Annotated in this window: 185 protein-coding genes, 6 pseudogenes, 2 riboswitches and 1 other annotated feature (1 of these 194 running past the window's edge); of the genes and pseudogenes, 101 read left to right on the top strand and 90 right to left on the bottom strand. The window is 47.0% G+C overall.

Annotated features, from left to right (window positions below; all coding sequences use genetic code 11):
- Positions 1 to 149 precede the first annotated feature (149 nt).
- The 3 genes from AADH33_RS09005 to AADH33_RS08995 all read right to left on the bottom strand — a co-directional run bounded on the left by AADH33_RS09005 (position 150) and on the right by AADH33_RS08995 (position 3,201).
- Positions 150 to 1,847 (bottom strand): alkaline phosphatase D family protein, encoded by a 1,698-nt coding sequence (locus AADH33_RS09005; RefSeq protein WP_348548685.1) that lies wholly within the window; start codon positions 1,845 to 1,847, stop codon positions 150 to 152.
- Between the two features lie 183 nt (positions 1,848 to 2,030).
- A complete protein-coding gene (locus AADH33_RS09000) occupies positions 2,031 to 2,438 on the bottom strand; it encodes a hypothetical protein (RefSeq protein ID WP_348548684.1) in 408 nt (135 codons plus the stop codon).
- A 247-nt stretch (positions 2,439 to 2,685) separates the two neighbouring features.
- Positions 2,686 to 3,201 (bottom strand): hypothetical protein, encoded by a 516-nt coding sequence (locus tag AADH33_RS08995; RefSeq protein ID WP_075101043.1) that lies wholly within the window; start codon positions 3,199 to 3,201, stop codon positions 2,686 to 2,688.
- A 343-nt stretch (positions 3,202 to 3,544) separates the two neighbouring features.
- On the opposite strand from AADH33_RS08995, the gene recJ reads away from it, so the two are divergent.
- A complete protein-coding gene (gene recJ / locus AADH33_RS08990) occupies positions 3,545 to 5,296 on the top strand; it encodes a single-stranded-DNA-specific exonuclease RecJ (protein ID WP_348548683.1) in 1,752 nt (583 codons plus the stop codon).
- Between the two features lie 70 nt (positions 5,297 to 5,366).
- On the opposite strand, the gene AADH33_RS08985 is transcribed toward recJ, so the two are convergent.
- The 7 genes from AADH33_RS08985 to AADH33_RS08955 all read right to left on the bottom strand — a co-directional run bounded on the left by AADH33_RS08985 (position 5,367) and on the right by AADH33_RS08955 (position 13,128).
- Complete coding sequence (locus AADH33_RS08985) at positions 5,367 to 6,032, bottom strand: trimeric intracellular cation channel family protein (protein WP_348548682.1); 666 nt, start codon at positions 6,030 to 6,032, stop codon at positions 5,367 to 5,369.
- A 121-nt stretch (positions 6,033 to 6,153) separates the two neighbouring features.
- Positions 6,154 to 6,789, bottom strand: coding sequence for a trimeric intracellular cation channel family protein (locus tag AADH33_RS08980; RefSeq protein ID WP_348548681.1), 636 nt, complete (start codon positions 6,787 to 6,789; stop codon positions 6,154 to 6,156).
- A gap of 105 nt (positions 6,790 to 6,894) precedes the next feature.
- Positions 6,895 to 8,055: a multidrug resistance efflux transporter family protein gene (locus AADH33_RS08975; RefSeq protein ID WP_348548680.1), complete on the bottom strand. Its 1,161-nt coding sequence runs from the start codon at positions 8,053 to 8,055 to the stop codon at positions 6,895 to 6,897.
- 143 nt (positions 8,056 to 8,198) lie between these two features.
- Positions 8,199 to 8,930, bottom strand: coding sequence for a 7-carboxy-7-deazaguanine synthase QueE (queE, locus tag AADH33_RS08970; RefSeq protein WP_348548679.1), 732 nt, complete (start codon positions 8,928 to 8,930; stop codon positions 8,199 to 8,201).
- Between the two features lie 469 nt (positions 8,931 to 9,399).
- Positions 9,400 to 10,221 carry a 2,3,4,5-tetrahydropyridine-2,6-dicarboxylate N-succinyltransferase gene (gene dapD, locus AADH33_RS08965; protein WP_348548678.1) on the bottom strand — a complete coding sequence of 274 codons (822 nt, stop codon included), beginning with the start codon at positions 10,219 to 10,221 and terminating at the stop codon, positions 9,400 to 9,402.
- 101 nt (positions 10,222 to 10,322) lie between these two features.
- A complete protein-coding gene (locus AADH33_RS08960; protein ID WP_075101050.1) occupies positions 10,323 to 11,282 on the bottom strand; it encodes an alpha/beta fold hydrolase in 960 nt (319 codons plus the stop codon).
- A gap of 82 nt (positions 11,283 to 11,364) precedes the next feature.
- Positions 11,365 to 13,128, bottom strand: a complete 1,764-nt coding sequence (locus AADH33_RS08955; protein ID WP_348548677.1) for an amidohydrolase — start codon at positions 13,126 to 13,128, stop codon at positions 11,365 to 11,367.
- A 374-nt stretch (positions 13,129 to 13,502) separates the two neighbouring features.
- Here AADH33_RS08955 and arsS point away from each other — a divergent pair, with 374 nt between their 5' ends.
- The 3 genes from arsS (at position 13,503) to AADH33_RS08940 (ending at position 16,075) form a co-directional block, all read left to right on the top strand.
- Positions 13,503 to 14,480, top strand: a complete 978-nt coding sequence (gene arsS / locus AADH33_RS08950; RefSeq protein ID WP_348548676.1) for an arsenosugar biosynthesis radical SAM (seleno)protein ArsS — start codon at positions 13,503 to 13,505, stop codon at positions 14,478 to 14,480.
- A gap of 222 nt (positions 14,481 to 14,702) precedes the next feature.
- Positions 14,703 to 15,413: a TIGR04283 family arsenosugar biosynthesis glycosyltransferase gene (locus AADH33_RS08945; RefSeq protein ID WP_348548675.1), complete on the top strand. Its 711-nt coding sequence runs from the start codon at positions 14,703 to 14,705 to the stop codon at positions 15,411 to 15,413.
- 17 nt (positions 15,414 to 15,430) lie between these two features.
- Positions 15,431 to 16,075, top strand: a complete 645-nt coding sequence (locus AADH33_RS08940; RefSeq protein WP_348548674.1) for a TIGR04282 family arsenosugar biosynthesis glycosyltransferase — start codon at positions 15,431 to 15,433, stop codon at positions 16,073 to 16,075.
- Between the two features lie 104 nt (positions 16,076 to 16,179).
- Here the strand turns inward: AADH33_RS08940 and mtnP are convergent, their stop codons facing one another.
- Positions 16,180 to 17,058, bottom strand: coding sequence for an S-methyl-5'-thioadenosine phosphorylase (gene mtnP / locus AADH33_RS08935; RefSeq protein ID WP_348548673.1), 879 nt, complete (start codon positions 17,056 to 17,058; stop codon positions 16,180 to 16,182).
- 575 nt (positions 17,059 to 17,633) lie between these two features.
- Here mtnP and AADH33_RS08930 point away from each other — a divergent pair.
- The 3 genes from AADH33_RS08930 to AADH33_RS08920 are packed head-to-tail and all read left to right on the top strand — an operon-like array spanning position 17,634 to position 21,208.
- Positions 17,634 to 18,647 carry a TAXI family TRAP transporter solute-binding subunit gene (locus tag AADH33_RS08930; RefSeq protein WP_348548672.1) on the top strand — a complete coding sequence of 338 codons (1,014 nt, stop codon included), beginning with the start codon at positions 17,634 to 17,636 and terminating at the stop codon, positions 18,645 to 18,647.
- A complete protein-coding gene (locus AADH33_RS08925; RefSeq protein WP_348548671.1) occupies positions 18,628 to 19,152 on the top strand; it encodes a DUF1850 domain-containing protein in 525 nt (174 codons plus the stop codon). The genes AADH33_RS08930 and AADH33_RS08925 overlap by 20 nt, the downstream gene beginning before the upstream one ends.
- Positions 19,124 to 21,208, top strand: coding sequence for a TRAP transporter permease (locus AADH33_RS08920; RefSeq protein ID WP_348548670.1), 2,085 nt, complete (start codon positions 19,124 to 19,126; stop codon positions 21,206 to 21,208). The genes AADH33_RS08925 and AADH33_RS08920 overlap by 29 nt, the downstream gene beginning before the upstream one ends.
- Before the next feature lie 339 nt (positions 21,209 to 21,547).
- On the opposite strand, the gene lipA is transcribed toward AADH33_RS08920, so the two are convergent.
- Positions 21,548 to 22,591 carry a lipoyl synthase gene (lipA, locus tag AADH33_RS08915; protein WP_348548669.1) on the bottom strand — a complete coding sequence of 348 codons (1,044 nt, stop codon included), beginning with the start codon at positions 22,589 to 22,591 and terminating at the stop codon, positions 21,548 to 21,550.
- Positions 22,592 to 22,739: 148 nt separating this feature from the next.
- Positions 22,740 to 23,135 (bottom strand): carboxymuconolactone decarboxylase family protein, encoded by a 396-nt coding sequence (locus tag AADH33_RS08910; protein ID WP_348548668.1) that lies wholly within the window; start codon positions 23,133 to 23,135, stop codon positions 22,740 to 22,742.
- 438 nt (positions 23,136 to 23,573) lie between these two features.
- Here AADH33_RS08910 and acnB point away from each other — a divergent pair, with 438 nt between their 5' ends.
- From acnB to AADH33_RS08895, 3 genes are all read left to right on the top strand, one after another.
- Positions 23,574 to 26,177 carry a bifunctional aconitate hydratase 2/2-methylisocitrate dehydratase gene (gene acnB, locus AADH33_RS08905; protein WP_075101058.1) on the top strand — a complete coding sequence of 868 codons (2,604 nt, stop codon included), beginning with the start codon at positions 23,574 to 23,576 and terminating at the stop codon, positions 26,175 to 26,177.
- A 181-nt stretch (positions 26,178 to 26,358) separates the two neighbouring features.
- A complete protein-coding gene (locus AADH33_RS08900) occupies positions 26,359 to 26,799 on the top strand; it encodes a DUF805 domain-containing protein (RefSeq protein ID WP_241900648.1) in 441 nt (146 codons plus the stop codon).
- A gap of 135 nt (positions 26,800 to 26,934) precedes the next feature.
- Positions 26,935 to 27,381, top strand: a complete 447-nt coding sequence (locus AADH33_RS08895) for a PACE efflux transporter (RefSeq protein WP_348548667.1) — start codon at positions 26,935 to 26,937, stop codon at positions 27,379 to 27,381.
- A gap of 97 nt (positions 27,382 to 27,478) precedes the next feature.
- On the opposite strand, the gene AADH33_RS08890 is transcribed toward AADH33_RS08895, so the two are convergent.
- The gene (locus AADH33_RS08890; protein ID WP_348548666.1) at positions 27,479 to 28,276 is read right to left on the bottom strand and encodes an enoyl-CoA hydratase/isomerase family protein; all 798 of its coding nucleotides are present in this window, start codon (positions 28,274 to 28,276) and stop codon (positions 27,479 to 27,481) included.
- A gap of 391 nt (positions 28,277 to 28,667) precedes the next feature.
- Here AADH33_RS08890 and AADH33_RS08885 point away from each other — a divergent pair, with 391 nt between their 5' ends.
- Entirely contained in the window at positions 28,668 to 29,480 is an 813-nt protein-coding gene (locus AADH33_RS08885; protein ID WP_348548665.1) for an alpha/beta fold hydrolase, read from the top strand.
- Positions 29,481 to 29,618: 138 nt separating this feature from the next.
- On the opposite strand, the gene AADH33_RS08880 is transcribed toward AADH33_RS08885, so the two are convergent.
- From AADH33_RS08880 to AADH33_RS08865, 4 genes are all read right to left on the bottom strand, one after another.
- Positions 29,619 to 30,695, bottom strand: a complete 1,077-nt coding sequence (locus tag AADH33_RS08880) for an HpcH/HpaI aldolase/citrate lyase family protein (protein ID WP_348548664.1) — start codon at positions 30,693 to 30,695, stop codon at positions 29,619 to 29,621.
- 373 nt (positions 30,696 to 31,068) lie between these two features.
- Positions 31,069 to 32,256, bottom strand: a complete 1,188-nt coding sequence (locus AADH33_RS08875) for a cysteine protease StiP domain-containing protein (protein ID WP_348548663.1) — start codon at positions 32,254 to 32,256, stop codon at positions 31,069 to 31,071.
- A gap of 53 nt (positions 32,257 to 32,309) precedes the next feature.
- Entirely contained in the window at positions 32,310 to 33,128 is an 819-nt protein-coding gene (locus AADH33_RS08870) for a hypothetical protein (RefSeq protein ID WP_348548662.1), read from the bottom strand.
- Positions 33,125 to 34,372: a phosphoribosyltransferase domain-containing protein gene (locus tag AADH33_RS08865; protein WP_348548661.1), complete on the bottom strand. Its 1,248-nt coding sequence runs from the start codon at positions 34,370 to 34,372 to the stop codon at positions 33,125 to 33,127. The genes AADH33_RS08870 and AADH33_RS08865 overlap by 4 nt, the downstream gene beginning before the upstream one ends.
- Positions 34,373 to 35,208: 836 nt before the next feature.
- Between AADH33_RS08865 and AADH33_RS08860 the strand changes: the two genes are divergently transcribed.
- Both AADH33_RS08860 and AADH33_RS08855 read left to right on the top strand, forming a co-directional pair.
- Positions 35,209 to 35,934, top strand: coding sequence for a hypothetical protein (locus AADH33_RS08860; protein ID WP_348548660.1), 726 nt, complete (start codon positions 35,209 to 35,211; stop codon positions 35,932 to 35,934).
- A gap of 131 nt (positions 35,935 to 36,065) precedes the next feature.
- On the top strand, positions 36,066 to 36,812 hold the full coding sequence (locus AADH33_RS08855; protein ID WP_348548659.1) for an MHYT domain-containing protein: 747 nt from the start codon (positions 36,066 to 36,068) through the stop codon (positions 36,810 to 36,812).
- Positions 36,813 to 36,999: 187 nt separating this feature from the next.
- Here the strand turns inward: AADH33_RS08855 and AADH33_RS08850 are convergent, their stop codons facing one another.
- Positions 37,000 to 38,124, bottom strand: a complete 1,125-nt coding sequence (locus AADH33_RS08850; protein WP_348548658.1) for an ATP-grasp domain-containing protein — start codon at positions 38,122 to 38,124, stop codon at positions 37,000 to 37,002.
- A gap of 423 nt (positions 38,125 to 38,547) precedes the next feature.
- Here AADH33_RS08850 and AADH33_RS08845 point away from each other — a divergent pair, with 423 nt between their 5' ends.
- Positions 38,548 to 39,795: a TerD family protein gene (locus AADH33_RS08845; protein WP_348548657.1), complete on the top strand. Its 1,248-nt coding sequence runs from the start codon at positions 38,548 to 38,550 to the stop codon at positions 39,793 to 39,795.
- 131 nt (positions 39,796 to 39,926) lie between these two features.
- Here AADH33_RS08845 and AADH33_RS08840 read toward each other — a convergent pair whose 3' ends face one another.
- The 3 genes from AADH33_RS08840 to AADH33_RS08830 all read right to left on the bottom strand — a co-directional run bounded on the left by AADH33_RS08840 (position 39,927) and on the right by AADH33_RS08830 (position 42,161).
- Positions 39,927 to 40,535 (bottom strand): TerD family protein, encoded by a 609-nt coding sequence (locus AADH33_RS08840; protein ID WP_075101067.1) that lies wholly within the window; start codon positions 40,533 to 40,535, stop codon positions 39,927 to 39,929.
- Between the two features lie 46 nt (positions 40,536 to 40,581).
- Positions 40,582 to 41,334, bottom strand: coding sequence for a TIGR00266 family protein (locus AADH33_RS08835; protein ID WP_348548656.1), 753 nt, complete (start codon positions 41,332 to 41,334; stop codon positions 40,582 to 40,584).
- Positions 41,335 to 41,585: 251 nt separating this feature from the next.
- Positions 41,586 to 42,161, bottom strand: a complete 576-nt coding sequence (locus AADH33_RS08830; RefSeq protein WP_075101069.1) for a TerD family protein — start codon at positions 42,159 to 42,161, stop codon at positions 41,586 to 41,588.
- A 312-nt stretch (positions 42,162 to 42,473) separates the two neighbouring features.
- Here AADH33_RS08830 and AADH33_RS08825 point away from each other — a divergent pair, with 312 nt between their 5' ends.
- On the top strand, positions 42,474 to 43,133 hold the full coding sequence (locus tag AADH33_RS08825; protein ID WP_348548655.1) for a 7-cyano-7-deazaguanine/7-aminomethyl-7-deazaguanine transporter: 660 nt from the start codon (positions 42,474 to 42,476) through the stop codon (positions 43,131 to 43,133).
- Between the two features lie 348 nt (positions 43,134 to 43,481).
- On the opposite strand, the gene AADH33_RS08820 is transcribed toward AADH33_RS08825, so the two are convergent.
- From AADH33_RS08820 to queC, 8 genes are all read right to left on the bottom strand, one after another.
- Positions 43,482 to 44,543 carry a DUF475 domain-containing protein gene (locus AADH33_RS08820; RefSeq protein WP_348548654.1) on the bottom strand — a complete coding sequence of 354 codons (1,062 nt, stop codon included), beginning with the start codon at positions 44,541 to 44,543 and terminating at the stop codon, positions 43,482 to 43,484.
- A gap of 235 nt (positions 44,544 to 44,778) precedes the next feature.
- Entirely contained in the window at positions 44,779 to 45,354 is a 576-nt protein-coding gene (locus AADH33_RS08815) for a TerD family protein (RefSeq protein ID WP_075101072.1), read from the bottom strand.
- Between the two features lie 258 nt (positions 45,355 to 45,612).
- Positions 45,613 to 47,910, bottom strand: coding sequence for a bifunctional 23S rRNA (guanine(2069)-N(7))-methyltransferase RlmK/23S rRNA (guanine(2445)-N(2))-methyltransferase RlmL (gene rlmKL / locus AADH33_RS08810; RefSeq protein WP_348548653.1), 2,298 nt, complete (start codon positions 47,908 to 47,910; stop codon positions 45,613 to 45,615).
- 134 nt (positions 47,911 to 48,044) lie between these two features.
- Complete coding sequence (locus AADH33_RS08805) at positions 48,045 to 49,235, bottom strand: mechanosensitive ion channel family protein (RefSeq protein ID WP_348548652.1); 1,191 nt, start codon at positions 49,233 to 49,235, stop codon at positions 48,045 to 48,047.
- Positions 49,236 to 49,393: 158 nt separating this feature from the next.
- A complete protein-coding gene (locus tag AADH33_RS08800; protein WP_348548651.1) occupies positions 49,394 to 50,890 on the bottom strand; it encodes a dihydrolipoyl dehydrogenase in 1,497 nt (498 codons plus the stop codon).
- 79 nt (positions 50,891 to 50,969) lie between these two features.
- Complete coding sequence (locus tag AADH33_RS08795; protein WP_274633197.1) at positions 50,970 to 51,467, bottom strand: peroxiredoxin; 498 nt, start codon at positions 51,465 to 51,467, stop codon at positions 50,970 to 50,972.
- A 195-nt stretch (positions 51,468 to 51,662) separates the two neighbouring features.
- On the bottom strand, positions 51,663 to 51,992 hold the full coding sequence (locus AADH33_RS08790; RefSeq protein ID WP_075101077.1) for a hypothetical protein: 330 nt from the start codon (positions 51,990 to 51,992) through the stop codon (positions 51,663 to 51,665).
- Between the two features lie 249 nt (positions 51,993 to 52,241).
- Positions 52,242 to 53,018 (bottom strand): 7-cyano-7-deazaguanine synthase QueC, encoded by a 777-nt coding sequence (queC, locus tag AADH33_RS08785; RefSeq protein WP_348548650.1) that lies wholly within the window; start codon positions 53,016 to 53,018, stop codon positions 52,242 to 52,244.
- Between the two features lie 351 nt (positions 53,019 to 53,369).
- Here queC and ttcA point away from each other — a divergent pair, with 351 nt between their 5' ends.
- Complete coding sequence (gene ttcA / locus AADH33_RS08780; protein WP_348548649.1) at positions 53,370 to 54,503, top strand: tRNA 2-thiocytidine(32) synthetase TtcA; 1,134 nt, start codon at positions 53,370 to 53,372, stop codon at positions 54,501 to 54,503.
- 104 nt (positions 54,504 to 54,607) lie between these two features.
- On the opposite strand, the gene AADH33_RS08775 is transcribed toward ttcA, so the two are convergent.
- From AADH33_RS08775 to ccoN, 6 genes are all read right to left on the bottom strand, one after another.
- The gene (locus AADH33_RS08775) at positions 54,608 to 55,189 is read right to left on the bottom strand and encodes a FixH family protein (protein WP_348548648.1); all 582 of its coding nucleotides are present in this window, start codon (positions 55,187 to 55,189) and stop codon (positions 54,608 to 54,610) included.
- A gap of 358 nt (positions 55,190 to 55,547) precedes the next feature.
- Positions 55,548 to 56,957 carry a cytochrome c oxidase accessory protein CcoG gene (gene ccoG, locus AADH33_RS08770; RefSeq protein WP_075101082.1) on the bottom strand — a complete coding sequence of 470 codons (1,410 nt, stop codon included), beginning with the start codon at positions 56,955 to 56,957 and terminating at the stop codon, positions 55,548 to 55,550.
- Positions 56,958 to 57,364: 407 nt separating this feature from the next.
- Positions 57,365 to 58,501 carry a cytochrome-c oxidase, cbb3-type subunit III gene (gene ccoP / locus AADH33_RS08765; RefSeq protein ID WP_075101083.1) on the bottom strand — a complete coding sequence of 379 codons (1,137 nt, stop codon included), beginning with the start codon at positions 58,499 to 58,501 and terminating at the stop codon, positions 57,365 to 57,367.
- A complete protein-coding gene (locus tag AADH33_RS08760; RefSeq protein WP_075101084.1) occupies positions 58,498 to 58,680 on the bottom strand; it encodes a CcoQ/FixQ family Cbb3-type cytochrome c oxidase assembly chaperone in 183 nt (60 codons plus the stop codon). The genes ccoP and AADH33_RS08760 overlap by 4 nt, the downstream gene beginning before the upstream one ends.
- Positions 58,680 to 59,318: a cytochrome-c oxidase, cbb3-type subunit II gene (ccoO, locus tag AADH33_RS08755; protein WP_075101085.1), complete on the bottom strand. Its 639-nt coding sequence runs from the start codon at positions 59,316 to 59,318 to the stop codon at positions 58,680 to 58,682. Before ccoO ends, AADH33_RS08760 begins: the two co-directional genes overlap by 1 nt.
- 9 nt (positions 59,319 to 59,327) lie before the next feature.
- A complete protein-coding gene (ccoN, locus tag AADH33_RS08750) occupies positions 59,328 to 60,809 on the bottom strand; it encodes a cytochrome-c oxidase, cbb3-type subunit I (RefSeq protein WP_075101086.1) in 1,482 nt (493 codons plus the stop codon).
- Positions 60,810 to 61,683: 874 nt separating this feature from the next.
- Here ccoN and AADH33_RS08745 point away from each other — a divergent pair.
- Positions 61,684 to 62,073, top strand: coding sequence for an SCP2 sterol-binding domain-containing protein (locus tag AADH33_RS08745; protein ID WP_100749228.1), 390 nt, complete (start codon positions 61,684 to 61,686; stop codon positions 62,071 to 62,073).
- A 174-nt stretch (positions 62,074 to 62,247) separates the two neighbouring features.
- Here the strand turns inward: AADH33_RS08745 and AADH33_RS08740 are convergent, their stop codons facing one another.
- On the bottom strand, positions 62,248 to 63,219 hold the full coding sequence (locus tag AADH33_RS08740) for a hypothetical protein (RefSeq protein ID WP_198335517.1): 972 nt from the start codon (positions 63,217 to 63,219) through the stop codon (positions 62,248 to 62,250).
- Between the two features lie 453 nt (positions 63,220 to 63,672).
- Between AADH33_RS08740 and AADH33_RS08735 the strand changes: the two genes are divergently transcribed.
- The 3 genes from AADH33_RS08735 (at position 63,673) to AADH33_RS08725 (ending at position 66,045) form a co-directional block, all read left to right on the top strand.
- On the top strand, positions 63,673 to 64,908 hold the full coding sequence (locus AADH33_RS08735; RefSeq protein ID WP_075101089.1) for a lipoprotein-releasing ABC transporter permease subunit: 1,236 nt from the start codon (positions 63,673 to 63,675) through the stop codon (positions 64,906 to 64,908).
- A gap of 58 nt (positions 64,909 to 64,966) precedes the next feature.
- A complete protein-coding gene (lolD, locus tag AADH33_RS08730; protein ID WP_075101090.1) occupies positions 64,967 to 65,647 on the top strand; it encodes a lipoprotein-releasing ABC transporter ATP-binding protein LolD in 681 nt (226 codons plus the stop codon).
- A gap of 77 nt (positions 65,648 to 65,724) precedes the next feature.
- Positions 65,725 to 66,045, top strand: coding sequence for a hypothetical protein (locus AADH33_RS08725; RefSeq protein WP_243456049.1), 321 nt, complete (start codon positions 65,725 to 65,727; stop codon positions 66,043 to 66,045).
- A gap of 74 nt (positions 66,046 to 66,119) precedes the next feature.
- On the opposite strand, the gene AADH33_RS08720 is transcribed toward AADH33_RS08725, so the two are convergent.
- Positions 66,120 to 66,701: a DUF2062 domain-containing protein gene (locus AADH33_RS08720; RefSeq protein WP_241900650.1), complete on the bottom strand. Its 582-nt coding sequence runs from the start codon at positions 66,699 to 66,701 to the stop codon at positions 66,120 to 66,122.
- Positions 66,702 to 66,937: 236 nt separating this feature from the next.
- Between AADH33_RS08720 and AADH33_RS08715 the strand changes: the two genes are divergently transcribed.
- The 4 genes from AADH33_RS08715 (at position 66,938) to AADH33_RS08700 (ending at position 73,312) form a co-directional block, all read left to right on the top strand.
- Complete coding sequence (locus tag AADH33_RS08715) at positions 66,938 to 69,925, top strand: ComEC/Rec2 family competence protein (protein WP_348548647.1); 2,988 nt, start codon at positions 66,938 to 66,940, stop codon at positions 69,923 to 69,925.
- Between the two features lie 255 nt (positions 69,926 to 70,180).
- The gene (gene sppA / locus AADH33_RS08710; protein ID WP_348548646.1) at positions 70,181 to 71,236 is read left to right on the top strand and encodes a signal peptide peptidase SppA; all 1,056 of its coding nucleotides are present in this window, start codon (positions 70,181 to 70,183) and stop codon (positions 71,234 to 71,236) included.
- A 151-nt stretch (positions 71,237 to 71,387) separates the two neighbouring features.
- Positions 71,388 to 72,293 (top strand): alpha/beta fold hydrolase, encoded by a 906-nt coding sequence (locus AADH33_RS08705; RefSeq protein ID WP_348548645.1) that lies wholly within the window; start codon positions 71,388 to 71,390, stop codon positions 72,291 to 72,293.
- A gap of 224 nt (positions 72,294 to 72,517) precedes the next feature.
- Positions 72,518 to 73,312, top strand: coding sequence for a CPBP family intramembrane glutamic endopeptidase (locus AADH33_RS08700; RefSeq protein WP_348548644.1), 795 nt, complete (start codon positions 72,518 to 72,520; stop codon positions 73,310 to 73,312).
- Positions 73,313 to 73,401: 89 nt separating this feature from the next.
- On the opposite strand, the gene dusA is transcribed toward AADH33_RS08700, so the two are convergent.
- The 3 genes from dusA to AADH33_RS08685 all read right to left on the bottom strand — a co-directional run bounded on the left by dusA (position 73,402) and on the right by AADH33_RS08685 (position 77,720).
- A complete protein-coding gene (dusA, locus tag AADH33_RS08695) occupies positions 73,402 to 74,373 on the bottom strand; it encodes a tRNA dihydrouridine(20/20a) synthase DusA (RefSeq protein ID WP_348548643.1) in 972 nt (323 codons plus the stop codon).
- Positions 74,374 to 74,573: 200 nt separating this feature from the next.
- Complete coding sequence (locus tag AADH33_RS08690) at positions 74,574 to 75,827, bottom strand: MFS transporter (RefSeq protein WP_348548642.1); 1,254 nt, start codon at positions 75,825 to 75,827, stop codon at positions 74,574 to 74,576.
- Positions 75,828 to 76,076: 249 nt separating this feature from the next.
- The gene (locus AADH33_RS08685; protein WP_207969081.1) at positions 76,077 to 77,720 is read right to left on the bottom strand and encodes a phospholipase D family protein; all 1,644 of its coding nucleotides are present in this window, start codon (positions 77,718 to 77,720) and stop codon (positions 76,077 to 76,079) included.
- Between the two features lie 529 nt (positions 77,721 to 78,249).
- Here AADH33_RS08685 and AADH33_RS08680 point away from each other — a divergent pair.
- The 4 genes from AADH33_RS08680 (at position 78,250) to AADH33_RS08665 (ending at position 82,234) form a co-directional block, all read left to right on the top strand.
- Entirely contained in the window at positions 78,250 to 79,539 is a 1,290-nt protein-coding gene (locus AADH33_RS08680; protein WP_348548641.1) for an O-succinylhomoserine sulfhydrylase, read from the top strand.
- A 94-nt stretch (positions 79,540 to 79,633) separates the two neighbouring features.
- Entirely contained in the window at positions 79,634 to 79,963 is a 330-nt protein-coding gene (locus AADH33_RS08675; RefSeq protein WP_075101100.1) for a YbaB/EbfC family nucleoid-associated protein, read from the top strand.
- A 182-nt stretch (positions 79,964 to 80,145) separates the two neighbouring features.
- On the top strand, positions 80,146 to 80,739 hold the full coding sequence (gene recR, locus AADH33_RS08670) for a recombination mediator RecR (protein WP_075101236.1): 594 nt from the start codon (positions 80,146 to 80,148) through the stop codon (positions 80,737 to 80,739).
- 181 nt (positions 80,740 to 80,920) lie between these two features.
- Positions 80,921 to 82,234 (top strand): ribonuclease D, encoded by a 1,314-nt coding sequence (locus tag AADH33_RS08665; protein WP_348548640.1) that lies wholly within the window; start codon positions 80,921 to 80,923, stop codon positions 82,232 to 82,234.
- A 55-nt stretch (positions 82,235 to 82,289) separates the two neighbouring features.
- Here AADH33_RS08665 and AADH33_RS08660 read toward each other — a convergent pair whose 3' ends face one another.
- The 5 genes from AADH33_RS08660 to gcvT all read right to left on the bottom strand — a co-directional run bounded on the left by AADH33_RS08660 (position 82,290) and on the right by gcvT (position 88,794).
- A complete protein-coding gene (locus AADH33_RS08660; RefSeq protein ID WP_348548639.1) occupies positions 82,290 to 82,964 on the bottom strand; it encodes an esterase/lipase family protein in 675 nt (224 codons plus the stop codon).
- Positions 82,965 to 83,125: 161 nt separating this feature from the next.
- The gene (gene gcvP, locus AADH33_RS08655) at positions 83,126 to 86,023 is read right to left on the bottom strand and encodes an aminomethyl-transferring glycine dehydrogenase (protein WP_348548638.1); all 2,898 of its coding nucleotides are present in this window, start codon (positions 86,021 to 86,023) and stop codon (positions 83,126 to 83,128) included.
- 83 nt (positions 86,024 to 86,106) lie between these two features.
- On the bottom strand, positions 86,107 to 86,865 hold the full coding sequence (locus tag AADH33_RS08650; RefSeq protein ID WP_348548637.1) for a nitroreductase family protein: 759 nt from the start codon (positions 86,863 to 86,865) through the stop codon (positions 86,107 to 86,109).
- Between the two features lie 296 nt (positions 86,866 to 87,161).
- Positions 87,162 to 87,542 carry a glycine cleavage system protein GcvH gene (gene gcvH / locus AADH33_RS08645; RefSeq protein ID WP_075101105.1) on the bottom strand — a complete coding sequence of 127 codons (381 nt, stop codon included), beginning with the start codon at positions 87,540 to 87,542 and terminating at the stop codon, positions 87,162 to 87,164.
- A gap of 67 nt (positions 87,543 to 87,609) precedes the next feature.
- Positions 87,610 to 88,794, bottom strand: a complete 1,185-nt coding sequence (gene gcvT / locus AADH33_RS08640) for a glycine cleavage system aminomethyltransferase GcvT (protein ID WP_348548636.1) — start codon at positions 88,792 to 88,794, stop codon at positions 87,610 to 87,612.
- A 181-nt stretch (positions 88,795 to 88,975) separates the two neighbouring features.
- Positions 88,976 to 89,133: riboswitch (glycine riboswitch) on the bottom strand.
- A gap of 50 nt (positions 89,134 to 89,183) precedes the next feature.
- Positions 89,184 to 89,362: riboswitch (glycine riboswitch) on the bottom strand.
- A 248-nt stretch (positions 89,363 to 89,610) separates the two neighbouring features.
- Here gcvT and AADH33_RS08635 point away from each other — a divergent pair.
- The 5 genes from AADH33_RS08635 (at position 89,611) to AADH33_RS08615 (ending at position 94,824) form a co-directional block, all read left to right on the top strand.
- Positions 89,611 to 89,931, top strand: a complete 321-nt coding sequence (locus tag AADH33_RS08635) for a YcgL domain-containing protein (protein WP_075101107.1) — start codon at positions 89,611 to 89,613, stop codon at positions 89,929 to 89,931.
- 243 nt (positions 89,932 to 90,174) lie between these two features.
- Complete coding sequence (locus AADH33_RS08630) at positions 90,175 to 90,825, top strand: hypothetical protein (protein WP_075101108.1); 651 nt, start codon at positions 90,175 to 90,177, stop codon at positions 90,823 to 90,825.
- A 276-nt stretch (positions 90,826 to 91,101) separates the two neighbouring features.
- Positions 91,102 to 91,956, top strand: a complete 855-nt coding sequence (locus AADH33_RS08625; RefSeq protein ID WP_105245130.1) for an AAA family ATPase — start codon at positions 91,102 to 91,104, stop codon at positions 91,954 to 91,956.
- A gap of 92 nt (positions 91,957 to 92,048) precedes the next feature.
- Positions 92,049 to 93,272, top strand: a complete 1,224-nt coding sequence (locus tag AADH33_RS08620) for a vWA domain-containing protein (protein ID WP_348548635.1) — start codon at positions 92,049 to 92,051, stop codon at positions 93,270 to 93,272.
- A gap of 343 nt (positions 93,273 to 93,615) precedes the next feature.
- The gene (locus AADH33_RS08615; RefSeq protein ID WP_348548634.1) at positions 93,616 to 94,824 is read left to right on the top strand and encodes a globin domain-containing protein; all 1,209 of its coding nucleotides are present in this window, start codon (positions 93,616 to 93,618) and stop codon (positions 94,822 to 94,824) included.
- 187 nt (positions 94,825 to 95,011) lie between these two features.
- Here the strand turns inward: AADH33_RS08615 and AADH33_RS08610 are convergent, their stop codons facing one another.
- The 3 genes from AADH33_RS08610 to AADH33_RS08600 all read right to left on the bottom strand — a co-directional run bounded on the left by AADH33_RS08610 (position 95,012) and on the right by AADH33_RS08600 (position 98,755).
- Positions 95,012 to 95,824 carry a phosphodiester glycosidase family protein gene (locus AADH33_RS08610; RefSeq protein WP_348548633.1) on the bottom strand — a complete coding sequence of 271 codons (813 nt, stop codon included), beginning with the start codon at positions 95,822 to 95,824 and terminating at the stop codon, positions 95,012 to 95,014.
- Positions 95,825 to 95,881: 57 nt separating this feature from the next.
- Complete coding sequence (locus tag AADH33_RS08605; protein ID WP_100749241.1) at positions 95,882 to 97,684, bottom strand: FMN-binding glutamate synthase family protein; 1,803 nt, start codon at positions 97,682 to 97,684, stop codon at positions 95,882 to 95,884.
- A 243-nt stretch (positions 97,685 to 97,927) separates the two neighbouring features.
- Complete coding sequence (locus tag AADH33_RS08600) at positions 97,928 to 98,755, bottom strand: IclR family transcriptional regulator (RefSeq protein ID WP_083608518.1); 828 nt, start codon at positions 98,753 to 98,755, stop codon at positions 97,928 to 97,930.
- A 188-nt stretch (positions 98,756 to 98,943) separates the two neighbouring features.
- Here AADH33_RS08600 and AADH33_RS08595 point away from each other — a divergent pair, with 188 nt between their 5' ends.
- The 3 genes from AADH33_RS08595 (at position 98,944) to AADH33_RS08585 (ending at position 102,614) form a co-directional block, all read left to right on the top strand.
- A complete protein-coding gene (locus AADH33_RS08595; protein WP_348548632.1) occupies positions 98,944 to 100,128 on the top strand; it encodes an acyl-CoA dehydrogenase in 1,185 nt (394 codons plus the stop codon).
- Between the two features lie 176 nt (positions 100,129 to 100,304).
- Entirely contained in the window at positions 100,305 to 101,510 is a 1,206-nt protein-coding gene (locus tag AADH33_RS08590) for a CaiB/BaiF CoA transferase family protein (protein ID WP_348548631.1), read from the top strand.
- Between the two features lie 42 nt (positions 101,511 to 101,552).
- Positions 101,553 to 102,614 carry a histone deacetylase family protein gene (locus AADH33_RS08585; RefSeq protein ID WP_348548630.1) on the top strand — a complete coding sequence of 354 codons (1,062 nt, stop codon included), beginning with the start codon at positions 101,553 to 101,555 and terminating at the stop codon, positions 102,612 to 102,614.
- Between the two features lie 99 nt (positions 102,615 to 102,713).
- Here AADH33_RS08585 and AADH33_RS08580 read toward each other — a convergent pair whose 3' ends face one another.
- Complete coding sequence (locus tag AADH33_RS08580; RefSeq protein WP_100749368.1) at positions 102,714 to 103,478, bottom strand: IclR family transcriptional regulator; 765 nt, start codon at positions 103,476 to 103,478, stop codon at positions 102,714 to 102,716.
- A gap of 284 nt (positions 103,479 to 103,762) precedes the next feature.
- Here AADH33_RS08580 and AADH33_RS08575 point away from each other — a divergent pair, with 284 nt between their 5' ends.
- The 3 genes from AADH33_RS08575 to AADH33_RS08565 all read left to right on the top strand — a co-directional run bounded on the left by AADH33_RS08575 (position 103,763) and on the right by AADH33_RS08565 (position 108,463).
- The gene (locus tag AADH33_RS08575) at positions 103,763 to 105,238 is read left to right on the top strand and encodes an NAD-dependent succinate-semialdehyde dehydrogenase (protein ID WP_348548629.1); all 1,476 of its coding nucleotides are present in this window, start codon (positions 103,763 to 103,765) and stop codon (positions 105,236 to 105,238) included.
- A 175-nt stretch (positions 105,239 to 105,413) separates the two neighbouring features.
- Complete coding sequence (gabT, locus tag AADH33_RS08570) at positions 105,414 to 106,676, top strand: 4-aminobutyrate--2-oxoglutarate transaminase (protein ID WP_100749244.1); 1,263 nt, start codon at positions 105,414 to 105,416, stop codon at positions 106,674 to 106,676.
- Positions 106,677 to 107,020: 344 nt separating this feature from the next.
- Positions 107,021 to 108,463 (top strand): APC family permease, encoded by a 1,443-nt coding sequence (locus tag AADH33_RS08565; RefSeq protein ID WP_100749245.1) that lies wholly within the window; start codon positions 107,021 to 107,023, stop codon positions 108,461 to 108,463.
- Between the two features lie 129 nt (positions 108,464 to 108,592).
- On the opposite strand, the gene AADH33_RS08560 is transcribed toward AADH33_RS08565, so the two are convergent.
- From AADH33_RS08560 to AADH33_RS08535, 6 genes are all read right to left on the bottom strand, one after another.
- Positions 108,593 to 109,966 (bottom strand): NAD-dependent succinate-semialdehyde dehydrogenase, encoded by a 1,374-nt coding sequence (locus AADH33_RS08560; protein ID WP_348548628.1) that lies wholly within the window; start codon positions 109,964 to 109,966, stop codon positions 108,593 to 108,595.
- Positions 109,967 to 110,030: 64 nt separating this feature from the next.
- On the bottom strand, positions 110,031 to 111,146 hold the full coding sequence (aguA, locus tag AADH33_RS08555) for an agmatine deiminase (RefSeq protein WP_348548627.1): 1,116 nt from the start codon (positions 111,144 to 111,146) through the stop codon (positions 110,031 to 110,033).
- Positions 111,147 to 111,214: 68 nt separating this feature from the next.
- Entirely contained in the window at positions 111,215 to 112,084 is an 870-nt protein-coding gene (gene aguB / locus AADH33_RS08550) for an N-carbamoylputrescine amidase (protein WP_348548626.1), read from the bottom strand.
- Between the two features lie 221 nt (positions 112,085 to 112,305).
- Positions 112,306 to 113,799, bottom strand: coding sequence for a Na+/H+ antiporter NhaC family protein (locus AADH33_RS08545; protein ID WP_100749249.1), 1,494 nt, complete (start codon positions 113,797 to 113,799; stop codon positions 112,306 to 112,308).
- A 234-nt stretch (positions 113,800 to 114,033) separates the two neighbouring features.
- The gene (locus tag AADH33_RS08540) at positions 114,034 to 115,398 is read right to left on the bottom strand and encodes an NAD(P)/FAD-dependent oxidoreductase (RefSeq protein ID WP_348548625.1); all 1,365 of its coding nucleotides are present in this window, start codon (positions 115,396 to 115,398) and stop codon (positions 114,034 to 114,036) included.
- A gap of 1 nt (position 115,399) precedes the next feature.
- A complete protein-coding gene (locus tag AADH33_RS08535) occupies positions 115,400 to 116,743 on the bottom strand; it encodes a glutamine synthetase family protein (protein ID WP_075101124.1) in 1,344 nt (447 codons plus the stop codon).
- A 274-nt stretch (positions 116,744 to 117,017) separates the two neighbouring features.
- Here AADH33_RS08535 and AADH33_RS08530 point away from each other — a divergent pair, with 274 nt between their 5' ends.
- Together AADH33_RS08530 and AADH33_RS08525 are read left to right on the top strand one after the other, a co-directional pair.
- Positions 117,018 to 117,758, top strand: coding sequence for a gamma-glutamyl-gamma-aminobutyrate hydrolase family protein (locus AADH33_RS08530; RefSeq protein ID WP_348548624.1), 741 nt, complete (start codon positions 117,018 to 117,020; stop codon positions 117,756 to 117,758).
- Positions 117,733 to 118,524 carry a cupin domain-containing protein gene (locus AADH33_RS08525; RefSeq protein ID WP_348548623.1) on the top strand — a complete coding sequence of 264 codons (792 nt, stop codon included), beginning with the start codon at positions 117,733 to 117,735 and terminating at the stop codon, positions 118,522 to 118,524. The genes AADH33_RS08530 and AADH33_RS08525 overlap by 26 nt, the downstream gene beginning before the upstream one ends.
- Before the next feature lie 13 nt (positions 118,525 to 118,537).
- Here the strand turns inward: AADH33_RS08525 and AADH33_RS08520 are convergent, their stop codons facing one another.
- From AADH33_RS08520 to carA, 10 genes are all read right to left on the bottom strand, one after another.
- Positions 118,538 to 119,998, bottom strand: a complete 1,461-nt coding sequence (locus tag AADH33_RS08520; RefSeq protein WP_348548622.1) for a glycosyltransferase — start codon at positions 119,996 to 119,998, stop codon at positions 118,538 to 118,540.
- A gap of 39 nt (positions 119,999 to 120,037) precedes the next feature.
- Complete coding sequence (locus AADH33_RS08515) at positions 120,038 to 120,910, bottom strand: TIGR03915 family putative DNA repair protein (RefSeq protein ID WP_348548621.1); 873 nt, start codon at positions 120,908 to 120,910, stop codon at positions 120,038 to 120,040.
- Between the two features lie 43 nt (positions 120,911 to 120,953).
- The gene (locus AADH33_RS08510) at positions 120,954 to 122,222 is read right to left on the bottom strand and encodes a putative DNA modification/repair radical SAM protein (RefSeq protein WP_201586649.1); all 1,269 of its coding nucleotides are present in this window, start codon (positions 122,220 to 122,222) and stop codon (positions 120,954 to 120,956) included.
- A 190-nt stretch (positions 122,223 to 122,412) separates the two neighbouring features.
- Positions 122,413 to 122,841 (bottom strand): hypothetical protein, encoded by a 429-nt coding sequence (locus AADH33_RS08505; RefSeq protein ID WP_348548620.1) that lies wholly within the window; start codon positions 122,839 to 122,841, stop codon positions 122,413 to 122,415.
- A gap of 50 nt (positions 122,842 to 122,891) precedes the next feature.
- Positions 122,892 to 123,278 (bottom strand): hypothetical protein, encoded by a 387-nt coding sequence (locus tag AADH33_RS08500; RefSeq protein ID WP_348548619.1) that lies wholly within the window; start codon positions 123,276 to 123,278, stop codon positions 122,892 to 122,894.
- A 159-nt stretch (positions 123,279 to 123,437) separates the two neighbouring features.
- Entirely contained in the window at positions 123,438 to 124,004 is a 567-nt protein-coding gene (locus AADH33_RS08495; protein ID WP_348548618.1) for a hypothetical protein, read from the bottom strand.
- 224 nt (positions 124,005 to 124,228) lie between these two features.
- Entirely contained in the window at positions 124,229 to 125,110 is an 882-nt protein-coding gene (locus AADH33_RS08490) for a hypothetical protein (RefSeq protein ID WP_348548617.1), read from the bottom strand.
- Between the two features lie 614 nt (positions 125,111 to 125,724).
- Positions 125,725 to 126,204 (bottom strand): transcription elongation factor GreA, encoded by a 480-nt coding sequence (gene greA, locus AADH33_RS08485; protein ID WP_100749251.1) that lies wholly within the window; start codon positions 126,202 to 126,204, stop codon positions 125,725 to 125,727.
- A 410-nt stretch (positions 126,205 to 126,614) separates the two neighbouring features.
- Positions 126,615 to 129,878 carry a carbamoyl-phosphate synthase large subunit gene (gene carB, locus AADH33_RS08480; protein WP_348548616.1) on the bottom strand — a complete coding sequence of 1,088 codons (3,264 nt, stop codon included), beginning with the start codon at positions 129,876 to 129,878 and terminating at the stop codon, positions 126,615 to 126,617.
- Between the two features lie 167 nt (positions 129,879 to 130,045).
- A complete protein-coding gene (gene carA / locus AADH33_RS08475; RefSeq protein WP_348548615.1) occupies positions 130,046 to 131,278 on the bottom strand; it encodes a glutamine-hydrolyzing carbamoyl-phosphate synthase small subunit in 1,233 nt (410 codons plus the stop codon).
- 448 nt (positions 131,279 to 131,726) lie between these two features.
- Here carA and AADH33_RS08470 point away from each other — a divergent pair, with 448 nt between their 5' ends.
- The 4 genes and pseudogenes from AADH33_RS08470 to AADH33_RS08455 form a co-directional block, all read left to right on the top strand.
- Entirely contained in the window at positions 131,727 to 132,263 is a 537-nt protein-coding gene (locus AADH33_RS08470) for a gamma carbonic anhydrase family protein (protein ID WP_100749255.1), read from the top strand.
- Positions 132,264 to 132,432: 169 nt separating this feature from the next.
- Positions 132,433 to 132,876 (top strand): annotated as a pseudogene (locus tag AADH33_RS08465) (RNA-guided endonuclease TnpB family protein); the annotation flags it as partial.
- Positions 132,877 to 133,098: 222 nt separating this feature from the next.
- Positions 133,099 to 134,091 (top strand): IS110 family transposase, encoded by a 993-nt coding sequence (locus AADH33_RS08460; RefSeq protein ID WP_105244335.1) that lies wholly within the window; start codon positions 133,099 to 133,101, stop codon positions 134,089 to 134,091.
- Positions 134,081 to 134,749 (top strand): annotated as a pseudogene (locus AADH33_RS08455) (transposase); the annotation flags it as partial. The gene AADH33_RS08460 and the pseudogene AADH33_RS08455, both read left to right, overlap by 11 nt.
- Positions 134,750 to 134,830: 81 nt before the next feature.
- On the opposite strand, the gene AADH33_RS08450 reads toward AADH33_RS08455, so the two are convergent.
- Complete coding sequence (locus AADH33_RS08450) at positions 134,831 to 135,268, bottom strand: hypothetical protein (RefSeq protein WP_348548614.1); 438 nt, start codon at positions 135,266 to 135,268, stop codon at positions 134,831 to 134,833.
- A gap of 165 nt (positions 135,269 to 135,433) precedes the next feature.
- Here AADH33_RS08450 and AADH33_RS08445 point away from each other — a divergent pair, with 165 nt between their 5' ends.
- From AADH33_RS08445 to AADH33_RS08435, 3 genes are all read left to right on the top strand, one after another.
- Positions 135,434 to 136,141, top strand: a complete 708-nt coding sequence (locus AADH33_RS08445; protein WP_348548613.1) for an HAD family hydrolase — start codon at positions 135,434 to 135,436, stop codon at positions 136,139 to 136,141.
- Between the two features lie 104 nt (positions 136,142 to 136,245).
- Positions 136,246 to 137,341, top strand: a protein-coding gene (gene prfB, locus AADH33_RS08440; protein ID WP_348548612.1) for a peptide chain release factor 2 whose coding sequence is annotated in 2 segments (ribosomal slippage) — positions 136,246 to 136,317 and positions 136,319 to 137,341 — 1,095 coding nt in all. Because the reading frame shifts where the segments join, the coding sequence is not laid out codon by codon here.
- A 43-nt stretch (positions 137,342 to 137,384) separates the two neighbouring features.
- Positions 137,385 to 137,669 (top strand): pyrimidine/purine nucleoside phosphorylase, encoded by a 285-nt coding sequence (locus AADH33_RS08435; RefSeq protein WP_348548611.1) that lies wholly within the window; start codon positions 137,385 to 137,387, stop codon positions 137,667 to 137,669.
- 85 nt (positions 137,670 to 137,754) lie between these two features.
- Here the strand turns inward: AADH33_RS08435 and AADH33_RS08430 are convergent, their stop codons facing one another.
- Positions 137,755 to 138,243 (bottom strand): GNAT family N-acetyltransferase, encoded by a 489-nt coding sequence (locus tag AADH33_RS08430; RefSeq protein ID WP_348548610.1) that lies wholly within the window; start codon positions 138,241 to 138,243, stop codon positions 137,755 to 137,757.
- 182 nt (positions 138,244 to 138,425) lie between these two features.
- Here AADH33_RS08430 and AADH33_RS08425 point away from each other — a divergent pair, with 182 nt between their 5' ends.
- The 8 genes from AADH33_RS08425 to AADH33_RS08390 all read left to right on the top strand — a co-directional run bounded on the left by AADH33_RS08425 (position 138,426) and on the right by AADH33_RS08390 (position 151,265).
- Positions 138,426 to 139,580: a DNA topoisomerase IB gene (locus AADH33_RS08425; RefSeq protein ID WP_348548609.1), complete on the top strand. Its 1,155-nt coding sequence runs from the start codon at positions 138,426 to 138,428 to the stop codon at positions 139,578 to 139,580.
- A 304-nt stretch (positions 139,581 to 139,884) separates the two neighbouring features.
- Positions 139,885 to 141,582: an AMP-binding protein gene (locus tag AADH33_RS08420; RefSeq protein WP_348548608.1), complete on the top strand. Its 1,698-nt coding sequence runs from the start codon at positions 139,885 to 139,887 to the stop codon at positions 141,580 to 141,582.
- A gap of 180 nt (positions 141,583 to 141,762) precedes the next feature.
- The gene (locus AADH33_RS08415; RefSeq protein ID WP_348548607.1) at positions 141,763 to 142,539 is read left to right on the top strand and encodes an SDR family NAD(P)-dependent oxidoreductase; all 777 of its coding nucleotides are present in this window, start codon (positions 141,763 to 141,765) and stop codon (positions 142,537 to 142,539) included.
- 99 nt (positions 142,540 to 142,638) lie between these two features.
- On the top strand, positions 142,639 to 143,151 hold the full coding sequence (locus AADH33_RS08410; RefSeq protein ID WP_348548606.1) for a L,D-transpeptidase family protein: 513 nt from the start codon (positions 142,639 to 142,641) through the stop codon (positions 143,149 to 143,151).
- 185 nt (positions 143,152 to 143,336) lie between these two features.
- Complete coding sequence (gene clpB, locus AADH33_RS08405) at positions 143,337 to 145,934, top strand: ATP-dependent chaperone ClpB (RefSeq protein WP_348548605.1); 2,598 nt, start codon at positions 143,337 to 143,339, stop codon at positions 145,932 to 145,934.
- A 204-nt stretch (positions 145,935 to 146,138) separates the two neighbouring features.
- A complete protein-coding gene (locus AADH33_RS08400) occupies positions 146,139 to 147,407 on the top strand; it encodes a PQQ-dependent sugar dehydrogenase (RefSeq protein ID WP_348548604.1) in 1,269 nt (422 codons plus the stop codon).
- A 313-nt stretch (positions 147,408 to 147,720) separates the two neighbouring features.
- Positions 147,721 to 149,349, top strand: a complete 1,629-nt coding sequence (locus AADH33_RS08395) for a BCCT family transporter (protein WP_348548603.1) — start codon at positions 147,721 to 147,723, stop codon at positions 149,347 to 149,349.
- Between the two features lie 263 nt (positions 149,350 to 149,612).
- Complete coding sequence (locus AADH33_RS08390) at positions 149,613 to 151,265, top strand: BCCT family transporter (protein WP_348548602.1); 1,653 nt, start codon at positions 149,613 to 149,615, stop codon at positions 151,263 to 151,265.
- Between the two features lie 190 nt (positions 151,266 to 151,455).
- On the opposite strand, the gene AADH33_RS08385 is transcribed toward AADH33_RS08390, so the two are convergent.
- From AADH33_RS08385 to dnaQ, 8 genes are all read right to left on the bottom strand, one after another.
- The gene (locus AADH33_RS08385; protein ID WP_348548601.1) at positions 151,456 to 151,809 is read right to left on the bottom strand and encodes a hypothetical protein; all 354 of its coding nucleotides are present in this window, start codon (positions 151,807 to 151,809) and stop codon (positions 151,456 to 151,458) included.
- A gap of 190 nt (positions 151,810 to 151,999) precedes the next feature.
- On the bottom strand, positions 152,000 to 152,368 hold the full coding sequence (locus AADH33_RS08380) for a DUF3144 domain-containing protein (RefSeq protein ID WP_083608521.1): 369 nt from the start codon (positions 152,366 to 152,368) through the stop codon (positions 152,000 to 152,002).
- 72 nt (positions 152,369 to 152,440) lie between these two features.
- The gene (gene metK, locus AADH33_RS08375; RefSeq protein WP_198335556.1) at positions 152,441 to 153,607 is read right to left on the bottom strand and encodes a methionine adenosyltransferase; all 1,167 of its coding nucleotides are present in this window, start codon (positions 153,605 to 153,607) and stop codon (positions 152,441 to 152,443) included.
- A gap of 492 nt (positions 153,608 to 154,099) precedes the next feature.
- The gene (gene nth / locus AADH33_RS08370) at positions 154,100 to 154,795 is read right to left on the bottom strand and encodes an endonuclease III (RefSeq protein WP_348548600.1); all 696 of its coding nucleotides are present in this window, start codon (positions 154,793 to 154,795) and stop codon (positions 154,100 to 154,102) included.
- A 55-nt stretch (positions 154,796 to 154,850) separates the two neighbouring features.
- Positions 154,851 to 155,693 (bottom strand): RnfABCDGE type electron transport complex subunit B, encoded by an 843-nt coding sequence (locus AADH33_RS08365; RefSeq protein ID WP_348548599.1) that lies wholly within the window; start codon positions 155,691 to 155,693, stop codon positions 154,851 to 154,853.
- A gap of 410 nt (positions 155,694 to 156,103) precedes the next feature.
- Positions 156,104 to 157,054 carry an NAD(+) diphosphatase gene (nudC, locus tag AADH33_RS08360; RefSeq protein ID WP_348548598.1) on the bottom strand — a complete coding sequence of 317 codons (951 nt, stop codon included), beginning with the start codon at positions 157,052 to 157,054 and terminating at the stop codon, positions 156,104 to 156,106.
- Between the two features lie 170 nt (positions 157,055 to 157,224).
- Positions 157,225 to 158,907 carry a hypothetical protein gene (locus tag AADH33_RS08355; protein ID WP_348548597.1) on the bottom strand — a complete coding sequence of 561 codons (1,683 nt, stop codon included), beginning with the start codon at positions 158,905 to 158,907 and terminating at the stop codon, positions 157,225 to 157,227.
- A 162-nt stretch (positions 158,908 to 159,069) separates the two neighbouring features.
- Positions 159,070 to 160,659 carry a DNA polymerase III subunit epsilon gene (dnaQ, locus tag AADH33_RS08350; protein WP_348548596.1) on the bottom strand — a complete coding sequence of 530 codons (1,590 nt, stop codon included), beginning with the start codon at positions 160,657 to 160,659 and terminating at the stop codon, positions 159,070 to 159,072.
- Positions 160,660 to 161,136: 477 nt separating this feature from the next.
- On the opposite strand from dnaQ, the gene AADH33_RS08345 reads away from it, so the two are divergent.
- Positions 161,137 to 161,688 carry a hypothetical protein gene (locus AADH33_RS08345; RefSeq protein ID WP_075101152.1) on the top strand — a complete coding sequence of 184 codons (552 nt, stop codon included), beginning with the start codon at positions 161,137 to 161,139 and terminating at the stop codon, positions 161,686 to 161,688.
- 156 nt (positions 161,689 to 161,844) lie between these two features.
- A complete protein-coding gene (locus AADH33_RS08340) occupies positions 161,845 to 162,150 on the top strand; it encodes a hypothetical protein (protein ID WP_075101153.1) in 306 nt (101 codons plus the stop codon).
- A 160-nt stretch (positions 162,151 to 162,310) separates the two neighbouring features.
- Here the strand turns inward: AADH33_RS08340 and AADH33_RS08335 are convergent, their stop codons facing one another.
- Complete coding sequence (locus AADH33_RS08335) at positions 162,311 to 162,787, bottom strand: YkvA family protein (RefSeq protein WP_348548595.1); 477 nt, start codon at positions 162,785 to 162,787, stop codon at positions 162,311 to 162,313.
- Between the two features lie 339 nt (positions 162,788 to 163,126).
- Here AADH33_RS08335 and AADH33_RS08330 point away from each other — a divergent pair, with 339 nt between their 5' ends.
- The 3 genes and pseudogenes from AADH33_RS08330 to AADH33_RS08320 all read left to right on the top strand — a co-directional run bounded on the left by AADH33_RS08330 (position 163,127) and on the right by AADH33_RS08320 (position 165,439).
- On the top strand, positions 163,127 to 163,567 hold the full coding sequence (locus AADH33_RS08330) for a transposase family protein (RefSeq protein WP_348548594.1): 441 nt from the start codon (positions 163,127 to 163,129) through the stop codon (positions 163,565 to 163,567).
- Positions 163,568 to 163,575: 8 nt separating this feature from the next.
- Positions 163,576 to 163,959: pseudogene (locus tag AADH33_RS08325) on the top strand (transposase family protein); the annotation flags it as partial.
- Positions 163,960 to 164,212: 253 nt separating this feature from the next.
- Positions 164,213 to 165,439, top strand: coding sequence for an LD-carboxypeptidase (locus AADH33_RS08320; RefSeq protein WP_348548593.1), 1,227 nt, complete (start codon positions 164,213 to 164,215; stop codon positions 165,437 to 165,439).
- A gap of 27 nt (positions 165,440 to 165,466) precedes the next feature.
- Here the strand turns inward: AADH33_RS08320 and AADH33_RS08315 are convergent, their stop codons facing one another.
- Positions 165,467 to 166,489, bottom strand: coding sequence for a GlxA family transcriptional regulator (locus AADH33_RS08315; RefSeq protein ID WP_348548592.1), 1,023 nt, complete (start codon positions 166,487 to 166,489; stop codon positions 165,467 to 165,469).
- A gap of 182 nt (positions 166,490 to 166,671) precedes the next feature.
- Here AADH33_RS08315 and AADH33_RS08310 point away from each other — a divergent pair, with 182 nt between their 5' ends.
- The 4 genes from AADH33_RS08310 to AADH33_RS08295 all read left to right on the top strand — a co-directional run bounded on the left by AADH33_RS08310 (position 166,672) and on the right by AADH33_RS08295 (position 171,362).
- Positions 166,672 to 168,477, top strand: a complete 1,806-nt coding sequence (locus AADH33_RS08310; protein WP_348548591.1) for an acyl-CoA dehydrogenase — start codon at positions 166,672 to 166,674, stop codon at positions 168,475 to 168,477.
- Between the two features lie 150 nt (positions 168,478 to 168,627).
- Entirely contained in the window at positions 168,628 to 169,650 is a 1,023-nt protein-coding gene (locus AADH33_RS08305; RefSeq protein WP_348548590.1) for an NADP-dependent oxidoreductase, read from the top strand.
- A gap of 3 nt (positions 169,651 to 169,653) precedes the next feature.
- On the top strand, positions 169,654 to 170,436 hold the full coding sequence (locus tag AADH33_RS08300) for an SDR family NAD(P)-dependent oxidoreductase (RefSeq protein ID WP_348548589.1): 783 nt from the start codon (positions 169,654 to 169,656) through the stop codon (positions 170,434 to 170,436).
- 161 nt (positions 170,437 to 170,597) lie between these two features.
- Entirely contained in the window at positions 170,598 to 171,362 is a 765-nt protein-coding gene (locus AADH33_RS08295) for an SDR family oxidoreductase (RefSeq protein ID WP_348548588.1), read from the top strand.
- A gap of 192 nt (positions 171,363 to 171,554) precedes the next feature.
- Here AADH33_RS08295 and AADH33_RS08290 read toward each other — a convergent pair whose 3' ends face one another.
- Positions 171,555 to 172,751 carry an amino acid aminotransferase gene (locus tag AADH33_RS08290; RefSeq protein WP_075101160.1) on the bottom strand — a complete coding sequence of 399 codons (1,197 nt, stop codon included), beginning with the start codon at positions 172,749 to 172,751 and terminating at the stop codon, positions 171,555 to 171,557.
- A 125-nt stretch (positions 172,752 to 172,876) separates the two neighbouring features.
- On the opposite strand from AADH33_RS08290, the gene AADH33_RS08285 reads away from it, so the two are divergent.
- Positions 172,877 to 173,731: an HpcH/HpaI aldolase/citrate lyase family protein gene (locus AADH33_RS08285; RefSeq protein ID WP_348548587.1), complete on the top strand. Its 855-nt coding sequence runs from the start codon at positions 172,877 to 172,879 to the stop codon at positions 173,729 to 173,731.
- Positions 173,732 to 173,818: 87 nt separating this feature from the next.
- Here AADH33_RS08285 and AADH33_RS08280 read toward each other — a convergent pair whose 3' ends face one another.
- The 5 genes from AADH33_RS08280 to AADH33_RS08260 all read right to left on the bottom strand — a co-directional run bounded on the left by AADH33_RS08280 (position 173,819) and on the right by AADH33_RS08260 (position 178,574).
- Positions 173,819 to 174,403 (bottom strand): TetR/AcrR family transcriptional regulator, encoded by a 585-nt coding sequence (locus AADH33_RS08280; protein ID WP_348548586.1) that lies wholly within the window; start codon positions 174,401 to 174,403, stop codon positions 173,819 to 173,821.
- 186 nt (positions 174,404 to 174,589) lie between these two features.
- Positions 174,590 to 175,852, bottom strand: coding sequence for a YbfB/YjiJ family MFS transporter (locus tag AADH33_RS08275; RefSeq protein ID WP_348548585.1), 1,263 nt, complete (start codon positions 175,850 to 175,852; stop codon positions 174,590 to 174,592).
- Positions 175,853 to 176,338: 486 nt separating this feature from the next.
- A complete protein-coding gene (locus AADH33_RS08270) occupies positions 176,339 to 177,538 on the bottom strand; it encodes a sugar transporter (protein WP_348548584.1) in 1,200 nt (399 codons plus the stop codon).
- A gap of 183 nt (positions 177,539 to 177,721) precedes the next feature.
- Entirely contained in the window at positions 177,722 to 178,294 is a 573-nt protein-coding gene (locus tag AADH33_RS08265; RefSeq protein WP_348548583.1) for an IS630 family transposase, read from the bottom strand.
- Positions 178,221 to 178,574 (bottom strand): IS630 transposase-related protein, encoded by a 354-nt coding sequence (locus tag AADH33_RS08260; protein WP_348548343.1) that lies wholly within the window; start codon positions 178,572 to 178,574, stop codon positions 178,221 to 178,223. The genes AADH33_RS08265 and AADH33_RS08260 overlap by 74 nt, the downstream gene beginning before the upstream one ends.
- Before the next feature lie 216 nt (positions 178,575 to 178,790).
- Here AADH33_RS08260 and AADH33_RS08255 point away from each other — a divergent pair, with 216 nt between their 5' ends.
- The 8 genes from AADH33_RS08255 (at position 178,791) to AADH33_RS08220 (ending at position 187,553) form a co-directional block, all read left to right on the top strand.
- The gene (locus tag AADH33_RS08255; RefSeq protein WP_348548582.1) at positions 178,791 to 179,495 is read left to right on the top strand and encodes a hypothetical protein; all 705 of its coding nucleotides are present in this window, start codon (positions 178,791 to 178,793) and stop codon (positions 179,493 to 179,495) included.
- A 701-nt stretch (positions 179,496 to 180,196) separates the two neighbouring features.
- Positions 180,197 to 181,111: a hypothetical protein gene (locus tag AADH33_RS08250; protein ID WP_348548581.1), complete on the top strand. Its 915-nt coding sequence runs from the start codon at positions 180,197 to 180,199 to the stop codon at positions 181,109 to 181,111.
- A 208-nt stretch (positions 181,112 to 181,319) separates the two neighbouring features.
- Positions 181,320 to 181,904 (top strand): alpha/beta hydrolase, encoded by a 585-nt coding sequence (locus tag AADH33_RS08245; RefSeq protein ID WP_348548580.1) that lies wholly within the window; start codon positions 181,320 to 181,322, stop codon positions 181,902 to 181,904.
- A gap of 339 nt (positions 181,905 to 182,243) precedes the next feature.
- Complete coding sequence (locus AADH33_RS08240) at positions 182,244 to 182,879, top strand: hypothetical protein (RefSeq protein ID WP_348548579.1); 636 nt, start codon at positions 182,244 to 182,246, stop codon at positions 182,877 to 182,879.
- Positions 182,880 to 182,901: 22 nt separating this feature from the next.
- Complete coding sequence (locus AADH33_RS08235; RefSeq protein ID WP_348548578.1) at positions 182,902 to 183,987, top strand: 3-hydroxyacyl-CoA dehydrogenase family protein; 1,086 nt, start codon at positions 182,902 to 182,904, stop codon at positions 183,985 to 183,987.
- Positions 183,980 to 185,125: a CaiB/BaiF CoA transferase family protein gene (locus AADH33_RS08230; RefSeq protein WP_348548577.1), complete on the top strand. Its 1,146-nt coding sequence runs from the start codon at positions 183,980 to 183,982 to the stop codon at positions 185,123 to 185,125. Before AADH33_RS08235 ends, AADH33_RS08230 begins: the two co-directional genes overlap by 8 nt.
- Positions 185,126 to 185,222: 97 nt before the next feature.
- Complete coding sequence (locus AADH33_RS08225) at positions 185,223 to 186,542, top strand: short-chain fatty acid transporter (RefSeq protein WP_348548576.1); 1,320 nt, start codon at positions 185,223 to 185,225, stop codon at positions 186,540 to 186,542.
- Positions 186,543 to 186,902: 360 nt separating this feature from the next.
- Positions 186,903 to 187,553, top strand: a complete 651-nt coding sequence (locus tag AADH33_RS08220) for a glutathione S-transferase (RefSeq protein WP_348548575.1) — start codon at positions 186,903 to 186,905, stop codon at positions 187,551 to 187,553.
- Positions 187,554 to 187,593: 40 nt separating this feature from the next.
- On the opposite strand, the gene AADH33_RS08215 is transcribed toward AADH33_RS08220, so the two are convergent.
- Positions 187,594 to 188,817, bottom strand: a complete 1,224-nt coding sequence (locus tag AADH33_RS08215) for an SIP domain-containing protein (RefSeq protein WP_348548574.1) — start codon at positions 188,815 to 188,817, stop codon at positions 187,594 to 187,596.
- A gap of 270 nt (positions 188,818 to 189,087) precedes the next feature.
- On the opposite strand from AADH33_RS08215, the gene AADH33_RS08210 reads away from it, so the two are divergent.
- From AADH33_RS08210 to AADH33_RS08185, 6 genes are all read left to right on the top strand, one after another.
- Positions 189,088 to 190,035 (top strand): LysR substrate-binding domain-containing protein, encoded by a 948-nt coding sequence (locus AADH33_RS08210; protein WP_348548573.1) that lies wholly within the window; start codon positions 189,088 to 189,090, stop codon positions 190,033 to 190,035.
- A 247-nt stretch (positions 190,036 to 190,282) separates the two neighbouring features.
- Positions 190,283 to 191,818 carry a 2-oxoadipate dioxygenase/decarboxylase HglS gene (locus AADH33_RS08205; protein ID WP_348548572.1) on the top strand — a complete coding sequence of 512 codons (1,536 nt, stop codon included), beginning with the start codon at positions 190,283 to 190,285 and terminating at the stop codon, positions 191,816 to 191,818.
- Between the two features lie 141 nt (positions 191,819 to 191,959).
- A complete protein-coding gene (locus tag AADH33_RS08200) occupies positions 191,960 to 193,450 on the top strand; it encodes an L-piperidine-6-carboxylate dehydrogenase (protein ID WP_348548571.1) in 1,491 nt (496 codons plus the stop codon).
- 151 nt (positions 193,451 to 193,601) lie between these two features.
- A complete protein-coding gene (nhaC, locus tag AADH33_RS08195; RefSeq protein WP_348548570.1) occupies positions 193,602 to 195,062 on the top strand; it encodes a Na+/H+ antiporter NhaC in 1,461 nt (486 codons plus the stop codon).
- Positions 195,063 to 195,074: 12 nt separating this feature from the next.
- Positions 195,075 to 196,361: an L-pipecolate oxidase gene (locus AADH33_RS08190; RefSeq protein WP_348548569.1), complete on the top strand. Its 1,287-nt coding sequence runs from the start codon at positions 195,075 to 195,077 to the stop codon at positions 196,359 to 196,361.
- A 149-nt stretch (positions 196,362 to 196,510) separates the two neighbouring features.
- Entirely contained in the window at positions 196,511 to 197,539 is a 1,029-nt protein-coding gene (locus AADH33_RS08185) for an ornithine cyclodeaminase family protein (RefSeq protein WP_348548568.1), read from the top strand.
- Positions 197,540 to 197,556: 17 nt separating this feature from the next.
- On the opposite strand, the gene AADH33_RS13195 is transcribed toward AADH33_RS08185, so the two are convergent.
- The gene (locus tag AADH33_RS13195; protein ID WP_350339870.1) at positions 197,557 to 197,712 is read right to left on the bottom strand and encodes a hypothetical protein; all 156 of its coding nucleotides are present in this window, start codon (positions 197,710 to 197,712) and stop codon (positions 197,557 to 197,559) included.
- 320 nt (positions 197,713 to 198,032) lie between these two features.
- On the opposite strand from AADH33_RS13195, the gene AADH33_RS08180 reads away from it, so the two are divergent.
- A protein-coding gene (locus AADH33_RS08180) for an IS5 family transposase (protein WP_198411581.1) occupies positions 198,033 to 198,784 on the top strand; the annotation gives its coding sequence in 2 pieces (ribosomal slippage) (positions 198,033 to 198,261 and positions 198,261 to 198,784; 753 coding nt in all).
- Positions 198,785 to 198,872: 88 nt separating this feature from the next.
- Here AADH33_RS08180 and AADH33_RS08175 read toward each other — a convergent pair.
- Positions 198,873 to 199,175, bottom strand: coding sequence for an IS630 transposase-related protein (locus tag AADH33_RS08175; RefSeq protein WP_348548567.1), 303 nt, complete (start codon positions 199,173 to 199,175; stop codon positions 198,873 to 198,875).
- 375 nt (positions 199,176 to 199,550) lie between these two features.
- On the opposite strand from AADH33_RS08175, the gene AADH33_RS08170 reads away from it, so the two are divergent.
- From AADH33_RS08170 to AADH33_RS08140, 7 genes are all read left to right on the top strand, one after another.
- Positions 199,551 to 200,921: a DUF2169 domain-containing protein gene (locus AADH33_RS08170; RefSeq protein ID WP_348548566.1), complete on the top strand. Its 1,371-nt coding sequence runs from the start codon at positions 199,551 to 199,553 to the stop codon at positions 200,919 to 200,921.
- A 64-nt stretch (positions 200,922 to 200,985) separates the two neighbouring features.
- Positions 200,986 to 201,750, top strand: a complete 765-nt coding sequence (locus AADH33_RS08165; protein ID WP_348548565.1) for a hypothetical protein — start codon at positions 200,986 to 200,988, stop codon at positions 201,748 to 201,750.
- A 135-nt stretch (positions 201,751 to 201,885) separates the two neighbouring features.
- The gene (locus tag AADH33_RS08160) at positions 201,886 to 202,584 is read left to right on the top strand and encodes a hypothetical protein (protein ID WP_348548564.1); all 699 of its coding nucleotides are present in this window, start codon (positions 201,886 to 201,888) and stop codon (positions 202,582 to 202,584) included.
- A gap of 29 nt (positions 202,585 to 202,613) precedes the next feature.
- Positions 202,614 to 203,684 carry a PAAR-like domain-containing protein gene (locus tag AADH33_RS08155; protein ID WP_348548563.1) on the top strand — a complete coding sequence of 357 codons (1,071 nt, stop codon included), beginning with the start codon at positions 202,614 to 202,616 and terminating at the stop codon, positions 203,682 to 203,684.
- Positions 203,681 to 208,483 carry an RHS repeat-associated core domain-containing protein gene (locus AADH33_RS08150; protein ID WP_348548562.1) on the top strand — a complete coding sequence of 1,601 codons (4,803 nt, stop codon included), beginning with the start codon at positions 203,681 to 203,683 and terminating at the stop codon, positions 208,481 to 208,483. Before AADH33_RS08155 ends, AADH33_RS08150 begins: the two co-directional genes overlap by 4 nt.
- Positions 208,484 to 209,118: 635 nt before the next feature.
- On the top strand, positions 209,119 to 209,472 hold the full coding sequence (locus AADH33_RS08145) for an IS630 transposase-related protein (RefSeq protein ID WP_348548343.1): 354 nt from the start codon (positions 209,119 to 209,121) through the stop codon (positions 209,470 to 209,472).
- On the top strand, positions 209,399 to 209,965 hold the full coding sequence (locus AADH33_RS08140) for an IS630 family transposase (RefSeq protein ID WP_348548344.1): 567 nt from the start codon (positions 209,399 to 209,401) through the stop codon (positions 209,963 to 209,965). Before AADH33_RS08145 ends, AADH33_RS08140 begins: the two co-directional genes overlap by 74 nt.
- Positions 209,966 to 210,134: 169 nt before the next feature.
- Here the strand turns inward: AADH33_RS08140 and AADH33_RS08135 are convergent.
- Positions 210,135 to 210,719, bottom strand: a pseudogene (locus tag AADH33_RS08135) (IS3 family transposase); the annotation flags it as partial.
- Positions 210,720 to 210,791: 72 nt separating this feature from the next.
- On the opposite strand from AADH33_RS08135, the gene AADH33_RS08130 reads away from it, so the two are divergent.
- A protein-coding gene (locus AADH33_RS08130; protein WP_348548561.1) for an IS3 family transposase occupies positions 210,792 to 211,879 on the top strand; the annotation gives its coding sequence in 2 pieces (ribosomal slippage) (positions 210,792 to 211,044 and positions 211,044 to 211,879; 1,089 coding nt in all).
- A gap of 39 nt (positions 211,880 to 211,918) precedes the next feature.
- Here the strand turns inward: AADH33_RS08130 and AADH33_RS08125 are convergent.
- A pseudogene (locus AADH33_RS08125) lies at positions 211,919 to 212,517 on the bottom strand (transposase); the annotation flags it as partial.
- A 313-nt stretch (positions 212,518 to 212,830) separates the two neighbouring features.
- Between AADH33_RS08125 and AADH33_RS08120 the strand changes: the two are divergent.
- The 3 genes from AADH33_RS08120 (at position 212,831) to AADH33_RS08110 (ending at position 216,871) form a co-directional block, all read left to right on the top strand.
- Positions 212,831 to 214,050, top strand: a protein-coding gene (locus AADH33_RS08120; protein ID WP_348548560.1) for an IS3 family transposase whose coding sequence is annotated in 2 segments (ribosomal slippage) — positions 212,831 to 213,116 and positions 213,116 to 214,050 — 1,221 coding nt in all. Because the reading frame shifts where the segments join, the coding sequence is not laid out codon by codon here.
- Positions 213,106 to 213,222: a sequence feature (AL1L pseudoknot), on the top strand. (Overlaps the previous gene by 117 nt.)
- Before the next feature lie 191 nt (positions 214,051 to 214,241).
- On the top strand, positions 214,242 to 215,576 hold the full coding sequence (locus AADH33_RS08115) for a UvrD-helicase domain-containing protein (protein WP_348548559.1): 1,335 nt from the start codon (positions 214,242 to 214,244) through the stop codon (positions 215,574 to 215,576).
- 80 nt (positions 215,577 to 215,656) lie between these two features.
- Complete coding sequence (locus tag AADH33_RS08110; protein WP_348548558.1) at positions 215,657 to 216,871, top strand: IS256 family transposase; 1,215 nt, start codon at positions 215,657 to 215,659, stop codon at positions 216,869 to 216,871.
- Between the two features lie 211 nt (positions 216,872 to 217,082).
- On the opposite strand, the gene AADH33_RS08105 is transcribed toward AADH33_RS08110, so the two are convergent.
- A protein-coding gene (locus AADH33_RS08105) for an IS3 family transposase (RefSeq protein ID WP_348548557.1) occupies positions 217,083 to 218,248 on the bottom strand; the annotation gives its coding sequence in 2 pieces (ribosomal slippage) (positions 217,083 to 217,990 and positions 217,990 to 218,248; 1,167 coding nt in all).
- A gap of 301 nt (positions 218,249 to 218,549) precedes the next feature.
- On the opposite strand from AADH33_RS08105, the gene AADH33_RS08100 reads away from it, so the two are divergent.
- From AADH33_RS08100 to AADH33_RS08060, 9 genes and pseudogenes are all read left to right on the top strand, one after another.
- The gene (locus AADH33_RS08100) at positions 218,550 to 220,133 is read left to right on the top strand and encodes a class I SAM-dependent DNA methyltransferase (RefSeq protein ID WP_348548556.1); all 1,584 of its coding nucleotides are present in this window, start codon (positions 218,550 to 218,552) and stop codon (positions 220,131 to 220,133) included.
- Positions 220,123 to 221,481 carry a restriction endonuclease subunit S gene (locus AADH33_RS08095; protein ID WP_348548555.1) on the top strand — a complete coding sequence of 453 codons (1,359 nt, stop codon included), beginning with the start codon at positions 220,123 to 220,125 and terminating at the stop codon, positions 221,479 to 221,481. Before AADH33_RS08100 ends, AADH33_RS08095 begins: the two co-directional genes overlap by 11 nt.
- A gap of 33 nt (positions 221,482 to 221,514) precedes the next feature.
- On the top strand, positions 221,515 to 222,363 hold the full coding sequence (locus AADH33_RS08090) for a hypothetical protein (RefSeq protein ID WP_348548554.1): 849 nt from the start codon (positions 221,515 to 221,517) through the stop codon (positions 222,361 to 222,363).
- Positions 222,364 to 222,445: 82 nt separating this feature from the next.
- Complete coding sequence (locus tag AADH33_RS08085) at positions 222,446 to 225,628, top strand: type I restriction endonuclease subunit R (protein ID WP_348548553.1); 3,183 nt, start codon at positions 222,446 to 222,448, stop codon at positions 225,626 to 225,628.
- Positions 225,629 to 226,195: 567 nt separating this feature from the next.
- Positions 226,196 to 226,390: pseudogene (locus AADH33_RS08080) on the top strand (transposase); the annotation flags it as partial.
- A 193-nt stretch (positions 226,391 to 226,583) separates the two neighbouring features.
- Positions 226,584 to 227,606 carry a nucleotidyltransferase domain-containing protein gene (locus tag AADH33_RS08075; protein ID WP_348548552.1) on the top strand — a complete coding sequence of 341 codons (1,023 nt, stop codon included), beginning with the start codon at positions 226,584 to 226,586 and terminating at the stop codon, positions 227,604 to 227,606.
- An 8-nt stretch (positions 227,607 to 227,614) separates the two neighbouring features.
- Complete coding sequence (locus AADH33_RS08070; protein ID WP_348548551.1) at positions 227,615 to 229,306, top strand: ThiF family adenylyltransferase; 1,692 nt, start codon at positions 227,615 to 227,617, stop codon at positions 229,304 to 229,306.
- On the top strand, positions 229,291 to 229,806 hold the full coding sequence (locus tag AADH33_RS08065; RefSeq protein WP_348548550.1) for a Mov34/MPN/PAD-1 family protein: 516 nt from the start codon (positions 229,291 to 229,293) through the stop codon (positions 229,804 to 229,806). Before AADH33_RS08070 ends, AADH33_RS08065 begins: the two co-directional genes overlap by 16 nt.
- Before the next feature lie 3 nt (positions 229,807 to 229,809).
- Positions 229,810 to 230,686 carry the 5' portion of an SAVED domain-containing protein gene (locus tag AADH33_RS08060; protein ID WP_348548549.1) on the top strand. 746 nt of this gene lie beyond the right edge of the window, so only the first 877 of its 1,623 coding nucleotides appear in the window; its start codon is at positions 229,810 to 229,812; its stop codon lies off the right edge, out of view.

Here is a 230,686-nt window from a genome sequence, read left to right as displayed (position 1 = left end):
TCTTTTTGCCGTACTGTGTCTGCACCGCTCGATGCTGCGTAAAACTCATCCCAGTCTCGCTGTTTCGTTTTTATACTGAAATACTGAAATACTGAAATACTGAAATACTGAACTCACTGTCGTTCAATAGTTCAGTGGGCGCTAAAGATTTATGCCTCGCTCATCGCTGCAGGGTTTGTTGTCGTCTTTTTGACGGATACGGCCTTGTCCGCCGCGGCTAGGGCAGCCACATTGCTGATAGGGCGAGATTGGGCTGCATCAACTAAATGATGGGCGCGTGATTGTGTGACCAATCCTTTGGCAAACTGGGTGCTACTATCACGGACGGTGAGCGTATCGGTATAGTACCACTCACACTGAAACGCTTGCTCGGTGATGTCTAGTAGCATATAGCCGTGGTCGGTTTGGTTGTTAAACTTTTGGTGCGGGTTGACGTCGGGGCCTGTATTTGGCTCAGTAAAGGCAAGTGAGGTGAGGGCGGGGCAAACAAACTCAACCGCCAGCGCGCCTGCACCAGTTGCTGGGTTATAGCTGTCACTATCAAAAGGGTTTTTGGCGACATCGAAGGCAAAAGAGGCGTGATAGTCCCCCGTCAACACGACGGTGTTTTTGATGTCGTTATTGTCAATATAGTCTAATAGACGATCGCGCGCACTGGCATAGCCGTTCCAGATATCGCCTGAACTGCTGGCAAAAGCGCCTTTAAAAGGTGACAAGATTACTTGCTGACCCAATATCTGCCATGTGGCGCCGCGGTGTTTGCTCTTAGACATATTTAGATAGAGCCAGTTTTCTTGCTCAAGCCCCAATAGCTGGCGTTCTGGCTCCTGACTGGCGGCCGCATCGAGCTTTTCGCGGCCAAAGATGCGCGTGTCGAGCATGTTTAAATCAAACAATTTACCAAACTCAAAACGCCGATAAATACGTAGCTGGCTGTCAAGCGCATTGCTCTTATCGTCCCGAATGGGCATCCACTCATGATACGCACGGACAGCCGCCATTTTGCGCTCTATATAGCTGCCTTTGCTGTCGTTATGAAAACGTGCACCCCCTTTCCATGAGTTATCAGCGATTTCATGATCGTCCCAAACCGCGATAAAAGGATGCTGGCGATGGCATTCTTGTAGGTCGATATCCGTGCGATAACACGCATAGCGTTGGCGATAGTCGTCTAGGCTGATGATCTCGTTTTTGGGAAACAGCGGGCGCTCTTCTATCAGTGACTGATCGCGATAAAACCCTTCCTTGTATTCATAGATATAATCTCCCAAATGCACCACGGCAGAGATATCTGCTTGTTTGGCGATATGGGCATAGCCATTAAAGTACCCAAAACCATAGTTGGAGCAGGACACCACTGCCAAGCGCACACGCTCTATCTCGCTCGCTGCCATATCAGACGGCGGAATGGTACGGGTACGGCCAGTAGGCGAAAGATAGCCCAAGGCTTCAAAAGCATAATAATACGTGGTATCAGGCTGAAGGGAGGTGGGATCGACTTTGATAGTAAAGTCAGAGGCGGCGGTAGCAATGGCGCGGCCTTGGGCGACGATATTGGTCAGATCAGGGTCTGTGGCGACCTTATAGCCGACAGGGATGCTGGTGGCATCAATACTGCCGTCATTGGTGATACGGGTCCACAGTATCACCCTATCTTGTAGTGGGTCGCCACTTGCGATGCCATGTACAAAGGGCTGGGCACCTTGGTAACCCAAATCATCGACGTCGTCTAGTGCCACCACGGGGCGCTCGTCATCGTCTGATGAGCAGGCGCTCAGCTGCGTCAACAGAGTCCCCGCCACGGTCGCTTGACCGCCCATTTTTATAAAATCACGTCTTTTCATCATTCATCCTTGATCTGATACAAAAGTAAAGTCCATTGACTGATAATCTATCGTAATAGACAGCGTGACGCAATCGTTAACCTGCCTATTGGCGTTATATCTACTGATAAAGGATTTTGATTAATGATAAAGGATTTTGACTAACGGGAGGTATGCTTGAGTAAATCGCATTCCATGACAGTCTGATTATTTCATAAAACTTGCATAGCAGCTCTGCAGTGATTTTGCGACGACTCGAGTAACCAGCTGCGTGCGATAGCTAGGGTCGATGGCCGCGTTGCCCAGCTCAACGAGGCTGACTTGCTGCGGGGCTTGCTCACTGACGCAGCCACAGACATTGCTTTTTATGGTTTCTTGCTGCGTCTCGGTCATGGCAACGCTAGCGATACGCCACGCATTTTGTTTTTCGATTTGGCTGCGGCATTGGTTGTCAATGGCTGCGCGAAACACATTCATACTGATCTCATTGGCGGTACCAATGGCAGTGCCAGCATCATTATTGACGCCGCCTATGGTGGTGCAGCCGCCCAAGGCAAGCGCAGTCAGTAAGGCAGTAGATGCCAGTGTTTTTTTTGTAAGCCCGTGTTTTTTCACAGAATACTCCTTGGGATGGTTATAAAAATAATGGTTGTAAAGGCAATGATTGTAAAGATAAATATGGTGCCACGATAGCCCTAAAAAAGCACACAAAAAAACCAGCGAAGGCCATTTATTTTGGTATTCGCTGGCGTGTTAAGATCGCGCAAAGCATCAAAGCGAGACTGAGATAAATTGATCCCAGTCTAGCGAACTGATGCAGCGTATCTTTTTTATTTAGTTCTTTTATTTAGTAATGCCGATATTAGACGTTTTTACCGTGCTGCTTTTGCTGAATGTCTTTGGCCAACTTATAGCAGTCGTTGATATGGTCGGTGGCGATTTTCTTAAAAATAGTATAGCCCATCGTTGCAGCCACCAACTGCCCACCCAACGGGATAAATTTGGTCACTTGCTTGGCGGCGATACGACCACCAAAACCTTGAATGGTTTTTTTGACGAGACCGCGCGTCGCCATCAATCCTGCAAAGTCAACCGTACGGTCTCTAATCGCGCTCCAGTGCACTTCGCGTGACTCCAAGTCAATCGCTGATTTACGGTCTTCGATCAAGCCAAAGCGCTCACTGATCTCAGGGATGAGCTGGGTCAACATGCCTGCATCGACTGCCACATCAAAAAATGGCACAGGTACGATGGCGACACCAGCTGAGACTCTGGCACGTTTTTTGACCAAACCCAGACATTCTTGTTTGACTTTATCAAGATCAAGATTGGGGTCGATGGTATTGGGGAGTTTTTCAGCGACTGGTGTGGTTTTCATAAAAGGTCCTTGTACGTTTTTTTAGATAATGAATAATAGGGTTTTTATATCACTCACAGTGAAAATATATAGATTGACATCTATTTTATGGATTTATCGGTAGCATACAATCATCGCTTTGTAGCAAAATGCAGAAAATTACAGTCACTGTGCACCGTTTTTGTAAATTTAGCCTAAGCCAGAGGTGTGCGCAAACATAGAGCGTAAGCACTGTATGATCTGCTGAAGGCTGACAAAGTGTTTTAAAAAAGTGTTTTAAGAAGTCGAAAGTAATCGTAAAGAATAAACCTGACCGCTATAAATTGGCATTGTGACCCTGCATGAAAGCCAGTAGAATACCATCATGCTAAATTTAACCCCCCGTTATACCAGCACTCGCATCGACGAGTTGCCCGCCGCTTTGCAGCCTCTTGCCGCCCAGTCACCGACGCTTGCCCGACTATACGCTGGTCGCGGCATCACCAATCCTGAGCAGCTGGAGATTAGTCTCTCTGGGCTACTGCCCGCTGAGCAGCTGCATGGTGTCACCAAAGCTGTGGATCTGTTAGATGCTGCTATTGATAAAGGTCAGCGGATTCTGATCGTCGGCGACTTTGACTGCGACGGCGCGACCAGCACGGCGCTGATGATGCGTGTGCTCACTAAGATGGGCGCGGTGGTGGACTTTTTGGTGCCAGATCGCTTTAAGTATGGCTATGGGCTGACGCCTGAGATTGTGGAGCTGGGGATTGAGACTTATCAGCCAGATATGATCGTGACGGTGGACAATGGCATCTCCAGTCATGAAGGTGTCGCCCGTGCGCAGGCCGATGGCATTACGGTGATTATCACCGACCATCACTTGACCACCAAAGAGACCCCGCCAGCTGAAGCGGTGGTCAACCCCAATCAGCTCGACTGTCATTTTGCCAGCAAAGCCTTGGTGGGGGTTGGCGTGGCGTTTTATGTGCTGGGCCGCTTGGCAAAACAACGCCGTACAGCTGGTAAGTCCACTGTACAAGTCAGCCAGTATTTAGATTTGGTGGCGCTCGGCACGATTGCTGATGTTGGCGTACTGGACAAAAACAACCGTATCTTGGTGCATCACGGGCTAACTGCCATTCGTCAAGGGCGCTGCTGCATGGGTATCTTGGCGCTCCTTGAGCAAGCAGGCCGCGATCCAAAGCAGCTGCACGCCCAAGACTTTGGTTTTGTCTTAGGCCCACGTATCAACGCTGCTGGGCGCATGGACAACATGCGTATCGGCATTGAGTGTTTGTTGACCGAAGACTGGCACACCGCGCAGCGTTTGGCGCAAGAGCTAGAACAGCTAAACCGTACGCGCCGTCAGGTAGAAGGCGAGATGCGGGCGCAGGCGGACAATATCGTACAAACGCTAGCAGGCACCGCCAGTAGCACCGATAAGCGCAGTATTATTTTGTATCAAGATGATTGGCACCAAGGCGTCATCGGTATCGTCGCTGGACGATTAAAAGAAACGCATTATCTGCCCAGCATTGTCTTTGCGCCAGCAGATAAAGCGTGTACCGGAGACGATGATGCGATCAAAGGCTCTGCGCGGTCGATTGCAGGCGTGCATATTCGTGATGCCATTGAGCTGGTCGCTGAGCGCTATCCTGACTTGATCAGTCACTTTGGTGGCCATGCGATGGCGGCAGGCTTGACGATCAAGCGTCGTCACTTTGACGGGTTTGTGGCGGCATTCAATGAGGTCATGGCAGAGATAGATGATGAGGTGTTTGCTGAGCAAAAGCTCACCGATGGGCCACTGCAGGCCAGCGACTTTAGCCTATGGTTTGCCGAGCATTTGGCAGATGCCAGTATCTGGGGTCATGGCTTTGCACCGCCGATATTTGATGGGGTGTTTGAGGTATTAAGCTTCAAGGTTTTAAAAGACAAGCACTTGAAGCTATCACTGCGTTATCCTGACGTGCAGTATCCGATTGATGCCATTTATTTTAACTTTGATAGCGCGGCGTGGGATTATCGCGCCCAGCAAGTGCATGTATTGTTTGAGCTGGACATCAACGAGTGGAACGGCAAACAAAGCTTACAACTCATGATCAAAGACTTGGCAGTGGTAGCAGCGGCGTAGCTCGTAAAGCGCTTTTACCGCCAGTGCTTTGACTGTTTAGCATTGAGACCCGCGTGCCAGCGCCGTGTGATTAATATCGCCATTCTATGGTCGGAAACTGCCAATCATAACGTATCGCCAGCATGCGCAAAATAAAAATCGTACTCATCGCTGAGACGTCAGCCACCCAAGGCGTCACGCCGAGATTGTGCAGCGCAAAGTAGAGAATGCCGCCTGCCAACGCCGCGGTGATATAAATCTCTTGCTGCAAAACCAGCGGTATCTCATTGCAGATCATATCGCGGATAATACCGCCGACCACAATGGTAATTACCCCTAGGAGTAAAGCCACTGGCACGTTGGCGCCCATACTGTCTGCGACTTTGATGCCGATGAGGGTAAAGACTGATAGGCCGATGGTGTCTGAGAGTTTGAGAAACGTATCGACGCGTCTGGAGTTTGGATGAAAAAATATCTGCATCACTAGTGAAGACAAAGTAATGACGGTCAAGTAGCTCATATCGACCATCCAAAACAGCGGATGACGGTCTAAAATGACATCACGTACCGTACCGCCACCGATGGCAGTGACAATAGACACCAGCAGACAACCAAAGACATCGAAGTTTTTGTGCTTGGCCAGTATCGTACCTGAAACGCTACAAGCGACGATACCGATCATATCAAACAAATATATCAGCGAGCGCGGATCAAACGTGGTGATCAGAGCAGTAGGGTCTAATGCGATGGTCAACATGCGCAAGTCTCATTAGGTGTTGATGATGGGGCAGCGGGTCGAATCGGTAGAAGAGGATAGAGGCTATCTGCAATCAATCTGACAATCTGATATTAGTTAGCTGCCAATGAATCGTCAACCCTTAATCAACTAAGCGAATAGACGGCAGATGCCAGTCAAACCTCAGTGCCAACATCCGCACAGCAAAAATCACAAACAGCATAATAAATTCATTGATGCCAGCATCGACCCCCAAATACTGCAGCAGCAGATAGGTCGTAGAGCCTATGATGCTGGCCGTGATATAAATCTCACGCTGTAGCACCAGCGGTATCTCATTACAGATAATATCACGTAATAGCCCACCGATAATCGCGGTCCAAACCCCCATCATAATCGCAATGATCGGTGACATATCTTGCGTGAGCGCCACCTTAAAACCAATGACACTAAATGCGGCCAAGCCAATAGCATCAAAGAGTTTTAGCGCATTGTCAATCTTATGATAAAGGTGAAAAAATATCTGTAAAATAAGCGAGGTCACCGTGATGACGATCACATAATTGAGATCCGTCATCCAAAACAGCGGATGACGATCAAGCGCCATATCACGTAGTGTACCACCGCCGATGGCATTGACCAGCGATACCAAAATACAGCCAGCAATATCAAAGCCTTTGTGCTGCGCCAGCAAGGTCCCCGCGATCGCGCAGGCTATCACCCCTACCATATCCAGTAAGTACAACAAGATATCAGGGAAAATCAAATCATTAACCATCGTTATAGTACCAAGTCGTGACCGTCAAAATGAGATGACTGAGCGCAATAAAGGCTATTGCATTCGTCGTGTAGCAAAAACATCAACGAGACAGCTGTATACGACTTAGCCATCCTTGGCAAAAAATATCAGCCCGATAATGATCAAACCAATACCGAGCAAACCCATCGCTGAAGGTATCGAGCTACCCAGTAATAATATCCCACCGATAAGGGCAAATATCACCTCACTGGCTTGGGTGGCATCGACGCCAGCCACCTCGCTTGAGGTCACCGCCTGACCGCGCGCGTACAAAAATATAGTAGTAGCCGCCACCCCGGCCAACAAAGCCACCAGCAAGGTATTAAACACCTGTGCGCTATCGGGTAGCTCGGGTCGCACTATCATGCCCAAAAGCAGCCAAAATGGCAAACTCCCCAGAGTCATTAGCCAAACTTTGTTAAAGGCATTGTGTAGTAAGGTAGTCTCAATCGAGGGAATACGATGGATCAGAGTTTGCAGTAGTGACGGCGCGGGTGCGGCAGCAGGCAGAGCATTTAGAGCGGTGCTGGTGGTACTAGTGTCATATAAAGTAGGCGGCAGATCATAAGCTTCAGAGATTAATGGCTCGTCATGGATGTCGGCGATGCCAGATACGGCGTGCGACTGATCTGCCACGTCAGCGGGTAACGCTGGCGTGCGGGAGTTATGAGTGACTTGCCAGACCAACTGATTGCCAATCGGGTAGCTAAAGGCGGCAATAAGGGCGGGTAGTGCGCCATAGAGCAGCATCTGTGCCATAGGGACGGCATGGGCAATATCAGTGTCGGCAAGTGCAGCGGCGTGCAAGCCCTCACTGACATTGACCATCACCACCCCAACAAATACCAAAAGGGCATAAAGGATGAATTTTTTATCAAAACACTGGCCAAAGACCATCAGCACCAATAAGCTGGTCACGACGGTAAACATAAAGGTCGCCGCGACCACCCAGCCTGCCACATGATCGGCGGCATAGCAGATACCTGCATAAAACAGCCCAAAGCCAATACTGCCTGTGAGGCACCAAAAAACCCAATGCTGAAAAAAGACCGCTGTCAAAGCTTTGAGGCGCCCCATCCCTTGCTGAAACAAGATGATGCCGGTGATTATCAGCCACATAAAGACATAGCGCAGACTCGCCGACCAAAACCAGTGGCCGCCTGCCGCGCTCATCATCTCATTTAAAATAAATGTCGAGCTAAAAAACGCGCCCGCCACTAAGCCCAGTAGTATTAGCTTGATCATCCTTGTGCCCTTATCCTTATTTCCGTGTCGTGTGAGCGATTTGTACCGTTTTTCTTGTGTCCTTGATACAGCTATTTAGCTGTTTATGATAACGCCGAGGCGATGTCCTATCGTTATTTGCCTTTTTACTGTTTGCCTTTTCACTATTTACCTTTGGCATCTGCCCAAATGATTTTGTGCAATTGCAGCTGAAAGCGCACGGGCAGGGCGTCGGTCAGTATCCATTCGGCAAGCTCGCGGGCAAGCACAGGCACCTCTGGACTGACCGCGTCATCGATATCATCTGCAACAGTAAACATCGGCGAAAACCAAACCGTGCCGACGCGTTTATCCAGCTGATGCTCAATGAGTGTGGCTTTTGCCCAGTCATAGTCAGTGCGGTTTATAATGACAAACTTAATCTGATCATGTTGGGTTAAGTGGTCAAGATTTGACCAAAGGTTTTTATCAGCTTCGCCTGAGCTTGGGGTTTTGAGATCCATGACTTTGCTGACCGCCGCTGGTACGTCTTTGACACTCAGCGCCCCTGCCGTCTCAAGGGAAATCTCATAGCCATCGCTGAGCAGGCGTTGCATCAGCTCGATGGCATTGGGCTGCGCCAATGGTTCACCGCCCGTCAGACAAATCCGCTTGCACGGATAGGTTTTGATCGTCGCTATGATGGCATCTAATGACTGACGCTCGCCACCTGTAAAGGCATACTCAGTATCGCAGTAGACGCATCTGAGCGGACAGCCGGTTAAGCGGACAAATATGGTCGGCAAGCCTGAGGTCAGCGCCTCACCTTGTAGCGAGTAAAAAATCTCTGTCAAACGCAGACCTGCGCTCGGGTCGGTGACAGGGATGGCGGCGGTGCGTAACGGCGACTGGTTCATAATGGTTTCAAATACAATATAGTTTCAACGACAAGTGAGCGTTGATAAGGCGATAGTTTGATAAAACGCTCGGCGATAAGCTTGTGCAAAAAGTCAGGTCGTAGGTGCGGCCGATTTATGCGAGGATAGCGCAAAAAATCACGGTGAATTATAACGTAACCAATGATATTACACTGCGGCTAATACATAAAAAATTAAAACATAAAAAAAGATGCTGAAGCCATGCTCCAGCATCTGTATATAAAGCTATTTTACTAGGGCGTGTTCTCATTTTAAAAATGGTGATAAAAATGAGATAAATCGCAGTCAAACAAGGAAGATAGCGCAAGTAATATCGAGATATTAGTCAGCTATTTGACACCGTTTGGCCAGATTTAGCCATTTTTAGCCCATTTAGATGGCTATCGATTGAATTGAGGACACGCCCTAAAAACGTTTTTGTATAAAAACCAACGTATACGCGAGCAGACTAGTCTAAGCGTAGCAGCTCATTTACCGCTGTTTTTGCGCGCGTCTGTGCATCGACTTTTTTGACGATGATGGCGGCATAGAGGCTATGGCTACCGTCTTTTGCTGGCAAGCTACCTGGTACGACGACAGAGCCTGCGGGTACGCGGCCGCGATGAATCTCGCCTGTTTCGCGATCATAAATGCGCGTTGATTGACCGATGTAGACACCCATAGAGATGACCGCGCCTTCTTCGACGATGACGCCTTCGACGATCTCAGAGCGTGCACCGATAAAGCAGTTGTCTTCAATGATGGTCGGGTTGGCTTGTAGTGGCTCAAGCACGCCGCCGATACCCACGCCGCCTGAGAGATGCACGTTTTTGCCGATTTGGGCACATGAGCCGACCGTCGCCCATGTATCAACCATCGCGCCTTGATCGACATAAGCGCCGATATTGACGTATGACGGCATCAGCACCGCGCCTGCCGCGACATATGAGCCTTTACGAGCGACCGCAGGTGGCACGACGCGTACACCAGCTTCTTTAAACTGCGCTTCGGTCCAGTCAGCAAATTTGGTCGGTACCTTGTCATAAAACTGCACATGTTCGCCAGCGGCTTGTACGTAGTTGTCGTTTAGGCGAAATGACAGTAGTACTGCTTTTTTGGCCCACTGATTGACGACCCATTCGCCATCCTTTTTTTCTGCTACGCGCAGGCTGCCGTTATCTAGTTGCTCAAGCACTTGCTCGATGGCATCGCGCACATCTTGCGGCATGGTGCTTGGGCTGTATTCGTTACGGTTTTCAAAGGCTTGTTCGATGGTTTGTTGTAATGACATAAAGGTTCCTAAAATTAATAAAAGAGAAGTCTTATAACAAAATAAGGGCGTAAATGTGGTGAAAAAACACGTTCGCTGTATTGTCGCTAATTTGACCGCTTTTAGCAAACGTCCGCAGTATTATCTTCTATCCATTCTAGGATATCTTGGTAAACGGTTTGATGGTCTTTTTCATGGAGCGGCTCATGACGCATATTTGGATAAAGCTGGATATCGACGTTGCTAAAGTTTTGCTTGTTTAAGCGGGTGACGATGCGACGAATGCCGCGACCCATATTGCCGATAGGGTCGTCCTCGCCGCTGATAAAGAGCATCGGAAAGTCCTTGGTAATGGTGGCAGCCCAGTGTTTATTCAGCCCCGTTTCCATCAAACAAAACAGCGTCATAAAGCCATTATTAGTAAAATCAAAGCCTGTCAATGGATCGGCTTCATAGTCTGCGATGGCTTCGGGGTTTTGATTTAACCAAGCAAACTCAGATTCTGATTGGCGGTTCTTTAGCTTGCTGTTTAGGACTTTATTCATGACCGTGGCAAATACAGGATTTGGGGTTTTCGGGGCGACTTTTGCCAAGAGTTTATTGGCAGGTACCAGCACTTTGGTCAAGGGGTTGGCATCTGCACTGCCCATCAAGATAGCACCTGCAAAGCGATGAGCGTGATGTTTGAGGACATTGCGGACGATAAAGGAGCCCATTGAGTGCCCCATGACAAAGTGTGGCACCTCCGGATAACGCGCTTGTAACTGATCTGCCATCACGATGACGTCTTTTAGCAATGACTGCATAGGATGCTCGTCAGCGAAAAACCCTAAGTCCGCTTGGGTTTTGACGGTTTTACCATGGCCTAAATGGTCATAAGTTGCGACGGCGATACCGTGATCGGCCAAAAACTGCGCAAAATCTGCATAGCGGCCACTATGCTCGGCCATACCGTGTACGACGAGTAGGGTGGCCTTGATATGGGTTTGCGTATCACTTGGCACAAAAAACGTATGATGCAGATGGTGGATATTGTCTGAGGACAAAATATGCTCGTGACTGCTATCGGTGCTACTACTCATAAAAAACTCCTATGATTCAGTAAAATACGGATCGCACGATATAAGCTGCCTGATATCGTGCATGGGCCATATCATTTGGCTGCTATTGTACTGGACGCTGATAAATAGTGTTGCCTTCTTTGATGGTTTTTACTACTTTAATATTGCGGATATCGGCTGGTTTTATGGTCAGCGGGTTGTTATCTAAAATCACCAAATCCGCGAGTTTACCAGGAGCCAGTGTGCCTTTGGTGTCTTCTTCAAAATACTGATACGCCGCGTTGCTGGTGATGGCCTTGAGAGCTTGGTACGGCGTGATGCGTTCATCAGCACCGATGACTTGACCTGTGCGTGAAGTGCGATTGACCGCTGTCCAAACAGAAAACAGCGGATCGACTGGCGTGACAGTGTCGTCGGAGTGATTGGTATAAGGGATACCCATTTTATCAACTGTGGCAAGAGGGCTTAAGGAATTGGCGCGTTTTTCGCCCAAGTTTTTGATATGGACATCGCCCCAAAAGTAAGCATGGTTGGTAAAAAATGACGGCACCATATTGTACTTTTTAAACGCCGCTAGCTGGTCTGGCCGCGCAAACTGCGTATGAATCGGCACGATACGGCGGTCTTTATCAGCGGCTTGTCCCGTTTGTTTGACTGCATATTCGTGCGCTTTGAGGATCATATCAGTGGCCGCGTCGCCATTATTATGAATAAATAACTGATTGTCATTTTTATAGGCTTTGACAAACATCTCATTCATATTATCTTGGTTGATACTCGGCAAGCCGCGGCAGTCGCTCTCGCAGTCTGGTACAGGCGTCAGATAGGGCTGAGTAAAGTAGGCGGTCTTGCCTTGCGGGGAGCCGTCGGCGATGATTTTGGTGCCTTGTACCTTAAAACCGTTTTGATAGGTTTGCCATTTGAAGTCTTTATCGGCCAAGTTTTCGTCCAAATCACTAACCCCTGCCAAGGAGACCAAGTCGATTTTTAGCTTACCATTATCGGCTTGTTTTTGAAAAAACTGAATAGCATCACGGGTGGTAGAGCCGTCTTGTGCTGTGGTCACGCCGTACTTGGCGTAGTAGTCTTGAGTTTGATCAAAAAACTGCGCTTGCTTGGGCTCAAGCGTCTTAAGCAATTGATACATAAGCGGATACATCGCCGTTTCTTGTAGCAGACCGTTTGGCTCGTTTGAGCCTTTGACTCGGGCGATATTACCGCCTTCAGGTGACTGGCTATCGGCAGTGATGTCCATAGCAGCCAGCGCATTGGAGTTGGCAACCCCCATATGACCGCTGGTGTGCTGCAAATACACTGGGTTGTTTGGCAAAACGCTATCAATCTCTTCTTTGGTCGGATGGCGATCCTCAGCGAGCTGCGTCTCATCATAACCCCAGCCAAATATCCACTCACCATCAGCGATGTTATTGTCTTTTTTATAAGCCTTTAATGCTAGCAGCATTTTATCGATATTGTCTATCTTGCCAATCGGCGGCGCGCTCAGATCCACCTGTCCCATAGTGTTGGATACCAAGCCAAAATGACTGTGCGGATCGATAAATCCTGGTAGCAGCGTCTGATGTTGCAAATCGACGGTCGCGGCGTTTTTATAGTTGTCTTGCGCGTGTTTTAAGCTGCCAACATAAGCAATCTTACCGTTTTGGGTGACCAATGCTTGGGCCAGTTGCGGCTTGTCGCCCTCCATGGTAATGATATTGCCGTTGTAATAGATGGTTGCTTGACTGGTCGCTGTTTGTACCGCCACCGCGCTGTCTTGATTGTCTGCTGTCAGATTTGCTGCACAGCCGATCATGCTCAGTAGGCCAATGCCTAATAAGGCCGGTCTTATAAATAGATGTGTGCTCATTTTTTTCCCTAGTCTTGTCTTTTCTCATGAATGATAAATGTACTGTGCGCTTTGCCAAAAGATGTCGATAGAACCAATCTAACTATAATGCCAAATGCGGTCAATATCCTTGGGCTATTTGTTGCTTTTCTATCCTGTGGGAGCCAGTAGCGCCTAGAGCATGCATTAATGCTGATATGGAATAACCAGCTAAATACTTAATATTAATGATAATACAGAAGAAAAAATAAGGTATGATTTATGAGGTCTTCTTTATTTTTTTGCTGGATGATAAGCATATGATGTGGGCAATGCCCGCGCCTGCACCAAGGAAAAATCAAAGTTTTAGCATGATTTTTTATCGTAAAAAGCTGCCAACTGGATTCTATACCACTATGAAATCTACTATTGAATTACTCGAAGCGACGGATTTTCCTGCTATCAAAAGACGCAACCTTAACGTCCTACAAATCAATATGGGCTATCTGTGTAATATGTCTTGTGTGCATTGTCATGTCGCAGCCAGTCCATACCGTACCGAGATGATGTCGCGTGAGTTGGTTGAGCTTATTGCGCAAGTGCTGCAAGCGCAAAATATCGATACACTTGATTTGACCGGCGGCGCGCCTGAGATGCATGAGGATTTTAAATACTTGGTAAAAGAAGCGCGTAAGCTTGGCGTCAAAGTCATTGATCGTTGTAACTTGACGATCTTGATGGAAGAAGGCTATGAAGACATGGCGCAGTTTTTGGCAGATAACGAGGTGGAAGTGGTCGCCTCACTGCCGTGTTATTCGCTTGAAAACGTCGATAAACAGCGCGGCAAAGGCGCGTTTGATGACAGTATCCTAGGGCTGCATAAGCTCAACGCTTTGGGCTATGGAAGGGCAAATACAGGTTTGATTTTGAACTTGGTTTATAACCCGCAAGGCGCGACCCTACCGCCCAATCAGCAGACACTAGAGGCGGACTATAAGCGCGAGCTCAAAGCACACTTTGATATTGAGTTCAATCAGCTATTTGCTCTGACGAACATGCCCATTCAGCGCTTTGGTGCAGTCTTGCTTGCCAAAAACGAGTTTTATCCTTATATGACGCTGCTCAAAGACAACTACGATGCGCACAATCTCAAAGACGTCATGTGCCGCTCGACCATCAGTGCCAATTGGCTGGGCGAATTGTTTGATTGTGATTTTAATCAGCAGCTGCAGATACCGGTGCCGAATAAATCGCGCCGGCATCTAAAAGACTTATTGACGCAAAATCCTGAGGGTGATGACATCGCGATTGCCGATCATTGCTACGGCTGTACGGCAGGACAGGGCAGTAGCTGCGGCGGCGCGTTAGAAAACGATCAGACGAAAGTGGTTTAGCGTTTTCAGGTACTGTTTTTCAAACTAAGATAAACCACCCCAACCATGACTGAGCGCTATAGTCAGTTCGAAATAAAATCGATACGCTCATATGAACGTGCAACTGGTACAAATTTTCCTTGCGTGCTGTGTCTACGCTGACAGATGCGGCGCAAAATTCATACCAGCTGCACTGTATCGGTTTTAAAGTAAATTAACTATAAATAAAAAGCAGCCAGAAGCATGCCCACAATTTCTATCATCATTCCTACACTCAACGAGGCAAATAACCTGCCGCATTTGTTTGCACACCTCATCGGGCTAAACCCACCTCCGCAGCAAGTGATATTGATTGATGGTGGCTCAAATGATGAGTCTTTGGCATTGACTCAAAACCTTATTGCAGATGTCACTCGTGATAATCAGTCAGACATCGACTGGCAAGTGATTCAGTCACAAGCAGGTCGTGCACGGCAAATGAACAAAGGCGCAGCGCTCGCTACGGGTGATGTACTGCTGTTTTTGCATGCAGATACCAAGTTGCCAGCTCAAGCTATTATGGATGTAAAAACTGCTACCCAAGATAAAAAATGGGGCCGTTTTGACGTACGTCTAGATAGCCCTGATTGGATGCTAAAGCGAGTCAGCAAAATGATAAACTTACGCTCGCGGCTAACTGGTATCGCCACGGGTGACCAAGCTATTTTTATCAAACGAGATTGGTTTGAGCAAATTGGTGGCTATCCCGATCAAGCGTTGATGGAAGATGTTGAGATTAGTAAACGTCTAAAAACCATTGGTAAACCTGCTTGTTTAACCAGTCAAGTCATCACCTCAGCACGGCGCTGGCAGCAGCATGGCACTTGCCGCACAATACTACTGATGTGGCAGCTGCGCTTTGATTATTGGCGCGGCGTACCTACTGACAATATTTGGCAGCGCTATTACCGATAAAAGAATAAATCCTTATCATGAATCAAAACTCATCAACCTGTATTATTATCTTTGCCAAATTCCCCGCGGCGGGCAAGGCAAAAACGCGCTTGCAGCCAGAGCTTGGGGTTGCAGGTGCCGCTCGTATGGCGCGTAAACTGCTTTTGCATAGTACCCGTCAGGCGCGAGCGACAGGGTTTACAGTTGAGCTATGCGTCAGTCCTGCGCCAAGCGATTCATGCTGGCAGACGCTGGATTTACCCAAGTCATTGCACTGGTCAGCACAAGCCGATGGCGATCTGGGATTACGTATGCTCACCGCCAGTCAAAACGCGCTTAAGAAATTTGAGAAAATATTATTAATAGGCTCGGATTGTCCTGCTTTAACCGCTACTAAAATTCATAGCGCTGCTCAGCAATTAGAGACTCAAAATAGCGTGATGATTCCCGCCTTTGATGGCGGTTATGTACTGTTTGGTTTTAAGAAAGCTTATGCCAGTCTGTTTGCAGATATCAAGTGGAGTACCGCAAGCGTTGCCTCTATTACTCAGCAGCGTATTAAAGATTTAAACTGGTCACTAGCTTTGTTAGCGCCTTTGCCGGATATCGATGAGCCTGAGGACTTACAGTATTTGCCCGTAGGCTGGCTGGACGGTGTAAATGTTAGCGACAATAGTTATTAATAAAACAAAACTTTGAATCAACTTCTCAAAAATAAAAAAGACCATAAAATGCTTCGATAGTCTTTTATGTGTGCGAAAACGTCATAAATTTAAAATTTCACCCATTAAGGAAGTAACGCTGCCAGTCTTGTTTTGGTTTGTTCATCCATTGCTGTAACGGGCGTGACTAATGCTTGCGCTAGAGCTGTATGAGCGATAGATTTGGGCTGCTCGCTAGCGAGTAGGGCGACTGCTTCTTTAATCACTTGCTGGGCGTTATCGGCTTTTTTCATCAGGTTTTGGATGGCATAGTCGGCGCTGACGGCTTCCTCGGTAGGGTGCCAGCTATCAAAATCGGTCACTAACGCAAGCGTGGCATAGGCAATACTGGCTTCACGCGCGAGTTTGGCTTCTGGCATATTGGTCATGCCGATGATGTCAGCGTTCATTTGCCGATACCACTGCGACTCTGCACGAGTAGAGAACTGTGGCCCTTCGATACAAACGTAAGTCGCTTTTGAGTGGCACTGACCATCGGCAATATTGGCTTTATCATAAGATCTCGTCAAAACCTCAGACATAGCAGGGCAAAGCGGATCAGCCATCGACACATGAGCGACTGCGCCATCTCCAAAGAAGCTACTAACACGCTGCTTGGTCATATCAATCATTTGATTAGGGACGACCATATCTAAAGGCTTTAGGTTTTCTTGTAATGAGCCGACCGCTGATACCGAGATGATATAGCGCACGCCTAGCGTTTTTAGCACATAGATATTGGCGCGGTACGGCACCTCGGACGGCATGAATTTATGACCCTGACCATGACGGGCCAAAAAGGCGACGGTAGTGCCGGTCAGCTCGCCCAATACAATGTCATCAGACGGCTCACCGAAAGGCGTCTCAACTTTAACGCGCCGTTTATTGGTCAAGTCTGCCATCTGATACAGGCCACTGCCGCCGATGATGGCGATATCAGCGGTTTGTTTTGTTGCTGAGGTCATAGGGCGCTCCCTGATGTTTTGTGATAAGTATTTATTGAGAATATAGCACTCTCTTTACGTAGGAATGTCATTACTTTGCATCGCTATCTTTGGGCAGAGAGTCACATAGGGTCATTTGCAGTTATTGATATTGATGGTCATCGTGTCTCTTATATCTATCATAAAGGTTTACAAAAAAGCGAGGTTTTGTTTAAATGGTTTGTATATTGAAACATGGTTTCGCATATCAAAACTACAGCTTTTGTATATATATTGAGTTCAGTATAAAAACGATACAGTGGGGCTGGGATAAATTTTACGCAGCCTCTGTCGGCGCAGGCACAGCACGCAAGGAAAATTTATCCCAGTCCCACGTTGACATATAATGTATCTGTTTTATTTAGAATCGACTATAGTTGATCCACTATAAAAGAAATGCAGTAAGACAGGAAAGCATTTTGCGCAGTATTTGTTTGCGTCGCCACAGGCAGTTTATTTACCATAAGAATTGCTATAGTATTACAGGTCTGTAACGTATCTATTTTTAAAGACTATGCGTTTAGACAAACGTATAAAACATTTCAAGGATGAATGCCATGCTCAACTCTTCAAAATCTCCTTTGCTTTTATCAGCGATGTTAAGTGCTGTTTTAGGCCTAACCGCGTGCTCTTCTCCAAGCTCAGAAAACACAGACAATGCAGCGGCAGAAAGTAGTGCCACTGCAGACGATAAGCTGGACACAAAGTTTGTCACCATCGCCACAGGCGGCGCATCTGGCCCTTATAATATTATTGGTACAGCACTGTCTGAGGTTTATGCCAAAACCTTTGGGGTCAACTCAAAGACGCAGACCACAGGTGCTTCAGTTGAAAACGTCAATTTATTAACCCAAGGCAAGGTGGATATGGTGTTGGCGTTGAGCGATGTCGTCACCGATGCCGTCGAAGGCAAAAATAACTTCGATCAGCCAATTGACAACATTCAACAGATCGCTGTGTTATATCCCAATGTGGTACAAATTGTGACGTCGCAACAGTCAGGCATCAAAAATATCGAAGATCTGCGTGGTAAGCGTATCGCAGTAGGCGATCAAGGTTCAGGCACAGAGGTAAATGCCCGAACCCTATTAGAAGGCTTTGGCATTACTTATGATGATATCACCGTCGACTATTTAGGCTTCGCTGAAGCGGCTGATGGTATGAAGGCTGGCAAAATCGAAGCGGCGTTCTTTAGTAGTGGTCTACCAAACTCGTCATTGATGGAGCTAGAGCAGGGCTTAGACTTGCAGCTGGTCACTATCGATCAAGACAAGTTGAATGAGATCATCACCACCAAACCGTACTTTAAAACCTTTGAAATTCCTACTGGTACTTATGGTAATGAGACCGCAATACCGACGGCCGCAATTATGAATGCATTGTTGGTGCGTTCGGATTTATCTGAAGACGATGGTTATAAGCTGACTAAGGCTTTGTTTGATAATTTGGACGGCCTAAAAACCGCGCATCAAGCAGCCAATGATATCAGCTTAGAGTCTGCCAACACTGGTATGGTAGCCCCAATCCATCCTGGCGCTAAAAAGTACTACGATGAGCAAGCAGCCAAGTAAACGTCTATGGTTATTAACTAGCGCGGCACTGATGGCTGCGCTAGTTTTTTTTGTGCTATGGGCCAACGTATCCCAGCAGCCCGTTGTCGAAGTGCAAGTCGATGGCACTATCTGTTATTTTACTGAGCCAAACTTTGAGCTGCGCTGGATACATTCTGTAGAAAAGCAGTGGTGGGAGGAGCAGTATCAGCGTACAGACGACGGTCTGCTGTTGACCACTACCTATTTTGAAGCGTTTGGCGCAGGTACGCCGTCGACTGAAGCGCTAGCCCCCATACAAAAACCTGGCTATTTGGGTTATCAAATCAACGAAACGCTGCCTAGTCTTAATTGGGTAGTATCTAGATTGACCAAGGGTGAGCTAAATTATGCCGACCATCGGCTTTTGATTCATGAGTGGGCGCCAGATTATTCTGAAGTAACGATTACGCCCAAGACGTACCATTTAATTGACAGATTACAAAAGGACTTTTGTCATGAACTCGCAAGTGACGGATCACGATAATGTGACCACGATGTCAGCCAATCATGCTGATCTGCCCATCCATGCCAGCACCCATGCTGCTACCAATGTAGATGCCGAGCTTGACGCGCAAGCTCATAATCAGGCCATATTAGAAAAGTATGATCGAGAGTCGATCACCCGTCACATCACGCAAGGTCCAGTTAAGTATTTTATCGCTGGGATTTGCATTTTATATTCTATCTTTCACTTGTATATCACCTTCAATCCAATGCCAGCACTATTGCAGCGCTCTGTACACGTCGGCGTTGGCTTTGCCCTGATATTCTTAATCTTTCCTGCGAGTAAAAAAAGTAGCCGCCAGCACGTCGCTTGGTATGACTGGATTTGGTTCTTGCTATCATTGTCTGGCATGGCTTATCTGATATACGAGTATCAAGATATCGTGACCTCACGTGGCGGCATGGCCAATCCGATCGATGTGATATTTTCTATTATTACCGTCATTTGTGTGTTAGAGGGCAGTCGCCGTATCACCGGTTGGATTTTGCCGATATTGGCATCGATATTTTTGGCTTATCCATTTGTCAGCCATCTAGATTTTATGCCTGATCGATTGCTCACGCGTCCTTATGATATGGGCGATATCTTTGGTCAATTGTTTTTAAAAACGGAAGGCCTGTATTCTGTGGCGATTGGGGCGTCGGTGACGTTTATCTTTTTGTTCATCTTATTTGGGGCATTTTTAGCGCGCTCAGGTATGGGTCAGCTGTTTAATGATTTGGCACTGGCTATTGCTGGGGATAAAAAAGGCGGCCCTGCCAAGGTGGCGGTCATCTCAAGCGGCTTTATGGGCAGTATCAATGGCTCAGCGTTATCGAACGTTGTCAGCACCGGCGCGTTTACTATCCCATTGATGAAAAAGGTCGGTTATCACAAAGACTTTTCGGGCGCAGTAGAAGCAAGTGCTTCTGTGGGCGGGCAGATATTGCCGCCGATTATGGGGGCCAGTGCCTTTATCATGGCGGAGACCACAGGGCTACCTTATAGCACCATTGCTTTGGCTGCGTTATTGCCAGCGGTGCTCTACTATCTGGGCGTTATTGCTCAAGTGCACTTTCGTGCGGGTCGCCGCGACCTAAAAGGCATCGCCAAAGAAAACCTGCCCGCCGTCAAAGAAGTATTAAAAGCGCGCGGTCATATGCTACTACCGATTGTGTTTTTGATTTATTTATTGATTGAAAACGTACCCGTCGGCTATGCAGCGGCCTATACCATCGGTTTTACGGTTGCCATTAGTATGCTACGCAAAGAGACCAGAATGGGGTTTTCGGACATTTTGGGTGCACTAGAAGATGGTGCTCGCCAGTCGCTGGCGGTGATGGCCGCGTGTGCGGTCGTCGGGGTAATCATTGGCGTTGTCAGCTTAACCAGCTTTGGGACAGTGATGACATCATCCATCGTGACATTGGGCGCAGGGTCGTTATTCTTAACTCTAATATTGACCATGCTTGCCTCTATGGTACTCGGCATGGGGCTACCGTCTATTCCTGCGTATATCATTACTGCAACGATGGCAGCGCCTGCGCTAGCAGGTTTTGATATTCCGATTTTATCAGCGCATATGTTTGTGTTTTATTTTGGTATTTTTGCCAATATTACGCCGCCTGTCTGTCTGGCAGCCTTTGCTGGTGCGGGTATATCTGGTGGTGATCCGATGAAGACAGGGTTTTTGTCGTTGAAGCTGGCATTGGCCGGATTTATCGTGCCGTTTATGTTTATTTATAGTCCGACGATGCTGATGATAGATCCCACGGGTCTGGCAGTCACGGCAAAAGACTTTCCGCTGCCGCCTATCCTTGATATCGTGACAGTGGTATTGACATCGGTAACAGGCGTCATTGCGTTAGGGGCGGCACTAGAGGGCTATTTTAGGGACGCTATGAGTCCACTCACGCGTGGCATATTGGCCATCGGCGCGTTACTACTGATTTATCCTGAACTGACCACAGGCTTGGTAGGTGGGATTATCGTGCTGATTATCGCTGTTTGGAACATAAAAACAGCCAAAAAGCCCATACCGACTATCACGGTGTAAAGAGTTGAACTTGAAGGCTTTTTAAAGGTTTATTAAAGTTACGTCATTCTCAACTATTTGGCTTTATAGTTAAGTATAGGGAGTTCAGTATAAAAACGGTACAACGGAACTGGTATTAATTTTGCGCAGCCTCTGTCGGCGTAGGCACAGCACGCAAGGAAAATTAATACCAATTCCGTGTTGAAATATAATGTATCTGTTTTATTTAAGTTGGCGTAGGTTGGGTTAAAAACCCAGCTTACAGTAGTCTTAGAGTACTTTATAAAAAAGGGTGAACAGTAACTGGCGACTGTTCACCCTTTATTTTATCTACAGACTTTCGCTTACAGCCTTGCTAACTTAACAACCAAGCTTGCCTTCGGCTTCTAGCGCTTTTTTGCTACGAACCGGCGCAGGGCAGTCTTCGCCGTAGTACTGTCGATCAGCAAAGTAGCTTGAGCGTACCATCGGGCCTGCCCAAATGCTAAAGAAGCCAATCTTTTTGCCGTAGTCCATATAGCGCTGAAACTCGTCTGGATGCACGTAGCGATCAACAGGCGCATGATCCTTACTGGGCTGCAGATACTGACCGATGGTAATCATGTCGACATCATGGGCCTTGAGATCATCGAGCAGTGCATAGACCTCTTCTTCTGTCTCACCAAGACCGACCATAAAGCCGCACTTGGTGGCGATATCAGGACGACGCGCTTTGTACAGTTTAAGCAAGTCGAGCGAATGTTGATAATCAGAGCCAGGACGGAAGGCTTTATATAGACGCGGCACAGTTTCGATATTATGGTTAAAGACATCTGGCGGGGTTTCCGTCAATAAGTCTAACGCAATCTCCATACGACCACGGAAATCTGGCACCAATATCTCGATCAAGCAGTTTGGGCTTAGCGCGCGAGATTCGTTCAATACTTCTACAAAATGTCCAGCGCCGCCGTCCTTTAGATCATCGCGATCGACAGAGGTGATCACCGCATATTTAAGACCCAAGCCTTGGATGGTCTCAGCAGTGTGGCGCGGCTCGTCTTTATCAAGCGCATTCGGACGACCATGACCCACATCACAGAACGGACAGCGACGGGTACAGATATCGCCCATAATCATAAAGGTCGCGGTACCATCGGCAAAGCACTGCGGCAGGTTAGGGCAGGCAGCTTCTTCACAGACGGTATAGAGCTTTTGTTCGCGCAGTGTGGCTTTGATGCGTGCAACTTCCGCAGGGGAAGACATCTTGACCCGAATCCAATCAGGCTTTTTTTTGGCCTCGACCGTTGGGATGACCTTAATGGGAATACGGGCAACTTTATCATAGCCACGTAGCTTTTCGCCTTGCACTGCTTTTTTGGGTTTGGCCTTGGCAGCAGGGACATAGGTTTGTACGGCAGTCGTCATAATAGAGTTATCTCTTAACCCTTTACAGTATAAGGGTTTATGGAATGATCAGAATGTTTTATAAGTGTCGGTATTATAGCAGGGATTTTACAGTCTGTTTTTGTACAATATCGTTAAGAGTACTATGAAATGTCTTATCACCATAGTTTTAAATATCTATATCAATGTCCAGCTCATTTAAGATTTCTATGGCAGCGCGAAACGCTTCTTGAGTGGCAGGCGCGCCGCAGTAGGGCAAGCTGTGCATCAGTACCTCTCGAATCTCGGCAACGCTCGCCCCGTTGTTGATGGCACCGCGAATATGGCCCTTCAGCTCGGTCGGGCTTTTTTGTGCGACCAAAAAGGCGATGGTGATTAAGGAGCGGTATTTGCGCGGTAAAACCGAGTCATCCTGCCACGTACTGCCCCAAGCATGCTCGATGATCCAGTCTTGTAGCGGCTGGGTAAAGCCAGTAGCGTTATCTAATGAGCGTTTGACATGTGCTTCGCTCATCACTTCAGTGCGTACTTGTAGGCCGTTTTGGTAAGCGGTGTTGTCTGCCATATTGTGGTCGTCCCTGTTGTTTATTGTATGTGGTATGGATATTTTAACTTGCTATCTCTGAGATTTTTTGCCGTGTTTTGTATTTAGGCGTATGCGCAGTCTTTTCAAGTCTGTGTTGCTCTATAAGCGGCCATCTGTATTTTTAAAAGCGCGATTGTTATGTCATTTATGTTGATTATACGGGCAAAAAATGACCTCTAAGACAGCTGGTTATCTTTAGACGGATAAGGAAATAATCAGTCATCTGGTTGATGGTACTATTTTTATAATAAATGTCCAATATGGCCTTATTCTGAGCCTTTTAAAGCCATAGCCATTAACATTTAGAGCGTTTTAAGCTATGATTGCACGGATAATTATTTCATCTAGTACACAGACGCAGGCGGTCATGCTGACTCCCACGTATTGTGCTAACCCCAACTGACGAGGACGACTATTGTGTTAGAAGCTTATCGTAAACATGTCGAAGAACGTGCCGAGCTAGGAACTGTACCGCTACCACTGAATGAAAAGCAAGTAGCAGAATTGGTTGAACTATTAAAAAACCCACCAGCAGGCGAAGATGAGTTTTTGATGAACCTGCTAGAAAACCGTATTCCTGCTGGCGTTGACCAAGCTGCTTACGTTAAAGCTGCATTTTTGGCTGCTATCTTAAAGGGCGAAACCTCATCTCCACTTATCAGTAAGAAAAAAGCGGTCGAAATCCTAGGTACCATGCAAGGTGGCTACAACGTACAGCCATTGGTTGCCGCGCTTGATGACGAAGAGGTTGCTCAAGAAGCAGCTGATGCACTAAAGAAAACCTTGCTGGTGTTTGACGCGTTCAATGACGTGACTGAAAAAGCCGAAGCGGGTAACGACATCGCAAAAGAAGTGATTCAGTCTTGGGCTGACGCTGAGTGGTTTTTGAACCGCCCAGAAGTACCAAAAAAATCGACTTATACGACGTTTAAAGTCACAGGCGAGACCAACACTGACGATCTATCTCCTGCGCAAGACGCGTGGAGCCGTCCTGATATTCCACTTCATTCACTAGCCATGCACAAAAACTCTCGCGACGGCATCACTGCTGACGAAGAAGGCGTGGTCGGTCCAATGAAGCAGATCGAAGCATTGAAAGAAAAAGGCCATCCGCTCGCTTATGTTGGTGACGTTGTCGGTACCGGCTCTAGCCGTAAGTCTGCGACCAACTCAGTACTATGGCTGATGGGCGAAGACATCCCGAACGTACCAAACAAGCGCGGTGGCGGTCTGGTACTTGGTAATAACATCGCTCCTATCTTCTTTAACACCATGGAAGACTCTGGCGCTTTGCCAATTGAAAAAGTGGCGGTTGATAAGCTAAACATGGGCGATGTGTTTGACATCTATCCACATGATGGCAAAATCACCAAGCATGACTCAGACGAGATCATCTCAGAGTTCAAACTAAACTCGCCAACCTTGCTCGACGAAGTGCGCGCTGGCGGCCGTATTCCATTGATCGTTGGTCGTGGTTTGACCAACCGTGCGCGTGAGTACATGGGTCTGGGTCATTCAGACGTATTTGCGAAACCAGAAGAGCCAGCCGATACCGGTAAAGGCTTTACCCTTGCACAAAAAATGGTCGGTAAAGCGTGTGGCCTAGAAGGCGTACGCCCAGGTATGTACTGTGAGCCAAAAATGACTACCGTTGGCTCTCAGGATACCACAGGTCCAATGACCCGTGATGAGCTAAAAGACTTGGCATGTTTGGGCTTCCAAGCAGACCTTGTCATGCAGTCATTCTGTCATACGGCCGCTTATCCAAAGCCAGTTGACGTTGAGACTCAGCACACACTACCTGACTTTATCATGAACCGCGGCGGCGTTAGCTTACGTCCAGGTGATGGTATCATTCACTCATGGCTCAACCGTATGCTCCTTCCAGATACCGTTGGTACTGGTGGCGACTCGCATACTCGTTTCCCAATGGGCATCTCGTTCCCAGCGGGTTCTGGTTTGGTAGCCTTCGCAGCCGCGACTGGTGTGATGCCGCTAGATATGCCTGAGTCTGTGCGTGTGCGTTTCGTCGGTGAGCGTCAGCCTGGTATCACCCTACGTGACCTCGTCCATGCTATCCCTTATCAAGCCATCAAAGAAGGTTACTTGACGGTTGATAAGAAAGGCAAAATCAACGAGTTTAACGGTCGTATCCTTGAGATCGAAGGTCTAGAAGACTTGACCGCTGAGCAAGCGTTTGAGCTATCTGATGCCTCAGCTGAGCGTAGTGCTGCTGGTTGTACCATCACGCTATCTGAAGAGTCGGTAACTGAGTATCTAAACTCAAACATCACCCTACTTAAGTGGATGATCTCTGAAGGCTATGGCGATGCACGTACCATCAGCCGCCGTATCGAGCAGATGCAAGACTGGCTTGCCAACCCAAGCCTCATGCGTGCTGACGACGATGCAGAATACGCCATTGATATGACTATCGATATGAGCGAGATCAAAGAGCCAATCCTTTGCTGCCCGAACGATCCAGATGATGCCAAGACTCTAGCTGACGTGGCTGGCGACACCATCGATGAAGTATTTATCGGCTCGTGTATGACCAACATCGGTCACTTCCGCGCGGCAGGTAAATTGCTACAAGACGTACCAGCAGGTAGCCTGAAGACGCGTCTATGGATCGCACCACCAACTAAGATGGATGCACGCCAGTTGATGGAAGAAGGTTACTACAACGTCTACGCACAAGCCGGCGCTCGTACTGAGATGCCAGGGTGCTCACTATGTATGGGTAACCAAGCACGTATCGCACCGAAATCTACTGCGGTATCGACGTCGACTCGTAACTTCCCGAACCGTCTTGGTCAAGGCGCCAACGTTTATCTGGCGTCAGCTGAGCTTGCAGCAGTGGCTGCGGTACTGGGTAAACTGCCTACCAACGACGAGTATCAGCAGTATGCTGGCATGCTAAACAGCATGGGCGATGAAGTGTATCAGTACATGAACTTCGATCGTATGGAAGAGTACACTGAAGAAGCGGATAAGATTAACGTTGCTCAGTTGACCTAAGTTTCATTTAAACGCTTTAGTCAGATGAAATAAACCCCGTGTCAAAATGATGCGGGGTTTTTTTATGAAAATAAAATACTTTGAATAGTTTGCAAACTTTTTTTTGGAGTTTATACTTTAGTGAACTGGTCAAACTTTTGGTTGGCGACTTAACCCTTACAGATACATGAAGACAAACCCTATGGAAAATAAAAATATGCTCGATAAAGTAACGCCACCACCCTTGCCAGATGCTGCGGTGAACAATCATAGTGCCGAAGCAAACTATGGCATACTCGATTGGTTTAAAAAATGTCTTAGAAACTATAGCAACTTCTCTGGTCGTGCCCGACGTAAAGAATATTGGTATTTTGTGTTGGTGCAAATGGGTTTACTGTTTATAGCGATGATGTTAGATAGCATGATATTTGATGCAGAAACAGGGCTGTTTTATATCGTAGTGGTACTTGGCTTGTTTTTACCAAGCTTGGCGGTGACGGTGCGCAGGCTGCATGATACCAGTCGCTCAGGATGGTGGTTTTTCATCTCTATTTTACCTTTGATAGGCTCTATCATCCTACTGGTATTTTTGGCGAGTGATACCAAGCCTGAAACCAATCAGTGGGGTCCACCCGCCAAATAAGCGCTTCTGACCAAATGGTCGATAAGTGCAGGCGGAAACCGTGGCTCTGCACTTTCTTATTTTCTTACTTTTTTATCTCGGGACGGACCGATACTTTGATTATGCACTTATCATTCAGGTGCTTTGGAGTCTTGGTTGATTACTTTATCCCCTCTCAAACGTCGCATCGTCTATGTGACTGTCTTTGAAATCATCGCGATTATCTCATCCACCTATATATTGATGATGCTCAGTGGTAGTGATGCCGCAGAGTCTTTGCCAGTGGCGGTGATGGTGTCATTGGCGGCGGTGATTTGGAATTTTTTATACAATACCGTATTTGAAGCATGGGAGCGCCGCCGGCAAGTAGCAGAGCGTACACTGCTGATCCGTAGCGTTCATGCTATTGGGTTTGAAGGCGGGCTGGTCTTGATTTGCTTGCCGCTGTATATGCTTTGGTACGATGTAGGTTTGGTGGCAGCCTTTATGATGGAGGCGGCATTATTGCTGTACTTCTTGGTATATACTTTTATATTTACCTTGGTATTTGACAAGATATTCACGTTACCACATCACTATAAGCCAGCTGCTACCTCTTCATAAAAGCCTACGTTATCTCATTTCATCCAAAAAAGGCTGCCTGATGGCAGCCTTTTTGATGATAGTACATTTCGAGTGTTATCAGAGCCTTCCTAGCGGGTTAGCGACCGGTATAAACTGGTTTGCGCTTTTCGATAAAGGCGCTGACACCTTCGATGAAATCATCGGTTTTGGCCAGCATGGCTTGTTGCTGTACTTCCATATCGAGCGCTTCATTTAGCCCTGCATAGGCGTGGGTGTTTAGCATATGTTTCATGCTGGATAATGCCTGAGCTGGCAGGACGCTTAGACGAGAAGCGAGTTTTGCTACCGCATCATCTAATTCAGCGGGCGCCACAACTTGATTGACCAAGTTTAGCTCAGCCATGTCTTGCGCACTAATTTTGTCGCCTAGCATCACAAGCTCGGTGGTCTTTGCAGGGCCTACTAGCTGGTTTAGTAAATATACACCGCCTGCATCAGGGACGAGGCCGATGTGGACGAACGCTTGCACGAATTTGGCGTTGTCGGCGGTGATACGAAAGTCACAGGTGAGTGCTAGGTTCATGCCTGCACCGGCCACTGCACCTTCTAATTTAGCAATAATCGGCTTGTGAATATGGCGTAGCTTTAAGCTGACTTCGCCTGCGCCTTCGACCATGCCCTTTAGTTTATTGGACATCACCTCTTTGTCGATGCCTTCAGACAGCATCTCTTTGATATCACCGCCGCTAGAAAAATTACCGCCAGCGCCTTGTAGGACAATCACTCGAACGTCGTCATCAGCATCGGCTTGCTCAAGGGCGGTCAATACGCTTTTTTTTAGTGGTGTGCTAAAAGCATTGAGACTCTTTGGGTCATTTAGGGTGATGGTGGCGATATGGTTTTCGCTTTGATACTCAACAAGAGAGGATGACATTGGATTTCCTTATATGAATGGTCTTATGACGTTGGCTAATCGTATCGCTAGATGAATCAGAAGATAAATCAGACACATGGCTAGCAAGCTGCTCAATGAAACGCTTTTTTCTGGCGCGCTATGCCTACGCCGCTCGATGCGACAAAAAACAACTTATCATCTCGCTGTGTCGTGTATAGCGATTGAGGATATTGGCTTGTAGCGTCCGCCTTTGTAGATGGCGGCAGCGTGGATCAGCGGCTTTGATTACTTACTATAGCAGCTTGTTCTGATTATAAAAGCAAGTTTTGTGGGCGCTAAAGACACGGCTATATAAAGGTTAAATATGCTAAACTGTCAATACCCAAAATAAGTCACCAACCTCTCTTATTTATCAGACAAGGAAGTGGTTATGCCAACGGTCCATATCAATAACACAGACATTTATTACGAAGACAGCGCGCCAAATGATACGCAAAAACCAGTCATGGTGTTTGCTCATGGCTTGTTATGGAATACGCAGATGTATGACAAGCAAGTGGCATACTTCCAAGAGCACTATCGCTGTATTGCCTATGATTTTCGTGGTCAAGGTCAATCACAGATCACCAAGTCAGGCTACGATATGGACACGCTGACAGAGGACACATTAGCCTTGCTGGCGGCACTACATATCGAAAAGTGTCACTTTGTCGGTCTATCAATGGGAGGGTTTGTGGCGCAGCGTATCGCCATCAAAGTCCCAGAACGCTTGCTATCACTTATCTTACTGGAGACGTCTGCCGATCCAGAAGACCCAAAAAACGTGCCGCAGTATCGTAAGCTGGTCAAGGCCATACGCTGGATGGGTATCAAGCGCGTCAGTAATAAAGTGATGCCGATTATGTTTGGCAGCAGTTTTTTGGCAGACAAATCGCGCAAGTCTGAGCGTAAGGAGTGGCTCACGATGCTACAAGGCAATCGTAAGGGTGGCGTCATCAAGGCGACGATGGGGGTGATTGAGCGCTCAGGTACTTACGATCAGCTAGGTGCGATTACCACGCCGACCTTGATCGTCGTCGGGGATGAGGATGCGGCAACGCCGTATGAAAAGGCCGAGCGTATGCATTTTGCGATCAAAGGCTCAAAGCTTGCGATTGTCAAAGGTGCAGGCCATACCGCCACTGTGGAAGAGCCTGAGCAGGTCAATCGCATCATTGGCCAGTTTTTAGAGTGCTGCGTCTAATATTGCCTTAGCGTTTGCATTGGTACAACACCCAAAAAGCCGCTATCACAGCTGTGATAGCGGCTTTTTTGATTGATATGTGCGTGCCATTTATCTTGATTTTATCAGTGTGTTTACCATAAGGACACGCCCCAATCTCTAGAGGCGAGCGCGATACTCGCTACTGCTATCATCTATCGCGCCAAATACCTCAGCGCGGTTGACGATCTCTGTCGCCCAAGCACGATGCGTGGCAGGCTCGAGCATGGTGTTATTGTACTTAAATACCGCTTTGGCCTCGCTATGCAGTATCGCTTGTGCTTCATCTAAGGTGCTAAGAGAGACGCAGTACGCCTGCTGCACCAACGCAATTTGGCTTGGGTGTATGACGGTCTTGCCGACTAAACCCAAGCTGACATCGCGAGTCAGCTCCTGCATAAACAGCGTTGGCTGATCTAGATACTCAAAGACGGGCGCTGTCAGATAAAACCCGTGCGGTACAAAGCAGCCGAGTAGCTGATAGGCCAGTGTGCCAATAGGGGTATCATAGACGATGCTGTTTTTTGGGCGACGTAAGCGCAGCGCGGCAAATAAGTCGTTGCCGCCGATACGTAGGGCAAAGACTGGCTGATTAAAGGCTTCTTTAAAGCCGATGGCCAGCTCTTGGTTGTGCCGCGGATTAAAGAGCGCTGCGGTCTCGAGCGTCGGCATCAGCAGCTGGGTACTGCTAATATTTTGACAAGCCAGTCGCCAATTGGACAGGCTATACATATCCACTTTTGGCAATACAAAACCATCGATAAGGTCGATATGAGCGTAGTCTGCGAGCTGTTGTAGCATCGCTGGGCTGCGCGGACGCACAAAGACCAAGGGGCGTGTCGGCAGCTGGGCGGGCGGCTGGGATTCTAGCGCCGCTGGTTTGCAGGGTTGATTGATCGTATCGACATGCTCAGCCCACGTATTTAGTAAGTCTTGTAAGCGCTCGAGTGCCAGCTCGACATCGCTATGACCGACAGCGTCCTCTAGACAGATGATAATACTATTAATCGTCGGTAGCTTGTCGCGTTTGATGACCTGCCAGATGTCTTGGCGCGTGGCCGGCATATACAGGCTAGCACCGAGCTGATAAGGGTGATGCGTATGCGGTCTCACCATGGCATGGCGCTCGGTGATGAGGTGGGCATAAGATTGGGTATGCGCGTATAGGTTTGATTGGTTGTTGGGTATATCGGACATAATGGGTATCGTAGTTGTGATGAATGAAAGGGTAAAACGTTATCATCGTCTCACTCAAAAAAAAACAATACAGGACGGCTGGTCTATGTTTATACTTCTCACACGATAGGCTGAGTAAGCAAAAACATAGACCAGCGCGGCGATGTTATTAGGATAGCGCTTTTTTAAACTGGCTTTAGCACGCGTCTGCAACGGAACTATGAGGTTAAAAATGAGATATATTTTTGTCCAGCTAGGGTCAGCTCAAAGCTCATATCAGTATATTAGCTAAGAATGAGACACCGTTTGGCATAAATACAGCCATTTTTAACCCGTAAATCACGAAAGTTGTCATTGAAGACACGCCCTAGTATAAGCGATATGACTATGTATATTAACAGTCGTCTTTGCTGCGTTGTTTGATAAGGGTGATGGCGTGATAGGGTAGTATTTTATCACCTAATACACTGATATGGATATCTCGCTCGTGACATAAATGTCGTAATAGTAGCGTATCGGGATGATCGGCGCAGGCCAGTAAGATACGCTCAGGGTCTCGGCGTAGTATCGCTCTGGTAGCCTCGGCAATGGTTGGCTTGATGCGATTGCGGTTGGTGATGTGATAGTCGGCGGCAATGCTATCGATTAAACCTGCGGTCCGATAGCGTGGCTGCTGATGCATCGGCAAGCATCGCATGGGGCGCTGGAGGGTTTGCCGCGCACGATCGATTTGCTCGATGAAGGCGAGGCTGTGATCGATTGCACGCAGCTCCTCATAAAACACGCTGCGGTGTAGTCCTGACTGCGGCTCGGTATACAAACTACGAGAAATCAGCCCCGACACAGTACTGTTTAATAGTCCCGATGGAATCAGCCAGTCCTCACTGCTTGCTGCCAGCCACGCCACCCCTGCAGGGTCGGCCAACGTCAGTAGGGGAACGACGCCTGCGCCTTGATGAAAAATATTGGCAAAGTGCGGCTGATTGGGTTGATTAAAAGGCCGCAAGCTGCGCTCAAGCTCTTGATAAATCGCGCCTTTGCCCGTCCAGCCATCGACAAAGACAATCGGGCTGCTTGGATGCGCGTCCAGTATCATTTGCAGCGCGACAGGGTCAAGCCCGCGATCTCGGATGATGCTGATACCATAATGTACACTAGGCAAGGCGTAGCTGCTATCGCTATCTGACCTGTCATCATCTGATAGGGCACGCTGCAATAACACACCAATCGGCAGTCCTGCTCGCACTAAGCTGACCAGTACCAGCGGCTGCTCATTATCCACTGTCTGCCCAAAGATATCGTGCAATGTATAAGCCAAATTAGCGATATCGCTTGCCGTTCTATCTGCACCCTGCGCTAGTGCCTGCTGATACAGCTGCTCATGCATGGCGGTCGGTGCCTGCTCTAGTGTCAGCATATCAGAGTAATGACGCTGGCCACTTTGGATCAGCGCTTCTTTTTGGCTGACAGGGACATCGGCGACTGCTTGTTTGTCGACGATGTCGAGTAGTACGGTAACATCAGAGGGCAGGTAACTGCCTGAGCCGTATTGTGCGAATGTTTGCATATTAGGATGGGTCATAAAGATAGTTACTTATATAAGCGATTGTCATTATTCACGATATCTACAGCCCGTTAGCGGCTAATATTGTCATGCATCTGACCGTGATTTGGCATGCCATACCAGTCCAGCAGCTGCAAAAATGGCAAATCGGCCAAGCTGTCCCCAAAGCCAAAGCTAGGACGCTGAGCATCTAGGTGCTGCGCTAATAAAAACTGCACGGCATGACGCTTATGCACCGCATGCGGTAGGATGGCCAAATTATTGGCATTCACATGGACATAAAAGTCTGTCTCAAAGCCGCGTATGAGCGTTGGCAGTTTTTCTGCCAGCGCTGCCAACGCCTGATGGTCTTTTTGGCCATGCTTGATCGCCAGATAAATCATCAAGTCCTGATGAGCGCTGCCACGCCCAAAGCGATCGCGATGCGCGGTAAACACTAGATGGCTACTGGTACTCTGCGCATGCTTGGCAAATACCGCGCTTAGCTGCGCCAGCTTGTCTTGCAGAGGCAACAGTGCGTCATACATATGCTGCTGCCATGCGCCTAGTGGCTCGCCATTAGGGCTTAAAATAACCGCGCCGTGGGTGAGTATTTGCCAGCTATCAAACGGCAGTTTTACCCGTTTGATTTCATGACGATCGCGGGCTGTGACCACTATCAGCTCAGTGCTGGCAAGTAACCAATTAAAGAACGCCGCTTGCCGTTGACTCATAAAACTCAGCGGCTCGCCTTGTTTGTTGACGGAGGCGCAGACCAAGTCTTCAGGCGCAGCGGTAGGCAGCTGCCATGCATCAATTTTGCGCTGAGTTTGAAATAGCGTATCGTCTAGATCCATAAGGGCGTAGGGCTTGATGATATGAGGGCTGGGCTGAAAAAACATCGTGCTCATATTTTACCACCTACTATCAATACATTGTCCAAATCTTGCCACATCTCATCGACGCTATCAGTCGCAGTTTCCACACACAGTACAATCAAGTCCCACGCCTTTGGCTCGACGTTATACACAAAGTTGGTCATGCCAAGACCATAATGGTCACGAAAGCTTAGCATCGTACTGATCGCGCCGCCAAGGGCAATCGGCGAGCGTGTCAGCGCGCCAAATTTGACGGTAGCCTGCGTTTGGCTTTCTAGCCACTCTGCCAACAAAAACGGCAACCAAACAAACTCATTACTGCCTAATACCAATATGCGCGCAGGCCACTGAGGCAGGCTAGGTGATACCTGCTCGCGAAAGCGTGTAAATACCGTTTGGAAGTGCGCTAAATAACGATCAAACCCCTTTGTACTATCGAGCGTTGGGAAGCGCCCCCAATTGCCGGTGTCACCTAATGGCTGGCTACCAGCTTCGGTGGTATCGACTGCTGGCATCGTAATCGGTTCAGGATTGGGGGCATCTGTCCAAGTCCACGCGCCAGACAATAAGTGATGGCGATAAAAATCAATATCAGGCAGACGGCTAGATATGGCGTCTGCGGTCTTTGTGGTTTCTTGCTGTTGATTGAGTGACCAATCAACCAGCGTGGTTAGATGCACTTGCTCTAACTGAATAAGTCCAGCGTGACGTAGGGCGGTGACGACATTGACGCAGGTGTTGCCTGTCGAGGCCTCGTCATCGACCATAATAAGCGTTTTACTCGCAAGTAATTGCGCTTGTGTCGCTTGATCTGCACTTTGGTAAATCAAGTGCTGGCTGGCGTGACTGTGATCTTCGCTAAAAGTCGTCAGCAGGCAGGCGCTGTCGTTAGGTGCGGCGTCAGCGCTATGCTGGGCGTGACGGGTGGAGTTGAGCAGTAGCGCGTTGGGGTAGCGGGTTTGCAGCGCTTGATGCACGCCTGCTGATAGGCCCACCGCCGTCTCCGCCATACCAATCACCAAAATAGGCTCGGGCAAATGGCTGGGAATCAACGTGGCCAAATCAGTAAAAGCGGTACGCATGGTGCTGGGAGCGACAGGAATATGGCGACCTAAGACTTTTGAGACAAACAAAAATGCGCGCTTAGGATTGATGCGCTGGGCAAAGCCCAATAAATCATTTAATTGATACGCTGCATTGCCGTTATGGCTATTGGTCTGATACGTGAGATCAAGGGTACCGCGGGGTAGCTCGATAGTGGTACGCTGCTTTGGCATTCATTTTCCTTTTAGAGTTATTCAAATATGCTTAGGTTTATAATTGATTTTTATACTGAAATTTTACACGGAGGCCTTACATTGACATACTTTATGTCATATGCGACTGGCATCCATTTTGCGCGGCATCAGCGCGTGTAAATTTATATAAGCGCTTTATTTTCGATTGATTGTAGGTTAACCATAGCCGCATGATAACTGAAATCAGCGGTCGCCGTTTAGGTTTTGTAGATATCTATGATGACAGTCGGGCGCTGTCATTTTTGGCTGTTTTTTGACCGTTTTTTTAACCAAAAAGCGAGCTTTTTATTGATCATGTTTCAGTTGTAATATTCACACATTTATTCGTCTTAGTCTTAGCGATTAATAAAGAAACCGCCGCCTATAAGGATAGCCACGATACCGTAAAGGTGATAATGCCTGATCTGCGTCCAGCATCCAATGATAGCAAATCCTCACCAAAGTCATGGTATTCAAGCCTTATGGCGATTTTTAAACAATGAACCCACCTTCCGCGTGAGCGTGTAGCCACCTATCGGATAATCTTGCCACTTATCGGTCAATGCCGGCTATCTGCTTGCGAGACAATATGTATTCATTGATAATGCAGCCAAAATTACTTCTGTAAAGTAACCAGATAGTAACGAGATTTTGAGCAGCTAATATATAAAAAACCATGTGTTCGCTGGCAATACTGCTATTGCTGATTGATACGTTAAAAAAGTCGCAAAACAGTTGTACGTCTGGCGATATTTTGGTGACCTAATCAGCGCTGCAGTTTACCAAAATAATTCAGCACGAAAAAGTTTGGCTGTATTGTTAAAAAGGAGTGAGTGTTGAGATTCTCTTGTGCACTAGAAACCGCCTCGGAACGCATCCGTTTGGTCAATGTGATTTCACCATTGATCAAAGCTGGCTATCAGCTTGTCTCACAAAGACAAGAGCCGTCAAGCAATGGCGGCAACATCATACAGGTGGTGGCCAAAAGCCAAGGCGCGAAGACACAAGCGGATTTGATCGCTGACTTGTCTGCCATCGATGGGTGTACGCTGTTTAAGCTGGAAATTGAGGAAGACGAGGCGGCGCCGGTGGCGACTCCGATACCATCGGCACCTACTGCACCTGCAATAGACGAAAAAAGCGTACTGGCCGTTATCGGTGCGCGGTATCCAGACATAGCCGAGGTGGTCACTCAGTACAAAGCCAGTCTGCCGGCCGAAAGACGCGTCAGTGCCATGTATGAGCTGGGCCGCAAGGTTGGCGGCGGTATCTATCAGCGTGACTATGCGCTTGGTAGTCCGCTCAAGATGTCTGCTGCCATCAGCCGCGAATTGGTGCCTGCACTCAAGGTTTTTTCTAAAATCAAGGCCCGTGACCATGCCATTACTTTGGTGAAATGTCCGTTTTGTCAGTCATCCGAGCATTCGCATTCAGGCTGCCATTTTGTGGTGGGGTATATAGAAGGCTTTTTGGCAAGCAACCCTGCGGTGGGCAGAGTGCGCGCAGAAGAAACCAGCTGCGGTGCGGGCAGTACCCATGTTTGCGAGTTTACTATCTGGTAAAAGTCACTCATGGGTCAAATAACACCTATGACAAAAAAGTAATGAGCGTCTCAAGTACGGCGACTCGTACACATCTTAAGTGGCTTAAATGGCTTGGGCTCACTGTTTATAAAAATGTAAAGGGCGAAAAAATGATAGAAGTTGAATATAACCTAATGTTGGTGCTTGTCTCGTATGCCATCGCTGTGTTTGGCTCGTATGTTGGTCTAAACTTGGCCATCCGAGTTCCGTCTGCTAAGCCTGGCAATGACTTGTACTTTTGGGTAGCGCTGTCTTCGCTTGCCATCGGTGGTGCGATTTGGTCGATGCACTATATCGGTATGATGGCCGTGGATATGAAGATGCCCGTGACCTATGATTTGGGTTTGACGATTGTGTCGATGCTGCTGGCGGTACTGTTTGTGGCGGTCGGTGTGGTCATCGTTGGCCGCGGTGTACCAAGTGTGGCAAAACTGCTTGGCGGCGGGATATTGACAGGTCTTGGCGTGGCCGCCATGCACTATACGGGCATGGCATCCATGCAGATGGACGCAACCATGTCCTATAACACCCCGCTTTTGCTCACCTCGATTGCGATTGCCATTGCCGCATCGATCGCTGCGCTATGGTTGGCCTTTAATCTGCGCGGCAATCTACAACGTTTTGGCAGTGCCTTTATCATGGGTATTGCGGTGTGCGGGATGCACTACACAGGTATGGCCGCGATGGAGATGCAAATGGCTCATACGGGTGAGGTGATGTCTATGGCGCATAGCAGCTCAGACGCTTTTATGTCATCGATGCTTATCTTTATCGGCTCGGCCATCGTCCTAAGCTTGCTGTGGGTCATTGCCTCTAAAAATGCGCCGCAAAAGGTAGCACTGGTATTTGGTGAGTGATATCTCATACTGCAGCCTGATGAGATTAGGGCGTGTCGTCAGCTCAATCAATTCAATTGAAGGCATGCTTTAAGCAAAAAGGTTTTTAGAGTACGCTCTAAAAACCTTTTTTTATGCCGCCACTTTTTTGATGTTGCCTAATTGTCTTTAAAATAAGGGTCTGCATCAAGGGTAATAGACGGCAGTTTTATTTAATTTTGACACTGGTCATCAAAGAGCGCACCTGACAGGGAGTGATTTGCTCAATGACGTCAGCCAGTTTGGGCTTGTCGCTCAGGCCCAGCCAATAGCCAAAGCCAATTTGAGTCAAGTCGACAGCGCTGTGCGCCGTATAGCCGATACCACCTGAGGGGCGGCTGTTGATCTCAAGGACACGGTGCTGACCGTTGCTATCGGCCTTGGTCTGGACGCTAACGATACCGTCGCAGCCAAAGGCGCTAATCAATGGAATCACCACTGCCATCACCTCCTGATCGTAGCCGACATGCTGAATTTTTCCTGTCTTATGGCGTGTAACGGCCGCCAGCACCTCACCGTATTCACACACCACATCGATAGAGTATTCTTGGCCTGATAGATAGGGCATCAGTAGCATAGGGATAGGGCGCTCATGCACCATCTGGCTATGGCTATATGCCTGCAAAAACTGCTTGGTGCTGATTTTTTTCTCTTCGGTAAAGTACAGATGCTCAAAGCTGTCATAAAGATCAGCTGCTGCCTTTCCGGTATCAAGCCGCCAAAACCCTTGGGCAAAAATACCTGTGACCGGTTTGACACACAGCGGCTGATCGCCGTATTTATCCAGCAATGCTTCAAGCTCGGCTAGGGTATCAAACCGCCACGCCTCGGCCACAGGAATGTCATGCGCCTGACAGTGCTGCATAAAGGCAAACTTATCATCGATGGACGCTAGGGCGTCGACACTGATGGCTCCTGTCAGTAGGCGGATGCCAGCCGCCGCAAACGCGTCGCGCTGTGCTTCGTAGTCTATGCTGTTGCGTCCAGTCAAAAGGACTTTGACCTGCTGCTGCTGGGCTTGTTCGAGTACAAACTGCCAGCGCGGCACATCAAAAGGAGGTGTTTGCTTAGGAACATCACTTGCAGACGTTAAAGGCTCACGATAGACCGTATCGGCCAGCGCAAAGATCTCCGGCCTATCATGGCGATGTGAGGCAATGATATGCAGTGGTGCACTCGTTTTGGTTTTTAGAGCTTGCAGGCTAGCGAGCATATCGCGCTGGCTGGATTGACCTTCAGCCAACCAGACGGCTAGGGGCGCTGAGTGATGAGTAGCGTTTACAGGGTTGTTCATGAGTCTCTCAGATGCTAAGGGTTAGGGGGTAATATCGTGATTCGATCGTCACTGTTTCTCAAGCACTTTATTATCAGAGCTTTATTTATCAGAGCTTTATTTATCAGCATTTTATGGCATAGGGATAGTGAGCGTACTTTAATATCAGTAGCACTGGGCTTATTTTCAACTGACTGCTACTATAGGGCAATGTATAAGGCGTGTCTTCGATTCACGCGATAGCTATCTAAACGGGCTAAAAATGGCCAAATTTTGCCAAACATCGTCAAATAGCGGGTTTATATCCCGATACTAACGGCGCTATTTTCCTTGTTTGACGGAAATTTATCTCATTTTTATCACCATTTTGAAATGCAGACACGCCCTAGTATGATCCATTAAGCAATAAAAAATAAGCATTATTACTTATAAGAAGGACAGAATATGAGCCAAAACCAACCGCAACAATTGGTGGCGGGTGCCAACGCGCCATTAACCAATGACCATATCAGTATTCGTATCATAAGCCAAAACGCGGTAGATTGCGCCGCTTATCGATTAACTAGCGATGGCAAGGTACGCGGTGATGGCGACATGATATTTTATGGCCAGACCCGCAGCGACGACGGCAATGTCAGCTTTCGCGGCCATGACAGCGATGGGTTTTTTGATATCAATTTGCCCGCCCAGCCTGCCAATATCGACAAGATTGCTTTGGCATTCTCTAGCGAGCAAACGCTGGCGCAAATCGGTGATGTGGATATTCAGGTATTGCAGGGCAGCCAAGTATTATTGACCTGCCAGCTAAATGGTACTGGCCGCTCCGAAAAAGCTATTATATTGGCCGAATGCTACCGCCGGCAGGGCAGTTGGAAGTTTCGTTTTATCGCGCAAGGGTTTAATGGTGGTCTCAAACCATTATCTGAGCATTTCGGGGTCGAGATTGCTGATGAAGCGCCAGCACCAAGCCAAGCACCGACTCAAGCACAAACGATCAATACACAAAAAACTAATCGACCTGCTCAGGCCACCCCGCCGCCGATACCCACCAATCCTACGGTAAATTTAAACAAAATCACCTTAACCAAAAATCAGTCTAGCATCAATCTAAAAAAACGCGACAATTTTGGCAAAATCGCGGTCAATCTCAACTGGAACCAGCGGCCAAATGCCGATCAAAAAACGCCCAAAAAAGGGCTATTAGGCGATTTATTTAAGCAGCACAAATCTGGCGGCATCGATTTGGATGTCGGTGCGATGATTCATCTAAAAAATGGCGAAAAAACCCTGATTCAAGCACTGGGCAATCGCTTTGGTAGCTTGCAGTCGGCGCCTTATGTGTGCTTGCGCGCTGATGATAGAACCGGGCAGGTGAGTGGCGGTGAATGGCTCGATATCAATGGCCAACAGTGGTCGCAGATTGAGGAGGTGTTTATTTTTGCCTTTATTTATGAGGGTGTGCCAAACTGGGCCCAAACCGATGGGGTGGTGACCATTCACGTGCCAGAGCAGCCACCGATTGAGACTCGTCTGACAGAAGGCACCGGCAACCTGCCTATGTGTGCCATCGCGCGACTGGTCAATCAGCAAGGCAGCATCAATGTCGAGCGTATCAACCAATACTTTAAAGGTCACCAAGAAATGGATAAGGCCTTTCATTGGGGCTTTAGCTGGAAGCGTGGACGTAAGTAAGACCTAATCCCAATCTTCAAGTATCAGTATTGAAGCATCAGTATTCAAATATCAATCAGCCCGTCTATGATAAATAGACGGGCTGATTTTTTGTAAACAAAAACAGTTATAGTAAATGGAAGTAGTACCTATTAAGCATGCGGGGTAATCGCAGGCATCAAGTCATGAAAGGTACGACCAGAGGCAGTCTCGCCGATGGCGTGCATCTTCCACTCGCCGTTATGACGATAGACCTTGGCCATAATCATCGCAGTATGGCCGCCTTGTGCGGATAAATTATAGCGAGCCACCTCAGCGTTGTTGCTGGCGTTGACGATACGGCAAAACGCATTTTCGACGGTCTCAAACGTCTGACCGGTAAAGCTATTGACCGTAAATACCAGTGACGTCACATTGCTTGGGACGCGCGCGAGATCGACGTTGATGACCTCATCGTCGCCGTCACCATCGCCAGTACGGTTGTCGCCTGTATGGACGATGCTGCCGTCTTTTGATTTTAGCTGGCTAAACCAAATCGCATCGACGGCTTGTTTGCTGCTGTCGAACATGATGCAAGAGGCGTCAAGATCGATAGAGTCGCCGCCGCTACCACCGCCAAACAATTTACCCAAAAACCCGCCTTTTTGTGCTTGAGGCCCTTGAGCCACATCCCAGCCGAGGCCCAGTTTGACTTGTGTCAGCTCGCCGCCCGCTTCTTTGCTTAAAGAGATTTTTTGCCCTTTTTGTAGATTAACTGCCATGAGATTGTCCTTATAATAATTGTGAGTAAAAACGAACAGCGCCGCGCTATAAGATATTGTCTAAAAAGCCACCACCGCCGCCGCGACCGCCTGAGCTAGTGCCTAGGATGCTTTGTAGCCAGCCTTGGTAGCTGGCACGGTTGCGTGAGCAGATGATGACTTTGCCGCTACCTGAGAAGTTTAGCACCATACCTTCGCCGCTGGTGACGGAGTTGATGATATTGCTCATGATGCCTTTTTTCTTACTGGTCGACACCGACAGTTTATAGTCTAAGTTTGAGTCCCAGCAGACCACGTGACCATTATCGATGATGACGTCTTTGTCTGGTGTCACCTCAATCTCAAACAGCGAGCCAAAACCTGATACTACCACTTGACCTTGGCCTTGGGTCTGCATCACCATAAAGCCGCCGGTATCGCCAAATACTGCGCCGCCAAGGTTGCGCTGAATATTGGCTCTGATATCGACGCCTGTTTGCGCGGCGACAAAAGCCCCATCACTGAGTGTGTATTGCTGCTTGCCGACCTCGATGATTTGCATGTCGCCATCTAGCGTTGGTGCAAGCAGGCAGTCTCCTTCGCCGCCCGTCGCTTCTATCTGCTGCTGAAATAGGGATTCGTCATTGGCAAAGCGGCGCATCAACGACTGCATCAGCCCGCCTTGTAGTTTGCCTTTTAACTCAAGATTGGACTCCATCATGACCATGGCGTTGGCTTCACAATAAATAGAGTCGCCCTTTTTTAGATTGCAGTGCAAAAAAGGCTCAATGGTACCGATTAAGCTAAATGTCGCGGCCATAGGGGGCAAATCCTTCTTTTAATCTTTTTGATAGAGGCGATGTCACAGGGGCTGATTAATAAAGCTTTGTGCTGCGTAATAAACATAAAGCCATCAAATGTGAAAAATGAACACACTTGATGGCTTATTTGCTGCCGCAGCCCTATATAGATGGTGACTGCGACGATGGAGGGTTTAACCCTTGATAGATTTAAACCATGATAAGTTTAGATCTTGATAAGTTTAAACCCAGACAAGGTTAAATGATGGCGTTATACATTTACGCCATAAGAAGCCGCTAATGGGCCAAGGCCGCCATTAAAGCCTTGTCCAACCGCGCGGAATTTCCAGTCGCCGTTGTGACGATATAGCTCACCAAAAATCATAGCCGTCTCGGTGCTACCGTCTTCTGATAGGTCGTAGCGAGCGATTTCGGCTTGTCCATTATCATTGACCACGCGGATATAAGCGTCGCCCACTTGGCCGAAGTTTTGGTTACGAGCTTGACCTTCATAGATGATGGCACAGATGGCGACTTTGCTGACATCCGCTGGGACATTGGCTAGGTTGATTTTGATTTTTTCATCATCGCCGTCGCCTTCGCCAGTACGGTTGTCACCGGTGTGCTCGACCGCGCCGTTGTCTGACTTTAGGTTGTTAAAGAAGATAAAGTCTTGATCATTACGGACTTTACCCGCTTCATTCAACAAAAAGCCGATGGCATCTAAGTCAAACTCTTGACCGTCGGTCGCACGCGGATCCCAGCCAAGACCGACTGTGATATTGGTCAAGCCTGGCGCTTCTTTTGATAAGTTTACGTTGCCGCCTTTTGTTAAGCTAATAGCCATATAAATATCCTATGAATTAATAATTAATGGATTTTGGTGTTATAAATCAAAAATAGGGCAGTCGTGACTATCTAAGCACAAAAGATCAATAAATCGACCTGTACGCCATATCCTGCCTCTCATTACGTCTAATATACTAAGCGATTGCTGAGTAAGCAAGGCGTATTTTGTGTGACTATACAACATATATCTTTCTGTCTACAAAAAAGTGAGATTATGACCATATCCATCGTCGTTTCGCTATTTATCTGATAATCATTTATAATAGCGCGCTCAGGTTCCCTCTACCCTGCTGTAAAAAAAGGCCGCTTTATGACTATTAGTACTGTTTTGACAACCCCGATCGAACCCATTCGCTATCGCCGCGCGCTATTTTGGCTGGTCAGCCTGCATATCTTTATCATCGCCAGTAGTAACTACTTAGTGCAGATACCTGTCGAGCTGTTTGGCTTTATCACTACATGGGGCGCCGTTACTTTTCCCTTTATATTCTTGATTACTGACTTGACCGTGCGTATCTTTGGTCAGCATTTAGCCAGACGTATTATCTTTTTTGCTATGATGCCTGCGCTGGTGATTTCTTATTATTTTTCTGTGGTGTTTTCAAATGGTCAGTTTATTGGTCATGAGCATCTGCTGGATTTTAATTTATTTGTCTTTCGCATTGTGTTGGCCAGTTTTAGCGCTTATGTGGTCGGACAGCTGCTGGATATCCAAGTATTCAATAAACTGCGCCGTTTGAGTATCTGGTGGGTTGCACCGCTCGCATCGACGTTTATTGGCAATTTGGTCGATAGCTTTTGCTTTTTTGCCATCGCTTTTTATAAAAGCCCAGACCCTTTTATGGCGTCGCACTGGGTTGAGATTGGTGCGATGGATTATCTGTTTAAGATAGTGATGGGCGTGTGCATTTTTTTACCGCTCTATGGCGTGGTGTTGGCAAAACTTCAGAAGATGCTGTCAGGGAAGTAAACATCATCAAAGATGGTGAGCACCTTAATGCCAGTAGGACGGTACCGGTTTTAAAATAGATTAACGATATAGTCGATTCTCAATAAAACAGATACATTATATGTCAACGTGGAACTGGTATAAATTTTCCTTGCGTGCTGTGCCTGCGCCGACAGAGGCTGCGTAAAATTTATTCCAGTCCCACTGTATCGTTTTTATACTGAACTCACTATATAAGGTTGGATATCACGCTAGATAATGAGCGAAGTCTGCAAGCGCACATAAAAAAACAGGTTATACCAATTGCTTGATATAACCTGTCATTTGCCCACTTAATGAAATCGAATGCTGACACTAAACACAGCTGCCTTATTCAAGTGCTTGGCGTTTACGGTAGTTGAGTGATGCCACAAACGCCCAACCAATAAAGGCGATACCGATAAGGCCAGTGATCAGCTCTGGCACGTGGAATTTCACCGACAATAGCATGATGATGGCCAAAGCACCGATGGCATAATGCGCGCCGTGCTCTAGATAGACAAACTCATCGAGCGTGCCTTTATCGACTAAGAAGATAGTCATCGAACGGACAAACATCGCACCGATGGCAAGACCAAGCATGATGACAATCACGTCATTGGTAATGGCAAAGGCACCAATCACACCATCAAAACTAAACGACGCATCAAGGACTTCTAGGTATAAGAAACCGATGATACCGCCTTTCATGATGGCGCTGGTGGCCTCAGATCCTGAGGTGCCGCCTTCGTGCTCTAGCTCTTCTTCCAAATCGCCCTCGAGCATACCTGATACCACTTGGACACCAAGATAAACAAGAATACCCCAGACGCCTGCGATTAATACCGCCGCTGATTGCTCAGCGCTGGCCCACGATACCGCAACCATCAAAACGATCAGCGCCACAAACACGCTCATGGCATCGACTTTGCCCAGCTTTACCAAACGGCTCTCTAACCACTCAAACCAATGCACTTCTTTATCATCAAAGATAAAGTTTAAGAACACCAGTAATAAGAAAATGCCACCAAAGGCAGAGATCTCTGCATGGTGCGCCAATAGTCTGGCTGAGTATTCTTTAGGATCGTTTAAGGCCAAATCGACCACTTGCATAACGCCAAGGTCAGCGGTGACGGCGACGATGACGATTGGGAATACCAAACGCATACCAAATACGGCGATTAAAATACCAACCGTTAAAAAGATTTTCTTCCAAAATTCGTCCCAGCCTTTGAGGACTGAAGCGTTGACCACCGCATTATCAAACGATAATGAAATCTCCATGACGGCCAAAATAGCAGTAATAGATAGGGTGGTTATCATACCGCCCATACCGCCGTGTGAATATCCCCACCATGCCGCGATTGCCAGGGCAATAATGGTAAAGATAAAGTCTAAATAAAAATGTCTCATGACACATCCTGTCTGGTTGCGTAAAGCTAAGGTCGGCCTATTATAGGCACAAACTGCAAAAAAGTGGTTATCGCTAACCACTTTTTATGGATAATTTTAAACGAAACCTAAAGTATTGCTAGTCGTTTGCCGATGAAAAATTGTGACTGTTTTGCAACCAAAATTTGTGCGTATCATCGTGTCTGACAGTGCGCTATGACTGTCTGATCGCTAGGGTAGAGGGTTATACTCAAAATTAGATATCGACGCCATATTGATGACACATCGCCTGCAAGCCGCCTGAGTAGCCCTGACCGACAGCGCGGAATTTCCATTCGCCATTATGGCGATATACTTCGCCAAACACCATGGCGGTCTCGACCGAGTAGTCTTCTGCTAAGTCAAAGCGAACGACTTCTGTGCCAGTTTCTTCATTAACGACGCGGATAAAGGCGTTGGCCACTTGACCAAAGTTTTGATTGCGTGCTGCCGCATCATGAATGGTGACCGTGACCACGACTTTGTCGATATCGGCTGGGACTTGGGTGAGGTTTACTTTGATGACTTCATCATCACCATCGCCTTCGCCTGTACGGTTGTCGCCAGTATGCTCCACTGCGCCATTGTCAGATTTGAGCTGATTGTAGAAAATAAAATCATGATCGCCGCGTACTTTGCCCGCGGTATTTAATAAAAACACACTGGCGTCCAGATCAAACTCAGCGCCAGAGGTAGCGCGCTCGTCCCAGCCAAGACCGATGAGCAGTTTGGTTAGGTTTGGGTCGGTTTTGGTGAGCGATAAGTTACCGCCTTTGTTCAGTGATAAAGCCATGGGATTGTCCTTATTATTAGGGGAGGGAGGCGCAGGATAAAAGCACGGGCTATGTCATGGCACATTTGAGTAGATTAAGCCGAGCAAAACCTATGATGGGATTGGTGTCTGGACAGCCTGCGCTTTTTCGCCGCGTAGTAGTGCTCTATCATAACAACAAAAAATGGCCCAATCAAAGCCGATTGGGCCATTGTGATATTTGCTACAAAACACTACGAAAGCTGGGCAAACAAGGCGGGCATAGGCCTTTTTTGTGCCTTAACGATGACGAATCTCAAAGCTTTGGTGGATGGGTTTTTTGATATTAAAATCAAAGCCGATGGTCTTTGGCGTGATATTGACAATATCGTAGCGCTCGCTTAGCTGCTCGTCCAACTCAAAACGGGTGAAGTTATTAGAAAAATACAACACGCCATCAGAGGTTAAGCGGTTCATGGCGCGATTGATAAGGGCGGCATGGTCGCGCTGCACATCAAAGGTGCCTTGGAATTTTTTTGAGTTGGAAAAAGTCGGCGGATCGATAAAGATAATATCAAACTGCTCAGTATTGTCCTTGATCCACTCAAAAATATCGGCGGCGACGAACTGATACTTGCTCCCACTGACATCCAGACCATTTAAGGCAAAGTTTTGCTTGCCCCAGTCGAGATAGTTTTGTGACAGATCCACACTAGTGACTTTTTTGGCGCCAGCGAGTGCTGCGTGTACACTGGCCGTACAAGTATAAGCAAATAAGTTAAGTACTGACTTGCCGCGACTGTTGGCTTTGATACGGGCGCGCATGTTGCGATGGTCGATAAACAGGCCGGTATCGAGATAGTCGGTAAAGTTGACATAAAAGTAAGCGCCATCTTCGCGTGCGATATAAAACTTACCGCGCTTTTCGCTACTGCCTTGCTTGCTGTATTGCTCATTACCTGATTGACGGGCGCGGGTTTTGATAAAGACCTGCTCGCGGTTGATATCAAACACCTCACGGATACCCATCAAGGCGAGGTTAAAGCGTTTTTTTGCGGTCTCAGGCGGGATGGTTTTGGGCGGTGCGTATTCTTGCACGTGCGCATAATCACCATATAGGTCGATGGCCACTTTAAAGTCGGGCAAATCAGCGTCATAGACACGAATATTGCTGACATTGTCTTTTTTGGCGAGCTTTTTGAGCTTGGCGAGGTTTTTTTGTAGACGGTTGATAAAGTCTTGCCCGCCCTCTACCGTGATGTCACGCTTCTCAAAACGACTGATCAGATGGCCTATTTGCCCAGCGATAAGGGTCCCATAACGAAAATAAACCGTAATGGCACCGTTGTGGCAGCGTAGGGTTTTTGGTTCTTTGATTGGTAAGATATCGACCTGCTCGACATTGGCGGCCAGGATGCCAAGCATTGGATTAATGCCACTACCTGCAAAGCTGTCTTGCAAAATAAGCCCGATTGACTGGTATAAAGGTTTGATAATGTCTTCATCGCCCAAACGCTCGCCATAAGGTGGGTTGGTAATGACAAGCGGGTTGCTTAAGCGGCCATCATCGACCAGCGGCTTTAGCACACCGCCTAGCTGGTTGAGCGCGCGCGTCTCGATATCAAGCAGCGGCAATAGTTCTTGCAGCCCTGCGGCGATCAGGTTTTTTTCTGTGGCGAGTATCGCACCGCTATCAGCATCAAAACCCAAAATCAGCGGCAAGGTGTCTGGCTGCTCTTGAGCAATGGCGAGCGCCTCGCGAAAACGGTTTTGGGCATCCTCAATCATCTGCTGCCAGAGCGCATCATCATGATGTTGCCATTCATAAAATCCGAATTGATTGGCCGCTTTATCGATACCGACAGCATAATCACAATGCATCAAGAGCGCTTCGATAATAAACGTACCTGAGCCGCACATAGGATCGATAAGAGCGTTATAAAAAGGCGCGTTGCCTGCGTCGTTTTTCTTATGCCAACCTGCGCTATAGAGTAGCGCTGCGGCTAGGTTTTCTTTTAAAGGCGCGTCGGTCATGGCCACACGATAGCCACGGCGATGCAAGCTGGTACCAGATAGATCTAGATACAACTCGGCCTGCTTGTCATTGACAGTAGCAAACACAGAAAAGTCTGGGTTTTTGCTGTCGACGTTGGGGCGGCTGTCATATACTTCATTGAAGGTATCGGCGATGGCATCTTTGATACGCAGCATTGCAAACTGCTGACTGACCGCCACGCGCTTATCGACAGACAGACGGATGGCAAAGGTTTGCTCTAAGTCAAACTGCTCAGTCCAGTTGACAGATTTTGCCAAACCATAGAGCTGCTCGGCCACATCATATTCGGTATTGATGTTTTTGCGTTTGATTGGCAGCAGTACCCGTGAGGCCACGCGTGACCAAAGACAGATGGTATACAGATCACGCAAGCCGCCAGTGACGGTCAGACGACCGGTGCTTTTGATATCGCTTTGAATACCAAAGCTGGTCAGCTCAGTCTGTAGCGGCGCTTCGAGCCCATCGGCACAGGTAACGATAAGCTCAAGCGACAACGCTGGCGAAGATGCTGTGGAAGATGCTGGCGAAGTGGTTTCGGTCATACGGATACCTGTGGTCTAAAAGGGTAAATGAGGCACATCAGCAATGGCGATGTTTAACCCGTGATTTTATCATATTTCCAGGTAGGATGGTTTAAAGTGGTGGGTATTGAGCAAGATAGTCGCGTCTTTACTTCTCATTTTTTTGTCAGGGGTTGCGGCTCTGATGACTGTGATACTACCTGCGTGGTGGTGGCAAAGGGCTTGGTGGCGATAGGATAATCGACGTCCTTTGGCATCAGCAAACGCATATGCGGATAAGGGGTAGAGATGTGGGCAGCATCGAACGCGCGTTTGATGTCCTCTTTGAGACCTTCTTTGATTTTGGGCATACGGGCGACGGCAGCAGGTTTTACCCAAAAACGCACGATAAAGAAAACCCCGTATTCACCAATTTCATCGACTGTGGCTGAGGGCTCTGGACGACTGAGCACCACATCGGTGTCACTGAGGACCTGTAGGATCTCTTTGCGAGCGGTATCGATATCGTCTTCAAAGGCGATACGCACACGAATATCAAACCGTATAAAGTTTTTGGAGGTTAAATTGGTCACCTCAGAGGAAGCAACATTGGAGTTTGGGATAATGACGGTGATGTTGTCCCGCGTCAAGATATGCGTGGTACGCAGGGCGATGAGTACCACCCGGCCTTCATTTTCATTGATATGAATCCAGTCACCCACTTGAAACGATTGCTCAAGCAAGATGGTGATGCCAGCGATGAAGTTGGCAAGGGTGGACTGAGCGGCAAAGCCTACCGCCAGACCGACGATACCGAGACCGGCGACCAGTGAGACGATATCAAAGCCAAACTGCGCCATGACACTGGCCAGACCTAGCACCAGTAGCAGCACAGACAAGATGTTTTTTAGTAGCTGCTCTATCGAGGCATTCAGACCATAATGCTGCAAGACTTTGTGAATGATCTGCCCAGATGAGGTCCAAAGCACATAATAAATACCTGCCCATGTGCTGGCCTTGGCAGTGGCCTTGATGGTTTCAGGCTCAAAGTATATCTGACTCATAATGGCAATCAAACTTGCCACAATCCAGATATAGCGCAGTACTGAACGGACAATCTTGGTGCGCCGCTCATTCAAGTGCAGCTTTGTTTTGCTCTGCTTGAGAATATAAATCGCCAACCAATAAAAAGCCCCAAGTACCGCAAGCAAGATCAAGATTTTGATGGCAGTACTGGCCAAATCGACCACCTGTGAGGACCAGTCGATTGACTCTTCATCAGCAGAGCCGCCAAGCGCCAGATAAAGACTAGTATGCAGATCACGAATGATCTCTTGAAAAAAATCGGTAATACTAGCGATTGGCATTTTTTGGTCCATGCAGTGATGAGTACATGTAAAGGTATTAAGTTACCTGAAATTAGGGAGGCAAGCAAACACAAGATACGCCCTGATCGCCTGCAATGCTACCTTTTTTATCAGGTTTTTTATGAGGGCGAGTCCTTCCTGTAAAACAGTCCAAATCCTTAAAAGCTGTCTTCTTGCGTATCGTGGTACTGATAAGGGATTTCCATCTTGTGCTGTACATCGCGTAATGCTGTCCGTAGTCCTTCTAATATCGTAGGGTGATAAAATGGCGTGTCGAGCATGTCTTTGATATTTAAGTCATTGGTAATGGCTGTCGCCAAGATATGACCGATATACTCAGCATCAGGGCCAATCATGCTGGCGCCCAGTATTCTGTCGGTTTTTTTGCAGCCGTAGATATGGAGCAAGCCACAGTTGACTCCCATCACTCGACTACGACCTTGATTGTCAAAACTGACGCGGCCGATGACGTACTCTAACTCTGGGTCTTGTTGGATTTCAGGAAGCGACATGCCGACGTTGACGATCTGAGGTGAGCAAAACACGATAGAAAAAGGCAGGTCAGGCGGACGTATATAGGCGTCTTTTTCATTGCCGCAGATCATGTTGCCTGCGCTGTAGCCTTCATCACTAGCAACGTGTAACAAAGGTATGTGTGCATTGGCATCACCCACGATATAGACGTTTAAGTCGCCAATTTGGCCGGTTTTTATACTGAGGTTTTTTGGTCGGTTTTTATCATCAAGCTCAACGCCCAAGTTTTCAATGCCTAGCTGCTTGATGGTATTGCGTCGACCGGTGGCGACCAGTACGTATTCGCCTTGCCACTGGTGCGCTTCGCCGGCACTGTCTTCATAATTGATAAATGCGGTTTGTTCTGGATGGTCTTGCGTATCGGTATGGCGTGTACCGACGTCTTTAATATCGCTACCTAGGTGCATGGTCAGCTCATGACTCAAGCAATCAATGGCTTTATTGTTGATGTCGTCGTCTTTGAGACCGGCTACGCGCTTGACACGATTAAATAGTGTGACCTCGACGCCCAGTCGAGTAAAGGCTTGCGCAAGCTCAAGACCGATGGCACCTGCGCCGACGACGGCCAATGATTTGGGTAAGTCATTGAGCTCAAAGACGGTATCAGAGGTGAGCAAGGTCGCACCCAGCTTATCTGCCCAGCCGTCTGGGATAAATGTCGAGCTGCCAGTGGCGACGATGATTTTTTTGGCGTCGATTAGTTCGTTATTGACTTCGATCAGACCTTGCTGGTTGATATAAGCGCGACCATCGATTTTTTTGTCCTCAGGCCAGCTCTCGACTTGTTTTTTGACATAGCTGGCAAAGTGGCTACGCTCCTCACGGACGCGTTCCATGACCCGTTTGCCATCGATTTGAGCGGTGGCATGCACCCCAAAGTCTGCAGAGTGATTGGCCTCATGGGCGCGGTCTGCAGCAGCAATCAATAGCTTGCTTGGCATACAGCCGACTTGGATACAGGTGGTGGTCCAAAACCCTTCATTGATAATAACGATGTCATCACGGGTTTTGCTGGCTTGCCGAAAGGCATTTTGACCAGCTGTGCCCGCGCCAATCACAGCCACCGATACGGTGCGGGTGATTTTTTGATCGGCACTATCAGTATTAGACGGTTTATTCATAGTATTCTCAAGTGTTAAGAAATGATTATTTAACCTAGATATCACAGGTGATGTCAGTGATTATTATCTTGTCAGCTGGTTAAGGCGTTAATGTTGCTAGCAGACGATCGGTATAGCCTTTGGCACGCAGGTTACGCTGTGCATGGGTAAGGGTACCGTTTTTGTCAAACACAAAGGCAGAGCGTACCAGCCCCAAGGTGATTTTGCCGTACATGTTTTTTTCTTTGATCACATCAAAATATTGGCAAAGCTTTTCGTCAGTATCGCTAATGAGCGGGATGTGTAAGTCATGCTTGGTGATGAATTTTTGATGAGAGTCGATACTATCGCGCGAAACGCCAACGATATCATAGCCTAAGTCATCAAACTCGTGGAGGCGCGCGGTGAATTCGGTCGCTTGTGTGGTGCAGCCAGGCGTATTGTCTTTTGGATAAAAGTATAAAATAAGGCCTTTGTCGGTATGGGCGACCATCTCTTTTAGGCTGATGTCATCATGGATGAAGTGGCCGTCTAGCGCTCTGACGATGGTGACAGGAAAATCAGGTAACTCGATGCTCTCTGTGGTGGGCTTTGCCATGCTAATGTCCTTATGGTGTTATAGATGGTTTATATAGTATGTATGTCGCAAGTATAGCGAGCTTTATCAGCGTTATCGTATTATTATTATAAGCAGATTAGCAAAAATGAATAATCAGTTTTACACTTTGTCTATTTATCCTCAACAAAAAAGACTGGCAATAGCCAGTCTTTTGTACATCGTGCACCTGTTATCTTAAGCAGGTTTTTGTGGCTGCTTAAGGTCTAGACCAACTGTGCATTGCTGTAAGTCTTTTTGCATTTTTTTGACATACGGCAGATTGGAGGGGTCTTTTTTGTTTTGTGCGTAGCTTTCGATTTCCCACATTTGACCGATGGTCATGTTGCTACGGACGCCGATGGTGCAATTGCACAGTTTGGTGGCAGTACTTTTGTCAGCGACTTTATATTTGACCGCGCCATTGACACAGGTATTGATATTGTCTTGCTTGATATCAGCCGCGTTTGCTTGGGGTAACGCAAAGATGGCAGCTAGGGCTAGGGGTAATACTGGCAACAACTTCATAAATATCCTCTTACAGGTGGCGTCTGTTTTATAAATTTGGTGTGCGCCGCTGCTATCAAGGTACAGCGATACGCGGATGATATCGTCACTTAGGTTTTGTAACTAATGTCTTGCAATCAATGCAATCGCACATACCATAGCAAGGATAGGGCGCAAAATACAATGATGACATGCTGTGTTAATGCAAGCGAATGTTTCGCAAATGTTGATTGTTGGGCTGCGCACCTACAAAAACTGCGCTATCTGCGCTTAGGCCTGATAGCGGGTAGGGTCGACGACGCCTGCTTGAGCAAACCCTTGACGACGCAGCGCGCAGCTATCACACGTACCGCAAGCCAAGCCATTGGCGTCTGCGCGGTAGCAAGAGATCGTCTGAGCATAATCGACACCCAATGATAGACCAAGCTCGATGGTTTTGGCTTTAGACAACTGCTGCAGGGGTGTCTGAATCGACAAATGATGACCGGTCACGCCCGCTTTGGTCGCGAGGTTGGCCATGTGTTCAAAGGCCGCGATATACTCAGGGCGACAATCTGGATACCCTGAGTAATCGACGGAGCTGACGCCAATGACGATATGATTGGCATCGGTCACCTCGGCCACGGCCAGCGCGTAGGATAAAAAAATCGTATTGCGTGCGGGCACATAAGTATTGGGAATGGCGTCATTATCAACCTCATCGTGCTGCTGATTGGGAAATGTGTCGGTAGCGCCATCAGGGATCGTCATACTGTGGTCGGTCAAAGACGAGCCACCCAACTGCGCGATATCGATATCAATGATACGGTGGCTGACCTTGGCAGTTTTGGCAATGGCTTTTGCGGCGACAAGCTCACTGTTGTGGCGTTGTCCGTAGTTAAAGCTGACCGCTGTCACCGAGGCGTAGCGCGCCTTGGCCCAATACAAGCAGGTTACCGAATCAAGTCCGCCTGATAGTAGTACGACGGCGTTTTGCTGATGCACATCTGTGTCCAGCTCGTCAGCAGCTTGAGAAGAGGAGGCGGGCGGCAAGGTAGCGTGAGTCATAGTGGTGTCTGTTATTGGTTGAGAAATAGTGAGTAGCTTAATAGTGATGGAGGCTATCTGGCTATTTTAGCAAAAACACCTGCCTGACAGAACCTTCTGGCGTCTTTTTAATGATGCGTGCCTAAAGCTAGCCACCGCTCGCGCCTGTGACAAGTTGCGCGGATAAATTAACGTCATCTTTTCAATCTGTTAGCAAACTTTGATATAATCGCAGCCGTCAGGGCACCTAGGGCATCCAAAATATCCAAAGTTTCCAAGATATCTATGTCAGCGCAGGCTTTAACAGATTGCCGATGAATAGGTTGCCCTTCATGATAGCCATATAATTTTAGTAAAGATATTGAGTAACTTATGACCGCAGCGACCATATTCACGCCAAACGCCATGCCAGAGCTTGTTGATACAGCGGCCGATGCAGGCTTGGGCAATGATGACTTGTACCCTGAGCACGATAGCATAGAAGATGCTGCTGACAATAGCGCGGATGATGACGGTAGCACGTTGGAGCCTACGCAAACAGCGGCGTTTCGCAAACTACAAAAAAAGCTGCGCCGCCAAGTGTCGTGGGCGATTCGTGACTTTAATATGATCGAAGATGGCGATGTGGTGATGGTATGTGTCTCAGGCGGTAAAGACAGCTACACCCTGCTAGACATCTTGCTGCTACTTAAGCGTATCGCGCCGATTCACTTTGACATCGTGGCGGTCAATCTGGACCAAAAGCAGCCAGGCTATCCTGAGGATATTTTGCCCGCTTATCTGAACGAGCAGGGCATCGCTCATTATATCTTAGAAAAAGATACCTATAGTATCGTCAAAAGCGTGGTACCAGAAGGCAAGACTTATTGTTCGGCCTGTTCGCGCTTACGTCGCGGCTCGCTATATGGTTTTGCCAAGCAAATAGGCGCGACCAAAATCGCATTAGGCCATCATCGCGATGATATGCTTGCGACGTTCTTTTTAAACCTCTTTCATGGCGGCGCGCTCAAATCAATGCCGCCAAAACTGCTTAGTGATGACAAGCAAAACTTGCTCATTCGTCCGCTGGCCTATGTCGAAGAAAAAGACATCATCGAGTATGCCAAACTCAAAGAGTTCCCCATCATTCCTTGCAACTTATGCGGCAGTCAAACCAATCTACAGCGTGCCATCATCAATGACATGCTACGTGAGTGGGACGATGCCCATCCGCAGCGTTTGGCGTCTATTTTTAAGGCCATACAAAACGTCGCACCATCACAGCTCGCCGACCGTGAGCTGTTTGACTTTGAGACCTTGAGCCTTGATCGTGATAATGAGGAGCGTCTGTTTGAGGGGGATAATATCCAAGCAGGGCAGACTCAGAGCTTGGCCGATATTGGCCTGCCTATCGCGCCTGAGACCCAAACGTTTAATCCTAAGTTTGCCAGCAAACCGCCAGCAGAGAAGCCCACAGACAGCCGCTCTACCGCACAGAAGATTCCAACGATTAACCCTGTGATTTAAAGAGAGCCGATTCACTCACACTCGTGTCAGAAAAAAAACCAGCGCATTATTAATTAATGGCTGGTTTTTTTGGTTTTGGCGTAAGTTAAGAGCCAACCCTGTGGTTAGCTTTCTGAAAAGACGGGTAGCGGCTCAAAGCTTACCTCGGAGCGCGGTAGCCGTGCCACATCCTGCATACGCCAGTCATCCTTACCATCATTACTCACTTGTAGATAGTATTTGGCTTTTACAGGATCGATATCAACATGAGCACGGTATTGATTGCCTTCTTCGTGCTGGAGCACCACATCGCGATCTTTTTTGATATCGGTAGCATGAGAGATAGACAGCGCCAGCGTCTCAGGATAGGTGAGAGGTGTGCCGTTTAGGAGCTTGCCCGTCTGTAAGCTTTGTTCAGGATAGTTTAAATAAAACACAATATCGCCATTATCAGCAAACTGCATTTCGCCATGCAAATCCAAATCATGCGTGAGCTTATCACGAGAGATGTCATGATAGAGGGTCTTGCCATCCATATACCAGTCGTCACGTACCACACTGTCACGGATTTGGTAGGAGTAATACACAAACCAGATGCATGCGATCACGACCAGCGCTGGCATGCCAATCACAAAGATGACGACCATGTAGTTTTTATACCATGGCTGCGTATCTTGATGCTTAAAGTTTGGTGCTGGAGTAGACATAAAATACCTATTAATCGGATAACGGTTTAGCAGATATCATATCACTAGATACCGTAAACGCTATCACTGGATAATCTAATGGCACACTGCTGCCAAGTGACAAATGACTCATCCGCCAATCGCTAATCAAACCAATTGTGAGCGACTAACGGATGAGCGTTATAAAAATAGCCGGACCAATCACGGCGTCTTGGTGCTTTTGAGCACCGAGCCTTGACTCTCAGTGCTTTGCAACATACATAAAAGCTTTTAAACCTAAACACTTTTAAATGTAAGTGCTTTTAAATGTAAGTGCTTTTAAGCGTCAGCGCTTTCAAATATAAGTGCTTTGAAAAACCAAAGCCTTTAAAGCCAATATTTACTGACCTTGAGTGGTAAAAATGTTTTGTTTGCTTACCTGATATTTGCCATCTTCGCTGGTCACGGTCAACGTCACTGGCGTTTGACCAAATTCGATCACATCTGGATCGCCATAGATGCTCAGTGGCATATCAAAGCTTTCGCCTGCTTCTAAAGGCACATCGTTAAATCGTAGCGCTAAGCTCAGTCCTTCTTGTGGCACCAAGGCGATCTTATAAGTGTGCGGCTCTTGGGTCTTATTGGTCAGTTTGATGATATAGCTGTTTTCGATCATACCCTGACTATTGATAGAGGACAGCTGGTTGCGGTCACGGCGAATATCAAGCTCTAATGGCACGCGGCCTGTGAGCGCATATAGCACACCGCCGCACAGTATCGTCAGCAATGCCAGATAAGCAAATAGGCGCGGACGCAGTACACGGCTTGGCTCTTTTTCGGCCAATTGACGCTCGGTCGTATAGCGAATCAAGCCACGTGGGTAGCCCACCTTGTCCATGATCTCATTACAGGCATCGACACAAGCGGCGCACTGAATACAAGCGACTTGTAAACCATCACGAATATCGATACCGGTTGGGCACACCTGCACACACATTTGACACTCAATACAGTCGCCCAAGTCATCAGGGTTGGTGCCTTTTTTGCGAGGGCCACGCGGCTCACCGCGCTCATAATCGTAGGAAACAATGAGCGTGTCTTTATCAAACATCACACTTTGAAAGCGGCCGTAAGGGCATATCTGGATACACATCTGCTCACGCATATAACCGGCATTGGCATAAGTGGCAAAGGTAAAGATAAACATCGAAATCCATACCCACGTTGGCCAATCAGGCACAGGGACAATCCCTATCATCTGCCAGCTTTGATATAGATAATCAGTACCCGCGACATAACTGACAAAGGTCGCCGCGGTAATCACAGAAAACACAAACCAAATAAAATAGACCAACGCTCGCTTAAATGCTTTTTTTGCGCTCATCGGTTCTTTATCAAACTTGATGCGTTTATTACGATCGCCGATCACCCATTTCTCGACATACTGATAAAGGTGTGTCCAAATCGTTTGCGGGCAGGCATAACCACACCAGACGCGGCCCGCATAGACGGTCACCATAAAGAGGGTAAAGGCGGCGATGATGGCGAATGCTGCCACAAAATAAAAATCTTGGGTCAAAAACGTCATGCCAAAGATATAATAGTGCTGTGAGGGGACATCAAACCATATCGCCTGCCTACCGTTGTATCGCAGCCATGGCAATAACAAAAACGCCGCCAGTAGTGCATACATCGTGATGACACGAATATTTTGGTAAAAACCTGTGACAAACCTAGGATGGACGCGATGCTTGGTGGCGTCGAGGTCTACTTGTTGTACAGGGATCTTATTGGGTTGTTGTGCTGACATAAACGTGCCTCTTTAAAAAAAGAATCAGTCTGCTGGCATGATGAACAAACACCTTGGATAATAAGATGTATGAGTGTGCGATGTTATCAATGTCAGTGGGTAGAGGGCAAGACAATCACCTAATCGATGCCAAACCAACTACCAAATGATCGATGGTCAATAGCTAAGAGTCGATAGGCAATACGGCATTCGGGCAAGTCATCAATATCTCTGCCTATCAAATATATATTTTAGCATTCTCCCTACTATAAATGGGGTGATAATCCTAAAAAGCAATCTACTGATACCTAATATAGGTGTCTATATATAAAATATATATAAAAAAGGGAGAACTGCAATGACAGTCCTCCCTTTCTAGTAAATCCATTAAACAGTCTCAGCAATTGGCTGATTCATAACGATTAAAATCAGTTAGCAGTAGCTTCTGCTGGCGCTTCAGTCGTCGCAGTTGCTGTAGCAGCTTTGGCTGAATTAACAGGCTTGTCTGATAAAGAGTAGACATACGCGGCAAGCAGCATGATACGCTCATTACCCAATTTTGTCTGCCACTCAGGCATCACACCAGCACGGCCATAACGTAAGGTCTCGCGGATGCTTTCACGATCGCCGCCATAGAGCCAGATATCGTCTGTCAGGTTTGGCGCACCAGTAGAAATCATACCTTTAGCGTCGTCACCATGACAAAGCACACAGTTAGTCGGCTCGTTAAAGATAACCTCACCTTGTGCTACCTTGGTCTGATCTAGATCGTAACCTTGTTGGTTACCAGAGATCGATAGAACATACTCAGAGACTGCACGTACGCCATCTTCACCGATCTGATCACGCCATGCTGCCATGCCACCAACCCGACCATTATGCAGGGTCGTTAGGATGTTTTCAGGCGCACCACCATATAACCAATCGTTATCGGTGAGGTTTGGATAGCCCAAAGCGCCCTTGGCATTAGAGCCGTGACAAACCGCACAGTTTTGTAAAAACAAACGGCTACCCACTTTCAATGCATTTGGGTTTTCAGACAGCTTTTCGACATATGGCGCCAGCTCTGCAACTTTTTGATCGATCTGAGTTTGCAGGTCAGCTGGCGGGTTGTCGCTACGACGCATGGTCGCTTGCATATCAGCCAATGTCGCTAGCGTCGCTGTTGCACCGCTGGCATCTGCTTTTGCCAAGATGTTTTTTTCAAAGTTGTCTGTAAATACTTTGTTGTTGCTCTCAAGCTCACTATATAGCTCGTTTTTAGAGGTCCAAGGCACAGTTTCGCCATCGACTTCTACCGTGGCAAGACCATCCCATTTCGATGGGAAAATCGCTGGAAAAAATATCCAATAAGCAATTGCCCATACGATTGAACCAAAGAATATGACCAACCACCATTTAGGTAAGGGCTTGTCGTATTCTTTAATACCGTCATATGCGTGGCCTGTCGTACCATCGTCTTCTAGTTCTGGCTTGTACTTCAATACCATTAGCAAGACACCGAGGATAGCAGCCCAACACATGATACTTAGTATGGTAATCCAAGAACTCCAAAAAAATGTCATCGTTTATCCTTATTGCGCTGCTCTTCAGACAGAGACTTTACATCCTCGTCATCAAGCGCAAGTTGTGCATCTTCTTCGAAGCGTTTTTTGTTTTTTGGCGAATACGCCCACCATGCAACACCTACGAAGGCAACAAAGGCAGAAACGGTCGCAATTGTTTGTAATTCACCAATACCCATTAGCGCTGTCCTTCCATCGCGGTGCCTAGTTGTTGTAAGTAGGCAACCAAAGCATCAAGCTCAGTGGCACCAAGAACAGCATCTGGCGCGCCTTCGATGTCTTCTTCAGTGTAAGGCACACCGAAGCGATCGCGGAATAAACGCATTTTAGCTTGAACATTTGCACCGTTTACTTCATTGGTTGCAAGCCATGGGAAACCAGGCATGACTGACTCTGGTACCAATGAGCGCGGTGCGATTAAGTGCTGTTTTTGCCAGTCTTCAGAGTAGCGTCCACCAACACGTGCCAAATCAGGTCCAGTACGTTTTGAACCCCATAAGAATGGATGGTCCCACGTTGACTCAGCAGCGCGTGAATACGGTCCATAACGCTCAACCTCGGCACGTAGTGGGCGCACCATTTGGGTATGACAGACGTGACAGCCTTCACGGATATAGATATCGCGACCTTCAAACTCTAGTGCCGTCCACGGCTCCATAGCGGGAAGGGGAGCGTTAACCCCACCTTCCTCAGGACCCTTGTTATCATAAATCAGTGGTACGATTTCAACTAGCGTTGCAAAGCTAATAGCAATAACGATACCGATGACCAACAAGCCTGTATTTTTTTCGATAATTTCATGCGGTGTACCAGCCATGATCGCTCCTTATACGTTAGCTGTCGATGGTTTTTCGACACTAGGTTCATGATCCGTTGGATCCGCGACATCTACAGGCTTACCTTCTGGCATCTTGAGTGTTTTATAGCAGTTATATGCCATAACAAACATACCCGATACATATAAGAAGCCACCAAAAGCACGACCGATATACGGGAAGTGTGAGAACTCAACCGTATCAACGAAACTATATACCAAAGTACCGTCAGGGTTGGTCGCTAGCCACATCATGCCTTGGCCAATACCTGAGATCCACATAGATACGATGTAGAAGATTGTTCCAGCAGTCGCCAGCCAAAAGTGCGTGGTGATTAAGCTGATAGAGTACATTTTTGGTTTGTTATAGATACGTGGTAACAGTACATATAGCGAACCAATGGTAATCATACCAACCCAGCCAAGCGCGCCTGAGTGTACGTGGCCGACTGTCCAGTCAGTGTTGTGTGATAGTGCGTTCACCGTCTTAATAGACATCATTGGGCCTTCGAACGTCGACATCGCGTAGAACGACAATGCCACAATCATAAAGCGAATGATCGGGTCGGTACGCAGCTTATCCCAACTACCTGATAGCGTGAGTACACCGTTAATCATACCACCCCAAGATGGCGCAAATAGGATGATAGAGAACACCATAGCAAGAGACTGCGTCCAATCAGGAAGCGCTGAATAATGCAAATGGTGACCACCAGCCCACATGTATGACGCAATCAATGCCCAAAAGTGAACGATAGACAAACGGTAAGAATAAATAGGACGACCAATCTGTACCGGAACGAAATAATACATCATCCCAAGGAACGCTGCCGTTAGGTAAAAACCTACCGCATTATGCCCGTACCACCACTGCACCATGGCATCGGTTGCACCACCAAATAGCGAGTAAGACTTAAACGCACTAACAGGAATCGCCATACTGTTTACGAGATGCAATAAAGCAATCGTAATAATGAAAGCACCGAAAAACCAGTTAGCCACATAGATATGTGAGGTTTTGCGTTTGATTAGCGTACCAAAGAACACAATGGCATAAGATATCCATACCAAAGCAATCAAAATATCGATAGGCCATTCAAGTTCTGCGTACTCTTTAGTAGAGGTCAAACCTAATGGTAGGGTAATAACCGCTGAGACGATAACCGCTTGCCAACCCCAAAAGGTAAACCACGCTAAATAAGGCGCAAATAGTCTCGTCTTACAGGTACGCTGCACCACATAATAAGAAGTTGCGAACAGGGCAGAGCCACCGAACGCAAAAATGACCGCGTTAGTATGTAGCGGTCTTAAACGACTAAACGTCAGCCATGGAATGTCAAAGTTGAGTGCTGGCCATGCTAACTGTGAAGCAATGAACACACCAATACTCATGCCGACGATGCCCCATATCACGGCCATTATCGTAAAGAATCTTACGATAGTAATTTCGTACTCACGGTCCACTGGGGCGACTGCTGTGTTTTGTAAACTCATTGGATGATTCCTTTACAGCCCGAATTATCAACAGAATTAACTAACGCTCCGCACCATCTAGAGCTATCTCTTAGATGAACTTAGCGGTACATGCTGTTTTTGGTCTGCCTATTATCCTTAGATTATCACCTATCTGTCTAAGCTTGCGCTTAATAGCAGCGGGTATTAAAGACCAAAGCGTATTGACGCCAAAGGTATGTAGCTGCTCGATAGTAGGATTGTCAATAATCTGTCAAAATGAATAAGCAGATGCGCCGTTTTGAGCATCAAACATCTAATGAGGCAAAGTATTTATCTTAATTATTACTAAAAACGCTGTACCAATGAAGATAGATACCAATATCCATAAGGTCCTAAAACCTACTGACCGTAGATGTATGCTAGCGGCGGCTGACAAAAAAACATGTTTAGGTAATGTTTAGTTAAAACTCCCGACTCTGTTTAAGGGTATTGTAACGCAATCCTAATCAAATATCATCACACTCATACGCCAAAATACAAACTCTTTGGTAAAAATCTGAGCAAACAGCGGAAAATCGCTGTGTCATTTGTGCATTTTATACCCAGTTTTACGACGATTCTAGAGAGCGCCTGTGACAAAAAATGCGGTGAATGACAGGAAAAAAACATCAACGATATCGCCGCAATTATCTTGTATCAAACCCACGATAGTTGCGACCATGCGATTTGAAGTGGGCAATATTTTTGTAACAATCTCGTCATATGCTGTCTAAATAGGTTTTACTTATCCGCCGCTCGGCCCTTATAATGTGGCTGAACACAATCGATAACCGCGCACCTTTGGTCGCCTAATCTAAGGTGTGCCCTCGTTATTGGTACGAGGCGCGTCTTAATAACAATTAAGGATAATAATATGGCAGTTTTTTTGACAGATAAATGGTTTGAGCAAGTAGAGCAAATGAGCAACGACGCGGGTGAGTTAAATCTGCCGCCTGCCTTGGCAAATATGGTGGTCAATCTAAAAGTGTCTGATGCTGAGCAAGATATCGAGGCCAATTTTGCCAATGGCCTACTGCACCGCGGCCTAAATGAGTCGGCGACCACGACCTTGCTGTTGGATCGTGATATTTTACAATCTATCATCACCGATTTTAATACCAATGAAATAATGGGGGCGTTTATGGCAGGCAAGATTCGTGTCGAAGGCGATATGTCACAGCTGATGGCTGTGCAGACCGCGCGTCCAAGTGCTGAGCAAAAAGAGCTGTATAATCGTATCAAGTCTATGACGACGATGGCGTAGATCTTATATTGAGTGGTTTGTACTCAAGCCATTGATATACAATTCACTCAGATATACAAAAGCCCCTAATTACTTAGGGGCTTTTATTTGCCCAAACATTCAACTGTCATAACAGCGGGACAATCATCTGTTTATCGGACTACTGTCTTGTTTCATTAGGTTGTATCAATTTTATCAGCTGGCTTTAGACTGCGCCGACGCTTGCTGGTTTTCTTTATAGATGGCGGCTTGGAGCCAAACGTTTGCTTGCACATAGTCGTGAACAGCAATCGCGGCAGTTTCAGGAGTATTGAGGGCAGCGATACGCACGACGAATGGGTCGGCATCTTGCTCACGCAGTATCACTACATCAAACAACAAAATGGATTTATCATTAAAAGTCGTTTCTTGCTTACCGAGCACTTGACCTTGGCACCATGCCTCGTCCTCTTGGCCTAAGGTGTCGCCAAATAAATACGCGCACATATGACCGAGGTTGATTTCGACAGGCGCCATCTGCTCTTTGGTCTCAGGTTGCCAGTTGCTGATTTGCTCTTGTAGGTCATCTGGGATTTGGCCGTCATTGGCAGCGACGATGTCATTAAAAGCACGGTGATAACGAATCGATTCTTGATCCTCTACCATCACCACTTCGTTTTGTTCGCTTAGCTGGATTTCGTGCGCCCATGCGCTAAAATTGACAAAATAACTGGTGTCTTGCTGATATAAATGGCGATTGGTGGTATAAAGTTGGTCAAAGGCATAAATGATACTGCCATCAGCCGTGCGTAAGCGCAAAACGGCGTCGTGCGAGTGATCGTTGGCAATGATACGCTCGATTTTACAATGCAGCCCGTATGGGCTATCGACGCAGGGGTAGGCGTTGATAAAGCATTCAGGCTTGCCATCTTTCATGGCCAGTACTTGATTGATGTGGCAAGGCTGGTCTTCTGAGAGCAGCAGACAGCTGTCTTTGGCACTGATGTTGTTGTTTAGGCCTTTGGGCATCGCCGCATGTTCGATCATCTTCTGTAGCCACTCTGGGACGTCGTTGCTCATATCGTCTGTCAGAATACGCCAATGATCGGCATGGCCGGCTGATTGTTCGTCGCTCAAAGCGACTTTGGTGGGGGACTGGATGTTTTTATATTGGTAGTTGATGGTCATGAGATACTCAAAATTAAGTCAGCGTGGGGTTTGGACCTAAAGTGACGGGCTTATATACCAATGTATCATATCAAAATTGGGTGATGATAAGCTGCGACGTTTTAGCGAGAGGTCAACAAACCGTAATGAATGAGGGGTTAATGACAATTGTCTTTGGCATATAATATATAGGTATTGCCGCAAGCAATAGCAAGCCCCTCATAAAAAATAATAACAAAAGTGAGTTTTTTCGCAAAAAAAATGGGCAGTTTGTGCGAATGACTGGCACATATAAGACAAATTGTGTCAAACTAGCTCCCTTTTGACGGCTGCGTTTGGCTCGTCTGAAACCCTATTTTTGTGTTTGATTTATATGTGGGTATGGTCAGTGTTCTTAGAGAATAGAGCGCTGCGCCGCCACTTGTTTTTATAACATATATAGAGTCGCACGTAGATAAGATAAAGAGTTTGAATATGTTTCGTCCTTTAGCGTTATTTATCGGCTTACGTTACACCCGCGCAGAGCGTAGTAATCGCTTCATCTCCTTTATATCGCTGATATCCATGATTGGTTTGACGCTTGGCGTTGCGGTATTGATCACAGTGCTTTCGGTGATGAATGGCTTTGATCGTGAGCTCAAGACCCGTATTTTGGGTATGGTGCCGCAAGCCACGGTGGTGTCATCAGAGATTATTAGTGACTGGCAGGATCTGGCTTCTCAGATCAAAGAAGACCCTGAGGTCGCAGCAGTTGCGCCATTTATCCAGTTACAGGGGATGCTGACCTCAAACGGGCAAGTCGCGGGTATCATGGTCACAGGTGTCGAGCCTGAATACGAAAAAGACGTCTCTATCATCAATGAGCATATGGTCGAAGGTAGTATTGACACCCTACAAAGCGGCGAGTTTAATATCGTGTTGGGTGAGGAGATGGTGCAATCGCTCGGGCTGCAGCTGGGTGATAAAGTCACGCTGGTCTTGCCAGAAGCCTCTCCGTCGCCTGCTGGTGTTATTCCGCGGTTTAAGCGCTTTACCTTGACGGGGATATTTACCATCAGTCCAGAGGTCGACAGTCTGATGGCGTTTATCCCAATGGGCGATGGCGCCAAACTGCTGCGTCTGCCAGAGGGCGCTCAGGGCGTGCGCATGAAGCTCGATGACATCTTTGCTGCCCCAATGGCAGCAGAAAAAGCGGCGGCCATCGCCCCTGAAAGGCTCTATCCCAGTGACTGGACACAGACGCATGGTAACTTGTTTGGTGCCATCCAGATGGAAAAAGCCATGGTCGGTTTGCTGCTGTTTTTGATCATCTTGGTCGCCGCGTTTAATATCGTCTCAAGCCTTGTGATGCTCGTCACTGACAAAAAAGCCGACATCGCGATTTTAAAGACTTTTGGCGCGTCACCACGTCTGATTACGCAGGTCTTTATGGTACAAGGTGTGGTGATCGGCTTTATCGGTACCATTGCTGGGACGGTATTGGGTATTATATTTGCGCTGACGGTCAGTGATATCTTGGGCTTTATCAATCAAAGCTTTGGGTTGAATCTATTTGATGCCTACTTTATCAATTACTTACCATCGCAGCTGCGTTTGACGGATGTGCTATTGATTACTACGGCCTCGTTTGTACTGAGCTTTTTGGCCACTATTTATCCAGCACGCCGCGCCGCTAAGATACAACCAGCGCAAACGCTGCGTTATGAGTGATAAACTTACCCAACTGTGCACGATACAAAACCAATAGCAATAAAATAAAGGAAATACCATGTCTGCCATCTTAGAGGCAAAAAACATCAATAAAATATATGATGAAGGGGCGGTCAGTACGCAGGTATTGACAGGTCTGGATTTGACCGTCAATGCAGGCGAGCGTATCGCCATCGTTGGCACCAGTGGCTCAGGAAAAAGCACGTTGCTTCATTTACTGGGCGGTCTTGATACACCAACCAGTGGTGAGGTTTGGCTACATGGTAAGTTGCTCAATAGCATGAATGAGACTGAGCGCGGGGCGATGCGTAATGAATACTTGGGATTTATTTACCAGTTTCATCACTTGTTAGCAGAGTTTACCGCGGTCGAAAACGTCGCTATGCCGCTGCTAATGCGCCCAAAAGTATCGACGACTGATGCTCGAGATCAAGCCATTGCGATACTAAAGAGTGTCGGTTTGGAGCACCGTTTGACGCACAGACCAGGTGAGCTATCAGGCGGTGAGCGTCAGCGAGTGGCGATTGCGCGTGCGCTGGTCACCAAGCCCTCACTGATCTTAGCCGATGAGCCAACGGGTAACTTGGACTATGACAACGCTCAGAGTATATTTGGGTTATTATCAGAGTTACAAAACACCATGCAAACGGCGCTACTAATGGTGACTCATGATCGCAGCCTAGCGGCACTGGCAGATCGTCAGCTGCTACTGCGTAACGGTCATTGGGAAGCCTACTAACGCCCTAGATAAGCTGATACAAAACCCCAATCACAAGCTGATCACTGACAGCGTTGCTTATAGTTAAAAAGGTGACTATGATGAATAAAGATGACGACCCAATCGCCGCGTTTGGTAGTGCCGAAGAAGGCAATGAGCCGTTGCAGCCGTATATCGATCCGGCGCTGTTTGATACCTTAGACAGACGAGCGCAAATAGAGATACTCACACCAATCTTTGATGCGATTACCATCGCAGGCGTGGACTACGACCTAAAGGTACAAGACAGCGCCACAGGCAAGCGCTATGTACTGCTCAATGATGACAAAGTGATTGAGGTCTTTGTCATGGACAGTAATCTGACCGACAAGGTCAAAAACGCCATCGATGCGCACAAAGCGCGTGAAGGCGAGCTATAGCGCGAAGGGCTTGCGAATGGGCTTGTTATTCGCGATATTAGCAATAATAGAAGGACGGCATGACAGAGGCCGTATTAGGGTTTGTCATAAGGCGATTGGTCTGAGGCGTCTTGTTGCCGCTTTTGCCAACTAACGACGGTTTTGTAGCGCCAAATAGCCTTGAACGCCAGACCGCAAATAAGACTACTAACCACGGCCAATATCGTCAGGCCAAGACAAAAAGCGGTCAGTGATACCGTGCCTTTATAAGTGATAAAGGGGTTGGCACCGTCTGATAATGCCCATAAACTAAAATCAGCAATCATCCGACCGATCAGTCGCAGGCTGATCATGGGCACATCGATGATTTTGGCACCGATATAGTAGCCTGCATAAAATATCGGTAGGCTGGTCACAGGGTTGGTAATCCAAGTCAGGCCAAGCGCCATAGGGACGTTGGCACGAAAAATAAGCGAGCCGAGCAAGGCCAGCAGCATTTGCCCTGGCAAGGGAAAAAATGCACTGAGTACACCGATATAGACCGCCTTGTTTAAGCTATGGCGGTTAAAATGCCATAGGCGTGCGTCAGCCAGCTGCGGAGCAAACAGTTTTAAGGTACGGCTTTCTAGTATTTTTTCTGGTGTAGGGAGCAGGTCTTTGAGACGTTTTTGGGGCACAGGATCGCCTTTCATCGTTAACGACAGTCCGCTCAAGCGCATTGATGGACTGAGATAAAGTAGTATTAATAATAAAAATCAGGCTAAAAGTTTTATTAGAATATAAAGGCTAACAATGTGAGATCATCCTTAGCGCAATATAGTCAATTAGTATAGGGTAATAGTCGTATAAATGCTATTGCATGACGTGTCAGTCGTGATGGTTTTATGATCAAATCCTCGAGCAAGGAGTGCTGGTGTATTGGTTGGTAGGTGGTTTGATTATCGTCGTGATGATGGGGGTGCTGGCTGTTGCAGATAGTATGCCAAGCGTCTCATCACTGGTTGATACCATTAATCCTTCAGTATTAGCCCTCATACTAGTGGTAATGAGCCTTGCGCTTATTATGCTCTCTCGCCTTTATACACCTGCCACTCCAGCCGCGCAATCAACGCCATTTTCTTCTCAGACCTCCTCGCAGTCACCTGTTATTGAGTTATCCATTACCAAGCGCCTTTTGCTCATTGCCCGTCATATAGTGGTCGTGATACTGGCAGCAGGGCTAATAGGGGTTAGCGCGTTACAAGCACTGGTCAGTCATCAGCAAGCGGAGTCGAGCAAAATCACTGAGCCACTACGCGTGCAAGCATTGGTGACAATCGAAGGTATCAGCGATAGTGTTTTGGATGCAGCCGCAGATACGGGCTATCGGCAGGTGGCAATCATCACCCACCTCTCGCCTTTGGTCTCTGAGCTGACACCGCAAGATTTGGATAATATCACCGCCAGCCAATTAGCAGGTATACAATCACATAACAATGAAAATAGCCTAAGTATTAACAGCAATTCAATCAATCTTGATACGCTGCACACCGATAGGCATCGCATATTGCTCAGTGCTTATCCTCAAGCTTCGCGTCAGCCTAAGGCGGCCAAGCAGTTTGCCAATCTCTCTCAGCTAAAACCAGGGGAGACGCGGTGGATGAGCTTGGCGCTGTCTCCATTGGCGACGGCCGAGCAGGCAACCAGTAGTCCCTCTGGCTTTGACAGCTATCGCTGGTTGCGCGGTCGTCATATCGATGGAGTGGCGCGTGTCTTGGCGACAGCGACGCAGCCTGCCAGTACTGCTGATACAAAGTTGCTTGCAGCATCTTCTCTCTCTCATCTGTCGCACGTGCGTACGTATATCGATCGCGGACGTTGGCAGCTGCGCCAGCATTTTTATCAAGGCTGGCATGTGCTTACTGGCGATGAGCAACAAGCAAGGGCGGTTACGCTCAGCTTGCTGACAGGAGATAGGAGCCTTATCAATCGCGAGACCAAAGAGCTATACCAGCTGGCGGGCATCTCGCATTTACTGGCGATATCAGGCACCCACGTTTTGTTTTTGGCCATTGTATTGGCAGGTGCAGCGGTGATGATGGTCAATCAGTTATATCCCGCCCTGTATCGTCACGTACCGCGCTGGCAAGTGCGCTGGTGGGTAATGATTGGCGCGGCTTTTGTTTATGCGCTATTTACTGGGTTTGATGTGCCTGCTGCTCGTACCGCCTGGATGCTATTTGCTATAGGACTGATGCGCCTGAGCTTATTGCCTATTAGTACCATGCGGGTATTACTAGCGCTGGCTGTTCTTATGGCGTGGCGCGATCCTTATGTATTATGGCAGGCAGGCTACTGGTTATCCTTTGTCGCAGTGGCGCTATTACTTAAGTATGAAGACAGATCACATCACCATCGTACATTGGCCAGCACGCAGACAAACATACCATCGTCGCATCAGGATAAAGCTGGCGGCAGACTATGGCTGCGGCAAGGATGGGGCGTAGCCAAACGCGTCTTTAAGTTACAGTTTTGGTTGTTTATTGCTTTATTGCCCATCACATTGCTACTCTTTGGTAAGGCCTCATTATGGGGTCTTATCATCAATATATTTGCCATTGGTTTATTCGGCTGGGTCATTGTACCGCTGAATTTATTGGCAGGCTTGATTTATCTGTTATCACCGACGCTGGCAGATGGTCTATGGTCGTTTGTCACCGCCATTATCCTGAGTTTGCATCAGCTAATCGGTTGGTTGACGACATTGCCTGCATTGTCTGCCGCGTGGTTGTACACATTCATCAACATGGCTATCGTGCTAATGATGGTATTGGTGATATTGCCTTGGCTGTTGCCACGAGGGTTCATCAGTCGCGGGTTAGCACTGCCGCCTTTGATGCTGCTCATGATGACGGTTTATGCCAATCAGCAATCATTAATGGCTGTGCCGACTCTTTACTTATTGCCGACTGGCGATCAGTATATAAGCGCCAGCGTGCTGCAATACCCCATGACGGATGACAGTGGGGAGAGTGGTGAAGATGAAGTCAGTTGGTTGTTTTTGGCAGATCACAGACCAAGTGATGCACCGACCATGCCAAGTAGGCTTACCGCAGAAGCATTGTCTGCCACTGTGGCGCAGCAGCTGGGTAGCTTATCAATACAGCGCTTGCACGGTGTCGTTGTACAAAGTAGCAGCGCCGCTTTGAGTCAAAGACAAATCAATGAAAATCCGCCAAAGTCCTTGCAGGCTTCTACCTCTGAGTTGTTGCCTCTGACAGTGCTGCAGCTATCGCAGCATTTACCGACTTATCAGTACTGGCAAGCAGGGCGCATCGATCGATGGCCAGCCTTGCAAGCCGCTTATCAAGTCACTCATCCCGCCGCGGCAAAGTCTTCTATCAGTGCGCAGCGCTGTGAGGAGGGCAAAACATGGCAATCGGCCAACAAGGAGCTGTCCATCACCGCGATGACAGGTTGGCGTCAGATAGAGGACGCTAGCGTGTGGGACTGTACGATAGCGATAGATCTTAGCGGTATAAAGAGTAGCCGTATGCCAATACAAGTGCTTAGGTATAACGCGGCTGCACCGCTCAAATCTTCTGCCGCTAGCGTGCAAGCATTTCTTGATCGATTAGCGGCTCAGCCATCTGACTCATCACCGCCGCAGCGCCATACACCGCCTGAACGCATCATCTTAAATGCCGATAGCCATGCACGAGTCTGGCAGTTATGGTCGCTGATGTGTACAGATGAGCGCGCAATGCCTGCACAGAGTAGGTGGCTCGGTCACAGCACGTCGTCTGTCACCGCTGATGTACTAGAGCGCCAGCGTGTCGGGGTAGTTATCACGCATGATGATAAAATATTGCCAGCCGCGCTGCCCTTAGAGACAAGAGAGACAAGTATGGCGTCACCCTAATAAAGATACTGCCATAAAAACAAGGTTTGGCCGATCAGTGTTACAATATGGTGATATTTCACCGTTATACTATATTTCACCGTTATACTATATTTCACAGTTATGCTATTGAACCATGCTAAAAATAGCACCATACTTAGCAGCACTATTCACAGCTAATATCAATGGATGACATCATGGGCAAAGTATCACGGCCCATGTGTGCTTATATGCTGTTTTTTATCTTTTTAGATTGTTTCTGACTTAGGAAGTTATATGCCCAATTGGCCACCAGACCCTAACAAACGTCCTGATAATACCCCAAATCAGCCAACGCCAATACAGCAGCCAAGCCAACCAAGCGGGCAAGAATGGCGACTACTAGAAAATACCTTGTTGGCCAGTGTGGTCGAGCAGCGCCGCGCCCGTCGTTGGGGGATTTTCTTTAAGCTATTAACCTTTGGCTATATTTTACTGATATTTTTGACCTTGGGCCGTGGTTGCAGCAGCAAAGCGCCAACGGGGCTCGAAGGTGTCGATACCAGTAAGCCGCATCTGGCTGTGGTCGAGCTACAAGGGGTCATTAGTAGTGGCGATGTGGCCAACGCGTATGACGTCAATGAAGCCCTGACCCGCGCCTTTGAAAACAGCAATGCCAAAGCGGTCGCCTTAGACATCAACTCGCCTGGCGGCTCGCCCGTACAGTCTGATGAGATTTGGCAGACGATGATGGACTTGCGTCAAGAATATCCAGACAAAAAGCTCTATGCCGTCATCGGTGATGTCGGTGCCTCAGGCGCTTACTATATCGCGTCTGCTGCTGATGAGATTTATGTCAATCCGTCAAGCCTCGTCGGCTCTATCGGGGTGATTATGCCAAGCTATAATATCGAAGGCTTGATGGATAAGTTTGGTGTCGAAGACCGGACCATCACCGCAGGCGAGTACAAAGATATTTTAAGCTTGTCACGCCCACTGACCGACTATGAAGAAAATCATGTCGAAAAAGTACTGGCCAACACTCATAAGCACTTTATCAACGCTGTAAAAGAAGGCCGCGGCGACCGTCTAAAAAACCCTGAACAAAATAAGCTGTTTTCAGGTCTTTTTTGGACAGGTGAGCAGTCCATCGAGTTGGGTTTGGCAGATAAAAAAGGCAGCATCGCCAGCTTAGAGAAGCAGTTAGAGCTAGACAATATCGTCAACTATAGCCCAACTGATCCGTTCCAGCTATTTATGGACCGCTTTGCCGTTAAATTGGGCGCTGGCGTGGGTTCGAGCATCGGCCTTGATGTGTTGCCACAATCAGAGGGTAACGCGCAGATGCGCTAAGTACTGTATGTTTTCATACGATTGTGTATGATGGGTGAGGCTGGGCATATGCTCAGCCTCATTGGTATGTCACATTCATTATCTGTTGTACCAATGATAAGTCACATAAACCACATTGTCACATTTGATCAGGATCTGATGAGAGCTTGTTATGAATGATGAAGTCAAATTGCAGACCTTTAGCGCCGCATTGCCCGTCTCAAAAATAACTCAGAAGCCAGTGCTACATTTTGCTCATGCCAATGGTATGCCAAGCGCAGTCTATCAGCCGTTTTTTGAGCATTTATCTGAGTTTTTTACCATTGAGTATATCGCCAGACTGGGTGATACTCCTGGCTATCCGGTGGATAATCATTGGCGCAGCCTGACGCAGCAGGTTATTGATAGCGTAAAAAACGCATGTGACAAGCATGGCGTGACTCAAGTGGTGGCAGTGGGTCACTCGCTTGGCGCGATGTGTACCTTGCAGGCACTGTACCGCGCCCCTGAGTACTTTGCCCAAGCGGTGCTGATGGATCCGCCATGGATTTATGGCAAAACCAGTCTACTTTGGCATATGGCCAAAACAATAGACAGCCTGCCGCTGATGAATAACCGCCTAATGGATGCATTGTCACCCTCTGGGATATCGAAACGTCGCCGTGATGTTTGGGACAGCCGAGAGGAAGCCTACGAAAAAATGCGTCATAAAGGCTTTTTTAAGAATTTTGATGAGCGCAGCTTTCAGGGCTATATCGAGCATGGCTTGCACGAGCGCGCCGATGGCAAGGTGACACTGGCCATCCCCAAAGCCAGTGAAGTGGCGGTGTTTCGCACCAATCCTTCTTGGTATTGGCTGACGCCCAATCGTGGCCCTAAGGTACCTGTGACGTTGATTATCGGCGAGGATAGCTTGTTTTTAAAGCGCCACTTCCCGCAGCAGGTTCAATCGCGGCTAGGCATTGCGTACCAGACCCATGCGGGCGGTCATATGTTCCCACTTGAGTACCCAGAGGCGGTCGCGCAGCACGTACTATCATTGATTGAGCAGCAATTAAAACCTAGCGGCGAAAATTAACCACCTATACCGCCCACGGCGACAGATACAGGCTATAGTCGATTCTAAATAAAGCAGATACATTGTATGTCAACGTGGAACTGGGATAAATTTTCCTTGCGTGCTGTGCCTGCGCTGCTCGATACTGCATAAAATTTATCTCAGTCCCACTGTATCGTTTTTATACTGAACTCATTATATAGGATCTAAATAGTTAGGCAGCTTGCTACTTTAAGTGACGATTTATGCAAAAAAACACGACCAGCGCCCATCAAACCTCTATCACAAAACACCCGCCGCTGTTTTCGCGTTTGGGCACGTTTGTGCTGACGGTAGGGGTGGTGATGGCGTTTTTTATCAGTCAGCTATTAGGGGTTTATATCGCTGGCAAGTTGGTATTGCCTACTGGTAAAAGCGCCAGCATGGCTGATATTTTTTATTTTGGCAGTAATGATGGCACGGTCGTCAGCCTCTCTATCCTCATAGGCTGTGTTTTGTTAGTCGCTATGAGCGGTTTGCTGATCGGTATCAGGGGCGGCAACGTACGTCAGTATCTGGCACTAACGCCGTTTTCACTCGCAGTCGGTATGGGTATGCTTGGGGTGTTATTGCTGTTTATGATTGGCAGTCAGGCTTTGACGTATGTGTTGGGTGAGACGCCGCTGGTGTTTGTCGATCCGCTGTATCAGTCTGTCAGCTCGGTGTGGCTATTGGTGTTTGCGATGGTGATCGTCGCGCCTTTTTATGAGGAGCTGATATTTCGCGGGCTCCTGTGGTCGGCAATCGCTGAGCAATTTACAGATACAGATAATTTATCACACCCGTCGCCGCGCGGGGCAGTCGTTGCAAGCGTCGTGACCAGTTTGATATTTGCGGTCATTCATGTGCAGTATGGCGTCTATGAGATCAGTACCATTGTGGTATTGGCATTGATATTTTGTTATGCGCGTTTTAAGTCAGGCTCGCTGCTGCTGCCGATACTACTACATATCATCAATAATGGCGCTGCTATGTGGCAGTATCTGGCGCAAGTGGCTTAAGTAGTAATTATTAATTGCTAATTACTGCGTGAAACACCACATTACTTAAGTTCATGTGGTGTCAATCCATGTGGTCTTAATCAGTACGGCTATACATCAGGATTGAGCGCCAACACCTCATCAGCTGCCCGCTTGACATCGTCGAGCGTTAGCTGCGGTTTGCCGCTTAAGGCTTGTCGCCATTTACGCGCGCCCATCAGCCCTTGAAATAAACCCAGATAGTGCCGCGTCATCGTAGGCAGCGCTTCGCCTTTAGCGATTTGTGTTTCTAGATAGGGGAATAGCTGCGCCAAAATCTCTGAGCGCTTGGGCGTAGGCGCACCCCACAGACGATTGGCCTCTGCCAGCAGGTAAGGGTTGTGATAAAACGCCCGCCCAATCATCACCCCATCGACGTGCTGCAAATGCGCCTCGATATCTTTGATGGTGTCGATACCACCATTGATCTCGATATCGAGCGTAGGGAAGTCTTGTTTGAGGCGGTACACATCGTCATAGCGCAGGGGCGGTATCTCACGGTTTTGTTTGGGGCTCAAGCCTTGTAGCCAAGCGGTACGCGCATGGACAATAAAGCGTGTACAACCAGCCGCTGCTACTGTCTCGACAAAGTCCACCATAAACTCATAACTGTCAAAATCATCAATACCGATACGGTGCTTGACGGTCACAGGAATATCGACCGCAGCCTGCATATGCTTGACCAAGTCAGCAACCGTCTTAGGCTCCGCCATCAGACAAGCGCCTATTTTATTGTGCTGCACACGATCGGATGGGCAGCCCACATTGATATTGACCTCGTCATAGCCGTATTGCTGGGCAAACTCAGCACACTGCGTCATCTCGCTATTGTCGGCGCCGCCCAGTTGCAACACCAATGGATGCTCAAGCGTATCAAAGCGCAGATGCCGATCGCGATTGCCATGGATTAATGCACCCGTGCTGATCATCTCAGTATAAAGATAAACATGCGGATTAAACAACCGCGCAAAGTAACGATAATCTGTCGTTGTCCAATCAATCATAGGGGCAACAGAGAGTCGTTTATTGCTCATATCAATCATAGGGGTGGGGCCTTAATAAAGAGTCGTTAAATGTGTAGTAGTGGCTAAATGTCTAAGCGTGGTTTGGTTTATGGAGTCTTAAGCGCATAAAAAAGTGTCATGCAGCTGCCATGACACCGTATGTATCATCCATGATCCATCATTCATTCATCATCTATAAAGCTAAGACACGACCGAGGCTGCGACCCGTTAGGTCGCGACTAGATCACATGCTCAATCTTTTTAAACTCGGGCAAGTTGTAAAAATAAAGGCCCATGATGATACCGATAAAACCGATAAATGCAATGTAGAGAGCCGGAGAGAAACTCACTAGAGTCGTGGCATAGCCGAGCCCAAAAGGAATCGAGATACCGACGATGCCGTACGTGACATTATAACAAAGTGCCATACCAGTTAGGCGCACATTGGTCGGAAACAGCTGTACCAAGATAGCTGGCATCATGCCAATAATGCCTGAGCAAAAGCCTAAGAGGGCGTACATGATCAAGATATAATCGCCACCAGCGTCTAAATGATAAAAGAAAGCAAAAATCATGGCGATAAGTAGCGCGGAGCCTGCGGCAAGAATTTTACCAAAGTTTTGGTAGTTCGATAAAATCCCATAAAAAACACAGCCAAAAATCATAAACACAATGCCCAGACTGTGTGAAAACCCAAACAAATCCGCATCTAGGTTAAAGCGCAGCTTGATCAAGTCGGGCAGCAAAATGACAACGACGGTGGTGATGCTGGAGATGATTAAGGTCAAAATCATCCCAATAAAGACAGAGTGCTTGCAGTGCTTAGACAGCAGCGTCAAGGGTTTGGCGACATAGTTTGGTGGTTTTGATGCTAGCATGGCCGTAAAAAACGGCGTTTCACTGACCAAACGCCAGGCCAATAGCGGCAAAAAGCTCAGTATGGCTGCCACAAAAAAAGGCAGTCGCCAGCCATAGTCGACCAATTGTTCAGTGGTCATAACGTTCGACAACCACATAAAAAACGCATTTGAAAACAACACACCCACAAAAAAACTGGCCGTGACATAACTACAAGCAACCGACAAATACTGACGGGGCACGTGCTCGGCCACAAATACCCAAGCCAAGGGCACATACAGGCCAAAAGCCATTCCTTGTATGAGCCGCAGCAGGATAAACAAAGCAGGTGATATCAGTCCCCACTGTGCATAGGTCGGCAAACAAGCCATGACTAGCAAACTGATGGCACTGACGAGCATACTGACGAGCAAAGTAAACTTACGCCCTTTGATATCTCCATAGCGTCCCAGCAAAACACCGCCGAATGGACGAGCAAGATAACCGACGGCAAACAGTCCTAACCCTTGTAGCCGAGCAACATTGGGATTGCTATTGACGGGGAACAGCGCCGATGCCACGATATCTGAGATATATAAATAAATCAAAAAATCAAAAAACGCGACGGCGCTACTAAAGCAAATAAACAATACCATGTTTCTATCTTTCGTAGACATCAGGGCATATTGAGAACGAGTAGGCATAGTAAATCACGCATCCACACCACAAGCTAATGTGGTCGTTAAGCCGATTATCCTCTAGATAATCCGCATGATAAAAACTGACACCTCCCTATAAAAAAGGGAAGCGTCAAGACAGTAATATTCAGAGTGTTTCGCTTAAGCGTTTCGCTATTTTTGGCCCATTGAAATAATTATCGAGTGCATAAAAGCCCCGCCCGAGTACTACAATAACCAATCAATCGGCAACCAAGACATGATGGTCAGCCAGATATGGTCGCTCATGTCGACTCGCGGCTCTGAGTCGTACACTACCTTTTCGCCGTTTTCCATGGTGTGCCACTGCAGGCGACCGTTATCTAACAGCTTTACCTCATAAGCTTGATTGAGCAAGTCATCACTGAGCGCGCCATGCAACTGTCTTGCCAGCTCGTCGTCGTTGATGATCACGCCCATCTCAGTATTGATATTGGCAGAGCGTGGGTCGACGTTATATGAGCCGATAAACACTTGATAGTCATCAACGGCAAAGGTTTTGGCATGGAGGCTGGTTGAGGATTGACTGCGGGCTTTCCATAGCTTGTTTTCACGTTTTTCTTCACCAGCGGTGGATTTGAGCTCATAGATTTTTACGCCTGAGCGCAGCAGCGCTGGCCGCCACTGGCTGTAGCCAGAGTGCACAGCGGTGACATCCGTTGCATCAAAAGAGTTGGTCAAGATTTTGATATCGATACCAGCATTGGCCAGCTGTACTAAGGTGTTGACGCCGTCTTTGGTCGGGACAAAATAAGATGAGATGATGGTCAGTTTTTTGGTCGGGCTGCCGAGCAGGGTACGCAGTTGATGCACCAAATTGGTATCGGCAGGGACGGCCTTGCTCAGCTTACCGACATCATCACTCAAAAACTGCATGTCTGTCCAACGAAACGGCACCCGCTTGCTCACTAAGTCCTCATCTATGGTCGACTCTTCAATCGCTGCTTTATAGACGGTCAAGCTGCTATTGGCATGGTCTTTTTCATCTTGACCAATCTTGTCCAGCGCTGCCAAAAAATCAGTGGCTGCGCCATCGCCAAGGGTCGCGAGCGTTTCGATGTCAAACGACAGCGGCGACGACCAATAGCTGGCAAAACTATTATCAATATCGGCCACGACTTTGCCGATGAGCAAGACATCCAGATCAGCAAACTGGCTATTTTGATCGTTACTTAGGTATTCATTGCCGATATTACGTCCACCGATGATGGTAATCTGCTTGTCAAAGGTCATACTCTTATTGTGCATGCGCCGATTGATTCTAGGTAGGCCTGTGACGTAGTTTAGGGTTTGAAACTTACGGTGCATCAAGGGGTTGATGATGCGTACCGCGATATTTGGATGACTGGCAAAGCGCAATAAATGCTGATCAAACTCAGCATCGTTATTAAAATCATCAAGTAGCAAGCGCACGATTACCCCGCGCTCAGCCGCTTCCCACAAGTCTTTGAGCATTAGCTGGCCGGCTTGGTCATTGTGCCAGATATAATACTGGGCATCGATGTTGCGGGTGGCCATACCCGTCAAGATGCTGCGAGAGGCAAAGGCATTGGCTCCAGTGACAATCGGGTGATAGCCTGATAAGTCTGGGTGGATATCGTTTTGTTCGCTGATGGCGGCGACCAAATCTGTTTGCTTGGCATTAGATGATAGTGTTTGCTCGGAGGGTTTGCTGTTTTTTGCTTGATACAGTGCATGGATGCGTGCAGACAGCGCTTGGCTCTCGGGCAGGTGCGGCTGCTTGGGTAGGCTCTGACAGGCGCTCAGTCCCAATGTCAGTCCGAGGGTTAGGCTCAGTGAGAAGTTGGCTGGATCTATACTAAACATCGACATGACGGATTTACCTTAATGAGCCTGTATTTACGGATTAAGTCGTTTGCTGGGTGTGGTCGGACAGCGACCTTATCGTTACGCTGTCTATGACCACAAAAAATAGAGGTTTTGAAATAATAGCATTGATTAGCAAATCGATAATAGTACTGCGTCAGGTAAAATCTGAGCTTAACTCGAAATCGACGCTAAGCTTAGCAGTTGTTGCTATATCTGCCTATTATAAATACGTTATTTTTGTTAAATGGCTCAGCGTGTTGTAGCGTCTCTCCAAGGTGATAGTGGGTCTGCTACGCGCTCGTATGCCGCTGGACTGAGTATGCAAAAATACGATTTAGCTGACCTTTGAAACCAGATGTTTGGAATAAGTTGACATGCTATGATAAGGCGGATAGGTAAGTTCGACAAAGATATGCCGTCACTTTACCAATCACCCCTTATTAATTTAAGGCGTGCCCTCATCAGCCCGTGCAGATGATAATCGACTGAGTGGAGGACACGCCCCAGTACTCACCAAGGCAATGGAAGATATATGAGTCAGTCGCAAACGCAGGATGATAAAAATTTAAATACACTGGATCCAAACTGGCGCAGCGATGCGCTCGATTTAGGCCTTAATTATGGTATGCAAACCATCGCAGTACGAGCTGGGCACCACCGCACCGATGAAGGCGAGCATTCAGAGGCTATTTTTACCACCAGCTCCTATGTTTATGCGTCGGCCGCCGATGCTGCTGCGCACTTTAACGATAGCAAAACAGGTAACGTGTACTCACGTCATACCAATCCCAGCGTGCGTACGTTTGAGCGGCGTTTGGCTGCGCTTGAGAATGGCGAGCGCGCGGTAGCCACCGCTTCAGGCATGGGCGCGATTTTGACCATGTGTTTGGCCTACCTAAAAGCAGGCGACCATCTGCTGGCGGCCAATCAGCTATTTGGCTCATCGATTGGACTGTTTAATAATTACATGACAAAGTTTGGGATCGAGGTCAGCTATGTCGATTGCTTCGATAATGACGCGTGGGCAAAAGCGGTGCAGCCAAACACCAAAGTGATATATTGCGAAAGCCCAAGTAATCCACTCGCGCAAATTTGTGATATTGGCTATTTAAGCGAGCTGTGTAAAGCCAATGGTATATTACTTGTCGTTGATAATTGCTTTGCGACGCCGGCGCTGCAGCGGCCATTAGATTTGGGCGCGGATGTGGTGATTCACTCGGCGACCAAGTATCTAGACGGTCAGGGCCGAGTGTTGGGCGGCGCGCTGGTCGGTAGTGATAAGCTGATGCAAGATGCCTTTACCGTGGTGCGCTCAGGCGGTATCAGTATGAGCCCGTTCAACGCGTGGGTCTTTACCAAAGGGCTTGAGACACTAAAGCTGCGTATGCAGGCGCACTGCCAAAACGCCAATCAAGTGGCAGAGTTTTTGGCCCATCACCCCAATGTTAGCACCGTGCATTTTTCAGGCTTAAGCGATCATCCCGCTCATGCGCTTGCCACGCAGCAACATCATATGCAAGGTGGCTACGGTGCTATTATGGGGTTTGAGGTGCAGCCGCAAGCCCGCTCTGATGCAGGTATCAGGGATGCAAAAGCAGCTGCTTGGCATGTGATAGACGCCACTCAAATGCTCTCTATCACCAATAATCTGGGCGATGCCAAAACCACCATCACTCATCCTGCAACCACCACCCATTTTCGCCTGAGCGCTGAGGCGCGCGCAGAAGCGGGTGTCAAAGACAGTCTCATTCGTTTGTCGGTTGGGCTGGAGGACGTGGCAGATATCATCAAAGATTTGGCGCGCGGCTTAGACAGTTTGTAAAGATAACGGTATAATCACCGTCAACGCATAAACGTGACGTGATGAAAACCGACGCATTACGTTACGTATTTCCATAAAATACCAAGAGGCGATTATGAATATTCAAGCATTGATGCAACAAGCACAAACGATGCAAAAGAAAGTCGAAGCAAACGTTGAAAACGCCAAAAAAGAGCTGGCTAATAAAGAAGTACAAGCAGAAGCGGGCAGTGGTCTGGTCAAAGTCACCATGACTGGTCGTCACGTGGTCAAGCGTTTGACCATCGATCCTAGCTTATTAGAAGACGAGCCAGATATGATCGAAGACCTCATCGCTGCTGCGATCAATGATGCAGTACGTCAAGCCGACGAGCTATATGAGCAAACCATGGCGAGCGCGACCTCAGGCATGGGTTTACCACCAGGTATGCAAGGCTTGTTTTAAACAGCTCAAGGGCAGGCTAAGCAAAGCAAGTATCTGGCATGGTTTTAAAAAAACATGTGAAATATAAAGCCTTTAGCCGCCAAAAACAGCACGCTGAACACAAAAATGGGGTTGTTATCGACACGATACGACCCCATTTTTATAGCTACGATTTATACATGAAGTTAAAAAAGGAAGACACTTTGCTGACAGCCAAATTCGATCAGCTGGTCAAACAGCTGCGTATCTTGCCAGGCGTGGGACAAAAAAGCGCCCAACGTATGGCGCTCCATTTGCTGACCAAAAAACGCCCGCAAGGCATGGCGCTCGCGCAAGCGCTGGATGAAGCAATGCGAGATATCGTTGAGTGCCAGCGCTGCCATAGCTTCAGTGATGAGGCGATTTGTCCATTATGCCAAGATCCGAGGCGTGATGATGGGCTGTTATGCGTGGTCGAAACCGCCGCCGATGTGATGGCGATAGAGCAAACGGCAGGTTACCGTGGTCGTTATTTTGTCTTAGGTGGCCATCTGTCACCACTAGACGGCATCAGTGCTGATGATTTAAACATCGATCAGCTGGTGTGGCGGGTCAAGCAGGAGCCAGTGGCAGAGCTGATATTGGCGACGGGTACCACGGTCGAAGGCCAGACCACCGCGCACTTTATCAGTGAAGCGGTCAATCGTCATGTCAGTAAAATCACCCGTTTGGCGCAAGGCGTACCGATGGGCGGCGAGCTTGAGTACCTCGATAGTATGACCCTCGGGCAAGCCATGCAAAACCGCTCGTTTTTATAGTTTTTTGCTACTGCGAATGCAATGCAGGCTTTTTTTGTGAGACAGAACGCGGCTTGTGCCCATTTTAGGGTATGAAGTTGTTATAATTACAGGCTGGCAAGTTTTATTATTGTGCTTACTTTTCACTATCGTAAAACGCACTTGGCGTTTTATTCTCTCTTATCTATGCAGGTATCTGCCCGTGTACAACCATATCTCAACCGCTGTTACTCCATCCAATCATTCAAAGCCTGCGGCTACCGCTGACGAGCCGGCGATGCCAGTCAATACCGGCGCAGGGTCAGTAGACCTGCCGCCTGAGCCTGACATCGATGCTTTATTAGACATCGCTGAAGACGCCGATGTGACATGGGTACGTGAGCAAGAGGGTTTGGCTGAAGTGATAGAGGCATTGGCGACGTGCGGGCGCGTGGCGTTAGATACCGAGTTTATCAAGCGTGACACCTACTATCCGCGTTTGGCTTTGGTGCAGCTCAACACAGGCGATCATATCTATCTATTAGACGCCCCGCGACTACAATTGGCTGAGCTGTGGCAAGCGCTGATGAAAGTGGATGTGGCGATTTGGCATGCCTGCGGCGAAGATTTGGGTATTTTTTATCTGTTGTCTGGCTGTCCGCCTCTCACCAATATCTTTGATACGCAAATTGCGCTGTCGTATTTGACGGGTCAATTACAAATGGGTTATCAGCAAGCGCTTGATGACCAGTTAGACATGCATATCGATAAAGAACAAAGCCAGTCTGACTGGCTACAGCGTCCGCTATCAGATGAGCAAGAGCAGTATGCGATTGATGACGTACGGTTTTTGCCCGCGCTTTATCTAAGTCTTGAATACGAGCTAAAAAAGCAAGGTCTCTTTGACTATGTGTGGGCGGATTGTCAGCTGTATGCCCGTGATCTCTATGACGCGCAGCATATGGCCGACGATGAGATGTATCTAACGATGGCGGATTATCGCTATACCTCTGAGCAGATGGCGATACTACAGGCGGTGGCGACATGGCGCGAGGAGCTGGCGCGGGCGACCAATCAGCCGCGTACCTTTGTGATAAAAAAACAAGCGGTACGTGAAATCATTACCGAAAAGCCCAGCAGTATGCGCGAGCTTGCGCACAAAACCACCATGCACCGCAGCATGCTACGCCTCTATGGTGAGGAGTTGCTCAAGGTGATTAAGGAAGCCAAAAACCTGCATCCTGCTGAGCATCCTGCCTGCTTGCTACCGCCATATCGCTCTAAAAACAAAGTCCTATCAAAAGCGGTGCAGCAAGCGATCGATACGCACGCAGAAAAAATCGGTGTGCCTGCCAATGTCTTGATGCGCAAAAAATGGCTGGCGCAGCTCTATGAAATCATTGCCTTTGATAAAGACCTAACCGAGCTGCCAGAAGGCTTAAAAGACTGGCGCAATGAGTGGGTGATGCAAACCTTGATACCGGTGATTAAAGGGCATAAAACCGAGCTACAGCAGGGTATGGGTATAAAAGCTTAAGATAATCTCATCTATGAGGTTTGGTTAGGCTTAGTGTTTTTAATGTCGAGCATTTTTAGCGTTTAAACTGTCCATGTCGTAAAAAATATTGGGTCTGCTCGGCGACCGCTTTGTCGACCAGCATTCCTGTGTGCGAGACGGGAAGGACGATATGGTCAGTTGCGGCCTCTATTTTAGTTTCTTCTATATATACCGTGCCATCGTGTAGCAGATATTCTGCTGATGGCATGTTATCTGCCTGCCGAAGTTTGCGATTATGATACTGCAAAAACAGCTGACCCAAACCATAAGAGCGATTGCCTGCTATCACGCCTAAGGTAATATGCTCCGGCAACGGCGCTGTGGTACCATCTAACGCATCGACGTACGAGCGTCCTACCACCGCTGGCGTCAAGCGCCAAATATAATCTGCACAAACACTACCTAAATGCGGTGTCCCGAGCGTTATGCAACGCCCAATTTGCCATTGTGGATATTCAGCGACAAAATCACGAATAATCAAACCACCCAAACTATGACCGACCAAATCGATTGGCTCGTCAGGATAATGATGGTTTTCTAGCCAGTCATTTAATCGGGCACTATGAGTTTTGATGCCATCACGCATACTGCGATAGCCAAATTGATAAGTATCAAATCCTGCTACTTGTAAGCGTTTGGCCAATGGTCGCATAATCCAAGCGGTTTGGTGCAGACCATGGATGAGAATAACTCGGTTTTTTTGTGGCATGCTGACTTCCATTAAAAATGATATCTATTAAAAACGTACGGTTAACAACTTGATGATATGAATAGTATAGCGCTAAATATCTCAAGCCAAATAAAAACCTCCAAATCAGCTACTGACTTGGAGGTTTGTTTTTATATCAACTGTTTATAGTTGTTTGCAAACTACATATAGTTTTCGATGCTTGGGCAAGAGCACATAAGGTTTTTATCGCCATAGGCGTCATCGACACGTGCCACACTTGGCCAGAACTTATGAGCGCGGATGTACGGCAGTGGGAATGCAGCGGTATCACGGCTATATGGATGCGTCCATTCTTCACTGGTAATCATCGCGGCAGTGTGCGGCGCATTGACCAATGGATTGTCTTCTAATGTCCAACCATCTTCGCCAGCTTTGGCCTTCATAGCCTCAGCTTTGATAGATTTAAGTGCACTGATGAAGCGGTCCAGTTCCTCGACAGACTCAGACTCAGTTGGCTCAATCATCAACGTACCCGCAACTGGGAAACTCATCGTTGGTGAATGGAAGCCATAATCCATCAAACGCTTGGCGATATCGCTCTCAGTGATGCCAGTTTCTTCCTTCAATGGGCGAATATCGATGATACACTCGTGCGCAACGCGGCCGTTTTTGCCCGTATACAGAACAGGGTAGTGGTCTTGTAGCTGAGTGGCGACATAGTTGGCGTTTAAGAGCGCAAGCTCCGTGGCTTTTAGCAGACCATCGCGGCCCATCATGGTGATATACATCCAAGAGATGGGTAAGATACTCGCTGAGCCATAAGGCGCTGCCGATACCGCTGAGCAGTCTTTTTGTGCGTTGTGTACAGGGCTTAGCGTATGGTTGGCCATAAAGGGGGCTAAGTGCGCCTTCATGCCGATAGGGCCCATGCCAGGACCGCCGCCGCCATGCGGGATACAGAAAGTTTTGTGCAGGTTCATATGTAGTACGTCAGCACCGACATCAGCAGGCTGCATCATGCCGACCTGTGCGTTCATGTTGGCGCCATCCATATAGACCTGACCGCCATGCTTATGAATCAAGTCACAGATATGGCGGATGCCTTCTTCAAACACCCCGTGCGTCGATGGATAAGTAATCATCAACGCGCCTAGGCTTGCGCTATGCTCTTCACATTTCGCCGTCAAGTCCTCAATGTCTACGTTACCGTTTTCGTCAGTTTTGACGACGACGACTTTCATACCCATCATCATGGCCGTTGCAGGGTTGGTGCCGTGTGCCGACTGCGGGATCAGACACACATTACGCTCTGTTTCGCCCAATGATTCATGATAGCGGCGAATGGCAAGTAGGCCTGCGTATTCACCAGAAGCGCCTGAGTTTGGTTGCATCGATACATCGTCAAAGCCGGTGATGGCTTTTAGCTGATCTTGTAAGCTATCGATCATGGCGATATAGCCGGTGACTTGGCTGCGCGGTGCAAAGGGATGCACGTTGGCAAATTCAGGCCAAGTAATCGGTAGCATCTCACTGGTGGCGTTTAGCTTCATGGTACAGCTGCCAAGTGAAATCATACTGCGGTTCATCGCCAAATCTTTGTCTTCTAGCGACTTTAGGTAGCGCAGCATTTCGTGCTCGGTGTGGTGCGAGTTAAACACCGGATGGGTCAGGATGTCATCGGTACGCAAGTGCGCGCTATCGAGTGACACGCGAGCTTCTGCTGGCAAGTCATGCGCTTTACTGACAAACAACTGCGTTAGCGCCTTAAAGTCTTGCGCGTCGCTGGTTTCACTAAAGGCCACGCTCAGCTTGGTCGTACCTAGACGCCATAAGTTGTAGCCGATGTTTTCTGCGTTTTCAAAGATTTGGGTGGCCAGATTTTCTGAGCCGCAATCGATGACCACGGTATCAAAGAACTGCTCATGCACCACGGTTAGCTTGCTGTCAGCCGCAGATTTGATCACATCAGCAAAGGCAGTTGCAAACGCATGGATGCGAGTGGCGATACGTTTGACGCCGCCTGGACCATGATAAACCGCGTACATACCTGCAAGGTTGGCGAGCAATACTTGCGAGGTACAGATGTTTGAGTTGGCTTTTTCGCGGCGAATGTGCTGCTCACGTGTCTGCAGTGCCATACGTAGCGCGGTATTGCCTTGCGAGTCTTTTGACACACCAATGATACGGCCAGGTGCTGAGCGCTTGGCTTTGTCAGAGAAAGCAAAATAGGCGGCGTGTGGACCACCAAAGCCCATTGGAATACCAAAGCGCTGGGTGCTACCAAGTGCCACATCTGCGCCCATATCGGCTGGTGACTTTAACAACACCAAGCTCATGATGTCGCTGACGACGCTGACGTAGGTTTTGTTTTTCTTGACTGCGGCGATGACGTCGGTTAAGTCTTGTACATCGCCCTCAACACCGACGTATTGGAAAATTGCGCCAAAGTAGTCGCCTGATTTGGCGGTTTCAAAATCACCAACAACCACGTCCCAACCAAAGTACTTGGCACGAGTGTTGATGACATCTAGGGTCTGCGGATAGATGCGCTCATCCACAAAAAACTGGTTTGATTTGCTTTTGCTTACGCGCTTTGACATCGCCATCGCTTCTGCTGCGGCCGTCGCTTCATCAAGTAGTGACGCGCCAGCCATCTCCAACCCTGTTAAGTCGATACATACTTGTTGGAAGTTAAGCAATGCTTCTAGGCGACCTTGGGCGATTTCTGCTTGATAAGGCGTATAAGCGGTATACCAGCCTGGGTTTTCTAGCACGTTACGCTGAATGACTGCAGGCATGCGTACTGGCGAGTAGCCTTGACCGATGTAGCTTTTGTTTACCGTGATGTCGTCTGCCATGGTGCGTAGCTTGGCAAGTGCAGCATGCTCACTCATCGCGACTGGTAGCTCAAGCGCTTTGTGCAAGCGCACAGGCTCAGGCACGGTATCGTTGATAAAGCTTGCCATATCTTGATAACCAACGGCGCTGAGCAAGTCAGCTTGTTTGGCATCGTTTGAGCCTAAATGACGATAGACAAATTCAGCTTCGTTAAATAATCCTTGGAAGGTATCAAACGTTGGGTTTTGAGAGATAGTCATGACATTCCTTGGTTAAGGGAGTGGTAAAGGAGATGGCTAAAATAACGGATATTAATAGCTAATATTAATAACTAATGACGGGTTTAGACGTAATGAACAAATTGAGCTTGATCAAAGCGAAACTGGGTGTTGTAAATACCATTGTCAGCGCGCTTGCCTGCGCCAATCATCATGACGATATGGTGGTCGTCGCTTAAACCTAATAGTCGCTTCATAGCAGGCTCATCAAAGCCGCCCATCGGACAGCTGTCAAAGCCATGTGCACGTAAAGCTAGCATCAGATTTTGGGCGGCAAGAGCGGTATTGTTGGTGGCCCAGTTTTTGGTGTCTTCAAAGGTATAGTAAGGCGACTTAATTGGCCCTTTGAGGCGTCTTGCGACCTGAGTTGCACCCCATTTGGCTACAGAGACGATGTTGGCAGGGCCACGCAAAAAGTCTAAAGTGACGATTTTGTTGTAGTAGTCTTTTACCTTTTTTGGGACAGGTTTATCAGGGTATTCACGCAATATCTGCTGGGCGTGGTCTTGCCATACGTCAGTACGCGCCACCACTGCAATGAGACGCGCTGAGGTTTTTGCCGCGTTTTGGTTCATGCAGTTTTTTATCGCACGTTTGCGTGTGTCTGCATCATCGATGACATAAAACTCCCACGGCTGCAGATTGCTTGAGTTGGGTGCCAGCATGGCCAGACGCAGACAGTCTGCCAGTACGGCATCTGGTATCGGTGTGTCAGTGAAACGACGCACCGAACGACGAGACTCTACGACGTCACAAAACGCCTGTAGCGTCGCTGTGCGATCGAGTGTGGCAATGCTGGTTTTTTTGTCATTGTCAGGGGTCATAAGAGAGTCCATGCTGAGGATTGAGTGACCCACTTGCGCATCATCAAAGCGGGGCTGGGGCTATAATTGCGAATCGCGTCCGCATCTAACAAGTAAATCGTCGCGATAAATCAGATTATTACCAATCAGAACCTATCAGATTGTTTAGCAGTCGTGTTTTTGCCGCTGTGTTTTTCAAAGCGGCTTAAAAACGGTCTAACAGTAGGATAAACAGATACCAGCTGCCGCCAGTATCCGCCGTGTTGCTTATATAAATTTAAACAAAGACTGAGTAGAAAGATATAAATCTGAGTAGATTACAGCTCGTTTTCGTACTCTTCAGCAGTCATCAATGCTTCGTAATCGGCGATGTTGTCCGGTTTGATTTTAAAGAACCAGCCTTCACCGTACGGGTCAGAGTTGATGATTTCTGGATCATCTTCTAGTGCTTCGTTGATCGCAACCACTTCACCTGAGATAGGCGCATAGACGTCAGAGGCTGCTTTTACAGACTCGACCACAGAGATTTCGTCGTCGACGGCGAGGATGTCGCCTACGTCTGGCAATTCGACAAATACCACGTCGCCGAGTAGGTCTTGAGCATGGTCAGTGATACCAACAGTGATCGTACCGTCTTCTTCTAAACGCAGCCACTCGTGACTGGCGATGTATTTTAGTTCTGCTGGGATGTTGCTCATGGGGTCTCTCCTAAGTGAGGATGGTGAATAAAATAATGGACGTTAATGATAAAATTTATCAGCGATATCAGTCAAACTGCTGTTTGCCGTTACGGACAAAAGGGAGTTTTACGACGCGCACATCGACGAACTTGCCTTTGCCGCGCAGGTCGACCTGTACGCTATCTTCATCTGATAAACTGGCAGGCACGCGTGCAATTGCGATCGAGTTTTTTAGGCTAGGGGAGAAGGTACCGCTGGTGATGATACCGGTTTGCTCATTGTCTGTGCCTTGGTTGATGGTCACGGTCATGCCCTCACGCAAGACGCCGCGGGTGGTCAGTAGTAAGCCGACTTGTTTCATGGCGGTGTTGTCATCTTTTGCTTGTTGACGCTTACTGACTAAGGCATCACGACCGATAAAGTCGCGCTCATCTTTTAGCGCCAGCGTCCAGCCCATGTTGCACTCATACGGGCTGGTTTCTTCGTCCATGTCGTGACCGTAAAGGTTCATGCCCGCTTCCATACGCAAGGTATCACGCGCGCCAAGGCCAGCAGGTTTAACGCCATTAGCTTTTAATTGCTCAAAGAATGCTGGCGCATCATCACCATGCATGATGACCTCGACGCCATCCTCGCCTGTATAACCGGTACGAGCGACAAACCAATCTGCGCCTTCGATATCGGTCAAATCAGCGCCGACAAAAGGCTTTAGGCCTGCTAACACATCAGCCCAGCCTGGTTTTGCTTGTGTAAGTTTTTCGACCGCATTGGGGCCTTGTACGGCAATCATGGCCAGCTCTGGGCGCTCGGTGATGCTGATGTCAAAACCTGCTGCGACTTTGTGAAACTGTGCCATGTCTTTATCACGGGTGGCCGCGTTTGAGACGATGCGATATTCGGTCGCGTCTTCATTCATTAGGTAGACGATTAGGTCGTCGATGATGCCGCCTTGCTCATTGAGCATGCCTGAATACAGCGCTTTGCCGACGGTTTTTAGTTTGGCGACATCATTGGCCAGTAGCTTTTGTAGCCATGCTTTGGCATCTACGCCTTTGATATCGGCGACGACCATGTGCGAGACGTCAAACATACCGGCATCGGTACGTACCGCTTCGTGTTCTTCGATTTGTGAGCCATAATGGATGGGCAGCTCCCAACCAGAAAAATCCACCAGCTTGCCATCGCTATCGACGTGAGACTGATAAAGGGGCGTGCGTTTGGGGGCTGCGGTGTTTGTGCTTGGAGTGCTGGTATTGTGAGTATCGGTCATAACAAATCCTTATGGAACATCAGCCGCATTTGATAATCAGTCGTAACTTATCAAAGTTGTAGAGCAGATGTACATTATCATCATAGTGAGTAGCGATATTGCAGGGCGCAAGTATCGCAACCAAGGGTGGTACAAAAAATAGAGCAATCAGCCAAACAGACGCCAAACGTCGGTTTAAGCAAAAGCCCTATCTGTCCTGTCACCTGAGATTTTCAATACGGCACATCGTCGTGGTCTCTAAAGCCTTTGCTTTACTCTTGCCATCGCGATGCTGTCGCATTTTCTCCCCTTCGGTGGGTAAGGCGTCGTCCGTCCTTACCGCTCTCCAGATTTGTTATGCCTTATGTTTGTAGGCCACGCGTTAGGTGTCGCCGCAAAACAATCATGACATGTGTTTTTCAGTCCTTTTACCTGAGCGATTGGCAGGGTAGATGCGCCTTCGGTGGTCTGTGGATAATGCTCAATAGGACATTACCATGATGGGCGGATACGTATCGTTGCCGGTCTTTTATTTCAATGACCTGATAGTAGATAGGTATGCCTGCAGACTCTCTCCTGAAAAACGCTTTTATTATGAAAGGTTCACCGCCCTTTTACAAGTCATCTGCGCCATTAAAGTCGATAATTTTGGCAAAAAGTCTTTTTTGCCGCAGCGATTGTCAGTAGTAAGGCATGATGACAGCGCTATATCGGTGTTTGTCCTCTTGAGTGCGTCGTCAGTTTTTAGCCGGTTTACCATAGCAGAACGTAAAGCGACTACTGATGTTTGCCCGAAATATGCTAACCTATGGCGATAGATTCTGATAGGTTGTTTTTATGCATTGCGATATTTATAAATTTCCCAAACATGATGATATGTACATCTACATTGCGCGTCCTGATTATCCAGATGATACTGATGAGATTAAAGACTGGCTGGGGGTATTGCCCAAGGAGTTTCGTGCGGGGCTAGGGCGCAGTCAGTTTGTCATGCATCTGGATTTGGCCGCCACCCCGAAGCTGGCTCGCGTCGATAAAGAAGAGGTGCTGGCAAAGCTCCAAGCACAAGGGTACTTTGTACAATTGCCGCCGCAAGATGTCATGCGCCGCCAAGCAGAGCTACGCGCCCGCGAAGCACAAGATAGTATTTATGACTGATGGCATTCAAAGCTAATGGCACTTAAGGCTAAAGGCATGCAAGACTCAGACGCGTGTCTTTGCCTTTATCGTGTCGATTGAGGACACATCCTAGGAAGTCGTGATAAACTGATCTTCTGTTAAGTGCACATGTCTATTATATATTTTGTCATATTGAGGACACGCCCTAGTACGGCAAAACTTACCCAATACCACTAGACGCTGCTGGCGCTACTGGTGATAAACGCAGGTAATAAAACACGCATGGACTGGTTAAAAAACATATTGCATCGCTTACCGCTTGAGAGTATCAGTGATATCTTAGGAGAGATTGCTATTTGGTGGGGACAGCTGGTAAAAGATGTCCCACCCGCCGATCTGCCCATGTATGCCTATCTTGGGGGAACGGTGATCGTGCTGGTATTATGGCTGCTGGTGGCGCGCATGTTGCCGCGTCCACTCGGCGGTATGAGCTGGATGGTATTGTTTGCCGTATTGCTCGCGCCCGGTACCGCGCTCGATGATCCTAGTGAGATTGCCCCTGCTAGCATCAGTGTGGTGTATGCGGTGATGATGAAAGACTACGCAGGTGCCATTGCCAATATGTTGCCCATTATGGTGGTGCTGGTGGTGGGCTTGTTTGTTGGGTTTGTCTGGCAGCTGATACGCGGTGCTTTTGAGTCGAGCCTAGACAAAGCACGGAGCCGCACCGCAGCCGATACGCAGGCGACCATGCAGCTGACCGCAGGCAATTATCTGGCCGAAAACGCTGAGGTAACTGAGCATGCGAAGGCTCATGATCACGCACCAGTAACTGAGACTGACAAAACGCTGGATCTCAAAAAGCGCGGTGCCAAAAATGAGGGCATACTGTCTAAACAGGCCAATCCCAACGATACGATAGACAAAGGGTAAGAAGCTGGGCGTCAATAGCGGCGTGGTTTAATTTGCTCGATAACTATAAGCTCGATAACTATAAACTTAATGACTGTAAAAAAGACACCATGTGTGTCTTTTTTTATGGCTAATCATTATGCGACATATTTAGGGCGTAAGAAGCGCTGATCGGAAGGATGACGAACGCATGAGTATTTTGGCAATCCATCAGCCTATGCTACTCTAATTTGTGAGTGCTATTTTATAAAATGCTTTATTGATAACGATAACTGAGACTTTACTATGACGACCAAGATGGACAAGACCAACCATACCTTTACCGGCACGCAAAGCTATATCGCCACCGATGATTTACAACTGGCAGTCAATGCAGCGATGACACTACAAAAACCGCTGTTAATCAAAGGTGAGCCTGGCACTGGTAAAACACTGCTGGCCGAAGAAGTGGCGCAGAGTTTGGGGATGCCGCTGATTACTTGGCATATCAAGTCAACCACCAAAGCTGAGCAAGGGCTGTATGAGTATGATGCAGTCTCACGCTTGCGCGACTCGCAGCTCGGTGATGACAAGGTGTATGAGATTGGCAATTATATCAAACCCGGTAAGCTTTGGGAGGCTTTTACCAGTCAAGAGCGCAGCGTCCTATTGATTGATGAGATCGACAAAGCCGATATCGAGTTCCCCAATGACTTACTACATGAGCTTGATAAAATGTCGTTTTATGTCTATGAGACAGGCGAGACCATTACCGCCGAGCAGCGCCCAGTGGTGATTATTACCTCAAACAATGAAAAAGAGCTGCCCGATGCGTTTTTGCGCCGCTGCTTTTTTCATTACATCGATTTCCCTGATGAGCACACCATGCGTCAAATCATTGAGGTGCATTTCCCCAATATCCAAGAAAAACTGGTCAATGATGCGCTGGATATCTTTTATAAGCTGCGCGGTATTCAAGGGCTTAAAAAACCACCATCAACGTCGGAATTGGTCGATTGGTTAACGTTATTATTGGCCGATGATATGGCGCAACAAGAGCTAGAAGAAAACTTGCGCGGTGAAAAGTCGATCCCGCCGCTATACGGCGCGCTACTCAAAAACGAAGCGGATGTGAGCTTGTTGCAACGTTTTGCCAACATGATGCGCCGTTAGGCGTATGGACTGACAACGTTATCTGGTGTCATATCGCTGTCAGCATGATGGTGCCAATCAAACCTTATCAGCCAATAAGTGATGCGTATTTTATGTTTATCAAATTATTCTACACCCTGCGGACTTACGGCGTGCCAGTCAGCACGCGCGAGCTGCTCGATCTAAACGCTGCGCTCGAGCAGGGGCTGATGATGCAGCCACATCCTGAAAACCCAGCACTGTCTACCTTTGCCAGTCGCGAGGATATGTACCGACTGATTCGTCTCTGTATGGTCAAAGATGAGCGTCATTTTGATAAATTTGACCGCGCCATGGCTGATTATTTTGAAGGTATCGATAGCCTAGATATCGATGAGCTGATGAGCAAGCTGACAGATATCCCAAAAGAGTGGCTCGATCTCAAGCTAGATCCCAAAAATTTAACCGAAGCGCAGCGGCGCTTGCTCAAAAAATACGGCTCGCTTGAGGAGTTGATGAAGGCGCTTGAGGAGCGTCTAAAGGAGCAAAAAGAGCGTCATCAGGGCGGAAGCAAATGGGTCGGTACTGGCGGCACCTCACCGTTTGGCGCTTATGGTGATCATCCTGAAGGGGTGCGCGTCGGCGGTGAGTCGCGTAAACGCAGTGCGGTCAAAGTCTGGGAGCAGCGCAAATATCGTAACCTCGATGACGACAATCAGCTGGGTACGCGTCAGATTCAGATGGCGCTACGCAATCTGCGCCAGTTTGCCCGTACTGGCAGCGCCGACGAGCTCGATATCCATGAGACCATCAAGCGCACGGCCAAAAAAGGCGTACTCGATATTCATATGCAAGCTGAACGCCGCAATCGCGTTAAAGTGTTGATGCTGTTCGATGTCGGCGGTAGTATGGATGTCCATGTCGAGGCGCTAGAAAAACTGTTTTCGGCAGCAAAAAACGAATTCAAGACCTTAGAGTTTTTTTATTTTCATAACTGTCTGTATGACTACGTCTGGAAGGACAATAACCGTCGGCACAGTGCCCCGATGCCGACTTTTGAGCTTCTCAATACCTATGGCCGTGAGTATCGCGTCATCTTTGTTGGCGATGCGTCGATGTCGCCCTATGAGCTGTTTTCGGTGGGCGGTAGCGTCGAGTATATGAATAACGAAGCGGGTGTAGTGTGGCTAAAGCGTGTGCTTGAGCACTTTGATAAAGTGGCGTGGCTCAACCCAGAAAACCCCGCGTACTGGCAATATACTCAGACCATCGGTGAAATAAAAAAGCTATTTGATCATAAAATGTATCCGATGACGCTGCATGGGGTTGAAGAAATGACCGACTATATGGCGCGTTGATTTTATAGCAGGGTGTTGATGTATATGGGTTTTTAAAGATAGTGAGCGGCTTTCGATGCTGATATTTGTCTTTATAAATCATTAGCATAGCTGGAATTAGTGTTTTTTTATAAGCAGTCATTGATATCATCATGGCTGTTTTTTTTGCTTAAAAAACGGCTGAATAGCGATAGAGCATTGGTATACGTAATAAAATATGTTAACATTCATTTAAAATGAATCTTATAAAGTATGTCAGCTAACTATTTAAGTCAAGCAATCTTTAATCACTTTATAAATACTTATGAAATGACTCATTTATCAGTAGCAACCTTTTTATATAGCAATCACTAAGAGAGTTATCATGGCTTCACCAAAAACCCTAGAAATCGTCACTGCCACCGTACCTGTACTCGAAGAGCACGGCACCGCCATCACCACGGTGTTTTATAAAAACATGTTTGCTGAGCATCCTGAGCTGCTGGATATCTTTAATGAGACCAATCAAAAGCTTGGGCGTCAGCAGACGGCGCTGGCGATGACGGTGCTGGCGGCAGCAAAGCATCTGGACAAGCTGGCAACACTACTGCCGCAAGTCACCCAAATCAGCCATAAGCATCGCGCCCTGCAGATTTTACCTGAGCATTATCCTATAGTGGGCAAGCATCTCATCGGCGCGATAAAAGAAGTGCTGGGTGAGGCGGCAACAGATGAGATTATCCATGCTTGGACAGAGGCTTATGATGAGATTGCTTCGGTGTTTATCCAAATCGAGCAAGGCATGTATGAGTCTGCGCTGTGGCAAGGCTTTGCGCCGTTTACCGTAACACAAAAGACTGCGGTGGCGACGGATATTGCTGCCTTTACCGCGGTGCCCAGCAACGAGTATAAAGACGGCGATACGGCAAACCATCAAGCGATTGATTTGCACAAAATGCGCTTGAGTGCTGGACAATACATCACTGTAAAAACAGACCCCAAAGATAGCGCTCACACCGCTTTGCGTCACTATTCTCTGTACTCAGCAAATACCGAAGAGGGCATCAAGTTTGCGGTCAGACGCGACAATCGCAACGCGCATCATGGTTTGGTCTCAAACCATCTGCATGACCACATAAACGTCGGTGATACGATTTTGTTATCTGCCCCTGCTGGCGACTTTGTGCTTGAGCAACACCTGATGACCCAAAACGAGGTGCCACTGGTACTGATGAGCGCAGGCGTAGGGGTGACGCCTGTACTGGCTATGTTGGAGGCGCAGATTATGGCCAATCCAAAGCGGCCGATCGTCTGGGTATATGCCTGCCAAAACAAAGCCCATCACGCCTTTGCAGACAAGGTCGAGGCACTGCTAGCAAAAGCTGAAACGGTAGAGAGGCATGTTTTTTACTTTGAGTCAGGACAGCTATTGGACGCTGCATGGCTTGCCAACCTACCTAAGCCTGCGGACATTTATGTCTGTGGCTCAATGCCATTTATGGAGAGTATGATCGATGGGCTCATGGCGCTCGATCATGGCGTGGATAGTGTACATTATGAGCCGTTTGGCCCCAAAATGAGTTTGGGTAGCTAAGCTTGCATCGACTTTGCCCAGTGGCGGCTTGGTCAATAAAATATTAATACCCAGCGCAGTCATGGGCGTGTCACATAAAAAAGCACCTAAATATTGTTATTATTTAGGTGCTTTTTTGCGGTTGTAGTTTAGGTGTGTCCTCATTTAGATAGCTAGCGATTGAATTGAGGACACGCCCTAATAGGGTCTAGTCAGAGCTGTCGACCAGTCCAATCATCACGCCCATCTGTTTTTTATCGTGCCGATCGATACTGGGCGCGTATAGGGCCGAGGCCACGCCGCCATCTAAAAACAAGGCATTCGGGCAGCCCAAGTAGTCCTTAAACAAGGTCGCAAATTGATAAAAGGTCACAGGCTCGTCGCTATGGACAAACCGAATGCGGCCATCACGACAAACGCCAGCCCCGTTTCTGATTTTAGCGGATTGGCTTTTGGGGTTAAACTTTGGGTGTATCTGATCATGAAGCACCAGCATCGGCCCTGATTGAGTGGCATACCATGGCTGCACTTGCCCGCCGTTTAGCTGCTCGCTGAGTGCTTGAGATTCTGTGATCTGCATCTTGCCGTCACGCTCCCACCACAGTACACCATTGGGCAATAAATGAAAATTGCCACCGCCTGACTTTAGGTTTAAAGCGCGCTTTTCTACCCCTTCGATGACAGTATAGCCAATAGGGGCAAAGCGCTCATTATACATGCCAGCATTCATGGCAAAGCTGAGAGTCTGGCCGGCTGGTAGCGCCGCCAACAACTCATCAAAGCTGAGTAAAGGCTGCGTACTATCAGGCTGTTGCCAAAATAGCTGTAGCACCTGCCGCTTATCACCCAGCGCTGACGCCTCAATCGCACAGGCGCTATAAGCAAATGGCGCCTGCTGTACCTGACAGGCCCACTGCGATGAGTCGCTAGCAGCGTCGGTGGCCGCAGGGGAGCAGGCGCTGAGGCTCAGCGCGAGTAGGGCCACGCTTGCTAGCGTGGCGAGTGAGGTGGCGCTTGGCATCAGTCGGCGGCCTTTATTTGTGAGTACAGAACACCGCCGGTCAGCGGTGATACGCGACTAGTCATGATCAGGCGGTAAGTCGCGAAAGGTATTGTTGACGTTACCGATGAGCATGCCACCATCGATGATGTCCTCGGCGATAGCCGTGGTTTTTTCAGTTGGCGCATTGGTCTCTTTGCCTTTATCACGCGAGTCTTTGTTATAAGCGATAAGGGCATCGTTGTTGGCCAAGAAGCTATCAGGATTGGCCATTACCCACATCTGATTAAAGACATCGGCACGCGCACTTTGTTCTAGCAACGCGCCTTGGTCAGCAAAGTAAAAGAACTTTGAGAGAAGTTTGATTTGACCATCATCGAGGCGGCGCGCGATATGGTATGGCTGCAATTGGCTTGGGTGCTGCAGACCCACTGCGCCGACGATACTGGCTAGGGATTTGAGGGTGTTTTTATGGAAGTTTGCCACGCGCTCAGCTTTGCTCGGCACATCCAGCGCTTTTTGACGATAAGGGTCTTGCGTTGCCACGCCGACAGGGCAAGTATTGGTATGGCATGAGCGCGACTGAATACAGCCAACCGCAAACATAAAGCCGCGAGCAGAGTTACACCAGTCAGCACCAAGTGCAATCATACGGGCAATATCAAATCCTGAGACGATCTTGCCACTGACACCGAGCTTGATTTTGTCACGGATGCCTGCACCGACCAAGGTATTATGCACCAACAAAAACCCTTCGACCATGGGCATGCCGACGTTGTCCATAAACTCAACAGGTGCGGCACCTGTCCCGCCTTCTGCGCCATCGATGACAATAAAATCAGGATAGTTGTCGGTTTCGATCATGGCTTTGACAATCGCCATAAACTGCCAAGGCTGACCCACGCAGAGCTTAAAGCCAACTGGCTTGCCGCCCGATAGCTCACGCAGCTGCTGCCAAAATGCGACCAGCTCACGCGGCGTGCTAAACGCGCTATGTGATGAAGGCGATACGCAGTCTTGACCCATGGGTACTTGGCGGGTTTGGGCTATCTCTGCGGTAATTTTTTCGCTTGGCAAGACGCCGCCTTTACCCGGCTTGGCACCTTGTGAGAGTTTGATTTCGATCATTTTTACTTGGGGATCGACGGCTTTTTCGGCAAAAGACTGGGGGTCAAAGTTGCCATGGTCATCACGGCAGCCAAAATACCCCGTGCCAATCTCCCAAATCAAGTCGCCGCCAAACTTACGGTGATAAGGGCTGATGGCACCTTCTCCCGTATCATGGGTAAACCCGCCCATCTTGGCACCTTGGTTGAGAGCCATGGTGGCGTTGGCAGACAAGCTACCAAAACTCATCGCCGAGATATTAAATACTGACATATCGTGTGGCTGCAGACAGCGCTCGCCGCCCACGATGATACGGAAGTCTTTGTTTTCTAAAGGTTGGCTGACCGCTGATTGCAAAAACCACTCTTTGCCTTGCGTATATAGATTGTCCAAAGTACCAAAAGCATTGGTATCGCTGACGTTTTTGGCACGTTGATACACAAGGGCGCGCTGCTGACGCGAAAATGGTACTTGTTCTTTGTCATCTTCTAACAAATACTGACGAATCTCAGGACGGAAATCCTCTAGCACATAGCGAATGTGACCTGCCACAGGGTAGTTGCTCAAGATAGAGTGCTTGGACTGAATCAAATCATAAACGCCAAGTGCCACGCCAAAACCACCAAGAAATATGAGCCACCAGTTGACTAGTAATAGCCCCGCCAAAAAAATCAAAATGGCAGCACCAAAGGTGCTATAGCGCAGCAGCAAGCCCATCAAATAAGGTGAGCTGGTCTTGGGTTCTGGGTTCAAATTGGTACGAGATTGGGGCATAACGACACTCAACAGTAATACATAGATATTAAAAAAAGCGATAACAATTCACAGAGATGGTCGACAAAAAACCACTCTGTTATTATCATCGCTATTAGATGTAGATAAAGCGCTCAAACTGCTCGCTTATATTATGCGCCTATGATATCACTGCTGGGTGTTAATTGGGTAACAGAGTGCTAATAACTGGCAGTTTAATGCGTATATTTTTCTGGGTGCGCATGTGAACCAATCCTTTGCGTCTCACTCGCCGCGGCCGATCTTGAGCGCCAGTGCTTGTAGTTTTGGCACGATCATCTTTGCATACTCATCAGCATCCCAATTGGCTCTGGGCACGCTAGCATTTAGCGAATAAGCGTATCGCCCAGTGGCAACGTCAAACACCCCAACCGCAACCGCCAATATATCGGTAGAAAACTCTCCGTCAGACAATGTATAGCCGTGCGCATCATAATGTGCCACAGCGGCATCCAGCGCCGTTTGTGCGTGCTGATAGTCTGTGTCAGACAAATGCGCGCGTAGGTTGTCTTTGATGACAGCTTGCCGAGCTTTGGTGCTGACGGCATAAAACGCGCGTCCAATCGCCGTACGAGCCACAGGCACGGCAGAGCCGACTTGTAGATTGACCGACAGGCGGGCAGGGCTACGACAGCAAGCGTGATAGCGCATCTCTCCTTCGACTTCGGTGGCCAGATTCACTGATACTTCATTGCTACTGGCAAACTGCCGTAGCAGCGGCTCGGCGGTCGCCACCATATCGTGACGACTCCATGCCGTTGCACTCAGGCGCACGGCACTACTGCCCAGCTCATACTGTCCGTGCTCTGTCGTGCGCAAAAACCCAAGGGTGAGAAGCGTATGAATCAGGCGAGTCACCGTGGCTTTTGGTAGATGAGTCATCTGACAAAGCTGTTGGTGGCTCAGCTGCTCGTGCTGCTCAAATGCGGCCAGTAGTATCAGCCCGCGGCCAAGCGCGGTGACAAACTGACGGTCATTGTCGTCTTTGCTTTGGGTGAGAGTGTTATTCATACGCGTCAGTAAAGAGGGGGCGGCTGTTAGAGAATTAGACATTTTTGCCTCATTTTTTTGATAAAGGTTTACAGCGTGACAAAATTTTGCTTAAATAGTTTATATTATGAAACTAAGTTTTGCATAGCGGAATTGAAAAGTCAATAATTGGTTGAGTCCGGTTATCAGCGTTATTACCATCCATTTATTATTACTCATCGATCAGGACGATCGATATCAAGGAGACCCACATGGCAACATCTACGCGTCCAAGTTTTGATTGGCAAGATCCATTTTTATTGCGTGACCAGCTCACTGACGAAGAACGTATGGTGACAGACAGCGCGCGTCAGTTTTTTCAAAAAGAACTGATGCCAAATATCATCGACGCCAACCGCAATGAGCATTTTGACCGCAACATCATGCGCCAGATGGGCGAGATGGGGCTGCTGGGTGTCACCATCGGAGGCTATGGCTGTGCAGGTCTGTCGAGCGTCGCTTATGGTTTGATTGCCAAGGAAGTAGAGGCGGTGGACTCAGGCTACCGCTCGGCGATGAGTGTACAGTCAAGCCTTGTCATGCATCCTATCCATGCGTATGGCACAGAGGAGCAAAGAGAGAAGTACCTACCAAAACTGGCAACGGGCGAGTATGTCGGCTGCTTTGGTTTGACCGAGCCGGATTCAGGCTCAGACCCTGCGTCTATGTCGACGCGAGCGCGTGCGGTTGAGGGCGGTTATGAGCTGACAGGCAATAAAATGTGGATCACCAACAGTCCCATCGCCGATGTGTTTGTCGTTTGGGCAAAAGACGATGCAGGCGACATTCGTGGCTTTATCTTAGACAAAGGCATGAAAGGCTTGTCTGCACCAAAGATCGAAGGCAAGTTCTCACTACGTGCTTCAGTGACAGGCGAGATTGTCATGGATAAGGTGTTTGTCCCTGAAGCCAATGCTTTCCCAGATATCCGCGGACTCAAAGGGCCATTTGGCTGCTTAAACAAAGCCCGTTATGGTATCGCGTGGGGCTCGATGGGCGCAGCTGAGTTTTGCTGGCAAGCGGCGCGTCAGTACACGCTAGATCGTAAGCAGTTTGGCCGCCCACTGGCCGCAACGCAGTTGGTGCAGCTCAAACTTGCCAATATGCAAACAGAGATCGCTCTTGGTTTGCAAGCGGCACTGCGCGTTGGCCGTTTGATGGATGAAGACAACGCTGCCCCTGAGATGATTTCACTGATCAAACGTAATAACTGCGGTAAAGCGCTAGACATCGCTCGTGTGGCACGTGACATGCATGGCGGCAATGGTATCTCTGATGAGTTCCATATCATTCGCCACGTCATGAACCTAGAGGCGGTCAACACCTACGAAGGCACGCACGATATCCACGCCTTAATCTTGGGGCGTGCGCAAACAGGCTTGCAAGCGTTTTATTAATCAGTACCGCTGATCTTATGTATGTTACTGCTTGGCCTAATGCTTGCTGAGCAGTGGCGTACATTTTTTAGTTGCGATGCGTCATTTGTTTATCTGGAGTGATAGATCATGAGATGACGCATCACAATTGTATGTATATAAAAAATAGCGTATACGCGCACACCAAATGATAAGGGATGATTATGACTGAGATGGCAAAAGGCGCATTGCACGGTATCAAAGTGCTCGACTTATCAAGAGTATTGGCAGGTCCTTCTTGTACGCAGGTACTTGCAGATTTGGGTGCTGAGGTCATCAAGGTCGAGCGTCCCAATATCGGTGATGAGACACGGCACTGGGCACCGCCTAAGTTTAGCGACGGCACATCAGCCTACTACGCCACCATCAATCGCAACAAAAAATCCCTAACGGTCGATATCACCACCGCTGCTGGTCAAGCCATCATCAAGCAGTTGGCTGCTGACAGCGATATCGTCGTCGAAAACTTTAAGGTAGGCGGCCTAAAAAAGTACGGCTTAGATTATGACCGTCTCAAGCAGGGCAATCCGCGCTTGATTTATGCATCCTTGACAGGATTTGGGCAGACAGGCCCTGATGCCAAGCGTCCAGGTTATGACTATATCATTCAAGGGCTATCAGGGCTGATGAGCATCACAGGGCCAAGTGATGGCGAGCCGCACAAAGTCGGGGTAGCGGTGGTGGATCTGTTTGCAGGACTGCAGCTGACCATTGGTATCCAAGCGGCGCTACTGGCGCGTCAGCGTACCGGTCTTGGTCAGCATGTCGATGTGGCCCTGTTAGACAGCGCCTTAGCCATGCTGGCAAACGTCGGCATGAATCATTTGGCGTCGAACCAAATCCCACCAAGGCTTGGCAACCAGCACCCCAATATCGTCCCTTATCAAGTGTTTGCGGGGGCAGGCGATGCGCACTTTATCTTGGCATGTGGTAACGACAGTCAGTTTGCCAAGCTCTGCGCGCTACTCGGTGTGGATTGGCATACAGATAGCCGCTATATGACCAACCCTGCCCGTGTGACGCACCGTGATGAGCTATGTGAGGCGCTGGCTAAGAAGTTTGCGCAGCAGCCGCGCGCATATTGGTTGGCGGCTTTGGAGCAGGCAGGCATTCCTTGCGGGGCGATCCACAATATCAGCGAAGCCCTAGCCATGCCGCAAGCACTGGCTCGCGAGATGGTGGTCGATTTTAGTGAGCAAGGCAGTCCGGTGCGCGCGCTTGGTAGTCCAATCAAGCTGTCGGCGTCGCCGGTCAGTTATCGTACGCCGCCGCCGCGTCTGAGCGAACATACCGATAGTACGCTTGCAGAGTTGGGCTACGACAGCGAGATGATCGCCAAGCTAAAAGCTGATGGCATTATATAACCGCAATATCAAACAATCGTGTTAAACAAAGGAGTGTTAAGCATGAAGATATATAGCCACAAAAACCTGAGCCTGCATCGGCCCTTGCCGTATTTTTCTTATGGACAGATGCACGAGCCGCTAGAGATACCAGAGCGGATGACTGAGCTGCTAAAAGCGCCAGCCGCATTAGGGCTTGAGGTGACCACCGCTACTGATATCGGTATCGGCCCTATTTTGGCCGTGCATGACTTCGGTTATGTTGAGTTTCTCAAACATGGCTATGAGGAGTGGCTGGCAGTAGAGGAGGATCTGGGTGCGCAGGTGCAAACGGGTGTGTTTGTACCTTATGACAACCCAGGGATCGGTATCATGGCCAAAGCCGCCAAATATCAGGCCGACGATAGCGCGCCCATCAGTGAGCATTCTTGGACATCTATCTATTGGTCGGCGCAGACTGCCCTCAATGCCGCTGAGGCCTTACTCAATCAAGATACAACACAGGATACATATAATACAACGCACGCGGACAATCATATCCAGCTTTGCTTTTCTCGGCCACCTGGTCATCATGCTCGTAAGAGCGCAGCGGGTGGGTTTTGTTATCTAAATAACGCCGCCATCATCGCCGAGCACCTACGGCAAAAATACGAAAAAATCGCCATTATAGACACCGACATGCATCACGGTCAGGGTATCCAAGAGATATTTTATGATCGTAGTGATGTACTCTATACCTCTGTCCACGGTAGCCCCATCAATTTTTATCCAGCGGTCACCGGTCACGAGTTTGAAAAGGGGAAGGGCGCAGGCTATGGCTACAATATCAATTTTCCCATGGCTCATGGCACCGATGAAGCGGGTTTTTTTACCTATGTGGATAAAGCCATCGACGCTGTGACGCTATACGACCCTGATGTCATCGTCCATGTGCTGGGGTTTGATGTGTATAAAGACGACCCAGAGGCCAGATGCGCGGTGAGTACCGAAGGTTTTACACGATTGGCACAAAAGACGGTCGCTTTAGACAAACCGCTGATTGTCTTGGTCGAGGGCGGTTATTACTTACCAAAGCTCAATGATAATTTACAAGCGTTTTTGTCAGGGCTGATGCTAAAGGACTGACAGTAAATAAAAGAGTAAATAGATAAGGCAAAGAGGCAGGCAGGTATTGGTAGCGTAAATATCGCCGTAGCAGTATTTGCGCCAAACGCAAACGAGGATTTATGGCTCTGCTTTAAAGCCCAAACGCTGCTCAATCTGTTCGGCCAGCTCAATCAGCACGGTACTGACGTCAGCGCGCTTGGATTCGTACTCTGCTTGCAAAAAACTAACCGCCATGCCAGCGATAGCATGGCCTGAGGCGTTACGGATATAGGTGCCGAGGCAATACATGCCCTCACGCAGTTGCCCATCATCAAGTGAGATGCGGCTGTCTTTGATGGCGGACAGCTCGGTCGACAAATCGGTAAAGTTATCGACGCCATGCGGCGTGATGGGTTTAGGAAAGCCGCTGGCATAGATGGATTGGATACTGTCCATCGACAAGGTGGAGAGCATGGCTTTGCCTGTGGCCGAAAATACTGCAGGCACGCGAACACCCGCGCGAAAAGTAAAACCAAGCGGCGCAGGGGATTCATGACAAGCCAAAAACACCACTTCTCCCAAATCAAGCTTGGACAACGTCACGGTATGCTGGAGCAAGATAGGGTAATGTACGATAAGGTCTTTGAATAACTGAATAACGCCTTGCTGCTGCTCGTATTTGCCCGCCCAGTACATCAGATATGAGCCTAAATGAAAGCGGTTGTCGCTGTCTTTATAGATGACGTGCTTGGCAAGCAAGCTTTGCAGGATATTGTGAGTGGAGCTGCGCGGTAAATCCAGCGCCTTAGCAATATGAGCGGCCGTCAGTGGTTGGCTGCTATCGGTGATCAAATCTAGTATTTGAAAGGTTTTGTCCAAGGCAGGGACGGCGGCTGTGCTCATAAGTAACCTATAAAAGTCAGTAAAATGAAGGTGATAAAAAAATAACGCCATAAATTATCACGAAAATGATAATAGGGGTTGCAAATGGTTGGGCATCGTTCTTATAATGATGTCTCATATATAGAATGATTGTTCAGTATATTGAACAATAAAGCAGTTATCAATCATTATTTATATAGACTATTTTTATATAAATTATATAAACCCTGTTATCGACCGTTATTTATGTACCGCGATAGAGTTGTAGTGTTCTCTGCACTTTATCACTGACAAGGAGCGTCACAATGTCACAACAGCCACATACGTTACCACTCTCCAACCCAGACTTGCTCAAACAGCAGTGCCTGATTAAAGACGGCTGGCATGTCGCAAGCAGCGAAGAGACGCTGGATGTGAGCAATCCGTTTAATGGCGAGCTTATCGGTACGGTACCAAGCTTGACCACTGAAGATGTCAACGATGCCGTGGCCGCCTGTCACGACGCCCAAATCGCTTGGGCTGCCAAAACTGCACAAGAGCGTGCCACCCTACTACAAAAGTGGGCTGACCTGATCGATGCCAATAAAGAAGATTTGGCCATCATCATGACCGCAGAGCAAGGCAAGCCTTTGACTGAGTCACGCGGCGAGGTGGGTTATGCCAACAGCTTTATTCGCTGGTTTGCCGAAGAAGGCAAACGCGTCTATGGCGATGTCATCCCTGCCAACCAAGCAAAATTGCGCCATGTCATCCTAAAGCAGCCCGTCGGCGTCTGCGCCGCCATTACCCCTTGGAACTTTCCAGCGGCGATGATTACCCGCAAAGCGGCACCGGCGCTCGCAGCAGGCTGCACCATGATCATCAAGCCTGCAACCGAAACGCCATTTTCGGCGCTAGCCCTTGGCGCATTGGCCGAGCAAGCAGGTATCCCAGCAGGCGTCATCCAAGTGGTCACGGGCAAATCCTCCACCATCGGCGATATCCTCACCGGTGATGCACGCATTCATAAGCTGTCATTTACTGGTTCTACGGAAGTGGGTCGTACCTTGATGGCACAGTGCGCGCCAACCATCAAAAAACTATCACTTGAGCTGGGTGGTAATGCCCCATTTATCGTTTTTGATGATGCTGATTTAGAAGCCGCCGCTGATGGCCTAATCGCCTCTAAATATCGCAACGCCGGTCAAACTTGTGTCTGTGCCAACCGCGTCTATGTACAAGAGAGCATCAAAGACAAGTTTCTTGACGTGTTTGTCAAAAAAGTCGCTGAGCTCAATGTCGGTAACGGTATGGAAGAAGGCGTGGATATCGGCCCGTTGATCAACAAAAAAGCTTTGGATAAAGTGCAAGCGCTGCTAAAAGACGCTTTAGACAAAGGCGCGACGCTTATCACTGGCGGCAGCACCAACGGCGCCTCAGAGCTGACTTACAATCCAACCGTCATCACTGATATCAGCGCTGAGATGGATATCGCCTCTGAGGAGATCTTTGGCCCCATCGCCACCATCTTTACTTTTAAAGATGAAGCAGATGTCATCCGTCAAGCCAACGATACAATCTACGGCTTGGCCGCTTATTTTTATAGTGGTAGCTATGCGCGCTCATGGCGTGTCACAGAAGGGCTGGAGTACGGCATCATCGGTCATAACACCGGCCTTATCTCCACGGAAGTTGCCCCATTTGGCGGTGTCAAGCAATCAGGTTTTGGCCGCGAAGGCTCAAAATACGGCATCGAAGAGTATGTGGTGACCAAGTACTGGTGCTCTGATGTCAGTGCCTAATCGCACCTAGCATACGCTGCTTTTTTTAACCATTTCATCTTAATGCGGCATCGTCGCAGTTCAAGGGACTCAGACACTCGTCAGAGCGATGTGTCCCATCTATCGTTTGTACTTCCCATAAACCGCCATGACGCATCTGGCACCTACGCAAAAAAGAAAGAAAAAGGACATTCTTATGACAATCACCAATCAATCATTACTCGAGCGCCGTAAAGCTATCCTACCAACTGGACTTGGTGTGGCCTTTCCTGTCTTTGCAGAAAAAGCCAAAAACTCAGAAGTTTGGGACGTAGAAGGCAATCGCTATATCGACTTTATCGGCGGTATCTCTGTACTTAACACCGGTCACAGCCACCCCAAAATCACCCAGCGCGTCCATGAGCAGCTAGACAAGTTTACCCATACCGCCGCGCAAATCATGAACTACGAGTGCTATGTCGATCTGGCCGAAAAGCTTTGCGAAAAAGCGCCCATCAGCGGTGACAAAAAAGCCTTGTTTTTGACCACGGGCGCAGAGGCGGTCGAAAACTGCGTCAAGATTGCTCGCGCTAAGACTGGGCGTCCAGGTATCATCTCTTTTGTCGGTGGCTGGCATGGTCGCACCTCCATGTGCATGAGCTTGACAGGTAAAGTATTGCCGTACAAAAAGAACTTCGGTCCGATGCCAGGCCCTGTGTTTCATGCTTTGTTTCCAGCAGAAGAGCTAAACGTCACCGAAGCCCAAGCCCTGCATAGCCTTGAGATGATCTTTCAAGCAGACATCGATCCTAGCGAAGTGGCGGCGATGATCATCGAGCCGGTACAAGGCGAAGGCGGTTTTCACCAAGTGACGCCATCATTTGCCAAAGCGCTGCGCGAGATTTGTGATGAGCATGGCATCGTTCTTATCTTTGATGAAGTACAGTGCGGCTTTGCTCGTACAGGCACCTTGTTTGCTGGTGAGCAATTGGGCGTTGAGCCAGATCTTATGACCAGTGCCAAGAGTTTGGCAGGTGGCTATCCTATTTCTGCGGTCATCGGCCGTGCTGATATCATGGATGCGCCGCAGGTTGGCGGTTTGGGCGGCACATACTCTGGCAACCCGCTTGCCTGCGTTGCCGCTTTGGCCGTGATGGAAGTCATCGAAGAAGAAAACCTACTGGCGCGTAGTGTGGAGATTGGCGATAAAATCGCAACTTTCTTAAAAGACTTAAATCTAAGTACTATCGGTCATATCCGCTATAAAGGCGCGATGTTGGCGTTTGAATTGGTCGATAGTGATGGCAAGCCGGATGCCGCAGCAACTGCTGATCTAAAAGCCAAAGCCTTTGAGCAAGGCTTACTGCTTGCTTCTTGCGGCATGTACGGCAATGCCATCCGTGTGATGGTGCCGCTGACAGTCGAAGATGAAGTACTCCAAGAAGGCCTAGATATCATCAAAAATATCTTAACCGCCTAGTTTATGTCTTTAACTCAATCGGTGGTCATCTATCTTGGCTTACGATTGAATCCTGTATGGTGTGATGTACCCTTGTCAAGCAAGCGGTGTTCTTGGTTGGCAGGGCTAGGTTTATACAGCAAGATTGCCCATGATGGCACTCGCTTTGAGTACATTTTTTATAACGGCGCCTTGCAAGTCAAGACGCCGTTGCTGTTTTTGTCGTTTGCCTATCAAGTAAGATGCAAACGACGGCATGGACAAAAAGGGATATATGATAATTATGAAGGGTACTATCCCGCTAAACAAAAAATAGTGTAACCATCAGAGGTTCACACGGATGACACACAGACAAGGAGCAGGTTATGTCTGAATTAAAAAAATCGTTAGGGACGCTAGATATTATTGCCTTAGCATTCGGTGCTATGGTTGGCTGGGGCTGGGTAGTCTTGGCTGGCGGTTGGATTTTGTCTGCAGGAACGTGGGGCGCAATGCTGGCGTTTTTGATAGGCGGTTTGGCCGTGATACTAATCGGTGTGACGTATGCTGAGCTGGCCGCTTCTATGCCGATTACAGGCGGCGAGCATACTTATACGCATCGAGCGCTGGGGGTAAATGTCTCCTTTATCTGCTCATGGAGCATTTTATTTGGGTATTTTTCGGTGGTGGCGTTTGAAGCGGTCGCTCTGCCAACGGTGGTCGAGTATTTTATTCCCAATTACAACCAAGGCTATCTTTGGACCATCGCCGGCTGGGATGTCTATGCCACGTGGGTGGGCGTTGGGATGCTGGGCTCGATCATTGTCACTTGGCTAAATATTCGCGGTATGGAAGTCAGTGCATGGTTCCAAAAAACAGCGGTACTGGGTATTTTATTTGTCGGTACGCTACTGTTTATCGGTGCGGTACTGTTTAATCCTGAAAATACAAACTCTGTACAAGCTCCCGCCTTTATCGCTGGTATCGGCGGTATTATGGCCGTCATCGTGATGGTGCCCTTTATGTTTGTCGGGTTTGATGTCATCCCGCAGGCAGCAGAAGAGATTGACCTGACGCGTCCCAATATTGGCAAGTTTTTGATTGTCTCTATCATTGTGGCGGTGATGTGGTATGTAGGTATTGCGTGGAGTGTGGGTACCACTTTACCGCTGATACAAGCAGAGAACTCAACGCTTGCGACAGCCGATGCGATGACCAATGCTTGGCAGGGCAAGTGGGCTGGTATCTTATTGGTTATCGGCGGTGTACTGGGTATTTTATCCAGCTGGAATGCCTTTTTGATCGGTGGCAGTCGTCTACTTTATGCCATGTCTAAAGCACATATGTTGCCAGCGTTTTTGGGCAAGCTGCATCCTAAGTATAAGACACCTTCCAATGCGATCTTATTGATCGGAGGTCTTGCGACGCTTGCGCCATTATTTGGTCGCAAGATGCTGGTGTGGATCGTCGATGCGGGCGGTTTTGGGATTGTCATCGCTTATAGCTGTGTGGCGATCTCCTTTTTGGTGCTGCGTTACCGCGAGCCTGATATGGTACGTCCATTTAAGATACCGGCAGGCAAGCTGGTCGGTATGGTGACGATTGCGCTGAGCATTGGTCTGTTGATGCTATATATGCCAGGCATGCCATCAGCGCTAACTGCAATTGAGTGGTGGATCTTCCTTGGCTGGACGGTGCTGGGCATTGTGTTATATAGCTATGCTCGTATCAAATACCCTGGTATCAGTGAGTCGATCATGGCAGAAGAGTTGCGCCAATTAAAGATCGTCAACCAACTGTGGCTCAAGGATAACCCGCCTAAACGCTAAGATCGGTAAAGAGAGCCGCTCTGAAAATAGAAAGAAAGCTTAAAAACAGAGAGCTTCTCATCGCCCAAAACAGCAGCCTGACAGTTTATGTTAGGCTGCTGTTTTGTCATTGGGCGTGGCCAAGGTGCATTAAGACTTGTCGCGAATCAGCTTATGGTTTAAAAACTCAGTGATACCCAGCGTGCCAAGCTCGCGGCCAAACCCTGAGCGTTTGACCCCGCCAAATGGCGTGTTTGCTTCGCTACCAGAAGGGGCGTTGATGGTCACCATACCGACGTCTAGCTTGTCGGCGATATCAGTGGCCAAGTCAGCATCTTGCGTCTGAATAGAAGCGCCAAGACCAAATGGCACGTCGTTGGCGATCTGGATAGCATGCTCGATATCACGCGCCTTATAGATGACGGCGACAGGACCAAACAACTCCTCACGGTAGACATCCATCGATTCATCGACATCGGTCAGCACGGTAGGCGCAAACCACGCGCCGGGTTTGTCTTTGATCATCCCGCCCTCGATCAGTACCGTGGCACCGGCTTTGATGGCGCTGTCTAACTGTGCTTGTAAGTTGGTCGCGGCGGCTTTTGAGGACATCGGGCCGATGAAGGTGCGCTCATCAAGGGGGTCTGCCAGTGTCATGTCGCGGACGGCATTGGTAAAGCCCTCAACGAACTTGTCATAGACCGACTCGATGACGATCAGGCGCTTGGCTGCATTACAGGCTTGTCCGGTATTGCCAAACCGCCCTGAGATTGCCCCTTTGACGGCTTGCTCGATATCGGCATCGGCCGCGACGATAAACGCATCTGAGCCGCCCAGCTCTAAGACGACTTTTTTGAGCGCGCCGCCAGCTATTTTGGCGACCGCTTGGCCTGCGCGCTCAGAGCCTGTCAGCGAGACGCCTTGTACGCGCGGGTCTTCGATGATAGTGGCGGCTTGCTCGTTGGTGGCAAACACGTTGTTGTAGACGCCCTTAGGCAAGCCTGCGTCTTTTAGAATGTCGACGATGGCTTCTGCGGTTTTGGGGCACTGCGGCGCGTGCTTTAGGATAATGGTGTTGCCCGCCATGAGGTTTGGCGCGGCAAATCGTGCGACCTGATAATGAGGGTAGTTCCACGGCATAATGCCAAGTAACGCCCCGACAGGGTGCTTCTCGACAGAAGCGCGACCGCTATCAACTTCGATGGTACTTGGCGCAAGTAGCTGCTCGGCATTATCGGCATAGTAGCGATAAATCTCAGCCACCAAGCCAATCTCACCTTTGGCCTGCGCTACGGGTTTGCCCATCTCTGTGGCGACGATGCGCGCCAGCGTATCTTGACGCTCAAGATACAGATCAGCGACCTTGTGTAATAAAGCGCTGCGCTCGTCAAATGACACTTGACGCCAGTCTTGATAAGCGCTATCGGCTTGCTCAATGGCGTTCTGGATGTCTTGCTCAGCGGCGGCCGGATAAGTGGCTTCTACTTCGCCCGTGGCTGGGTTATTTACTTGATAGTCGCTCATATATATTCCTTAGTTAGCGTTAAAATCCGTTTAGGTTTTTGCCTATTCGCTTAAGTTTATCTGTTTAAGCAAGGCATTTGGGTTGCTGCTGGGTAATACAGTGGATATTACCACCACCATAGACAATCTCTTTGGTACGTACGCCTACTACCTGATGCTGCGGAAATATTTTTTCAAGCTGAGTAATGGCCAAGCTGTCATGGGCATCATCATATTGCGGCACGATAATGGCATCATTGCAGATCAAAAAATTGGCATACGAGGCGATACAGACATCGCCTACATGGCGCGCTTTGGCATCGTCAGATTGCTCAATCTCATAGTCATCGGGTAGGGTGACAGGTGCTTTGGTGCAGCACAGCTGATGTACCGTCAAGCGTCGGCCTTTGGCATCCGTCATCGTAGATAGCTGCTGGTAGGCTTTTTGGGTCGCCTCATAAAAGGGGTGCTCAGGGTCGTCGGTGTATAGACAAACCACCTCACCGGGACGGGCAAAGCACGCGATATCGTCGATATGGCCGGTGGTCTCGTCGGGGTCGATACCGTCATCGAGCCACAGCACTTTTTGTACATTCAGATATGCTTTTAGCTGATCTTCGATTTGTCGCTCGCTGAGCTGTGGGTTGCGTCCAGCGCTCAGCAAGCACATACGAGTCGTCAAAAGCGTGCCTTCACCATCGACATGAAACGCGCCGCCCTCCATCACAAATCCCTCAGTACGATAGCGCTGGATATCTAGATACTCGCACAGGCGTGCGGCCAGTTTGTCATCGTCATCCCAAGGTGAGTACAGACCGTCATAGTCACCGCCCCAAGCATTAAAGGTCCAATCACAAGCGCGCAGCTCACCTTTATCGTTGAGCAAAAACGTCGGCACGATATCACGCGCCCATGCGTCGTTGCTGGGCATAGCGATGACCTCGATATCGGCGGGTAAGCTTGCGCGGCAGGCGAGATAATCAGTAGGACTGACCAATACTCCGACGTCACAAAACTCACGAATCGCCCGTGCGACATCGGCATACGCGGCCTTCGCCGGAGCCGTGTTTTGCCGCCAGTTATCGGCCCTGTATGGCCAGATTATCCAGACTTTTTGTATCGGCGCAAACTCTGCTGGCATAAAAAAGCCGTCTTGCTGCGGCACAGAGTCTGTGATTAGTAAATTGGAAGATAATGACATATAAACGTACCTCAGGTTCAGGCAAATCAGTTTGCAATCTTATGACAGTCTTATGAGCCAGTATGCCATTAGCCATGTGTGAGCAAGGTGGCGTACATCGATGGGCGGCGGTCACGAAACACGCCCCATTGCTGGCGATCGATTGCCAGCTTATCTAAGTCAAAAGTCGCCGTGATGACCTCTTGGTTATCTGTTGATGCTTCTTGGATAATCTCTCCGCGCCCATCGGTGATAAATGAGCGACCATAAAACTGCAGATTGCTGTCATGAGTATTTTGGCGAATGGTCTCTGTGCCGATACGATTTGCGGCCACCACAGGCATTAGGTTGGCCGCCGCATGCCCCTGCATACAGCGCTGCCAATGTCCTTTTGAGTCAATGCCCAGTGTGGGCTCATCACCAATTGCTGTCGGATACAACAAAATCTCGGCACCCATCAGCGCCATACTGCGCGCGCATTCAGGAAACCACTGATCCCAGCAAATACCGACGCCTATCTTGGCGTACTTGGTTTCCCAGACTTTAAAACCTGTATCTCCAGGGGTGAAGTAAAATTTTTCGGCATAAGGGATACCGTCTGGTATGTGGGTTTTGCGATAGGTGCCCAGTATCTCGCCATCGGCATCGATGATGGTGACGCTATTAAAAAAAGTATTGCCCGATTTTTCATAAAAGCTAATCGGTAGCACCACTTCTAACGCTTTGGCCAGTTTTTTAAAATGCGTGATAGCGGCGTTATCTTCGACTGAGCTTGCCAGTTTAAAATAATCAAAGTCATGTACTTGGCAAAAATAAGGCGTCTCAAACAGCTCTTGTAGCAAGATAATATTGGCGCCAGCGCTGGCCGCTTTGGTCACCAAGTCGGTGGCGGCGGCGATGTTTTGTTGTATATCCCAGCCGCAAGTCATCTGAGTGGCCGCAACGGTAACAGTACGCATATTTTTATTCCTTGTCAGTATCAAATCTAGCTATTTTGGGCCCATGTCGCTAGGCATTGCTTACCTTGAGGGTCAATCCTAACGACAGAGTGGTAAATAATGAGCAACGACCAGAGCGTCCTTGCCCATTTGTCCGTTATTTGCCGAGCAGTCTGCATCGCGCAGTACTTAACATGATATCGACCAGTATCGCTCATATATTGTCTGCTCGGTAGCCAAGCTTATGCCATCATAAAGCCCAAACCTAAGAAGGTGATGACAGATAATACCGCGCCGAGCATCGCATAAGGGAACTGGGTAAACGCATGCTGCATGGGTGAGCAGCCAGCGCCTTGGGCGGCGAGTAATGAGGAGTCACTAAAGAAACAAGCATGACTACCAAATGATGAGGCAGACAGCAGCGCGCCGATCATAAGCGGGGTGTTGACGCCTAAGGCCAATGAGATCGGAAAGACAATCGGCATGGCAAGGACGTACAGACCCCAGCTCGATGAGGTGGCAAAGGTCAAAAACGCCATGACCGCAAAGATAACTGCAGGGAAAATGACAATCGTCATATAAGGGGTGATGGCCTCAATCACATACGTGGTCATGCCAAGCTCATCGTTGATGGCTTTTAGAAAAAACCCGCCAATGACGGTCGAGAGAGGGTAGAGCATGACTTTAAAGCCTTTAAATACCGCCTCCATCTGGGTCTCAAAGCTCAAAATACCCTGCACCCAGTAGAGAACAACGGTCACAAAACAAGTCAATAACGCCCCGCGCAGCAGATCAATCTCAAAATAAACGGTCGAGATAATCAGCAAAATCATGGGAAAGGCAAAGTTCATGATATTGGCTTTAAATGATAGCTTGCGCTTGGCTTTGACGTTTGAGACCAGCTGCTCTTCTACAAAATCCTCTGGGACAGGCTTGCCTGCTTTGGCACGCGCCTCGGCCTTTTTCATCGGTCCCCAATTACCAAGGACGCCATACGCCACCAAAAACACGATAATTAAGGCAAACCAAGCATAGGCCATATACGGAATCGCACTGATATAAAGCCCGATGCCTTCACCATCTCCTGCCACGCCATTTTCTTCTAGTAGGCCCGCAAAATATACTGCCCACGTCGAGATAGGGACGATAATACACATAGGCGCTGCGGTTGAGTCGACGATATAAGCCAGTTTTTCGCGTGAGACGTTATAGGCATCGGTCAGTTTTTTGACCGATGTCGATACCGCCAGACAGTTGAGATAATCATCAATAAAAACAATCACCCCAAGGGCAAAGGTGGCAAGCAAAGACTGCCGCCGTGATTTGATGATTTTTTGGAGCCATTCGCTAAAGCCATCGAGACAGCCGCTAATCTCAAGGAGCTGAATCAGCCCGCCCATCAGGCCGCAAACTAAGATAATCCAAATAATGGTCTCATTGCCCAAGACCATCGACATGTTATCAGCAAACGGCGATACCAGATCGAAGGGATTGAGCATCACAAGGCCTGCGACACAGCCTGCGATCATGGATTCAAATGGCCGTCTAGAGACGATAGCGGTGATGAGTACCAACAAGGTGGGTAATAAAGACAATGCGCCCCAAGACTCGCCTGGGTCATGATTGGACGATAACCAAGCAAATGCCAGATAGATGGCGACTGCGGCGATGACGGTAAGAAAGACTCGTTTGTTATGATATTGCCCCTCGACAGCATCATTGAGTTTCATATTCATACTTACGCTCCCTGTAAAACTTTGTTTGATAGAACAAGCTCTATTTTATGATTGACGCCCAGTAGGCAGCAGGCAAACCCACTTTCTACCAAGCCTTATCACAACAATCCGTTGTTATGATAAGGGGGTGTAGCAATAGACCAAACGCGAAAACGGGTGACTCAAAAAGCGAGACTGACGCTTGATGAGTACCTCGTCTTGAGGCGCTGAGCACACGTCAAGGGATTGAAACCATCATAAGCCTGTGGTGTCTTTTAGCGCATACCACCAAGAGCCCATCACAGAGTAGGGCACACGTAGGGCGCGGCCACCAGGAAAGGGAATCCAAGGTATTTTGGCAAAAGTATCAAACTCTTTGGTTTTGCCATTGATGGCGTCGGCGAGTATTTGTCCAAACAGATGCGAGCCTGTGACGCCATGTCCACTATAGCCATGAGCGAAAAAAACCCGCTCATGTAGTTTGCCCATCTGCGGCACTCGCGAAAACGACAAGGCAAAGTTGCCGCTCCACGCATAGTCAATCTTGACATCGCGTAACTCTGGGAAAATTTTGTTCATATTTGGGCGGATTTTGGCGGTGATATCGGCGGGGTCTTGGCCGCCATAGACCGTGCCGCCGCCAAACAACATGCGTTTGTCCGCTGAAAGGCGATAGTAGTCAAGAATATAGCGCACATCTTCGACACAGACGTCAGTCGGTAGCAGCTGATCGGCCAGCTCGCCTAGCGGTTCGGTGGCGATAATCTGCGTCGAGACTGGCATGACACGGTCTGTCAGCTTTGGGATGACTTTGTTTAGGTAGGCATTGCCGCACAGTACCGCCTGTTTACAGGTCACTGAGCCAAACTCGGTGATGACTTTGATGTGGTCATCGGCATACTCAATATCCACCACTAGGGTGTTTTCGTAGATGGTGCCGCCGCCTTGTTCGATTGCTGCCGCCTCACCGAGGGCGAGGTTGAGTGGATGCAGATGGCCGCCTGAGTGGTCGATGACGCCGCCGACATAGGCATCGGTTTTGATATGCTGTTGAATGCCGTTTTTGTCTAGCATTTCACGATCATGCATACCGTGGCGCTCCCAAAGGGCATGCGTCTCTTGTAAGTCTTTTAGCTGGCCTTTATTGAGGGCGGCAAAGATGTTTTTTTCTTTTAAATCGCAGTCAATATTATAATCAGCGACAAACCGGCGAATGATTTGGCCACCGCGAGTCACCAGCTGACCGACGAAGTCAGCATTTTGTTGACCGTAGGATTTTTTGATTTTTTGTAGGCTGGCGTTTAAGCCATTGACGATCTGACCGCCATTGCGCCCTGAGGCACCCCAACCGATTTGCGCGCCTTCGAGGACGACGACTTCATGGTCGGTCTCGATGAGGTGCAGCGCTGTTGATAGGCCACTATAGCCGCCGCCCACCACACAAATTTCTGCTTGAATGTCGTTTTTGAGCGTCGGTCTGTCCGGTTTTGGGTTACGACTGGCGGCATAATAGCTGTCAGGGTATTGGCCTTGATTTGAGTAATGCGGAATATTGCGCGTGTTGTTGGATGACAAGTTTTGCGGCATTGCTGCATGAGCATTTAAGTTGCTATTTGACATATCAGACATCCTGTAAATAGGTGAGGTATTCAAGGTTGGTGACTTGCTGGGCGAAGCGTTTGGCTTCTTGCTTTTTGACCGCGATCAACAGCTCGATCATCTCGCGTGGAAACAAAGAATCGATGATATCGCTACTTTCAAACTTACGAATGGCTGATAACCAATCTAGGGGTAGGGTCTTGAGCTCCGTATCGTCATAGGTGATGCTGTTGATAGGCTCAGGCGCGGCCAGCTTGTTTTCGATACCATAGAGCATCCCTGCGAGCACGGCACTACAAACCAGATAAGGATTGGCATCAGCGCCAGAGACGCGGTGCTCGATACGGCGCGCTTTTGTGTCGCCACCGGGGATACGGACTGCGGCTGTACGGTTTTCGTAGCCCCATGAGATATTGTTAGGGGCAAGGGTGCCAGGGGTGAAGCGGCGATAAGAGTTGACATGCGGGGCAAAGAGCAGGGTGCAGTCGGCCATGGTTTTGAGCAGGCCTGCGACCGCATGACGCAACATGTCAGAGCCTTCATCTGTGCCATCGTCAAAGATATTATTACCGTCCTTGTCCAACAAGCTGCAATGTACATGAAACCCATTGCCGGACTGTAGGCCAAACGGTTTTGCCATAAAGGTTGCTGTCAGCTGACGGCGGGCGGCGACAGATTTGACCACTTGTTTAAACAATATCGCATCATCAGCGGCCTTTAATGGGTCGTCGACGTGTAGTAGGTTTATCTCAAACTGACCACAGCCGTTTTCGGCCAAGGCAGCATCGACAGGGATATCAAGCTTTTTGCACTGGGCATAGACTTCATCTAAAAACTCATCAAACTGCAACAAATCATTGATACTGAGGATGGAGGTTTTGTTGAGACGTAGGCCGCTTTTGGGTCTGATAGGCGGTCTGGGGGTTTCGCCTTCGGTATAGTCGACCAGATAAAACTCTAGCTCTGTCGCCATCACCGGTGTCAAGCCCAGCGCTTTGAATTTTTTGCTGATGTGATCGAGTACATGTCTGGCGTCACCATAATAAGGCTCATCGTCTTCGGTGTATAGCCAGACTGGTAGTAGCGCTGACGGGGCGCTGGTGTTGAGTAACGGGTAGGCGGCGCGGCCGGTAGGACGGGCGATGGCATCTATATCGCCATTGCACTGAGAGGATTCGATGACATCAGCACCCCAGATATCGACGCCTAAGATCGACAGCGGTAAGCGTATTGCGCCCTTTTCTGCTTTTTCCATCTGATTAAAAGGGATACGTTTCCCGCGAAGTAAACCATTAATGTCACCAGCGGCCACATAAACGTATTCGGTGTTATTGTCAGATTCGACCATTCCATTGGTTGTCGTCATGTCTATTCTTCCTATGAATTTTATTGTTACTGAGGTTTTGCTTACTCCGTTGCTGATGACTTCCAATATATGTATGAAAACTATAGTTGTCAATTTTTATTTAAAATTATCATAAAATTGCTAATTCTGATGGTTTTTATATCAATACTCTTTATATTGAGTTTTATAGTTTACATTTTATGAGAAGTTGTGTTAGATTTTAGCTAAACAAAGGATTGCATCAGGCAAGAGAGCGTATCTGCCTAGATAAAGCGACGGACAAAGGAACGCAATTATGAAAAACGCCAAACCGATAATCGCTATCGTGTCATGCTACAAAGTGATCGACGGCCAGCCCTCACAAGCGGTATATCAAAAATACATCGATGCGGTAAACTTCTACGGCGGCAACCCCATTTTGCTGCCCAATACCGCAGCGGACAGCAGCAACTTTGAGGCGTTATTGGCTATGGTCGATGGGATCTTATTGACGGGCAGTTATAGCAATGTGGCGCCGACGCGGTACGGAGCGACGCACCGCGAAGCCAAGCAAGATCTTGGGCGCGATGAGCTGAGTTTTAAGCTGCTCGCCTACGCCGACAAGACAAACACGCCGCTGCTGGCAGTGTGCCGTGGCCTGCAAGAGATGAATGTTCATTTTAAAGGCACACTTCACCCTGATTGGCGCGAGGTAGAAGGGTTTTATGAGCCGCACCTAGAAGACAGCAGTCAGCCGCTCGAAGTGCAGTATCAGCCCGTCCATGACGTCATCATTGAGCCTGCAGGTAGGCTGGCGGCATTTGGCAAAAAATGGCATGTGAACTCCTTGCACAAACAAGCCATCAATAAAGTCGGCGAGCGCTTGTTGGTAGAGGCGCTGGCACCTGATGGCCTAGTCGAGGCGATAAGCTTATCTGAGCATCCATTTATGATTGGTGTGCAGTGGCATCCTGAGTTAAACTATGAAAAAGACAACTTGTCCAAGTTTCTATTCACGGAATTTATTCACTATGCCAGCAAACAATGCACTGAATAACGAAGAAGATCATAGAGATACCAACACCCCCGATGCCAGCTGTGACGCCAGTACCGATACCGACAATGAGGCGAATAACGATGCCGCTGCCAGTAAAGGAATCGATAATGAAGGTGATGATAAGGGGGCCGATGACGACAGTATTTGCAGCGATGATGACGCAGGAAACGAAAGTCTGCCGAGCGCCGCGCAAGCCGAGACAGAGGCATCTGCTGAAGAAGATATCGGCAAAAAAATCAACCAATTACGCTTGGCCAAAGGCTACTCACAGCGCAAGCTGGCCAAGCTGTCAGGGCTGACCAATACCTCTATCAGCTCTATCGAGCGCAACAAAGTTAGCCCAGCGGTCAATACGCTAAAGGCGATTTTGACTGTGCTTGGCTCTGATCTGACCACGTTTTTTAGTGATGAGTGGAAAGAGCCAAAAGCCCGTGTGGTGGTCACACCAAAAGACTTGCTAGAGCTGAGTGAGGCGGGTAGTCGGGTGTCGCTAAAACAAGTGTATAACTGCAGTACCACAAAAAACTTGGGGTTTTTGATTGAGACTTATCAGCCCAATAGCTCGACAGAAGAAAAAATCGCCCACGAGGGCGAGGAGATCGGCACGGTTATTGAAGGCAAGATTTTGATCCGTGTCGAAGAGACCACCTATCTGCTCAATCAAGGCGACAGCTATGTGATCGATACGATGAAGCCGCATACTTTTATTAACCCAAGCGACAGTATCACCCGTATCGTGAGTGCGCACACGCCGACGACTTACTAAGTCAGCGCTGCTGTCATGGTGGGTTGTTGTTTGATGCTGTGTCGTCTGCTGCCTTAGCGCTTGAAGCGTCTGAACGTAAAGTGTCTGAATCTAAAGTGGTCGGCTCTGGTTGTGACTGTGACGGTGTTTCTGGTTTCAGCTTGGGTTTTTCTTTACTCAGCTTAATTTTTGTATGGTTATCGATTGGGTCGATTTTTACATAAGTAGACTCAGGAATGGATTTTGCTACTCGCTTAAGGCTTTTATTGATTCGTTTGACCGCTGCGTCTTCCTGTGCCGCTTGCTCCTCAGCCAGCGCTGCGTCATAGAGTGATTGATAAACCTCAAGAGTCGCCTCAATCATCTCACGCATGGTAAATTTGGTGGTCATCTCAGGGCGCGTGACACTCTCTAGCTGATTGCGAACCGCTTTACAAAGCGCCTTGGCATTGTACTTTTTGACCAGCCCTTGCGGATATAACGGCTGTAGTATCTCACTGAATGCCGCTTGATCCCAGCCAATGACGGGGGTGCCTAGGTGAATCGCTTGTAGGGCGTTGATACCAATGGACTCAGGCTCATTGGCGAGCGCCATGACGATATTGGCCGCTGATAGCCACTCGCGCATGTCATTGCGCTTGCTACCCACGTAGGTGATGCGCTCGGCCAGCCCAAGTGTATTGGTACGCTGCCGAAAGTCCTCGTGTGCCACGTCACCATCTCTATAATCATCGTCCATGATAATGACATGAATATTGGGGAACTGCTCCTGCAAATTGCCCAAAATATCAATCAGCCACTCTTGACCATATTCATTGCCAATGATGGTGGGAAACACCAGCCATTTTTTGTGCTCAAGCTCAGGATACTCTGCAAAGGTGTGCCGTAGCCAATAGACAGACGGATTGTGCCGATAAGGGTAACGGCGGGTGTCGACGCCGCGGTAAATACGTTTGATGACCTTGGGTCCTGCGTCTTCTCGGCGCAGGCCTTTTTTTAGGTAGTTGGTGACACTATCGGAGACAGTAATGATGATGTCGACATCGAGCAGCGCTTGGGAGTATTTATTGATCGGATAAAAGCCGTACATGGTCGACACCAGCTTGGGCATGCGCTTTAGGCGCGCGCGGCGCAAGGCCAGATGTAGTATCCATGCAGGCGTACGCGAATGCAAATGTATCACATCGGGGTCGTATTTTTCGATCAGACGGCGTAGGGCGTTGACGCGCAGCAACGACAGCCACGATTTTTTATTCATGTGCAGCTGATGATAATGGTTGCCATCACGCTTGAGACGTTTGACCAGATCGTTTTCTTCATCGGCGCTTGAGACGATGATAGAGGTGTGACCATTTTTGACCAAGGCGCGGCCAAGATGAAAAATACCGCGCTCGGATTCATCATGCTTTAAAGACGATAATAAGCGCATCACTTTCATAGCAGCGAGGGTCACCAAATCAAATATGAAGTTGCTATTGTCAGTTAAAAGTGGCAAAAACTCAACCACGAAGATAAAGGATGGGACCGAAAAACATTAGCGCCGCTTTTGGATATGCTCGGCATTGGGTGGTATTTGTTTTTCGCTCAAGTATTTCCAGTAGCGCTGCGGTAAGTATTGCCGATGCAGGCGTGGGTTTTTGCGCTCAGTTATATTGACGTTGGTAAAGTAGCCTTGCCAAAACTGCTGATAGCGCCGCTCATCTGCGCTATGAATGCTGGCAGGGCAGCGCAGGACGGCATCATCTAGATCAGTGATGGTCTGCAAGGCGGCAGGGCGCGTGGCTGTACTGTTGCTTTTGTCATAATAAATGCCGTAGCCGCGCGTTATATCATAAATCGCCCAATACTGGTCTTGATAGCGCTGCCGAAAATGCTCACCTATGAGTGGCAACACATTAAAGTCCGGCTCTACGCGGGCGAAGTAAATATCATCGGTGGTGTGCTCAAAGCGCACAAAGGCTTCCATGCGGTGTTTTTCACGGCCGACAGATTTGACCGTTTGCACCAGCTCGAGCACATGCAAATTGCCGACATCCTGCATGATATGGCGACTAGGGTAGTCAATAGCATATTTGACTACTTGAAATAAAGTGGTACCAATGTCGTTTTTTTCTGATAAAAACCCCCAAAGCAAGTTGCGCATACCTGAGCGGCCGAGCAGCTGGTTTAGCTTGACTAGCACGCGCTCAGCATGTTCTGCATTAGGCACAACGCTGGTTGCTTGAGCAATCAATGAGGGTACATAACAGTCTTGGGCAATTAATTGTAATGCTTCATCGTTATGTAATTTATTAGCATAAACATAGAAGACAGCACTTAACCAGCCTTCAAAACTTGGCTCATAAAGCACAATACTGGGTGTCAATTGACCAACAGGGTACGCGGTGTTTGGGGCCAGCTCCAGCATATATTACTCCTTTTTAAAATAGTGGCAATTAGAAATATGCCGACTAAAACAGTGCTAATTGCCCACTACGCTGATCCTTATATTTGGTCTGTGTCTGCGCCAGCACATATTGGCGGAAGTTCTCACGGGTCAGATGGGCGAGATGCTCGTTTTTACCAGTGGTGGCAATGAAGTATTTGGCACGATTGACCGCCGCGCCCATTTTTTTGAGATGGTAAAGGGTCAACTGATTAAACTTACGCGCTGTCACAATCTTTTTGGCGGTTTTGGTGCCGATACCTGGGATGCGTACAATCATCTCGTAGCTTGCCGTTTGAATATTGACAGGAAAATGCTCACGGTGACGGATAGCCCAAGCGAGTTTTGGGTCACAGTCTAAATCGAGAAATGGCGACTCAGGCTCTACGATTTCATGCGCGCCAAAACCATAAAAGCGCATTAGCCAATCCGCTTGATAAAGGCGGTTTTCGCGCACCATAGGCACCGGCGTGCCTATCGCTGGCAGGCGATTGTCAGAGAGCATCGGCACGTACCCTGAGTAGTAGACGCGTTTGAGATCATAAGTCTGATAAAAATGACTCGATAGCTGAATTACTTGTAAGTCGGTCTCATTACTAGCCCCAACTATCATTTGACTGGTTTGACCCGCTGGAGTGAACTTTGGTGCTTTTTTGTGCGTTTTACGGCTCTCACGAATCGTGACGATCTCTTCTTTTACCGTCTGCATCGGCGCTTTTAGCTCGTCGTGAGATTTTTCTGGAGCGAGCAACGCCAGCCCTGATTTGGTAGGAATCTCGATATTGACGCTCAAGCGATCGGCATACAGCCCCGCTTCTAACAATAGCTCTTTTGACGCGCCAGGGATGGTTTTTAGATGAATGTAGCCGTTAAAGCGCTCACGAGTACGCAGTATCTTGGCGACCTCGACCAGTCGCTCCATGGTGTAGTCGCCATTTTTAAAGATACCTGAGCTGAGAAACAGCCCCTCAATATAGTTACGGCGATAAAACTGCATGGTCAAATCCACCACTTCTTCCACTGTAAAGGCGGCGCGCGGAGTGTCATTGCTTTTACGTGACGTGCAGTACGCGCAGTCATAGATGCAGTGATTGGTCAGCAGAATTTTGAGCAAGCTAACGCAGCGCCCGTCTTCGGTATAGCTGTGGCAAATGCCTGTCTTTGAGGCATCACCCAGACCGCCGCCTTGGTTTTTGCGCGTACCAGCGGAGGAGGAACAAGAGACATCGTATTTAGCGGCGTCCGCTAGGATATTAAGCTTGCCTTGTAGTCGTTCATAATTGATGGTTGCCATAATCGTATCCTATCGCGTCAGTGGTCATTATTGTTCGCGTTTTTATGACCCCTATTTTAACAAAATTAGGATAAGTGATTGTAAAATAAGAAAAATTGGCAAAAATAAAACGACATCTGATGTCGTATTGGTTTGGTGCAGCGAATGTGTTTGACGCCTAATTCAGCATAAGATTGATAGCTAGAAATTATTACACACAGCGGTAGGAAGCAGGGTATTCACGCGTTTTCATACTAATAAAATTATACCCACTCATATAATTGCGTTTGTCTTTATCAATGCCTTGGGTGTCTAAGAAGTCTTCAAATAGAGAATGGTTTTTTAGTAGTAGCATGTCATCCGTACAGACATCAATGTAAAAGTAAACCAGTCCGTCATTAGTTCGCCATTGGTTATACGTCATCGTGCCATAGGCTACCGAGCCTTGTATATACCATGAGTCTAAACCGTTCAGATAGCCGATTTTGTCGTTTCGAAAATACAGTGTATGTCCACCAAATAGACCACCGCCAAACGCATTGCGCGCTTTTAAATCACCAAGTATTTGTGTGGGATACCAATAGTAAGTGATGGTCGCGCCTGTGAGCACTAATGCAAGAACAATAAAAAATTTCTTCATAAGAGTAATGAACGGTTTGATGTAACTTGCTTTAAGTTTCAGCTTTATGATTAATTATTAATATCAATAACTTGGCTATACAACGGCGGTAGTGGTTCTGATATCTGCCAGCTCATATATTGTTCAAAATCTTTTGCCATCATATGTAGAACTTGCCATTCTGGACTATAGACAAAGTCATTGTCATACCAAGCGTCGGCTAAATCTTCTCTTACAAAAAGTGAGTTCATATAGTGATGTAGAGGTTTGAAGTGTTCAAGTTGATCGGCTTTTAAAACAGGTATTATATCCGATAAATCTTCATCCACTATCATTTCATAGTGATCTGTTATCTCATTAGGAATGTAACTATCTGGCGGTAACAATGTGTGCAGCAGTGCAGGTTCTAATGCTAAAGCATTGATAAGCCATTTTAACTGAGATAAGTAATAATTCATATGTTTCCTATTTATAAATCATCGTATCCTATCGCGTCAGTGGTCATTATTGTTCGCGTTTTTATGACCTCTATTTTAACAAAATTAGGATAAGTGATTGTATTTATAGGTGAAATTAAGGAAATATACGACAACAGTTGTCGTGGTATTTAAAAGCTTTTACTTAGAGGAGCAGGGGTTAGGCAATGTTTGAATCACTTCATCTGAGAAATTTTCTTTGACAATAAGACGTCCTTTTTGGTCAAACTCAACACGATATTTGGGATAAGCGGCAAACGCAAATGCATCAGAGTCATCGGTCAAAGGCAACAAACTTTCTTTATTAGAAAAGAAACGACGCGCAACCCATTGTTTTTTGTCATTATCGTATTCGATAGTACATCGACTGTTTGCATGACGATCAAAGTATAGACCAAAGTCTTGCTCCTTACTGTCACGACCAAATAGCATATTTGCACCGCACGAAGTACCGCAGCCAACATAGACGTGATAAGTCTCAGTGTCAATTTTATTAATAGAAATATGATTCCAACCGTAAGCACCAATTTCATCCATTAAGACGGTTTCTTTGGTTTGACCATTTGCTAATGTTTCGCTTTTAAGAATATATCCATCGTCGCAATATTCAGCGTCATTTTGAGTTATATAAGAAGTACAAATTTTTGATATATAAAAGCTATTGTCAAATTCTGGTTCAGTGGATTTCGCCCAAGAAGTGGAACTCAAAATACAACCGTAAATTATGAAGATCAATGAACAAAAGGAAGTAGCTCTATACATGCAAATAATAACCAGATATTTGTTTTTAATTAGCAGCACTATAGCAAAATTATGATTATAAAACTGTATTTTTAGCAAACAAAAAAGCTTTGTCCGTTATTTTAAAACGTACAAAGCCTTCCTCTAGTACACTATGATTGATTTAATAATATGGCATTAAATCCTCAAAACTACTGCACTTTCGCACGAATCACAACCGTTTGTGGCGCGTCCGTGGTCATGTTTGCCAAGTCCCAGCGCAGTCCAGAATAGTTCTCCTGAATCACGGTGACATTGCCCACCTGCTGGATGGTCTGATAGCCATTGCCTGTAGTAGCAAGTGTCGGTAGTGGGCTATTTAAAGAGACCAGTTGAACATTGCTTGGTAGGGCAACGGTTGCATTGACATTGGTAATTGGCTGCGCGCTGGTATTGAGATAGGTGGTGTGATATTCAATCACATCGCCTGGGGCGATATGGTTGGCAGGTACGGCTATTTCACGGCCGTCACTGTTTTTTAATATCTTCATAACCTTGGTCTGTGCATTGACAATGCCAGGCGTGCTAAAAGTGGGCGTCAGTTGCAAGGTATCTACAGAGGTGGATACGATTTGCGTCGTTGCGCGTGGTTGGGTCGTTACTGGTGGGTTCGTCACGACGGTGGTCGTAGGAGCGGTGATGACATCGACGCGGCTGGTTTTTTGGGTCAGCTGCTCGGTGACAGGTACGCTGGTGACCGTGGTGCGGCCTTGGGTCACGACCGGATCGTTGCCACTTTGGTGCACCGTATAGCGTGGCACTGTGGTTACTTGCGTGACTGCATAGGGCATACCGTCTTTCATCGTAATGCCATTGGGCGTTGCTGTAATGGTAGCTGTTTTGCCATCAGCGTACTGCTCAACGACGGTCGTGCTACTGCCAGCAGATGAATTAATGGTCACTTCAGGCGCAGCATGTACTAAGTTGGCCGCAAGCAATGCGCCGGTAAAAAAAAGAGCAACCGCCATCGCTACAGATGCTTTTTGGGAGAGGGTTTTGTGGGTAGTAACCACAGGTATCGATGTCAAGCTCATAAAAGACTCCTTAAAAAATAACAGTCAATATCACCAATCATAAAGCGGCAAAAGATAACGGCCTAAACAAAACCCCCGCTAAATGACACGGTAACGCATGCCAAATAGCGGGGGTATCGAGTATTGATGACAGTCAATTATAACCACGCTTATAACTGCGCTGCTTGACTATCAAGCCGTCATTATTTTGAATAATGGTGCATCAATGAGCCACTTTATTGGGAATTTGCACGCAAACTTGTCATGATTATGCGGCAAAACAAATTGAGTATAAAAGTGGCATTGTGTAACTGCTATAAAAAAGGTGTCTATAATATCTGCTATTTATTAGGGTGTGTTGAACATTCAACCATGGCACTGACAGAGACTATTTTTTAGACGATTCGAAGGTAAAAATAGTAAGCTTAGTCACTCTAAGCGTCTATTTTTACCAATGAAGCGGCAAAAAAGAGTCCTGTCCCTACGGCTGATGCTAAAATTGCGCCATACTGCGTTGCAAACCTAGCTAAGGCATCTGCATTATCGTCGCTTTGTGCCTTGTCTGGAAAAATTTTAGCGATCAGCAGTGCCTATTTGTGAATGTTCAACACGCCCTAAGCAGATAAAAACGGGCGCTATTGGTCATAGATGACTTTCATGATTTCGTACTCCACCACACCTTTTGGCGTTTCGATACGTACTTCATCACCTTCAAACTTGCCAATCAGACCGCGAGCGATGGGTGAGTTGACAGAGATTTTGCCTGCTTTAAAATCCGCCTCATCGTCACCGACGATTTTGTATTGTTTTTCTTCTTCGGTATCCATGTTTTCGATGACCACGCTTACACCGAATACCACTCGGCCATCGTTTGGCAAGGTCGACGGGTCAATGACCTGTGCAGCGCCGAGCTTGGCTTCGATATCGCGAATACGCGCTTCACAAAAACCTTGCTGCTCGCGTGCGGCATGGTATTCAGCGTTTTCTTTTAGATCACCGTGCTCGCGGGCTTCGGCGATGGCGGCAGTGATACGAGGGCGATCGACACTTTTTAGCTGTTTTAGTTCGGCTTCTAGCGCCGCGTGTCCTTGGGGAGTCATGGGGTAACGTTGCATGTTTTTTCCTTAAACCAATAACACCACACCACCTCAGATGAGATGGTGTCTATGTTGTTGCAATGGGTTTGATATATTAAAGAGTTATATTGTATCAAGCATAAAGATACGATGGGCGGTGGCAAACGCGGCGCTGGCTACGACGGGTAGTCCTTGCTCATGTCTGACTGGCTCTGCTGATCTTTATACACAATACGAAAAGGCTAAACAGATCATGAGTCGGCGCATTTACCAACAGGAAAATGCGCGCATGATCTTACATAATAAAAAGCATAGTCGCAGTTTAGCCACTATGCTTTTTGGGTCTATCTTGGTAAACGTCTTCTCAAGCATTATTGTCGTATCAAAACGCTTGGCACGTTTTGTCGCTGCGTTTTATTTGCTTGACGATAATGCTTAATCTACTGAAATTATTGGGCCGCGTCAACCACCTTTGCTTGCTCGTGCAAATCTTGTAGCTTATAGACATCAAATGGCAAGTCGATGGCATAGGATTTACAGACAGCATCCGCTGCACCTAAGGTTGTGACATAAAACACTTTATTTTGTAGCGCGCTGCGGCGGATAGAGAACGAATCCTCTTGCGCTTGTTTGCCTTCAGTAGTATTGATAATAAGGTCAATTTTGCCATTTTTCAAGGCATCAACGATATGCGGACGGCCTTCGGTGACTTTGTTGATCTGAGTGCTGGCAATACCGGCTTCGCTGAGCACCTTTTGCGTGCCCGTCGTTGAGACGATATTAAAGCCAAAATCAGCAAGCTGACGCGCGATAGGGGCGATTTGTGCCTTGTCGCTATCACGAACCGAGATAAAGGCCGTTTTGGTTTCGCCTTCAACAGGAAGGCCTGGCAGGCGCTCGTTACTACCGATAATGGCCTTATAAAACGCTTCGCCAAAGGTTTTACCAACGCCCATGACCTCACCAGTCGATTTCATCTCAGGGCTCAAGATAGGATCAACCCCTGGGAACTTGGCAAACGGGAAGACCGCTTCTTTTACTGCGTAAAACGAAGGAACAATCTCGGTCGTAAAGCCTTGATCTTTTAATGAAGTACCAGCCATACAGCGCGCTGCCACTTGCGCCAATGAGGTGCCGATACATTTGGAGACAAACGGCACGGTACGAGCGGCACGTGGGTTCACTTCTAGAATGTAAACCGTTTCACCTTTTACCGCGAATTGGACGTTCATTAGGCCGACCACGCCAAGCTCTTTTGCCATCGCTACCGTCTGCGCACGCATGGTATCGCAAAGCTCATCCGATAATGAGTAAGGCGGTAATGAACATGCAGAGTCGCCAGAGTGGACGCCTGCTTGTTCGATATGCTGCATGATACCGCCGATCACGACGTCATTACCATCGCAGACACAGTCGACATCGACTTCGATGGCATCATCTAAAAAGCGATCTAGTAACACAGGCGCTTCGTTTGATGCTTGTACAGCGGTACGCAAGTAGTGTCTTAGCTCGTCTTCGTTATAGACGATTTCCATCGCACGGCCACCCAAGACGTATGAGGGGCGAACAACTAACGGATAGCCGACGTCTTTGGCTTTCACCAAGCCGTCTTCTAGGCTGGTCGCTAGCGCGTTTGATGGCTGCACTAGGTTTAGCTGCTGAATCATGTGCTGGAAGCGCTCCCGGTCTTCAGCGCGGTCGATGGCATCAGGGCTGGTACCGATGATTTTTACGCCAGCAGATTCTAATGCGCGCGCCAGCTTCAATGGCGTCTGTCCGCCAAACTGCACGATGACGCCGTCTGGGTTTTCGATACGGACGATCTCGAGCACATCTTCTAGCGTGATTGGCTCAAAGTAGAGGCGGTCTGAGGTGTCATAATCGGTCGATACGGTTTCTGGGTTACAGTTAACCATGATGGTTTCATAGCCATCTTCGCGCATGGCGAGGGCTGCGTGTACACAGCAATAGTCAAACTCAATCCCTTGACCGATACGGTTAGGACCACCGCCGATCACCATGATTTTCTTGTTATCGGTTGGGTTGGCCTCGCATTCGCTGTCATAGGTTGAGTACATGTAGGCGGTGCTGGTGGCAAACTCTGCCGCACAGGTATCGACGCGCTTGTAGACTGGATAAACGGCCAAATCCCAGCGTTTTTTGCGTAATTGCTTTTGTGATATGCCGAGCAGCTTGGCCAAACGCAGGTCTGATAAGCCTTTACGCTTAAAGCTACGCATGTTTTTGGCGTTCAAGCCGCCAAAGCCTAAGGTTTTTACTTCGGCTTCGGTTTTGACGATGTCTTCGATCTGTACCAAAAACCATGGGTCAATTTTGGTGTAGTTAAAGACGTCATCGACACTCATACCGACGCGGAAGGCATCAGCCAGATAGTAAATACGCTCAGGCGTTGGGATGGTTAGATGGTTGATAATCTCAGAACGCGCTTTATCAGCTGGTACTTTTGCCAAATCGATTTGCTCATCAAAGCCGTCTGAGCCTGTTTCCATGCCGCGCAGGGCTTTTTGCATCGACTCTTGGAAGTTACGGCCGATTGCCATGACTTCACCGACTGACTTCATTTGCGTCGAGAGGATATTGTCTGCTTGTGGGAATTTTTCAAAGTTAAAACGCGGGATTTTGGTGACGACATAGTCAAGCGCCGGCTCAAAGCTAGCTGGCGTTTTGCCGCCTGTGATGTCATTTTGTAATTCGTCTAGGGTATAACCAACGGCTAACTTTGCAGCGATTTTGGCAATCGGAAAACCCGTGGCTTTTGAGGCAAGGGCAGACGAGCGTGATACGCGTGGGTTCATCTCGATGACGACCATACGGCCCGTGTCTGGGTTGATACCGAACTGCACGTTTGAGCCGCCAGTTTCGACGCCAATCTCACGCAGTACCGCAAGCGAGGCGTTACGCATGATTTGGTATTCTTTATCGGTCAAGGTTTGCGCTGGCGCGACAGTGATAGAGTCACCCGTGTGTACGCCCATGGGGTCAAAGTTTTCGATGGCACAGATGATGATGCAGTTGTCGTTTTTGTCACGCACCACTTCCATCTCATACTCTTTCCAGCCGATGAGTGATTCATCGATAAGCAGCTGATGGTTGGGTGATAAATCAAAACCGCGCTCGCAGATTTCGATAAACTCATCGCGGTTGTAGGCGATACCGCCGCCTGAGCCGCCCATGGTAAATGAGGGGCGGATGATGCATGGGTAGCCCATTTTTTCTTGGGTAGCAAAGGCTTCTTCCATGGTTTCAGCGGTTTCGGCGCGTGGGCACTCAAGGCCGATACGCTTCATAGCTTGGTCAAACAGCTCACGATCCTCTGCCATCTCAATTGCGTCTTTGGTCGCGCCAATCAGCTCACAGTTATATTTGGTGAGTATGCCGTGCTTGTCCAAATCCAGCGCGCAGTTCAGCGCCGTTTGGCCGCCCATCGTCGGCAAGATAGCATCAGGGCGCTCTTTGGCGATGATTTGCTCGACTGTCTGCCAAGTAATTGGCTCGATATAGGTGGCATCTGCCATTACAGGGTCGGTCATGATGGTCGCAGGGTTTGAGTTGACCAAGATGACGCGGTAGCCTTCCTCGCGTAGCGCTTTACACGCCTGCGCGCCTGAGTAGTCAAACTCACACGCTTGGCCGATGACGATAGGGCCTGCGCCAATGATAAGAATGCTTTTTATGTCGGTACGTTTTGGCATAGTTAGGGCTACCTTCGTTTGGGTGATATTTTGAGTAATCTATAATGTAACGATATTGTCAGTTCAGCTTATCGTGTTTGATATGGTGTCGCTTGAACCACCCTCGGTGCTTCAAGCGTTATATTTATTATTTATGGGTCAATATCCATTATTTAATCTTTGGCCGCTTAAGATTTAGCAGCTGCCATCATCTCAGCGAACTTATCAAACAGTGGCGCAGCATCATGCGGGCCAGGGCTGGCCTCTGGGTGACCTTGGAAGCTAAATACTGGCTTGTCGGTCAGCTCAATACCTTGGTTGGTACCATCAAATAGTGAACGGTGAGTCGACTTGACGTTGTCAGGTAGCGTGTCTTCATCGACAGCAAAACCATGGTTTTGACTGGTAATCATCACCGTCCCTGTGGCCAAATCTTGTACAGGATGGTTGGCACCGTGATGTCCAGTTTTCATCTTGATGGTGCTAGCGCCGCTGGCCAGACCAATCAACTGATGGCCTAGGCAGATACCGAAGGTCGGAATATCTGTCTCGGTGATGATGTGACGTACCGCGTCGATAGCATAGTCACAGGCGGCAGGGTCGCCGGGGCCATTGGATAAAAAGATACCGTCTGGGTTCATCGCCAGTACGTCTGCGATAGGCGTTTGTGCTGGAACCACCGTCACATGACAGCCGCGGTCGACCAGCATACGTAGGATGTTGGTTTTGCTACCGAAGTCATAAGCGACGACGTTGTATTTAGAGTCGATGTGAGTGCCAAGCTGCTTAAAAAAGCCGCCTGTACCGCTATCATGGCTACCAGGTGCGTCACGGTTTAGCAGTGTGTCGGACAAATCCCACGTCCCCGCTGTCCATTCGAAGTTTTCTTTAGTGCAGCACTCTTTTGCCAAGTCCATGCCTTTGATGCCGGCAAACTCTTGTGCCAGTTTAATGGCTTGTTGCTCGTCATCGCGGCTGATAGTCTCACCATTAGAGGCGGTCATGATACAGCCGTTTTGTGCACCTGTATCACGCAGTAGACGGGTCAGCTGGCGTGTATCGATCTCAGCGATGGCGACGGTGTCATGGGTTTGGAGATAGTCACTGAGCGACTGAGAATTACGGAAGTTGGAGGTTGCCATGGTGGCATCGCGGATGATAAGACCGTCGGCCCAGACTTGGTGGCCGTTGCCAGATTCGGTGTCTTCGCTGTTGGTACCAGTATTACCGATATGCGGGTAGGTAAGGGTGACCAGCTGGCGCGCGTAGCTTGGGTCAGTTAGGATTTCTTGATACCCTGTCATGGCTGTATTAAACACCACCTCACCGACACGATGACCAAGGCTACCGATACTGACACCGCGAAAGATCGTACCGTCTGCTAGTGCCAAAATTGCTTGTATTTCTGCCGATGAATTCAAGGTTTGCCTCCGCTATTATTTGTGAGTTCTGTGACGATGCTTGTGGTTGGCTGTCGGTGTAAATCCTTTATTTTCAAAGCCTTGGAGATAATAAATCTCAAGAAAAATATAGGCTGTACACAAAAATTGCCCACAAAAAAGCGAGAAGACATTATCGATGGAAACTACAAAACTCACTAGGTAGTGAATAGGTAACTTGCATCATGTCCGCTCGCTTAGGCACAGATTTTGCGCATTATATACAATATAGACGCAGATAGCCAGCTGATTTTTTAACACAGTACAAGCGCTGTGCCAAGTTATCAGGATTAAGTTGGCAAGATGGCGAGCGGCTACGATGAATAGCGCTGGATTTCTACAGTTGTCTTTGCCACAATGAGTCGTAACATCATGAACCGTAACATAGACCAATTAACCACAGCGTTTTTTAGTAGGACAAGGAACCGTTATGATTTACCAGTATATAGACAAAACCCCTGAATTTGCTAGCCCCTTTCATGGCTGGGTGGCTGATAGCGCACAAGTGATTGGTGATGTGTATTTGGGCCATCAAGCCAGCGTCTGGTTTGGTGCGGTGATTCGCGGTGACAACGAGCGCATTCATATCGGTGACTATAGTAATGTACAAGAAAACAGCGTCATCCATACCGATGCAGGTATCGAAGTCAAAATAGGCAACTATGTGACGATTGGGCATTTGGCAATGTTGCACGGCTGCGAGATTGGCGATAATAGCTTAATCGGAATCGGTGCGGTGGTGCTCAATCATGCCAAAATCGGTAAAAACTGCATCATCGGTGCCAAAGCCTTGGTCACAGAAGGGAAGGAAATCCCAGACAACTCACTGGTCATGGGCGCACCGGCCAAAGTGGTGAAAACCCTGACGGATGAGCAAGCAGCGATGTTAAAACTATCGGCCATGCACTATAGTGAGCGCTGTCAGAAGTTTAAAACTGGCCTCAAAGAAATAGCCATGCCTGAATGATAAGAAGTAATAAATGGCGGATATGAGTGGCTCATTTTGTCGTTTCTCGTTTTATCATCCATCGCCGTAAAACCACATCCTTCTAGGGCGTGGATATCAGGCGTCAGCCATTGTCGTACAATATTGCGAGTGCCTTGATAACCAACTGCATTGAGATCATAATTATTCCATGAAAACGCTCAAACTACGCATCAAAGACAAACACGCGAGTCAGCTCAATACCTTGGCTGGGTCGGTTAATTTTGTCTGGAATTACGTTAATGAGCTTAGTTTTAAACACCTTAAGCGCACAGGCAAATTCTTTTCAGCTTATGATTTGGCCGCTTACACTAAAGGTGCGGGTGACTACCTGAATCTGCACAGCCAAACCCTACAAGCCATCTCTGAAACCCATGCCAAAAGCCGTAAACAGTTTAAAAAAGTCAAACTCAACTGGCGCACCAACAACCCAAAGGCCAAGAGAAAGAGTTTGGGCTGGATTCCGTTTAAAAAGACCGCCATTAAATATCTAGGTGTTAAGAAATCAGGTAAAAAGTCTTTAAAAAGCACCCTGCAATTTAGCTTAGCTAAAGGCAAAAAGCTGATCATTGACTTATGGGATAGCTATAACCTTGTATCTTGAATAACCACTTAATACTGCCAACGAAAGTTGATAAAATAAAGTAATTATTCATGAGCATTGAGAGTATGAGTATAACCTTAGTGCCTAGACACTGTGTAAGAGATTATGCCCAATGCTCATCCCATCATCTTCATATTCTGAATGGTATCCAAGTGCCTCGCCATCTACCAAGGTGTCATGAGTGACACTGCATAGACAAGGGAAGACAATAAGATGACACACTATATCGGCATAGACGTCAGTAAAAACAAGCTAGATATCGCCTGGCTCAAAGCCACTGATAATCTCAAATTTAAAACCAAAGTCTTTAAAAATGATTACAGTGACTACGCTGCTCTTATCAACTGGCTCATTGCTAACATCACTGACGACTTAAGTAATATTCACATCACGGTCGAGGCCACAGGAGTCTATCACGAGAACATCGCCTACTACCTATTTGATAAAGGTCTTAACGTCAGTATTATCAATCCTGCTTATATCAAAAGCTATGCTGCTAGTTTAGGAAGTCGCAACAAGACGGATAAAAAAGACAGTATGTTATTAGCCCGCTACACCTATAGTGCTAAGCCTAAATTATGGACACCGCCGCCAGCAGAGGCGCGTCACCTCAAGTCATTATTGTCGCGCTTAGACGCACTACAAGAAGACTTACAACGTGAGCTGAATCGATTGGAAAAAGCGCAGGCCACAGACACCGCTCCTATCGTTAAAGCTTCTATTGAGCATATGATAGCCTCTTTGCAAGCCGCTATTGTTAAGCTCAATGGTGATATTGATGACCATATCGATCATCATCACAATTTAAAGCAAGATCAGACTCTACTACAAACTATCAAAGGCGTCGGCCCTGTTGTCTCAAAGCAGATGGTGTCGCTGATGCATAATAAGCAGTTTAGTCAAGCGTCACAAATGGCCGCCTTTTTAGGCTTAGTTCCCAAACATAGTGAATCAGGGCTATTTAAAGGCAAGTCTCGCTTAGCAAAGAATGGCTCAAGTGATATCAGAGCCAAACTGTATATGCCAGCGCTAGTCGCCATTAAGCATAATCCTGATATTAAGGCGCAGTATGAGCGACTGCTTGCTAATGGTAAGTGCAAAATGCAGGCTGTCTGTGCAGCGATGCGCAAGCTTGTGCATATCTGTTTCGGTGTGATTAAACATCAGCAGTCTTACCAAGCAAAAGTTGAGCTAATTAGTGCTTGATTTGGCTTTTTTAAGATGGTATCTCTCGCTCTATACCATTAACACCTGTGAGCTGGTACAAGATGCACGAGGCAGATGGTATGCCTGTGTGACGGTTAAAGAATCTCCAAAGATTAAGTGCGGCGCTGGCCAAGTCGGTATTGATTTAGGCTGTAAAGATGCCGCAGTCAGTAGTGAGGGTGATCAGCTACAAATCAAAGTCACCCATCAATACGCAGAAAAACTGGCCATTGCCCAAAGAGCCAAAAACAAAAAACGGGTTAAGGCGATACACGCCAAGATTAAAAACACCCGCCAAGATCTGATTCATAAATTTACATCAAAGCTTGTTAAAGCCAACAACTTAATTGTGGTTGGTAAAATCAAATCAAACTCATTCACTTCATCCAAACTGGCCAAATCCGTCTATGACGCTGGTTGGTTTGACATAAAGCGGCAACTGGATTACAAATGCGCGAACGCAGGTTGCCACTATATCGAAGTGAATGAAGCGTACACCACCCAAACCTGCTCGTGTTGCGGCTCTCGCCAAGACAGTCCGAAAGGTAGATCAGGGCTTGGTATAAGAGTATGGTTTTGTCGTTCTTGTAAAACGACCCATAACAGAGATGTTAATGGAGCAAAAAACATTCTCGCGGTCGGGCTTGACCGTCTTTAGTAGGAATCCCCGTTCCTTTAGGTCGGGGAGGAAGTCAACCGTTGTTCGTCTTATCGTCGCTGACATTGTGGTTGCGCGTATTTACGTCATGACCAGCCAAATAACTGCAAAGATAGCAATACCGATCATCAGACCTCGAAAGATATCATGGCGTATAGAGTAGTCGTCGAGATAAGCGTTATTGCCAGCTTGCTGATTGTGTAAGGCATTGACGCTCTCGGCACCTGCGTTTTTGCCGACAAAAAACCCAATAATGGCACCCAAAACCAGCAGGATGGGCGTAAATAACCAAAAAATATCGCCCGTGCCTAGATTGAATAAAGAGCGAATCGCGACGATAGCAAGATCGATAAACAACCCGCCAGCGCCATACAGCAAAGCTGTCAAGAGCGCATATAAGATACGTGCCATCGGAGACTGATAATCCTCTCCTCGTTGCCGCCGTCTAATCTCTTTGATAGAGCGGGCAGGGCGTCTCGGTCGACGAGCGGTGGTGGACTGGGGATTGGGCGTTTTCATAAGGTTCTCTGTTTTTATTATAAAGTTAGCATAATTTTGTTTACTAAACAGTAATATTCACCAAATATTACCGAGTCATGGAAGATGGGGTGCCACCAACTATCACCCAACTTTTAACCCTTCTTTACCAATCATCGTTTTTATAAATCACCATAAGGTTTTATTATGCAGGCAGCACAACCGATAGCAAAAGAACTGGCGCTTTTTGATTTGGATCATACTTTGCTCGATGTCGATAGTGATTATCTTTGGGGCGAGTATATCGTCAAGCACAATCTGGTCGATGAGGCCGAATATCGTACGGCCAATCAAAAGTTTTATCAGGACTATATCGAAGGCACGCTCGATGCCACTGAGTACAATGAGTTTGTCGCCCAGTTTTTGAGCAGCTTGCCGATGGAGAGGCTACATACGTTACGCGAAGACTATATCAAGTCTGAGATCGAGCCACACATCCGCCCAAAAGCAATGGAGGTGCTCTGTCAGCATGTGGAAAAAGGGCATGATGTGGTGATAATCTCCGCGACCAATGATTTTGTGGTGTCTGCCATCGCAAAGCGTTTTGGGGTCGAGGCTGGCAATGTATTATCGACGCCGCTTGAGATAAAAGACGCCCGCTATACGGGCAAGCTCACCGACAAGCCAAACTTTAAAGAAGGTAAGATTTATCATCTCGATAAGTGGTTAAATAAGCAGCAGCTCGCTGGCGTTCGTTTTGAAAAAACTTATGCGTATTCAGATTCTAAAAACGACATCCCGCTGCTAGAATGGGCGGACGTCGCAGTCTGCGTGTCTCCTGATGACGCGCTGCATGCTCATGCGCTGGCGCATCGCTGGGCGGTCGAAGATTGGTCGATTGAGGCTGGTCAATGAGCCGCTACCAGGCAGCGCACAATTAATCCATTATGTAACCGTAATCTCATTTAAAATAGCGCCCGAGTGCGACCTTTATTTTTTAGCAAAAAACAGGACTATTTATGGAAATCAATCCGTATCAAGAAAAAATCAAAGACTTATCTGAGCGAGGACAGGACCTTCGGAGGTATCTTTGACTTTGATGGTAAGCAAGAGCGCCTAGAAGAGATTAATTTGGAGTTAGAAAACCCCGAGCTATGGAACGATCCTGAGCGCGCGACCAAGATTAATAAAGAAAAAAGTCAGCTTGATGGTGTCATCGATGTGGTGATATCGCTTGAGACTACCTTGGCAGATGCCTCTGCCATGCTCGAGCTGGCAGTAGAAGCAGAGGATGAGTCACTACTGAGCGATGTGCAAGCAGCGCTCGACGATGCTGAAGAACGTGTGGCAGATTTAGAATTCCGCCGGATGTTTAGCGGCGAGATGGACCCAAACAACTGCTATTTAGACATTCAGTCGGGTAGTGGCGGCACCGAAGCACAAGACTGGGCTGAGATGCTGCTACGGATGTATACGCGCTGGGCGGAGTCGCATGGCTTTAAGGTCGAGGTCATTGAGGTGTCGTCTGGTAGTGTCGCTGGGATTAAATCAGCGACGATCGAGATCAAAGGCGACTATGCGTTTGGCTGGCTGCGTACCGAGATTGGTGTGCATCGCCTAGTGCGTAAGTCACCATTTGATAGCAACAATGGCCGTCATACGTCATTTGCCGCTGTTTTTGTTTCGCCTGAGATTGATGACAACGTCGAGATTGATATCAATCCGGCCGATCTGCGTATCGATACCTACCGCTCATCGGGCGCGGGTGGTCAGCACGTCAACACCACTGACTCTGCGGTGCGTATTACCCACGAGCCAACTGGCGTGGTGGTCACGTGCCAAAACGAGCGTAGCCAGCATGGCAACAAAGCCACTGCCATGAAAATGCTGCGTGCCAAGCTTTATGAGCTTGAGATGCAAAAACGTATGGAAAAACAGCAAGCGGTCGAAGACAATAAGTCTGACGTCGGCTGGGGCAGTCAAATTCGCTCGTATGTGCTCGATGACTCACGTATCAAGGACTTGCGTACTGGCGTTGAGACGTTTAATACCAGCGCGGTACTCGATGGTGATCTCGATCAATTCATTGAAGCCAGCCTTAAAGCAGGACTGTAAGGTTTATCAACACATTTTAAACACCATTACTTAAGGAAAAGTTATGCCAAGCGTAAATAGTTATTTTGACGATAAAGTCACGTCGATTGCCTTTCAGACAGCCACTCTACCAGCGACTGTCGGCGTGATGGAAATTGGGGAGTATGAATTTGGTACCAGCGAATTTGAGACCATGAGTGTGGTGAGCGGCGCGTTGACCGTTAAACTGCCAGAAAGTAGCGAATGGCAGACCTTTGACGCCGGTCAACAGTTTACTATTGAAGCGGATAAAAAATTTCAAGTCAAAGTTGAGGTTGAGACTGCGTATTTATGTGAGTATGGTCAGTAAGTCATTTTTGTACAATAAGCTTATTAGCAAGAAAAACGCCAAGTACCTGATACTTGGCGTTTTTTTAGCAACATGAAAGTTTTTATCATAAGTTTTTGCGGTACTGCACCATATCAGTCAGGCTGGCAAGCTTGTCGTACAGTACGCGCGCGGTTTGATTGCTGTCTTGGGTTGTCCAATAGACGCGGTTACAGTTTTGCTGGTTAGCAAAGTCATAAACATATTCAATTAGCGCCCGACCAAAGCCTTGACCGCGCACCGATTCGTCAATATACAAGTCTTCTAAATAGCAGCAGTCTGTTTCATTCCATGTATTGGGATGCAATACCACATGAACTATGCCAACCAATACCTTGTCTTTAAATGCACCAAACCCATAAACAGGCGTGCCACTATCAAGCAGTTTTTGCCATGTGGCTTTTGAGGTGTCGAGCGGCAAGTTGGTGTCATAAAATGTCAGATAGTCTTGCCAAAGGCTTAGCCACGACTCATAATTTGCGTCAGTTAACGGCGCTATTTGTGTAGCATGGTTTTGCACAACATTGTTATTTTGCATACTTTTGTCTTCAGTCATGATTTAGATGCTTTCAATAAAAAATAGATGCCAAATTATGCCTGAAAACCGAACTTTTGATAACCCTTTTATCTTGTTAGTTTTACACACCATTACACATTATCTGCGTCAACTGCATAGCAAGTCATGCCGATTTTATTTATCTTAAACAAGAGGATAAATAATCAATAAAAGGCAGGGCTATGACAACCAAACAGACGATAAGCGATGACTTGCGCCACGATTATGAGCGCTTAGCAAAGCGCGCCAATTTGCGCTACGTCAGCGACGATGAGCCGGGATTTACGCGCAGGCGTTGGGGCCGCGGGTTTACTTATAAAGATGCCATCGGCAACACGGTCAAATGCAAAAAATTTCGCGCGCGCTTTGAGGCGCTAGTCATCCCGCCGATGTGGTCAGAGGTGTGGATATGCCAAGACGAAAAAGGCCATCTGCAATCGACAGGCCGCGATGACAAAGCGCGCAAGCAGTACCTGTATCATCCCGAATGGAATCGCGTGCGCGATCACGCCAAGTTTGCCGCGATGATAGGGTTTGCGACCGCGTTGCCCACGCTGCGGGCGCAAGTTGAGACAGATTTAGAAGCAGCGCCGCTATCACGCGCCAATGTATTAGCTGCGGTGGTCAAGTTATTGGAAACTACCCTCATTCGTATCGGTAATAGCCGCTATGCAAAGATGAATAAAAGCTATGGCCTGAGTACGCTGCGCAGTAAGCACGTGAGCGAGACGGATAACGGTCTGGCATTTGACTTTGTCGGCAAAAGTGCCAAAGAGCACCATATCGAGCTGCAAGACGAGCGCTTGATTGAGATTGTGCAAGCCTGTAGTGAGCTGCCAGGGTATCAGATTTTTAAATATTTAGATGAAAATGGTGACAAGCAAGTTGTGGATAGCAGCGATGTCAATGACTACTTGCGCCGTCATCTGTGTGCGGCTACAGAGGCGCACAAACAGCCGAGCAGCGATGACTTGGAGGGTCTTACATCGGGCAGATTGTACAGTGCAAAGGACTTTCGTACTTGGATGGCCAGTGTACTGGCAGCGAGCTATCTGTATGATGAGCTGCAGACCTCGGCGGGCCGGACAGTCTTAGCCAGCGCGCCTGCTAGCAAGGCGCGTCAGCAGCTGGTTACCGATATGGTGAAGAGCGTGGCCGAAGAGCTTGGCAATACGCCAGCGGTATGCCGTGCTTCTTATATTCATCCGATGCTTATCGAACGGTTTTTGGCAGGTCAGTTTTTTGAAGCGTACCAAAACGCCCGACGCGGCCGTAGCAAAAAGCACCAAAGCTGTGAAGAAAAAGCGCTATTAAGCTGCCTGTGTACTTGGCAATAACCTGTGGGCTTAGCAATGAGACGCTATGTCGCATAAGCCTGCTATGGCGATGATAAGTCACATGCAATTGCGCTGAACGGTCGTGACTACATAAAGAAATAATATAAAAATGATACGCTATGTATTGAAATAATAAGTAAAATGCGTTACTAATAGCGTATAGACAATAAAAACCGCCCATAGGATAGGGCGATTTTACAAGTGAGACAGTGGTGTTTTGATTCATGAGCATTTTTACCCATGATGTCATGCGCCGCTGTTGTCACTTGTCATCAATGACCTGCAAGTGCTAAAGGATTGGCTTATGACTACCTCATCGACCCCCACGACAACTCACACCGATACGCGCCAACACTACCGCGATTATTATCAAAACTTTAATATCAATAACTTATTGACCGAAATATATGGCGAGCATCTGGACGACCAGCGAAATGCCTACATGGCCTGCTGCGGGCGTCATGTGCGTGATGGGCGGGGTGAGCATCTCGCACTCGTACACGAAGACACAGCAGGCAACGTCACGCGCCTAAGTTTCGCTGAGCTTGATAAGGCCAGTGGTCACGTTGCCAACTTGCTCCAGTCGTATGGCGTGCAAGCTGGTGATCAAGTGGCGACCATGCTGCCGCGCACACCTGAGCTGCTGACTATTGTATTGGCGACATGGCGTATTGGTGCCGTGTATCAGCCGTTATTTACCGCTTTTGGCTATGAGTCGATCAAATACCGTATGGATAAAGCCAATACCAAAGTGGTATTTACCAACTTTGAGAACCGCGGCAAGTTTGAGGATTTGGCTGAGCAAGCCAAAATGGTCTTGGTGGGCGGCGACGATAGCCAGCAGGACCATGGCTGGAGTGACGATCTTTATGAGGAGGTGGTAGCAGCGCAGTCATCTACAGCGGCGCCTGTGCTCTTGGAGACAGATGCGCCATTTTTGCAGATGTTTACCTCTGGGACCGTCGGTAAATCTAAGGGCGTCAGCGTCCCTCTCAGCGCGCTCTCGGCTTTTTATCTATATATGCGTTATGCCATCGATTTGCGCGCCGATGATAATTACTGGAATATGGCCGATCCTGGCTGGGCCTATGGGTTGTATTATGCCATTACAGGGCCGTTGCTGATGGGCATCACCACCCATTTTAATGAGTCAGGATTTGATGCAGAAAACACGCGCGACTTTATGGTGCGTCATAAGATTACCAATTTGGCCTCTTCGCCCACTGCCTTTCGTATGATGAAATCCAGCGGCGTGTTTGAGCAGGCGCATGATGATAGCGATGCCGCGTTATCTCTACGCTGCGCCAACTCGGCAGGCGAGACCTTAAATACCGAGGTCGTCAACTGGGTGGAGACTTATCTAAATTGCAAAGTCTGTGATCAATATGGACAAACTGAGACGGGAATGACGTGCTGCGAGCACCATGCTTTGACCCATGAGTGTCCTGTCGGCTCAATGGGTATGGCGCTTCCAGGGCATACCCTCGTCGTGTTGGATGATGACATGAATGTCTTGCCTGATGGTGAGCAAGGCCAGCTGGCGGTGGTGGTCAGTCAGTCGCCCGCGTTTTATTTCCGTGGTTATAGCTGGAATGAAAAAGACGCCTTTGTCGGTGATTACTACCTAACAGGCGATGTGGTCGAACGTCATAGTGACGGTAGCTATTGGTTCTCAGGGCGTGATGATGACATCATTATCACCGCAGGCTACCGTGTGGGGCCGACTGATGTCGAAAACACCGTACTGGAGCATGATGCGGTGGCAGAGTCGGCTGCCGTCGGCGTACCTGATGAAGTGCGCGGTCATACCATCAAGTCGTATGTGGTGCTAAAGGACGGTATCGAAGGCTCAGATGAGCTGGCCAAAGAAATACAAGCTCTAGTACGCAAGCGTCTATCGACACACGCTTATCCGCGTGACGTTGAGTTTGTGGCAGCATTGCCCAAGACCCCAAGTGGCAAGATTCAGCGCTTTTTGCTGCGTAGTTTGTCTGCGGCATAAGCCAAGAAAAACGCGCCGATATCAAGACGCGGCTATATTAAGGGCGACTGTACGTCAGTCGCCGCCTTATTAGCTATATTAGCTTAAGATGAGCACTGCATCATGCACTGTCTCAAATGTTTTTCCGTACAATATAAAGACTACCATGCAAAGAATACCAGACAAATAAAAGGAAGGATTATGCAAATTGAACAACACAGCTTTTTGGTAACGGGCGGTGCATCAGGCCTTGGCGAAGCCGTGGTACGGGCGATCGTCGCTCAAGGCGGCAAGGTGATCATCGCCGATTTAAATGAATCGGCAGGACAGGCACTGACTGATGAGCTGGGCGAAAATAGCCGTTTTGTACGCTGTGATATCACCAGCGGCGAGGCGGTGCAAGCAGCAGTAGACACGGCCGAACGAGCCTTCGGCGGTCTGCAAGGCTCTATCAACTGTGCGGGCATTGCGGTCGTACAAAAGCTGCTCGATCGTGAAAATACACCTGCCGATCTTGAGGCGTTTAGCCGCGGGGTTCATATCAATCTCGTGGGGTCTTTCAACGTCGCGCGTTTGGTAGCGGCTAGCATTGCTAAGCGCGTGGCAGCAGGTGCTTACGCGTCAAACGCGGACAACGGTATTATCATCAATACCGCCTCTATCGCCGCCTTTGATGGACAAGTTGGGCAAGCCAGCTATTCATCATCAAAAGCTGGGGTGGTCGGGCTGACCTTGCCGCTTGCACGCGAGCTGTCGCGCCACGGCATCAGAGTCATGACCATCGCGCCTGGTGTTTTTGCCACACCGATGATGGACACCATTCCCGAAAAGGCACGCGAGCAGTTAGAGGCAGGGGTGCCGTATCCCAAGCGTTTGGGTGCTCCAAACGAGTTTGCCAAATTGGTCACTCATATCATTGATAACGCTTACCTAAACGGTGAAGTGATTCGCCTTGATGGCGCGATTCGTATGGTGTAATCGCGCTTTTAGCGTATTCATAGTTTTTGCACATATTTGACACAGATTTTTGTTATTTTATAAAAGCCCATTACTGGTGGATTATAAAAGGCAAAGACTGTGTCATTTTTTCGTTTATACCCCAAAAAAATCATCCTGCTGTCCTTGGTGATGCTTATTGTGCTCGGCGCTGGCTGGGCCGGCCTGACAGGCTACAAAGCGCTCGCTGCAGCAAATCACTCTGACAAAGGCCATCAAACTGACCTTGCAAATATCACGATTGACAAAGTCTATGTCGATAAGTCCGAGCGCGTACTCAAGCTGATGAGTCAAGGCGCAGTCATCAAAACCTATGCCATTGCGTTAGGGGATAATCCAGTCGGACATAAACAACAAGAAGGCGATGAGCGTACGCCGACTGGTGATTATACTTTGGACTATAAAAATGAGCATTCGATTGCGTATCGCTCTATTCATATCAGCTACCCGAATGCCACCGACTCTGCGCGTGCTAGAAATAAAGGGGTCAATCCAGGCAGTGATATTATGATTCACGGTCAGATGAATGGCTTTGTTCAAACGCGTATAACGGCTTTGTTTTTAGGAAGTGATGTCTTGAAACGCACGGCATAAAACCTTATGAAGAAGGATAAGTTTATATCATTGCTATTAGTAAGGTTTTTCTGGTTTATACCTTGAAATACAAGGTACTATACCCTATATAAATATCAACTAAAGGCGAGTAGGCGAGTCTAATACTTATAACAGTCTGCTGCCATTTTGACCAATAACATACAGAAATATCAAAGGATAAATCAATGAGATTTGAGAAATTTACCCAAAAGCTGCAAACAGCCATCTCCGAGGCGCAAAGCCTGGCGCTGGGCCGTGACCATACGGGCATAGACCCTGTGCATTTGCTGGCTGTATTGCTACAAGATGAGTCCAACTTAGCTATCTGTCAGCAAGCCGGCGCGTCTATTCCAGCATTAAAAAATGGCGTGGCAAAAGCGCTCGATAATCAAGCAACGATTAGCGAGCCGACAGGTGATGTCAACCTAAACCCAAACTCAGTGAAGATTTTAAACCTAGCCGATCGCCAAGCGCAGAAGGCAGGTGATGACTTTATTGCCACTGAATGGGTGATATTGGCACTTGCTGAACAAGGCGAGACCAAAAAAATCTTTGAAAATGCAGGCGTGACAGCCAGTCAGTTAAAGGCTGTGATCGAAAAGTTACGTGGAGACGAAACGGTGGACAATCAAAATGCCGAAGATCAGCGTGATGCGCTAAACAAATATACTATCAACTTAACTGAGCAGGCTGAGCTGGGTAAGCTAGACCCTGTCATTGGCCGTGACGAAGAGATTCGCCGTACCATTCAGGTGCTCTCGCGCCGCACCAAAAACAACCCCGTGCTCATCGGTGAACCGGGTGTCGGTAAGACAGCCATCGTCGAAGGCCTAGCACAAAAAATCATCAATGGCGATGTGCCAGAAGGTCTACGCCGTAAGGAAGTGCTGTCGTTAGACTTAGGCGCGCTTATTGCGGGGGCAAAATTCCGCGGTGAGTTTGAAGAGCGTCTCAAAGCGGTTCTGAGTGATTTGGCGAAGCAAGAAGGCAACGTCATCTTATTTATTGATGAGCTGCACACCATGGTCGGCGCTGGTAAGTCAGAAGGCGCGATGGATGCAGGCAATATGCTAAAGCCTGCACTGGCGCGCGGTGAGCTACACTGCGTCGGCGCGACGACGTTAGATGAGTATCGTCAATACATCGAAAAAGATGCCGCGCTTGAGCGCCGCTTCCAAAAAGTACTGGTCGATGAGCCAACGGTTGAAGACACCATTGCGATTTTGCGTGGTCTAAAAGAGCGTTATGAGCTGCATCATGGTGTCGATATCCAAGACAGCGCGATTATTGCGGCAGCGCGCATGAGCCATCGTTATATCACCGATCGCAAGCTGCCTGATAAAGCGATTGACTTAATCGATGAAGCAGCCAGTCGTCTGCGTATGGAGATGGACAGTAAGCCTGAAGCGCTTGGTAAGCTTGATAGCCGTTTGATTCAGCTAAAAATGCAGCGCGAAGTACTCAAAAACGAAGAAGATGCCGGCGCGCAAGCAGAGCGTAAAGTGCTTGATAGCCAAATCGAAGAGCTAGAAAAAGAGTACGCCGATCTCAATGAAGTCTGGCAAGCGGAAAAAGCGCTGGTCAAAGGCTCTCAGCAGCTAAAAGACGAGCTGGACAAAGCGCGTATCGCTTATGACAAGGCCAGCCGCGAAGGCGACTACGAAACCATGAGTAAGCTGCAGTACGAGACGATTCCGCAGCTTGAGCGCCGTATCACAGAGTCTGATTTGGCCGAGCAAAAAGAGCTGGCAGGTGATAATGGCGGTGCCAAACTGCTGCGTAACAAAGTCACGGACAACGAGATCGCAGAGGTGGTGGCCGCCGCGACGGGTATTCCTGTCAGCAAAATGCTGCAAGGCGAGCGTGACAAAATGCTGGCGATGGAAGACAAGCTGCATGAGCGCGTCATCGGTCAAGATGAAGCAGTCGAAGCGGTTGCCAACGCTGTGCGTCGTAGCCGAGCTGGGTTGTCTGATCCCAACCGCCCATCGGGTTCGTTCTTATTCTTAGGGCCTACGGGGGTTGGTAAAACTGAGCTGACCAAATCACTGGCCAACTTCTTGTTTGATAGTGAGGATGCCATCATCCGTATCGACATGAGTGAGTATATGGAGAAACACAGCGTCAGTCGCTTGGTGGGCGCGCCTCCAGGCTATGTCGGTTATGAAGAAGGCGGCACCTTGACCGAAGCGGTACGCCGTAAGCCTTATAGCGTGATATTGTTTGATGAGGTCGAAAAAGCGCATCCTGATGTGTTTAATATCTTGCTACAAGTGTTAGACGATGGACGTTTGACCGACTCACAAGGCCGCGTGGTCGACTTCAAAAACACGGTGATTGTGATGACCAGTAACTTAGGCTCTCACAAAATCCAAGAGATGGTCGGCGAGAGCTATGAAGACATCAAGTCTGAGGTGATGGATTCGGTCGGACAGCATTTCCGCCCAGAGTTTGTCAACCGTATCGATGAGATTGTGGTATTCCATCCGCTTGGCATGTCGCAGATGGCTGGTATTGCTGACATTCAGTTGCAGCGTCTACGTCAGCGTATCCAAGAGCGTGAGATGGATATCGAGCTGTCAGCCGATGCGATGAACAAACTAGTCGCTGTCGGTTATGATCCTGTGTATGGCGCGCGTCCACTAAAACGTGCGATCCAGCAAGAGATCGAAAACCCATTGTCATTAAAGCTATTGGCTGGTGACTTTGTCGCAGGTGATATCATCAAAGTCGATGTCGGCGCAGATGATCAGCTGACATTTGATAAGCTCAGAATGAGCTAAATCAAGCGTTCGTTTTATTCATTGAGTTAGTTTAGCGGTCTCTGCTAACTAATGAAAAATCCAAAACCCCTTATTTGCCTATTTTTATATGGTCAGGTAAGGGGTTTTTTGTGTCAATATTATTTACCGTTCGCATTCTTTGATTGTGGTATAAATAATGATAAAGCACATAAAAAGACGGCAAGATTAAGGAGGTAAATCAGGATGATTATTATTAAAAAAAGAATAAAAACGCCGTTGCTACTATCGCTCGTGGTAGCGTCACTGCTGTTTAGTGCCTCTGCATGCTCCAATCCTGCAGCCGTCAATACCGACGCCGATCTGACAGAATACAAAGAAGGCCAAGCCGCAGCGCGCGATTTGGCGGCCAATACCGAAAGACCTATCTTTGATACACAAGCGCTCGCCAGCTTTGATGAGCCTTGGGCAATGACAGCACTACCAACGGCGGATAATGAGTCCCCCAAGCTCTTGGTGACCCAAAAGACCGGCGAGCTGTTTGTCGTTGATACTGCCACGGGTAGCAAGACAGCCGTGGCGGGTATACCGGCAGTAGCCTATGGCGGGCAGGGCGGTCTGGGTGACGTTGTCCTAGCGCCTGATTTTTTTACCTCTAAGCAGATATATCTCAGCTATGCTGAGTCAGGTACAGGCGGCGATAGGGGCAAGTTTGGGGCAAAAGTTATCAAAGCGGCACTAACGGGGCTGGATACTGAGACGCCAAGCTTACAAGCGCTGATGCCTATCTGGGAGCAAACGCCAAAGGTACGCGGTCAAGGTCACTATAGCCATCGTTTGCTCTTCTCCCCTGATGGTCAGTATCTATATATCAGCTCGGGCGATCGCCAACAAAAAGCCCCCGCGCAGGACATGAGTGGCAACTTGGGAAAAATCATACGGCTACATCCAGATGGCTCTGTGCCAAAGGACAACCCATTTACCGATGATAAGTACGAGATTGCCAAGCAGTTTTGGTCGATAGGTCATCGCAATGTCCTTGGTATGGTATTTGATGATGCAGGCAGACTTTGGGCGCATGAGATGGGACCGCGCGGCGGTGATGAGTTTAATTTGATCAAAAAAGGTCGTAACTACGGATGGCCGGTCGTCTCAAACGGCCGCAATTATAATGGGACTGATATTCCTGATCATGATACGCGGCCTGATTTTGCTGCGCCTCATATCACTTGGACGCCTGTTATCTCACCGTCCTCAATGAGCATTTACGTATCTGGCCGTCATAACGACTTTCCTGCATGGCAAGGGCATGCGCTTATCAGTGGCTTGTCTTCACAAGCGCTGATGGTGGTGCACCTTGACAGCAACAATGGCAGTAAGAAAGCAGGTGAGCGCTATCGGTACGATATGGGGGAGCGGATGCGTAGTGTGTTGGCCGTCGATGGGCGAGTGTGGCTGCTTGAAGACGGCAAGGATGCCAAGCTGTTACAGTTGGTCAGTCGGCAACCTCTTTAATAAAACCAAAATAGAAATATAGTATCAACGGATAAGTCTATCGATCGCAATACCGCTGATGAGTTTGTCGATGAAGAGTTACTAAAGGATCCGCCAAAGATTGTCAAAGGTGACTAGTGTTTATGTGCAGGCCATCGCCGAGAAAAACAGTGTTAATTCAACGTGTTAAGTCACCTATTAAACAGTCATGCCGCAATAGCTCTGAGAATTCAGGGCTATTTTTTTGTATCAAAACTTAACAATCGAGGGTGAGGTTTGATAAATGGGTAACATATTGTTAAGGTAACTCACCCTAACATATTGGATAACTAAGATGAGTGAACTCAAAATAGGTCGCTTAGGGCCTTTTCCGCGAGTAAATAAACCGGTGTTTATTGCATCTGCAATATTGATTGTGGGGTTTATTATATTCGGCGCTTTGTTTCAAGAGCTAGCAGATACGATATTTACTAGTGCACAAAGCTTTATCACCAACCGCTTTGGTTGGATGTTTATTATTTTAATGAACGTGGCCGTGGCGCTGTGTTTGTATTTAATCTTTAGCAAATACGGTGATATCCGCTTAGGTCATCAAACCGAAACCCCGCAATATAGCCTACCATCTTGGATAGGTATGCTGTTTTCAGCGGGTATCGGTATCGGTATCATGTACTGGGGCACCGCAGAGCCTGTCTATCACTTTATGGCGCCGCCACTGGGTGAGGCCGAGACAGTAGAGGCTGCCAAACAAGCGATGAATATCTCGTTTTTGCATTATGGGATACACGCTTGGGCCATTTATGCCATCGTGGCGTTGTCATTGGCTTACTTCCATTTTCGCCGTGGTTTGCCTCTGTCGATTCGCTCTAGCCTCTACCCAATATTGGGCCAAAAAATCTATGGCAAGTGGGGGCATACGGTCGATACACTAGCGGTCTTTGGTACGATGTTTGGCGTGGTCACCACATTAGGTTTTGGCGTACTTCAGATTAACTCTGGACTTGAGGGGTTATTTGGTTTACCTAATTCTGTCACCATGCAGGTGATCTTAATTGCCTTTATCACCATGCTTGCCTGCGGCTCATTGCTAATGGGTTTGGATAAGGGTATCAAACGCCTAAGTGATACCAATATTGTTTTGACCTTTGTGTTGTTAGGGTTTGCTTTTATCATGGGACCCACACAGTACATCATGGACAGCTTGGTCGAAAACACCGGCAACTATATACAAAACATCGTCCAGCTCAGCTTTTGGAGTGAGGCCTATAGTAAAGGTGATTGGCAGTCTTCATGGACGATATTTTACTGGGCATGGTGGATCAGCTGGTCACCATTTGTCGGGGTGTTTATCGCGCGTATCTCTCGTGGCCGCACGATTCGTGAGTTTTTGCTCGGCGTGTTATTTATTCCGATGATTATTTTGTTTTTCTGGTTCACGACCTTTGGCGGTGTCGCAGTAGACATGGAGCTGATCGGTAACCCTGGGTTTATCGAGGTGGTACAAAACGATTATGGTAGCGCTATCTTTAAACTGATGGAGTTTTATCCATTTACCAAAGCCACGACGATGTTGATCGTCCTGATGATTGTGTTGTGGTTTGTGACCTCATCAGATTCGGCCAGCTTTGTCATTGACATGTTGACCGCTGGCGGCGATACCAATCCGCCTAAGATTCAGCGTTTGTTTTGGGCCATTATGCAAGGTCTGGTAGCGGCTATTTTATTGGCAGCGGGCGGGCTTGGCGCCTTGCAAGCGGCGGCTATCGTCGCAGGGTTTCCCTTTGCTATCGTGGTATTTGTCATGTTGTATGCCATGATACGTGGGTTCAACCGTGATGAGTTGATACTGTATCGTGCCGAACAGCGCTTTATCACTGATGAGTCGATTGAGCACAATACCGCCAATGAGTTTGCGGATGAAGAGTTACTAGAAGGTCCGCCAGAAATTGTTAAGGGTGACTAAATCATCGCTTATTGAGCGAGAAGTGACTAGGGCATGCCCGTAATACATGCTCTATATAGAATAAAAATATTTTGATACGCATTAAAGCCCCAGTTTCTTTGGAAGCTGGGGTTTTGTTTTTAGTTTGGTTAGCAAAATAGGGGCAAAAATCCCCTAGCACGGCATCATATTTTATTTATATACAAGGGCATCATCGCGGCGTTAGATTTGATAATTCATCAATGTCTTGATATGGTGACGCTCTTTTAATTTTGGAAAGATCTATGGATCATGTGAAAGTTGGCCGAGTCGGCCCTTTTCCGCGAGTAAGCAAACCTGTTTTTTTGACCTCAGTCATTTTAATTACACTATTTATTATTTTTGGCGCACTGTTTAATCAGCAAGCAGAAATGGTGTTTAACCAAGCAAAAGCCTTTGTGTCTTTGCGTTTTGGTTGGTTCTTTATTGTCGTGATTAATACTACCTTGTTGATGAGTGTCTATATGATACTCAGTCGATATGGTGATATTCGTTTGGGGCATCAAAATGAGGAGCCTGAATACAAACTGCTCTCGTGGATAGGCATGCTGTTTTCAGCAGGTATCGGTATCGGGCTGCTGTACTGGGGCACCGCTGAGCCGCTATATCATTATATGGCGCCGCCGCTGGGCGAAGGGGAGACAGTTGCTTCAGCTAAGCTTGCGATGAATATCTCGTTTTTACACTATGGTATTCATGTTTGGGCGCTTTATGGCATGGTGGCTCTGGCTTTGGCTTACTTTCACTATCGCCGCGGCTTGCCGCTGGCTATCCGCTCGACTCTATATCCTATATTGGGCAAAAGAATCTATGGCGGCTGGGGTCACACAGTCGATACCTTAGCCGTATTTGGTACGATGTTTGGGGTGGTGACGACCTTAGGGCTTGGGGTGCTGCAGATTAACTCTGGTCTTGAGAGTTTGTTTGGCCTTCCAAATAACACCAGTGTTCAGGTTGTCTTGATTGCCATCATCACTGTTTTGGCAGGGATGTCGCTGTTTTTAGGCTTGGATAAGGGCATCAAGCGCCTAAGTGATATCAATATCTTTTTGACCATTATCTTACTGAGCTTTGTGATTATCTTAGGGCCCACGCAGTTTATTTTTAATAGCTTTGTAGAAAACATCGGTAACTATGTACATCAAGTGATTCCATTGGGGTTTTGGACGGAGTCCTATGAAGGACAAGAAAACTGGCAGGCTTCTTGGACGATTTTTTATTGGGCATGGTGGATCAGCTGGTCGCCATTTGTGGGTGTGTTTGTTGCGCGTATCTCTCGTGGCCGTACCATTCGTGAGTTCACCTTAGGGGTGTTATTGATTCCGGTGGCCATATTATTTTTATGGTTTACCGCTTTTGGGGGTTCTGCCGTTCATATGGAGCTACTAGCGGCGGCCAGTCCTGATTTGCTCAGCCCAGGTCTTGTGGAGGCGGTCAGGGCCGATACTGGTAGTGCGATATTTAAGTTGATGGAGTCTTATCCACTGACGTCGGTGTTTAATTTACTGATTGTCCTGATGATTGTATTGTGGTTTGTCACTTCCTCTGATTCGGCCAGTTTTGTGATAGATATGCTGACCTCAGGCGGTGATACAGATCCTCCAAAAGTTCAGCGTTTGTTTTGGGCAGGTACAGAAGGGGTGATCGCTGCGGTACTGCTCGCGGCAGGGGGGTTGACCGCGTTACAAGCTGCGTCTATCGTGTCAGGCTTACCTTTTGCTGTGGTGATTTTGGTCATGATGTATTCGCTATTACGCGGATTAAGCCGAGACCATCTGATTCTCTATCGTCAGCAGCAGTGGTTTCTTACCGAAGAGTCAGCCGAGCACAACTCAGCAAATGAGCTGCCTGATGAGGATTTTTTAAAAGGTCCGATTGAGCTAAAGCGAGAAGACTGATTTTCGTGCGTGACTATTTGCCTTTTAAGCATATCTTATTGCTTTACAAATACCCAGCTTAGCAAAAGCTGGGTATTTTTATGGCTGCCATTATTAACAGCCAACAGTGAAGTGCCAGTAGTGAAGTGAGGGGCACGGTGCCTATCGGTATTTTGACAACATCGTCATAACGTCATCATAAAATCGTCGTTTATAAACACTCGCCTTTGACATAGCCTATCGCCTCAGGGGTGCTACAGGCCGAGCAAGCGTTGCCAGCGGTACGGTAGCTTATCAGGTTGCCAGTTTTACCCTTCACACAAACAGGATCGTACTGCGCGGTGCACATGGTTTTTTCAGGGTCAAAGGGTGGGCACTGCGAAAACACACCGTTGGGTAGTTGGTGAGAGCGGGTAGGCTGGGCTGGTGTGCTTTCAGGAATTGTTATATCAGGCAAAGAGCTACAGCTTGCTAAGGCAAGTAGTAATGGCAGGCCTAGCATATATTTGATAAGTGGCCGCTTTGCTATAAAAGCCCAAGCGTTGCTCATGAAGGGGGGCATCATTATATCTCCTTATATAAGTGCAATAACGTCCGATTGTCTTACGTGGTAGCGTTGTCTACTGTTTATAGTAGCGTATTTACCATCAACCATCCAGCCGATAGACCTGCAAAAGTATATAGGCAATAAAAAACCCAAACTGATGATCCAGTTTGGGTCTGGTACTTATGATTATGATAAAACCAAGTAATGATTATTCCGCTGGTTGGTCATCTTTATTTAGCTGCACATATTTATCGAAGTTTTGGGCATAGTCAGTGAGGTTGTCGCTGAGCATTTGACGATACTGCTTGACATAAAACTCGACGATATCGTCTTTTTCTTTGGCAAAATCCTCACCCTTCACAAAGCCAATAGACGCAACTGACGCGCTATAGCGGGCGGCGGCATATAGTAAAGAAGCGCCGACTTGGCCGGAATGAGCATTGGGGCCTAGCTGGCTGTTGGCAACCCCGATGATGGCATCAGCACGCTGATAAAACGCCTGCATTTCAGGGGTAATCTCAAGGCTTGCATCAACAGTGTTGTCTTGAGCGTTGTCTGGATTGGTATCTTGAGACATAAGCGACTCCTAATAAGTATCGGTGGTTTTAAATGGATAATATCAATATATCAATGCGACTCAGTCGGGCGATTACAAGCCTGCGTCTGCTTTTAATATCTCAGCTTTATCGGTTTTTTCCCACGTAAAGGCAGTTTCTGAGCCTGGACGGCCAAAGTGACCAAAGGTGGCGGTTTGCTGATACATCGGCTGCAACAAGTTGAGCATACGAGTAATGCCATAAGGACGTAAGTCAAAGTGTGTGCGAATCAGACGAATGATCTCTTCGTTGCTGATCTTACTGGTGCCAAAGGTGTTGACGGAGATTGAGGTAGGTTCGGCGACACCGATGGCGTAGCTGACTTGTACTTCACAGCGATCAGCCAATCCTGCGGCCACGATGTTTTTGGCGACATAACGTACCGCGTAGGCCGCGCTGCGGTCGACTTTTGATGGATCTTTGCCACTAAAGGCACCACCGCCGTGACGTGCCATACCACCGTAAGTATCCACGATGATTTTACGCCCCGTCAGTCCTGCATCACCGACAGGCCCACCAATCACAAACTTACCTGTGGGGTTGATATGATAGCGTGTACCCGCGTGTAGTAGGTCGGCTGGTAGCACTTGCTTGATGATAGATTCCATAACGGCTTCTTGTAGATCTGCTTGCGAGATGCTTGGGTCGTGCTGTGTGGATAATACCACCGCATCGATCGCTACCGGAAGATTGCCGTCATATTTTAGCGTGACTTGTGCTTTGGCGTCTGGACGCAACCAAGGCAGCTCGCCTGCGCGGCGTAGCTCGGACTGACGCTCCATCAGGCGATGAGCAAACTCAATCGGTGCTGGCATCAAGACGTCGGTCTCGTTACTGGCATAACCAAACATCAATCCTTGGTCGCCGGCACCTTGCTCTTCAGGGCTGCTGCGATCGACGCCCTGCGCGATCTCAGGCGACTGTTTACCCAGCATGTTGATGACAGCGCAGGTCTCGCCATCAAACCCCAGATCTGAATGATGATAACCAATACCATTGACCGTATCACGAACGATGCGCTCCACATCGATGTTTGCGGTGGTGGTGACTTCGCCGGCCAATATCACCGCTCCTGTCTTGACCAAGGTCTCACATGCCACACGGGCGTCTAGGTCTTGCTGTAAAATGGCATCAAGAATGGCATCTGAGATTTGATCAGCCATTTTATCTGGGTGGCCTTCGCTCACAGATTCTGAGGTAAATAAGTTGTATTCGCGCATAATTAGATCGCTTAATTGAATCGATAAAGGTAGGAAAAGCGGCACGGTTTAGCGTGGCTTTCATTCATATTGGCCGCGTGATTGCTCAGTTGGCGGATAATGGGTATTGCTAAATAATTGACAATCAGTATCGGTCGTAATATTTATTAAAATCAGTTTGCCGCCGCATAGCGTTAACCATCGAGCAGTCATTATGGATAGCATAAATGATGAATAGCATAAGTGGCACTGAGCCGCCCAAAAACACAGGCACATAGACGTGCCACGCTTATCATCTCAACGCTTGTGCAGTCACGCCTGTGCCCTTTACTACTGACGGTCACCGTCGTTGTCATCTGTTAGCACAAAAATAAGGGTATTCTACCTTGAAATGTCGCAAAACTCTAGTGAGCGACGTTTGCTGTCACATAAGAAATGCTCAATAAAAGGGTTGGGGCGATCAAACGACAGAGTCATGGCTATCGGTATGACCCTCTGTTTCATGCCAAGGGGTTATAGCTCTACAAATTTGGCTTTGTCTTTAAACATACACTCATCATAAACCGGGCAAGCACCGCATTTTGGCGTACGTGCTTGGCAAGTATAGCGCCCGTGCAAGATCAGATAATGATGAGCATCGACGATAAAATCTTCTGGGATACGCTCAATGAGCTTTTTTTCGACGATTAATACGGTTTTGCCCGTGGCCAGCCCTGTGCGGTTACCCACTCGAAAGATGTGAGTATCGACCGCCATTGTCGGCTGACCAAAGGCAGTGTTGAGCACCACATTGGCGGTTTTACGGCCGACCCCTGCCAGAGACTCTAGGTCTTTGCGGTTATCAGGGACAGTGCTATCAAACTTTTCAATCAGGTCTTGGCAGGTCTTAATGACGTTTTTGGCTTTTGAGTTATACAAGCCGATATTTTTGATATAGGACTTTAACCCTTCTTCGCCAAGCGCTAGTATGGCCTCAGGCGTATTGGCTACAGGATATAGTTGCTGGGTGGCGATATTGACACTCACATCCGTCGCTTGTGCGGACAAAATCACGGCGATGAGTAGCTCAAAGTTACTGTTATAATTGAGCTCGGTGACGGGCTCCTTAATCGTCTCGGCCAGCTTTTCAAAAAAAGGCCGCACGTTGCGATTGGGCATGCGTCTGGAGGGCGGGGTCTCAGCGGTTTTGTGTTTGACCGTTTTACTCATGGTGTTTGACTTTATTTGATATGTTGTTGTTGGGCGTGAATGATCGAATCACTCATTAGCATAATTGTGCCAGCTCGGCTTGCAGTGTCTCAAGCTCGGCTTGCTTTTTGTCATTGGCGCGCACCGCAAGCTGCTTTTCTAACTTTTTGATTTTGGTGCGTAATTTGGCCGCGGCAATGGTGTTTTTTGCTTGAGCTTCGCTGATATCAACCGCTTGGCTGGTGGCGTTATTGAGTTTGGCCTCGACCATACTGACTACCGGCTTGGTGTTGCTGCTATCGCTTAGCTGCTCAGCGACGCGGCCTAAATGCGTATGATAACGCTGGCGCAAATCTTCTTGCTCAGCCCGCCGCTCAGCGTCACTAAGCGTACGCTCGATAGTGACCAGATCGATACAGTCAACGGGACAGGGCGCTAGGCAAAGCTCACAGCCCGTGCACAAGTCGGTAAAGATGGTATGCATGTGTTTACCAGTACCGACGATGGCATCGACGGGGCAGGCAGGGATACATTTGGTGCAGCCTATACAGTCCTCTTCGCGGATGATAGCCCGCACCTCAGTTGGGCGCTCGGAGCTGGCATCTATCGGCCACTGTGAAGGAGCAGCGGCGGGGGTTTGGCCTTGCTGATAACGCTCTGTATCGACAATTTGTGCGATCGCATCCGTCACGGGCTGGCCGCCAGGCACGCATTTATTGTATGGCTCGCCATCTACAACGATGGCGGCCGCGTATGGCAAGCAGCCGTCGGGATGCTCGCATAGGCCGCACTGCGTCTGTGGCAGGCAGGCATCCACCGCTGCAATCTGCGACGAGACATCAGCAGGCAGCGTGTCAATCTGTAGGTCATCAAATAATATGGGCAGATTGATCAGACGGATAGGGGCGTTACTTTGCATGTTATTAAAAACCTTAACACCAGTACAAAAAGGGTGTTGGTATATAGTTGATCTCTCATAACGCTACTGGCTGGTTTACGAGCGTTTCGCTTGCCTGCCTTTATGAGCGTGATGAAAGTATGGCTATTGGTGGGTGATAAATGACCATCGCTGCGTTCAGGCGGTCATTTTAAATGGATGATAACAAAATCACAATATTGGCGCATCCTCGTCCGCGCATCATCTTTGCCAAAAAGTCTTGCTGAGATGGGCAGGCAAGGTTATAGAGCACTGGTCAAGGTCAAATCTGGTCAAAGACGCTGGTAGTCATGCGTCACTATCACGTTGGCGCGTTGATGACACATTGGCATATTGACACATTAGCGCGTTGATACATTGGGCTAAATGATTGACGCAATCACCTATGATGGCTAAGCCATGCCTTGCTCACGGAGGATCTGCTCAATCAGCTCATAAGCAATACTGCCTTTCGCAGGTATCTTGGGCAGGCTTGAGAGATCAAAGAAGTCTGCATGTGACAGCTCATCTTCTTGAATAATCAGCTCGCCACCTGCATACGTAGCACGAAATCCGAGCATCAAGTTTGACGGATATGGCCACGGCTGACTGCTGACATAACGGATATCTGTCAGGTGTATATTGACTTCTTCATACACCTCGCGCACCACGGCGTGCTCAAGACTTTCTCCCACCTCAACAAACCCTGCAATCAGGCCATACTGTAGCGGCTGCTTTTGTTGACCGTAGCGATGATGATGCGCCAGCAAAATTTGCATTGCACCTGTTTGCGGATTGGGGCGGGTAATGGCCGTGATGATGCACGGTTGGACACGCGGGTATTGGCGCAGCTTGCAAGTCGGGCAGACCATCGCTCGCTCACCCAGTCGCGCATGAACGACTGGCGAGGCGCAGCGGCTACAAAACTGCGTGTCAGCTTGCCAGCGTAGTAGCTGTATGGCTTGGCTCAGTTGGTCGCTCAAGGCCATGGGTAGCTGGGTGAGCAGCTGGCGATACGGGATAAAGGCATTACCACTACTTTCAGCGATGAGAGGTAAGGCGATATGATGCGCCGTGGCATACTCATAGGTCATGGCGCAGGTTGCGCGCGCAGTAAACGCATGAGTTGGCTTATCAAGCGTCGTATTATTGGCATTGGCGTTATGACGGTTGTCATCCGCTTGCCAATGACTGGGCGCGAGGCTCTCAAGCAGTGTGACACATCCGAGCTGATAGGCGGGCACTGCTACATCATCGGTGGCCGCGGTACCAGACGCCAGATAGTCAACGTGCCACGGCCACCACCCCTCAGGCGTTTGACGGCACAGTACCGTATCATCACTAAAGATAAAAGCGCAGGTCATATCAGGGTTCCAAACGATAGCGAAAGCAAATAAAAACAAGTCTGTACCTGATGAGATACAGACTTATAAGACAGAAATAACGGTCTATTTTACCTAACCATAAAGCGGGAAAGCACAGCATAAGGGCAGTAGGTAATGAGTAGCAGCCAGCTTGTCTTGACTAGGTTAGGCTAGGCTGCTAGCAGCTGGCTTAGGCTTTGCTGTCCGACATCAAGCGCTTGCTTACTCACAGGACGGTTATGTTCAAACCCATCTAAATGGTGATCGATTGCCATGATGACATCTGCAATACATGCCAGCGTACCGTCTTCGATGCGTCTGCCACGCTCGATACGCTGCTCGATATAGTTGGCCAATTGACTGAGCATGCTAGCAGAGGTCGGCAGCTGTAAGAAGCGCACAGCACCGGCTACTTGGCGCATCATCTCAGGGATGTTTTGGATATTTAGCATATCGCGCTCAGGCTCGGCCAGATAATCATTGATGGCTTGCTCTGCATTGGCGATGGCCGTACGGCTTTCTTGTATCAAGGTATCATTGGCTGTATTTAGCTGATGCAAAGAGATGTGAGGGTTATTTAGCGGTAAGTAAATCGCCCCTGGTGTGTGCATCTCGGCCATGGCGATGGTGGCGTTTTCGGCATGCATGAGCGCCAGCAATAGACGATCGAAGTCCTCAGGCGAGGGCGCTTGCCAACGGCCGACCTCCTCGGCTGCGGCGCGCAAACTGTCGGCAGCATTTGACAATCCAAGCAGACGAAGTGCTGAGCCCAAGGCCGCTAAGTCTTCTATGATTTTGGCTGTTTGCATCTCAGCGCTATTGACAGAGTCGCCGCGCGCGTAGCTATCGACCTCTTCTTTGATGGTATTGATCTGCGTCTGAATAATGGTGTTTAGCGTATCAGTAAGGGCGCGGTTGGGACCAAATAAAAACCGTCTCATCTGCTCAAGTTGCGGCTCTTCTAGCCGGTTTTGCGCATATTGCTCGCGCAGATGCTGTGCTTCTTTGTTATCGCGCTGACAAGCAAAGCTGACCAAATCAGCAAAACGCGTATCCATCACAGGCAGATAGCTTTGGAATTGCTGCTCTAGATAAATCAGCGTGTGCTTTTGGCTTAACGTGAGCGGTAGGATGGCCGCGATGTCGGTGGTGGCCGCAGCGGCCGCTTGCCAAAACAAACTGCTGGTCTTGGAGGCAATCAACGCGCAGGCTGCGCTCATGGCATTGAGCTTTTGCTGCGCATCTGCACTGACAGTACCATCTTGGTTTAATAAGGCAACGCCAAGACCGCTACGATAAGCATCTGTCAATAGCTCGTTGTTTAAGCCAAGCTCATGCAGTGGTTGGAAGTTTTTTTCTGGATTGGCGATGATGACGCTACTACTACCAAAGGCTGAAAAGTAGTCAGCGGTGATAGGAGCGTGCTGGCCATGCGCGTTTAGTTTATTGATCACAGGTAACAATAGCGTCGGCTCTATCGACTCTGTCAATAAGACAAACTCGACATAACGATCTAGTGTCATGATGGCCTCTGACAAGTCCATAATCAAATTGACATCGTTATTGTCGCCGTTGTCGTATAGGCGCTGTAAACCATTGACGATGGCGGTGTTTAGCGCCTCAGCACCAACCAAAGAGATGAGTTTAAAAATACAAGACAGCTGCTTTAGGACGATGATGGAGTCTAGCAATAAAGGCGCTTGAGTATTGTCATCATTAAACTCGCTAAGATGGGTCTCGGTATCTTTGAGCGTCACGACAATCTCATCATGCAACAAATGCAGTGAAGGTAAGTTAAAGTCAGTAACACTAAGCGTTGGGGCGGTTAACTTCATTTGCGCAGACTGATCCATAAGTGTGTTTCCATAACGTACTGGTAAGAGTAACGATTGTTCAAATGCGAAGTAACAAAGCGTTTAAATGAAAAAGCATTTATTAGTAATGTTTTAACGCTTAATATAATAATCAAGACTATATTATACAAATGTCGGATTAGAAAGTGGTTTTAGTGACCGCTACATATTGTTTTTGAGGGCAGGGAAGTCTTCTGCCAGTGACGCATACCAGTGCTGGCTTGCGCTCTCATCCATAGGCGACTGTAGTAATAGATCTGCCAGCTCCGAAAAATGGGCATGACCGGTCTGTCCGCCGTCGGTTTGTGTGTCTTCTTCGATGGCGAGAGCGACCTGTCCACCGGTCATTGCCAGATAGACCTCGGCCAAGATCTCCGAATCTAGTAATGCCCCGTGAAAAGTACGATCTTGCTTACCGACGTCTAAGCGGCGCACCAACGCATCTAGCGTGTTCTTTTGTCCTGGGTATTGCTGCTTGGCCATCGCCAAAGAGTCAGTGACCTGTATGCGCTCGGCGAAGTCGTGCAAGCCAACTTTGGCAAACTCCATGCTCAAGAAATTGATATCAAAGGTAGCGTTATGCGCGATGACCTCAGCGCCATCCATAAAATCATACAGTGCTTGTGCGACTTGGTCAAAGGTCGGCTTGTCTGCCAAAAACGCCTCAGAGATACCGTGAATACGAATCACTTCTTCGTCCATCCCGCGCTGTGGATTGATATAGACGTGGAGCTTTTCGCCCGTAAACTTACGGCCGACCAGCTCGACGATACCCACTTCGATGATGCGGTCGCCCTTTAGAGGGTCAAGACCTGTGGTCTCAGTATCCATGATAAGCTGGCGATCAGAGTCATGGCGATGGATAGGCTTTGGCAATAGTGGCTTAAAGTAAGGGCTAGCACGACTGGTATCGCCATCAAACTTGGGCATCTCTTCTGCGCTAGCTGTTTGTGTGTCAGCTTGGCTGACTGAGGCGGTGTCAGTATTTGGCATGTGCATGTTTGGGTTGGCGTCAGTCATGGTTGCTTGCTCTGTTGGTCGCTGAGTGTGGCTAGAGATGATTGGATGGTCAGCGATGCTATGGGTATCTTGGCTTTGCGAGCTGTCCGCTGGCGTCTCATCTGTATCGTCATCGATCATATCAAACCCTAAGGGGTCAAAGGTTAGCCAATCGTCATGGCGGCGCTGGCTTGCCTCAACCGTCAAGGAGTCTTTTTTTTTAGGCAATTCAGTTGTTGCCTGTACCTCACTGCTGGAGGTCACCCCCAGATTGGCCAGCTCGTCGGCTTTTTCGTTGCCAGCATGTCCAGCATGTCCTTTGACCCAGTGCCAAGCGACATCGCGCTGTTGACAGAGCGCATCTAGCTGCTGCCAGAGATCTTGGTTGGCGACTGGTTTTTTGCTCGCCGTCTTCCAGCCTCTTTTTTTCCAGCCAGCGATCCAATCAGTGATGCCGTTTTTGACATAGCTTGAGTCTGTCCAAATCTCAAGGGTATGCGCTTGCGGGCTGTGCGTTAAGGCTTGTATCGCGCCCATTAGCTCCATGCGATTGTTGGTGGTTTGTGCTTCGCCGCCATATAGGTCTTGGGTGCGGCCATCACTAAATATCAGGTGCGCCCCCCAACCGCCAGCACCAGGGTTGCCCTTACACGCACCATCGGTATAGGCAACCGTCGTGTTTGCTTTGGCCGCGAGCGGATCGGCCGCGTGGTCGGTATGGGTATGAAGCATCGAATGCGGACTGTCTGACATAAAAGCTGAGCAACCTGATAAATGATAACGGTAAGAATAAAAAAAGAGAACGTAGCGCGTGTTTTGGTCGTTTTAGTACAAAACTGCGCTGCGTATTTTGGGTCTGAGTATAGCAAATCTCAGCTTACTATGGGTAATTATGGGCAGTGCTGGGGCACAAAATCTTTGCTGAAGATTAGGGCGTGTCCTCAATTCAATCGATAGCCATCTAAATGGGCTAAAAATGGCTAAATCTGGCCAAACGGTGTCAAATAGCTGACTAATATCTCGATATTATCTGCGCTATTTTCCTTGTTTGGCGGCAATTTATCTCATTTTTATCGCCATTTTTAAAATGAGGACACGCCCTAGATGGTTAGGCTATCTTTTTGGTTTTCTGTTAAAATAAGCCGCGCCACCGCCGGATAACGGTATAAGACGTATTGTCCCCTTTATTTAATCCTTGCCTCTCACGCATAAATGCAGGATAACGCCCTCATGCTATTACGCTCAGCTAATCTTTGTAAAAAATTTACCCCGCTGCTGGTTGCCACTGTCGTAAGCAGCGCTATGTTTTTGACCGCGTGTAACGACAACGACACGTCAGATGAGACGGCGGCGGTAGTGCCAGCAGATTTGTCGGTGTTTGAGGGATGCTATACCGTCAGTCATGATGAGCCTGCCCAAATAAAAATCAGTCAACAAGCGGGCGCGTGGGTCATGCAAATGAAAGAGCCAGCAAGCAGTGGCCGCGTTTGGGACACGCCTGAGCCATTAGAAGCCATCAAAAACAGTGAAGTCCCGCAGTTCTTTTCGATCGATCCTGATAATGTCGATGCGGTCATCGGTCGTCCTGATAGAGTACTGGTCTTGGCACATGCCAAACCCGCTTATGCCAACATCGATCCGCTGCTAGATAGTGAGTATCTGTCCTATATTTACCGCGGCGCCAATACCATCTATCAGGTGGCATGTGATGAGGTCAATACAGATATTTTGGCCAATCCGCATGCCAACATTATCATCGATAATGTCAATGAGAGCCGATAAGCCGATCTTTGGAGAGCCTCTAACGAGGTCTTTTGGGCAGTTAAAAGCACGCGACGACGGTTAATAGAGGCGCTTACAAACCTCTCAATAATGTGCTCGTCATGTCGCTGTATTATCATGTATCTTTATTATGAATAGTTAGTTGAGTCAGGTCGTATGAATTTTTTTAGTTATGTGGTGTTGGGCGGGTTTTCTTATGCTGCTGGTTGGGCGGTCAGAACCTATATACTTGATAAAAAGCCCAAATCTGAGCAGCCTTATAACCTCAAGCACCCAACCATTTTAGCCTATCTTGGCAGTTTTTTTATCGTGATGTTGGTGGTTTCTTGGCTGATAGGTCGCTACTTGCTCGGTCATATTGCCATTGATTTGCCTTTTATCATCGTCAATAGCTTGGTGGCGACCTTTGTGTATTCATTTGGCCTAAATCCAGAAAACGCCAATTATGGGGTGCCAGATTGATAGGAACGGTGTCAAATTCAAATAGCTGACTAATATCTCAATATTATCTTCGCTATTTTTCAAATGAAAACACGCTTTAATAAAATAGGGTCAATGACGCTTACATTGACCCTATTTTATTAAATGCTAGCTATCAGCCATGATGACTGGTAGTTGTGATTTATTTATCTTTGCTGGATTGTTCTTTGTCTGACTTTTTGGTGTCTGACTTTTTAAAGGTTGATTTTGAGCCCTTGTCTGTGTCTGCAGATTTGTCTTCAGTAGCGTTTTTAGAAGCCGTTTGTTCATCCTTCCATTTTTTGTATTTCGTTAAATCCTTGTCTATCATTTTAAGACAAAACTTGAGTACCAAGGCGTCATCGATATGACCGATAAATGGGATAAAATCGGGAATGATGTCGATGGGATTGAGGACATAAAGCAAGCCAACCGCCGCCGCTGAAATGGTCTTATAAGGAATGTTGCGATAATTGCCCTGATAGTAGTCTTTTACTAGGCTCATCAGCAGCAATAAGTCTTTGGCATAGCCTTCAAGGCCTTGGTCTTTTTTGAGTTGGTCGTTTAGTTTGTCTTCTTTGCCTACGATGAGCTTTATACTATCCATCAGGCTTTTATTGTCTTTTTCTTTATCGGCCATACTAAGAGTCCTTATATGAATGTTAGGGTAGATGTTTTTGGCTAATGGTATTTTGATCTATTATTGTCGTACCCTTTACTATAGCAAGAGTCATGACGTCATCCAAATAAGACGATGAGTGGTTCTGTATCATTTTGTTGACTGTGTGCGCAGCTGAAGATGCCACGTCAAGTGGCCTAAAACCTTGATGCTAGCCAGAACCTGATGGCTATAACCTAACAATTGTAACCTAATGGCAGCTTTGAGCTGCGTTATAAGAAAATAACTGTTTAATAGACCTCTTGCAAAAGTAATTGTAAGACACAACGTATATTATTGAACTCTACTTACTTAATAGATATGCCAAACATAGATAAGCTACTCAAACAAAGTGACGCTGGTTTTAAACGCTACACTGGCATTCATAAAGCCACTTTTTATGACATGCTTGAGGCCATGCAAAAGCATGAAGCATCTAAGACCAAATCAGGTAGACCAAGTGTGCTCAGTCTTAAGGAGCAGATACTACTAGCCCTGACTTATTGGCGTGAATACCGCACGCTTTATCATATCAGTATGGACTTTGGTATTCATGAGTCTTCTGCTAGCCGTATCATTCGTAAAGTAGAAGACGTACTTATCGATTCAGGTAAGTTTGAATTACCTAAAAAGCTGCCTAGTCGTGTCGATGAGGACATCAATTGGTCAGTCGTCATTGTCGATGCCACCGAAACCCCTATTGAGCGTCCAAAAAAAACCAAAGAGACTACTACAGCGGTAAGAAAAAACAACATACCTTAAAAGCGCAGGTTATCGTTCATTGGCAAACTGGTTTGATACTTGATGTGCAAACCTGTAAAGGGTCAATCCACGATTTTAAGCTGTATAAAGATACTTGTCCTGATTGGTTACCTGAAAATACTAACTATCTAGCAGACAGTGGTTATCAAGGGTTAGCAAAGCTACATAACCAAACTTTCACACCATTTAAGAAACCTCGTGGTGGTCAGTTATTGGAGATATGCAAACAGGCCAATCACTATCTCGCTAAGTTCCGTATTGTGGTTGAGCACAAAATAGGCTTAATCAAACGGTTCAAAATCGTGGCTCATAAATATCGCAACCGTCGTCAGCGCTATGATCTTAGAATGAAGCTGTTTGCTGGTATCATTAATTCCGAGCTTAGACTATGACTTTTGCAAGAGGTCTAGTATCTCGCTAAGTTTCGCATTATGGTTGAACACAAAATAGGCTTAATCAAACGGTTCAAAATCGTGGCTCATAAATATCGTAACCGTCGTCAGCGCTACGATCTTAGAATGAAGCTATTCGCCAGTATTGTTAATTTCGAGCTTGGCTTATGACTTTTGCAAGAGGTCTAATAAACTATTACGAAATAAAGTATTGCTGAATAAAGTCGTCATCGATGACAATAAAGGTAGCATTATGACCAAGATATCCTCCGCCCTCAATCGTCGTCAGTTCCTGCGTCAAGCTAGCCTCTATGCAGGGGCAGGGCTACTTGTCACGCGCGCCGTGGCGCACTCATCTGTACAGGCGAACCCGCCAGAGAGCCACCAGCCGCTGACCAAAGATGATCTGCCAACGGCTGTGGAGCGTGCTGCTGAAAAAACAATGGCTGAGAGCTTGCCGGCAAATCGTCTTTGCATCACACCAAGTATTGAGACGCGGCTGTTTGCCAGCTCCAACGTCGGAGGTAGCCAGGAGCGTAATGCGCGGGCTTTAGAGCGCTTGGCCTGCGCGGGTTTTCAGGTAGATAACCCTGCCATTACCGAGCGGCAGTATTTGCGTTTTGCGGGTACGGACTCGCAGCGCGCCAGTGATTTGCAAAACATCGCCACTGGTGCCATTGCCGCCCCCCAATTATTGCTTGGGGTACGCGGTGGCTACGGTGCTATGCGCCTATTGCCGATGGTGGACTGGTCGATGCTTGGACGTATTATGAAGGAGCGCGGCACGATACTGGCAGGGTTTAGCGATGTGACGGCGATTCAGTGTGCGCTGTTGGCAAAAGGTGGTATGAGCTCGCTTGCGGCACCGATGCTCTATAGCGAGTTTGGTAAAATTAAACCTGATGAGGTTAGCTGCCGAGCGTTTGTAGAAGCATTAACCACTCCCAATCTGACTATCGATATACAAGATGCGTCACTCACCAGTCCTAATCTACCCAGTATTTTAGCAACTGCTGATCCTAAAACGCTAACTGGCACTATGTGGGGCGGTAATCTAAGCGTGGTATCAGCGCTGGCAGGTAGTGCGTACTTACCGCGTATTGACGGCGGTATTGTGTTTTTAGAAGACGTCGGCGAGCAAGCTTACCGTATCGAGCGCATGCTTTATGATTTGTATTTGGCAGGGGTGTTTAAAGGTCAGCAGGCGATTGTATTCGGTGCGTTATCGGGTAGTGGTGAGGACAGCTATGATAAGCGTTATGATGTCGCTACTGTGATTCGTCAATTGCATCAGCTGACAGGATTGCCGATTTATAGCGGCATGCGTTTTGGTCATATTGGCAAAAAGCACAGCTTTCCACTTGGCGCGAGGTGTCAGATTAGTGCCAATACTGCTGGCGGTTATCAATTGACGTTTAGTGATTACCCAACGATTAAAGCAGATGCCATTCATGTCGAAGGCTTGTGGCAGAATATTTAGTGGTTAAAAATATAATAAAATAAAGGTCTAAATCGCCAGTCGTGAAAATTTATCCTGATATTCTTTCGGGGTTAGCTCGGTGGCGCGTTTAAACAGCCTAGTAAATGATGAGATATCATCATAGCCGACTTGGCAGGCGAGCGATTTTATCGTCACATCGCCCAATTCCAGTAAGCGCTTTGCCTGCTCAATACGCACTGCTTGAATATATTCAATCGGGCGCATGGTGACGGCAGCTTGAAAGCGTCTGTTTAAGGTGCGCGGGGTGACATTGACCATGGCGGCCAAATGGCTCACCTGTATCACTTGCCTAAAATTTTCCTCTATAAATTCTTGTACTTGCTGAACCAGCTGGTCTGCATGCGGTTTATGCAAAGTCACGTTGGTATAGCTGTTTTGATTACCGCGTTTACTATCAATAATCTGAGTTTTTGCCACTTGGGTAGAAATCTCTCGCCCGCAATAACGCTCGATTAACAATAATCCCAAGTCATAAAAGGCGCTACCGCCTGCCGCACAGAATATATTGCCCGATTGTTCTTTTGACTGGCTTTTTGATTGAGTGACAAACTGGTTTTCTTGTAAATCCACCAGTGGAAAATCCGCCTTAAACTTATTGGCATAACCCCAATGAGTGGTCGCGACTTTGCCATCGAGTAAGCCTGCTTTTGCTAAAAAGAACGCGCCGCTACAGTTACTAGCGATATCGGCTTTGGTATTCGCCAGTCGCTGCAAATGCGGAATTAGAGCGTTATTTTGGCTCAAGACTTTATCAATGGAATCGCCAATGGTTGGAATTAATAGTAAGTCGCACTCTGTGACTTCCTGAATATCGCCATGCGCTTGCATGATTAAGCGGTTGCTACATCTGATATCAACGCCGCCAAGACTGGCAATTTGTACGTTAAACCTTGGTTCTACTTCTTCATCCAAAAACCGCTGCCAACTCACTCCGGTAAACGAAAATAAATCTAATGCGCCTGTCAAAGCGCTGCCAAGCACGCCATCAAAGCCAACGATGATGACCTTAAAGGGTTTAAAGTAGGGCATAAGCGCTTATTTTCCTATGAAAAGACGTATTTAAAATGTCAGTTTATTAGCAGTTTTTCCTAAATTTGCCTATCGTTTTTGTCTTATTTGACCATAATTATGTCATAAATGACAATACGGTAAGGCGTTAAATTAGATTACTATCAAGTCATCAACAAATTTAATGAGCCAGCGAGGACACTATGGCAGCAGATACACTTATCAACGACTTTGAATTACCGTTCCAATTATATGATGTACTGAACGCAGAAACCTTAACCAAACGCCCTAAGTTTGCAGAACACAGCCGCGAAACCTTTGACGCGGTATTGGGTACCGCTAATAAAATTGCCACTGATTTGTTTTTGCCGCACAATCACGTGGCGGATAAAAACGAACCACAGTTTGATGGCAAAAAAGTCAGCATGATAGACGACGTAAAGGTTGCTTTTGATGCCTTTCGTGAGTCAGGCTTTATCGCCGGTCGTTACAGTTTTGAAGACGGCGGCATGCAACTGCCTGAGACCGTGATGACGGCGGTGGCAGGCTATTTTATGGCAGCCAACCCCTCAACGACGGCTTATCCATTTTTGACCACGGCGGCGATTAATGTCATTTCTCATTTCGCCAGTGATAAGATTAAAAATGCCTTTATGCCGCGAATGCTGACGGGTGAGTTTACCGGCACCATGGCATTAACCGAGCCACATGCGGGTTCATCGCTTGCCGATATCAAAACCACGGCTGTCAAACAAGATGACGGCAGCTATCGTATCAAAGGCAGTAAGATTTATATCTCAGCAGGTGATCATGAATTGTCTGACAATATCGTGCATTTGGTATTAGCCAAAGTGCCGGGTGGCCCCGCTGGCGTCAAAGGTATCTCGCTATTTGCCGTACCCAAGTATCGACTCAATGACGATTTGTCAGTCGGCGAACGTAACGATGTGCATTTAACTGGACTGATTCATAAGCTTGGCTATCGCGGTGCGACTTCTACGGCGTTAAGTTTTGGTGACGCAGGTTATTGTCACGGCTATCTGATAGGGGATGAGCATTTTGGCCTGCGTTATATGTTTAAAATGATGAATGAAGCGCGCATTGCCGTCGGCTTTGGTGCGGCGATGATTGGCTATCGCGGTTATCAGTACTCGCTCGATTATGCCAAAGACAGAACCCAAGGCAGAATCGCGCCCAATAATAAACCTGAAGATGCGGCGACAGCTATCATCAATCATGGTGATGTCAAACGTATGCTGCTTGCACAAAAAGCCTATAGCGAGGGCGGTATTTCACTCTGTCTATATGGCTCCAATCTCATTGACCGTATCAACACCTGTGAAGACGCCACGCTCAAAAACGAGCTATCAGAACTACTAGATTTACTCACACCAGTGCTCAAAGCATGGCCGTCTGAATATGGTCCAAAAGCCAATGATTTAGGCATTCAAGTATTGGGCGGCGCAGGCTATACGCGTGAATATCAAGCCGAGCAGTTTTGGCGTGACAATCGTTTAAACCCCATTCATGAAGGCACAAATGGCGTGCAAGCGTTAGATTTGTCATTGCGTAAGTTATGGCAAAAAGGCGGTCTGGGTATCCAAATCTTAAAACGTGAAATCACCCAAGATTTAGAAAATATCAGAACACCAGAAACTGCGAAACTTGCGGGTAAACTGACGCCTTATATGGGGCATTTGCATGAAGTGCTCGTACATTTAAGCAAAGTTCTACAAACGGAAAAAGCCATCACACTGACGGGTAACGCGCAAGCCTTGATGAATGTTTTTGCGACTATTGTGGTGAGTTGGATTTGGATTCGTCAAGCTAGCAAAGCTGAGCAACTACTAAGTACGACGCAAGATGTTGAGCAGCAGAATTTCTACCACGGAAAGATACAAGCAGCCAAATACTTTATCGATTGGGAATTGCCACTTATCAACCGCGATATCGAGCTGTTAAATAACGACAATGCGGTCTGTACCAATATGCAAGCAGAATGGTTTTAAGCGACTGTTTATAAAGTTTTCAAGTAAAAAGTTTTCAAATAAGACGACTAACGTGATGTTGGGATAATTTTTTCGAAGCTTCTGGTATGCCAAGCGCATAGCAAGCGAGTAAACGATACCAATGACTTTTTATAACATTTAAAGGAGTAAATGATGACAGCTGATAATAAGCAGATTAATAAGCAGTGGCGCTTAAAAGCAAGACCTGTGGGCGCACCAAACGCGGATACGTGGGAATATACCGAAACAGAACTGCCGCCTATCTTAGATGGTGAGCTGTTGATAAAAATTGAGTATATCTCGATGGATCCGGCAATGCGTGGCTGGTTGAATGATGCAAAATCTTATATCGCACCGGTACAGATTGGTGAGGTGATGCGCGCGGGTACCGTGGGTAAAGTCATCGAGAGTAAGCATGAGAAGTTTGCTGTTGGCGATTATGTCGCAGGTCATAACGGCGTGCAGTCCTATGCCATCAGTGACGGTACTGGACTACATAAAGTCGATCCAAACCTTGCGCCATTGTCTTATTACTTGGGCGTGCTCGGTATGCCAGGTATGACGGGCTACTTTGGCTTATTAAAAACGGGTCAACCAAAGGCGGGCGAGACTGTCGTCGTCTCTGGTGCTGCCGGCGCGGTCGGCGGCTTGGTTGGGCAAATCGCCAAACTCAAAGGCTGCCGCGTCGTCGGTATCGCTGGTGGTGCTAAGAAGTGTAAATTTTTGGTCGATGAGCTGGGCTTTGATGCGGCGGTAGATTATAAAAATGAAAATGTGAAAAAAGGCTTAAAACAGGCCTGTCCAGATGGCGTCGATGTCTTCTTTGACAATGTCGGCGGCGACATTTTAAATGACGTCCTCACGCAAATTAATCTGCATGCGCGTATCGTCATTTGCGGGGCGATTAGCCAATATAACAACACCACAGAGGTCAAAGGACCATCAAATTATCTGTCACTGTTGGTCAATCGTGCGCGTATGGAAGGCATCGTCGTCTTTGATAATATCAAAGAATACCCGATAGCGATGAAAGACATTGCAGGCTGGATTGGGTCAGGTGACATTAAAGTAAAAGACCATATTGTCGAGGGTATCGAGACCTTCCCAGATACCTTGATGATGCTGTTTAAAGGTGAAAACTTCGGCAAGCTGGTACTTAAAGTAGAGGGATAAATCATGACATTGAATACAAATGGAATTGCATCAGACGTCACTGGTAAACGTATTTTAATCACCGGCGGCGCGTCTGGCATTGGCGCTGCCAGCGCGCTACTGCTCGCCAGTCGCGGTGCGAAAGTCGTCATTGGCGATTTGGCAGAAGAGATGGGCGCAGCCGTTGCTCAGCAAGGGCAAGACGCGGGCAATAGCATCGTCTTCAAAAAGGTCGATGTCACCAGTGGCGATGAAGTGCGTGCGCTATTTGCTTTTACTATGGAAACGCTTGGTGGTCTTGATGTGGTGATAAATAACGCCGGTATTGACCATAAGCCAGCACCGATGCACGAGCTAAGCGATGAGGATTTTGATCGTAATATCGCGGTTAATCTAAAAGGCGTCTGGCATTGTATGCGCGCTGCTGTCACTTGTATGGCGACCAACGGCGGCGGTCAAGTGATTAATGTGGCCTCCATTGCTGGTTTGCGTTCTGCGCCGCTATTATCCGCCTATAGCGCGGCCAAGCATGGCGTTATGGGGCTGACCAAGTCTGCCGCTCACGAGTATGCGCGTGTCAATATCCGCTTTAACGCCGTTTGCCCAAGCTTTATCGATACGCCGATGGTGCGTAATACTATGGCAAATATGGATGAGCGCGCCCAACAAGCAACCATCAAAGCCAGCCCAATGCGCCGATTGGGTGACGTTGGTGAAGTAGCGGGTGCGATTGCGTGGCTGGCGAGTGATGAAAGTAGCTTTATGAATGGTCATGCCTTTACCCTTGATGGTGGCATGTTGGCTTAATAATCAAATAACTGCTAAACCATTACGGCGTTAGCCTCGCTCGATGTACTATTTGTACTATCTATGCTCGGCTGCCTTGTAATGAGTTTGTAGTTTTTCGATTATAACTTATGAAGTATTTCCGATAAAAATTGAATAGCTAGTTCAAAATATAAGGAGTAATGATGAAAGATTTATTTGATTTAACGGGTAAGATTGCGTTAGTGACTGGCGCAAGCCGCGGTATTGGAGAGTCTATCGCTCGTCTATTGGCATCTAGAGGCGCGCATGTGATTGTCTCTAGCCGAAAAATTGATGCGTGCCAAGCGGTCGCTGATAGTATTGTCGCCGACGGTCATAAAGCCAGTGCCTTTGCTTGCCATGTTGGTGATATGGAGCAGATAGAGGCAGTTTTTGAGCATATCAAGAGTGAATTTGGCCGTATTGATATCTTGGTCAATAACGCCGCGGCAAACCCTTATTATGGTCATATTTTAGATACCGATCTGGGCGCGTTTGATAAGACGGTAGAAGTCAATATTCGTGGTTATTTCTTTATGTCGACGGCGGCGGGTAAGATGATGCGCGAGCAGGGCGGCGGGGTGATTTTAAACACCGCTTCGGTCAATGGCTTGGTCGCCGGTGATAAGCAAGGTATCTATTCAATTACTAAAGCGGCGGTGATTAGTATGACCAAGGCCTTTGCCAAAGAGTGCGGCCCTTTAAACATTCGCGTCAATGCGCTATTGCCAGGTCTGACCGATACCAAGTTTGCCTCGGCCTTGACCACCAATGATAAGGTCTTAAAAATGGCGCTACATGCCATTCCGTTAGGACGCGTGGCCGATCCGGACGAGATGGCGGGCACGGTGTTGTATCTGGTGTCTGATGCGTCGAGCTATACCACGGGTGCGACGGTGGTCGTCGATGGCGGTATGCTTGCCTAATTATTTGCTGAGTCACTGATAGTCAGTTGAAAATAATTAGTCATTTGCTTAGCTTTGTCTTAAATAGTAATGAGTGATTGGCCATAACAGCACAGCTTGTACGTAAAGTGAAAAACCGCCCAGAGGTGGGTCTCTAGGCGGTTTTAATTTTTTATACGGTTTGTAAATGGCTTAGCACTTCGCTCAGCGCGATCAGTCTTTTAGCACTTCGGCCATGGCATTGGCGACATAGTCGACGTTGTTGACGTTTAGGCCTGCCATACACATACGTGAGTTTGAGACGATATAAACCCCAAACTCTGTTTGTAAGCGCTCGATTTGCTTGGGGGTCAATCCTGTGAAGCTAAACATGCCGTTTTGCTTGGTGATGTAGTCAAAATTGCGCGCTGGCACGTTGGCTTCTAGTACTGATTTTAGCTTGAGGCGCATGGCTTTGATGCGGTCACGCATGCCGTAAACTTCGCCGACCCACTGCTGGTGCAACGCTTCGTCGTTCATGACGATATCGACCACGCGGCCACCGTGTGATGGCGGGCTGGTGTAGATACGGCGTACGGCGTAATTGAGCTGGCCAAAGACGCGCTCGGCCTCTTCTGCCGTAGGGCATACCACAGACAAGCCGCCCACGCGCTCACCATATAGCGACAAGTTTTTGGAAAATGAGTTGCTCACAAACACAGGTAAACCCAGCGCCACAGCTTTGCGAATGGCATAAGCATCGTGGTCCATATCTTGCCCAAAGCCTTGATAAGCGATGTCCATAAATGCAATCAGCTCACGCTGTTTCATGATGTCCAATAGCTCATCCCACTGGGCATGGGTCAAGTCCATACCAGTTGGGTTGTGGCAGCAAGGATGTAGTAGCACCACATCGTGTTTATTTAACTTTGCAATGAAAGCTAGCATCTCATCAAACTTAATGCTGCTGGTGGCAGTATCGTAGTAAGGATAGGTGCCCACCTCGACATCCGAGCCTTCAAAGATAGCAATATGGTTGCTCCACGTCGGATCGCTCACATAGCACTTGGAGGCAGGAAACCATTCATGGATAAACTCAGCGCCGACTTTTAGCGCGCCAGAGCCGCCCAATGTGGCAATGGTAGCGACGCGTTTTTCTTGTAGCACCGCGGCGTCCTTACCAAACAGTAGGTTTTGACAGGCGAGGCGATGCCCTGGCAATCCTGCCATCGGCAGATAAGGTCTGGGCGAGATGGGGTCAGCAATTCGTTGCTCGGCGGTTTTTACACACTCAAGTACTGGCAATTTGCTGTCTTCATCATAATAGATGCCGATGCCCAAATTGACTTTGTTTGGGTTGCTATCAGCAACAAATTTATCTACTAGACCCAAGATAGGGTCACCCGCATAATAGTCGACGCGTTCAAACATTTTGATTCTCTACAAATAAGATAAAATAAGGTCTCAAAATCATAAACTACATTGTCGCTGAACTCAATGTTAGAATGAACGAATAATGACAAAATACGTATCAATATACATTAATGAGAGTTGGAATGACATCACGTACAGAAGATACTGCACATACCGAAAACACTCACTATGCCAATACATGGCTATTTGTACCGGCAACGCGCATGGACAGAGTGGCCAAAGCCTTTGCCAGTGGCGCAGATGCTGTCATTATCGACTTAGAAGATACCGTGGCTATAGAGGATAAAGCGTCAGCGCGCAAGGCGTTACAAGAGTATTATGCTCATGCCGACTATCGGCCCGTGTGGGTGCGTATCAGTCAAGCAGGCAGTGATGAGTTTGCCAAAGACATAAAAGCCTGTGAGCAGATGCCCAATCTCGCTGGCATCATATTGCCCAAGGCGGAACAGGCCACAGATATCGAATCCGTCCATCATTTAACTCGACTGTCTGTCATTGCACTGATAGAAAACGCGCGTGGTCTGTATCAAGTCGATACGATGGCAAAAGCGTCGGGGCTGCGCGCTTTTAGTTATGGGTTTTTGGATTTGTGTAATGATTTGAACGTACAGGTAGGAACGCCGGCGGCAGATATTATCGCCAATCAGATTCGCTATCAGCTCATCCTTAGCTCTAAAATCCATCAGTTAGCGCCGCCCATCGATACGGTGTATCCTGATTTTCAGGATGCCAAAGGGTTGGGCGCGCGCGTGCAGCTCTGGTCGCAGATGGGGATGGCAGGGATGCTCTGTATCCATCCCAAACAGGTGGCCGTGGTACAAAACGCGCTGATGCCGACCGCTGCCGAGATTGAGTTCGCTCGGCGAGTGGTGACAGAGTACGAGCGCCACGGGCAGGCGGTGTTTAAGGTAGAGGGCGAGATGGTCGATGCGCCGGTGATTGAGCGCTGTCAGCAATTATTAAAAAATAGCTGTTAACTAAATGATGACATCACATGGGCCTTGCGTTTAAGTGATGTTAAAAGTTATGTTCAACGCCATGGCAAAAATCTGTCAAAAACCATGTCATAAAAAATGCCTAAACATAGTATCAATATACCGCTCGATGGCCTCTGTATCAGGGTTGACCTGCGCATAGGTACGCAAGCCGATGAGCTGGATTTGGAAATAGCGTGCCAGTTCGGCAGGGTCTTGATCACAGCTGATCTCGCCATGGTCGATCGCTAGCTCAAAGGTGTTGACAAAAGAGGCTTCTACCTGCTTTAAGATGCTGGTCGCATGGGTGAGCAATTCTGGACTATCGTTTTGTGTCAGCTCGCCGATGGTTTTGACCACCATGCAGATACCGCTGGGCGCACAGCCTTTGCTACAGATGGTGACGCTTCGAATAAAACGCTGTAGGCCTGCGAGCACGGTTTCTTCTTGGGCAATACAACTGGCAAGATTGGCTGCGCCTTGCTCAGCATAGCGGTTTAAGGCTTCTGTAAATAAGCTGTCTTTATTACCAAACGCGGCATAGATGCTGCCAGGGCGCATATCGACGACATCTTGTAGGTTTCGCATCGAGGTGGCGTGATAGCCTTTTTTCCAGTAGAGGTTTTTGGCTTTTTCGATCACCTCATCACGATTGAACTTGGCTTGTGCACTCATGTGGCTCCCCTTAAAAATCTCTGTCTGATTAGGGCGTGTTGAATGTTCAACACGCCCTAAGTACATCAACGTATCACTCTATCTTTTTTATACTGGATTGACTCTATGTTGTTGATCATTTTTGTCTAAAAAACGCCATTATTATAAAGTCATTTGCCTTATCAAGCGGCCAAACTTTGGCGCAAATTAAAGCGGTTTTTGCGGCTGTAATAATAAAGCCAGTCCAATGGCGACAAAGGCGGCAATACCAGAGACCATGTAACTGATGCGAAAGTCGCCCGTCAGCTCTGCAAGATAACCTGCTGCCACCGGTCCAAGCGCTTGACCACTCGAAAAAGCAAATGTCAGCGCTGCAAGCGCACTGGCTGCTGCCGCGGCACCAAAATAATCACCAGCGCAGGCGGCCATAATGACAGGTACGCTCCAGACCACGAAACCAAACAAAATAATCGACAAATATAACCCCAAATGCCAATCCGTTAAGCCGACTAACAAATAAGCGATGGCAAGAAAGAAAAATGCCAGCGCGAGCCCAAGGCGACGGCCAATGTGATCAGAGATCCAGCCAAAAAGCATGCCCGAAAAGACACTCAGTAGACCAATCCATGCCCAAATACTGCCTGCAGACGCCTCACTGAGCTGATAAGAGCCCACCATGCTGGTCACGATAAAGGTCACATAAACCATATAAGTCGCGCCATAGATAGCAAAGATAACGCCCAAATGCACGAGTAGCTTGAGGTTACTGCGTTCCAGCTTTTTCTTGTTTTTTACGGGCGAAGTAGGTATACGCCCGAAAGGGCTGCGCGTGACATCGTCTGGATGATTGCGAATCAACGTAAAAGTAAGGCACGCCACCACAATATTGATCAGCGCAAAAATCAGCCAACCCGTCTGCCAAGACAGTAAGCTAAAAAAGGGCAATAGTTTTGGGACGACAAAGCCCGATAGGATAATACCAAAGCCAGGCCCTGCCATCACCAGCCCCAACGCCAGCCCGCGATGCGACGGAAAAAACCAGTGAGACATGACGCTCATCATTGGTAAGACCACGCCGCCGCTGCCAATGCCAGTGAGCACATAAAAAGCGCAAAGCATAGGAAAACTGGTGGTAAACGCCATACCAAGCATAGAGGCTGCGATGACCACAAGACTGGCCGTACCGGTTAAACGAGTACCAAACCTAGGTAGAATAAGCGGACTTAAAAGTACAGCGACAAGATAACCGATCAGGTTGGCAAAACCTAATATACCGCTTTGGGTGTAGCTCAATGCCAAAGACGCCGACATCGACGGCAGCAGCATACCAAAGGCAAATCGCCCCAAACCCAGCCCGCAAAACATCGCTATAGAGCCTGTAACAGCGACAACCCAAGCATAATGTAACCTGCCTAAGCTAAGCGGCGGCGTGCGATTGCGCGGCTCTGATGCCATGCTATCCTCACGCATGTTGTTTCTCCGAAAGACCGAAAAAACTGGCGCTTATGTGCCCCATACGCATGATACACAAACCAAGTAACACCGCCGTCTGGCGTAAAAGATTGCCCATTTTACACTTATCCTTGTGTGGGTAATGCAGTACAAAAAGTCCGGTAGCAATGAGTATAGCTTTGCCTGAACACTCGTTCAATAGAAGTTATAAAAGTTTATGCAAATTGCTGCTGTTTATGTAAATTACTAGGGCGTGTCTTTATTTCAAAAATGGTGATAAAAATGAGATAAATTGCCGTCAAACAAGGAAAATAGCGCCGTTAATATCAGGATATTGACCAGCTATTTGACGACGTTTGACAAGATTTGACCATTTTTAGCCCATTTAGATAGCTATCGCGTGAATTGAAGACACGCCCTAAGATATGGTGATGAGTAGCATAAAAAATGCCAGACCGTTTAGTAGGCTGGCATTGTATTTGGGTTCGAATCATCTGGCTTTAACTAGCCGAGTCTTTTACTCAGCTCAGGAAAGCGTTTTATCATAAATAGCATCAGTAGCAGTGCCGCACTAGCGATGGCCGCTCCGACATAGCCCACGTTTGATAGCGACAGATGCGTCACCGCGTATCCACCAAAGAGCGCACCCGTACCGATTCCTAAGTTGATAATACCCGAAAACATCGACATCAGCATGTCTTGGGCATTGACATCGACCATGATGACTTTGGCCTGCATGGAGATGATCAGTAGCATCAGCGCCGCGCCCCATAACAAGGCAATTAGGCTGAGCGCCCAGATCGAGGTCACCACATACAGCAGTACTAGCATAGATAAAAGCATCAGTATCGTCGAGACCAGCATAATCCGCGTGTTAAATCGATCACCCCAACGACTAAATATGACACTGCCGGCAATCCCTGCGACACCGAATAACAGTAAAATGATCGTCGCTGAGTTTTCGCTCACTGAGCCGACCTGCCGCATAAACGGCTCAATATAAGAGTAGGCGCTATAGTGAGCGGTAAAGACCAATAGGATAAGCAAGTACAGGCAGACCAATAGTGGGTTTTTTAGCAGTTCTGGTATTTTTCTAAAAGAGCCTTGAAACATACTGGGCAAGGTCGGTAACAGCTTGGCTTGTAGCATAAATACCACAAAAGCAATTACCCCAATTCCGCCAAACGTCGCGCGCCAGCCAAACCATTGACCAACCAAACGCCCCAACGGCACCCCTAGCACCATCGCCAATGAGGTACCCGTCGCAAGTACGCTTAGTGCCAGTGCTTTTTTGCCTTCTGGTGCTACTCGTATGGCAATCGCCGCGGTGATGGACCAAAATATCGCATGTGATAGCGCGATACCTACGCGGCTGATCAGCAGCACATCAAAGTTCCAAGCAAATACGGACAGTACATGACTGGCAATAAATACTGCAAATAACCCTAGTAGTAAGCTTTTGCGCTCAAAGCGACTGGTCAGTAGCATCAGCGGCAATGACATGGCCGCAACGATCCACGCATACAGCGTCAGCATCCAGCCAGTCTCGGCAGTGGTGATAGAAAAATCTTGGGCAATGTCACTGAGTAGGGCGACGGGGACGAATTCTGTGGTATTCATGATAAAGGCACTGATGCCCATCAAAAACACTTGAAAATACTGAGTCCGGCGAGCATCTAAGCTCGCCTCAATGTTGTGTTTCATAAGATCCAATACAAGAAAATGCTAGGGCGTGTCTTCACTCGATGAGTAAGAATAATTAAGTAAGAACTATGAGGACACGCTCTAATACGATAAGAAGATTAGCCAATAAGGGGGTAAAAATGCTGGGTGGTAAACACCTTTGGCAATATAAGAATGGCGAGGCAAGATACCAAGTCAAAGGCATTATAGCCAGTCTAGAATAAAAGAGATACAACCCATATCATGAAACAGCTTAGGTAGATTATTCTCCATCCAGCCTTGACGTAGAAATTTTGCCTGTGCCCACTTCTTTTCAATGGGGTTTAGATCAGGGCTGTAGGGTGGCAACCAAAGAATACGATGGCCATGTCTGTTCAGTAGTTTTTGAATGCATTTGTTCTTATGAAATCTAGCATTGTCCATCACGATCACACATTTTGTTTTAAGACTTGGTATTAGCGTGTGTTTGCACCAGTGGTAGAATATGCTGCTGTTAATATTTTGCTCAAAGTAATCTAAGGCAAATAACATTTTTTCATAGAGCGCACCAATAACGTTAGTGCGCTTTCTTGCTTGCCAGTTATAGCTGTCGATACAGGGTTTACCTATCGGTGCATAGCCATGAGAACGAATGGTTTCAGCCTCAAAGCCGCTTTCATCCATGTACACAATGGGATAGCCTTGCTGAATAAAACTATTGAGCTTACTCTGATACGCTGCTCTTTTTATTGGACACGCTTTTGGATGCTCTAAGGTCTTTTTTTTGACTGATACCAAGGCGCTTTAGGGCAATATCAATGCCTGACTTGCTACAGCCTAAACGTTGAGCTCGCTCGTACATGTAATCGTCTGGATACTGCGCGACGTCTTTGAGAAGTGCTTCATTTGGTATTTTACTGGGTGGCTTATCCCGAGTTTGTTTGATACTTGGATTTTTCAGCCAACGCTGTAAAGTGGTTTTGCTGATGTCATAGAAAACACAAGCTTGACGAATGCTCATGTCTTTGTCTTTGACGCTTTTTATAACTTGCGTTCGAAAGTCTGCTGAGTAAGTCATAATGATTATATCTTTCTCTTTATTTTAAAAGCATTGTATCTTATTTATAAAAGACTGACTATAGTTAAAGAGATTTTTTGCTAAGGATTGTTAATTTGATATCGAACGGACGATATCGCGTCAATCGCGCTCATCTAGACCGTATATCTAAAAACCTCTAAATAAGAGATAATAGCCGCTATCAAACCATCAATTCATACAACAAGGCCGTCCTGCATGACCAAAGAAAACCCTTATCACTTTTTGCCGTTACAACCCACTGGCAGAAACGAGACCGACAACGTAAACACCTATGCTCCTGAAGACATGATAAAAATATACGAGCAGCAGTTTCTCACGCACGTACCCGAAGACCAGCTAAGCGAGTTTTTGCCCGCACTAAAGCAATTTTATGATATCGATGACAATACGTTGGACATTGCTGCGGTCATCTTTGATGCCATAGCGGATGCGGCGATTATCTATAATCACAAGGTAAAAGCAGGCGGTTATCAGATATTAGGCAGCTTGGTAACAGAGCAGCTGGAGTACGAGCAAGCCGAAGACAGTAACGAAGGCTCAAATTCAAATGACAGCTCAGACAATCAAGCCTATACCATAGACTGTATGCGTACGTTTTTTATCAATGATATCGAAATACCGTACCACTTTAATCTATTTATCCAAGGCGACGGTTATTCTACCTTGACCGAAAAAAACACCGTGCTAGAAAAAATATACTGGCTGGTCCATGGTGAGTCTGAAGGCGATTTAGACGATACAGCAACTTCTTTAGCATCTATTAACGAGGCGCTGGCCAGCTTAGGCATCAGAGCGATGGATCTAAACACCATCCATCAGTTGCTCAATTATATAGAAGATCATCTGCTCGATGACGACATGGCAGACACGCTAAATACTCTGATAGATGCCGCTGAGTAGGTCTTGTCTTATGAGTATGACTCATGACTCACCGTAAGTGTGAATACGCGACAGCCGTTGTCGCAGACGATATAAATACACTGTATTTTTATCAGTCTTTATATTATAGTTATTGAGTCAGGCAGCAATAATTCTAAAAATCATAACCGGATATAGTTGGTTTACTTTAAAAACGATACAGTGCAGCTGGTATGAGTTTTGCGCAGCATCTGTCAGCGTAGACACAGTAAGCAAGGAAAATTTATACCAGTTGCTCGTTCATATGAGCGTATCGATTTTATCTAAAACTGACTATAAACAACAACTGAGCAAACAGTGAACCCTCGGGGCGCAATGCCTCACTTTTTCACTGAGTTGTCTTTAATGATGCTATTTTCGTTTTATCTTATCTTCCTTTGTCTTTACAAATCCAAAAATCATAGTTGTTAATAAGCGTAAAGATTGAACACAAAAACGCTCGTGAGTCTGGCAAACATGCTGATGAGACGATAATAGCAAACTGCGTCAAAAAACCCGCTTCATAAAACAACTGCTTGACCAAAGCGATTAATCTACTTTCCTTTATAAATACTAACTGATAGATAAGCGACGTCATTTAATAAAATGGCGAACACGCTCGGCTTGCTTAAGCCCTGCATCGAGCAAAGAGCAACCAAAAAAAGCGACAAACAAACCAAAATCAAAATAATAAGGATATAACGATGACAAAGTTAACGTATGAATTTGAGCAAAAACGCGTAGACAATATGCAGTGGGCAGGTCGCTCAAAACTGTCTGGGTTAACGGCGTTGGCCAGTGATGAGCAAGGGCGAGTACGAAAAACGCCCTTGTTTTATCTCGAGAGTGTGTCGGTAGATAATTATGTAGATGACATTTATTTTGTGAATAATAGCGATGAGACGCTCAGTTGGGTAGCGCCATTTATGCCCTATCGAAACATAATAGAGGCAGGGGCCAAGCTCGGTGATATCAGTGAGGAAAATCTAAATAAAGTAAAGCTTTATAGTAATGACATGGACCGTGTATACACCGATGTACTGCCCATGCAAGGCGTGCGTATCGGTAGCAGTCATATCATTTATGACAGTGATGCGCTGATGCAGTGGCTGATACACCTGCCCTTTAAGGGGGCTAAGACGCATTACGCCATTTGGCGCTTTAACGTGGTGGAGAAAGGCGGTATTGGCAAATCTTATCCACTGCTATGGGAGGATTTTAGTAAGCCCTTGCCTATGGTCAGTAGCGATTGCCTATTTGAAAAGTCCGAGATGCCGATAGAGGCCAGTGTTTACGAGGAGCGTTGTGCGCTGCTTGAGCGGCTGATTGACGCATTTGGGGTGGCCAATGCCATATTTGTGTTGGCGATTAACGATGTGCTATATCGTTACTGCGTGGGCTGGAGTGCACCCTATAGCGAGTCGGATATACAGGCACAAGACATTGCGCGTAAATTAAAAGAGCAGAAGCCAAAGGATGCGCAAGCGGTAAAAGGTATCGTCCAAGCTATTTATGATTTTTGGTTTAACAAAGGATTTGCAAAAAATATCTCAATGCAAGCTTGTGAGGAGGTTTTAGCTTTATACCAAGCGCAGGTCGCTATAGTCGATTCTAAATAAAAGAGTCATAAGTTTATTGATCAGCAAGGCCGATAAAAATTTTTTGGCGTGCTGTGCCTACGCAGACAGAGGCTGCAAAAATTTCTATCAGCCTTGCTATAACATTTTTATAGTGAACTGACTATAGCCAAAAAGCAGTTTAATCTAATTTAAATCTATAAGCCAAGCTGGTGAAAAAATTAAATAATTATTAAAAAAGGAGGACGCTATGATGTTTCCTATCGAAAATAATGACACGTTTTTATTGTTTTTTCATGGTCTCGACTCAAGCAATGAGACCAGCAAATATACCTGTATCACCCGTGAGCCAAAATATTGCCAAACGGTCAATTATCGAGATAATTTTGCAGAGGTGTTTGAGATTTACGATGCCTTGATTCGTGAAAAAATAACACAGTATCCACGTGTGGTGCTGGCAGGGCATTCGCTGGGTGGCTGGTTTGCCAATCATTTTGCTCATCAATACAACTTGCGGGCGTTATTGATTGCGCCTTGTATCTATCCGAATGAGGTGTTGGCCGATCGTATTCCAAACATCTCTGATATGAAACTGTCTTTTCCGACATCAAACACTGAGATGATGCGGGTCATGGTAGAGGTCGACGATGAAAGCTTGGATGTGGCGGTGGCCAGACGAACTTTGGTCAATCTGCCTGAGAGCTGGGAAGTCGATTACTTCGACGGCGGTCATCACCGTATCGCCCGCAGTAGTGATATTTGGTATCACTTGGTTCACCTATGCGAAGATCCGATCGTTTGGATGGATGACGCAACCTACTACGGAGAGGACTAAAGAGCGGGGGTGAGGATTAAAGGATGGACTTCATCTAAAAAAGCAGTTATTTGAGAGTAAAATAATTATTCACAAACAGACACACAGTTCCGTATTTATTTACGCTTATCTGATGTGCTATCATCATAAAACGATTTATCGTGGGTTTAACAGTTTTGTATTGCCAATCGCTACTGACGACGATGATGTCAGTTGAATGATGGCGTGCAACCCTTGCAACTTCCAGCACGATATAAAACAATTCTGGTAAAGCGCATGAGCCTGTACTCCGACATCCTCATTTGTGCCTGATTTTATTATTTTTCGTCGGAGTTATAGGAATCTAAGGTGTTCACCATCATGAGCCACTCATCTCATCTTTCAAAATACACTCGTCACTATCGCCCGCAGCACCCGCTTGCTCAGTATATTGTTACTCAAATCAACACGCTAGAGATGCGTGCACCAGATATCATTAGAGCCATGGGCTATCCGTTAGGTCATACCATACCCGCTTGTGAGCGCTTGCGCCATGTCTTGTGTCATCGTCATCTTGGGCTTGATGACAGTTATATGGACAGATACTTTAGTGCCGATGCGTTTTTGGCCACGCTGTTTGAGATACTTGAGCTGCCTTATGAGCCATTTGCAGAAGATATCGCCCAGATTAAAGCCGAAGTAGCGCAACACTCTGATTCTTTGCCTCACTATTGTCTGCGAGCGCAAGTCGATTTTGCGTTTGTTGACGGAGCCAATTGGCTGTCTCGATGGGGGTCGGCGTTGGCAACTGAGGTGCATTTGCCAAGTGGGTTTACGACATTAGATGAGCGCGAGCGCAAGGCGGCAATCAAGCAGAGTATCCGTGAGCATTATCAGCAGTTTGATGGTCATTTGCCTTACAATGGGGTGATTCAGGGCTATCAGCTGATAGTGCTGCAGCAAGATGAGATCATCGAAAAAGTAGCCTATGGACTGCCGACCTCTAGCAGTGTGTAAGAACTTACTCAATAATCTTTAAATGTCGATCAATACCCCTTTGGATAAAGCCATTAGCCGTCAGCACTCGACAGCTGAGAAAAAGCAGACACTGCTAAATCGCATCACGCCGACCACTTCTTATGAAGACTTAGCTGACTGTGATCTGATTATTGAAGCGGTGTTTGAAAACCGTGAGATTAAAACTAAATGTACCCAGCAAAGTGACGCGGTGATTGCTGAGTCGGCTGTCTATGCGTCTAATACCTCGACATTACCGATCACTGGATTGGCTCAGGCTAGTACGCGCCCCAAGCAGTTTATCGGGCTGCATTTTTTCTCGCCAGTCGACAAGATGCCACTGGTGGAGATCATCATGGGCGAGCAGACCGATGATGCCACCTTGGCAAAAGCCTTTGATTATGTGCTGCAAATCGGCAAAACACCGATCGTCGTCAATGACAGTCGCGGTTTTTATACTTCACGGGTATTTGGCACTTACGTGTCAGAGGGTATCGCTATGCTAGGTGAGGGCGTACATCCACGCAGTATCGAGGTCGCTGGCCTAAAGGCAGGTATGCCGATGCCGCCACTGGCGTTGCAAGACGAGGTCTCTCTCAGTCTGGCGCTGCACGTGAGCGAACAGCAGCAGCTGGATATGGCCGCTGAAGGTAAGCCCGTATCCGTGCGCCCCTCGTACGAGATACTCAAAACATTGGTCAAAGCCCACAATCGCCAAGGTAAAAAGACCGGCAAAGGCTTTTATGAATATCCTGATGAGGGCGATAAATACCTGTGGCCTGAGTTGCTGAGTTTATATCCACCACGCGCCCAGCAGCCAGCCCAGCAAGAGCTAATCGATCGCTTGATGTTTATTCAAGCCAATGAGTCGGCTAAATGCTATCAAGAAAATGTCGTGCGCTCTGTCGCGGATGCCAATATCGGCGCTATCTTTGGTTGGGGTTTTGCGCCGCATCACGGTGGTACGCTTCAATTTATCAATGCCATGGGGCTAGAGGCGTTTATCACGCGCAGTCGTGAGCTTGCTGAGCAATACGGCGAGCGTTTTCAGCCAGCGCAAATAGTGCTCGATATGGCGGCTAAAGGTGAGGTGTTCTCTGATGACTGATGTAACGACTGACTTAACGACTGATTCAATCGTAAACTCCATGGCAGACTGCTTACAAGGGCTGCGAGTGGTCGATTTGACGCGTAACTTACCAGGGCCATTTGCCACGCGCCTGCTGGCCGATTTGGGTGCAACGATCATCAAGATCGAACCCAAAAATGGCGACCCTGCTAGAGCCTTCGGTGAGCTGTTTGCCGCATTAAACCATGGCAAAACTACCGAAAGACACGACTTTCGGGACCCCAAAGGCATTGCGGCTATCAAAGCGCATATCAAAGATGCCGATGTCATGCTCGATAGCTTTCGTCCTGGTGTGTTAGCAGGCATGGGATTGGATGCCAAAACGCTGCATGGGCTTAATTCAAAGCTTGTGATGGTATCAATCACTGGCTACGGCGTGACGGCTCAAGCGTCCAATGAGAGCGAGAGCGCTGCAATAGATGCGAGTGCGATCAATCACCCACGAGCCAGTCATGATTGGGCGCATAAAGCTGGCCACGATATCAACTTTATGGCGATGAGTGGTGTCCTTGACCAATTAAAAACCGCAAGTGGCGAGCAGGCCATGCCCAATGTACAATTTGCAGACTTGGCAGGCGGCAGTGATACTGCTGTCATTGCGCTGCTCGCTGCAGTGTTTGCCGCGCAGCGTACCGGCAAGGGTCGTCATATCGCGGTCAGCATGACCCACAGCTTATACCAGCATCTGGTCATGCCCAAGGAAACGGGCGCGCTGGTCAAAAGCTTTTCAGGAGACATGCCTGCACCGCATCTTGATTTTTTGGGCGGGCTATTGCCTTGCTATCGTTTGTATAAAACCCTTGATAATCGCTATATGGCTGTTGGCTCATTGGAGCTGAAGTTTTGGCAAGGGCTGTGCGAGGCGTTGGCACTGCCAGCACTAAAAGACAGCCATTGGCAGCTTGGCGTTATGCCAAACTCCCCTGAGAGCCAAGCAGCAGCAAAGGCTGTGAGCGATGCCTTTGCCAGTCAGACACTCGCCCATTGGCAGCGGCATTTCGCACCCATTGATGTTTGCGTTACCCCAGTGCTTAGCTTACAAGAAGCCAAAGCGCATCCGTTATTTGTCCATCAAGACAAGTACTACTCAACGCCTGGGTGGCAGCTGGTCGAGTGAGACTGTATGCAATGTGTAGCGGTTGGGGAAGATAAACGATAGGCTAGATAAAAATAACAGTGACCAAGGACGTCTTTAAATAAAAAGGAGTTTACTTATGAAAGCAATTACCCGTTTTTCCAATAGCTTGATGGAAAAATACTTACCTGATCCATTTTTGTTTGTGTTGATATTAACCTTAGTGATTTTTGTGATGGGCTTAGGGCTCACTGAGTCATCTCCTATAGAGATGGTCACGTATTGGGGCGATGGGTTTTGGGCGCTGCTGGCGTTTTCGATGCAGATGGTGCTGGTGCTGGTCACAGGATTTGTGCTGGCAAGTAGTCCGATATTTAAAAAAGGCTTGGGTCACATTGCCGGTTTTGCGCATTCACCCAGTAGTGCGATTATATTGGTCACCCTCGTGTCTCTGGCAGCAAGCTGGATCAACTGGGGTTTTGGTTTGGTGATTGGCGCGCTATTTGCCAAAGAATTGGCAAAGCGGGTTCATGATGTCGATTATCGTTTATTGATTGCCAGCGCTTACTCAGGCTTTATTATCTGGCACGCTGGGTTTTCAGGATCGATTCCGCTGTCTATTGCCACAGAAGGGCATCCGTTTGTTGATACCATTGGTGTTATTCCAACGAGTGCCACCATCTTTGCGGGCTACAATTTAATTATCGTCGCGGCATTGGTGATTATCGTGCCTCTACTAAACCGCATGATGATGCCAAAAAAAGAGGACACCATCACAGTCGATCCGAGCGTGCTTGTGGACCCAGTCGCTGAGGCGTTGCCTGCAAAGTCAGAGCTGACACCAGCTGAGCGTTTGGAGAATAGCTGGGTTTTATCGATGGTGATCGGTGTGTTAGGTATTGCTTTTATTGTTTATTATTTTGTCCAAAATGGGTTTGCCCTAACGCTAAATTTGGTGAACTTTATGTTCTTATTTCTCGGCATCATATTTCACGGAACGCCCCGCAACTACTTGATTTCTATTCAGGAGGCGGTCAAAGGTGCAGGCGGTATCATCGTTCAGTTCCCGTTTTATGCCGGCATCATGGGGATGATGACTGCCTCTGGGCTGGCAGGGGTGATGTCAGAGGCATTTGTCAGTGTGTCGACGGCGCAGACGCTACCACTTTTTGCTTTTTTGAGTGCAGGACTGGTCAACTTTTTTGTCCCCTCAGGGGGCGGGCAATGGGCAGTGCAAGCGCCCATTATGTTAGAGGCGGCCGACATGCTGGGCAGTGATCCGTCACGAGTGGCGATGGCGGTGGCATGGGGCGATGCGTGGACCAATATGATTCAGCCGTTTTGGGCACTACCGGCTTTAGCCATTGCAGGACTCAAAGCCAAAGATATCATGGGTTTTTGTATCATTGTACTGATAGTCAGTGGTGTGGTGATTGGGCTGGGCCTATTGTTTTTATAAATGCTGCTTTTATAAATGTAGTGAGTTCAGTATAAAAACGATACAGTGGGACTGGGATAAATTTTACGCAGCCTCTGTCGGCGCAGGCACAGCACGCAAGGAAAATTTATACCAGTTCCACGTTGACATATAATGTATCTGTTTTATTTAGAATCGACTATGTCATTTGTATAGACGTTTTCTGCATAAACGTTGTTTGTATAAATAAAGCCAGACCTTACCTGCTTTAGGGGTGAGGTCTTTTTTATGTTAGTCTAGGGCGTGTCATCGATTAGCACGTATAGTCGCTTGAAAAAAACGGCTAAGCCTCGCTGTCTAAATGATGATATGCCCAGTGATTTTGATTTTATTGTGAGAAATATGATGAGACCTTCTTTGCCGCTCTTATATTCTTTTCGCCGCTGTCCTTATGCCATGCGTGCTAGGCTTGGCCTTGTGTTTGCAGAGCAGCAAGTGGTGCTGCGCGAGATTGTCCTAAAAGACAAGCCGCCGCAGATGCTAGCGATTAGCCCAAAAGGCACGGTGCCTGTGCTACAGCTTGCTGATGGTACTGTGATTGAAGAGAGCTTTGATATCATGATGTGGGCGCTAGGCCAGCATGATCCAAACCGCTTGCTTGACGCTCAGATGTTGTCTCAGGCCAATGCCCTAATCGATAAAAACGATAATGAGTTTAAGCATTGGCTGGATCGCTATAAGTATGCGGATCGTCATCCTGAGATGAGCCAAGAAGAGTATCGCCAGCGCGGCGAGGCGTTTTTGCAGATATTGGAGACGCAGCTTACCAATAGCACTTATCTACTCGGAGATGGCATCAGCGTTGCTGATATTGGTATCATGCCCTTTGTCCGTCAGTTCGCCCATGTGAATCGCGAAGTATTTTACCACTTGCCGTATCCACATCTGCAGCGCTGGCTGCAGCATTGGCTGGCACATCCGCTGTTTTTGCAAGTGATGACGAAGTATCAGCCATGGCAAGAAGGAGACGAGGTGGTGATTTTTCCATCCTAGCTCATCTTAGCTTTGTCCCAGCCCAGTCCTAGTCTGGGATTTACTCATGTCGCCAATATACCTTGACCACCACATCGCTACGCTCAAGCCCCAGCCTTTTTTGTAATAAAGGGCGGAGTGCCTTTGCGGTTTTTGCCTCTAGCGCGCCCCATACTTTGTCGATCTGCAATGGCTGCTTGGCTAAATAGTCCGCCAGTTGTCTGTCGATCTGCGGTGCGACGTTTTGCCCTACCGAGGCAGGATTCATTATCATAGGCAGTACGGTAAAGTGACGATCAATATGACGTCGGGCGCTGTTTTTGCTGCTGTCTTTGGCATCGATGCTCAGTGTGATGTCATCAAAATACTCTTGGTCAGCGGCATTTTGGGTGACACAAATGATCAGCGGCGGCGTTGGGTTGTCCCATAGCTCTAATAAACGTGCTGCTGTGGGCATGGAGGTCTCATCGACGATCAGTAGTGTCTGTCCTGTGTGTAAATGCGCCACTTTTTCAGGAAACTCTCGTTTGGTGACCACAGTGTCACCTGCCTGCAGTGCCATGGCCCAATTGCCGCCTGATGTATCGCCATGCAAAAAAACATCGACCCATGCTCGCACGCCATCAGCGCTCCGCCATGCTTTTCTTAAGGTGTAGTAGACCTGCGCTCGAGCGGGCTGCGCGGTGTTTTTGCTAGGCTGACTGCTGCTGGCTGTCATCGCGTTATGCGCCAAATCGAACAAATACGCGTAGCCTGCCTCGTTTGTAGGCACGGTATCTGGGCTAGAGCTGTCATGACGATGGTTTTGTGAGTCCATACTAAGATCAAGACGCAGCATGTTTTCACTGACTTTATAGCGGCGCTCTACGACAAAGACCTGCCGAGTCAGCTTGATGGTTTTTTTGCCCAGTTTTTTATCTGCTCGCTGCCGAAGCAAAATATACTGCTCTTGTAGCTCATCGACTTGCGTGAGAGGGGCGGCAAAACCAATAAAGAAAGACTGTGGTTGCCGGTGGCTGTCTTTGGAGTCGATAGGCCGCGTCGCCAAGGGTTTGGCTTGCAGGCAGATACCTTCTGCATAAATCGCAGTTAATTGCGCCTCTGTATGCTCAAGCTCAGCTGCCGATAATGGGCTAAATGCCCGCAAAAACCCAAGCAGCTCATCGATGTGTTCTTCATTGATGTGAGCGATGATGCCCGCTATCTCAGGGTCGTTTAGATCGGTATAGAGCTGGGCTTGATCGTCTAAGTCGGGGGTAGTTACAAAAGAGGAGGCGAGGGTCATAGGTATACTCACAAACAACAAACATTCAAAAAAGTATTTATATTAGAGTTAATGATAATTGTTTTTGTTATCATTTACGAGTCGAATTTACTAAATTTCTAAAAAGTAGACAGACTGGCAGGTAAAACGATTTATATCGTCTCTTATAACTGGGATAATGTGGTTATAGTCAAATCTAAATAAATCAGATACATGGCTATGTTTATTTTAGAAACCTCATCAGCTGAGGTATCTACTTTTACTGATATGTCGAATGAGAACCCATAAGTTATGAGCACTGATATTAAGACCCCTTTGACTTTTAGAAGATATCCATCGACGACCGCTTTGCAGTGTTTTGAGACGGCAGCTCGGCATTTGAGCTTTACCAACGCCGCGCAAGAGATGCACATGACGCAAAGCGCTATCAGTAAGCAAGTCGCGCAATTAGAGGAGATGCTGAACCTGTCGCTGTTTTATCGGACGCCGCACCGCATCTCCTTGACGCCCGCTGGCAAGACTTACTATTTAGAGGTGTTAGAGATTCTCAAACATATCGAGGCGGCGACCACCAGTCTGATGTCAAACAATGATAATTCAGAAGTGCTGAAAATCGTCTCGCATCCGACCTTTTGCTCGCGTTGGCTGATGCCTGCGCTCAACGGCTTTGGCAGGGCTCATCCGTTGATTAATCTAAATATTAAAGAGCTGGCGGGGCCGTTTTTTTCTGAAGATCAAAATGTCGATGTGGCGTTTTTGTATGGTGATGGGATTTGGGGAGGGATGGAGTCCATCAAGCTGTTTGATGAGTATAATGTGGCGGTTTGTCATCCGGATTATTTGGCTGGCAAAGCGCCTTGTACGAGCAACATCGCTCAGTGCACTTTACTACAGCTCAGCTCTCGCCCCAGCGCTTGGTATGAGTATTTTAGACAGCAGGATATTCGTATCGAGGGCACCTTTGTCGGTCCACGTTTTGATACTTTTCATACGACTATTTCGGCGGCATTACTCGGCTATGGTATCGCCTTGGTGCCACTGCGCCTAGTGGCACCAGAGCTGCAGTCAGGGGCCTTGGTGCGTGCATGGAATTATGCAGCAAAGGGTCGGGGTGCTTACTATATATCTTATCCATTATCTTTGGGTAATTCGCACAAAGTCAAAGTTATTGTAGAGTGGATCTCAACTTACCTGCAACACTCAAACGACCCTCAGCAGGACATAGAGTGTGCATGGTAAGCTAAAAAATAAATGCATGCTTTTGGGTGTCAGCTCATTATCAGTGCTTTGTTGATGAGGTTTGATAATCGATGGGCTAAGCAGGTGCTGCTACCAGCTTGCTACCTGCCTGACTACCGGCCGACTTATGGGCAGTTTTTTATGCCAATGACAAAAAGGAATGACGCCACAACTATTCTTCGTTTGCTGATGATAGGCGGGTTTGCTCAAATTATATCTATCTAGTCAAGGAAGATAAGAGACAGCCATGGAGCAGCAAAAGCACCTGAATAAAAAAGGATACATACTTGTGAACCATACCTTTATCAATAGCGATGATATTCGCCACGATTTCTCTATCGCCATGTCAGAGATGTACCAAAAAGAAGTGCCGTTATATGGTGACCTCATTGATTTGGTAAGCGACGTAAATACTGAAGTATTAAATAAGCAGCCTGAAATTAGGCAGCAACTTGAGCACACCGGAGAGATTGATAGGCTAGGTATGGAGCGCCATGGTGCGATTAGGTTGGGGACAGCTGCTGAGCTGAGTATGATGCGCAGGCTATTTGCGGTGATGGGTATGCATCCTGTTGGCTATTATGATTTGGCACCCGCTGGCGTGCCTGTGCATTCTACGGCTTTTCGAGCGATTGACACGCAGTCTTTAAATAAAAGTCCCTTTCGCGTTTTTACTTCTCTATTGCGCCTTGATTTAATCGATGATGAAGCATTAAAACAAGAAGCGATTGCTGCTTTGGATAAGCGCACTATCTTTACAGATAACGTTATTAATTTAATTAAGCGCTTTGAGGGGCGGGGCGGGTTGACGGCGGAAGACGCTAAGCAATTTATCAAAGAAGCGCTAGAAACCTTTCGCTGGCATGACAAAACACCCGTCTCAAAAGCGCTTTATCAGCAGCTATTAAGCCAACACGGACTTATTGCTGACGTCGTTGGTTTTAAGGGCCCGCATATCAATCATCTGACACCTCGAACCTTAGATATCGATGCGGTACAAGCTGGTATGCAGGCAAAAGGCATACCGCCAAAAGCCATTATAGAAGGGCCACCGAAGAGAGAGTGTCCTATTTTATTGCGTCAGACCAGTTTTAGAGCATTAGAAGAAGCGGTTAGCTTTAAAAATCCTAGAGGCGGCTATGAAACGGGGCATCATACTGCGCGTTTTGGTGAGATTGAGCAGCGCGGTGTGGCTTTAACGCCCAAGGGCAGAGCGCTGTACGACCAACTGCTTAGCCAAGCACGCCGCCAGTTAAGGGCGACGCCAAATGCCGATAACGCCTTGGAGTATTATCAGGTTTTAGAAAGTGCATTTGCAGCGTTCCCTGATGACTATCAAATGCTACACGATGAAGGGTTGGCGTATTTTTACTATCAAGCGGTCGATAGCGATACAGATAACGCGCAAACGCTAGATTCTATAGACGTAGAAAACATAGACGTAGAAAACGTAAATGACCCTTTATCAAAGCAAATGGTTACTGATTTGCTTGAGCAAGGAATGATTCGCCTAGAACCTATCGTTTATGAGGATTTTTTGCCCGTCAGTGCGGCGGGGATTTTTCAGTCCAATCTGCATGACGATAGCACAAACGACAATGAAAACGACGAAAACAGCGGCAAGCAAAGCAATGATAAAGGTTATACCAATAAAGAAGCGTTTGAGAATGCTTTGGGCGCTCAGGTTTACGATGAGCTTGCGCTTTATCAAACGCTGCAAGCGCAAAGTCTGAAAGCGTGTTTGGGACAAATAAATAGTAAGGTTTTAAAGCGCGTTATCTAAAACCGTGATAGATAATTGGAACTATTAATGAGCATTCCAAAAAGGAATGGCAGTACGAAATTAATTATTTTGCAACTTAGCTGGGTGCAAGTTAAGTTAATAAGTCTTCAAGGAAGTATAAATTAATAAAAGGGATGGACTATGATCAAGCAGTATATGGCCGCGATGGGCGTCAAAGAAGAACAATATCAAAATGGTGATTTTGACGTCAATAGCCCGATTGATGGCTCTGTGATTGGCAGCATAACCTTGGACAGCGTTGATGAGGTCAATACCAAGATTGCCAATGCCAAAAAAGCTTTTAAAGAGTGGCGCGTGGTGCCTGCGCCAAGACGCGGTGAGCTGGTGCGTCTGCTCGGTGAAGTGCTGCGCGAGCATAAAGAAGACTTGGGTATGCTGGTGTCATTTGAAGCCGGCAAGATTAAAGAGGAAGGCCTAGGCGAAGTGCAAGAAATGATCGATATTTGCGACTTCGCCGTTGGGGTGTCGCGTCAGCTTTATGGTTTGACGATTGCATCAGAGCGTCCGGGTCACCATATGCGCGAGACATGGCATCCGCTCGGGGTGATCGGTGTCATCTCCGCCTTTAACTTTCCCGTTGCGGTGTGGTCGTGGAATACTGCGCTTGCCATCGTCTGCGGAAATCCGGTGATTTGGAAGCCATCAGAAAAAACCCCGCTCGTTGCTTTGGCTTGTCAGGCAATGTTTGAAAAAGCTTTGGCCAAATTTGGTGATGCGCCAGAGCATCTATCACAAGTCTTACTCGGCAAGACGGATGTCGGTAACGCCTTGGTTGAGCATAAAGATATAGCTTTGGTGAGCGCTACCGGCAGTACGCGTATGGGCCGAGAAGTCGGGCCAAAAGTTGCTAACCGTTTTGGTAAATGCTTGCTTGAGCTTGGCGGTAACAACGCTATGATTTTGGCTCCGACTGCCGATTTAGATTTAGCGTTACGTGGTATTTTATTCTCCGCTGTTGGGACGGCAGGGCAGCGCTGTACGACACTACGCCGCCTATTTGTGCATGAGTCTATCAAAGACGATATCTTACCGCGCATCAAGTCCGCTTATGAAACCGTCAGCATCGGTCATCCACTAGAGGGCAATCTGGTTGGTCCGCTTATCGATGAAGACAGCTTTAACAATATGCAAGCAGCGTTGAAAAAGGCGCGAGAAGCAGGCGGCACGGTCACAGGCGGCGAGCGCGTCCTTGCAGACAAGTATCCTAACGCCTATTACGTAACACCTGCTATTGTCGAGTTTGATGAGCAAAACGATGTTGCTAGAAGCGAGACGTTTGCGCCGATTCTGTATGTCATGACTTACCAAGATTTTGATGAAGCGATCGAGATGCAAAACGATGTGCCTCAAGGTCTGTCATCATGCGTCTTTACCAATGATTTGCGTGAAGCGGAAACCTTCCTCAGCGATCGCGGCAGTGATTGCGGTATTGCCAATGTCAATATCGGTACCAGTGGCGCTGAGATCGGCGGCGCGTTTGGCGGTGAAAAAGAAACCGGCGGTGGCCGTGAATCTGGCTCTGATGCGTGGAAAGTCTATATGCGCCGCCAGACCAATACCATTAACTACTCAAAAGAGTTGCCACTTGCCCAAGGCATTAGCTTTGGTTGATAAAAAGGTGAGTACAGACTTTTGCTAATCTGATGTATTTATAAATAAACTGCCAAGCCTCATTTATAGAAGCTTGGCAGGCCAAAAATAATAAGCAATCACGGATAGGTTGCCACTCCCATCGACGACTACTAAGGAAGGTAGAACTATCATGATCGATGATAAATCGCACGACCCCGATGTAGATGGCTATGGCCCATCTTCTAGCTTTTTACTGGATATTGCCCCTCTGTTACTGACTGCTATCATTCTGATGATACAGTTCTTTGTATTTAAAGATTTCACCCCTCACATACCCTTAGCCTGCGGTATTTTAATCACCGGCTTTTTTATGAAGCTACGTGGCCGCAGTTGGCAAGGTATGGAAGAGCGGTTTTTAAAGGTCATAAAAATCGGCTTGCCAGCGATGATTATCCTGATGGGCGTCGGTATGCTCATCGGCGCATGGATTATCGCTGGGACGGTTCCGACCATTTTGTATTACGGTTTTAGTATCTTTTCCCCTTCCTCGTTTTTATTTTCTGTTTGTATCATTTGCGCCATTATCTCTGTCGCTACGGGCACCTCGTGGGGGACTGTGGGTACCGTGGGTCTTGCGATGATGGGTATCGGTTTGGGGCTTGGTATCCCAGCACACCTAACGGGCGGCGCGATCGTCTCGGGGGCTTTTTTTGGTGACAAAATGTCGCCGCTATCAGACACCACCAACCTAACGCCTGCTGCTGCTGGCGTCGATCTTTGGGATCACATCAAAGGCATGTTGCCGACGACCGTGCCTGCCATGATTACGGCGTTGGCGCTCTATGCTTGGATAGGCATGGGGTATGGTGATGACAGTATTGACCTGTCGTCTATCCGCGCATTACAAGACAACCTTGCGGCCAATTACAACTTAAGCATCGTCACTTTGCTACCAGCGTTAGTGGTCATTGTCGCCGCTGTGATGAAAATGCCTGCGATACCGACGGTGTTAAGCGGGGTGCTGGTAGGCTCTGTGATTGCTGTGTTTATGCAGGGTGTGGCGGTGAGTGAGGTGTTTGATGTGTTACAAAACGGCTTTGTCAGTGAGACAGGCTTTGAGGTGGTGGATCAACTGCTGTCAAAAGGTGGTGTCATGTCGATGACGTGGGTCATCAGCTTGACCATTTTTGCCTTGGGTTTTATCGGTGCGCTTGAGCACTACGGTACGCTTAGGGCCATCATGGCAAAGATTAATAACTTTGTAAAATCGCGTCTGGGTCTGGTGTTTACCACGTACGGCAGTGTGCTCAGTGTCGGGACACTCATCGGTGATGTTTATACCACTTGTGTTTTGCCAGGCCGTTTGTTGCAAGACAAATATAAAGAGATGGGCTATAAACGTACGACATTGACGCGCTCTATCGAAGACGCGGGGACGCTTTTGTCGCCTCTCATCCCATGGAACATGGGTGGTAGCTTTGTGGCAGCGACACTCGGTATCGCCACCTTGACCTATGCGCCTTTTGCCTTTGCCTGTTGGTTGTCGCCTTTATTTGGCCTGCTTTGGGCGTTCCTTGATAAGTTCATACCGCGTGAAGAGCCGGCCACAGCAAAGCTCGACACCAATGCTTCACTAAGTGAAGTATGCTAAAGGGAGTCTAGTATGTTGCAAGAGCAGTGTTTGTGGAACATAACGACGCCTACTATTGACGCATATAGCCAAATGAGTAGCGATACTCAAGCGGCTGTCTGCGTCATTGGCGGCGGCTATACTGGACTGTCTGCAGCGATTCATCTGGCTGAAAAAGGCATCAAAGTCGTCTTGCTTGAGAGTCAAAGTATCGGTAGTGGCGGCTCAGGGAAAAGCGTGGGTCTGGTCAATGCGGGTACGTGGGCGCGCCCTGATGACTTGAGCATTAGCCTAGGCGAGGCAGATGGTGAGCGCTTGACCGCAGCGCTTGGTCAAGCGCCGGGTTTGGTGTTTGACTTAATCAAACGCTATGATATCGACGCGCAAGCAACCCAAGCGGGCAACATTCATATGGCGCACAATGCCAAAGGCGAGATTGATGTCGATATCAGATACGAGCAGCTCAGTCGCCGCGGTGCTAATGTGGAGGTATTGACAGGCAGTAAGTGTCATGAATACTGCGGTACCACCAGTATCAATAAAGCCTTATTAGACCACCGCGCGGGTACTATCAATCCACTGGCTTATGTCCGAGGGCTTGCCAAAGTCGCTGCAAATCTTGGCGTGACGATCTATGAACACTCTGCTGTTGAATCACTAGAAAAAGTAGGCGGTCATTGGTACGCCAGAACGGCCAAAGCATGTGTCAAATCTGAGCGTGTGATTATAGCAACCAACGCTTATACCGAAGGCGAATGGACAGATATCGCCAAGACTTTTTATCTGGTTTATTACTATCAGATTGCATCCGAACCGCTGAGCGGTGCAGCGGCAGAGCGCATACTGCCCTACAAAACAGGTGCCTGGGACACACGTCTGGCGCTATCTAGCTTTCGCCGTGATAACGATGGTCGATTGCTATTAGGTACCGTCGGTGGCATGCAGATGAAGCCCAAATCCTTTTATCAATCGTGGGCCAATGCGGTGCAAAAAAGCTACTATCCAGATCTGCCCGCGTTTGACTGGCAGTATGAATGGTGCGGTAGCTTTGGCTTTACCCAAGATCATATCTTTCGCGTGATGGAGCCAGACGAAGGCTTGCTGACGGCGACGGCTTATAATGGTCGCGGCATTACCACTGGTACGCTTATGGGTAAATGCTTTGCAGACTATATCGTGACCGGAAAAAGAGACAGCATTCCTCTGCCTTTCAAGACTTTAGAGGAAGCAAAGGTGACTTTTGGCGGTATCAAGTCTGGGTTTACAGAGCTTGGCCTCACACTGTATCACGCTGGTCAATGTCTCAAGATCATCAGATAGTTTGGTTATTTGCATAGTGAGATTATTTACTTAGTTAAAATGATAAACCGTGATAAAAGCTATAAAAATGGTGGGTTGCTTATTAGCTTTTTTAATGTCACATTTAAGAATTGTTCATAATAAAATAACAAAACAGATTAAGGATAATTATGCAGATTTTAGACATTCATACCGTAAAAAAACAGCTAACCATGCCGATGGCCATCAGTGCTATCGAGGAGCTGCTGAAGAGACAAGGCGAGCATCCGAGCTGGATTAAAACACCTGAGCGCCTAGTCATTCCTACTTTTCAGGAGAGTGATGTAAACACCTCAGGCTCGCATTTGTCGATGCCGTCAGTGGTTTTTGATGGTGAAAACGAGTATGCAGTCGTCAAGCTGGTCACCATCTGTCCCGACAATCCTCAGCGCGATAAACCAACCACCATGGCCGCCATCACTGTCTCAAATAATGAGACAGGCGATATGCTGGCTTTTTTGGACGGAATATATATCACCCAAGTGCGTACCGCCGCGCTGTCGGGGATAGCGACTAAACATCTGGCAAATCCACACAGTCGAGTGGCAGCAGTGGTCGGTACCGGCGGGATGGCATATGAGCAGCTAAACGCTATTCTCACAGTACGTCCAGATATCACGCACGTAAAACTATGGAATAGAACGGCGCAGACGGCGCATCAGTTTCGAGACAGGTTTATACAAGATTATCCACAATGGCAAGTTGATGTTCAAGTTTGTGAGCATATTGAAGAGGCAATCAGAGACGCAGATATTATCAATCTGGCCACACGCGCGACGGCAGGACTGTTTGAAGCGGCGCAGATAAAGGCAAATGCTCATATCAATGCGGTGGGTGCTTATCAGGCCACGATGAAGGAAGTTAGCAACTCAGTGATAGAGGCCTGCGACTCTGTGATCATTGACGATGCTGAAGGCGGCTTACATGAAGCAGGGGATTTGATACAAGCGCATGAAGACAGTGATAGTGCTTGGACATGGGATAGGCTCACTGGCACATTAGGGGACTTGATCAATAAAAAAATCAGCCTCGATGTGAAGGAAGATAAAGGTATGACGCTGTTTAAATCAGTGGGCGCAGCCAGCTTTGATGCAGCCGTCGCTTTACAGGTAGCAAAAAAAGCCAAAGCAAAAAACTTGGGTCAATGTGTCACGCTATAAGGGCTGAGTATTTATCCTTATAGAGTCAAATTCAACTTAAATTTGTAACAGCAGACATTGCTGAATAAATGGTTTAGATTATTCTCACCCCAGCCCTGCCTGAACGTTTTTACTTCAGCCCACTTCTTCTCAATAGGGTTTAGATCAGAGCTGTAAGGCGGTAACCAGAGTATGCGATGACCATGTCGGTTTAGTAGCTTTTTAATGCATTTGTTCTTATGAAGTCTGATAAATCGAGCACAGCTCTGGTCTTGAGCTCGGGCAAAGCGTTGCTTTATCCTCGCTCATGACCATGACACATTTGCGACCTAGCCTTGTATGCTTGAACCAGTCGTAAACCACTTGCCAGTTGATATTATGAGCAAACGTGTCCACGGCAAATAGACTTTTGTGATATAGCGCCCCAATGACGTTAGGGCGTGTCCCTAATCTGGAAAAGCAAGTATAAAGCCTTTAAAATAAAGAGACTATTTACCACATGGCTCTCTAAATTATGGCAAGAACAGTGCTCAATGATAATACATGGGAACAACTCCAAAGTACCATGAAAGCTCATGGCTGTCATACTTGGAAAAACGACAGACAAGTTATGGAAGCCATATTGTGGAAACTTCGTACAGGAGCCCCATGGCGTGATATACCGAGTGAGCTATGTCCATGGAAAACCGCCTATAATCGATTTAACAGGTTGTCAAAAAAAGGCTTATGGGAGCAATTTTTTTTGACCTACGAGCAAGTATTGATGAAGAATGGGTATTCGCAGACGGAAGCTACATCCGCTGTCATCAGCATTCAAGCGGCGCCAGACGAGGAGAGCTTCGAGCCACTGGAAAATCTCGAGGTGGAACAACCACCAAGATACATCTCGCCGTCGACTCGCATGGAAACCCGATTGATTTTAAAATCACTGGGGGTGACGTCCACGACAGCCAAGCGGTAGATGACATCATAGAGATGTTAACGGATGCGACCTACTTCATTGCTGATAAAGCTTATGATTCTGAAACCATTAGAAACAGGCTAAAGCAAGACAACATAAGCCCTGTCATCCCTAAAAGAAGAAATGCTAAACAACCAGATGTAGCGTTTGATCATTATTTATATAAGCTACGACACTTAGTTGAAAACACGTTTGCAAGGCTAAAGCAGTTCCGTAGTATTGCGACTCGATACGAGAAATTGGCTCGTAATTATAAGTCTATGCTGTATCTAGCTTGTACTATGATTCATTGCAAACTGAATTAGGGACACGCCCTAGTTCTTTTTATTTTTTTGATAGTGTTTGAGCTTAATGGTGTACTCTAATCGCTTAAGCCAACTTTATTTTAGGTGTTTAAGACTTTTTTTTGCGGGTATAGCCCAGCCGCTTCATGGCAGCTTCTACACCAGATTTACTACAGCCCAAACGAGCAGCTCTTTCATAGTAGTAAGCGTCAGGATAGTCAGTAATGTCTTGTTTTAGGGCATCATTAGATATTTTGCGCGGTGCTCTGACGATGGGCTTGATACTGATGTCTTTTTTCCAGTTAATAATAGTGGTGGGACTCATATCATAAAGCTTTGCTGCGGTGCGCACGCTCATGCCTTGTTCAAGAGATTGTAGTACCTTTTTACGAAGGATAATGGGGTATGTCATGGCAATTAGCGAGCTAGAATTTAGAATTATCGTAACACTTCTTGGTAGGGTTTGCTATAGCAGCTTTTAGAAGGTTTTCAGATTTTATCCCAAAACTTTAGTCAGTTTGTTAGGAAAGGCTCCATCTCATCCTATTAAGTAACATAAAGCGTTTGTTTATGCTATTGAAATAATAATCAATATGAAAATATCGGTTTTTACCTATGATGAATATTGCTTATATATTTTGCAGTGATAAACTCGTACCTTCTCCACACAAGTTCACAATTAAGATATCTATACTTGTATGACTGTCAATAATCGTTTGCCATATGAGAATAAGATACTCTATATACATTCAATATCATGACGTCAGAATATTCATGCAGGGTCTCTATGAAATTTACCAATACAACCATCCATCCTGCACTCGCCTTTGAAGGATCAGACCAACTAAAGCAAAAGTTCTACGTTGTCGTCATGCGTCAGACACATACTTGGAATGAGCAAGGATTGCTGGTGTTAGCTGATGAACAAGATCCGCCATGTATGAAGGATCAGCTCATTGATCCTGATGACTTAATGAGCGGCGCTACTGAGGAGTCAGACTTAGCTCGATACAAGCCAAAGTGCGACGTTATCATTAATGGTCATGCTTATCCTCCTAAACACAGACAAAATCAGGATAGTTTTACTGCCAGTATCAAGCTACAAACGCCTGATTATGTCACCTTAGCTCAGCCTGTTGCTGCTAGTAAATACGCCTTTGTCGCGCAAAGCATCAAAAACAAGGCTCAAGACCATTATAAAGCTGGTCAAGTCCTTATCGATAAAACCCTCACTATCCTAAGTCCTAGATATCTGCTCAATGATAGCATTACAGGCAACGCACACTATAAGATGCATATCGATCCTATGCCAAGCAAAGTCAGCCTCGATCCTAGCAGCAGCTTTGGCGGCTATAGTCTAATAGAAGAGGGTCATAGCGCCCTTAAATACATCAATAAAGATGAGCTGATACCAGAACAGGAGCATGACAGCATAAAACTCAATCCTTATCACGGCACTATCGCTTATTTACAAGCAGATGGCTTCAACCCAGCAGGTACAGGATACAGCGCTCCTATCTATCATAAATACATGCAACCGCCACGTATTAAACTCTCACAAATCCATTATCCTGATTTGCTTATTAGCGAAAGCATTGTCAATCAAGTGGCAAGGGGTAAGCTTGATTATGATCGCTACAATAGACTGGTTGCAGGCTTTGGGGTACGTGCAAAGAGTCATCCAGAACGGGTAAAACTGGTAGGAGAAGTCGATAAAGACTTTGCCAATAGTGAAGACATCTACCCACAAGGCTTTGACTTTGCCTATTGGAATAGTGCCTATCTTAATCAGCAGACTGAGTTTCTCACGGGTAATGAATGGCTAACTCTCACCAATCTATGTGCGCCTGATGCGATAGCTGCTACTATTAATAATAAAGGCGATACGGTACTAAGACTTTACTTACCAGAAACCATCGCCTACTTGGCACTAACCTCCAAAGACCCACAAATGATAGCGACAGAGCTACCGATGCGTTTAGATACGGTCATTGTGTCCCCTGATAGGCAAAAGGTGAATCTAGTGTGGCGTGGTTTGGTGATTGAAGACTATCAGCCAGATGAAATAACCTTAAAGGTAATGAGTAGGGATGAGCAAACTAAGTTAAATGAGCAGTACTATACTCAGACGAGCCAAATCGTTAGACCTTTAGCCTAAATTTAGTTTATGTACTCAAAGTGAACTGCTGACACTGTTTTATTGAATAAATAGAGACAAATCTATGAGTTATATCAAATCATGCTTATTATCGCTCGCTGTCTCTTTTGGTGGCTGTGTGGACGTCGATAGACCGATCATTGATATTGAACAAGACATCGTCATCGGCGACTTGGGCGGCGTGCCCGTTGAGATGCCAAGAGATTCGGTACGCTTGGTCGAGTACAATGGTGATCCTGGCTGGGGTGAAGTAAGAGCAGGCGCAATACCTGAGCGTACCTATGCGTCGAAGATCAGCAGCTTTGGCTTTGATGTGCGTTATACCGATGGGGCGCTATACGATGGCATCGTCGGTAAGTGGTCTGATGAGTATGAGGCTCAAAAGAATCTATCGGACAGTCCTTGGGTATCGGTAGGGGTGAACTCGGGTAATCGTTATCATGGCAGGGGTGCTGTCCATCGTATTGGTGATGGTAGGATAAATGCAATGCCAGATGAACATCCTGTATTTACTTATGCAAAGCTACCTGAATCTCAATTTGGCTTAGAAGTCTATGCACCGCCTGGGATAGACCCTAAAACCAATACCCCATGGCGTGAAGATAGAGACGCGGAAGATGTTTTTATACAGCGTGATGATAATGGGACTATTGCCACTTATATAAAATGTAGCAACAGAGATGTTGAGCGACCTCCTTGTACCCATTACTTTGATCTAGAGCCTGAGATGGGGCTGTATGTTAGGGTGAGCTATTCGCGTTATGTGCTAAAAGACTGGCAGCGCATAGAGCAGGTGGTTAGAGAAGCGCTATTGGGCTTTAGAAAATAACAATACAGAATAATGCTAAAAAATCGGTAAACCACTATGAGAAATATAAACCTATGCTTACTAGCTGCTGCGATAGTATTTAGTGGCTGTAGTGATGCTTCAACGGCTATCAATAAGGTTAAACAAGGAAATAGTATGCAAGAAGATGCTACACAAAAAGATATGGTCATCGGCGACTTAGGCGGCGTGCCTGTTGAAATGCCAAGAGATTCAGTACGTTTGGTTGAGTATAACGGCGATCCTGACTGGGGTGAGGACTTTAAAGACGGCATACCTGAGCGTACCTATGAGTCAAAGATCAGCAGCTTTGGCTTTGATGTGCGTTATACCGATGGGGCGCTATACGATGGTATCGTCGGTAAGTGGTCTGATGAATACGAGGCGCAAAAGAATCTATCAGACAGTCCTTGGGTGTCGGTAGGCGTGAACTCAGGTAGTCGCTATCTTGACACAAACGGAATTGATAGGATAGCTAATGGTAGGATAAATGCAAGACCAGATAGACATCCTGTATTTACTTATGCAAAGCTACCTGAAACTCAATTTGGACTAGAAGTCTATGCACCACCTGGGATAGATCCTAAAACCAACACCCCATGGCGTGAGGCTAGATCTGCTAAAGATGTCTTTATACAGCGTGATGATAATGGGACTATTGCCACTTATATAAAATGTAGCAATAGAGATGTCGAGCGTCCTCCCTGTAGTCAATACTTTGACTTAGAGCCAGATATGAAGCTTGATGTTTACGTCAGTTACTCGCGCTATGTGCTACAAGACTGGCAACAGATAGAGCAAGTCGTGAGAAAAGCGCTATTGGATTTTCGGAAATAATTCACTTTTAACAGTGTATTGAGGTCATTATGGCAAGATCAAGACAGTCCTATACAGTAAAGCAACTAGAGGCTTATAGTGATAGTATTGAAAGCAACGGCGTGGCAGGCGCTGTTCAGTTTTACGACGATCTCTATGATGATGGTGACGGCTATAGATATGCTGGTTGGGCAATAGGCGTTGCTAGAAACGACACCGTTACAGGCAAGTCGGCTACGGACTTTATGATTGATACCGCCAAAGAGGGCGTAGGCGGTAAACCACCCAAAACGCTATCAGCGGCTGATATCAATGCCATTAAAAAAGGCATGGCGCTGGGTTATGCTGATGCATTGATTGAAAATGCACAAAGAACTGGTTCAACCAACCAAGATGTCACTTACGAACAAACGCGAGATTTTCATAAACAAGTTTTTGAAGAAAATGGCTTGTCTATAGACAATTGGACGTTAGAGACGCCAATGAAAGTTATAGAAGGGTTTGAAGGAAAAGATGCCGTTGAAGCACGCTGGAGAACACTTCGTGAAACAGGTGGTGATGGTCCTGATGGGGTATATAGAAGTAATGGGCTATATGACAGAATGATACGGGTAGTCAACACGCCTGCTATTACAATGACTGATAAGCAGGTGGAGCTACAACAACAAGCACGAGAATGGCTTGAGAGAGTAGGGCCTCGGGCAACATTGGATAATGCCAAAAAAGTTTGGGAGTCGTTGTTTGGTGCCAGCCAACTTGGCGGCTCGCAGCAAAGTCAAATCATCGCTATTAGTGAACCCTCATTCAACTACACTTCCCATAAAAAAGACAGCGTCGCAGGCTATACCCTCGTTCAAGTGATAGACAACGCTGTCGATACCGCCAAGCACACCACTTTTAATGGCGTCCCCGCCTACTTACTAGCCCAGACCACCCAGCCAAGCTGTCAAGGCGATGAAGCGGGCATTGGCGGCGGCGTCAAATCAGGCACGGTTGGCGGAGAAGTCAAGCCGACCTCAGCATCGAGTAGCATATTTGTCGAAGGCAAAGCATTAGTACGTGAAGGCGATACCTGCATCATGAATAACGGCAACACCACAGGGAAATATATACTCGTATGAACAACGACCATATAGACTCAGCATCCAATACAGATATAGACCACATTGAGCCACCTGAATCAGGCGTCACAGCGTTAGGTATCTCAAAACTAATGCCCACAAATAATCAAGCCTCAATGCTGGACATCGGCATGAACATCGCAGGCGCTATACCCAACAGCAAAGTTTCACAAACGCTTGGTACGGCTCAATCCGTTGCAAATGTCTACCGCGCCGCTCAGCAAGGCTCAGCTTTAGGCGTTGGCATGGCCTTGGCAGGCGCTGTCCCTGGTAGCGACTTCTCTGAGGCGATGGGTAAAGTCAGTGCAGCGTCTAATGCGTTCTCAGCGATCAAATCAGGCAATATGCTAGGAGCTGGTATGTCACTGGCAGGCCTCGATCCTAATAGTCCCTATGCCCAAGTCATGGGACAAGTGGCACAAGCCAAACAGATGTTTGATATGGGAATGTCAATATTCAAACCAACTATAAATCCTGCTGACTTGATTAAGTATACTAAGCCACTACAGCAAGCTACTGAGACACCGTCTAAAGCTGTAAGCTTTAAAAGTAGAGATGGCTCTTATGTTAGGGGTAATGAGCTTCGAGTTGAAGCTTGTCCCTTAGCTAGCCCTGAAGCTACGGTAGGTGAACCTGTACAGGCTCTATATGGAAGTAAAATACTAGCAGGCGGCGACGACATCGACTATCGCGGCACAGGCTATATGCCCCTAGTTATGAGCCGTATCTACAACAGCCAAAACCCTGATACAGGCTGGTTCGGTCAAGGCTGGGTCACCCAAGGCTACGAGCAGCGCTTGGAGCTTGATCCGCAGCACAACCGTATCTATCTGATCGACAACACAGGACGGCGCGTCCCCTTTACCTATCTTGCGCCAGATCAAAGCTGCTATCAGCATAGCGAAGGCATCACCCTATACCGAAAGCCATTAGCTCATGATAAAACACACACCACAATCAGCGCCCGTCCCATCATAGCAGGCGCAGTCAGCGGCACCCGTATCGGCGATCAAGAGCCGCTAGAGTTTGTTATCTATCAAGGCGATTACAACCCCAAAGCGCATAACCCTAAAGCGCACGACTCTGAAACTCATAGCATCGACGCCTTTACTGGCATCGCCCAGCACTATAGCTATGTCGCCAGTCGTCGCCATCACGGCACTAAGGCCGTTATTTTGCTAAGCAGCTACGCAGACAAATACGGCCATCAAAACCAGCTGCACTATACGCGCAGTCCACTTGAGGGCAGCGCTCACATACCGCAGTATCTCACCGATGACGCTGGCAGTTGCTACGAGTTTGAGTTTACCACGATTAATGAGCAAACCAGACTTGCCAAGCTCTATCAAATAGAAGACATGAAAGGCACAAGCCTTACCAAAACGATTCTAGCTCATTACCGTTACAGCGATGACGCCGACCTCATCCAAGTTGACATCCAAGGCCGCACCACCCGCAAGTTTGCTTATAAAAACCATTTAATGACATGGCAGACCCAGCCCGATGGTCAACAAGTCGCCTATCAGTATGACCGCTACGACAACCCCAAAGCCGCTCGCGTTATAGAGCAAGCCATCAGCACAGGCCGTCACTACCTATTTGACTATGACACAGACACCAGTGGTATCGAGAGTATTGGCATCACCACAGTGACCGAACAGCCAGGCACCGATCTTGAGCGCAGCCGCCGCTATAGCTATGACGACTGGTACAACATGATCAGCCTGACTGACCCGAATGGTCATACCACCCTATATGAGTACGATGACAATAATCGCACAGTCAAAGTCACCCGCGCCAACAACAGTCACACGCGCTTTATCTACCAAGGCGCTCATCTGGCGAGCGTACAAGTACAAACAGGGACAGATCCCATTACCCAGCTGCCAGAGTATCGTGAGGCAAGCTTTAGCTATAATAAAGCAGGTCAACTGATTACCAGCAGCGATGCTATCGCAAACACACAGCGCTACCGCTATAACGCTCAGGGCAACCCTATAGAATATATCGACGCCCTAGGTAATACTACTCATTATAAATATGATAATCATGGCAATATAGCTCAGCAAATTCTAGCCAACGGTAGCTCGTTCAGCTTTGAGTACGATGACTATGGCAACCTCATCACTCAAACCGACTGTAGTGGTTATCAGACCCATTACCAGTACGATGGCAAACAGCGCCTCATCCAAATCATTGATGCTGAGGGCAATATCACCCGTCATCACTATAACAACCGCGCCCCTCATCTAGAAGCGCTTATCAGCCAAGTCACTTATCCTGATGGCAGTCGCATACAGATGGACTATGATGAGCTTGGACGTCTGATCACTTATACCGATGCACTAGGTCAACAAGTTACTTATCATTACGACAGCGAGGGCAAACCAAGTCAGCGTACTGAGGACAGCGTAGATCAAGGCAGTACCAATAAAAATACGACAGTCAAACGCTTTAACGCCAAAGGCAACAGCATCGCCTATAGTTATGATGGCTTAAACCGTCTAACAACCCTAACTAATGAAAATGGTGAACAGTGGACCTTTGAATACGATGCCAATGACAACCTAATCCATGAGACCCGCTTTGACGGTCATCAAAGTCGCTATCACTACGATGCCATCGGGCAGATGATACAGCAAATAGACAACCCACAACTGCCAAGATACCAGCAGCATCATGTACTCATGGAGTACGATGTAGCGGGACAACTAATAGCAAAGCATAGCAGCCACTATCCTGAGCGGATTGGTAATAACAGGGGTAAACCCACCCGTGCCCAGTATCACCGTATGCGTTATGAGTATAACGAAGTAGGGCAGCTGATCAGCGCCGTCAACCCCAACAGCCGCACTCACTTAGCTTATGACGCCAGTGGTCGCCTGATACAAGAGACGCTCATCAATCATCTCACTCAAAACGGACAATACCAAGCCCGACAGCAGACGCTCGCTCACAGCTATGACGAAATAGGCAATAGAGTTGCCACCACACTGCCCGATGGTAAAGTCATCCATCAGCTATACTACGGCTCAGGACACCTATACAACCAAAGTCTGCACGACCCAAGCACGGATCAGCACATCGAGCTACGCCATAGTGAACGCAACAAGCTCCACCAAGAGATAACCCGTCAACAAGGTGGACTTGACAGCCACTACACCTACGACCCGATGGGACGGCTGACCAAACAGCGAAGCACAGCACACAGCACAAATTATGACTCTAAATACAGTAAAACTGATGAGCACCTCACCATAGCGCGAGACTATCACTATGACGCACTAGGACAACTGACGCATTTAAGTGGTCATAGTGTGCTTGATACTAAACATACTCAGTTGTTTAAACGCAACCATCAATATCAGTATGATAAGATAGGACGCTTAACCGAACACAAGCTCACCGACTATCAAAACCAGACAGGCATCACCGAAGTGTTTGCCTTTGACCCTGCTAGTAATCGCGTGCCTGTGAAAGTAGCTGACAATACAAATCAAGCACAAACCAAGACATCTAAAAAAGAGCAGAGCAGACCGCGCGAGCTGATCCAAAACGGTAAAAGAATCAGATACACCTATGACTCTCATGGACGAGTGCTGTATAAAACCACAGAAGCGGTTAATCATCCTGATACAGAGCCGCGCACTGCGCTACAACTACAATACAACGCCAATAACGAGCTAGAAAAAAGCCTGCGGACTCAGTATCAACGCAATAAAGTTATTAAAACTCTAACTAAATATCACTACGACGCCTTTGGACGACGTATTGCTAAGCAAAGTGAAGTACGGCAGCTAAGCGATCATCAAGGAAAGCTGACTCAAAATAGCAAGACCCAGCATACGCATATGCTGTGGGATAGTGATAAGCCTATTCAAGAATACTCAGACACTCATGTCTATACTACTATCTATGACCAAGGTAGCTTTACCCCAGTAGCGAGACTCGCTTGGCTACGTGATGATATACCAAAAGTGGCTAACGATGATGTTAAAAATATAGAGCATGAGCAAGACAGCAGCGCAATACAAGTCTATCATTATCATAACGATCAATTAGGTACACCTAATGAGCTGACCAATGATAAGGGCGAAGTCATTTGGCTGGCGGATTATGAGGCATGGGGCAATACCGCTAAAGTTATTTGCAATGAAGTTAAGATTAATCAACTAGCAGTATCACAAGAGCATTTGCAGCCTATACGCTTTCAGGGTCAGCACTTCGATACTGAAACGGGGCTGCACTATAACAGCTTCCGCTACTATGATCCTGATATGGGGATGTTTACTACGAGAGATCCAATAGGATTAAGAGGAGGTGATAATGTATTTCAATATGCGCCAAATCCTGTTAATTGGGTTGATCCGTTGGGATTGGCTTCTACTGCAGCTTCGTGGGGTTCAGACCTTGAAAAAGCAAATAATGCTCGTCGAGCAAAGGCTCGTGCGGAATATGGGATAGGGCAAAACAATATACCTTATACACCTCCAAAATATGGTAAAGATAGCAGTGCCTCGCTTCATTTCAATGGTCCAGCTGGAGGCGTTTGTGGTGCAGAAGGTTCAACTTTTGCAACATGGCTTCCAGATTGGAAATGGAAAAGTGCTTGTCAAGCTCACGATGACTGTTATTCAGATTGTAGTAGGACTAAAAGAGAATGTGATGATGAGTTTGCAGCTAATGGTGCCAAATTCTATCAGTATATGTTAACTCATGGTCCTGGTAATAGTGTATCAAATGAAGCGTATAGAAGTGCTCAAGAACAGGCAGGATGTTGTAATGAATGTACTGAATAAGTTTATTTTCTATATTCCGAGGATCATACATATATTGCTACTACCTATGATGTATGTAGTTACTCTTTGGTTTCCTAATGGAAAGTACTGGGAAGTCATAGGGCTTGTTATTCTAATCCTAATACCTTTTTATTCTTTAGTAATGAAAAAATGTAGAAGTTATTTCTTTTGGATAAGTTTTTTTACTTATATACTAGTAATATATCTATTTTTCCCAGAGCATCTTTTTTCTGAAAAATATCCTTTAGATTATAAAAATATTATCTTTTTTGATATGTTACTTTTATTAATCACTGATACATATCTATATTTTAAAAATAAAAAAAATTACTTTTATTGATTTAATATGCGACATCAGCTTTTAAAAAATAAATTGGAGAAGTCGGTGTTTGTCAACATAGTTGTCACCAATTTACCAACTATAGTCACCTGACCACAAAAGTGTTATACAATAAATCAACTAAACGATTACCACAATAAATAACCATGACTTACTCCCTAGATTATCGCAAACAAGTCTTAAAAAGCTTAGATGAGGGCATGACCTTTGCCGAAGCTGCTGTTTTCTATGATATAGTCAGTCTTTTATAAATAAGATACAATGCTTTTAAAATAAAGAGAAAGATATAATCATTATGACTTACTCAGCAGACTTTCGAACGCAAGTTATAAAAAGCGTCAAAGACAAAGACATGAGCATTCGTCAAGCTTGTGTTTTCTATGACATCAGCAAAACCACTTTACAGCGTTGGCTGAAAAATCCAAGTATCAAACAAACTCGGGATAAGCCACCCAGTAAAATACCAAATGAAGCACTTCTCAAAGACGTCGCGCAGTATCCAGACGATTACATGTACGAGCGAGCTCAACGTTTAGGCTGTAGCAAGTCAGGCATTGATATTGCCCTAAAGCGCCTTGGTATCAGTCAAAAAAAAGACCTTAGAGCATCCAAAAGCGTGTCCAATAAAAAGAGCAGCGTATCAGAGTAAGCTCAATAGTTTTATTCAGCAAGGCTATCCCATTGTGTACATGGATGAAAGCGGCTTTGAGGCTGAAACCATTCGTTCTCATGGCTATGCACCGATAGGTAAACCCTGTATCGACAGCTATAACTGGCAAGCAAGAAAGCGCACTAACGTTATTGGTGCGCTCTATGAAAAAATGTTATTTGCCTTAGATTACTTTGAGCAAAATATTAACAGCAGCATATTCTACCACTGGTGCAAACACACGCTAATACCAAGTCTTAAAACAAAATGTGTGATCGTGATGGACAATGCTAGATTTCATAAGAACAAATGCATTCAAAAACTACTGAACAGACATGGCCATCGTATTCTTTGGTTGCCACCCTACAGCCCTGATCTAAATCCCATTGAAAAGAAGTGGGCACAGGCAAAATTTCTACGTCAAGGCTGGATGGAGAATAATCTACCTAAGCTGTTTCATGATATGGGTTGTATCTCTTTTATTCTAGACTGACTATATCAGTCCAACGACCATCCAGAAGTGGAAAAAGCGTCTTCATAGTAAGACCACCCGATATATTAAGCCCTACAAAATAGAGGATGAAGCCTTAGCTCAAGATGTTAAGGATTACCCTAATGACCCCTGCCGTCAATCCCGTAGAACCAAACTTGGGAGATTTTAATTACGCAGCCTGACGATAATAATCAGACCACACCTGTCCTGGCGTTTTATAGCCTAAACCCTTTTGAATCCTAGTCTGGTTGTAGTACAGCTCAATATAGCCAATGATATCGCTGATGGCTGCAAACCTTGTTTTATAGTCTTGGTGATATACCAGCTCATTCTTTAAGACGCCCCAAAAGCTTTCTATGGGAGCGTTGTCGAAACAATTGCCACGACCACTCATTGATCCTATAAACTGATGCTGATTGATGATCTTGTGATAAGCATGGCTACAATACTGACTACCTCTATCTGAATGCACAATCAGTCCTTTACTTGGGCGTTTATTCTTAATGGCCATGTTGAGTGCACGGCATACTAAGTCTGCTGTCATGCGTTTATTGATAGCATAGCCAACCAGCTCTTTGGTGTATAAGTCTTTGACTCCAGCTAAGTACAACCAGCCTTCACTTGTCCAAATATAAGTGATGTCACTGACCCAAGACTCATTAGGACGCTTAGCATCAAACTGCTGATCTAGCACGTTTGGATAAACAAGCTTGTTATGATCGGAGTCAGTAGTGACTTTAAAGCGTTTGTGACGGTAATCTCCCCTATAAATAAGAACACTCATAAATAGAGATTAACTGTTAAAATATATCAGCAGGAGAATCCTATGAAAAAGACCCGTTTTAGCGACAATCAAATCGTCAACATCTTAAAGCAAGCCGAACAAGGTATTCCTATTACCGAGCTCTGCCGAGAGCACAATATCAGTCAAAGCACCTTTTACAACTGGCGCTCCAAGTATGGCGGCATGGATGCTTCCTTAATTGCCCGTCTCAAAGCACTTGAGACTGAAAACGCCCGTCTTAAGAAGATGTACGCAGATGAATGTCTTAAGTCCGACATACTACAGGATGCCATGACAAAAAAGTGGTAGCGCCGCAAAGGCGCAGACAGCTCGTTTGTCACTACATTGAAGCGCGCAGCATTAGCATACGCCTTGCTTGCCTGATCTTTAATATCAGCGTCACTTGCTACTATCACAAGTCCGTGGCAACGGATGAGAATAAGCAAATAGCAGACTTACTTATCAAACTGACTGATGAGAATAAGAACTGGGGCTTTGGGCTGTGCTTCTTAACCCTGCGCAATGTCATGGGACTGCCATACAACCACAAGCGTGTCTATCGTATCTACTGTGAGCTTGAATTAAACCTTAGAATCAAGCCCAAGCGTCGCATTAAACGTGCTAAACCCATACCACTGGCTGTACCTGACCAGATCAACCACAGCTGGAGCATGGACTTTATGCACGACGGCTTAACAGATGGTCGCGGCTTTAGACTGTTTAATGTGATTGATGACTATAACCGTGAAGCCTTAACGGTCGAGGTTGACTTCTCACTACCGGCTGGGAGGGTGATACGTAGCTTGAACCAGTTAATCGAGTGCCGAGGTAAACCTGTCCAAATCAGATGCGACAATGGCCCTGAATACATTAGTAATGCGCTTAAAGACTGGGCTGAGCAGCAAGGCATCACTATTAGTTATATTGAGCCTGGCAATCCACAGCAAAATGCTTATGTGGAGCGCTTTAACAGGACAATGCGTTATGATTGGTTAAATCAGGAGTTGTTTGATAATCTTGATCATGTCCGGGAGCAAGCGGAAGCTTGGTTATATCACTATAATAACGAGCGCCCAAACATGGGCAATGGTGGTTTTACGCCGATACAGAAACTCAATCAGGCAGCTTAATTCTATTTATTAGGTGTCTTAAATTTGGGAGGGTTACCCAGCCAGTGGTATGGGTTTAGCACGTTTAATGCGACGCTTGGGCTTGATTCTAAGGTTTAATTCAAGCTCACAGTAGATACGATAGACACGCTTGTGGTTGTATGGCAGTCCCATGACATTGCGCAGGGTTAAGAAGCACAGCCCAAAGCCCCAGTTCTTATTCTCATCAGTCAGTTTGATAAGTAAGTCTGCTATTTGCTTATTCTCATCCGTTGCCACGGACTTGTGATAGTAGCAAGTGACGCTGATATTAAAGATCAGGCAAGCAAGGCGTATGCTAATGCTGCGCGCTTCAATGTAGTGACAAACGAGCTGTCTGCGCCTTTGCGGCGCTACCACTTTTTTGTCATGGCATCCTGTAGTATGTCGGACTTAAGACATTCATCTGCGTACATCTTCTTAAGACGGGCGTTTTCAGTCTCAAGTGCTTTGAGACGGGCAATTAAGGAAGCATCCATGCCGCCATACTTGGAGCGCCAGTTGTAAAAGGTGCTTTGACTGATATTGTGCTCTCGGCAGAGCTCGGTAATAGGAATACCTTGTTCGGCTTGCTTTAAGATGTTGACGATTTGATTGTCGCTAAAACGGGTCTTTTTCATAGGATTCTCCTGCTGATATATTTTAACAGTTAATCTCTATTTATGAGTGTTCTTATTTATAGGGGAGATTACCCTGCACCTCCAAGGCACTTCAAAAATGCAGGGAACTTATCGTATAAGAAGGAACCCTGTAGATCAATTGCTTTTATACAGAAAGGAAATGTCGCATATATATTGCCCACAATTAAGTACTAGCGGTGGACGTGCAGCTTTATTCTGTGGACTGGTGTTTCCTTCAGCCTCAAAAGCTCAGTTAGAAGAGTTGAACCGCCCCGGGATTGTCGGAGACTCAACATTCTGAGAGAATACGACAATGAAAACACGAAACTACACTCCTGAGATTAAAGAACGCGCCGTTCGCATGCTGATAGAAGCGTTGGGCGACTATCCCTCCACATGGTCAGCGATTCAAGCCATTGCCCCTAAGATTGGCTGTACGCCTGAAACCCTGCGGTCGTGGCATAAAAAACACATCGATCAAACTATTCCTGCATCGGTGCAAGCGCAAAGTGATAAAGAGCGCATCAAGGAGCTTGAACGCGAATGCAGAGAGCTCAAGCAAGCCAATGAGATCATACGTAAGGCTGCCGCTTTTTTCGCCCAGGCGGAGCTCGACCGCTGACTAAAATCATGATTCAATTCATCGACGATCATAAGAATAATTATGGGGTCGAGCTGATCTGTAGAGTATTACCGATTGCCCCATCAACCTATCACCGTGCTAAAGACTTGGAGAGCTACCCTGAAAAATGCTCACTGCGCAGTCAACATGACGACTTTTACATCAGCGAGATTAAACGCATCTGGCAGGACAGCAAATGCCGCTATGGCGCTCGTAAAGTATGGCAGCAGATGAAAGCTGACGGGTTAAAGGTTGCTCGTTGTACCATAGAGCGTTTAATGAGACAGCATGGCCTACAAGGTGTCTGGCGCGGTAAGGGTAAAATAACAACTCACAGCCGTGATGATCAAAAGCGTGCTGATGACCTAGTCAATCGTAACTTTAGCGCTCATCGCCCTAACCAGCTCTGGGTGGCAGACTTTACTTATATCAAGACGATAAGCGGCTGGGTGTATACCGCTTTTATTATTGATGTGTTTGCTCGCGCTATTGTGGGCTGGAAAGTATCTAATCGTATGAACACAGATATGGTGATGGCGGCGTTAAATCAAGCAATAGCAGATAGAAACTATCCCAAAGATGTGATTCATCACAGTGATCGAGGGGTTCAGTATTTATCCATTCGCTATACTGATAAAATGGCTACATGCGGTGTTATAGCTTCTGTCGGTACGACAGGCGATTCATACGATAATGCATTAGCTGAAACGGTCAACGGGCTTTATAAGTCTGAGGTGATTCATTATTTAAAACAGAACTGGACTGGTGTGAACGATGTTGAACTAGCAACCCTTGAATGGGTGGATTGGTTTAATAGAACACGATTGCATAGCACGATTGGATATGTGTCACCCTTTGAGTTTGAAAAGCGGTATTATGATAATTTAACCTTGTCAGGTGAAGCTGCCTGACTCAAGTAAATAAGTCTCCGATAAAGTCGGGGCGGTTCAAGTCTATTATTCCGATCTTTAGAGATAGAGACCGTTCGTTAGTTTATGATAACCCAAACGCTTATTACTTTATTTTTTCAGAAGGGGATTTTATAAACGCTATAGAGGACTCATTTCCCAAAAAAATAACGAGCAATTATAAAAACTCAGCAATGAATTCAATTATAGCTAGCTACCTCAGACCCTGGCTAGTTGAACCGGATGCGTCTAAAGAGCAAAGACAACCATTAATATTAGATAATAAGCAGCTAGAGTTAGCAACTACGCGAACATCTAGTGGATACCGTAGATTAAAAGGCCCAGCAGGTTCTGGTAAGTCATTGATTATTGCTAAAAAAGCATCGAAGCTTTTAAAAGAAGGAAAAAGAGTTCTCATAGTTACCTTTAACCTAACTCTAACTAACTATCTAATAGATTTGTGTGTAAGAGATTATAACTTAGCTCGTAGAGATGAAAATGCTACATGGCTGAATTTCCACTATTTAGCATCAAGGCTATGTATAGAGGCAGGTCTTGAGCAGGCATATCATGATTTATTTAAAGGCTTAGGCGATAATAATTTTATCAATGATAATGCTCTTTGTAAGCTACTTGAGTATGCCATACAAAGCTATGACTTTGAAAAATATGATGCTATCTTAGTTGATGAGGGACAAGATTTTAACCCTAGGTGGTGGAATATTCTAAGGTCGCTATTAAAAACAGAAAAAGACTTAAGGCCGGGTGAGAATTTGGAAGCAGAAATGCTTCTTGTAGCAGATACTACGCAAGATATATATGGGAATGGTAAAAAATGGACTGACGAAGCAATGAAAAAAGCAGGGTTTTCAGGTCCTTGGGCTACTCTTGAAAGTACATATAGGCTGCCGCCAGCACTAATACCTATGATACAAGATTTTGCTAACCTGTTTATTCCCCTTGCTAATATTGTTTTACCACAGCCGCCTAAAAATAGCACCCATGGAGATATTTTTTCTGATGATAGAACCGATGCTGGTAATTTTATATTTAGATGGATGAATATACCTAAGTTTAATGATGAAAGAGCATTTGATGGATATCTCGATCAGCCAATTAACGATTTTAGCAAAGATATTGAGAAGTTAGGTTTGAGTTTTTCAGATCAAACTTACTTAGTGACCAATCATAAGCTAGGAGGCTGGATTACCAATAGTTTAAAAAGAAGGAAAAAAAATGTATTAGATGTCTTTAGTAAAGATTGGAAAGAGTCTAGAAGGAAAAAGATTTATTTCTTTAAAGGATCCCAAAAAATCAAAGCGTCGACAATACATAGTTACAAAGGATGGGAATCAAATGCCCTATTTATCATAGTTGATAATATGAACTTTAATAAACAGGATGCTGAGGTTCTATATACTGCATTAACGAGAATTAAAGGTAGAGGAAAATCTTTGTTGTATGTTGTTTGCAGTGATAGAAACCTATTCGAGTTTGGTGAGAGGTGGAATAGCTATTATAATTACTAAATTTATAGGTAGGGCAGTTTCCATGAGACTTTCCCAAACTTTGTGTAACTGCTTATAATCCACTAACAGGAGAATAAGCAATGACGACTCAATCTGACATTAAAAAACTGGCCGAGCAAATGGCTGGTAGCATGAACAGCTTCGATGACATCAAAGACTTTCAGAGGCAGCTCATGCAATCCTTTATCGACACCGCACTTGAAGCCGAGATGGAAGACCACCTCGGTTACCCCAAACATGAGAAAGCCGATAAACCTAATAAGCGCAACGGCCACACTAAAAAGACCGTCCGCAGTGACACAGGCGATCTTGAGATATCCACCCCAAGAGACCGTGATAGCAGCTTTGAGCCTGTACTCGTCAGTAAGCATCAAACCCGTATCTCAGGTCTTGATGACAAGATCATATTCCTTTACGCCAAGGGTCAAACCACCACCGAGATTGTAGAGAGCATCAAAGAGCTCTACGACGTCGATATCTCAAGCACACTGGTTTCAAGAGTCACCGATAACATATTAGAGGACATCACCGCATGGCAGAACCGACCGCTGAGCAGTGTTTATCCTATCGTCTATCTAGACTGCATTGTCGTCAAAGTACGTCAAGGTAAGCAGATTATCAACAAAGCCATTTACTTAGCGCTAGGTGTTGCTCTTGATGGTAAAAAAGAGCTGCTTGGTATGTGGCTATCAGAGAATGAAGGCGCTAAGTTCTGGCTAGGTGTTCTTACCGAGCTTCAAAACCGCGGAGTGCAAGATATCCTCATTGCCTGTGTTGATGGTCTAAAGGGTTTCCCTGATGCCATTAACACCGTCTATCCAAAGGCACAGGTTCAGCTGTGTATCGTACACATGGTGCGCTATTCAATGAAGTTTGTGCCGTGGACGGATAAAAAGGCCGTAGCGGCTGATTTAAAGGCCATTTACGGCGCTGATACGCTTGAGATAGCAGAGGCCAACCTTGAGCACTTTGATGAGGTGTGGGGTGAAAGTTATCCGCACGTGGTTAAGTCTTGGCGTAATAACTGGGAGGGCTTAACGGTGTTCTTTGAGTATCCGAAAGACATCAGAAAAGTGATTTATACCACCAATGCGATAGAGTCGCTAAACAGTGTGATTCGGACGGCGGTGAATAAGCGTAAGGTGTTCCCCTCTGATCAGGCAGCATTCAAAGTGGTGTACTTAGCCACCCAGCAGGCGTCTAAAAAGTGGTCGATGCCAATCCGTAACTGGACGTCTGCTCTTAATCGCTTTATGATTATGTTTGATGACCGTATCAGTAACCATTTAATCTAAAGGGCAGTTACGCAGAATTCGGGATAGGCTCGTTTCCATCTCATTAAGTAATAGGTGTATTACCCTTCAAGTGATTAGTTTAAGTAATCTCTGAACATAATATCAGTTAGAAGTTTGTCAATTTACTAACATACAAACCCTCAAGACAACCATCGTCGCCTGCCATGACCCCTGCCGTCAATCCCGTAGACTTAAACTTGGGAGATTTTAGTTACGCAGCTTGACGATAATAATCAAACCACATCTGTCTTGGCGACTTATAGCTCAAGCCCTTTTGAATCCTCGTTTGATTGTAATACAGCTCAATATAGCCAATGATATCGCTGATGGCTGCAAATCTAGTTTTATAGTTCTGGTGATACACTAGCTCATTCTTCAAGACGCCCCAGAAACTTTCTATCGGAGCGTTGTCGAAACAATTGCCTTTGCCACTCATAGATCCTGTAAACTGATGCTGTTTAATGATCTTGTGGTAGGCATGGCTACAGTACTGACTGCCTCTGTCAGAATGAACGATTAGCCCTTTAGCAGGTCGTTTATTCTTAATCCCCATGTTGAGTGCACGGCATACTAAATCTGCGGTCATACGCTTGTTAATAGCGTAACCGACAAGCTCTTTGGTGTATAAGTCTTTGACCCCTGCTAAGTACAGCCAACCCTCATTCGTCCAGATATAGGTGATGTCGCTGACCCACGACTCGTTAGGGCGCTTAGCGTCAAACTGCTGATCAAGCACGTTATCATAGACCAGTTTGTTGTGATTAGAGTCAGTGGTGATTTTAAAGCGTTTGTGACGACGACATTTAATGCCAAACTCTTCTTTAATACGTCTGACCATGTATAGACTAATATCATGCCCTTGATCGCTTAGATAGGCATGCAGACGATCTATACCATAACGCTCTTTAGTTTCAATGTGTGCGGCTTTGACTAGCAGCTCAGACTGGTTGCGATGTATTTGTTGGTCACTGATATCACGACCTAGCCAGTCATAGTAGCTTGAGGGTTTAACCTGTAGTACGCGGCACATAGTGGTGATGCTAAAGAAGTGCTGGTTATCTTTGATAAAGGCGTACCTGACTAACTGTGCTTTGCAAAGTACGCCGTCGCCTTTTTTAGTATTTCGCGCTCCTCTTCAGCCACTTTGAGCTGCCGCTTTAGGCGTTTTACCTCTTCAAGCGCACTCATAAGTTCAGGGTCATACTGCTTTGTTCCTACAAGTTTGCCTTGATTGGCTTTGTTATGCCAATTTGAGAGCGTTTGTATGGCAATGCCAAGCTGCTTTGCAGTGGCTGAGATATTGCCGTTGTTGTCTGCTATCTTTTTAACAGCTTCGGCTTTAAATTCGTCACTGTAGGTTCTTACTTTCTTGGTCATGGTAAACTCCTGTTATTATGCTTAGTTTACCAAGTTTACTTGTACGGTTTCTTCAGCATAGCTCAAGCTGTTTGGGGTGGTGGTGAGTAGTATTAGGCGGTTTAAGAGGTGAGGGTAATAGGTATGAGAAAGTTTTCATAACCCATCCCAAACAACGCAGTACCCCGAAAATTAGTTGGTAGATAAGCTTGCTTAAACGCATAATCTCGCTAGAATTGTTACCACTAAGTAAATTCCCTCTTGTACGGCTAATTATTTATTCGTTGCATAATTACGTATCAAAATATAGAGACCCTAAAGCATGGCAAAAACAACCAAAAAGAGTGATAAAAAAGAAGTGCGCTTTGAAGAGGCGCTATGGGATGCGGCCAATAAGCTGCGTGGTAGCGTTGAGTCTTCAGAGTATAAGCACATCGTGCTCAGCCTTATCTTCTTAAAGTTTATCAGTGATACCTTTGAGCAGCGTAAGCAAGCGCTATTAGACGCTGGCCAAGAGAAGTATGTTGACTTGGTGCAGGCTTATACCAAAGAGAACGTGTTTTATTTGCCAGAAGAATCACGTTGGCGCTTTATTCAGCAAAATGCCAAGCAAGAAGACATCGCCCTGAAGATTGATACCGCCCTTAGCACCATTGAGAAGACCAACAAATCATTAAAAGGCGCACTGCCTGACAACTACTTCTCACGTCTTGGCTTAACCCCGAGCAAACTAGCGGCTCTGATTGATGTGATTAATAATATCGACACCATCGATAATGAGCACAAAGATGTGGTCGGCCGTGTCTATGAGTATTTCTTAGGTAAGTTTGCTGATAGTGAAGGCAAAGGCGGCGGTGAGTTCTACACGCCTAAGTCGGTGGTGAACTTGATTACTGAGATGATTGAGCCGTATAAGGGCAAGATATATGACCCGTGCTGCGGCTCGGGCGGTATGTTTGTGCAGTCGATTAAGTTTATTGAGAACCATCAAGGCGACACCAAAGATGTGTCTATCTACGGTCAAGAGTACACCACGACGACCTATAAGCTGGCGAAGATGAACTTAGCCATTCGGGGTATCTCTAGTAACTTAGGCGAAGTGGCAGCCGATACCTTCTTCAAAGACCAACACCCACAGCTCAAAGCGGACTTTATCATGGCCAATCCGCCCTTTAACCAGTCGCAGTGGCGCGCTGATGATGAGCTGGTCGATGACCCACGCTGGGCAGGGTATCCCACACCGCCAACAGGCAATGCCAACTATGCTTGGATATTGCACATGATATCTAAGCTGTCTGAGCATGGGACAGCGGGCTTCGTATTGGCCAATGGCTCGATGTCTACCACGACCAGTGGTGAGGGTGAAATCCGTCAGCAAATCTTAGAGAATGATTTGGTGGATTGTATGGTCGCTCTGCCCGGTCAGCTGTTTTATACCACACAGATTCCTGTTTGCTTATGGTTTATCAGTAAGGATAAAAAGGCAGAGTCTGCCGATAGCAAAGAGCGCGGTCTGCGCAATCGCTCAGGTGAAACGCTGTTTATTGATGCACGTAATCTAGGCTATATGATTGACCGTACGCATAAAGGCTTGTCTGATGAGGATGTGAAGAAGATAACCGATACCTATCATGCGTGGCGTGGTGAGCAGCATGCTGGCGGCTATGAGGCGTATGAAGACGAAGCAGGCTTCTGTAAATCAGCGACGCTGGATGAGATTAAAGCCAATGATTATGTACTCACTCCGGGGCGTTATGTCGGTGCTGCTGCTATCGAAGATGACGGCATTCCGTTTGAGACTAAAATGTTAGAACTCAGCCAAACGCTATATGCTCAAATGCAAGAATCTGAGAAGTTAGATGCAACCATTCGTCAGAACTTGGAGGTGTTGGGTTATGGCGAGTGATTGGGAAGTTGTGAAAATAGAAGATATTGGAGATGTTAGAAGTGGTAAACGTCTACCTAAAGGACATTCATTAATATGTGATGAAACACCATTTCCCTATATACGTTTAGTTGATGTTTCTGATGGAAGAATAAGAAGAAATAACCTTCAATACCTAACCGAAGCAACTAAACAAAAAATACAAAAGTACGTAGTTAATACATCCGACGTCTGTCTTGCTATAGTTGGTCATACTATTGGTATGGTTTTCTATGTTGATTCCGAATGGGATAATAATAATTTGACGGAGAATGCAGCACGAATCACAAATATTAGAGAGGGTGTTGTTTCTAGATATTTATATTATTTTTTAATTTCCCCTAAAGGACAAACACAGATTCTGTCTAGGAAAGTAGGTTCAGCACAAGGAAAGCTTCCTTTATACAATATTAAGTCACTAGAGGTATTACTGCCGCCACTCACAGAACAAAAAACCATTGCTCATATCCTTGGTTCTTTAGACGATAAAATCGAACTCAACCGTCAAATGAACGAAACGCTAGAAGCGATTGCTCAAGCTTTGTTTAAAAGCTGGTTTGTTGACTTTGTTCCAGTGATTGATAATGCGTTACTGGCAGGTAATGCCATTCCTGAGCCACTTAAAGAACGCGCAGAAAGGCGTCAGGCGCAGTTAGACAGTGGTGAAGCCAACATTAACTCAGAGATTAACGACTTATTCCCCAGTGAATTTGAGTTTACTGAAGAGTTAGGGTGGATCCCTAAGGAGTGGGAAGTAAGTAATATCAACAGTGAATTTGAAGTAACTATGGGTCAGTCACCTCCTGGGAGCTCGTACAATGAAGAACAAGAAGGCATAGCCTTCTTTCAGGGAAGTACTGACTTTGGGTTTAGGTATCCTACTAATAGAATATATACCACTGAACCTAAACGTCTTGCAGATAAAGACGACACTTTAGTTAGTGTTAGAGCGCCTGTTGGCACTGTAAATATGGCTACTCAGAAATGTTGTATTGGTCGAGGGCTTAGTGCGGTTAGGCATAAGTCGGGTAATAGGTCATACACTTATTACTCAATGATTCAGTTACATCAAAGATTTCAGGTGTTTGAATCACAAGGTACGGTGTTCGGTAGTATCAATCAGAAAGATTTTAAGGCTTTATTGCAGATTAAAGCCCCTGACAACTTGATCAATAAATTTGAAGAATATGCAGGTAGTCTAGATAATAAAATTGAAACAAACTCTCTCCAAATAATAACCCTAGCTAAGCTCCGTGACACACTACTCCCCAAGCTTATGTCAGGCGAGCTGCGTATTGCTGATGCTGAGAGGCTGGTGGCAGATATTTAAAAGGATTTAGTTTAAAACGTATCAGAGGGTTTTATGAAGAGATTACTATTAAGTGTAGCGATTGGTTTAGGCTCTGTAGCGGCTACGTCTGCAATGGCAGCGACACCTGCGTTCTCAGCTCAAAAGGTTGCTCAGGTTAAACTACCTGATTTAAGTTTCAAAGAAGTCATGCGTCAGTTTTATAGTGGTCGTATGGGCTATGCATTTGTCAATGATGAATATATCGAGTCGATGCCAAATATTGGTTTAGATAGTGTTGATAGCGATGGAGAGAGAACAATCGCGTTGATGCACCCTGTAATTCCTTATAAGAATACAGTAGGTGAGTCACGTTACTTAGTAATCATCGAAAAAGTAAAGGCTAAAGACGGTTCGCTCGTATCCTGTCACGCATGTCAGTCAACAGCTGATCTATACAGCTTTAAACAACTAGATAACGGACTATTTCAGTTAGTAAGTAAAACACCGAAAAATGTAGGATTTTCTAGTAGTTGGGGAAGAGTGGGTCTAAAGAAAGAAAGTATTCTAGAAGGCTTGCAGCCATTAGGTAAAAGTCTAATAGGTAGTATCTTTAAGAATAACTATATGTCTTTTGGCACGATAAATAACTGGTGGGATGTACTACATCTACCTGAAGACGGATTTATTAACTTGTATACATTAGGTGATGCTGGTGCAGATAATAGTGGTAATCATGATGAAGACTCGCCTTTACATTACGACTATAGAGTAGATTTTAAGGTTCTACCAAGCAACAAAACTTATCACTCTATTATGCTGACTTATAAAGGCGAAATGCCTACTGACGATTATAAGCGTATCGAGCACGTTAATTACAGTAAAATCATGAAGTTTAATCCGGTTAAAAAAGCTTATGAGTAACTTGGTCTCGCATTGGCTTGATCTTGGGTTTGCATAGCAAGGTTGTTATTAAAGAATAGAGAAAATAAGAAAGGATGCACCAGTGAAATTCACCGAAGCCAAACTTGAACAAGCCATTATTGAGTTACTTGCCAGCGAGGGCTATCCACACACCTCAGGTGAGGTGGTCGATACTCAGCTTGGTCGCGCGGTAGATGAGGTATTAATCGAGTCTGACTTGCGTGAATTTCTTGCCAGCCGCTATCAAGATCAGCACATTACTGATTATGAGATTGGTTTAATCATTCACCGTATTAAGACCCTGCCAGCCTCCGACCTATACGACAGCAACAAAGCCATTATGAAAGATGTCTCTAATGGCTTTTTGCTGAAGCGTGAAGACCACACGCAAAAAGACCTCTTTATCCAACTGATTGACTATGATGACCTAAGTAACAACACGCTTCGAGTCGTCACTCAGCTCAATATTCAAGGCTATGAGCTGCGCATTCCCGATGCCATTTTGTACATCAATGGCTTGCCGCTGGTGGTGTTTGAATTTAAGAGCGCTATCCGTGAAGAAGCACCGCTATACGATGCCTACGTACAGCTCACCACCCGCTATACCCGAGATATCCCAGAACTACTCAAATACAATGCCATCTGCGTGATTAGCGATGGCGCAAATACCAAGATGGGCTCACAGTTTGCGCCTTATGAGTTCTTCTACTCTTGGCGTAAAGTCACGGGTGATGAAGCGCTTGAAACAGACGGTATCAGCGCGCTGATGACCATGATAAGCGGACTGTTTAATCAACAGCGCCTGTTTGATGTCCTGCGTAACTTTATCTATATCCCTGACACCTCTACCAAAAAAGAGAAAATAATCTGCCGCTATCCGCAGTACTATGCCGCAACCAAGCTGTTTCATAACGTCAAAAAGCACATCAAGCAGTTTGACTCGGCTGGCAAGCTAATCGCTGGTGACGGTAAAGGCGGTACCTACTTTGGGGCAACAGGTTGTGGTAAGAGCTTTACCATGCTGTTTTTGACCCGTCTGCTGATGCGAGATGTTGATTTGGGTAGCCCAACCATTATCTTGATTACCGACCGGACTGACTTAGACGATCAGTTATCTGGGCAATTTACCAACGCCAAGACTTATATCGGTGACGACAATATCATCAGTGTGGAGAGCCGAGCAGAGCTCAGAGAGCGCCTGTCAGGCATCAAGAGTGGTGGCGTGTATCTGACAACCATTCACAAGTTTACTGAGGACACAGAGCTACTTACCGAGCGTACCAACGTCATTGTCTTATCTGATGAGGCGCACCGCAGCCAACTTAACCTTGAGCAGAAGATTACCGTTACCGAAAACGGTGTTAAGAAGACTTACGGCTTTGCTAAATACTTGCATGACTCATTGCCTAACGCGACCTACGTTGGCTTTACAGGCACACCGGTCGATGCCACGCTCGATGTGTTTGGGCCCATTGTCGACAGCTACACCATGACGGAGTCTGTGCATGATGAAATTACCGTTCCTATCGTATATGAAGGGCGTGCGGCTAAGGTATTGCTAGATTCTCGCCAGCTTGAGGAGGTGGAGAAGTACTATAAGCAAGCTGAAGAAGCAGGGGCTAATGAGTATCAGATAGAAAAAAGTAAGCAAACCATGGCGACTATGTCCACGGTACTGGGCGACCCTGACCGTATTCGGGCCATTGCCGAAGACTTTGTGGCGCATTACGAGACGCGAGTGGCTGAGGGTACGACCCAAAAAGGCAAAGCCATGTTCGTTTGTAGCTCGCGTGAGAACGCCTTTAAGCTGTATCAAGACATCATCGACTTGCGACCTCAGTGGGCTGAGGTTATGGCCTGTGAAGAGGGCAGCACCCTGACTGAAAACGAGAAAAAGACCATTAAACCCATGGAGCGAGTCAAGATGATTATGACGCGTAACAAAGATGACTCTCAAGAGCTATGGGATTTACTGGGTACTAAAGAGTACCGCAAAGAGCTGGACCGTCAATTTAAAAATGGCAAATCCAATTTTAAGATAGCCATCGTGGTTGATATGTGGCTCACAGGCTTTGACGTACCGTTCTTAGATACCATTTATATTGATAAGCCACTACAAAAGCACAACCTGATTCAAACCATCTCACGGGTCAACCGTAAGTTTGAGGGCAAAGAGCGCGGGCTGGTGGTGGATTATATCGGTATCAAAAAGCACATGAACCTAGCGCTGGCTCAGTACACAGCTGGCAAAGAGCAGAACCTAGAAGAGATTGCTCAGTCTGTGGTTATCGTTAAAGACCAGCTCAGTCTGCTTGATGCCATGTTCCATAACTTTGATAACTCAGGTTATTTCTCGGGTAAGCCTATTGAGCAGCTAGACTGCCTTAATGAGTCGGCAAACTTCGTATTGGCTACTGAAAAGTCTAAGCACTTCTTTATGGATGTGGTTAAGCGTCTCAAGTCTGCCTATGACATCTGTGTTGGTAGTAGTGACTTGACCCAAGCGCACAAGGACAAGATTCATTATTACTTAGCGGTACGAACCATTATATTCAAAATCACTACCGGCAATGCGCCCGATGTTGAGCAAATGAATGAAAAGGTGCGTGACCTGGTAAAAGATGCGCTGCAAAGCGATGGCGTAGAAGAGATCTTTAAGATGGGCGCTGAGCATGGGCATGAGATTAGTATCTTTGACGATGACTATCTAGATAAGATTAATAAGATTAAACAGCCCAATACTAAGATGGAGCTGTTACAGCAACTGCTCAAAAAAGCCATTGGTGAGTTTAAAAAGACCAACAAGGTTAAGAGTATCGACTTTAGTAAAAAGATGAACGCTATCGTGCAAAAGTACAATGAGCGTGATGAAAGCAATACCATGCACTCAACAGTGATGAAAGACTTCACTGACCAAATCATCGACATCATTTACCAGATGCGCGATGAGGTGAACTCATATCAGGATATGGGTATCGACTTTGAGCAAAAAGCCTTTTATGACATCTTGCTCACACTGGCAAATAAATACGACTTTAGCTACCCAGAAGATAATCTTATTAAACTGTCTAAAGCGGTGAAAGACCTAGTTGATGATAAAGCTCAGTATACCGATTGGAATAAGCGTAACGACATCAAAGCTGAGCTAGAGTTTGATCTTATTGTGCTGCTTGATGAGTGGGGTTATCCGCCTATTGACCGTGATGAGGTATATACAGAGATATTCGATCAGGCTGAGCAGTTTAAGAAGGGTAGAGTGGTTTAATGAGGTTAAGACAACAACAAGCTTTGAAGCCGTTATGTAGTGATTAATGACTCATTACCAGTGTTTCATCCAATATTATACTATGTATTGCGATACATGTAGCCATAAAGCAGTGCTTAGTAAATAGTATATTGCTCAATAAATTTTATTCTAAGACCTTATCATTAAGCAGCTCACGTACTTTATCTTCTCCAAATTGATCAATTATCGCCTGTAGCTGGGAGGTAGAGGTAGGGTCAGCTTCAACTTCAACCATGCACATCCTGATAGTCTCAATCCTTTAAACGCTTATTCGCTGTCAAATTAGAGGTGATCTAATGCTTTTTTGCCGTCTGACTAAAAAAGACATATTCGGTGTGTCCATCGATCTTTTGCTGTTCTCGTAAGATTGATACTGCCTGACGAAGTAAGGGTACGACCATGTTTAGGTTTCTTAATTGGCTTGCTCAATCGTCCGTATAGCACCTTGCGGTGCTTCACCAATATTTACTGTAGTTTTATGAACGTTTTGTCAATACCCTTTCAAACTCTTTATCGTAAACGTCGAATATATGCTTCAAGAATAATCCTAAAAGAAGCAATGTCAAGCTACTTAACCTAGAGTTTAATAGCTATTTATACAAACTGCGTCATATTATTGAAAATATGTTTGCAAGGCTTAAGCACTTCCATAGTATCTCTAATGGATATGAGAAGTTAGCACGTAATTTCAAGTCAATTATTTATCTAGCGTGTATTATCGTTCATTGTAGGATGAATTGAAGATATGCCCTAGAGCTATACTAGATATTAAGCAAATTCTACTGAAGTTAGTTAAGAGCTGAGTATTTTGTTGTTTATTTTATTCTTTACGACATGAGTTGTCGCCTCCAAGGGTTTGTGCCTATCAATTGATATTGATGCTTGATATATTCTATAACTACCAAGACTTAACAATTATTGAGAGGTAACTTATATGGCAGATTTACAAAAACAGTTCTTAGGGTTTCATAATACCATTAAATTAGGTACTTATGAGGAAAATGGTTCTTTACGCGAAAAACGCGACCTAATAATCAATCAGCTTAAGACAAGTTTAAAAGCCAAAAAAGACGAAGACTATCCTCAGTATAAAAAAAGTTTTAACCAAGGAAGCTATGCTTTAAATACAGGCATTAAACCTGTAAGAGACGGAGATTATGATATCGATGTTGGTGTATTACTGGACTGCCATACAGAAGACTATAAACCGGTCGAATTAAAAGAGTTAGTCGCAGATTGTATTAAGCATAATAACCGGACAGTAGAAGTGAGCCGCTCATGTGTGACAGTGACATACATGAAGGATGGCAAACCAGATTACCATGTTGATTTGCCAGTTTACGCTAAGTCTAGTAACGCATACGATGATACATATTATCTAGCCAAAGGTAGAAAAGCATTGGCTGAGTCTAAGCGAGTTTGGCAGGCAGCGGATCCCGAGGGTATCAATTCATTAGTCAATGATTTATATAAAGATAATGATACCTATGAAGATAACGGCTCTGATCAACGTAGACAGTTTCGTAGATGTGTACGCTACTTAAAAAGATGGCGCAATCATAAATATGTGGGTATCCATAGCATTGGAATCACTATAGCAGCATATCATTGGTTAGAACCGGATGTAGATACCCAAAATGATGGAGAGGTTTTACTGAGTTTAGTTGAAACTATCCTGAGTAATTTTGATTACTTTGGTCGTCTCAGCATTAATCTACCTATAACACCCGGTGGTGATTTGCTAAAGTCTGTTAGTGATGAAGATATGGCTACCATTAAAGAGCGTTTTGAAGCACTGAGAGATAATTTACAATCAGCTGTCGATGAGCCAGACGCGCATGAAGCCAGTAAGACCTTGAGAAAAAGTTTTGGTGATGATTTTCCGATAGCTGCCAAAGTTGATAAGGCTAAAAAGAGTATCGAAGCACCGTATGTGAGCACTGGATCATCAGCATAGGTAATATAATGACAATTAATGATGGCTTACAGCAAAGCTTTGAAAACTATATTCGCTCTATTGGTGGTAAAAACATTGAGAGTGAGGATAAGAAAGATGGTTTTATAGGAATTGACTTTGACTTAGATGTTCACGGACAGACAATTCCTTTGTCAGTCAGATACATTGATCAAAAGCGCTGGCTATTGCTGCCCACAGTGTCAGTTGCTCAGTGTAATTTACCAGCATTAGATCATGTGGGTAATAATGGCTTGATATGTGTTACAGATCATCAAGGTGAGATGTTTGATAGCGGCGACTTATTTGGTCTTTTTAAATATGTTGTAGACACTGCTATAGGCATTCTTACGAACTCTCTTAAATCATATCAAGCTGGTAACAGGATTGCTCTATACGAAGAAATCGATGGTTATAACCAGACAATCGTGTCAGATGCACCAGTTATCGTTGCGACACACAATCCAAATCAGTCTGACAGTTTATATGCATGGTGTATTAATTATACGAGACAACGTAATACACCACAGTTTTATCACATTAAATATTTAGTAGATGGTGCGAGCCAACATCCACCTAGCTCTAGCCCTTATACTGCTATAAAGGTAACTAAGATATCCTTACCTCGTATCGAGGATTTTGTTATTCCTAATCTTTTTGAATCATTTGATGAAAACTGGTGGAAGCAACAAACATCAAAATTCAGCGAAAATCAGTTGGATAGCTTACAGAAGAAAAGTAATTTTAAAATTGTTCTTTTAGAGATACCCACACCCAAAATGCATACATACTTGGTCGTTTCCTACTATCAAGATATGACTTCAAATAAGTATCGTGATTTTAAAGTTCAAACGTTACAGCGTGGATGGCGCGAATACTTACTTAATCGTACTGGGGTTGAGTCTCAATTTCCAAGTAAAAAGACCGTTGTGATAGCTGGCTGCGGTTCAGTTGGGTCAAGAGTTGCAGAGATACTGGCTGAGTCAGATATCGATAAATTAATACTGGTTGATTATGATGATATGAAAACTGACAATATTATGCGGCATTACCTTGGAATACAGGATGTTAACCAGTCTAAAGTTAGTGCTCTTAAAAATTGTCTTCAACAAAACATACCTGAGTTAGAAATCGTAGCCTACGAGACTAATGTTCTAAACTGGCTCAATAGTCAAAATAGTGAACAGCTATCTGAAATTCATTCTATAGTGTTAGCTACTGGCCACCCTCCAACAGAACTCGAAGTGTGCCGACGCTTATACACGTATGAGGCGAATGTTCATGTTGTATCTGGTTGGCTAGAAGCTTACGGATTGGGTGGTCATATTCTAGGATTCAGAAGCAATGAGGATGCCTGTTTGAAATGTCTCTACTATGATGACAATGGCAATCCTTCAAATTATATAAAGACCAGTTTGTTTAGTAATCCTTCTGGCATAGTTTTATCAAAAAATATTACTGGATGCGCTGGAGCGTTCACGGCATATGGTTCAGTTCACGCTATGAAGACTGCTGTGATTATGGCTGAATATATAATTGAGAATAAAACAGGGTTACAGTCGTGGTGCGCTACTAATAAGCTACCAACTGACTATAATTTGGAAACTACTAACCACCAAGAGTTGACTCTACAAAATGGTGGCTATTATCCACAACCATTAAATGCTATCAAAGTCGCAGGGTGCTCATGTTGCAGTACCTAAACAACCGCATCGTATGGAAGGAAAATGATAAAGCATACGATGGCGCAATATCAGAGTCTGTAATAGCCGCTTGGTTCGGTTTTAGACAATCGCACGTAAAATCAAAGGAAGCTGGCGGTATATTATTAGGCAGATACTATCCAGATAGTCATACGATACTGGTAGACGACTTAACGACGCCCATGTTCAGAGATAAGCGTACTCGCACCACTTTCTTTCGTTCTAAATCTCACGATGAAGCTCTCAAAAAGTATTGGAAGGAGACCAAAGGTTATGGCGGTCTTCTAGGGTTATGGCATACACACCCTGAGCCAAAACCTAATCCATCTAATACCGATTTAAATGATTTAGCGAGTCAATTTACTAGCTCTAAATATCTGTCAGAACGTATTTTGTATGTCATCGTTGGTACTAGTTATATTGGCTTTTGGATTGCCTACTCTCAAAACTCTAAAATATTTTTAGGCTACTTACCTTTTTCTACTGAATTGGACAATTAAAAAATGACTACAAATAATTCATCTACGGAAGCTCAGACCTCGCATGATCAAGCCCTAAATAAGACCATATTTACCGATCTTGACTCGGCCAAACAATATCTCGATCATCTTAGAGAAACAGGATTGCAATGGGATCGTGTTGGCTTTCTTTCAGACGCAAGCTACCATAACTTAATGACACTACTGTTCAATGACGGTGAATTGATTGATGTTTTTAGATTTTCTCTTCAGCGTGACGATAATGAAAAGTTGGTTTCATACATAAGTGATAGCTACGTAATAGACACGAGGTTAAAAGTTTCCGAGAAGGAAGAGTTTAGTTTGGATGATTTTCAGTCACAAGAAAACTTTAAGAATCTGTGGGATGAAAATAGCATTAGCTCTAAGAAGCTTAATGCCAAGGAAACTACTAAATTATTCAAACGGTGGAGTTTAGGTCGAGAGAAAATTAAAGGAAGAGGAAACAAATTTAGTCAATCGACCAAACGCATTGTTATGGAAGAGAGTCATGGTAGATGCATGTTTTCTGGCTGCGGTTTAAGATTGGATTTTGATTCATTATCAGGGCATAGAGGTAACTTCGGTTACATGGCTCATAACATTGCAGCTTCTGAGAGTGGACCTAGAGGAATAATATACTTATCAAAAAATTTAGCAGATGAACCAGATAACGTTCTATTATTATGTGATATTCATCATAGATTAGTAGATCGAATAGCTAGTTTAGATTATCCCGCATCTAAATTACAAGATATGAGAACTATGCATGTTCAGCTATGTAACAGTCTACTCAACGCATTGAGTTATACACCTGTTCCAGTATATTTTATTCCGTGGAGCGTAAATGGACAAAGTATAGAAACGCCGGATCCAATGTCAA

It is taken from the genome of Psychrobacter sp. KFRI-CH2-11 (assembly GCF_038239325.1).
Classification (GTDB): Bacteria; Pseudomonadota; Gammaproteobacteria; order Pseudomonadales; family Moraxellaceae; genus Psychrobacter; species Psychrobacter celer.
This window is presented reverse-complemented; position numbering and strand designations above follow the sequence as displayed.

Bases quoted from the DNA above. Each gene is read 5' to 3' on its own strand.
- AADH33_RS09005 (WP_348548685.1), bottom strand. From the start codon at position 1,847: ATGATGAAAAGACGTGATTTTATAAAAATGGGCGGTCAAGCGACCGTG.
- AADH33_RS08995 (WP_075101043.1), bottom strand. From the start codon at position 3,201: ATGAAAACCACACCAGTCGCTGAAAAACTCCCCAATACCATCGACCCC.
- recJ (WP_348548683.1), top strand. From the start codon at position 3,545: ATGCTAAATTTAACCCCCCGTTATACCAGCACTCGCATCGACGAGTTG.
- AADH33_RS08985 (WP_348548682.1), bottom strand. From the start codon at position 6,032: ATGTTGACCATCGCATTAGACCCTACTGCTCTGATCACCACGTTTGAT.
- AADH33_RS08980 (WP_348548681.1), bottom strand. From the start codon at position 6,789: ATGGTTAATGATTTGATTTTCCCTGATATCTTGTTGTACTTACTGGAT.
- AADH33_RS08975 (WP_348548680.1), bottom strand. From the start codon at position 8,055: ATGATCAAGCTAATACTACTGGGCTTAGTGGCGGGCGCGTTTTTTAGC.
- queE (WP_348548679.1), bottom strand. From the start codon at position 8,930: ATGAACCAGTCGCCGTTACGCACCGCCGCCATCCCTGTCACCGACCCG.
- dapD (WP_348548678.1), bottom strand. From the start codon at position 10,221: ATGTCATTACAACAAACCATCGAACAAGCCTTTGAAAACCGTAACGAA.
- AADH33_RS08960 (WP_075101050.1), bottom strand. From the start codon at position 11,282: ATGAGTAGTAGCACCGATAGCAGTCACGAGCATATTTTGTCCTCAGAC.
- AADH33_RS08955 (WP_348548677.1), bottom strand. From the start codon at position 13,128: ATGAGCACACATCTATTTATAAGACCGGCCTTATTAGGCATTGGCCTA.
- arsS (WP_348548676.1), top strand. From the start codon at position 13,503: ATGAAATCTACTATTGAATTACTCGAAGCGACGGATTTTCCTGCTATC.
- AADH33_RS08945 (WP_348548675.1), top strand. From the start codon at position 14,703: ATGCCCACAATTTCTATCATCATTCCTACACTCAACGAGGCAAATAAC.
- AADH33_RS08940 (WP_348548674.1), top strand. From the start codon at position 15,431: ATGAATCAAAACTCATCAACCTGTATTATTATCTTTGCCAAATTCCCC.
- mtnP (WP_348548673.1), bottom strand. From the start codon at position 17,058: ATGACCTCAGCAACAAAACAAACCGCTGATATCGCCATCATCGGCGGC.
- AADH33_RS08930 (WP_348548672.1), top strand. From the start codon at position 17,634: ATGCTCAACTCTTCAAAATCTCCTTTGCTTTTATCAGCGATGTTAAGT.
- AADH33_RS08925 (WP_348548671.1), top strand. From the start codon at position 18,628: ATGAGCAAGCAGCCAAGTAAACGTCTATGGTTATTAACTAGCGCGGCA.
- AADH33_RS08920 (WP_348548670.1), top strand. From the start codon at position 19,124: ATGAACTCGCAAGTGACGGATCACGATAATGTGACCACGATGTCAGCC.
- lipA (WP_348548669.1), bottom strand. From the start codon at position 22,591: ATGACGACTGCCGTACAAACCTATGTCCCTGCTGCCAAGGCCAAACCC.
- AADH33_RS08910 (WP_348548668.1), bottom strand. From the start codon at position 23,135: ATGGCAGACAACACCGCTTACCAAAACGGCCTACAAGTACGCACTGAA.
- AADH33_RS08900 (WP_241900648.1), top strand. From the start codon at position 26,359: ATGGAAAATAAAAATATGCTCGATAAAGTAACGCCACCACCCTTGCCA.
- AADH33_RS08890 (WP_348548666.1), bottom strand. From the start codon at position 28,276: ATGTCATCCTCTCTTGTTGAGTATCAAAGCGAAAACCATATCGCCACC.
- AADH33_RS08885 (WP_348548665.1), top strand. From the start codon at position 28,668: ATGCCAACGGTCCATATCAATAACACAGACATTTATTACGAAGACAGC.
- AADH33_RS08880 (WP_348548664.1), bottom strand. From the start codon at position 30,695: ATGTCCGATATACCCAACAACCAATCAAACCTATACGCGCATACCCAA.
- AADH33_RS08875 (WP_348548663.1), bottom strand. From the start codon at position 32,256: ATGACCCATCCTAATATGCAAACATTCGCACAATACGGCTCAGGCAGT.
- AADH33_RS08870 (WP_348548662.1), bottom strand. From the start codon at position 33,128: ATGAGCACGATGTTTTTTCAGCCCAGCCCTCATATCATCAAGCCCTAC.
- AADH33_RS08865 (WP_348548661.1), bottom strand. From the start codon at position 34,372: ATGCCAAAGCAGCGTACCACTATCGAGCTACCCCGCGGTACCCTTGAT.
- AADH33_RS08855 (WP_348548659.1), top strand. From the start codon at position 36,066: ATGATAGAAGTTGAATATAACCTAATGTTGGTGCTTGTCTCGTATGCC.
- AADH33_RS08850 (WP_348548658.1), bottom strand. From the start codon at position 38,124: ATGAACAACCCTGTAAACGCTACTCATCACTCAGCGCCCCTAGCCGTC.
- AADH33_RS08845 (WP_348548657.1), top strand. From the start codon at position 38,548: ATGAGCCAAAACCAACCGCAACAATTGGTGGCGGGTGCCAACGCGCCA.
- AADH33_RS08840 (WP_075101067.1), bottom strand. From the start codon at position 40,535: ATGGCAGTTAATCTACAAAAAGGGCAAAAAATCTCTTTAAGCAAAGAA.
- AADH33_RS08835 (WP_348548656.1), bottom strand. From the start codon at position 41,334: ATGGCCGCGACATTTAGCTTAATCGGTACCATTGAGCCTTTTTTGCAC.
- AADH33_RS08830 (WP_075101069.1), bottom strand. From the start codon at position 42,161: ATGGCTATTAGCTTAACAAAAGGCGGCAACGTAAACTTATCAAAAGAA.
- AADH33_RS08825 (WP_348548655.1), top strand. From the start codon at position 42,474: ATGACTATTAGTACTGTTTTGACAACCCCGATCGAACCCATTCGCTAT.
- AADH33_RS08820 (WP_348548654.1), bottom strand. From the start codon at position 44,543: ATGAGACATTTTTATTTAGACTTTATCTTTACCATTATTGCCCTGGCA.
- AADH33_RS08815 (WP_075101072.1), bottom strand. From the start codon at position 45,354: ATGGCTTTATCACTGAACAAAGGCGGTAACTTATCGCTCACCAAAACC.
- rlmKL (WP_348548653.1), bottom strand. From the start codon at position 47,910: ATGACCGAAACCACTTCGCCAGCATCTTCCACAGCATCTTCGCCAGCG.
- AADH33_RS08805 (WP_348548652.1), bottom strand. From the start codon at position 49,235: ATGCCAATCGCTAGTATTACCGATTTTTTTCAAGAGATCATTCGTGAT.
- AADH33_RS08800 (WP_348548651.1), bottom strand. From the start codon at position 50,890: ATGAATAAACCGTCTAATACTGATAGTGCCGATCAAAAAATCACCCGC.
- AADH33_RS08795 (WP_274633197.1), bottom strand. From the start codon at position 51,467: ATGGCAAAGCCCACCACAGAGAGCATCGAGTTACCTGATTTTCCTGTC.
- AADH33_RS08790 (WP_075101077.1), bottom strand. From the start codon at position 51,992: ATGAAGTTGTTGCCAGTATTACCCCTAGCCCTAGCTGCCATCTTTGCG.
- queC (WP_348548650.1), bottom strand. From the start codon at position 53,018: ATGACTCACGCTACCTTGCCGCCCGCCTCCTCTTCTCAAGCTGCTGAC.
- ttcA (WP_348548649.1), top strand. From the start codon at position 53,370: ATGACCGCAGCGACCATATTCACGCCAAACGCCATGCCAGAGCTTGTT.
- AADH33_RS08775 (WP_348548648.1), bottom strand. From the start codon at position 55,189: ATGTCTACTCCAGCACCAAACTTTAAGCATCAAGATACGCAGCCATGG.
- ccoG (WP_075101082.1), bottom strand. From the start codon at position 56,957: ATGTCAGCACAACAACCCAATAAGATCCCTGTACAACAAGTAGACCTC.
- ccoP (WP_075101083.1), bottom strand. From the start codon at position 58,501: ATGACATTTTTTTGGAGTTCTTGGATTACCATACTAAGTATCATGTGT.
- AADH33_RS08760 (WP_075101084.1), bottom strand. From the start codon at position 58,680: ATGGGTATTGGTGAATTACAAACAATTGCGACCGTTTCTGCCTTTGTT.
- ccoO (WP_075101085.1), bottom strand. From the start codon at position 59,318: ATGGCTGGTACACCGCATGAAATTATCGAAAAAAATACAGGCTTGTTG.
- ccoN (WP_075101086.1), bottom strand. From the start codon at position 60,809: ATGAGTTTACAAAACACAGCAGTCGCCCCAGTGGACCGTGAGTACGAA.
- AADH33_RS08745 (WP_100749228.1), top strand. From the start codon at position 61,684: ATGGCAGTTTTTTTGACAGATAAATGGTTTGAGCAAGTAGAGCAAATG.
- AADH33_RS08740 (WP_198335517.1), bottom strand. From the start codon at position 63,219: ATGACCATCAACTACCAATATAAAAACATCCAGTCCCCCACCAAAGTC.
- AADH33_RS08735 (WP_075101089.1), top strand. From the start codon at position 63,673: ATGTTTCGTCCTTTAGCGTTATTTATCGGCTTACGTTACACCCGCGCA.
- lolD (WP_075101090.1), top strand. From the start codon at position 64,967: ATGTCTGCCATCTTAGAGGCAAAAAACATCAATAAAATATATGATGAA.
- AADH33_RS08725 (WP_243456049.1), top strand. From the start codon at position 65,725: ATGATGAATAAAGATGACGACCCAATCGCCGCGTTTGGTAGTGCCGAA.
- sppA (WP_348548646.1), top strand. From the start codon at position 70,181: ATGCCCAATTGGCCACCAGACCCTAACAAACGTCCTGATAATACCCCA.
- AADH33_RS08705 (WP_348548645.1), top strand. From the start codon at position 71,388: ATGAATGATGAAGTCAAATTGCAGACCTTTAGCGCCGCATTGCCCGTC.
- AADH33_RS08700 (WP_348548644.1), top strand. From the start codon at position 72,518: ATGCAAAAAAACACGACCAGCGCCCATCAAACCTCTATCACAAAACAC.
- dusA (WP_348548643.1), bottom strand. From the start codon at position 74,373: ATGATTGATATGAGCAATAAACGACTCTCTGTTGCCCCTATGATTGAT.
- AADH33_RS08690 (WP_348548642.1), bottom strand. From the start codon at position 75,827: ATGGTATTGTTTATTTGCTTTAGTAGCGCCGTCGCGTTTTTTGATTTT.
- AADH33_RS08685 (WP_207969081.1), bottom strand. From the start codon at position 77,720: ATGTCGATGTTTAGTATAGATCCAGCCAACTTCTCACTGAGCCTAACC.
- AADH33_RS08680 (WP_348548641.1), top strand. From the start codon at position 78,250: ATGAGTCAGTCGCAAACGCAGGATGATAAAAATTTAAATACACTGGAT.
- AADH33_RS08675 (WP_075101100.1), top strand. From the start codon at position 79,634: ATGAATATTCAAGCATTGATGCAACAAGCACAAACGATGCAAAAGAAA.
- AADH33_RS08660 (WP_348548639.1), bottom strand. From the start codon at position 82,964: ATGCCACAAAAAAACCGAGTTATTCTCATCCATGGTCTGCACCAAACC.
- gcvP (WP_348548638.1), bottom strand. From the start codon at position 86,023: ATGACTATCTCTCAAAACCCAACGTTTGATACCTTCCAAGGATTATTT.
- AADH33_RS08650 (WP_348548637.1), bottom strand. From the start codon at position 86,865: ATGACCCCTGACAATGACAAAAAAACCAGCATTGCCACACTCGATCGC.
- gcvH (WP_075101105.1), bottom strand. From the start codon at position 87,542: ATGAGCAACATCCCAGCAGAACTAAAATACATCGCCAGTCACGAGTGG.
- gcvT (WP_348548636.1), bottom strand. From the start codon at position 88,794: ATGACCGATACTCACAATACCAGCACTCCAAGCACAAACACCGCAGCC.
- AADH33_RS08635 (WP_075101107.1), top strand. From the start codon at position 89,611: ATGCATTGCGATATTTATAAATTTCCCAAACATGATGATATGTACATC.
- AADH33_RS08630 (WP_075101108.1), top strand. From the start codon at position 90,175: ATGGACTGGTTAAAAAACATATTGCATCGCTTACCGCTTGAGAGTATC.
- AADH33_RS08625 (WP_105245130.1), top strand. From the start codon at position 91,102: ATGGACAAGACCAACCATACCTTTACCGGCACGCAAAGCTATATCGCC.
- AADH33_RS08620 (WP_348548635.1), top strand. From the start codon at position 92,049: ATGTTTATCAAATTATTCTACACCCTGCGGACTTACGGCGTGCCAGTC.
- AADH33_RS08615 (WP_348548634.1), top strand. From the start codon at position 93,616: ATGGCTTCACCAAAAACCCTAGAAATCGTCACTGCCACCGTACCTGTA.
- AADH33_RS08610 (WP_348548633.1), bottom strand. From the start codon at position 95,824: ATGCCAAGCGCCACCTCACTCGCCACGCTAGCAAGCGTGGCCCTACTC.
- AADH33_RS08605 (WP_100749241.1), bottom strand. From the start codon at position 97,684: ATGCCCCAATCTCGTACCAATTTGAACCCAGAACCCAAGACCAGCTCA.
- AADH33_RS08600 (WP_083608518.1), bottom strand. From the start codon at position 98,755: ATGTCTAATTCTCTAACAGCCGCCCCCTCTTTACTGACGCGTATGAAT.
- AADH33_RS08595 (WP_348548632.1), top strand. From the start codon at position 98,944: ATGGCAACATCTACGCGTCCAAGTTTTGATTGGCAAGATCCATTTTTA.
- AADH33_RS08590 (WP_348548631.1), top strand. From the start codon at position 100,305: ATGATTATGACTGAGATGGCAAAAGGCGCATTGCACGGTATCAAAGTG.
- AADH33_RS08585 (WP_348548630.1), top strand. From the start codon at position 101,553: ATGAAGATATATAGCCACAAAAACCTGAGCCTGCATCGGCCCTTGCCG.
- AADH33_RS08580 (WP_100749368.1), bottom strand. From the start codon at position 103,478: ATGAGCACAGCCGCCGTCCCTGCCTTGGACAAAACCTTTCAAATACTA.
- AADH33_RS08575 (WP_348548629.1), top strand. From the start codon at position 103,763: ATGTCACAACAGCCACATACGTTACCACTCTCCAACCCAGACTTGCTC.
- gabT (WP_100749244.1), top strand. From the start codon at position 105,414: ATGACAATCACCAATCAATCATTACTCGAGCGCCGTAAAGCTATCCTA.
- AADH33_RS08565 (WP_100749245.1), top strand. From the start codon at position 107,021: ATGTCTGAATTAAAAAAATCGTTAGGGACGCTAGATATTATTGCCTTA.
- AADH33_RS08560 (WP_348548628.1), bottom strand. From the start codon at position 109,966: ATGAGCGACTATCAAGTAAATAACCCAGCCACGGGCGAAGTAGAAGCC.
- aguA (WP_348548627.1), bottom strand. From the start codon at position 111,146: ATGTCATTATCTTCCAATTTACTAATCACAGACTCTGTGCCGCAGCAA.
- aguB (WP_348548626.1), bottom strand. From the start codon at position 112,084: ATGCGTACTGTTACCGTTGCGGCCACTCAGATGACTTGCGGCTGGGAT.
- AADH33_RS08545 (WP_100749249.1), bottom strand. From the start codon at position 113,799: ATGAATATGAAACTCAATGATGCTGTCGAGGGGCAATATCATAACAAA.
- AADH33_RS08540 (WP_348548625.1), bottom strand. From the start codon at position 115,398: ATGTCAAATAGCAACTTAAATGCTCATGCAGCAATGCCGCAAAACTTG.
- AADH33_RS08535 (WP_075101124.1), bottom strand. From the start codon at position 116,743: ATGACGACAACCAATGGAATGGTCGAATCTGACAATAACACCGAATAC.
- AADH33_RS08530 (WP_348548624.1), top strand. From the start codon at position 117,018: ATGAAAAACGCCAAACCGATAATCGCTATCGTGTCATGCTACAAAGTG.
- AADH33_RS08525 (WP_348548623.1), top strand. From the start codon at position 117,733: ATGCCAGCAAACAATGCACTGAATAACGAAGAAGATCATAGAGATACC.
- AADH33_RS08515 (WP_348548621.1), bottom strand. From the start codon at position 120,910: ATGCTGGAGCTGGCCCCAAACACCGCGTACCCTGTTGGTCAATTGACA.
- AADH33_RS08510 (WP_201586649.1), bottom strand. From the start codon at position 122,222: ATGGCAACCATCAATTATGAACGACTACAAGGCAAGCTTAATATCCTA.
- AADH33_RS08505 (WP_348548620.1), bottom strand. From the start codon at position 122,841: ATGAAGAAATTTTTTATTGTTCTTGCATTAGTGCTCACAGGCGCGACC.
- AADH33_RS08500 (WP_348548619.1), bottom strand. From the start codon at position 123,278: ATGAATTATTACTTATCTCAGTTAAAATGGCTTATCAATGCTTTAGCA.
- AADH33_RS08490 (WP_348548617.1), bottom strand. From the start codon at position 125,110: ATGAGCTTGACATCGATACCTGTGGTTACTACCCACAAAACCCTCTCC.
- greA (WP_100749251.1), bottom strand. From the start codon at position 126,204: ATGCAACGTTACCCCATGACTCCCCAAGGACACGCGGCGCTAGAAGCC.
- carB (WP_348548616.1), bottom strand. From the start codon at position 129,878: ATGCCAAAACGTACCGACATAAAAAGCATTCTTATCATTGGCGCAGGC.
- AADH33_RS08470 (WP_100749255.1), top strand. From the start codon at position 131,727: ATGATTTACCAGTATATAGACAAAACCCCTGAATTTGCTAGCCCCTTT.
- AADH33_RS08460 (WP_105244335.1), top strand. From the start codon at position 133,099: ATGACACACTATATCGGCATAGACGTCAGTAAAAACAAGCTAGATATC.
- AADH33_RS08450 (WP_348548614.1), bottom strand. From the start codon at position 135,268: ATGAAAACGCCCAATCCCCAGTCCACCACCGCTCGTCGACCGAGACGC.
- AADH33_RS08445 (WP_348548613.1), top strand. From the start codon at position 135,434: ATGCAGGCAGCACAACCGATAGCAAAAGAACTGGCGCTTTTTGATTTG.
- AADH33_RS08435 (WP_348548611.1), top strand. From the start codon at position 137,385: ATGCCAAGCGTAAATAGTTATTTTGACGATAAAGTCACGTCGATTGCC.
- AADH33_RS08430 (WP_348548610.1), bottom strand. From the start codon at position 138,243: ATGACTGAAGACAAAAGTATGCAAAATAACAATGTTGTGCAAAACCAT.
- AADH33_RS08425 (WP_348548609.1), top strand. From the start codon at position 138,426: ATGACAACCAAACAGACGATAAGCGATGACTTGCGCCACGATTATGAG.
- AADH33_RS08420 (WP_348548608.1), top strand. From the start codon at position 139,885: ATGACTACCTCATCGACCCCCACGACAACTCACACCGATACGCGCCAA.
- AADH33_RS08415 (WP_348548607.1), top strand. From the start codon at position 141,763: ATGCAAATTGAACAACACAGCTTTTTGGTAACGGGCGGTGCATCAGGC.
- clpB (WP_348548605.1), top strand. From the start codon at position 143,337: ATGAGATTTGAGAAATTTACCCAAAAGCTGCAAACAGCCATCTCCGAG.
- AADH33_RS08400 (WP_348548604.1), top strand. From the start codon at position 146,139: ATGATTATTATTAAAAAAAGAATAAAAACGCCGTTGCTACTATCGCTC.
- AADH33_RS08395 (WP_348548603.1), top strand. From the start codon at position 147,721: ATGAGTGAACTCAAAATAGGTCGCTTAGGGCCTTTTCCGCGAGTAAAT.
- AADH33_RS08390 (WP_348548602.1), top strand. From the start codon at position 149,613: ATGGATCATGTGAAAGTTGGCCGAGTCGGCCCTTTTCCGCGAGTAAGC.
- AADH33_RS08385 (WP_348548601.1), bottom strand. From the start codon at position 151,809: ATGATGCCCCCCTTCATGAGCAACGCTTGGGCTTTTATAGCAAAGCGG.
- AADH33_RS08380 (WP_083608521.1), bottom strand. From the start codon at position 152,368: ATGTCTCAAGATACCAATCCAGACAACGCTCAAGACAACACTGTTGAT.
- metK (WP_198335556.1), bottom strand. From the start codon at position 153,607: ATGCGCGAATACAACTTATTTACCTCAGAATCTGTGAGCGAAGGCCAC.
- nth (WP_348548600.1), bottom strand. From the start codon at position 154,795: ATGAGTAAAACGGTCAAACACAAAACCGCTGAGACCCCGCCCTCCAGA.
- AADH33_RS08365 (WP_348548599.1), bottom strand. From the start codon at position 155,693: ATGCAAAGTAACGCCCCTATCCGTCTGATCAATCTGCCCATATTATTT.
- nudC (WP_348548598.1), bottom strand. From the start codon at position 157,054: ATGACCTGCGCTTTTATCTTTAGTGATGATACGGTACTGTGCCGTCAA.
- AADH33_RS08355 (WP_348548597.1), bottom strand. From the start codon at position 158,907: ATGGATCAGTCTGCGCAAATGAAGTTAACCGCCCCAACGCTTAGTGTT.
- dnaQ (WP_348548596.1), bottom strand. From the start codon at position 160,659: ATGTCAGACAGTCCGCATTCGATGCTTCATACCCATACCGACCACGCG.
- AADH33_RS08345 (WP_075101152.1), top strand. From the start codon at position 161,137: ATGCTATTACGCTCAGCTAATCTTTGTAAAAAATTTACCCCGCTGCTG.
- AADH33_RS08340 (WP_075101153.1), top strand. From the start codon at position 161,845: ATGAATTTTTTTAGTTATGTGGTGTTGGGCGGGTTTTCTTATGCTGCT.
- AADH33_RS08335 (WP_348548595.1), bottom strand. From the start codon at position 162,787: ATGGCCGATAAAGAAAAAGACAATAAAAGCCTGATGGATAGTATAAAG.
- AADH33_RS08330 (WP_348548594.1), top strand. From the start codon at position 163,127: ATGCCAAACATAGATAAGCTACTCAAACAAAGTGACGCTGGTTTTAAA.
- AADH33_RS08320 (WP_348548593.1), top strand. From the start codon at position 164,213: ATGACCAAGATATCCTCCGCCCTCAATCGTCGTCAGTTCCTGCGTCAA.
- AADH33_RS08315 (WP_348548592.1), bottom strand. From the start codon at position 166,489: ATGCCCTACTTTAAACCCTTTAAGGTCATCATCGTTGGCTTTGATGGC.
- AADH33_RS08310 (WP_348548591.1), top strand. From the start codon at position 166,672: ATGGCAGCAGATACACTTATCAACGACTTTGAATTACCGTTCCAATTA.
- AADH33_RS08305 (WP_348548590.1), top strand. From the start codon at position 168,628: ATGATGACAGCTGATAATAAGCAGATTAATAAGCAGTGGCGCTTAAAA.
- AADH33_RS08300 (WP_348548589.1), top strand. From the start codon at position 169,654: ATGACATTGAATACAAATGGAATTGCATCAGACGTCACTGGTAAACGT.
- AADH33_RS08295 (WP_348548588.1), top strand. From the start codon at position 170,598: ATGATGAAAGATTTATTTGATTTAACGGGTAAGATTGCGTTAGTGACT.
- AADH33_RS08290 (WP_075101160.1), bottom strand. From the start codon at position 172,751: ATGTTTGAACGCGTCGACTATTATGCGGGTGACCCTATCTTGGGTCTA.
- AADH33_RS08285 (WP_348548587.1), top strand. From the start codon at position 172,877: ATGACATCACGTACAGAAGATACTGCACATACCGAAAACACTCACTAT.
- AADH33_RS08280 (WP_348548586.1), bottom strand. From the start codon at position 174,403: ATGAGTGCACAAGCCAAGTTCAATCGTGATGAGGTGATCGAAAAAGCC.
- AADH33_RS08275 (WP_348548585.1), bottom strand. From the start codon at position 175,852: ATGCGTGAGGATAGCATGGCATCAGAGCCGCGCAATCGCACGCCGCCG.
- AADH33_RS08270 (WP_348548584.1), bottom strand. From the start codon at position 177,538: ATGAAACACAACATTGAGGCGAGCTTAGATGCTCGCCGGACTCAGTAT.
- AADH33_RS08260 (WP_348548343.1), bottom strand. From the start codon at position 178,574: ATGACTTACTCAGCAGACTTTCGAACGCAAGTTATAAAAAGCGTCAAA.
- AADH33_RS08255 (WP_348548582.1), top strand. From the start codon at position 178,791: ATGACCAAAGAAAACCCTTATCACTTTTTGCCGTTACAACCCACTGGC.
- AADH33_RS08250 (WP_348548581.1), top strand. From the start codon at position 180,197: ATGACAAAGTTAACGTATGAATTTGAGCAAAAACGCGTAGACAATATG.
- AADH33_RS08245 (WP_348548580.1), top strand. From the start codon at position 181,320: ATGATGTTTCCTATCGAAAATAATGACACGTTTTTATTGTTTTTTCAT.
- AADH33_RS08240 (WP_348548579.1), top strand. From the start codon at position 182,244: ATGAGCCACTCATCTCATCTTTCAAAATACACTCGTCACTATCGCCCG.
- AADH33_RS08235 (WP_348548578.1), top strand. From the start codon at position 182,902: ATGTCGATCAATACCCCTTTGGATAAAGCCATTAGCCGTCAGCACTCG.
- AADH33_RS08230 (WP_348548577.1), top strand. From the start codon at position 183,980: ATGACTGATGTAACGACTGACTTAACGACTGATTCAATCGTAAACTCC.
- AADH33_RS08225 (WP_348548576.1), top strand. From the start codon at position 185,223: ATGAAAGCAATTACCCGTTTTTCCAATAGCTTGATGGAAAAATACTTA.
- AADH33_RS08220 (WP_348548575.1), top strand. From the start codon at position 186,903: ATGATGAGACCTTCTTTGCCGCTCTTATATTCTTTTCGCCGCTGTCCT.
- AADH33_RS08215 (WP_348548574.1), bottom strand. From the start codon at position 188,817: ATGACCCTCGCCTCCTCTTTTGTAACTACCCCCGACTTAGACGATCAA.
- AADH33_RS08210 (WP_348548573.1), top strand. From the start codon at position 189,088: ATGAGCACTGATATTAAGACCCCTTTGACTTTTAGAAGATATCCATCG.
- AADH33_RS08205 (WP_348548572.1), top strand. From the start codon at position 190,283: ATGGAGCAGCAAAAGCACCTGAATAAAAAAGGATACATACTTGTGAAC.
- AADH33_RS08200 (WP_348548571.1), top strand. From the start codon at position 191,960: ATGATCAAGCAGTATATGGCCGCGATGGGCGTCAAAGAAGAACAATAT.
- nhaC (WP_348548570.1), top strand. From the start codon at position 193,602: ATGATCGATGATAAATCGCACGACCCCGATGTAGATGGCTATGGCCCA.
- AADH33_RS08190 (WP_348548569.1), top strand. From the start codon at position 195,075: ATGTTGCAAGAGCAGTGTTTGTGGAACATAACGACGCCTACTATTGAC.
- AADH33_RS08185 (WP_348548568.1), top strand. From the start codon at position 196,511: ATGCAGATTTTAGACATTCATACCGTAAAAAAACAGCTAACCATGCCG.
- AADH33_RS08175 (WP_348548567.1), bottom strand. From the start codon at position 199,175: ATGACATACCCCATTATCCTTCGTAAAAAGGTACTACAATCTCTTGAA.
- AADH33_RS08170 (WP_348548566.1), top strand. From the start codon at position 199,551: ATGAAATTTACCAATACAACCATCCATCCTGCACTCGCCTTTGAAGGA.
- AADH33_RS08165 (WP_348548565.1), top strand. From the start codon at position 200,986: ATGAGTTATATCAAATCATGCTTATTATCGCTCGCTGTCTCTTTTGGT.
- AADH33_RS08160 (WP_348548564.1), top strand. From the start codon at position 201,886: ATGCAAGAAGATGCTACACAAAAAGATATGGTCATCGGCGACTTAGGC.
- AADH33_RS08155 (WP_348548563.1), top strand. From the start codon at position 202,614: ATGGCAAGATCAAGACAGTCCTATACAGTAAAGCAACTAGAGGCTTAT.
- AADH33_RS08150 (WP_348548562.1), top strand. From the start codon at position 203,681: ATGAACAACGACCATATAGACTCAGCATCCAATACAGATATAGACCAC.
- AADH33_RS08145 (WP_348548343.1), top strand. From the start codon at position 209,119: ATGACTTACTCAGCAGACTTTCGAACGCAAGTTATAAAAAGCGTCAAA.
- AADH33_RS08115 (WP_348548559.1), top strand. From the start codon at position 214,242: ATGAATTCAATTATAGCTAGCTACCTCAGACCCTGGCTAGTTGAACCG.
- AADH33_RS08110 (WP_348548558.1), top strand. From the start codon at position 215,657: ATGACGACTCAATCTGACATTAAAAAACTGGCCGAGCAAATGGCTGGT.
- AADH33_RS08100 (WP_348548556.1), top strand. From the start codon at position 218,550: ATGGCAAAAACAACCAAAAAGAGTGATAAAAAAGAAGTGCGCTTTGAA.
- AADH33_RS08095 (WP_348548555.1), top strand. From the start codon at position 220,123: ATGGCGAGTGATTGGGAAGTTGTGAAAATAGAAGATATTGGAGATGTT.
- AADH33_RS08090 (WP_348548554.1), top strand. From the start codon at position 221,515: ATGAAGAGATTACTATTAAGTGTAGCGATTGGTTTAGGCTCTGTAGCG.
- AADH33_RS08075 (WP_348548552.1), top strand. From the start codon at position 226,584: ATGGCAGATTTACAAAAACAGTTCTTAGGGTTTCATAATACCATTAAA.
- AADH33_RS08070 (WP_348548551.1), top strand. From the start codon at position 227,615: ATGACAATTAATGATGGCTTACAGCAAAGCTTTGAAAACTATATTCGC.
- AADH33_RS08065 (WP_348548550.1), top strand. From the start codon at position 229,291: ATGTTGCAGTACCTAAACAACCGCATCGTATGGAAGGAAAATGATAAA.